Below are 230,686 nucleotides of genomic sequence, written 5' to 3'. Positions count from 1 at the left end.
GTTTCTTTTTCTTCACCAGAGCTTAAGTCTGTTTGCACATCAGAGATACGATAGAAACTTTCTAGATCTATGTATTCCCTTTCTTTTGTAGTCATCCCAGAGGTAATGACTTTCGTGGTGAAGTTATCAGAAAAGTGATGTTGTAGTTTTAATCCGCCTTGAAAAGTGTCATAGTTCAATTGCTCAGTCCCGTCGAAAGCTACCGTAAATTTCATTGCGGAATTCAAGGTTCCAAATTCCGTAGTTCGAGTTTGAGGTGCAGTTTTATATCTATTTTGTGCAAATGAACTTAGAACACTAAGTGTTGTGCGATTTTCATCCCCTTTTTTACCTAGTTTGAAGTTTACAAAAGATTGTACATCAATGTATCTAGGAAGGTATTCTCCTTGTGTATCCAGTGTATTGAGAAGATATTCAGAGTTTTTATTTCTGAATCCTATCATATATGAAATACGGTTGTTTTTTGTACTGCCTTCTAGCTCAAGGCTATTGTTCAGAAGGCTCAAAACAGCCACAGCGCTAAATTCCTTAGGTGTTTTATAGGTGATATCAAGGTTAGAAGAAAGTTTATCTCCGTATTTACTTTGCCAGCCACCAGCGGAGAAATTTACGTGATCAACCATATCTGGATTGACAAAGCTTAAGCCTTCTTGCTGTCCCGATCTGACTAAGAAAGGCCTGTAAACCTGAATGTCATTTACGTAAACCAAATTCTCATCAAAATTTCCACCTCTTACCCGATAGCTAGATGATAATTCATTATTTGAAGTTACTCCCAATCCTCCTGTGACTAATTGTTGGTTGAAGTCCATAAAAGCAGTAGGTACTTTTTTTATATCTTCTCCATCAAGAGTAAGACTTCCAGCTTGATCTCTTGTTTGATCTAATGCAGAGTTTACTTCAACTTCTTCAAGAAGTTTGACCTCAGGTAAAAGCCTAACAGAGAGATTTTGCCTTTGCTTTTTTTCAAGGGTCAGACTTTTTTTTGTGGGCTTAAAGTTAGTGTGCGAAAAAATAACAGTAATCTCAACTTCAGCAGGCACACGAAGTTGATAAAAACCTTTGTCGGTAGATTGTGTTCCTCTTGAGGTTCCTTCTACTGAAATATTTACATACGGAATAGCCTGATTTGTAGTATCGGTTATATAACCTTCAATTACTGCAAATTGGGCTATAGCACTAGCTTGTAAGCCGAAAAATAAAATGGGAAAAAATAGATATCGAAAAATCCTCATAAACAAATGTGAAGTTTGTACAAATCTAATAAATTCTGAAAGGGAATAAAGGCATTGATTTAAATGTTCCTCATAAAAACAATACTACAATTTGTACTAAGCCTTAGGGATTGGCTATTTTCGCGAAGTTTAAATCAAAAAGGAATATGACAAAAGCATTAGACTTTGGTAGCGTAAAGCTCAAACATCTTGCTCTTCATAAAGTAGGAAACAAAATACAGGAAGAAGATTTAGAGTTGTCAGACTTTGAATTGGAAGTTGAAGAAAACAGTCCACTACACAAAAGTCTGATGGCTTATTTCTTGAAACCATTCCGAGAAGGAGGATATTATCACTTTACAGATGAGTCTGAGGACTTGAACTTGAATGAAATGTTCGGTTTTTCAAGAAGACTTTTCAATGATCCATTTGAGCAATTTATGCCACAATCTCGTGAGATTGCAAAGCATCTTTACAATACTTCAACACATCCAAATATCAAAGGCGGTGAGTTTTATGTGGCTTACCTAGAAGATTGTATTGTAGATGGAGAAGTGGTAAATGCGATCGGTTTATTTAAGACAGAAAATAAAGAGAAGTTTCTGAAAGTTAAAGATCAGAAGACAGGAGCGTGGGCCATTGTTCAAGATGAAGGGGCAAATGTAAAGAAACTTGATAAAGGCTGTTTGATCTTTAATTTTGAAGAAGAAAAAGGTTTTAAAATCTGTCTGAAAGATAGTCCTTCTAAAAATGTAGAGGCACAATATTGGAAAGAAAGCTTCTTGAGATTGAAAAAGAGAGAAGATAGTTTTTTCCATACTCAAAACTACCTAAACATCTGTAAGGAGTTTGTAGAGGATGTTTTCAATGAAGAACATAATGTAGAGCGTCCTCAGCAAATGGATATGTTGAATCGTTCAATGAAATTTTTTACTGAAAATGAAGATTTCAATATTGTAGAGTTTGAAAACTCTGTAATGGAAGAGCCTGAGGTAATTGATGCTTTCCAAGAATACAAAGATCAGTATAAAGAAAAAAATGAGGTTCCTGTCTTTGATGAATTCAAGATCAGTTCTACTGCAGTGAAGAAATCAAGAAAAGACTTTAAGTCTGTGATTAAACTGGATAAGAAAATCCAAATAAATGTGGCAGGGAATGAAGAACACATCGAAAAAGGTTTTGATGACGAAAAAGGTATGAGCTATTACATAGTTTATTACAACGAAGAAGAATAGAGTATAACACTGTTCATATTATAAGCTACTTTTAGTTCTCATTTTAGGGAAATAGAAGTAGCTTTTTTCATTTTTAGTATAATTTTCCTTCTGCTAAAATCCTTGATAAACTTGTATTTAAGTGTAGAAAAAACTAATATATCTCTATAAATGAGCGAATAGCTTAGCATACTAATTTTAACCAACTTTTTATTTAACTACATTAGCTATGGGATTTTGGGATAAAGTAAAACAAGTCAAAAATATGGTCACAGGTGGGGCTGCAGAAGTTGTGGTTCTCTTCCATGAAAATGAATTGGAATTAGGTAAGCCTTTTAATATTACAATTAAAGCTCAGGTTAAAGATGTTGATTTAGCCATTGATAAAGTATATCTGAAACTTCGAGCTGAAGAGAGAGTAGAAGGAGAAGGAGTTGAAATTGAATATGAAGAAGGAGAAACTGAAATAGAAAGAGAGATCATTCATCTACGAACTACCACCTATGAAGATAAGCTGATGGTAGAAGGACCAATGACATTAGAGGCACAACAAGTCTATGAGTGGAATGTACAGCTTGTTATTCCTGAAGATTTGAATGGAACTTACAAAGGTAAATTTGCTTGGCACGAATATGCTCTTTTTGCAGGATTAGATGCCGCAGGAAATGATCCAGATTCAGGCTGGGTTCCTTTTGATATTTTCTAATAGAGTTCCACAATCTTTTATACTTGAAACACAGTCTTAACTAGACTAAAAGGCACCTAGCTAAAGTTAGATGCCTTTTTTTACATAATTTATATTTGATCGAGATAGTCTAATAACTTAAACATTCGCTCATTATTGGCTTGGAAATACCTTTTCTCTACTAGAATAGATTCGGCACTCTGAACGTAAGGAGCAGGAATGAGTTCATCAGCACAATTTTTTACAATTTCAGCTACAGAACTTTCTGTTGCTTCAAAGTGAAACTGTAGCCCCAAGACCTTTTCATTATATAAATATGCTTGATTCTTACAGACTGTAGAATGAAAAAGTCTCTTTGAATTTTTAGGTAAATCGAAAGTATCACCATGCCAATGGAAAGCAGTAAACTCCTTATCAAAATCTGATAGAATTGGGTGTTCAGATTCTTTGTAGAGATTTAACCAACCAATTTCTTTTTCTTGATTTGGATAAACTTCAGCGCCTAATACATCAGCAATTAATTGTGCCCCTAAACAAATTCCAATTACTTTTTTATTTGCAGATATTGCTGCTTTGATAAACTCTTTTTCTTCTTTTAGCCAAGGATATTTTCCATAGTCATAAATACCCATAGGCCCTCCCATCACAATCAAGCAATCTAACTCGTCAAGATTTGGGAGTTTAGCATTTTCAAAAAAATTAGTTGAGCTTAATTTATATCCTTTATCGATAATCCAATCTTCAATACATCCTAAACCCTCAAAAGGAACGTGTTGAAAATAATGAAAGTGTCTGTTATTCATTTTAAGTATCAGTTAGCTCAATAATTAGTGACTTTGTAGAAGTAAAAAATCCAATGTAGTCTTTCTTAAAAAGTTAAATATATAAAATGTGGGTTTTCATTTAGTTATATTTGCTTGAAGAAATAGTTCAACTATTTATTTAAATTTTGAATTTTTAAACTTCTAACAATGAAAGTGAGTTTAGAAACTATTCACTTTTACAATTAATGAGTACAAATCACAATGTTTCTTCTTTATAGATATGTAAAGAATTTTTACGTGATAGCTCCAATTCAACAATCAATTCAATTAGTATGAGAATCCAACATTTAGCTTACTTACCATTTTTGCTTTTCCTTTTATTTTCCTGTGAAACAATTGATGACAATAACGACGAACAACCTAAACCTAATGAGGAAGATGAAAAAGAAATTAGCGCTATAAATCAATTTGTATATGATTATATGCGTGAAGATTATTTGTGGTATGATGAATTACCTTCTTCCCCAAAGTTGACCTACTATGAACCTGAAGATTTAGTCAACGAGTTAATCTATAAAGAAAAAGATAGATGGACATACATTATGAAAGACCCTTCAGCAGAAGATGCAGCTGCTAGAACTAATGATGATGACTTGCCTGATGATATTGGTACAGGTGTATTTCCTGGTGGAGATGGCACATCTTATTATGTTGTACTTGTAGCATCTGGAAGTAAAGCTCATGAACAAGGGGTTAGAAGAGGTGATAAAATTCTCAAAGTAAACGGTGCTACTCCTACTGAAAGTAATGTCACGGAGTTATATACTACAGAGGTTGGTAAGTCTTTTACTTTAGAGTTGGAGCCAATTGAAGGAGAGGTTTTTACAGCAACTTTTGAATGTGAGATATTAGATATACCTTATGTTGGTGAGGTTACGGTAAAAGAATTGTCGAATGGAAAAAAGGTGGGTTACTTTTTCTATGAATCTTTTGAAAAGAATTCAGAAGAGCCTTTAAATGAAGCTTTCCAGCAGTTTAAAGATGAAGGTGTAACTGATTTAATTATTGACCTTCGATACAATGGAGGTGGATATTTAGATATCTGTCAGCAAATTGGAAGTTTGTGTTATGATAAAGCAGGTTCATCGGATGTCTTCTTGAAGTTAGTTGGAAATGATAACAGTGATAATAACGAAGATACAATTCCTTTCAGAAATGACTTGGCTGCAGCTCTAAATGTGAACTCGATTGTTTTTATCACAACACAATTTTCAGCATCGGCAAGTGAAGCGCTCATCAATGGTTTGAAGCCTTATGTGAATGATGTTAAAATTGTAGGAGGGCAGTCTCACGGAAAATATGTGGGCTCTGTTGTCTTGAATGAAGAAGGGTATTTCTTTTTCCCAATCACATTTAAGGTTGCTAATGTAGATGGCGTATCGGACTATGAAGATGGACTTATGCCAGATTTAAATGCTGAGCAGTTTAACTATGTAAATGTGGCCTTGACGAATGAAGAAATTGGTCTTTACGCTTATTCTCTTTTCTATTTAGAAAATAATTATTGGCCGACTTTAGATGATAGAGGTGTAATATTAGATTATCAAACAGCCTCTGTAAGTCGTCGTCAAACTGAGAAATCTTACAAAGTAGCTTCAGCGAAGTTTCCTAAAAGAAAACAACAGTTTATCAGATAAAATAATAATCCCCACTTTTTTGAAAAGAAGTGGGGATTAGTTTTTAATAGTGAAAATCAACGATCACATATGTTTTTTTTCCTCCAGGAGTCATAACATCGGTCTCATCTCCTTTCTTCAGATTTACTAATGCACTCCCGATTGGCGAATCGATACTTAGCTTTCCATTTTTAATATCAGCTTCATCAGAACCTACCAAATGAAAAGTTAACTGATGATTTGTAGCTTTATCTTTAAAAGTTACGACAGCACCAAAAAGAATTTCGTCTTTATCTTTAACTATATTATCAGCGATTTTAACCGTATTTATCCTTTTAGAAATAAAACGGATTTTGCTATCTAATTCTCTAAGTCTTTTTTTACCGTAAATATATTCGGCATTTTCAGAGCGGTCTCCCATTGCAGCAGCTTCAGATACAGCGTCAACTACTCTTCCTCTTTCTTTCCAAAGGTCTTCAAGCTCTTTGTTTAGGGCTTCAAAACCTTCAGGTGTGATGTAATTCATCATATGCTCAAATTCTTTAATCTATTTTCTCAAAATAAGAATCAAGTCAATTAAAATCCAATAAAAGTGCTCTGATTATTTTGCTGTTAAATAATGGATATTTATATGCCTTGATTAATCTTTTTTTCTTGTCAATAATAGCTAATCACTCCAACAGACAAGAACTTCTTGCGTAAGTTTTCCTGTCTAATAAAACTCAAACATACTTCTTATGAATTATAAAACAAATTACCTGTCGAACGAAGAAATTTGGAAGCAAAGCAATAGATTAATGAAATCTATCAAAAGATTTCAGAATACACTGTATGCTATTGGAATGGGATTAGTGATATGGGGAGTTCATGGTGTTTATCTAAATGGAGGAATCTTTTAAAAATGATACTTCTTTTAAAGAAGTGTCATTTTTATTCGGACATCAGTATAATTTTGAAATCTATACTGATGCAATGCCAATATAAAAACTGACTTTTTTTCTTGATACAAGTATGATAGCTTAAAGTTACAAAAGCTGTATCATGGACTACTTTATCTACTCATTACTTAGTTTTGCTTTATTGTCACCTTCATCTATCGGGAAATTCTGGACTCATGAGAATACTATTGATCAAGAGCTTTACCAGCAAGTTATTTCTGAATATGAAAATCATACCCATTTACTAGATAATCACGACTACGTTGTGGCTATTGACTTGACGAAACCTTCTTTTGTAAGAAGGTTCTATTTAATAGATTTAAAAAAGCAGTCTGTTGAGTCATTCTTTACTACTCACGGACATGGCGGAAGTAAAGGGAATATTTTTACACCAAAAATTTCAAATATTCCAGCATCTAATTGTTCTGTAGATGGAGCCTTAAAAACTGCTGAAGTTTATAAAGGCAAATATGGAAGGAGTTTAAGATTGGAAGGAATTTGGGAAAGAAATACAAATACTAGAAAGAGAGATATTGTTATTCACCCTGCATATTATGCGAGTAGTTTATCTATTTATCAAAACCTTTGGGAAGAGGGTTTGCCACGGCTAGGGGAAAGTCAAGGTTGTCCTGCACTACCTCCAAGAGATGCACAAGAAATTATCACTAAAATAAAAGAAGGTGCATTGATCTATATCCATTCCAATGAATTGGAAGATTCTACTTCTAATATTGGGAGAAAGCCAATTGTTGTGGAAAATTGAATGATGCGAAATGTTATTTTTTCAATAAAAATGTAGAATTGAAAGCCGAATAAGATCCAAATCCTTAATTTTGAAAAATTGATAAATTGAAATTTAGGTGATTATGATAAAAGCATGGTTACAAGCCTTCAGATTAAGGACCTTACCTTTGGCCTTATCTTGTATAGGTATGGGATCATTTTTGGCAGCACAGCAAGGTAGTTTTAGAGGAGATGTATTAGGGCTGTGTATTTTAACGACAATTTTTTTGCAAATCCTTTCAAATCTTGCCAATGATTATGGTGATTCAGTGCATGGGGCTGATAGCGAAGAAAGAGAAGGACCTTCCAGAATGGTACAAACGGGTGTGATTTCACTTTCAGCTATGAAGAAGGCAATGATCATCTTTACAATTCTATCTTTAGTTTCAGGGATTAGCCTTTTGGTGGTAAGCCTTGGTTCAGGAATGGCTCTTTGGTTATTTCTAGGTCTAGGTATTTTGAGTATTATAGCTGCAATTACATATACTGCAGGTTCAAATCCTTATGGATATGCCGGATTAGGTGATATATCTGTTCTAATCTTTTTTGGTTTAGTAGGCGTTTTAGGGACTTACTACCTACATGCTCAATCATTTTCATACAATCTTGTTTTACCCGCTCTTAGTTGTGGCTTTTTTGCGACTGCAGTTTTGAATGTGAATAATGTAAGAGATATAGAGTCTGATAAACTTGCAGGGAAAAGATCTATTCCTGTGAGAATCGGGAGAAAAAATGCTGTAATCTATCATTGGGTACTAATATTAGGTGGATTAATCTGTACAACAGTTTATGTTTTGCAAAATTACACTAATCCTTGGCAATTTTTGTTCTTAGCCTCTGCTCCATTATTATTAAAAAATGGATTTGCAGTGCAAAAATATACTTCTCCAAAAGATTTAGATCCATATTTAAAGCAGATGGCTCTTTCAACTTTAGTCTTTGTCTTACTTTTTGGAATCGGTGGACTGATCTGAAGTTAAAATTACCTCTTTTAAAGTCTCTTATGAATCTGTTCATAAGAGACTTTTTTATTTCCTAAAATACAAATCAATAGATTTAATGTTAAAATAAGTTAAAATATATAAATCCTACATTTACACTTATTGTAAGTAAGGGAATGATGTCGGCTAAACACTTTATGTATAAACCTTATTTCACAAAAGTTTAAAATGATATAAAATGGAGGTTTGTGATTATTGATTCGGAATAATATTCTAAAAGTGTTGATTTGGGTTATTTTTTATTTTTAAACACCAAACGGACACTTAATTATTAAGTGTCTGTTTGGCTGTTGTACAGGCTGAAATTTTACTATTGTTTTGTGGTGTAATCAATTGTGAAACACAACAAAATTAAAACCATGAAAAAAGTTTTAGCATTAGTAATCGCATTAGTAAGCTTTGCTTCAGTAAGTATGGCGTCAGATCGTTCTCCAGTATCTTATTCTTTTAAAGCGTCAACAGATCACAAAGCAGCATTCCTACGTTTGAGTAACGTATCAGGCGAGAAAGTAGACTACTACATCTCAGACGAAGCTGGTAACCTTTACCTACACAAAACAATTGTAGATGTAAAATCAGCAAACGAAGTATTGAACTTCTCACATTTACCAGCAGGAGAGTATGTATTTACTATGGAATTTGCTGACAGAAGAGTAATCAAGATGTTCAACATCAATGATGACAGAGTAGCAGTAATGAAAGGTCACAAGATGGTGATGAAAGACAAACCATTTATCTTCCGTTTGATCGACAAAAAACTAGATGTATTGTTCGATAACTCAAATGATGAAGAAATGGCATTGGAGCTTACTGACGAAAATGGTAACCTAGTATATGCAGATACTTTCGAAGCTTCAGAAATCAAAAAGCGTTTTGACTTGAGTCGTTTGAATGGTGGTGTGTACTACTTGAAGTTATCAGGCAACAAAGTGAAATACGAAGATACTTTGGATCTGTAAATCCAGACCAAGTATCTATTCTTTGAACTAGGAAATGAAATTGTGAAGAATAGAACTTAACTAACAATGATTGAAACAGAGCAGATTCGACAACGAATCAAAGAAAGGAACCTCCATGTTGCAGTGTAACATAGGAGGTTATTTTTTTATCAAACTTTTTGTTTTAACACTCAACTGTTAATTATTCTGTATAAAAAGCCTTAGATTTGTACATCTATTTTTTTGATAAATAAGCTTAGCTATAGAATAATAATTATGAGATTTTTTTTAATACTAACAGTATTTTTATTCTCAATTAATACTTACTCACAAGCACAACAAACTTGGTATGTTTCCACGCTAGGAAGCGATTCAAATGCTGGAGATACAGAATCTAGTGCGTTATTTAGTATTCAAACTGCGATCGATGTTTCCTCGTCAGGAGATGAAATCATTGTTCTCTCAGGAACTTACACTGAAAATATTGAATACAAGGGGAAAAATGTAACCATCGAGTCTCAGAGTGGCGTTTTAGAAACAACTTTGAAGCCTTCAAATGTTTATAAATCTTTAGTGACTTTTGATATGGATGAAAGCTCTGATGCTAAATTCATAGGTTTTACACTAGAAGGAGGTGGTCAAGATACAGGAGTTGCCTTTGAAGTAGAGGGTGATGCTAGCCCAGAAATTGGAAACTGTGTCATGAAACAGTTTGGACAAGGTGCTATAACGATAAAACGAGCAGGGAATTCCTCTTTAAAAGTATTTAACTGTATCATAGCCGATAACGCTCAAGCTGTAAAGTATGAAACAAATACGGGTACACCATCATTTATACATAGCACGTTAGCTAGTAATGGAGATCATGGTTTAGATAGTAATAACCTTACATTTTATAACTCTATAGTTTATAATAATGGGACTTCCACTTCAATTTTAGGTGAATTCAATAATTGTATTCTTCAGAATACAGATACGAATTACTCGAGTAGTCATTACATAGACCCACTTCTTACTGATACATTTAGTCTTTCGAGTTTCTCACCAGCAATAGGGCTAGCTCAAAATTTTAGTTTAGGTATCGCTAAAGATATTTTTGGAGCTGAAAGAACTTATGATAGTTCAGTTTCTGCAGATATAGGTGCTGTTGAAAATGAATTGGATGAACCTGCAGAAGTACCATCAATAATCTACGTTTCAAAATCAGGTTCAGGTTCCGGAGTCGGTACACAAGACGATCCAATAAACTCGATAACTACAGCTATTAGTCTAGCCAATGATATAACCGAAAAAATCAGTGTAGCAAATGGTGTGTATTATGAAGAATTGTATATCGATAAGGATATTCATATTCAGGGAGAAGGAGATAGTGTGGTTATTGATGGATCCAACACATCAGATGGTATCGTTCAACTAAGAGATGCTAATATTCATCTAGAAAAAATTACAATATCAAATTCAAAGAAATCTCAAGGAGAAGGAGGTATAGGATTACATATTTACTCTGCATCTTCTGGTGTTTACAATGTTGAATTGAAATATCTAAAAATAATTGATAATAGTACTGGGGTATATATAGACGGTATCAACCTTGATATAAAAAACTCAATCATTTCAAATAATAAATTTGGAGGAGGTATAACTATTAAAAACTCTAGCTTTAACATAGAGAATACATTAATTTCAAGTAATGACAGTTATGGATTTGGTGCAGGTGTCTATCTAAATGAAAACATCGAAGGTACATTTGAACATGTTACTATATCACATAATACATCTGTTGCTCCCGGACCTTTTGGAGGGGGGGTATATTATTTAGACCCATTCAGTGAAGTATCTATCAATAATTGTATTGTTTATGATAACTTTAGTATTGATGACAATGCAGATACTCTAAATATTGACTTCCATCTTGACAAACTTGGACAATTTTATGTAAGTAACTCTATCATTGGAAATGCTATATTGGGTTATGATAGAGAGGTTTTTAATGATTTATGGCCAGGAGAAGGGAATATAAATGAAGACCCAAAATTTAAATCTCCATCAACAGGAGATTATAGTCTGCTTTCAGACTCCCCTGCGATGGAAGCTGGTAGTACTTCAACACTTACTTCTGACATCTTAGGAAATACTCGTCCACTTCCCGAAGGAACAAGTCCTGATATGGGAGCTTATGAAAATTTATTAGCTAAAGATACACCTTATCTAGAAGTCACTCTTATCCAACCTGCTTTATGTGCTATTGATAGTGATACCGAAGTGATATCAACTCAGGTTTCTCATTCTTCAGGTACTCCAAGCTATTCATGGACTGGACCAAACGATTTCACTTCTTCAGAACAAAACTTAGTGGGAAATATTGAAGATGGGACTTACAATCTAACTGTAACTCTAGAGGAGCTTATAGTTCAAAATAGTATTGATTATGTGGCGTATGGTACTGTACCAAAAATTTATGTTGCTACTGATGGTGATGATAATAATAATGGGAGTGAAGACAATCCTTTAGCTTCATTGGGAAAAGCACTAGAAATTCAAGGAAATGAGTGTACTGAAATAATTATTGATGAAGGTGTGTATTTAGAAAGTAAAATGTACCTATCTAACAATTTAATCATTACAGGAATTGGGGAAGTGATTTTAGATGGTAATGAAAATTGGTATATGTTTTCTGTAGGAAATGTGAGCCTCACCTTAAAAAATTTAACAATCAAAAATGTTTCAACAGTTTTATACTCCTCAACTTCAGACCCAACCCCTAATATATTAATCGATAGTTGTGAATTTTTAGATAATTATTATTCATACAGTAGTTCAGAGTGTTGTTTCTATTATGTAATCAACATTCAAGGAGGTAATCTAACAATATCTAATAGCAAGTTTACTGAGAATAACTCTAGAAGTCACACTTTTTTTACTTTAAATACAAAAACTCAAATTTATAATAGCTTATTTACAAATAATAGATCAGATGAAGGAGGTATCATTTACTTCGCCGTACCACAATTAGGGTCAAAAATTATTCATACCACTATTACACAGAATAACGTGGCAACTAACAATGGAGTATATCATTCATACTCTAACCCTGGTGAATCAGTATTTATAGGTAATTCGATAATTTATAATGAGGATGAAGTAGATATAAGTGCGTTATCAAATTTCATGGAGGTCAATAATTCGCTGATTGGTAGTGTTGAGTTGTCATCAATATTAGATGATTATGGTAATCACAATCTTTCTTCTTCCCCTCTCTTCACAGACCCCGAAAATGGAGATTTCACCCTTTCTGCTGTATCCCCAGCCATAGGAGCTGGATCTACTGAATATATGCTACCATATGATTTGGCTGGAAATCCTCGTCCTATGCCAGCGGGTACAAATCCTGATATTGGAGCTTATGAGCATGAATCAGGTGGTCCAGAATTAGGGCTTACAATCACTCAACCTGCCAATTGTAATATTGATGAAAATACAATCGTAGTTTCTTCAGAAGTGGTAAACGCAAGTGGTAGTGTTTCTTACTCATGGACAGGTCCAAATAACTTCACTTCTTCAGAACAAAATTTGGTTGGTGATATAGAAGATGGTGAATATTACTTGACTGCTTCAGTTGGAGATCAAGTAATAGAAGATAGTATTGATTATGTAGCATATGGTACTGTACCTAAAATTTATGTGGCTACTGATGGAGATGATAATAATGATGGGAGTGAAGATAGTCCTTTAGCATCAATAGAAAAAGCATTAGAATTACAAGGAAATGAATGTGTTGAAATAATTCTTAGTGAAGGTGTTTATGAGACTTCGACACTATTGGTTGATAAAAGTTTTATACTGTCATCTAACGGAAATGTTGAAATTCATGCACAAAATTTAGGAGATATTTTTTTAATTAACTCCGACAATAGTAAAGGTAATAGTTATTTGATAAGGGGTGTTACAGTAAAATACTTTGGGACAGTTGTAAGAGTTCACTATAATAATATTCAATTTGAAAATGTAAGGGTGACTAATTGTGTACCATCTAATGCAGAATATAATGTTTCTGGATTGTTTTCGTTTTTTAGATCAAATGTTACATTTCATAATACAATTATTGAAGAAAATAACTCGTTTTCACCTTTGATAGAGGCTGGAGGTAAAGGATTGTTTAGATTGATTAATTGTAAAATTGTAAATAATAGCTTTATTGAACGTGAATTCCCAGAGAATAAAACAATTATTTCCCTAAGAGAAAAAGAGGTAACCGAAATTATTAATTGCACTATTTACAATCCTTTAGCTGAGACAGAGCTTTATTTTGATCATCAATTCTTGGATCAAGTACCGACCTCTAATTTTAAAGTATTCAACTCAATTCTATATGGGGCAGAAGTTAGTATTGATATTGCTTTTAAAGAATTTTCCGATGAACTCGTTGTTAATAATAGTATAATCAAAAATTGTATTGGTTGTGACAAGTTAACAGATGATAAAGGTTTATCTTATTTATCCCCTTTCTTCGCAAACACCGAAAATGGAGACTTTACTCTTTCTGCTGAATCCCCCGCCATTGGAGCTGGTTCTCTAGATTATATGATTCCTCTTGACTTGGAGGGAAATCTTCGTCCAATGCCAGTAGGGACAAACCCAGATATTGGAGCTTATGAACATGAATCAGGTGGTCCAAAATTAGGACTTGTAATAACTCAACTTGCTAATTGTAATATAGATGATAATACAATCGTAATTTCTTCAGAAGTAGTAAATGCAAGTGGTAACGTTTCTTACTCATGGACAGGCCCAAATAGCTTTACTTCTTCAGAACAGAATTTGGTTGGTGATATTGAAGATGGTACATATTACTTGACAGCTTCAGTCGGAGATCAAGTATTAGAAGATAGTATTGATTATGTAGCTTATGGTACAGTTCCTAAGATCTATGTTGCTACTGATGGTAATGATAGTAATGATGGGAGTGAATACCATCCATTCGCTTCTTTAGAGAAAGCTGTTCAGATGAGTATAACTAATGAATGTTCTGAAATTATTATAAGTTCAGGTGAATTTTATATTGAAAAAATAGATGTACTGAACAATTTAATAATCTCTGGAAGTGAGAATACTATTTTAAATGGTAATAGTCAAAATGATTTAATATCGATATCAAGTCACTCTGATTACAGAATATTAAAGATGAAGACCTTAAGTATCACAAATTTTAAAACTCTGTTTAATGTCTATGGCGGTGATATTTATATTGATGGGGTGACATTTTATAATAATTATTTACTTACAGAGAACTCTTATGAAAGTAGTCTATTTAAATTAGAAAACAGTAATTTTCATTTACATAATACAATTATTAAAAATAATTTTTGTGATGAATCAATTTTCAGATTAACAAACACCTTTTATAACATAGAAAATTCAGTAATCTGTAATAATGTAAATATACCTTCTTCAACTCAAAGGAATATTCTTTTCTGGGCGGACTTTTTAAATGATTCAAAAATTACACATTCAACAATTACCAATAACCAGTTTCAAAGAGCTGTCCATCTTTCTCCTGTAAACTTTAACGTAGATAAATCACATATCTCTAATTCTATTATTTTTGGGCATGAAGAAGACGTATCATTCGCACCTTCAGCTGCAAACGTATTATACTCAATATTTGAAAATACTTGGTATGAAAACCAAAATGGAGATTACGGCTCAACAAACATAAACTCAGATCCCCTCTTCACAGACCCAGAAAACGGAGATTTCACTCTTTCTCCAGAATCTCCTGCTATTGGAGCTGGCTCTACTGATTATATGACACCATATGATTTGGTAGGAAATTCTCGCCCAATGCCAGCGGGGACAAATCCTGATATTGGAGCTTATGAGCATGAGTTAGGTGGAGCAGTTCAAGAATTAGCTGCTACGGTTAGTGTTTCTCCTCAAGGATGTAGTGAAGAAGATCTTTTTAGTGCTGAAATCTCTATTTATAATGGTGTTTCACCTTTTGTAGTAAGTGTGACAGGACCTAATAGCTTTACTAGTTCTAATACAACATTAGTTGATCTTGAAGTTGGAACTTATAATGTATCGATCACTGATGCGGTGGATAGTACATTTACGACTTCATTTGATATAGATGCTGATTTTGTAGGGGTAGAGGTAGATGTTCAGAATGCAACCTGTGATCAGAGTGTTGGTTCTTTAAGGATTACAAGTGCAATACCTAGTGGTGTTACTTTTTATTGGGAAGATCAGAATAATGTAAAGTATTACGACTCTAATTTGAGTGACCTATCACCGGGGCAATATAAGTTAGTTGTTATTGATTCTAGAGTAGATTGTACTTATGAAGAGACTTATGAAGTAGGTGTTGCTGATCCAATTCCAAATTTCGCAATTTCAGTACAAGGAGCTGCAATTTATTGTGCAAATGAATCTCCTCAAACTACTTTAGATGCAGGAAGTGGCTATGATAGTTATTCTTGGTATATCAAAACTGAAACGGATCCTGTTTGGAAATTTTGGAGTACTTCTCAAAGTATTACAGCACATACATTTGCTGATTACAAAGTACAAGTTTCAAAAGATGATCAATGTGGAATAGACTATTTTAAAGTTGAAAAATACGCAACATATAATGATCAAATTTTAGAAGGCGTTACAGTCGACTTAGAGCTAAATAAAAATAAAGTCTTTTGGAGTAAACCGGAAGGTCAAAGAATCGCTTCTTACAACATTTATAGGAAAAAAGGTTTAGGTGCTTTTGAAAAAATTGGAAGTGTAGCGCATAGTGATAATTCTGAATTTATAGATCAAGATGCTGATCCATTTGGTGATGAAGGCTATTCATATGCTATTTCGGTAATTGATGATTGTGGTTTAGAATCTGAAATAAGCGATGAAAATCGTAGTATTTTCTTGTCTTACTATAAAGATGTAAATGGTAATATTGTATTGAGCTTTGCTAAGCTACTTAATAGCGACCATCTCCAATTTTATCGAATTCTTCGAGGAAGTACTTATGCTGACTTAAAAGAAATCGGGACAAAGCCAGCCAACTTTTTAGATTCTTTCATTGATGAGAGCCCTAAAATAAATGAACGAATTTATGTGGTAGAAGCTATTTTAAATTCTGGAAAAGGAGTTCCTTATTCAATTACATCTAATCCTGTGTTTATCAGTAGTTCATCACTTTCAAGAAGAGGAAGTTGGGCTGAAACAGCTGTGGATATTTACCCGAACCCAACTCAAGATAAATTTACATTTGAATTAGAAGATGAATTGGGAGAATATCATTTAAGGTTATTAGACTTGAATGGAGGAGTGGCAAGAGATTTTGGTACTTTTAGTGATGCGAAGGTCGAGGTAAGTACTAACGGTTTAATAAAAGGAATGTATATTCTGTCTATTGTTACTGAAGCAGAGGCTTTAAATGTTAGACTGATTATTGAGTAGAGCATTTTTTAATTTTAGAACAAGAATTTTTTACAGATATCATGAAAAAAGTAATTGGAATCTTAAGTTTTTTAATGATAACGGCTTGTTTTCAAGTGCAAGCTCAATTCCAAAATAAACTTTCACTGAATGTGTCTTATAATCATATGCAAAACTCATCGATGTTGGGGAATACAGATATTCCTTTAGATGAAGTAGCTAGTGGTTTTAGTATTGGAGTTCAGTATAATAATCATCCTTCATGGTCTTTAGAAACAATCGTGAGATCAACTCTAATGACCAAGGCTTATGAAAATAAATACCAGTTAGGTGGTTTTGATTTTATCGAAAAAGAAAAAGCTGAGTATCACACTATTGATATAGGTTTTTCTCCTAAACTATATTTCAACCCTAGAAGTAAACTAAGGTTTTATATGTTTAGTGAAGCTCAGTTGAATATAAATTACCTTTTTACAAATACTTCAGAGTTTTCAAGAGAGGGTGAAGAAATTACTCAACCGTTATCCTTGGAAGAGGATGATAGTGTGATTAATCTGAGTATTTATCCTGGTTTAGGATTAGATTATACATTTACAAATAATTTCGGGGCATTTGTGCAAGGAGGATATGCGTTTGGGTGGTATGCTATGCCTCAAGTTCAAATTGGAGCTAGAATTAGTATCCTAAAATCGAAATCGTTGTAATATGAAACAAATAAGTATATTATTTTTTGCACTAGTCTTCGGAGCATTAAAATTGAGTGCTCAAGAAGTGAATCTGAAGCAATTTATTTCTGTGAAAGGTGAAATGGCTACAAGTTTAGCTTATAGTCCTGATGGAAAAATGCTTGCTTCAGCAATTTTTGATAATAAAATCGTTGTAACAGACACTAAGTTAGGTGAGAAACTTTTTGAATATAAGTTGAAAGGTACACCGCTATCAGTGAAATTTTCCCCTGATGGGAAATACTTAGTTTCTGCAGGGAAAGATGCTCGTATTACGGTATATAATTTAGAAAACTCAACAATTGAGTATGTTTTAAAAAGTCATAAACATGATGTGACATCAATTGATATAGATCCTAAAAGTGAATTCATTGTAAGTGCTTCTAAAGACAAGTCTGTAAAAGTTTGGAAATTGGGAGAAACTACTCCATTGACTTCCTTTACAGATGCAATTGGACAAGTAAACTCTGTAGCATTTCATCCTGTGGGTTCTTCCATTATTGCGGGAGACTCAAAAGGAATATTATATAAATGGGATATTGAAAGAAACTTCCTTAAAGCTAAGTTTAAGGCTCACAATGGTTGGATTAGAAAAGTTGCTTTTAGTCCTAATGGACAACATATTCTCAGTGGAGGTGACGATAAACTGATTAATGTTTATAGCTCACATGATCATGATTTGGTAAATGCTTACCGTATTCATAAAAACTGGGTACAAACTTTTGCAATCAGCAAAGACAGTCGTTATCTGTTAAGTGGCTCACATGATGGCTATTTAGTTTTAATGGAAATCGAAACAGGGTGTATTGTTTTCAAATCCGAAAAACAGAAAGATTATATTTTAGCCGTTGATTTTGCTCCAAATGCCAATCAATTTGCTAGTGCTGTACTATTCTCTCCTAAAGTAAATGTTTGGGATGTTTTAGATATGAATCTAGATCAGCAAAGTATAGAGATTGCAGAAAGATTAAAAAATCGCTTAATCAAAGCTCCTTCAGTTTCATTTACCCAAAAAGACTCAACTACAGCGACTGAGATGTTCTCCTTAGAGTATGAAGTGGCATCAGAAATGTGGATCGATAAAATCTTCATCAAGAAAAATGGAAAAATTCTTTATAAAGAGAGCTGGAATGATATTAAAAACGATATTTCTGAAGAAGAAAACTCTTTTGTTTTTACAGGGAAAAAGAGTCTATTATTGAGCGAAGGTGAGAATTTATATCAGGTTATAGCAACTAATGCAGTTGGAGAAACAGAGCTAGCAAGTCCTAAAATTAATTACGTAAAACCTGTTTTGGTAGAGGAAACGGTGATTGCAACAGTTGAAGAAATTTCACTAACTGAAGAAGTTGCTACAAGTAAGAATCAATTAGAAGTAGTGAATGTAGGGCCTGCATTTACATTTGAGTATGATTCTACAATGCCAACAAATCCATACCGTTTTGCACTGGTGATCGGGAATGAAAACTATCATGCTTATCAAACAGGATTAGAGGCTGAGTCAGATGTGCCATTTGCTCATAATGATGCTCAAAGCTTTTATGATTTTGCATTAGCTCATTTGGGTGTTCCTCAAGAAAACATGATCTTCTTAAAAGATGCTCGTTACATCGAAATGATGAAAGCTGTCAAGAAATTGGTTGGAGTGTCGGAAATGTTGGAGGGAAAAGCTGAAATCTTTTTCTATTATGCAGGTCATGGTTTCCCTGATGAAAAAACGAAAGAACCATATTTAATTCCAGTAGATGGTTCTGCAACAGATTTAGAGTTTTCGGCTATAAAACTTGATTATTTATATGAACAATTGACTGTTCACAATACAAAGAGAGCAACGGCGTTCATTGATGCATGTTTTAGTGGAGGTGCTCGTGAGACAGGACTTTTAGCCTCAAGAGGATTTAAAGTAACGCCAAAGGAACAGGATATAACAAAGAATTTGATTGTATTTACAGCAAGTAGCGGTGATCAGTCAAGTTTGCCATATAAAGAAAAAAGACATGGACTTTTCACTTATTTCTTGATGGATAAATTTCAAGAGACAAAAGGTGAGATTTCTTATAAAGAACTGTCGGATTACTTGACGGAGACTGTAGGTGTGAAGTCATTTATGATTAACAACAAAAAGCAGGTTCCTCAGACTAATATTAGTCCTGAAATAGAGGGTGAATGGGAATCTTGGACTTTCAAATAAAAAGTGAAATGAAAGACACAATTTCATTATTTGGAAACAGCTTTCAAGTAAATACTATTTCTGGGAAAGCTACTGATTTAAAAATAAAATCTGTTAGAAATAATAATCGACTATCTGATTTAGAGTATAAGTATGTAAATAATTCAACGCTTTGGTTAGTTGATAATCAAGGGAATGAAGTCCCTATAAGTATAAGACAAGATCTTTCCAATTTTATAAGAACTAACCACGAATTAACTTTTCTTCAATTTGGGAAATATTATTTGGCTGTTATTAATCATACTACAAAACGTTGGCGATACTTATATCCATCAAGTCCTTTAGAAAGAATGTCTTTGTTGGCAATAATTAGACCTTTAAAAGAAAGTCAAAGAGTCAGAACTACTAAAATGGTGGTTTTGATTTCACTATTATTATCTATGTTTTTGTCTTATAAAAATGTAGGTGGTTTTTCTTCTTTAATATTTGGGGGCGTGATAGGAGTGTTAGTTGGAGCACTATGGAGTAGCGCTGTTTACATTCATTTTTATTTCACAGGAGATAGTTACATGAAAAAGCTATTTGGTTCTAAGATTGATTCAATAGCTAAAAGAATACTTCTAGAACGAGAAAAAAATTGAAATAAAAAAAGCCTTAGATTATTCAATATCTAAGGCTTTTTTTATTAACTGATGAATTATTTAATCCTAGAATTCTGCTGACTGTGGGAATCTTGGGAAAGGAATTACGTCACGAATGTTACCCATTCCTGTAACGAATAAGATCAGACGCTCAAAACCAAGACCGAACCCTGAGTGAGGAGCTGTACCAAACTTACGAAGCTCCAAGTACCACCATAGGTCTTCTTGAGGAACATCCATTTCAACCATTCTCTGAACTAGTTTGTCATAGTCAGTTTCTCTTTCAGAACCACCTACAATTTCACCAATACCTGGGAAAAGAACGTCCATTGCTCCTACAGTTTTTCCATCCTCATTTTGCTTCATATAGAAAGCTTTAATGTCTTTAGGATAATCAGTAAGGATAACTGGCTTTTTATATTCTTTTTCAACCAAGTAACGCTCATGCTCAGACTGAAGGTCAATACCCCATTCAACGGTGTATTTGAATTTCTTCTTCTTGTGCATTTTTGAGTTCAACAATACGTCGATAGCCTCAGAGTATGTCAAACGCTCAAATTCATTTTCAACAACAAACTTCAAACGATCAAGCAAACCTAATTCCGAACGTTCTGCTTGAGGCTTTGATTTCTGCTCTTGTGCATATCTTTGATCTAAGAATGCAAGGTCATCAGCACAGTGTTCCATTGCATAGTTGATCAAATACTTCAACATTTCCTCAACCAAGTCCATATTGTCCTTTAGATTGTAGAATGCCATTTCTGGCTCAATCATCCAGAACTCAGCAAGGTGACGAGTTGTGTTTGAGTTTTCTGCACGGAAAGTAGGACCAAAAGTATAAACTTCACCAAGAGACATTGCCCCAACTTCAGCTTCCAATTGTCCCGATACAGTAAGGTTTGTTTCTTTCGCAAAGAAATCCTTTGAGAAATCTAGCTTCCCTTCTTCTGTACGAGCAGGATTATCCAAATCCATTGTAGTTACTCGGAAAGTTTCACCAGCACCTTCAGCATCTGAAGCAGTGATCACTGGCGTGTGCATATAAGCAAATCCTTTGTCGTTAAAGAATTTGTGGATACCGTATGCCAAGTGATGACGAACACGCATAACCGCAGAAATTGTGTTTGTACGTGGACGCAAGTGTGCTTTTTCTCTCAAGAATTCCAAAGAGTGTTTCTTTGGTTGCAATGGGTATTCTTCAGGATCAGCATCTCCTAAGATCTCAATGCTTTCAGCTTTGATCTCGATACGCTGACCTTTACCCATTGATTCATGTATTTCTCCATCAACAGAAATAGCTGCTCCTGTTGTGATTCTTTTCAACAAATTCTCGTCTGTATTCTGAAAATCAACAACGGCTTGGATATTATTGATAGTTGAGCCATCATTAATGGCGATAAACTGATTATTACGGAAGGTTCTTACCCATCCTTTTACATTAACTTTGCTACCGATTTCTCCTTGAGCAATTAGCTCTTTGATTTTCGTTCTTCTCACTTTTGCAAAAAGTTTAAGGTTTACAAAATAAAGCCGACAACTTTAGAAAAAGTCATGACTTTACAGACGATTTAAACAATAAAACCCTCTATTGAGGGTCGATCATTCAAATTTAGAAAAAAATAATTTTAGCTATAACAGTCTTGTCAGAAAATTAAGGCTATGTTGTTAAAGTTTAATACTTTCTAAAGATTCAGAGTTAAAATTAGAGAAGGTGTTGAGCAAATAAGGGGTTTAATGAAAAATCTTCTAAATCACTCCATGACAAAAAAGTGGTCACCGTAGAGCAGTTTTCAGGACAAGAATAATCATCGCCATAAAAATAGATTCCCTCTTTTGCGATACAGAATTGTTTGTACACTGAATATCGGTTACAGTAACAGCTCGATTTTTCCATGATTAGACTCAGAATTGAACTACGTAGGTTATCCGTTTCAATATCAAAAATGCTCTTGATTTTTAAGATTTTATTGTTCTTCAAGTCAAAGTTAAGTGTCGATACTTTTTCTTTCTCGCTTGCTTCTCCATGATAGAATAATGTATTTATGAATTTTAGACTCAGAATAGATTCTGACAAGTAAACGACTTCATAAGAAAGGTTGAAATAACTAAAACCGTTTTGGTTTACTTTTTTTGAACGTTTTTTATGCTGATGTTGAAAATCTTTTAAAGCTGAAGTCATGATAGATTGAATACTAAGATTGAGCTTGTGGCTTTTATTCTCGTTATCAATCAAAAAATACGGATATTCTATATGTAAATCGTAAAGTTCGTTGGCACTATGTTTTTTGAATTTTTGATGTATATAAGTCGGCGCTTCTTCGCTTGTTGTATATGTTGTTGAATAAAATAAAGGTAATAGGTATGTAATGATAGATATCAGAAAATGCATCGCTCAAAAATAAGTTGAGTACGTCCTTAATTATAAAATAGGAAAATGAGGTGACGAGCATTCATGATTAATACCACTGTATACTTAAAGAATTATCTACAATGAAGTTCAATCAGATGAATGCTTTCTAATGAGCCTTTATTTCTGGCTTCTTTCCATAAATTACAGGCTTTTTTAGCTTCTCCCAAGTTCGCTAAGTTTTTTCCCTTTAAAATTATAGGGTCTACCGCTTCAGGTCGCAAATAAAGTGCCCAATCCAATGCTTCCAAAGATGCTTTGTATCTTTCTAGTTCAAAATACATTTCTGCTTTTTTCAGAAAAATCTGATAATGAAGTTCTGGAGTTTTTTGAGGAGGGACTAAGATCGCATAGGCTTTGCCATATTTTTTTTCATAATCTTCCACAATTAACTCCGTTGCCCGATCCATATACCTTAATCCAATATCTTTTTGATTGAACTGATAAAACATAATTGAGGCAATTTCATTGTGAGCATCTAAGTTCTGTGGTTTCTTATTTATCAGAATATATAAAGTATTTAAGGCTTGAATGTAATCTCCTTGCAGTTGCTGACATTTTGAGCGTTTTATTAACCACTTATAATCCATATTTGGGTCGTAGTCCTCAATTATTGAAATGGATTCCACAACCTGCCCGTATTCATTAACCTTGAATAAAGAGTCTGTATAATTGGCTAAAGAATCTAAGATTTGTGTTTTTAGAAGTATGGCATCTGAAAACTCTGGAACGGAAGTAATGATGCTGTCTACATCATGCAGTGCACTCGAGAAGTTTCTGTGACTTACATAACTATTGATTTCTTTAAAGATAATATCCTTCTGAGCACTCATTTTCTCAATTTTTCGCATTCGATGGTATTCCATTCCCATTGAAAAAAAGACAGAAATAAGTATAAAAGATAAAATAGAGAGAAAAATTATGCGAGTCGTTTGTCGCTCTTGTTTAAGTCTTTGCTCATAAGTTGAACTTCCTGCCTCGTAATTAGTCTCATGTGAATATGAAGGAGATTGGCTATAACTCTGATGAAAATATGGAGATGTATGTGTCGACTGATTTTGAGAACTCAAATAAGACTGATACTGTCTTTGAGCATCATAATACATTTTTTTCTGAGGATCAGATAAAACACTATAAGCCTCATTAATCACTTTAAAGATTTCTTCGGCAGCTTTATTTTCTGGGTGTTTATCTGGATGATATTGTAATGCTAATTTTTTGAAAGCTTTCTTGATTTCTTGTGGGCTAGCATTTTCAGATATATGAAGAATTGAATATAGATCAATCATATGTAGTCTAGATGGCTTTTCCCTGTCATTAGCCTTTTAAAATATATTTAATCTACTAAATCAGAATGACTTATGGAAGAGCGTTATTTATGAGTAAAAGTTAGTTAGTTTACCTCTTTCGAACAGCACAAAGTCACGCTTAGTTTCCCTACTTTAATTTGACAATTGTCTGATCTAGAAAAATAACTTAACTTTAAAGTGAGGCAATAGTATTATTACAAGTTGGGAGAGAATATATGAATACTTTACTAAGACAAGCTAGATACTTTTTACTGGGCTTTTTTTGTCTATTGAATTTGACTTTATATGCTGAATATAGAGGCGAATCCTTTATTTATGGACAAATAAGAACCTCTGATGGTGAAAAAATTGAAGGCTTTATTGAGCTTTTAGGCGCTGATCAGTGGGATGATATGCTTGTTGCTGATAAAGATGCTCCTAATTTCTTTGTCGACCGTCTTGGCATCGCCTCAAAACTTTCCTATTACCGCGAACAAAATAAAGCTACAACACTTGGTGTTTCTCGAGAGTGGAATACTGAAACTGAACCTCAAAAGTTTGAGTTTTTAAGTTCTTTATGGAGTGCAATGATTTCTAGTGATTCTCCAGAGGCAAGTATTCCTTTTATTATCCAATGGGGACATATCAAAAGAATTGAAGTACATGAAGATTTGTGTTCAATATTCCTTAAAAATGGGAATAATCATTTTGTGAAATTAGATGCTTCTCAGCAGTTGATTCTTTCTACAAAATGGGGTGATCAGGTAATGAGTTTTCAGAATGTTGAATCTATCGATTTTGAACGTCCTCCGAAGAAGATTTATCCTTCAGATAAATTGAATTATCATGGTACTGTTTTTACGAAACATGGTGTGTTTGAAGGTAATCTAGAGTTTTTGACAAGCTCTGAAAATTTGTATTGGTTAGACGAAGATGTACAAGCAATAGAGGTTGATCATACTGGTATGGTTTTGATTGATGGAAGTCAAAATAAGAGAAGCCGAAAAACTATTGATCTAAACAGCGTTTCTCTAGAAGTTAAAAACTACAATTGGGGTATTTTGGAAATTCCTTTCTCTGAAATTAAGAGTATCCAAATGGAGAATGGTTTGGATGATTTGGGAGGTCATTTTGAAAGGTATAAAAGTGAAAGAGGAATCTTTGCGACTGTACTGACTAAAAATGGGACTAAATTCAGTGGATATACAGTTTATGACCTCAACAAAACTGAAAGTATTGAAGTGTTGAGAGGAGTAGATGAAAAAATGCTGTACCAAATTCCTATTCAGAAAATCTCTAAAATTGAGCCTAATAACTTCAAGTTTACTGTGGTCGAGCTTAAATCTGGAAGAAAGTTGATGTTAGGTCAATCGCCCGATGTGAGTATTAGTAATCAAGGTTTGTTGCTCTATAAAGATCGTAAACTGGAAAAAGGTCAACAATACATACAATGGAGTGATATAGATGTGATTTATTTCGAATAAGTAGTGTTTAAATTATTTTATATTCACATTTCTTAAAAATAAATTTTAATCACTCTTTCTCTTTTTGATTATTTTCGCAATCATTAAATAACATCGTATTTATTAAAGTTTTCGATTGCAGGAAATAATAACACATATTAAAACCAAATTTTCATTCAAATCAGCTCTTCTTTGGAGTCTTGTTCTGCTATATCTAAATATTAGTATAGATGGAACATACCATTCTGCTGTGAATAATCATATTAATACTTATGATACGGTAGTGGAGTGGGTACTAGAATATTTGATGGAAAAAGACAATGCTATTCCTGAATCGTCAGAACAAGACCAGCAACAATCAAATCAGCTTCTCAAAAAAATAGCTGTTTTTTCTAAACTGACACTAATTGAGATTCTCACTTTTGAAACTGTAATTGAAAATAAGAAATATGGTTTTCAGAAGAATCAGATATTTAAATCTTTAGCGCAAACACCTCCTTACAAGCCTCCTCAGGTCATTTGTTAATCATCCGAATTCAAGCATTTATTTAATGCTTCTGTTTTTTTACTGATTAATAAATTTTTCAAATCACATGACTAAGTTTTTTTATACAACATTGTTCGCAATGATGTTGTCTGGCTATGCTTTTGCCCAAACTAATATTACAGCAGAGGATTCTCTACACTTGGAGAGAAGAGATTTACCAGCTAAAATTCTTCACGCAGAACCACTTTATATCGATTTGATTCGAGATTTAGGAGCTAGAAAAGGCGAAAAAGAGTGGAATGTTGGTTTTGGTTTAACAGATCATAGAGATTATGATGCTTACGAAGCATTAGTAGAATATGAATGGGCACCGATTGATCGTTTAGGTTTGGAAGTTGAAGTTCCGTTTACATTTTATTCTTCTAACGGGAATGCTGAAACAACTCCATCCAATCGAATTGAGTCTTTGAAATTGGCAACACAATGGACATTTCTAGTTTCTGAAAAGCACCTCACTTCTATGGCATTTGGTTACATTCATGAGTTTGCTTTTGTTGACTTAAATAGAATGAATGGCAGAGATATACTACAAGGTCAAGTATTCAATCCATTTTTGATTGCTGCTAAGAATTGGGATAATAATTTTCATACACTACTTTATACTGGTCCTGTATTCCATAAAGCATGGGGCGGAAATGAATGGCACAGCCAGTATGAAATCAATAGTAACTTCCATTATATGATACCAAATACACGTAATTTTATAGGTGTAGAGGTGAATAAGGTATTGGAAAGAGATAATTTTGATATGGTAATTCGTCCTCAAATGCGTGTAGAAATTTCAGAGCAACTAATGATAGGTATTGTAACAGGAATTCCTGTGAGTAAAGAACATGAGCGATTTAGTTCTTTTCTAAGGTTGATTTACGAACCAAGCCATTAATTGATTAGAAATTGATCAAAGACGACAACAGCCTACAAGTATTTTATCTTGAAGGCTGTTGTTTTTTTAACCGAATGCTTCATTAATAAAAAAGCTAAACTAAACACCATATTTTTAAGAATCATCATGAAAAAGTAACCGATAATTGACATTCATTTTTAAATCCATTCAGTATTTTTTTTCCCTTTAAACAATTACCCCTTAAATTTGTATTCTTAATCATACTGAACAGTGAATTATCTAGGAGATAATTCCTGGTAATCTTGGATTAATTATCATGCTGACTCAAGAAGTAAAAAATAAAGTGCAAGAATTAGGCTATGCAGAAGCTCCAGTGGAAGGCTTGGATTTGGTTGCAGAAATCAAAAAGCTAAAGGAGGAAAAAAATGCAGTCCTTTTGGCGCACTACTATCAAAGACCTGAAATTCAGGATTTGGCTGATTTTGTAGGAGATAGCTTGGCTTTGGCTCAAAAAGCGGCTGAAACAGATGCAGACATTATTATGTTTGCGGGGGTACACTTTATGGCTGAAACAGCTAAAATCATCAACCCTGAAAAAACTGTTATTCTACCAGATCTTAATGCAGGATGTTCATTGGCAGAGTCTGCTCCTGCAGATAAGTTTAAAGAGTTTGTAGAAGCTCACCCAGATCATACGGTGATCACTTACATCAACTCTTCAGCAGAAGTAAAAGCATATACAGATATCACTGTGACGTCAACAAATGCTTTGAAAATTGTTGAGAGTCTTCCAAAAGATGAAAAAATCATCTTTGCACCAGATAAAAATCTTGGAGCATACATCATGAAGGAGACAGGTCGTGAAATGTTGCTTTGGGATGGTGCTTGTGTAGTTCATGAAGCATTTGCTTTTGACCGTATCATGGAGTTGAAAGCTCGTCATCCAGAATCGCAAATCATTGCACACCCAGAATCTGATATGACATTGCTTAGAGCTGCATCTTTTGTCGGTTCTACAGCTGCTTTATTGAAGTATGTACAGGAAGATGAAGGTGAATCTTACATTGTGGCTACTGAAGCTGGTATTCTTCATAAAATGGCTCAATCAGTTCCTCATAAAGAATTGATTCCTGCGCCAACAGATGAAAATAACACTTGTGCTTGTAGTGAGTGTCATTTCATGAAAATGAACACTTTGGAAAAAGTATATTCTTGTTTGAAATATGAATATCCTTCGGTAGATGTACCTGAAGATATCAGAATTAAAGCTAAGAGCTCTATTGAACGTATGTTCGAGTTATCTTAAAGATATTTCAAGGCTGAATGAACGTCTTTCAGTTTATTCAGCCTTATTTTTTTCCTTTCCCCCAATTATTCCTTTTAAGGCATCAAATTATGAAAAAAGTTGACTTTTTGGTCATAGGTTCTGGCGTAGCTGGTTTAAGTTATGCGCTAAAACTATCTGATTACTACACTGAACAACAAAAAGATATTCAGATATTGGTAGTAACCAAAGATGAGCCTTCAGAAAGCAATACTCAATATGCACAAGGCGGGATAGCAGCGGTTATTGATCCAGCAGATTCGTACGAAAAGCACATCCAAGATACTTTGGTAGCTGGTGCTCATCTATGTGATGAGTCTGTGGTTCGTATGGTCGTGGAAAAAGGACCGAAAAGAATCCAAGAACTAATAGACTGGGGAACTGACTTTGATAAAGATCGAAATGGTCGTTATGACCTAGCTAAAGAAGGAGGTCATTCTGATTACCGTATTCTTCATCATAAGGATATGACAGGACGTGAGATTCAAAGAGCATTGCTAGAAGAATTGAAATCTCGTCCTAACATTGAAGTTCAGCCCGATTATTTTGCTGTTGAAATTCTTACGCAGCACCATTTAGGAGAAAAAGTAACTCGAAGAAGAGAAGACACAACTTGTTACGGTGCTTACATTCTAAACAAATCAACTCAAGAAGTTGAAACTGTACTAGCCAAAGTTACTTTGATTGCATCTGGAGGTTTAGGACAAGTTTATTCGACAACAACCAATCCATCTGTAGCAACTGGGGATGGTATTGCGATGGTTTATCGTGCAAAAGGAGAAGTGAAAGGAATGGAGTTTGTTCAATTCCACCCAACTGCACTTTACAATCCTGGCGAAGAACCTGCATTTTTGATTACTGAAGCATTGAGAGGTGCTGGAGCTATTCTAAGAAATAAGCGAGGAGTTTCTTTCATGGAAAAATACGATGAAAGAGGTTCTTTAGCTCCGAGAGATATTGTAGCAAGAGCGATTGATGCCGAAATGAAAAAAGGAGGTTTTGATCATGTCTACTTGGACGCTACACACATAGATGAAAAAGAAATTCTAAATCATTTCCCTTCAATCTATGCGAAATGCATGACCTTGGGTATTGATATCAGAAAAGACTACATCCCTGTTTGTCCTGCAGCACATTATCTTTGTGGTGGAATTATAGTCGATAAAAAAGCGCAAACAACAATTAATAATCTATTGGCGGCAGGAGAGTGTACACACACAGGCTTGCATGGTGCAAATAGATTGGCATCTAATTCTCTTTTGGAAGCAGTAGTCTATGCAAATGAAGCATTCAAAACAGCCGTTGAACTAGAAAAGACAGCTGATTTTGAAGAAAATATTCCTATTTGGGATAAAGAGGGTACAAGACAAGCTGAAGAGATGGTTTTGATATCTCAAAGCCGTACCGAGGTTCGATCAATCATGAGTAACTATGTCGGAATTGTGCGTTCTAACGAAAGATTGAAAAGAGCTTACACTCGATTAGGGCTGATTTATCAAGAAACGGAAAGCCTTTTCAAGATAACAGAAGTGTCTGCTCCAATTCTAGAATTACGTAATTTGATTAATGTCGCTTACCTTATTGTGAGTGCTGCACAAGAGCGAAAAGAAAATATAGGATTGCACTATTCGTTGGATTGTGAATCATCTAAAGTTTTTAGTTAAATAAATTCTGATGATTGAAAAGAAGGGGTGTGTATGTTTTAGCTTACATATCCCTTCTTTTTTTATTTAACAGCCAAGTGTACGTTTTTTCAGATGAATTTTTAAAAATTGGATTATTTTTTGATAAGTTTACAAAACGAATAAATATGAAAAGAGACAATATTTACTTTAAGCTATAAATAAAAAAGGCTTCATTAATAATGAAGCCCTTAGTCGAAAGTAAATATGAAAATGAAAAAACTTTAAAATATCTATATATACAATTTTGTATTTGTCATGTGTTATATGCAAAACTAAAACACTTTTGCCGATTCCCAAAGTTTTCAAAACTAAAATATGACTTTCTCTATCATTCTTTCATAAAAATGAATGACGAAAATCCTTTTTTGAAAATTAATTTTAGTTTTTTACTGTGTTACAGTGTTGCTTTAAACGGTATTCGGCTTTTTTATAATTTCCAAAAGAAGCTAACTCCCAAAACAGGCAAGCGTTAGATAAATCGTTTTTAGCTAGCCAATAATAATCCCCAATATAAAAATCCAGTTCGGGGTGATCATACCTTAGTTCTCTTGCCTTTTCGAAAGATTTCCAAGCATCTCTGTATTGCCTAAACCTTAGTTGAGCAATTCCCAAATTTAGGATGTATTCAAATTTATCTTTAACTAAAAATGTCAAAAAGCTGTATTCCTCAATAGCTCCTTGATAGTCATTTGTTTTATTGAGATAGAGATTCGCCAATTTTTCATGGACTTCAATATTTTCAGGCTCAAGTTCTAGCACAAATTTTAGTTCGTAAGCACAACTGACATAAGTTCCTAAAGCATAATACGCATCGGCTCGGAGTTGAAAGTATTCAGATTTGGGTTGTTTTGAAAAGCTAATTGCATTTTCCATGAAGTCTAACCCTCTTTCGTATTGATCAAACTCTTCGATTAGCATCTTTCCTATATAATAGTAGGTCTCCTCATTTTCTTCATCAAAATTCAACGATTCTTGGAGGTTGTACATAGCCTTTTGATAGTTATGTTGCTGGTAAGCTTCTATTCCATCATTGAAATAAGTTTGAGCCGAAAATCGGTTCATTACAGTCAGAAAGAATATTACTAATACGGCAATAACTGCAATGATAGAAAGTGCAATTCCTACGTCTTTGAATGTAGGATAGTACAGATTTGAGGAATAAGTATAATTCTCTTGTGAGTTCTGGCTTTGTTGCTGGCTCGTATTGCTTGAATTATTCTGATATTGATTGTAATTGTATTGTTTATATTCTGTATTAGAAGAGGAGTAAGACGATGTAAAACCATTTTTTAGGTTCTGATCATACCAATACCGTTTATCTTCGTCTGATAGTGTTTCGTAAGCATCCTTTATCTTGATAAACTCTTCCTCTGTATCCGAAGTACTAGTCTCATTTGTATCGGGATGAAATTGTTTAGCAAGCTTGAGATAAGCTTTACGAATATCCTTTTGACTTGCCGATTGTTCAATGCCTAGTATATCGTAATAGTTTTCCAAAATAATATCAGTTTGAAGAATATAACTAATTCACAAAAAATAGAATAATTCAATTCAGATAAACCTAAAGTATAAAATTCTTTTTGCCTAGCCTAATCAGTTAGATATGCGAATACCAATCTGTTTCATTAGTGTGAGGGCATTAAAGTTTTCGCACATGCCATCTTTTATCTTGTAGTCAAAGACAAGTTCATTTCCTTTTAAAGAACTCGTAAAGGAGTAATTTTGGATAAATGTATCATCTTCTAATCTTCCTAAACCAAGATCGTGAGTTGAGATAAATCCGCTTACTCCCGTATTTTTTAATTGCTTGATTAAGGCTTCAGCTCCAGCATGCCTATCTTCAGAGTTTGTTCCCTTCAACAATTCATCAAGCATAAAAATTAATGGTTCTTTATTGTTTTCAACAGATTCTAAGAGCATCTGAATTCTTCTTAATTCTGCATAAAAAGCTGAAACACTTTCTTCCAAATTATCTTCGGTTCGCATACTTGTAAAAATGCGAGAAGGAGAAATAATCATACTTTTAGCACAAACAGGTGCGCCCATAAATGCTAAAACCATATTGATGCCACAAGTTCTCAAAAAGGTACTTTTTCCAGACATATTTGAGCCTGTAATGAGTGCCAATTGTCCTTCTTTGTTGAAGTTGAAATTATTGTGAACGCGCTTTTCTGCTATAATTAAAGGATGGCCTAATTCTTCAGACTCAAAAATGTAGGCTTGATCACTAATTTTAGGAAAATGGAATTTAGGATTTGCAAATGAAAAAGCGGCGATACTGTTGTTAGCCTCAAAGTTGGCAATAACATCAATCCATTCTGATATTTTGAATTGATAATTTTTGACCCAAGTTGAAGCACTATAAAGGTTATGAACATCAATCAGAAATAAAATATTCAGAATCCAGTAAAAGTTGTTGGTTCGGCTTTCAAAACGGTAAGCAATTTTATTGAGACTTTGAATAGCAGGTAAGGCATTTCCTTCAACTAGAAGATTTTTTGAAGCAATTAATTTTGAATGTTTAAATTCTTGATTGACGATCAGTTCAAATTGCGCATTGTAGGTTGCCAAGAGTGATGAGTTTTTAGCCAGAGCATTAGTCGTTTGGGTAATAACCTCATGGTATTTATAGATGAGTACACCATTGATTAGAATAGGTAAAAACAATAAGGTAATAGGCGTATAATCTAATAACCAAAATGCAATAGCAGCCAAAGAAAGTGCACCACAGAGCCATGCAATAGCCCGAATTGAGCTTGGTACGGTATGATTAACTTTTAAATAGTCTATGATATTGGACTCATTTCCTTTGTGTTTTTGATGGAAATGCTCTGAAAGTGCTTCAAATTGTGTTCTCCAATCAACCAAAGAACTTAGCTCTTCAACTATTTCTTGCTTAATGATGATGTCAGATTTATCTAATCTGTTTTTCATCCAATGCCCGAGTAAAGCTCTTCCTTTTTGAGTGACGGTGTGATTAATGAGTTGGAATAGAGAAGAATGCTCTCCGAAAAGGTCTAAATCTGAGGAGTACGGATGATCTCTTTCTAAAAATTCATTTCCACCATCCAGTTGATTAAACTTCCCCTCTAGTTTATCAAATTCCTTCTGAAAGATATTTATTGAAATTTCATGGATAGATTCTTGAAACTTTATTCTTTTATGAAGAATGACAAGTGGGATGAAAAAGCCCAAACTAAGGGCAATGCTAATTAGTAAAAAAATCGTTTCACGTTGGTTGGCAAAATAAACAATACTTAAGACACCTAAGACTGCTACAATTCCTCTTACTAAAGCGATTGTTTTCGACTTATTTTTTAGTGTCTGTAATTTTGATTGATGTAAACTGATTTTCTCTAAAAAAAGATCCTTCATGCCTTATTGATTTTTAATTAAGTAAAAATACAACTTTTAAGGCATGAAGGATAGTGAATATGAAAGCTCTGCGTTATTCTCGACTAGAACTTATTCATTTTTGTATACATCAATATAAATTTTCTCAAATAGGTGATAGTATTCATTACTTTCAAGCAACTGAATTCCTATGATAACCCATGCATTTCCCTCTTCATCTGTAATGAATTTATTAAATGTATAAGTTCCTTCTACCCAGCTCCAAGATAAGTTGTAGTTTTCTTTGAAGTTTGTATTGACTGGAAGGTTAGAGAAATTTTTGCTGTCAATCTCTAAATCTTTGAATTTATGAACGCCTTCTGAATCAGTTGTAGTTTCTGGTTCAATTGTTAGGGCATCCCATTTAAAATAGACTTGTCCGTATAAAGGTGTTTCACCAATGTAGCCATGACAAAATTCACCTCTGATAGAGGCTTTATATTCTGCGTTAGGATTAAGTGCAGTTCCATCATCTAAAGTAGAAATCTTACGAGCAACAAATAGGTATGGTTTTCTTTCCAAATCTTCTGAATCAGGAATAGAGTCAAAGTTAAATAGCGTACCCATATGGACTTTACCTGCAATATTGCTGCTTTGTAGCATTCTATTTTGAGCAATGTAAATCCCTAAATCTTGCATTTCTTCATCAGAAACTCCAACAACTCCTGTTTGCCAAGCTGGATCTGATAGGTTAGCTTCTACAGTTCCTATTTTATCAGGAAGCGTACTTGATAAATCTTCTAGACAAGAGGTAAAAATAAATAGTAGTGCGAAAGGTAGTAACCAAGTCTTTTGCATCTGTGAAAGTGTTTAGTTTTATAAAAATGAATGTGTCGTAGTAATGACACTTACTAGGTCTGCAAAAGTTGGAATGAGAAGTGAAAGAAATTGTAAAGAAATGTGATTAGGAAAGAAATAAACCGTGACCAATAAAAAAAGTCATTATTCAAGTAAATGAATAATGACTTTTTAGTGTACCTGGGGCGGGAATCGAACCCGCACGGTATTGCTACCACTGGATTTTGAATCCAGCGCGTCTACCAGTTCCGCCACCCAGGCATATGGCTCATGCAGATTGTTTTTTCAAACTTTCGTAACATGAGGTTGCAAAGATAAATAATTCAGATGTAAAGAAAAAAACTTATTTGGCTATTTTTTTCAATTAACTTGCTTTCATTCGAAAACTACAAAAGACAAAGTTCTGAATTGTATAGAATGGTGTTTTGTGATTAACTATTTTACATTCCAATTTTTGGAAGGAATCGTGGACGAGATTGGTCAAAGATTCTTCTGTGTACTGTTTTACGATGACACCACTACACATTCTAGGCCCTTCTTCAGTGAATGTACCTATCACTAAATTTCCGTCTTCAGTTAGTCCTTTTCGAATAGAATTTAAGTAGTGATTGATTTCATCTTCTTCTAACAAGAAATGAAAAGTAGCCCTATCGTGCCAAAGATCATACTTTTCTGTAGGCTCAAATTCAGCAATGTCGGCAATAATCCATTTTACATTCTGAGCTTTAGCCCCTAATCTTTTTTGTGTACGCAGAATAGCTGTTTCAGAAATGTCTAAAACAGTTATATCTGTAAAACCTTGTTCAAGTAAATGGTCAACTAAATAGCTTTCACCTCCTCCAATATCAATTATTTTGGCTGTTTTGGGCAAGTCTAGTTTATTGATGATATCTAATGAAGTTGAAGGTGTTTTTTGATACCAGCTCACTTCATGAGTTTGTTTCTCTTGATAAACGTTATCCCAATACTGTTTTTTATCGATACCAATCATAGCTTTTCGGTTGTAATGAGTGTATAAATCTATAAATGTTGCGTTTGTTTCTCTTTCAGTGATTTTAAATGCAAATAATACTTTATAGAGTTATTCAAGATCACGAGTTATGAAAGAGTAAATGTATGGGCCGATTTACAGAAGGAAGAAATATCCTTTGGCATTGACATTTATAACTTTGACAAGTGTAAAAGAACGATGGACAATAAAAGGCTTATATTTTTTGTACTTTGTCTATCTCATATATAGAAATACAATCAAATATGCAGAGAAGTATATGATTTTTAATGTTTAAAACTGGATGATAGTGTGGTGTTTTACCTTTTCTATTATTCTTTAAATGAGATTACGCTTTTCAAATTCATGTTTTAAATCTACCTTTTCAGCTAAGTGAATTGTTTGAAAACCTAATTTTTGAGCAGCTTCAATGTTATCTTTATTATCATCGATAAAAAGTGATTCTTCAGCATTTATATTATACCTGGAGAGTAGAATCTGATAAATTTTAGGGTTAGGTTTTATAACTTTCTCTTCGCCAGAAACAACAATACCTTCTAATTCTTTAAAAAATGGGTAATCGTGAAAAACCAATGGAAATGTCTCTGCTGACCAGTTAGTAAGCCCAAAGAGCCTGTAATTCTCTTTAACTAGAGGAATAAGGCTTGTATTCTTTTTTATTTCTCCGGCAATCATCTTAATCCAATTTGTATGATACAGTTTTATTTCTTTTTTATACTGAGGGAATTTCGGGAGCAACTCAGCTACACCATCACTGAAAGACTTGCCTTCATCAAGTGTCGCATTCCATTCTAGTGTACAAACTTCAGTCAGAAAATATTCCATTTCATCGGTGTCATTGAAGATGTCTTTGTACAGGTATCTCGGATCCCAATCCATTACTACACCTCCAAAATCGAATATTATATTCTTGATTTCCATAAAATATAGGGGTAAGCTGGTTTTCAATAATTGATTTTTGAAACAGGTAACATATTATCCCCTTCAATTAAGAAAAACAAGAATTTTGATCAACAGCTCAGAGATGTAAGTAAAGTTAAAATATGGTTTACTGATTTTCAGTCAACTATTAACTATGACTCTGCTTAGAGTTTACAGATGTTTGTTTTTGTTCATATTTGGTGTCCTCAGATTCATGTTATTGTAAATTTTGAGCTACTTCTTTGTAATAAATAGCTTATACTTTTGCAGTGTAATCATAAGATAAGAAGTGAAGTAAATCAGAGAAGCTGTATTTTATAGACTATTGGCTAAGGAAAGCATTTTTTCGTTCGTGATTTTTTAGTGCGCTTTTTAAGCACAGCTTCAATATTTCAAGCTAAGGCTAAAACCAAAAATATTGTAATCTAATCTATCTAAATAATTATTGTGACCAAGTTAAAGGCACTTTTCAGTAATCGTTAGAGAGCAATTTTCTCTAAAATTGTATTGTATAACATAGGTGTTAATTGAGCTACTTAATGACCAAATTGAAGTAGTATTTTATATGTGATATAAGTGACCAATTTTTTTAACTGATCTAAAACGCTACTTGATGCCAAGTAGCGTTTTTTATATTTTTAGTCTTTTAATCTTATTAATTCTCCATTCACAATTACAGCATCAAGCTTCATGTTTTTAGCTGACTTAATGGCTTCCTTACCTGTATGTACAATAGGTTCACCACCAGCATTGAAAGAAGTATTGATAAGTGCTTTTACACCATGATTTTTATATAGGAAGCTTAAAAGATCAAACATAAAAGGGTTCTCATCTTTATGGTTTATAGCTTGAATTCTAGCAGTATTGTTGGTATGTGTAACACCTGCTAAATCTGCTCTAAATTCTTCCTTAATCGGAAAATCAAGAAGCATGTATTTTGACAATTCATGAACATCTTGATCTGTGACTTTTTGAGCTACGGATGCTAACATAATAGGAGCGATAGGTCTGTACCATTCTCTACCTTTACATTCTTCACTTACTTTTTTAGCTATCTCAGTACTATTAGGTAATGCTATGATACTTCTATTGCCTAGGGCTCTTGGACCAATTTCTCCATGACCATTACAAATCCCTACAATACCTTCTTGCATGATAATTTGAGCAAGTTCTTGAATCGTATTTTCGTTGTATGAAAGCTCTTTTTCTTTTTTCAGCCCTAAAGAATTAAGATATGGAGAATGATTCTCGACTTTTCCATGCTTTTTGAACTCTAAAAGCGAAGCAGCTCCCAAACTTAATCCACTGTCATTGCAACACGGTGGAATAAATACATCTTGGAATTGTTGTTCTGATACTAATCTTGAATTGGCTACAATATTAAGAGCAGAACCTCCCGAATAATATAAATAATCGGTGTTGGTATCCTTTTGTAGTCTATAAATATTTTCTAGTAAAACCTCTTCAAAAATACCTTGAAAAGTAGCAGCAATATTTTGGAAAAAGGCTTCTTTCATATCAAAATTAGCCAATGATAAACCAAAATGTTGATTTATACTTCGGAGTAATTCTTTGGGTTTATTCCAATAGTCTTTGAAGTAATCATGCTGATGGAGCCATTGCGCTATTTTTTCATCATACTGTCCTAAAGCTGCGTAGCCCATTAGCTTTCCCGGAATACTACAATGGTCACCTCTTTGTGTTTCCATCAGAGCAAAAACCAATGGGTTGTCGTTGAAAAAGCGAGAAAGAAAACCAAGTTTCCAATGCGCTTCCAATAGTTTGAACTTTCCATTTTTGAATTGAAAAGCAGAAAAGTTGCTTAAACTAGCTCCACCATCAAAATGAATGAGGAGGCTATTTTCTTTAAATTCACCATAAAAAGGTAAACAAGAACCCAAATGAGCTAACTCTTGCGAGCAATTCCATGAAGGGATTTCCCATCCTTTCCATTTCTTTGTTTCGAACCAGCCAAAAGCTTCTTCCAAATCAGTGGCAAGTTCTTTCGTTCTGTTGGCTTCAAAACGGATACGTCCACTTTTAGAGATAAAGGCATTTCCAGCAAATGAATTTACACTTACAAAATCAAATTGAGAGGGTAAGTCCAATACCTTTCGATCGATTAATTCTTCTAAGAAAAGGTCTAATCGGTTGTCATATTTGAACCTGCTATATCTTTCTAACTGAAGATATTCCAAGACCTTTCCATTCTCCATAAGACAGAGGTTATGATCATGTGTAAAACTTGCTCTACCATAATCGTTTCTGTCCTTTATTCCATAAATCGCTAAGGTTGGTCTTGCCATCGTCAAATATTTGTAAGTCTGTAAATGCTATAAAGGCACAAAAATAGCTAAAAGTTTTTGAGAGAAATGAAATACATTCTCCGAATCAACATTCGTTAGAGAATAGCAGGTTCAATACACAGTTTTGCACTTTATTTTTGGGAATACATGATTTTAAAACATCAACATTTCGATCTACTTCAGAAAACGGTCTTGGAAAGAATGGTTTTCAACCCTCCTTTGAAAGCGAACGGCTCAATGCATGATGAAGCCTGTTTTTTATATGTAGTGAATGGGAATTCTACTTTGTATGGACCAACAAAAAAAGATAGTCTTCAGACAAATGAAGGAGTAGTGATGAAATGTGGAAGCTACTTAAATTCTTGGTCTAAAAATGAAAATGATAGCCCATCAGAGGCGGTGGCTATTCATTTTTATCCAGAGGTTTTAAAGCATGTATATCAAGATAAAATTCCAGATTTTCTAGTTCAAAAAAAGCCTCAAACGTCTAAAAATGTTGAAAAAGTACAGATTGATCAAATGATTAAAACTTTTGTAGATAGTCTTCTTTTCTATTTTGAGAATCCGTCTTTGATCAATGAAGAACTGATTATTCTTAAGGTAAAAGAGTTGATACTTCTTTTAGTAAATACAGATAACTCGGATAGGATTCGTTCTATTTTACAAGATTTATTTAATCCAGAAGAATATCAGTTTAAAGACATTATTCAGACCAACCTGTTTGAAGATCTATCTATTGATGATTTGGCCGTATTAACCAGTATGAGTGTCTCTTCATTTAAAAGGAAGTTTAAAGAGGTATTTGATGATAGTCCTGCACATTATATAAAAAGTAGAAGGTTGGAGAAGGCAGCGGAGTTGCTTCTCATATCTCAATCGAGAGTGACAGATATCTGTTATGATTGTGGATTTAGTGATATCGGACATTTCTCAAAATCCTTTGCTGCTAAATATGGGAAATCACCTTCAGAGTATCGAGAAAAACAGTTGAGCTAAATTGACCACTTTTTGAGCTGATTACCCAAAGCTTTGAGATCAAGATCGAACAACTTTGTAATGTTACCAATAACTAATACTCATTATGAAAACATTATTCAGAAGTTCGATTATCATTTTACTAAGCTTGATTACAACTAATGTTATGGCTCAGAAAAAAGTGAAAACCTTGTCTCTTTCTAAAGTAATTGACTTTCCTGCGCAGAAGCTTTGGCAAATAGTAGGAGAGGATTATGGTTCAGTAGCATATTCTCATCCAAGAATTATAGACTCAGACTATGTAAATGGTTCTTTGAAAGCCGAAGAAGGAGCTGAAAGAGTATGCTATTTTAACGATAGTCATTCACAGTTTCTAAAAGAGAAAATTGTGAATTATAATCCTGAAGAAATGAGTTTTACGAATCAAGTTTTTCAGGCAGGGAAATTTCCAGTTGATCCAGAATATACCAAAGGAGTATATAGAATTGAAGATTTGGGAAATGGGCAATCGAAAATGCATTTTGATATGCAGTTTAGGACAAAGCCTGCAATCATGGGCGCTTTGATGAAAGGTTCATTTAAAAAGCTGATTGAAGATTATTTTATAGCTCTAGAGTATCACATAAAAACAGGTGAAAAAGTAACAAAAGAGAATTTCAAGTCTATAAAGAAAAAAGTAGAGAGTGGGATTTTAAATAAGAGCGTTGAGAATACATCTGCAAAGAAATAAGTAGAGATGAAGTCCTTTTTCTGACTGAAAAGGGACTTTTATTCTTTTATGGCTAAAAGAGAAATACTTTTTACACCATAAGTTTTTGAGGCATTGATAGCTGATTCCGAGATGAATTTATATTTAGGGTTCTTTTTGAACTCGATGAGCTTCAAATCTGCATTTTGGATCAGACGCTTGTATTGGTCTTCTTGCATAGCACCACCTATACAAGCAGCCCAAAGTGTGGAGTTACAAGTGATTTGGTTTGGCATTTGAACTTCTGTCACAATATCAGAAATGGCTAAACGTCCTCCTTTTTTCAGCACTCTTGCAGCCTCGTGAAATACAGCTAACTTTTGAGAGGATAAATTGATCACACCATTACTGATAACGACATCAAACTCTGAGGCTTCAAAAGGTAGCTCTTCAATGTAAGACTTCATGAAAGTAACATTATGAATCTTGTTTTTTTCAGCTAGGTGTATTGATTTTTCAAGTTGTTCATCGGTCATGTCCACACCTTCTACCATACCTTTATCCCCAACTTTTTTAGCAGTATAGAATAAGTCCATACCAGAGCCACATCCTAAATCTAATACCTTTTCTCCTTTTTTGATTTTAGCTAAACCAAAATGATAACCAACTCCTGCAAATGAGTCAATTGCTTCTTGAGGAATCTTAGCAAGTTCTGCTTTAGCATAGCCCAGTTTAACCGCAAGGTCATAGCCCATTTCAAAGTGATATTCTCCTTTAGGGTTTTGAGCAACGTCTTTGTACATCGCCTTTACTTTATCTTCTACTTTTTGCGGGTCTACTGCTGTCTTATGCTTTGATTCCATATATGCCTTTTTAGTTAAAAATGAGAGCTAGTCTTTCTTCTCTAACAAAAGGCTTGATTTATGAGTTTTATATAGAAAAAGACCTAAGTAGTATAATCGTTATACAACTTAGGTCTTTTTTACCTTTAAATATTTATAGGAATTAGGGATGATTACACGTTTTCACCTAGATGTTTCTGAGATAAAAAGGCTTCTGCATGTTCTATGATTCCAGAGCTTTCATATTTTAAGATCTGGTGTTTTACCATAGAATAATCAACCTCAGAAGGGACTTTCATTGCAAAATATTGATCATTCAGAACCTCATACTCGCAATCTAATGCTTCAAATTCGTCACAGATCATTTCGATATCTAAACCTTCCAATACAATAACGACCAATACAATAGAATTACCAGAGTGCTTAGTTGTATTTTTATAAATATAAGAATCTAATTCGCTATCATATTCTGCAAAAAATTCGTCGTCTGTAGCTATGAGTGGCCCGTAAAAAGGAATACTTTCTAGCTTGAAAATACCTGAATTTTCATCTACTTTTTGAGCCAACAAAGTCTCTTCTACTACCTTGTTTAGTATCGCACTGTGATATTTAAAAAGTATTTTCTCGCAAGTATTATCCTGTGTGATCATCTCGGTCTTAGCAGTTTTATAGCTAGGGGTGTATAGCTCTTAATCGATAGTAATTATACAGTTCATTGAAGGCTATCCTCAATTGAGGGACAATAGTCTTCAATTCATTCTTAATTTAAAAATAAATATTAAAATAATTTTATTTCTGTTAAGATAACAATGTGAACACAATACATAAAGCACTAAGCTAGCTTGCTAACATTCTGCAGCCTAGAGTTTCAGCTAATAATGACATGATTGAGCGAATTGACCACTTTTTAAAAGTCTTTTCTCCGATCTTACAATTCACCCTGTTCAAATCACAGTACCTTTGTAAAGTCAATTAGGTCAAATACATTTTATGTATTAGTATCTGGAATAATGAATTTTGTTTGTGTATAAGTATTGTTTGATTTTTTGTGTGTGAGGTCTGTTCAATTCAACTTTTTACAAAACAATGTTTGCTTGTTAGTAGCGCATATACATGTATTGTAGATGTGTAAGTCGAAAGGTGTGGAAACGGTCGTCTCATTTGAGACGACCTTTTTTTGTTTCTTTTATTTTAGCCTTTATTAAATATTAGCTAACAGCCTTGTATGTCCACACATTTGACTTTTTTTTACAACTATCATCTCCTTTTTTACAACAGCCAAACATGCATCATCTATTACTTTTGTAAAGTCGTAATTAACCCACATCAGAGTATAAGCTTTGCAGTGCTTTATTCTGATCATGAGATACTTCTATTGATTTTTTGTTACACCATCACTTTTTGTCAATAGGTTTCTCTCATGATTTTTTTTCTTCAATTCTGTGTTTGTGATATAACTTTCTATTATTTCTGATAAAGTGTCTAGATATTTGTTATTAGATAAATAACTACTAAGAAAGAATGACAAATCAACAGATTCCTTCTCCATGTTTTGTAGTTGAAGAGCAAAGTTTGCTCAACAATTTGAAGGTTTTAGATATGGTACAAAAAGCGAGTGGTGCTAAAATCATCTTAGCACTAAAAGGCTTTGCTATGTACAAGACTTTTCCTTTGGTAAAACCGTTTTTAGCAGGAGCAACGGCAAGTTCATTGAATGAAGCAAAACTTGCATCTCAAGAGTTTGGGAAAGAAGTTCATGTTTACTGCCCTGCGTACATTCCTAACGAAATGGATGAATTGATTCGGATGGGAAATCACATTACGTTCAACTCATTATCACAATGGGAACTGTACAAGGATAAAGTGAAAGAAGTTGGAATTGAGGCTGCATTGAGAATAAACCCAGAATACTCTGAAGTAACAACGGACCTTTACAATCCTGCAGTGAAAGGTTCTCGATTGGGGGTCAGAAGTGAGCTAATCGGAGATACCCTTCCAGAGGGAATTAGTGGTTTGCATTTCCATACCCTTTGTGAGAATGATGCAGAGGTACTTGAGCGTACACTAGAAGCAGTTGAAGAACGTTTTGGGCATTTGTTACACCAAGCCAAATGGGTGAATTTTGGTGGGGGACATGCCATCACTCGTAAAGGATATAATATTGAATTGCTGATTCAGTTGATTCAGAATATCAAAACCAACTATAATGTAGATGTAATCCTAGAACCAGGTAGTGCCGTTGGTTGGGAAACAGGTTTCTTGAAATCTACAGTTTTAGATGTAGTGGATTCTGAAGGTGTGAAAACCTTGATGATAGATTCCTCTTTTGCGGCACACATGCCAGACTGTTTGGAAATGCCTTACAAACCTAGAGTGAGAGGCGAAAACCCTGATGGAGAATTTGAATATAATATAGGAGGAATGACTTGCCTTGCAGGTGATTTTATAGGCGGATTCAAATTTGATAAAGAAATTAAAGCTGGAGATACCATCATTTTTGAAGATATGATCCATTACACTATGGTGAAAACAACCACTTTCAATGGTGTAAACCTTCCATCTATCGGAATGCTAAAGACTGATGGTTCATTTGAACTATTCAAGTCTTATGGCTATGAAGAGTTTATAAGCAGAATCTAATTATAATCTTATCTTTTTTAAAACAGTCTAGTTTATCATTGTCAGGTGAACTAGGCTGTTTTGTTTTTATAAAAATCTGATTTGGAACTTCTTCTTTTAGAATTCAAGTTTTATTAGCACTCATAAACTGAACTGTGATTTAGATTTAATTCTCATGCCCAAAGTTTCTTTTGAAGAAGGTAAAAGTAGGTTGGAAACACTTCATGGTGTACTCGGAGGTAGAATTACTCCTAATCGTTTATTTCTATCTTCTAAAGAAGCAAAAGGAATGGTTTTTAAATATGATTTGGAAGAGGGATTAGGGATTGAATGTGGTCAAGTGATTCTGAATGAAGATTATACGTTCTTTCACCCTCCGCAAGATCGGTCACATGAGTTACGTGTCTTATTTTGGCTATCTAACATCTCAATTCAATTTGAAGATTGGAAGCGGTTTGATATTACAGAGCCAATCAATATTACTCATTCAGCCGATATGAGTTATTCAATTACTTTACCAAAGAAAAAGCAATTCTCGTATATCGAACTCTGTTTAGAAAAATCATGGTTTTTGGAAAACTTTGATGCAGTCGTACAAAAAATGCCAAACTTGAAAGCTGAGTTTGACCCAAAGAAAACTAAGAACTTTTTTGTACGCCCCTTTCCCCCGCTAATGCAAAGAGAATTACTACGCTACTTGACAACAGAACTTTTGGAGGAAACAAAACTATTATTTCTAAAAGGAGGAGCTTATATGTTGCTGTCTGTCGCAGTAGATCATGGACTCCGATTTCCTAAAAAGGCAGGGGCAGGAGCTGACTTATTTTCAGATATGGAAATACAGCAAAAGCTTCAATCTGTACTGCAGTATATCGATGATCAAATCCATGAAAAGTTAACACTTGAAGAAATTGCGAAAGAATTTGCATTGAGTAAGAGTTCTTTACAGCGAGCTTTTAAAAGTAACTTAGGAGAGTCTATCTATGACTACATTTTGAAAGAACGCATCCGAAAAGTAAAAGTACAACTACAAGATCATCGAATACACATCAGTGAAATAGCAATAAACTGTGGATTTCATTCGGTATCTCATCTGAGTGCAACTTTCAAAAAGAGAGTGGGACTTTCGCCCCAAAATTACCGTAATCTTCTAAAGTCTCACCGAAAGATTTAAAGCCTTCATTGCCTCTCTCTAGAAATCTTACTGCAACAAGTTATTTTCTAATTTACCAGCATATTGATCTCCTTGTTCTTTTTGTTCTCTACGGGCATTTCTTAAAATGAAACGCACATCTGATAATTTCTGACAAACCGCTTCCCAAACCGTACTACTCATCTGCGTATCGGGGTCTTTGTCTTTATAATAGGATTGAAAATCTCTTTGTTGGTAGAAAACAGGAAAAAGCATAAGATTAGTAGATTTACTAACCCTGTCTTTATAGAAGTAAGTGAATGAGTGACCAGAGTGCAACCATAAGTAATTTGTGAAAATATTTCGGTCATGGCTTTTCCGTCCTTCGGTTCGTACCAAAGTGACATCAACATCATAATCTCTTTTCAAGTTTTTCTTGATTTCGGCTTCCAAATAAGGTTTGAAGCGATCTAGTTGATCAGCAAAATCAACTGAAATAATCATGAGGTCAAATACCTTTTCCTTAAGTTTTAATGGGAGTAAAGCATCTAACATCGGGAGTAAGTTGTATTCAATTTCTTCTTTCCTTTTCACGATGTAATTATCCATGATAATCATGGCATTGGCAGGGTGACGAAAACGCTCTAGCTGACTCCAACTCATCAAACGTTTGACCGCCTTTTCATCTTTGGTGATATTGTAAAGTGACCAATTAAATAGAAATCCCGCTTTTTCACGAATACGCTCGGGGTTTAAGAACATCAGGCCATACTTGTCTTCTAGCTCTATACAAGCTTTTTTATCTTCATGCGTCAAGAATAAAAGGTAAGAAGGTTTTCTATTTCTGACTTGTTCAATGTTTCCCATAATCCCTTCCTTACAACGCAATGCAGCACCGCCCGAACTCGCATTTTTCATGAGTTTCATAAGGTAAGGATTCGTTTTTGAGAGTTTAATCAGATTTTCGGGTTGAGTATCTACATAAATATCAGATTGTTTACCGATAAAAGTATAAAACTCCATCCAAGCTCTATTCCACTCCAAAGCATCATCCTCATCGTCAAAAATAAGGTCATCGGGTTTAGGTCTTGTTTTGAAGAATTTTAGCAATGTATCCAACTCACAAAAGGTGATTATCTTTTCCATATGATCTCCTAATTCTTTGTGTAGGATTAGAACAATATTGAGAGTCTAATCCTCCAGTTCTTCAGTTTAGTGTATTCTTCGAGTTTAAGGCTCGATTAGCTAGAAATCATCGTGTTCGTCTTGCCCCATTTGAAAGAGTTCAATCGAAATATTATCCGCTTCATCATAAAAACCTGTTCCAAATGATTTATCGAGTTCCCCACTTTCTTTGATATGCAATCGTTCTACTTGCTGTGCTTCTTCGGGTATTTTCTCAGGGTTGTACAAATAATAAATAGTGATGGTATCTAAAGGAACTTGCTTTTTGGCAACCCAATATTGAAGCTTTCTGATGAGGTATTCTGAATGTGTTTCAATCAGAAAACTTGTGTTAAACCGATTGTAGCCATCTATTAAAAGGTCTGCCAACATCGATTGAAGTTTGGGGTGCAAGTTGGTTTCGGGTTCTTCAATCAGTAGACTCGGTTCTTTTCGTAAGCCTATTTTGAGCAGAATTGGAAGAAGTTGAGAAATTCCGTAACCAAGAGAAGCTAGGTCAAGTTGATGTCCTCTTTTATCAGTGATGATGACATCGTGTGCAATTCCTTTAATCGTGTTGACTTCGATTTCATGACCAATTCCAAACTCACGAATCCATTTGGTAACAAAGTCCTTTGCATGATCATCTGCATTTTTCCCATAATCGAAAAGAAGTTTACTCAAAACGCTTTCGTCGGTATGCAAAATGATTCGCTGTGTGTTACCTCTATGGGCTTCGAGCAAACCGAAATTGAAACAACTACCAATGCCATCTAAGATTTGTTGCAAGCCTTTCAAGGCCAATTCAAGTGCTGAATCTAGATCGTCAAAAATGACATCTTCCACAGATACTTGATATAACTCTGCCCATTCTTCTTGTGAAAAAAGGACTTGAGGAGTAATTAGAAGTTGCTCGTATGATGTTTCTGGAAACTTTCGCTTGAGAATATCTATGTCTTCAGAATTGAATAGAGGAAGATCTTTCAACAAAAAACCTATCGATGTAAATTTGATTTCATTGTTTTCGTCCAATTCTGGGAGGAAATGTGACATATTTCCTTTTACATATTCATTGACACTCATCAAGTTTTCCTCAAATTCGGTGAGGTAAGAGTTGACTCTACTTCCGAGTAAGAGTAGGAATTTTTTATGAATCAGCTCACTGAGTTGCTTCATGCAAGGATGTCTTTCTTTAAGAAAAGGGACTTTTTCAAGTAATTTTTTCTCGTCTACAATGAAAGCACTTCGTTCTGGTCGGTTTGTGATTTTACGTACACCGTACTGATGAAGGTGCTCAAAATCATAGAATGAAGTGAAAATAGGTGCATCACCTTCGGTTTTTAAGTATTCTTGATGTCTTCTTCCTAAGTAATAACTATTTCCATCTTGCCCTAAAATATGTTGAAGTCTACAATTACTTAATGGCGTATAGAGTAATTTGAGGTTGTCAGTATAACGTTCTTTAAACCATACAATAACATCTTTTAGCTTTGCTGTTCTGCCATCGTAAACGAAACGCACATAAATATTTTCTGTAACGTCTATTCCTTCAGGTTGATAAGCATATCTCAAATCAGCTTCTTCAAGTCCGTAAATGTCTTGGAGTAGCTTAGGTACTTCTAAACTTTCAGACTTCATCCATTCATTGAATGCACCTTTCAAATCATTAATTTCTTTGTATGAATGATTTTTAAGGATTTCTTCCCAAGTGTGTAGTTGTTTTCGCTCGGTTTCATTCAATGGACATTTATCATCTGTTCGATCACATTTAAGCAGTTCACCAAATGTAATTGCTTTTTGCAGTGATGATAGCTGATACTTTTTGTACCAATAATTTTTAAGTAAAACAGCAAAATAGCCTTGATTCGGATGTGTGAATGTTTGTTCGGGCATTTCCCAAGTAACATCGTTTTTTTTGAGCCAAGCTGTAATTGAAAATAAGTCTGTGAAAAGCTCTTCAATATTTTCAGTCGTGATTTTGACTTGGTAAGCGATCTGAGGAAGAAGTTTAAGATACCTTTTCAGCGTGAAACGATGTTCGTACTGAAAATCTTCTGGTAGACTTTTAATAAAACGATATAGTTTTCTTGCCGTCTGACGAAAATGATGTTCGAGAAAAAACATCCAATTTTTCCAATTATATATTTTCAGAAGGCTCGGGAAGTCTTTTACATCCGTCAATTCTGAGAGCTTGATGACGATTACTTTTCCGCCAAGTTCAAAATTTGGGAAAGGTCTGTGCGCATCGGGAGAAACCTCTACTTCAAAAGCAAGGTTACTTTCTTCATCGGAGTCGAAATGCATGGAAGATTTCAAATTCCCAAGATTATGATAATGTCCTCTGAAATCTAACTCTCGAAGTCCGTTTTTTTGCCCATTATCTTGAAGTAGGAGTAAAGCTTTGAAAAGAGAGCTTTTACCAGAGCTATTGGTTCCTGTAAGCACAGTGATAGGACTAAATTGGAAGTGCGTTCGTTCTTTGAAAACTCTGAAGTTTTCAAGACTCAATCCTCGGATCTTTCCCATACGAAATTCGTTTTTAGTAGCAAAAATTAGGTTCTGAGTTTGGGATGAGTATTCTTTCTCTTTCTCACTTTTCTTGACAATCCTCCTTTCTGATTCGGATTTTCAGCCTTATTTCAAACTAAACTCATATACTAATAACACATTTTGAACTTATTCGTTAATTCCGTCTTCCTTTTTATTAAAATTTTAATATCACAGCAAGAAAATTCTATTAAATTTGCCACCATGAAAAATCTGATTGAAGAACTCAAGTGGAGAGGCATGCTTCACGATGTCATGCCTGGTACAGAGGAACAGTTAGAGAAAGAAATGACGACTGCTTATGTGGGTTTTGACCCGACAGCAGATTCTTTGCATATTGGACACCTTGTATCTGTAATGTTGCTGAATCATTTGCAACGTGCAGGTCACAAGCCGTTGGCGGTAATTGGTGGTGCGACAGGTATGATCGGTGACCCTTCTTTTAAGTCTGCCGAGCGTGTATTACTTGACGAGGAATCTATCCAGCACAATATTGCAGGGATGAAGAAGCAGTTGGAGAAATTCTTGGACTTTGACTGTGGAGATAACTCTGCCGAATTGTTGAACAACTATGACTGGTTCAAAGATTTCAGTTTCATTGACTTTGTCCGTGAAGCTGGAAAGCATATTTCTGTGAATTATATGATGTCAAAAGACTCTGTAAAACGCCGTTTAGAAGGTGATTCAGGGCTTTCATTCACAGAATTTACGTATCAGTTGTTACAAGGGTGGGATTTCTATCATTTGTATGAAACGAAAAACTGTCGTTTGCAACTAGGTGGTTCTGACCAGTGGGGTAACATTGTTACTGGTACAGAATTTATCCGCCGTAAAGCAAGAGGTACTGCTTTTGCTGCTACTTGTCCGTTGATTACTAAAGCTGACGGTACAAAGTTCGGTAAAACGGAAAGTGGTGCAGTATGGCTAGACCCTGAAAAAACTTCTCCTTACCAATTCTATCAGTTCTGGTTGAATGTAGGTGATGAGGATGCTAAAAAATATATCAAAATCTTTACGTTCAAGTCTTTCGAAGAAATCGAGGCATTGATTGCTGAACACGATCAAGCTCCTCATTTAAGAGTTCTTCAAAAAGCATTGGCTGAAGATATCACCGTACGAGTACACAGCCAAGAAGACTTGGATATGGCTATTAAAGCTTCTTCAATTCTTTTCGGTAAAAGTGTGACTGAAGATTTGAAAGCACTTGATGAGCGTACATTGCTTCAAGTATTTGAAGGTGTTCCTCAAGTTGAGATTACAAAAACTGCACTTGATGAAGCTGCTACTGTGGCAGATCTTTTATCTACAGTGACTGAAAATGTGATCTTCAAATCTAAAGGAGAAGCTACCCGTATGATTAAAGGTGGTGGAGTAAGTATCAACAAAGAGAAGTTGGCAGATCCTGCAGCAGCCGTTTCTTCAGAGCTTCTTCAAGGAAAATACTTGCTTGCTCAAAAAGGAAAGAAAAACTACTTCTTGATTAAAGTGGTTTAATTTTTCTTTGTGAGAAAGAAAATGAGGCTCTCTAACTCAGTGTTAGAGAGCCTTTTTATTTTTAAATGAAGATGTACACTTTGTTAATAGATTTCCTTCGAAATAACTCAAACTAACTGAAGACTTTCCCTTTTGATCGCTTGATCTCTAACGCAATTTTTAGTAAATAGAATATTCAGAAGGTCAGTAACAAGCCTTCATAACTATCCTATATATCCTTTTTAATAATTTATTTTTTGTAAGAAGCTCTGCTGGAGCCAATTAAACCAACTAAATTTTATGAGTCATTTTGATAATCTGCACGATGCAGATCGAGGGTTCAATTCCTTTAACGGAGATGATATCTCTACAAAGGTTATTGGACTTGAGCAAGAAGGGATTCAGATGCTCTCTCAAATTACTTCTAGGTTGTACCAAGAGGTTGAGTCTTTTGCAGCATCTGGTGATGAAAAAGAATTGAATGATTCCCCGTTCAAAGACAAAATTCTCCTCAACCAAGAGAATGGTCAAGCCCTTTCACATCCTAATCAAAAGTTTCTAAATCCTTTAATGAGATCCATTTCTCATAGTGAAACATCATTATTATTCTTCTTAATGCCCGCAGAATTAGCAGGTCAATTGAGTGTCCAAGTTGCTGAATATGCAAAACAGAGAAGTTGCATGAGTTTGGTGATGCTATTTACAACTGAGACGGATGAAAAATTAGCTGCTGAAGCTATGCAAGAAGGTGTATTACATTGTAGAGGTACTTTTCATGGAATTATTCCTTTTTCAATTGCCGATATTCCTCAGAATATCAGAAAGCTGAATAATCATTTAGGCTTTACATTGTCAAACTTAATGCATCAGAGTATTAAGAATATTCTGAAAGTAGTTTGTACTGAGGGGGTAATAAATGTTGATTTGGAAGATATCTTAGATGTGACAGCGTACCCTAATAATCTTCTGAATGTATTTAGTACAGCAACAAAGGGAAAGGAAAGAGCGAATGAAGCATTGCTAAATTGTGCAAGCTACTTCAATCAACTTCCAAGCTCACTTCACACTTTAGAATACATGATCTTATACTTGACGGTATCTGATTTAGACCATTTTGATATGGAAGAATTGGATGTCTTAACAGATGGTTTTAGAGAATGTACAGGGAAAGATACCAATGTTATTTTTGGGGTCAGCACCGATGGAAATTTTGAATCTGATGAGCTTGAGGTTACTGTTTTCTTATCAAGAAGCACAGAACCTAAAATTATTGAGGAAAAGATTATAAAAACACCAATTGAAGGACTAAAAATAGATCGACTAGGTAGTGATTTACTTTCTTATGACCGAAGACAGTTTAGCTCTCAAGAGGAGGTTTATGAGGATATTCTTGATAAAGTTAAAAAGTTTCTGAATGACCAATAAATAATTCTTCAATTGAATTGATCTCAAACTCTTCCTAAAATAAGGAAGAGTTTTTTTTATGCTATAATTTGACAAAGTAGCTTACATGACAATTACATATAGCTACAATTCTTTCTAAAGCTGCTTATATTTAGTAGCGTACAAATTAAAAATTGACCCTACTTTCTTCAGATATGAATTCTCATTTCAAGGCTATTATATTCGGTGGAATACTCTATTTACTTTCTAATTTTTCTTTTGCTCAAGCTCGATTCTCTTTAGGTATTCATGGAGGAGTTACTGGTGTGAGTTTGGCGAATGTCGAAGATTTTGAAAGTCAAAATAAAGTAGGCAGTATGATTGGGGGCTTTTTTAGGGTTGGAAACAGGTTCTATTTAGAGTCTGGCTTTGACTATTATAAAAATGAGACGACTTACGAAGACCCGATGCGTCAGCTGAAAACAGATTTAAAGTTTTCATCCATAAATGTTCCTATCCTTCTAGGATTCAAACTTGCGAATGGCGATAGTTTCAATTTCAGGATATTTGCTGGAGGTAGTATCCACAATATTCGGGATTTAGAAGACAATGATTTTTTTGATGAAGATGATCTTCAATCTACTTATGGAATGCTAAATATAGGTTTAGGAGCTGACATTTGGAGATTCACGCTCGACTTTAAATTTGAGCAAGCTTTTGATGACTTCTTTGAATTTCAGTCTGTGAACCTTGACGGAAAACTTATCAGATTTACAGGAACAATTGGTTTCTTGTTTATCAAATAATTGTGCTAATTTCCTTTTATAAATACATAGCTATTTTTAGGTTGGTTCTTCTTAATTCTGCGTCCTTCGTACATTAGGTAGAATATTGCAGCAATGTTGGCAAATCCTGCGATGTAGAAAGATGTAGAAAGGAAGTTGATGTCATTTTTATAAATCCAACCAGAACCAAATGCACCCATACCTATTCCAATTTCAAGTGCTAAATACATGGTAGCTAAAGCCCTACTTTTGTATTTCGGATTACTTACATCTATTGTCCAAGCAATGATTGTAGGTGAACCAAGCCCAAAGCCCAAACCAAATAGGATTGCACCAAAATAGAAGTAGAATGCAGTGGTTGCTGAACCTATCACGAACATTGATATTGATAGAATAATAACTGAAATTAGCATAATAGGAACTCGTCCATAAATATCGGATGCTTTTCCTAAAAGTAATCTCACAATAACTGTTGCTCCTGTGTAATAGGCATAAAACATCCCTTTATTACTTTCACCAAGATGAACGCTGAAGTCTGGTATGAGCGTGAAGACTACCCCTGAACCTAGCGTGATAAGTATCATTACTAGAGCAGGAGGTAAAGCTTTCACTTCAACAATTTCATCCGATTTTATTTTTAATAAACCCCATCTGAAAGGTTCTTTTTCTTTTAAGGTTTCCTCTAATCCAAAAAGGATAACTACAGAAAGTAAGGATAAAACAGATGAAGAATAGAAAAGAATATCTAAGCTGTAAAGTTCTTTGATTGGAGTACTAATGGCAGGCCCGACACCCATTCCTAAACTACTGAAGAACCCGAAAAGTCCCATCGCTTCACCTCGTCTGTCAGCAGGAATAATATCTGCTAAAAAAGCGGAGGTACCAGTTGGTTTAAAGCCTGTTGAGAATCCGTGAATAAATCTTAGTAGCAATAGAAAAAATACACTGGAGGCAAGGGGATAAAGTAAAGCGCAAAAAGCACTGACAAATACCCCAAAAACCATAACAGGAACTCTTCCAATCGTATCTGAAAGCTTTCCACTGAAAGGCCTAGAAATACCTGCCATAAGGGTAAAAAGTGCTATGATCAAACCTTTATACTCCCCGCCATTCATTGTATCTAGATAAGCAGGAAGTTCTGGAATAATCATATTAAAGCTCGTAAAAAAAAGAAATGTACTTAAGCATAACAACCAAAATGGTAGTGTATATATATCCTCTTTTTTCAATTCTCCTATCATAAAGTACTTTTCTTCAATTGATTGAATACCTAGCTTACCAAGTCGAAAATGGATGTTGAGCTAAGTATGAATTGTAATACCTTTTGTCTCCTGTAACTTCTTCACCAAGCCAGTCAGGAATTTCGAAACTCTCTGACTCAGATCGAAGTTCTACCTCAGCTAAAATCAAGCCATCATTTTGCCCGAAAAATTCATCGACTTCAAAAGTATGACTACCTATCTGTATTTTTGTTCGGTTCTTTTCTATAATTCCAGGAAGGCATAATGAAAAAAGAGGCGAAATTTCTTCAACAGATAATTCTTTTTCCCATTCTAGTCGGGTAAGTCCATCATTTGTAGATTTTCCTTTTACAGTTAAAAAGCCTTTTTCACCAGCTATTCGTACACGAACGGTTCTCTCAGGATCATTAGATAAATATCCCTGTTTGTAGTGTACTGCTTCACCTAGGTTTTTCCAGCTGTCGTCTTTTACCAAAAACTTTCTTTCGATTTCCTTATTCATAACATTGAAGATTTACAGAAATAAAGTAAATAAAAAAGCTATTGGATTACCAATAGCTTTCTTTATTAAATCAGAGCAAAAATGGAATTAAGCCTCTTGCTGAGTTGCAAGGCTTTGTAAGAATTGCTGAATTTCGAGATTTACATCATCTTCAGCTTTATTCAATTTTTCAACAAAGTCTTTAACCAAATAGTCTACTACAGTTCTTTGAGGTAGAACTTCAGCAGAAACTAATTGTCCAATTGTTTGTGAAACCATTTCTGGTCCAGGTATTCCTGCCATCATCATTTGAGCGAAAGCTGCATCTTGTGCTTTCATGAATTCCACTACAGGGCCATAGCTTTCTAGAACAGCTTCATTCGAACCTGTTTGGAATTTCTGTTGCATTTCTGTATTAAAAATACCAGGTTCAACTACTCCGACCTGCAAGCCAAGTGGAATTAATTCAGCTCTTAATGATGTAGTATAAGCTTCAAGGGCAAATTTACTAGCGGCATATGGCCCGTTGAATGCTCCTGAGATTCGACCTGATAAGCTACTGATATTGATTATTCGTCCTTTGTTGCTTCTTAGGTGGGGTAAGAATACATTGGTTACATTGATGACTCCGAAGTAATTTACCTCAAAGATATTTTTGTGTTGTTGGGTAGTGAAAGATTCCATGATTCCTTTACAACCTAGACCTGCATTATTTATGAGCACATCAATTGTATGTCCATTTTCTTCAATTTTAGATTTTACATTCCTGATAGATTTTTCATCTGTTACATCCATATCTATCAGATATAGAACACCATTTAATGATTGAGCAACTTGTTCTAGCTTTTTAGCCTTCTCTTTGTTTTTTTTTTCAAGTTCTCGCATAGAAGCATAAACTGTAGCTCCTGACTGTAAAAGTTCTAATGTGGTTAAATAACCAAACCCACTAGATGTTCCTGTGATTAATACTGTATTCATAAGTCTGTAATGAGTTTTGTAATTGAGGTTTAATATACAATTAAATGTTTGATATTAAAATTTATATCTATTTGTATAAAAACTATATTAGACTTTCATAGTTAAAATAAAAGTAGATAAATAGTATTTAGAAAATTAGATGAAGACTTTAATTCTAGGAGCAACACCAAACCCAAAGAGGTATGCCTATTTAGCTGCACATGAGTTGACTTCTCATGGTCATGAAATTGTACCTGTAGGTGTAAAACAAGGTGAATTAGTGGGGCAGGATATTATTAATGATAAACGACCTCAATCAGATATTGATACGATAACGATGTATATTGGCCCTAAGCATCAAGAGGAATGGTATGAATATATTTTAGATAGTAAACCTAAAAGAATTGTATTTAACCCAGGTACAGAAAACCCTGAGTTAATGGAAATGGCTGAAGAAAAAGGGATTGAAGTAGTTGAAGGGTGTACACTCGTAATGTTGTCTATTGGTATATATTAAAAGTGTTGGAAGGATATGTTGAAGATTGCATACTCAGATGTATACGCTCATGATTTACCTGAAGGACATCGATTTCCGATGGTCAAGTACAATCTGTTAGTTGAACAGCTTTTGTATGAGGGAACGATTACAAAAGATAATCTTTTTGAACCTAAACCTGTAGATGAAAAGTATATTCTTGATACTCACGATGAAGACTATTGGTATAGACTTTCAAATATATTATTAGAAAAAGGAGAGGTAAGAAGGCTAGGTTTTCCTTTGACAGAAGATTTGGTTTATAGAGAAAAAGTGATAAACCAAGGAACGATAGATTGTGCTAAATATGCGATGGAATATGGTGTTTCATTGAATATTGCAGGAGGTACACATCATAGTTTTACAAATAAGGGGGAGGGATTTTGCTTGCTCAATGATATTGGGATGGCGGCAAATTATATGCTCAATTATGAAAAATTAGAACGTATTTTAGTCATTGACCTTGATGTTCATCAAGGAAATGGAACCGCTGAAATTTTTCAAAATGAGAGTAGAGTTTTTACCTTCAGTATGCATGGGGCAAAGAACTATCCAATGCAAAAAGAAAATTCGGATTGGGATATTGGTTTACCAGATGGAATAGAAGATGAAGCCTATCTTCAAATTCTTTCAGATGCTCTTCCAAAGTTGTTTGATAAGGTAAAACCACAACTCGTTTTTTATCAATCTGGAGTGGATGTAATCTATTCGGATAAACTAGGAAGATTAGGTCTTAGTCTTAACGGTTGTAAAGAAAGAGATCGACTAGTATTCAAATATTGCTTAATAAATTTAGTTCCTGTATGTGTCAGTATGGGGGGCGGATATTCTCAACAGTTAGCGCATATTATTGAAGCTCACTCTAATACATTTAGATTAGCAGATCAATTGTTCTTTTAACGTATCCGGGACACTTTTTAAAGTTATTTAAGATTCTATTGTATTTTCTCCGTAATGGATATTTTTTTTTACTTTGCTGACTGTTTCAAGTCTAGGACACTTAAACTAATACTAAAATACATTTCTTTAAGGCTTGGCATAACACAATAGATTCTATAAGATAATGGAACTGAATACTATTTTGCTCGCTGTAATGGGCGAGTCATCTACGAGTTTTACAGGGTATCTCGGAGGTTTTCTAAACTTGATCGGGGCATTGGGATTCTTCATTTTCGGTATGAAAATGATGAGTGATGGTATACAAAAAGTTGCTGGAGATCGTATGCGTCAAATTTTGGGTGCAATGACCAGTAACCGCTTTATGGGTGTAATGACAGGTTTCCTCATCACCGCTATTGTACAATCATCTTCAGCTACTACCGTGATGGTAGTAAGTTTTGTAAATGCAGGTCTTTTAACCCTTAAACAATCGATAGGGGTAATTATGGGGGCAAATGTAGGTACAACCGTAACTGCATGGGTGATCTCGATTTTAGGTTTTAAAGTAAAAATGTCTCAAATGGCATTGCCTATTATCGCAATTGCATTCCCAATGATGTTCTCAAACAGTAAGAAACTGAAAGACTGGGCAGATGTTCTCATCGGTTTTGCTTTCTTGTTCTTAGGGCTTGATGCACTTAAAAATGCAGTCCCAACACTTTCAGCCGATCAATTATCGTTCTTATCAGACTTCACTGGTCACTGGTATTCTCCTATTATCTTCGTTATAATCGGTACAATTGTTACTGTAGTTGTACAATCTTCTAGTGCCGCAATGGCATTGACACTTGTACTTTGTAACCAAGGACTAATTCCATTCGAAATTGCAGCAGCAATGGTTCTTGGTGAAAATATTGGAACAACTATTACTGCAAACTTGGCTGCCACTGTAGCAAACTTTCACGCTAAACGTGCAGCTAGGGCACACATGATTTTCAACCTCTTTGGTGTAGTTTGGATGTTACTTGTATTCCAGTTCTTCCTAAAAGGAATTGATTGGTATATGATTAATTATACAGACATGGGTACTCCATTTGCAGCAGTATCAGATTGGATGGTAGATGATAATGGAGAAAAGATTTCTCCAGTACCTATGGCTCTTTCAATTTTCCATACAAGTTTCAATATCCTGAATGTGATCATTATGATCGGGTTTATTCCTTTTATTCAGAAACTTGTAGAGCAAATGATTCCTGCAGAAGAGGAAGAAATGGATTTCCACTTGGAGTATATTAATCCTCATGAAATTCTTGGAGCTGAAGCATCTCTGATTCAAGCGAAAAAAGAAATTATTCGTTTTGGAGATATTGTATCGGGTGTAAATGATTTAGTACTTCAGTTGCTTGAAACAGACGAAACGGAGTCTAAAACAAGAAAGAGGCTTATTAGCAAGATTCGTAAGATTGAAGATGTGACAGACCAAATGGAAGTCGAGTTGGTTTCTTATTTGGCAAAAGTTTCTCAAAACGAGGCTATCACTAAACATTCTTCAAATATGATCAGAAGTTTGTTGAGTATTGCTCATGATTTTGAACGTATTGGTGATATCTATAAGAGTGTTACCATTATTATGGAGCGTAAATACGAAGAAAAAATCTATCTTTCTGATATGCAAAAACAAAGCATGATCAAGTATTTGGAACTTGAGAAAAATGCTTTCCAAATTATGAAGAAAAACTTGCAAGCATCAGACAGTAATGTTGATTATGAAGCAGCAAATCAGGCTGAGCTAGCAATTAATAAATACAGAAGACAGTTAAGAACAGAGTATTTAGATCAAGCAGATAAGTATTCTATTCCAGTTTCTTTAGCTTATAATGATTTGATTTCAGTAATAGAACGAGTTGGAGACCATATTCACTCTGTTTCTGAATCATTGGATCATAGCAAGGAAAATGACTAATTTCTGATGAAATAATATGGAAGCCATTCTTTGTAAAACACAAAGAATGGCTTTTTTCAAACCTATAACTTCAGAATATAACCTTCAGATCAAACTTTATTACTGTTATTTGTTGTTTTTGAATTCGAAGGTAGTTCTGGATTGTATCTGTTGTGATTTACATTCCTAGCGTTTATTTTTAGGTTTTAAGATTATATTCTTATAATTTTTTTTATGTTTGTTTGTAAAATTTCTACAGTGTAGAAATCGACAACACTAGAAAATGTAATTAGCATCTCTAGCTTTAAAGTATTTGGCTTGAGATTTTAAAATTCGGAAAACATTTACCTTATGGATAATTCACTCTTGGATTTCGAAAAACCGATCAATGAACTTGAAGATAAACTTCAAGATATGAAAGAACTGGCGAGTAGAAATAATGTAGATGTCTCAGAAGCCGTAGTCGAGCTAGAAAAGAGAATTCAAGACCTCAAAGTAAGTACTTTTGAGAACTTGACTAGATGGCAACGAGTACAACTTTCAAGACACGCTGATCGACCATATACCCTAGACTATATTTACGAAATTACAGACGATTTCATCGAACTTCACGGTGATCGTAATTTTGCTGACGACAAAGCAATGGTAGGTGGTTTCGGTACCATCAACGGCCAAACATTCATGATGATCGGACAGCAAAAAGGACGTAATACTAAGCAACGCCAAATGCGTAACTTTGGTATGGCTAACCCAGAAGGTTATCGTAAAGCACTTCGTCTTATGAAATTGGCTGAAAAATTTAATAAGCCAATTATTACTTTTATCGATACTCCAGGTGCATTTCCAGGATTAGAGGCAGAAGAAAGAGGACAAGGTGAAGCGATTGCTCGTAACTTGAAGGAAATGTTCATGCTAAAAGTACCTGTAATCTGTGTGATTATTGGTGAAGGAGCATCAGGTGGAGCTTTGGGTATCGGTATTGGAGACTCAGTATTGATGTTGGAAAATACTTGGTATTCTGTAATTTCTCCAGAATCATGTTCTTCAATCTTATGGAGAAGCTGGGAGTATAAAGAGCAAGCTGCAGAAGCACTTCGTCTAACAGCAGAAGATATGACTTCTTTTGGCTTAGTGGACAGAATTGTAGATGAACCTCTTGGTGGTGCTCATACTGACCCTCGTACTACAGCGAAAACAGTAAAAGAAGTAATTCTTGATGAGTTCGAAAAGCTTAATGCTTTGAACCCTCACGAGCGAATCAACTTACGTATTGAGAAATTCTCTAACATGGGTGTTTTTCAAGAGCCAGTAAGTAAATAATTTGATTCTGCTCGAGAATAAAAAAGCGATTCCCTCTTAATGGAGTCGCTTTTTTATTTTAATTATTCTCTGTTGCATCTATAAATTTACCAATATCCAATTCAGAGATATTCATACTGTCGGGAATATTGTAGTAGTATACATTTCCCGTATTTCGGATAGAACCTGCTAACTCAGTTATAGGGAATAAATGAATCCTTCCATTTCCACGTTGATTTACTACTATTTTTTGACATCTAAAATTTCGTGCTTCAAGTCCTCCTGAATTGTAAGCATGGAAAATATTGAAGTTGTTTGATCTACCTTCAAGATTTAATGTAGTGTAACTATTGGAGACCAGTCTTAGATTTTCCGAATTAAGACTTAGGTTCACCTCTGCAAAGCAATCTTCTAAAAAAAGATGAAGGTTTTCAAATGGTAATTCCCCTTCAGTTTCTAGTTTTCCAAAGCCTGTGTGATGAATAAAGTTAAGGTTCGGGACACTCACTCTAAATTTTGGTCTGTGAAAATCTTTTGTCCAATTACAGATTCCATTGTCACCTAGTGATAAGGTTCTTCCTTCTTGAGTGTGAGTAATACTTGGGAGGTAGCCTTCATAGCTTTCAAGTGTTAATTCATGGTTTCCGTTTTCATTGTAGGATAAAATGACCTCTACTTGATCACTTATAAGTAAGCTGTCAAAGTCTGAAACAGATATTTCAATTTTTACCTTTTGTCCTTTTTCAACAAAACAATTTTGTTCGGTACAAGAAAAACAGAAAACGAAAATAAGTAAACTAGGTACAATTCTTTTCATATATCAAAAGCGATAACCAATTCCCCATTCTAAGGCATCTGATGCCCCAAATCCATGTGTTTTTAAGATCAGACTAGAGAATATCTTTCGTTTTTTAGTCCAATAGTATTTTAGTCCAACTCTTTGGTAAAATTTATCATCATTCTCAAAAGGTTTATATAAGTAATATCCTATCTGTGTGACAAGTCCTACTTTCCCCACAGCTAACTCATGCCCAATGAGTAAAGCAATCTGTTTAAAGTCAGGTATATCCTCTTCTAAGGCTCTTGTCGTCCATAAACGCTCTATATCTGCTTTTTCACCAAGGTTATAAAAAGCATCTAGACCTAGTTGGAGGGAGGAGAGTTTTCCGATTTGATATTCTAAATAGGTTGTAAGGTTAAAGAACATGTATTTTTTATCCCAAAAAGGACGTATCTCTTTGAGACCTGTACCTCCCAATATTCCAAAATAGATTTTTCTTTTTTGTTGATTTCTAGAAGGGATGTTTGCCTTTTGAGGCACTTTGTAATCTTTAAAGTGATAGTTAATACCGAATGTTGGAGAAAATAAGTTAATCCCATCATTAGGAACTCCCAATGCACCATTAGAGAAATGTTGTAGTTTTAGGCTACTAGTTAGACTCCAGTTTGGGTGAATTTGATACTGGTAAGATATGGCTAATCCTAGGAGAAAAGAGAATGTATTCCCGATTGCATTATTGAGAGGGTTAGAATCAATGTCAAAATGAGATGGGCTATAAACGCCTCCAAATTGGATTGGCAAAGTGAGTTTCCCTTTTTTACTATTAATCAATGTCTGATTAAATGTAAAGGACAGACTATACATCCTCCCAAGAATCTCCGAATAATAGTCATAATAGCCTGTAGTGATTCCCCACTCAGGTAAGTGGTAATCATGATGCCAATCTTTGTTTCCAGAAAACTTTGAAAAAAAAGCTAATTCAATTGAAGTAGGTATACTCTGACTCAAATGCTCGTTTCTGTCAGAGACAAAGAATAGACTCTTGTTATAGTTTACCCCTAGTCTCATCTGTTTATCTTGCGAGAAAATATGATGAGTTTGTGAGCAAAGTATCAGAGTGAGTAATAGTATTATATAGGTTGAGAGAGGTTTCAAGTATCTGCGTAAATTGAATAGTGCTGGTTAGATTATTCAATCTAAGAATGAGGATACAGTACTTTTTTACGCAATTCCTAAACTCTTACTTCTGTACTTTTTTATAAAAAAAGACTCGTTTTCATATAGAAAACAAGTCTTATATATTCTGAATATAATTCAATATTATTCAGCAGAAGTAGGTTCGCTATTTCCCTGATTATTTTCTTCTTTTTTAGGCTCTACACTCTCTCTTTTTGCAAAACCACCTTTTTGCTGTTGCTCTTTCTTAGGGTGATGTTGTTGCTCAGAAGGTCTTTTCTTGAATTCCTTCTTGAACGGTTTGGGAGGTAAGTTTTGAGCTTCAGCCAATTGATCTTCAAGTGGCATTTTCTCTTCTCTACCTTTCTTCTCTCGATCTTTTATTTGTTGTAAAAGCTCTTGAGCTTCAGGTCTGATTTGATAACCTGTTACCTTATTTCGATTGCGAACAACATCAATGGCTAAATAAATAGCCTCTCTCAAAGACTCTTCTGATGCAATACCTTTTCCTGCAATATTATAAGCAGTTCCATGATCTGGAGAAGTACGAATAACATTCAGACCCGCGGTGTAATTAACGCCATTGTCAAAAGCAAGTGTTTTGAATGGAATTAAGCCTTGGTCATGATACATTGCCAATACGCCATCAAACTCTTTGTACATCAACGTACCGAAAAACCCGTCTGAAGGATAAGGACCATAAACTAGGTTGCCTTTCTTTTTCAGTTCACGGATTGTTGGAGCTATTACATTTTTTTCTTCATTACCTAGTAATCCTTCTTCACCTGCATGAGGGTTAAGGCCAAGAATTGCAATTTTAGGTTTCTGAATACCGAAATCCTTTTTCAGAGCATCAATAAGAGCTGTTGATTTTTTAATAATCAACTCTCTTGTGATTGCTTTTGGAACTTCGCTTAAAGGAATGTGTCCAGTAATAACTCCTACACGAAGATCTCCAGCGCATAATAGCATCAAGCTATCTTTTCCTTTTTCACCAAAGTTTTCGGTGTAATATTCAGTATGTCCAGCATATTGGAATTCCTCTTGCTGAATATTAGCCTTATTGATTGGGCAAGTAACTACTGCATCTAAGAATCCTGCTTTTAGGTCTTCTGTAGATTTTTTGAGTGCCAAATATGCACACTCACCAGCTTCTTTGGTTACTTTTCCTACTTGTAATTCTTGTGCTTCAATCCAACAATTCACAACATTAGGCTTCTTTTCATTCAAGTAGCTATTGTTGTTGTACTGATGATAACTGAAGTTTTCTATATTTAAAAGGCGTTTATATTTGGTCAAGATTTTCCCAGAACCATAAATAACGGGAGTACAAAAGTTAGTTAACCTTTTATCTTGCAATACCTTAAGAATGATTTCAGGTCCAACCCCGTTGTAATCACCGATAGTGATACCAATACGAGGGCGATCTGTACGCTTTTGACTAGCCTGATAATTTTCCTTTTCTGCCATATTCCGTAAAAGTCACGATTATCTCTTGGAAACATTCCATTTCCACTATACAAACTACAAGATACAAGATTTTAATTAGAAACTGTTTGAATTTGGGTTGGAAGATTCCCTTTCAGAGAAAATCTGCTTACTTCAATTGAGATTTGAGAAATTGATAAAGCAATCGGACTCCAACTCCTGATGCATTTTTAGGTCTGTAGAAGTGAGGCCGATCATAATAAGCGGCTCCAGCGATATCGATATGTATCCAATCGTAATCGGTGAAATGTTGTAAAAACTTACCTGCTGTTATTGCTCCAGCTAACCTCCCTCCAACATTATTTATATCAGCTATACTTGACGCAATGTAATCATTGTACTCATCCCAAAGTGGAAACTCAATGACTCTTTCATAGACTTCACGGCCTGTTTGTTCAAAGTCATTCTTTACATTAACTGGGGCTTTTCCCATATAAACAACACCTTCTCGACCAAGGGACATTGCTGCTGAACCAGTGAGTGTAGCAATATCTATTACTAATTTAGGATTATACCTTTTGGCATAACTCAGTGCATCAGCCAGAATTAATCGACCTTCGGCATCTGTGTTACCAATCTCTACAGTTTTTCCTGCATGAGTGTCAATCACATCTCCTGGAACAATGGCATTTGCTCCAGGACGATTGTCTGTGGCAGGGATTAGCCCGACAACATGGAGTGGTAGTTTATTTCTGGAAATTGCACTGATAACTGATGCGATAGTAGCAGCACCAGCCATATCACTTTTCATCTTATTTAGAGTGCCACTTGCTGTAGATTTTAAGTTCACACCTCCTGTATCATAAACAACACCTTTCCCGACAAGGACATAAGGTTGGTCATTTATAGGGTCGTCGGGTAAATATTCTAAAATATTGAAGGTTGGTGGTTCTTGACTTCCTTTATTGACCGCAAGTAGCGCATGGAAGTTCTCTTCTATTATTTGTTCTTCGTTCCAAACTTCAATATCAAATCCCGATTTTTTACTAAGTTGAATAAGTTCTTCGGAAAGTTGTTGGGCAGTTAAAAAGCTATGAGGTTCATTAACTAAATCTCGGCAATCAGACAAAGCATCAATCAGAACATTGTATTCTTTGACCAACATTTCTTTTAAATGTTCATTTCGGAGATGAAGGTGAATGACTGGTTGCTTCTGATCTTTTTTGTATTTATCGAAAAAATAAGATGAAATACCTAATCCTTCAGCAACTGCTAGGACAAAACAATCTTGATCGGATTGATCTATGATTTCTATGATCAGTTCTGTTTCTTTTTTCAATTGCTCAAAAACAAGTCCTCCTTGTCTTCGCATAAATTCTAGTTGCTCGAAGTGCTTTTTCTCTCTAGGAATTTTTGTAAAGAATATCGAATTTGATAGGTTTCTATATTCTACGAGGGTTTCCGTATTAAATTTTTCTTTCACAAAATTCTCAACTTCATCATTGGGACAAAAGCCTTTAATTTCATTGAGATCATCGATAATGATAATTTTATGTTTAGAATCTACTGTAGAAGTAGCTTTATACAATTGTACATTATTCATAAGTGATAGGAAGGTTAGCTAGACTCTGAGAATGAATAGTAAAAAGTAGTATAAAAAATTATTATCCTTCATTCTTCCTCCAATAATGTAATTTTTTTCTTTAGCGGTTTCAAAAACGTACCTTTGCAATTCAAAAAACAAATAGCTTGTTATCATAGGAGTACAGCATATGATTTTTGTAGTTAAAGTACTGTACACCGATCATTTTTGAATTAAGCAATAGAATATGGGAGCTGTAAAGCCAAAAAAACACCTAGGTCAACATTTCTTGGAAGATATGCAGATTGCTGACCGTATTGTGGAAAGCATGAGCCTTCATGGTGGATATAAAGAAGTATTGGAAATTGGACCAGGTATGGGCGTGTTGACTGAGCGCTTAATCAAGAGGTCGGATATTCATACTAAAGTAGTAGAAATTGATAAAGAGTCTGTTGTTTATCTTCATGAAGTATTGAAGTTAGATAAAGAACAAATTATTTCGGGTGACTTCTTGAAGTTACGTTTGGATGAAATTGCGCCAAATCCTTTAGGGATTATTGGAAACTTCCCTTACAATATTTCTTCTCAGATTTTCTTTAAGGTATTGGACTACAAAGATCAGATTACTGAAGTTGTGGGGATGATCCAAAAAGAAGTGGCTGAACGTATTGCTTCACCTGCAGGAAAAAAGACAAATGGAATCTTGACTATTTTGCTCGGAGCATATTACGATATTGAGTACTTGTTTACAGTGCCACCAGAAGTCTTCAACCCACCACCAAAGGTTGATTCTGCTGTAATCGCTTTGAGAAGAAATGATAGAAAAGAGCTTGAGGTGAATCCTAAACTTTTTAAGCAAATTGTGAAAATGGGTTTTAATAACCGAAGAAAGACACTTCGTAACTGTTTGAAATCTATTTTACCAACAGAGTGGATGGCTGAACATGAAGTATTCACAAAAAGAGCTGAACAGCTAGATGTGGATGGTTTTATTGAGCTAACACGAATGATTGAAGAATATAAAAAAGAAAATAATATTCAGTAAAAAGAAAAGCCAAGGTACCTCAGTGTACTTTGGCTTTTTTTGTAGTTGGGTTTTTAGACCATCTCTTTATCCCACTTAACTAACATCTCACTCATTACTACGCAATCTCCTCTAAGTAATATACGCTGATTATCTATGAGCTCACATTCTATTTCTCCCGATCTTTTAGATGCTTGAAAGCCTTTAAGAATTTTCTTTCCTAACTTTTCAGACCAGTATTTTGCTAAATAACAGTGAGCAGAACCTGTTACTGGATCTTCATCAATACCAATAGCGGGACCAAAAACTCTTGAAGTAAAGTCATAATCTTTTTGTTTAGACTTAGCCGTAATAGCAAATACCTTTCTAGGGTGTTTTTTTAGCAGTTCTAAGTTAGGACGGAAATTGATGATTTGCTCCTCTGTTTCCATTTCGACCATGCACCAATCTCTATCTGCTCCTACATAAATTGGTGTTTCACCTAAGAAGTTTTCAAGAACTGCATCCATAATCACTAATTCCATTTTACGGTATGGAAAATTCATTTCTAATTTCTCTCCTAAGTTTTTTACTGTTAAGTCACCACTTAAAGTATCAAAGCATATTTCCTCTTCAGGATAATTAAATTTTTCGAATAAAATTTTAGCTGTAGCAAGTGTAGCGTGACCACATAAATCTACTTCTTCGGTAGGTGTGAACCATCTCAAAGAATACCCGTCAGGGATTGGGTAGGTGAAAGCGGTTTCAGGAAGGTTAATTTCTTGGGCAATGTTCAAGTATTCTTTTTCATTTAAAGGACCATCTAAAACACAAACACCTGCTGGGTTTCCTTTAAATGCTTGATTGGTAAAAGCATCAACTGTAAAAATTCGCATGAGACTAAGTTTTAATTCATTGTATAGGATTGGAGTGAAAATATCCAACTTCTCCCATAAATACTAGTATAAAGATAAATCATGTGAGAATGGTTTCGAAAAGAAATAGAGTCTAGAATAAGTAAAGGAGATTTTAGCTAAGTAGTGTAGTAATATTTTTAGGTATAATTAGCTTGTGCTCAATATATTTCAATGCCAAATGGGGATTCATCCAACATTGTACATTTTTATTTGAAATGATGTAAGATGTATTCGCATTTGTAAAAAAACTTTCTAACTTCAAGACAACATACATATGCAAGAAATGATGTATTAACTCATGCTACTTACTATAATCCAATTTAACCGCTAAAAACTATCACTCCATGAAAATATACCTCAGCTGTATCATTCTACTGTGGGGGAGTGCTGTATTGGCTCAGTCTTCTCAGATCAGTGGAGTGGTAAAAGATACCCAAAAATTACCTCTACCTGGAGTAACAATTATGCTTAAGGGAACTACAAAAGGTGTAGTTACTGGTGTTGATGGGAAGTTTGCTATAGAAGCACCAACAAACCCAGAAACGGTTCTCGTCTTTTCTATGCTTGGCTACCAAACTCAAGAAGCTACAATAGGTAGTCAGACTTATTTTGATATCATTCTCGAAGAGGATGTGAAACATCTTGAGGAAGTCATTGTGACAGGTTACAATGAGTTTGATAAGAAAAAGCTTACAGGTGCAGTGTCGGGAGTCGATGCTGAACTGATTGAAAATGTTCCTGTCGCTTCTTTTGAGCAGATGCTTCAAGGTCAAGCGCCTGGTGTAATTGTAAATTCAACATCAGGTCAACCAGGTGCACCTGCTTCGGTGAGAATTAGAGGAACAGGTTCTATCAATGGAAGTAATACTCCTTTGTATATTCTAGATGGAGTTCCAATAGAGGCTTCAGTTTTTGCCTCTCTCAACCCCAATGATTTTTCTTCAGTCACTATTTTAAAAGATGCAACTGCTACAGCTATTTATGGTTCTAGAGGAGCTAATGGAGTTATAGTCATCACAACAAAGCGAGGGAAAGTAGGACGTTCTGTAGTTCAGTATCGTATGCAATATGGTTGGTCTCAAATGGGGAAATTAAAGTTAGAACCCATGAAGTCTGAGCAGAAATTGTCTTATGAAGAATATGCAAAAATTGGCCAAGGTTGGGAATTATCGCCTGATAACCCAGAGAATAGTATTTTAACGAATGAAGACCTCGCAAATGGAATAACGAGTGTTGATTTGAAACGAGCGTTAAATGCAGCTGAGTTAGAACAACTTCGTAATATCGATACCGATTGGGTAGGAGCCGTAACTCAGACGGGGATTACTCAAAGTCATGAATTGAGTATGTCTGGAGGAAGAGACAATACACGATTCTTTATTTCGGGTAGTTATTTTCAGCAAGAAGGTATTGCGATCGGTACAGGTTTAGAGAGAGGTACAGGTCGATTTAATATAGACCACGATGCAAGTGATGTTTTACGATTTGGACTTTCATCAAGTTTAGGTTTTTCTACTCAAGATAATTTAGGCGGTAATGATGGTGCTTTAACTTATGCAAACCCATTTGCAAATGCAATGCTTAAGAATCCATATGAGCGCATCAGAAATCCTGAAACTGGAGAATATGAGTTTGGTGCAAATGATACCAACCCCGTAGAGATCATAGAGACGAATAAACAAAAAGTAGATGAATTTAAAGGAATAGGAAGCTTTCACTTGGAATATGAACCTGTTTCAAAGTTGAAGTTGAAATCAAAAATAGGTATTGATTATCGGGTGAGGGAGTATGAGAATTTTACAGATCCTGAAAGTCAATATGGTTCCGACCCAACAATTACACAAGGTGGACAGGGCTCTTATTATACTGCAAATACCAGAAACTTTACTTATAACTGGGTAAATACAGCGAATTACAAGTACAACATTAATAAGATTCATGATTTTGATTTCTTATTAGGAGCTGAGTTAATAAGGAATGAATACCATTCTTCCTCTTTTACGGGCTATGGACTTAATTCTAAGTTACCTAGTACACCTGCTTCTATCACTCCTGGTTCAGCTGTTGGTGGAGATGATGGAAATGGATTTATACCAAGAGTAGGAGGAGGGAAAACTCAGAATGCATTACTTTCTTATTTCTTCATGACCAACTATGCCTTCTCTGATAAATATACAATTCAAGCATCTATTCGTAGAGATGGTTCTTCTAAGTTTGGAGATGGAAATAAGTGGGCTACATTTTGGGCATTTGGTGGAGGTTGGATGGCTTCAGAAGAGAACTTTATGAAGAATGTTAAAGCTATTTCAACACTGAAGTTCAGACTGTCTTATGGAAAAACTGGAAACCAGAATGGGATTGGCGATTTCCAAGCGCGAGGTGTTTATACCTCTTTGTCCTACAATGGAGTTACTTCAATAGCACCAGGGCAGTTAGAGAATCAATACTTGAAATGGGAGGTGTCTAATCAACTAAATACAGGTTTCGATCTGGGTCTTTTTGCAGATCGAATCTTTATGTCTGTTGATTTATACAATAATATAACGAGTGACCTTTTCATTCAGTCAAAGTTATCAGCCACAGCAGGTTTCCCTTCGGTAGAAAGAAACGCAGGAGAAATGCGTAACCGAGGAATAGAGATGACTTTTGAAACTATAAATGTTCAAAGACCATCAGGATTTCGTTGGAGTACGAGTGTGAACTTTAGCTACAATCAGAATGAAATTCTTGATTTAGGAGGAGAAACAGAATTTGAGCAAGGGACTTCTATAATCCAAGTAGGTTTACCTTTCGGAACGCATTATACTGTCGGTTGGGCAGGGGTGAATCCCGCAAATGGTAGACCTATTTATACGGATAAGGACGGCAATACTACCGTTGTTTATGATCCTGCAAATGCAAGACCTGATTTCGGTACTTATTTGCCTCCTTGGAGTGGTGGTTTCTCAAATAGTTTTGCTTATAAAGGCTTAGAATTATCAATATTTTTCTCTTTCCAAACAGGTCATCACTTATTTAATAACACAAGATACTTCAGCGAAAATGCCTTTTTTGCCTTGCAAAATCAGTCAACACATATGGCAACTGTTTGGAGGCAACCAGGAGATATTACCGATGTTCAAGCGCCTCAGTATAAGAGAGAGTTTTCTTCTCTAGATGTAGAAAATGCATCCTTTTTAAGACTCAGAAATATAAGTCTATCGTATCAGTTACAGCCTCTTCTTTTACAAAAGAGTCGAACCTTCACATCTCTGAGAGTCTATATGATGGGACAAAACATATATACTTGGACACAGTACACAGGTATGGATCCTGAAACTGGGAATAACATTGATCAATTTGTTTATCCTACTCCTCGCACCTTTACAGTCGGACTTGAAGCACAATTTTAGATCGAACCATGAAAAAACTACTCAATGCTATTTTACTCGGACTCATCTTTCTTAGTGTAGCGTGTTCGGGTGTACTGGATATCGAACCCACAGATATAATTGACAACGACAAGGCTATTACCGAGGTTAAAGATTTAGAATCTGCAGTCCTTGGAGTGTATAGCCGCTTACCTAAAGCAACAGAAATACGCTCAAATGCTTTGCCTTCAGATAATGTGAAACTTTCAGAAACTAATAATGGAGATGGCAATACGGAATATAATTGGGCATATACAGCAGATGATGATTTAGGAGCTTGGTTTACCTATTACAATGCTCTATTTACTGCAAATGCAGTTTTGGAAGCAATTCCTACCCTCGAATCAGAGAATAATGATGAAGATGCTTTGAAAAGGAAGGCAGAAGGAGAACTCTTGATTTTAAGGGCATATATACACATGCGTTTGTTGTTGAATTTTGCAGAAGACTTGCATACAGGTGTTTCATTAGGTGTCCCGATTATGACTAAAGTAGAAGAAGGTTCTCCTAGCAGAAATACAGTAGATGAAGTTTATACACAGATTATCACAGATGCAGAAAATGGAAAAGCCTTATTGCAAAATGATCAGACTGATATTACAAGGTTGACATCATTAGCCGCGAATGCAATTCAAGCAAAAGCAGCTTTTTATACAGAAAGGTGGGAAGACGCAATCTTTTATAGTACAGAAGTTCTGAAACAAAAACCTATCGTATCTGCGTCAAACTATCCTTTTATGTGGACAAGTGATGAAAATGAGGATGAAGTAATTTTCAAGTTTAAACAAATTGGAGTTGGAGGTGTATTTGAGCTTTCTTCAGGATTTCCAAAGTTTACTGCTTCACTTGACCTTGTAAATATTTATGATCTAAATGATGTCCGTAGAGATGCTACTGTGGTATTGCAACAAGGAGAATACTTTGTCAATAAATACAGAAGAACAGATAGTAATAGTCCTTTATCATCAGATGTGAAGGTATTTAGAAGTAGTGAATTATTACTGATGAGAGCTGAAGCATATTACAACCAGGGAGATGAAAGTGATGCATTAGATGATTTGAATACTTTGAGATCAGAAAGAATAATAGGATTTCTTGGAGGTACAGAATCAGGAGGTGCTTTAGAGTTTGCAATTGCATTGGAAAGACGTAAAGAATTGGCTTTTGAGGGAGTGCGTTTTTCAGATTTCTCTCGCACAAATACAACGATCATCAGAGGGGATGTAGCTCCTTTTAGCCCAGACCAATTATCATCGACTGATAAACGTATGCGATTCCCAATTCCTCAAGCAGAACTTTTTGCGAATGAGAATATGGAGCAAAACCCAAAATGGACCAATTAACCCATTCAGTTATGAAAATACTCAAGAAATATTTTGCTGTTCTACTCTTAACGAGTTTTATCGCTTGTGACACAAGTCGAGAACTCAAACCATATACAGGTGATAATTTTGTAGGCTTTGAAGATGAAAATATCGATCTCTTTGAGAATGATTCTGAGCCTCTTCAATTGCCAATTACTATGGCCTTTGCTCAAAATACCAATACAGACATTACAGTTGTTGTTGAAGATGCTTTAAATACAGGGACAACCGAAGGAATTGATTACTCCGTAGCTTCATATGTGGTGACTATTCCTGCAGGGGCTTATGAGACTTTCTTTGAGTTAGAACCATTGAATGATCAAGTCGAACAAGGATTCAAGAGACAATTATCCGTGAAGTTATCATCTTCAACTCAGAATGTAGCACTTGGACATGTAGATGGTTCACAGCAGTCTGTTACTGTAAATTTAATTGATGATGATTGTGAGTTTATTTTACAAGATAGTTATCGAATAAAAATTAGTAGAGCAGATGGTGGGCAATTTTCAAATTATACAGATGCAACAGGGAATACATTTGAGGACCCATTGGATGAGATTTTAGATGTTGTAACGTTGACTGATAATAATGATGGGACATACTCTATATCTAATGTCTTTGCAAATTTGATTGAATATTATACTGGAAGTGAGAATAATAGAGCTTTAGATATTTCAGCTAGTTTTCAACGGAATAGTAACAATGAGTTATATGTAATTCCTGCTACTCAGTATGGAAGTATAGATGTTTCAGGTGATGGAGTTCTCATTCCTTGTGAAAACCGTTTGAGTTTTGATATGTCTATTTGGGATATAGACTTCGAAATTACTTTAGAAGGGATTTAACTTTTTTCATAGCAATTCACATATAACACTTTAAATATTCACCTGTCCATTCTGATAAAAAAACTTTCATGATAACCCGACAAACGACCTTTCTCATAAGAAAAATACTACTCTTATCTATTTTAAGTTTTGTAGGAGTTTTACAATCTTTTGCCCAAAATCAGCAAACTAAGAAGCAGCGAATACTCAAAAAGCTTTCCATAGATTTTGCCTCAGCTGAACAAATCAATTACGACAAAGCTGTAAAGTATGCAGAAGCTAATGGTTACCCTCTAACGATAGAAAGGCCTGATGGTAATTTGTATTTACAAAGTATAACTGATGAAAATGAGTTAGTATACATTAAAAGTTATAACAGAGCATCGGCTGCAACATCTGGTGCCGCAGGTATAAATCCTGGGGGAAGCATGGGGTTGGGATTAACAGGAGAAGGATTGACGGTTGGCGTTTGGGAGGTTGGCGATCCACTTTTAACGCATGATGAATTGGTGGGTAGAGCATTTAAAATGGATAGTCCGAGTAGCAGAAGAAATGCAAATGAACAAAATCATGCAAGCCATGTAACAGGTACAATCATCGCGGGTGGGGTACGGTCCAATGCAAAAGGGATGGCTTATAAGGCAAAAGCTCATAATTATTCATCGCAGAATGATTTAGCTGAAATGGCTAATGCTGCTCAGAATAATCTTATAATTTCAAATCATTCTTATGGATCTGTAAGAGGCTGGGATGGCGATCAATGGTTCGGGAATAAAAATGTAAGTACACAAGAAGATTATCTTTTTGGTTTTTATTCTTCTACAAGTTCAAATTTAGATGCTGTAGCTTACTCAGCTCCAAATTATTTAATTGTTTGGGCTGCTGGTAATGATAGAACTGATGCTCCTTCTAGCTCTAGTACAGAAACAGATGTAACAGTAAGGCAAGATGGACCTTATGATTGTATTGGACCATCGGGTATTGCAAAAAATATCCTTACGGTAGGGGCTGTTGAAAGCGTATCAGAGTATACAGGGCCATCTAGTGTGATTATGAGTGAATTTAGTAGTTGGGGACCTGCAGATGATGGGCGTATAAAACCTGATTTGGTAGGAGCAGGAGTTGAAGTTTTTTCGAGTGGGTCAGGAGCTTCTAAAAGTAATCCTGATGATGGGGTTAATGAAAGTTCAAGTTATTATCTGACTTTGAGTGGTACTTCTATGGCTAGCCCAAGTGTGGCAGGGACTTTATTATTATTACAAGAATTATATAAAGATTTAAATAATGGTCAGCAGATGCGTAGTTCTACGCTTAAAGCTTTAGCCATTCATTCTTGTAGAGAGGTAGGAGATAGTGATGGCCCCGATTATAAACATGGATGGGGTTTGATAAATGCCGAAGGAGCTTCAAATGTATTACTTTTAGAAGCATCAGATAGAGGGCATCAAGTGATTGAGTCAGAGCTTAGTAATCAAGGTACGTATACTTTGGATGTTACATCTGATGGACAAAATCCTATTGTTGTCACTTTAGTTTGGACAGACCCTGCTGGTGCTGTACCTAGTGCCTCAGTTGATCCTAGTCAGAAAGCTTTGGTTAATGATCTAGACCTAAGGGTTAAAGGGAGTGATGATACTGTTTATTACCCTTGGAAATTAAACCCTTCAACTCCATCTGCCGCAGCAACAAATAGTGATGATAATGACACAGATAATGTAGAAAAAATTGAAATTGAAGTACCAAGCGCTGGAACTTATACAATTGAAATTACACATAAAGGTAATTTGGTAGACAATGAACAAGAATTTGGTCTTATCGTATCCACTGCATCAGTTGAAAGTACAGCTCGTACTTTTTATTGGGTAGGATTGGGTGAAAATGAAAGTTGGAATGATGGAGGAAATTGGTCTTTGGAGTCAGGAGGTGATCCCGCAAATGAAATCCCAACAGAAACAGATAGAGTCGTATTTGATGATGATAATTTTATTTTGAATTCAGTTTCCTTAGAAGACGATATTTCGATAAGTACACTAACTTTTAATAATACAGATCCATTTACACTAAATACAAATGAGTTTAGTATAAACGTAGATGGAGCTTTACTTGCATATGGTCCTATTACTTATAATGGGAATTTAAATTTAACATCAGAACTTATCCCTCAGAATAATATAATTATAGAATCTGATGCTGATTTTTCTAATGCAGATGTTGCTTTAATAACTTCAGATGCTTCAAAAGGGTGGAAAGTAAAATCAGACATTTTTTGTAGAAGCTTAACTATCTCCACTGGATTATTACAACTAGGGGAATATACCTTAGAAACAGATGAGTTAAGTCTATTATCTGATGCAGAAATTTCAGTTGATGAAAGAGGTAGCTTATTATTAGGGACGTCTCTCTCAGCTGATTTTGATGGATTTGAATTTGATGGACTTATATCAACGAAGGGGGATTTAACATTCGATCTTCCCAATTCATTCATTAGAACTTTGGACTTTAGTAACTTAATTACGGTTTCATCTGCAATAACTTTAGATTCTTTATTATCTAGTGAAGGAGGCTTAAGTTTTACAAACCCTATAACATTGACAATTAATGAGCATATGGAGTTGAGAGGTCGTGAAAATTCAAAAGTTTCATTGAGTTCTAATGGAGGAGTTTCTACTTTAAGTTCTAATGCAGACAGTAGATATTGTAATGATCATCTAGATATAAGTAATATTCAAATTGAAGGAAGTACTTTGTTTGTAACTGGAGATAGTTCAACAATTGATAGTAATTCTTCTGGATGGACTGTTGATGATTGTGATAATATGCTTTATGCAAACTTTGATGCTTTTTTTGCTTGTACAAATTCTCTGATATCTTTAGAGGATAAAAGTACAGGGAATCCAGAGACTTGGTCTTGGGAAGTAAGACAAAATAATCAAGTTGTAGCAACGGTAAATGAGCAATCACCTCAGTTATTATTTGAAGGAGATGGCGATATTGAGGTCGTTTTAACAATAACTAGAGGAAGTGAAAGTACAAGTAAAACCAAAACCATAGAACTTTCTCCAAATACTCTAACTAAGCCTAATATAGTGGTTTCTGGAAATATTTTGAGAGTTCAGGCACAACCCAATGCCGATTATCTTTGGGTATATAATGGAATGGTAGTACAAGAATCGAATTTGAATTATTTTGTGAATGAGAATTTACTTGAGGGAGTATATCAAGTAATTGTAAATAATGGTAGCTGCCGTTCAGTTTCAGAAGAGTTTAATTTAACCTATACTTCTTCTGATAGTAAAATGAATACTCCAATTTTAGCCTATCCAAACCCAATTAAAAGTTCTTTTGTAATTGAGAATTTTACAGCTGATTCAGGTGAAGTTTCAATTTATAATCTACTCGGTCAAGTAGTTGATAAATTAGAATTAGATAAAAATGAAATTGTTGAATTCTCTAATATAAAGTGGCAAAAAGGCTTTTATATATTAGTCTGGAATACTGGCGAAACAGTTTTCAAACAAAAGCTTGTAAAAGAGTAGGCAAAAAAAGCCCTTTATTTAATGTCTATAAATAAAGGGCTTTTTCTTGTTCAAGTTGAACTGTTATTTACTCTTTTCAGTATCAACCTTATCAACTTTTACTTTTGTATCTCTATTAACGATTTTCCAAGCTGTTGCAAAGATCATCTGTGCTCTTTTAGCCATTAGCTCATACTCAATTTTATCAGGAGTGTCTGTTGGCTGATGATAATCTTCATGTACACCCGAAAAATAAAAAATGACGGGGATATTATTTTTAGCAAAATTGTAATGATCAGAACGATAATAATAGCGTTCAGGGCTATCTTTTTTATTGTAAGTATAATCTAATACAAGTCCATTACCAAACCTTTCATTTGCATCCTCTTGAACTGTATGAAGTTCTGATGAAAGCATATCTGATCCAATTACATAGATGTACTCGTTTGCATCTTTATGTTTTTCATCAAATCGTCCAACCATATCAATGTTGATATTTGTAACAGTTTGATCTAATGAGAAGATTGGATCGAAATCAGTGTAATATTTTGATCCTAGTAACCCTCTCTCTTCCCCAGTAACTGACATAAACAAGATGCTTCTTCTTGGTTTAAAACCATCTTTGCTAGCTTCCGTAAATGCTTCAGCTATTTCTAATAAAGAAACAGTACCCGATCCATCATCATCGGCACCATTGTGAATTTTGCCGTTAATAATACCTACATGGTCGTAATGAGAAGTAATGACTACCAGTTCATCTTTCTTATCAGAACCTTCTAAATACCCTAGAATATTTGAAGACTCTAGTTTATCTTGATTAGCTATAGCTTCGAATAACACTTTAGTACTATTTCCATTTTCTTGAGGTAGTTTACCATCAAAAAGCATTGTTGCTAAAGTTGGACCTGTTACATAAATACCAGAATTACTAGCCGACTTTACTTCTTGTTCATAAACGAGTTGAGGCCTTTCCAAATACGATCTATACAGTTTCAGTTCTTTTTTAAACTCTTTATCTGTAGGTCTTATAACCATAGAGAAAACAACACCATTTTCACTAGCATTCTTTACTCGATTGATTGGATTCTCCCATTTTTTATCACCCTCAAAGTTTTTAGGTAGTTTTGAGTTAAAGATGATAGCCTTTCCTTTTAGGTCAAATTGTGACAATGTTTCTGGAAGACCATTCCCCACATAAACTAGTTCAACTGAATCAGCTTTATAATTGAAGTGACCCCATGCATAAAAATCATTATATAAAGTTGCATTTTTATTTCCTCTAGAGAATGTGACACTTTTAGTACTTCTTTGAATGAATGGGATTTCTTGTTGATAAGGATCACCAGTTTTCACAGGACCTTCCAAATTCATTTTTTTTAACTTATCAACAATATAGCTAGCGGCTTTCTTTTGTCCTTCAGATCCCGTGTCACGCCCTTCCATTTCATCTGATGCAATTACATACAAATGTTCTTTGAGGTCATTTGCAGTTATCGTCTCTTGATATTTTTGGAGAAGTTTTTCACTTTTTTGAGTAAAAGAAGATGATTTATCTTGTGAAACAATTTTTGTGTTTGTTTTACAGCTTACTGCTAAAATAGCTAGTGCAAAAAGTATAGAAGTATATTTTTTCATTTGAGTGAAATTATAAGAGTTCTATTCAGTGAGACTGAATCGTATTGTGTAATAAATAGACTCTAGTTTTAATTATGAAGTTATAGTCTTGATTCTTCTTTGAATGTTTTTGATGATTAATTCCTTATCGGCTTCAGATGGATTTAATAAAAGATCATTGTATGAGTGCAGTTGTCCTGAGTTCATGATTTGATCCCATACACTAATACGCAATACTTTATAATCTTTAGTCATTAGAGAAGAAATATCTTGAAGGTAATCTTTAAATGCTCTTAATTTCCAAGCTGAAGAACCTAGACCTTTAAAATCTCCAACTCGTTGACTAGATGGGCCAAATTGAATTTCAGCAAATTGATTGCTCCAATTATTTAAGCTTCCTCCAGGTTTTAAGCATTCGTTTTCTTTTTGATTACAATATCTAGTGTACTGAGAAAGAGGAAAACTTGGGAGATTATTATAGATCTCTGATCGTAATGTTATTCCACGATATCGGTTAAAGTGAAGTATTTCATCTAATACAATTACAACATCTTCTATCTCGATGAGCCAAGGAGATAATTTAATATTAGGATTATTTTTTTGACCTGTAAGTTTATGATAGGTGTTGAATATTTCTTCCTTAAATTTACTTTCTTCAAAGTCAGCCCATTTAAAGATCTTCTGAGGATGAGTTTGTTTGAAGTTATCTAAGATTAACTCTTTAAAATTATATTCTCTAATAGTCAAAGTATTCATATTCAAAAATAATATATATTATTTCAATATAAAATAGTGAGATTTTGTCAATATGAAATGCTGAGCTATGTAAAACAAAAAAGAGCAATCTTTAAGAAGATTGCTCTAATTGAATATTTTGAAATTTTAAATATCTTATCTGAACTTTGGTGTTTTGATTGAGCCTGGAAGAATGTAGCTTAATTGAACCCCAAAGATAGCGTAGAAATCATTTTGGTTTGGATCACCTCTTTTTTGACCTACCAATGAATCGTTATAGTTTTCATAAGCATCACCTTTATAGGCAAAATCTTGAGGGCTTGTTCCCGCTGGTGCTTGAGCAGGGTTCATATCTTCAATTGCAGCATACTCTGTACTAATATCATCTAAGTAATCTGTGAATAGAATTCTTGCATTAAACTCAGCAGAGATATCAATAGAGTTAGTCAGTTTGTATCTTACACCTACAACTAGAGGAATACCTATTCCAAATCTACTGTATTCGACACCTTCTGTTTGCATTGGCTGAAGATTTACCCATTCTCCACTTCCTCTTACTAACTCTGTTTGAGGGTTGTGGTGATAGAATACAATACCTGTACCTATGTATGGAATTGGAATTTTCGGACGTCTAAAGTAAACCCCTTGATTTTTGAATAAATCAACAATACCTACCATAGAAACTTCATTAATAATGTTTCTAAAGTGAAGGTTCCTTCTTAGGCTACGTCCAATATCATTGGCATTTGCATCATCTCCACCTATGGCTCCAACAGAATACATTGCCTTGACCGATACACTAGGAGTAAGACGCTTAGTAGCAAAAACAGAGAAGTTTGGTTTTGTTTTCTTAAAGTCAGTAGAAAACTTGCTGTCATTTGGAGCAACATCACCCCAATAGTGCATAGTATTAAGACCCGCCCCGAAACTCCAATATTGCTTTTTCTTAGTAAAGCCTAGATATCGTTTTTGGGCATCTACTGATTCTACCGTCAGAAGCGCCAAAGCAAGTACCAAACAGCTTTTCAGAAGAGTTCTCATAAATTAATTGGTTAACAGAGTGATTATATCACTATTTAATTGGTAAAGTTTTTAATTACAGATCGAATGTTATTTATCATTAAATAACCTTTGTAAGAATTCTTTAATTTCCTTCCAAACCTCAAACTTAAAACTTATTAGGATAGTTCCTGATATCTAACCCCCAGTTAAGTTTTACGCGCAAAGTGTTCAAAAAGTCATCATCTTTAGTATGAACTAGCTGAATTGAATATGGACATTTCTTAACAGTTAGTTTTATACTCGAGTCAACAATTTGAGAACGAGAATCCATAGAAACCATAAAATTCTTGCTTCTACTCTCCACTTTAAATGAAAGTTCACTTGTACACGGAATGATTAGTGGTCTAACATTTAAATTGTGTGGACTAATAGGGGCAATTATGAAATTTTGTAAAGTAGGAATGACCACAGGTCCGCCAATACTCAACGAATATCCAGTTGACCCTGTAGGTGTCGCAATTACCAAGCCATCAGACCAATATGTATTAAGATATTTTCCATCTAAAAAGGAATGGATAACAATCATAGAAGATGTATCTCTTTTAAATAGGGAGAATTCGTTTAGTCCAACATTTTCTCCTGAAAATATCTCTTGATCAGATTCAACTTGAATCAACATTCTTTCTTCCAAATTATATTTACCTGCAAAAATTGCATCAAGAGCATTTGCCGCTAAATCTTGAGGTATCGAAGCTAAAAAACCAAGTCTTCCTGCATTTATACCTATAATCGGAATATTAGAATCTCGAATGTATGTGATAGAGTCTAAAAGAGTACCATCACCACCTACACTAAGGAAAAAATCTACTTTAGGTAAATCCTCATAACTACTAAACGTTGGTAAGTCCGGAGTATTTTCCAAACGGTCACAAAATGATGAATAAAATTCTTCTGATACAAATACTTGAAAATTTTTTGACAGTAGATGGTCTATAACCGTCTTTGTAAAAAATAATCTTCCCTTCTCTAACTTTCTACTGTGTAATGCAATTTGCATCAATCATTTAATATTTAGTTATGAGACATAAACCTCCTATAGTTCCATTATTACAAATATAAGTTAAAAACTCTATTAAACTATGAATTTGATAACTTAAAGAAATATTAATTATTAGTAATAAATGGGAAAGTCTTAAATATTGAAGTATTTATTAAAATAGTTACAATAATTATAGCTCGATTGTATCACCAAGTGGTAATAGCAAAAGTGTTTGATTTTCTTCTTTAAAAGTCTCAATAGCTTGCTTATGATCTATCTCAATGACAGGGAAAGTATCATAGTGTACTCCAAGAACTTTAGAACAATTAATCATTTCTGCACTTTTAGATGCATCTCGTATTCCCATAGTAAAGAGATCCCCAATCGGGAGAATTGCCAAATCTAAGTCACACTCTTCTCCAATTAGTTTCATATCTGAGAAGAGAGCAGTATCACCGGCTATATAAATATTGGATTTTTCAGTTTGAAGAATAAAACCGGCAGGATTTCCTCCATAGCTACCATCAGGCATGCTACTAGAATGTTTTGCCTCTACCATTTTAAGTGAAAAGAATTCCGTTTTAAAGGTACCACCAATATTCATCCCTACTCCATTTTCGCAACCTTTTGCAGTAAACCAATTATTTACTTCAAAATTACTGACGATAGGAGCATTATTATTTTTTGAGAGTAATTCTGCATCTGCAACATGGTCTTCATGCCCATGAGTAAGGAAAATATAATCAGGTTTTAAATCAGAAACGTTAATATGATTGGCTTTAGGATTGGGAGATATGAATGGATCAATAATTATGTTACAGCCCTCTAATGATACTTCTATAGTTGAGTGGCCTAAATATTTTATCTTCATTGTTCTTTATTTTTGATTGAAATAATTTTGAAACAAGATAAAAAAAACTCTTACAAAATTGTAAGAGTTTCATCTAAATAAAGGACAGTGTTTTTTATTTCATATAGATACTTCCATCCTTTTTAACTTCGGAAGTAGTACCGTAAATCTCTTCGATAATTTTTACGATTTCATTTAAACTTTTTCCAGAGAAATCACCCGAGATATTTTTATTAGATATTTTTTGATCTAAAACAATTTCCGCTTGGAAAGCAGTATTAAGAATATGAGAGGCTTTACTTAAAGGTGTATTTTTAAATACTAAAGCATCTTGTATAAAGTTGACTCTATTCTGAACTTCAAACTTTGTTTTTGAGATGTGTCCATCTTTTACCGCAGCGGCTTCACTCTTTATCAAGAAGATTTGATTGTTTTCATTCCCAAATTGAACCTTCCCAGAGAATACATTTATTGAAGTTTCATTGTTAGTATTTTCCAATAAAAATGAAGTACCAAGTACCTTGGTATAAGTTTCTCCTGTATGAATGATGAATGGTTTGGATGCGTTTTTAGCAACTTCAAAGAATGCATTTCCTTCTAGGTCAACTTCTCTTGTATTTCCGAATGATTCAGGGTATTTAAGTGATGCTCCTTTTTGTAGCCAAACTTCAGTTCCATCAGGTAAATCTACCTTTTGTGTCTGATTTAGGGCTACAACTTCCAGTTGTGAACTTGAATTAAGTACAAATAGAATTCCCAAAGAAGCAATCAATAGAGTAACTGCGGCTGCAATATTCTGGACTTTCCAAACTGATTCAGTCACTTTTTTCTTAGGAGTAAAGTCAACTTGTTTGGTTTCAATTTTATTTTCTTGATCTGAGATTTTTTGATTTAAAGAATTGAAGACATCTTGGAAATTTATTTCTAAATCATTTTTGCCGGCAATGTCTTTTGATTTCTCCCAAATAAATGCAGATTCATCCAAAAGATCTTTATCTGAAAAAGAGTTAATGACTTTTTCGTCAGTAAACCCGTTTTCTAAATAACTAGCTAAAACGGCTTCTTCACTTTCCCACTCGTTGATTTTATCTTGAAGCTCAATCATAAGTAGATGATGAGCTGCTGCGTCAGTTTCTATAAATCCTTTTTTTCCAAGATTTTCAGATCTGTTCCAAATATCTTGGGTATCTTTTAACAATTCGGCAAAAGAATCATTTTCACGAGCTTTAGCTTCGACTAAAGTACGCTCTTCTGTCGAGACCTCGTTACCGATATATTTTGCTATCAATTGCCAATCTATATTCATAATGTCTAAGTTTATCACTTAATAATAAGGGGTCTTTTTATTGACCTTAAAGCATGATTGAAAGGGGGCTTTAATAAGAGACAATTATTCTATGGAAGTGGACAACTTAAAAAGGTTTTAAAAAATAAAAGCCTAAAAGTAGCCAAGGAATAAAGGTCATTAAGTTGGGGTTTGCAATACCTTTTAGCTCTGAACGAATATGTTTTAGTGCATTACCTATTTGGTAATGAACTGTTCGAACAGGTATATCTAAAGTCTCAGCGATTTCTTTATACGTTAGTCCTTCAAAACGACTTAGTAAAAATATTTCTTTAGATTTTTCGGGCAGAGTATCAATAGCTTGGTTTAACTTCTTCTCAAGTTCGTTGAAATGAAATTGATCTTCTGTCTCATTATGATGCCATTTTTGAGTATAAAGTAAACTTCTTTGGTAGTCTTGTTCAAAGTTTCTTCTCTTAATATAATTGAGTGTATGGTTGCGGCTAGCTCTATAAAGGTAAGCCTTCAGAGATGTCGTGATATTTATTTTCTCTCTTTTAACCCAAAAGTTTACAAATATATCTTGAACAAGTTCTTCAGCAGTTTCGCGGTCTTTTACCATTGCTACAATGAAGTTTAGAAGTGCAGGATAGTAGTGTTTCACAACTTCTTCCCACATCTGTCTGTCTCCACCTTGTATCTTTTTAATAATGACTTCTTCGCTATCTCCTGTATTTAAACTTGGATTTGGTCCGTTCATATTTCAAAATGTTGGTAATATCTTATAATAATATTAAAAAAATAAATGAGACTCAACTAGGGAACAATTTCATTAAAAAGATCATAAAAGAAACAATCATGCCCTAATTTATTATTATGGTATGTTTTTTATTGTATTTACAAAGTAGTACATTTTTTATTTGCACTTTGAAACCTTATCATTTGTTTAAGAGTATGTAGTGTATGTTTGGCAAGAAGAGTGAAGAAACAAAGATCTTTATTGGTTTTAGTAGTGTTCACTATTATTTTCTAAACTTGCATTTACTTATTTGTTTCAAGTAAGAAGAAAAGACAAAATTTAAAGCAATTTTACCATTACCTGATGATGACAAAATCATATTTCAAAACAGTATTAACAAGTGTCTTAATTTTCATTAGTTCATTTTCATTATATGCTCAACAAGAAACTGTAGAGCAAGACAATACCCCACCGAGCTTGGCAGAGCAATTTGAAATAATGAAAAAGAAATCTTCTAACTACAAACAAAATAATAAGGTTTATAAAGTCGTAGAAATTGGAAATCTAAATACGTTCTGGAGTGCAATAAAAGATACAATTAGTAAAGCTGATACCGAAATTATTGCAATCCAAGATGATAAAAATAAAATCACAAGCGAGTTAGCGAGTGTACAAGGAGAGTTAGATGAGACTAACAGTAAGCTAGAGAAAAGTGCTTATATTAATGTATTAGGAATTGATTTCTTAAAAGAAACTTATGTAGTTATAAATTTTGTGATCATTATCTCGCTGATAGTACTGCTGTTAGTAGCTATTTATAAGTTCAAAAACAGTAATAAAGTGGCTAGTGATGCAAGGAAGGAATATCAAGAAGTAGAGCAAGAGTTTACGAGTTATAAGCAAAGGGCATTAGAAAAAGAGATGAAGTTGAAAAGAGAGCTTGTAACAGAAGTTAATAAAGTGGAAGAACTAAAGCAGAAACTAGCATCTCATAAATAAATAAGAGAAGAAAGTTTTAATCCTCATATAAGAAGAGGGTACTCAGGGATGGGTACCCTCTTTTTTTGTCTTTACTTTAATTTTATTAATATTATATAACACATTAGTTCTATTTTTTTACATTTGTCAACAATCTCAATTCAATTGTCAAATGAATTGAACAGCTAAATAGCAAATACTAAGACCAGAAAAATTAGCATGAAAAAAATTACTTATTTCTTTTTATTGGCATTATTATCTTTTTCAGCTTTTGCACAAGACGAATCAGAAGAATCTTTGCCAGATAATGCGCTATCATTTTTTGAGACTGGAGGAGGTCTTGATAGTTTAAATTCATTAGGTGGTAAATTTGGATATACTTATTTAGGAGGTGAGCACTACCTAACATTGAGAATTACTCCTGAATTGAATTTCGGAAAAATAGGTATCGGATTAGATGTACCTGTATCTGTAAACTTGGAATCAGGAAAGCTAAGAACTGAAGAATTTAAAAATGGAGTTTCAGCGCTTCGTATGATCAGATACTTAAGATATGGTCAGAAGAAAAAAGATCCTGTTTATATAAAAGTGGGTGACATGACTGGTTCATACTTAGGTTATGGTCTACTTTTGAACAACTATTCAAATGCAATCTCTTTTGAAAGAAGAAAGTTCGGTTTGAACTTCGATGTTCTTGTAAAGAAGGTTGTTGGTATTGAAGGTCTATATTCAGATTTCAATGCATCTTCTTTAAACCTTCTAGCTCTTCGCCCTTATGTTAGACCATTCGGAGGTACAGGAATTCCAATTGTAAAAACATTAGAAATTGGTGGTTCTTTCATAACTGACCAAGATAAGACTTCTCAAGCTGATACGGAGTATTCTTCTAATATCTTTACAGCAAATGGAGGGATGCAAGCTTTCGGTGCAGATATCGGTGTGACTTTGATTAGATCTAATTTTATCCACCTTTCAGCTTACGGACAGTATGCAAATTTGAATAGATCAGTTACTACAGCTGATTTAGATACTTATAACACAACTGTTGCAAATGAGATGACAGCGTATAATGAGTTGAGAGAAGAGCCTCTTGATGAAACTACTCTGAATACTCGTATTGCAGCAAATCAATATCCTACAACAGTAGAGGAAGGTTCTGTAAATTATGCATTCGACGCTGGATCGGGTATGTCAGTAGGTTTGAATGCTAGAATGAACTTAATTCTTAAGCTTTTGACTGTAAATGCAAGAATTGAAAGAGTTTGGTACAACAATAACTTTATGCCTCAATTCTTCGATGCTACTTATGAAATTAATAAGGATGCTCGTATTATGGCACTAGCTACTGTAGGTGAAACACAAGGTATTTATGGTAGTTTGTCTGCAAGTATCTTGAACATGATTCAAGTAGGAGGTAGCCTTACTTTGCCAGATAATGTAAGTGAAGCAGCTCCTGCAATGGTACGTTTAGATGCACGTCTTCTTGATGTTGTAGACGCAATCTCTCTTTCAGGGGTTTATTACAAAGGTGGACTTACTGATATGGAAGATGCTTTCAAATTGGATGAGCGTTCTTTAGCATCTGTAAGAGCTGGTTACAAAGTTAACAGATTCTTGACTGTAGGTGTGGACTACATGTGGACTTGGATGAAAACTGAGTCTGGATCTTTTGAAGCTAGTAATGCAATCATGCCTTATTTCGGATTCAATTTCGACTTCTAAGAATATAATTTAGTGAATATATAAAAGCGGTAAAGATTCATTCTTTGCCGCTTTTTTTATGATAAGAACTAATTTAAATCGATCGAGATTAGCTGATTTTGATCCTTTGTGAAAAGGAGAACATTTTCGTAAATCATAAAAGTATCTAGGCCGACGCCTTTCTCAGATTTACCAATTATTTCATGGTAAAGAACATTGCCCTCTCTTGTTAATACTAATAAAAACTGTTGGAGTATTTTTCCACTTTTAATGTAATAACTCAAAATCAAGTTCTTTTCAGTCTCTAAGTATTCAATGGACTTAAAAGGGACATGATTAAACTTTTTTTCTAAAAATTTCTCAAAAGTCTGAAAGTGTTCATTTTCTTGAACATACTCTATTGGGTTAAGAATTGGTGAATCAGACTTTTGGCTAGGTATTGTAGTTTTATTTGTTAACTCCGTACCAGACTGAACATCTAAGAAAAGATGTTTATTATCTTCATTTAGGTCTTGTACAATTGCTGTGTCAGTAGTGAAATCAAGTAATTGGACATGTTCTTTATTCCAAGAAAAATCACCTGTAGCAACATCCATAACCACTAAATCTCTAGGTAAAGGATATGACTTCTCTTCATCGTAAATATGTATACCTAATTTCCCATGATTAAATGCAGCTACCCCAGTCCACAGGTTTTCATCGAGCTGTAGTTCTTGCCATAAAAGATTTCCATCTAGAGGTTTTAAAGCTGAAAAAGCGGAAGATTTTTCCCCATCAAATCGAGTCTCAACCAGTAAAGTTTTACTGTATTGGTCAAAGTAAATTTTCCAGATATTTCCTTCTGTACTAAAAAGAGTTTGTAGTCGCATTATTTCTTCATTTAATCATCTTCTCTAACACATAAAGTTACACTTAGTTTTGAGGTATACTCTAAATTATAATAAATGAGATAATGTTGAGCTTGTCTTGAGATTTAGAAACTTTCGTTAGTGCAGAAATGGTTCTGAAAGAGAATCAATACGTTGCAACGAAAAACTATAACTACAACAAACTTTAAACTATATGAGAAAATTAATTATTTGTAGCCTACTTGTAGGGTGTATGGCTTTTGGCTTTACGTCCTATGCTCAAGACCCTCAAGGCGATGCATACGGTTATCGTGCGGGGTTGAGAGATGCGTCATCTGAAGTGAGGGATAACTACAATTTTGATTTGATGTTGCTCTATGAATTTGTATCTCAAACTCAAGGTCGAAAAGAGTCCACTGAGTTAAAGTATTGGGTGAACAAAAAGCACCCTTATTTTGCTGCTGAAATCCCTGAAAGAACAGAGGATACAAATACGGAAGTGGTCACAGTTTTCGATCATGATAAAGAACAAATGGTTAGCTTTTCAGAAGATAGAGGGAATAAAAGAGCAATGGTTCTACCTTTAGATCCTTCACAGAAAAAGAAGAAAGATTTGTTCGATGAAGAAGCTTTCAATAGAAGGTTTAAGGCAACAGGGAAAACTAGGAAGATTAATAATTATAAGTGCGAGGAGTATATCGCTGAAGATGATGAAGGTAAGGTGAGTGTTTGGCTTACAGAGGTAGAGTTTGAGATTGGAATTTTACCAGGAAGTATGCAAAAGAAAGAAGAAATCAAGAAAGCTTTTGGGAAAGACAAGCCTGTCTTATTTATGGAAATGTCTTTTGAGGATAAAACTTCTGGAGAGAAAGGTCAGATTATCATAAAGGATATCGAAAAATCTGAAAAAGAAATAAGCTCTACTGATTACAGAGTTTTGGGTTTGGACAAAGAAATGTATGATGAGTTCAAAAAAATGTTACCAGAACAGGAGCAAGAGAATCAGACTGAAAATGATTAATTGAAAATAAATAGAGATTTTATAAACAAAAAAATACACTTGCCGTTATTTCTCTTTACATATCTAATTTGATGAATACAACCTTAGGGATTATTAGAGCGTTTGAGCTCTTCTTATTCTTAAAAAATGTATCTGTATTTTAAAAATTAAGTAAAAAAGAGATAATTAATTTGCGAATATTGTTATTTACATCTTTATTTGTTGTACGTAACAAGTTCATAAATGTGATTTATACAAAAGACTCTTGAATAAAGAGTCTTTTTTTAAAGCTTATTACTCCACTAAATAGGTAGAGTATATAGGTTTAGTAAAGTTTCCTGACAAAAAAGAAATAATTCATAAACCAATGAGTAAACAACTTGAGCATTTAGCGCCAGCCGTTCAAAAAGATATAAAGGAATTAGAAACTAAGATTGAAAGATTCCAACTAGGTCAAATGGATGAAGAAAAGTTTAAGCTTTACCGTTTGACAAGAGGTGTTTATGGACAGCGTCAACTAGGCGTACATATGTTCAGAACAAAGATTCCTTATGGGAAATTGACTGCTGATCAGTTGATTCGTTTGGCAGATACCTCTGAAAAATATACAAATGGTAATCTTCACTTGACTACTCGTCAGAATATTCAGTATCACTACGTGAAATTGAATGACTCTCCATTGATTTGGAAAGAACTTGGTGAGCTAGGAGTAACAGCGCGTGAAGCTTGTGGTAATACAGTCCGTAACATGACTGCGTCTGCAAAAGCAGGTGTTGATCCAAATGAACCATTTGATGTTTCTCCGTATGTACATGCAGCTTATGAGTACTTCTTAAGAAATCCTATTTGTCAGGAAATGGGACGTAAAATTAAGCCTGCATTCTCTTCAAGTGAGCAAGATTCTGCTTTTACTTATATTCATGATTTCGGATTTATCCCGAAAGTGAAAACAGTAGATGGCGAGGAAGTAAGAGGTTTTAAAGTTCTTGTTGGTGGTGGATTGGGAGCTCAGTCTTTCATGGCACCTGTTGCTTTTGAGTTTCTTGAGGAAGATCAAGTAATTCCTTTTATGGAAGCTGCTATTCGTGTTTTTGACAGATACGGAGAAAGAGAGAAAAGACATAAAGCAAGAATGAAGTTCTTGATTAAGAATCTAGGACTTGAAACATTCCTACAATTAGTAGAGGAAGAAAGAAAAGCAATTAAGAGCAAAACTTTCAAGATTGATAGAGAGCTTGTAAAACAACCAACTCCTCCAGAAGCTAAAGAATGGGCTGATGTAGCTCCTTCTGATGCTGCAAAATTTGAACTTTGGAAAGCAACGAACACTTTTGAGCAAAAGCAAAAAGGTTTTTATGGTGTTCAAATCAAAGTTTTAAAAGGAGATATTGATGCTGAAAGAGCAAGGCAATTTGCAGCTGTTGTAAAAGAATTTGCGGCAGATGATATTCGCTTGACAATTAATCAAGGTATCTTAATTAAATATGTTCGTCCAGAAAGCTTTGTGCATTTATTCGAAAAATTGAATGCGCTTGGTTTGGCTGAACCAGGATTTGATTCTACAGGAGATGTAACGTCTTGCCCAGGTACAGATACTTGTAACCTTGGTGTGACAAATAGTATGGGATTAGCAGTTGAGTTAGAAAAACTAATTCAAGAAGAATATCCTCATTTATTGTCGGATGATGCTGTGAAAATCAAGATCAGTGGATGTATGAACTCATGTGGTCAGCACATGGTCGCAAACATTGGTTTCCACGGTAGTTCAATTAAGAAAAAGCCTTTGGTAATTCCAGCTATGCAAGTTGTAATTGGTGGAGGTGTTAATCCTGATGGAGAAGGTTTTATTGCTGAAAAGGTAATTAAAATTCCTACGAAAAGAATTCCTCAAACAGTAAGAATCCTTTTGGATGATTATGAGGAAAACAGAGAGGAAGGAGAATACTACAATAACTACTTCAGAAGACAAGGGAAAATGTACTTCTATGGTATCTTGAAGCATTTAGCTGAGGTAACCACACTTGAAGGTACAGATCAATTTGACTGGGGTGAAGATCATAAATATGAGCAAGCAATTGGTGTTGGAGAATGTGCTGGTGTAATCATGGACGTTGTTGGAGGAATTCTTCAAGACGCTCAAGAGAAACTATCATTGGCTCAAGAAACAGTTGCTGAAGGAATGTTTGCAGATAGTATCTACCATAGTTATGCAGCTTTAATCATTGGAGCTAAAGGATTACTTTTGAGTGAGGATTTCAAGTGTAATACACATGCTGGTATCATCAAAGATTTCCAAGAGCACTTTGTAGATAGTGGAAAAATTAAATTAGAAGGAACATTCTCGGATTTAGTATTGAATTTGAAAACTCAAGAGCCTTCAGAGGAATTGGCAAAAGATTATATCGTAAAATCTGCTGATTTCATCAAACAAGTGAGTGTGATTAGAGAAGCACAACTTTCAGAAAACGGACAAGATAAGTCTGTAGTAGGAAGTTATTACAAAGCATAACATTGCAATTTAAAGAGACAGTTTAATGGTTAGTCATATACACCCAAAAGTTTCCTTGATCGGGGCAGGTCCTGGTGACCCAGATTTATTGACGATTAAAGGTATGAAAGCATTGCAAGAAGCTAGTGTTGTGCTTTATGATGCCTTAGTTGATGAATCAATGCTTGATTTAGCTCCTAAAAATGCACTGAAAGTGTATGTGGGAAAAAGAGCAGGACAACATAGTTTCAAACAAGAAGAAATTAATCAATTGATCGTTGATTACGCTTTTTCGCATGGACATGTTGTACGTTTGAAAGGCGGAGATCCTTTTATCTTTGGTCGAGGACATGAAGAAATGATTTGGGCTCAAAAAAGTGGAGTTGAAGTAAGTATCGTACCTGGTATTTCTTCATGTTATTCATTGGCTGAGTTACAAGGAATTCCTTTGACAAGACGTCGTGTGTCAGAAAGCTTTTGGGTGTTGACGGCAACTACAAGAGAAGGGAAGCTCTCAGATGATATAGCTCTAGCAGCTCAGTCGTCTGCAACAGTTGTCATCCTCATGGGAATGAGAAAGTTAGGGAAAATTGTAAACGAATTTCAGACCGTAGGAAAAAATGACACTCCAGTGATGATTATTCAGAATGGGAGTAGACCTGATGAGAAAGTAGTTACGGCTACTGTAGATACAATTGAGACTGTAGTTGAAGAAGAAAAAATTGGTGCTCCTGCTATTATTGTAGTAGGTAAAGTAATCTCTCTAGAGAAATTACAGAAGAAAGTGTACCAATATCAAATGTCAGAAAACTAAATAAGTCGTATAAACAGTGAAAAAGCAAGCTATTTTCTTTTTGCCTTTCTACTATTTTACTTCCTAGGAGGTAACTCAAAAGATATTAATTCAAATACATACTTTTCTAACACTTTTCAAGTTACTACTTCTACAAATGCCACCCTTTTGGGTGGCTTTGTTTTTATCTGAAAGTTAGATGTCTAAAAATAAAAAGCACTTACAAATGAAGTTTGTAAGTGCTTTTTTGATAAATAAACTATCGTGAGTTTTTATTAAACTTTCAATCCCAACACAAGCATGTCATCTGTTTGAGAGTGATTCTTTTTCCACGAATCTATTTCTGATCCTAATAGTTCTTTTTGTTCATCAAGAGGTTTCTCATGGATTTTGACTAAGAAATCTCTGAATTGCTTACGTAAATACTTTTTGTTTTCAGCACCTCCAAATTGATCTTGATATCCATCTGTAGATAAGTAGAAAATATCTCCCTTTTCAATACTGTGAAGGTGTGTTGTATAAGTTTTATTCTTGTAGTGACTACCTCCAACAGGATTGATATCTCCTTTAATAACTTGAAGTTCTCCATTCTGCATTCGGTAAAGAGGTGTTTTAGCACCACTATACGCAAATACATTTTCTTTTTCATTTACCATCAGAATACCCATATCCATGCCTTCATCAAAATCACCTTTGAAGTTCTCGATGATATAGGTGTCTAATTCTTTAAGAATTTGAGATGTATTTAAAATCTGTTGGCTAGTGATAAGATTTTTAAGAGCAGATTGTGCTAAAATAGTCAAGAAGGCACTAGGAACACCATGACCTGTACAGTCAGTAACCACAACAATCTTAAAGTCACCGATTTTTTCATACCAATAGAAGTCACCACTAACGATATTTCTAGGTCTTTGGAACACAAAATGACTATTGAAATCTCTTCTTAATTCTGCATCAAAATCAAACAGCTTTTTCTGAAGTCGGCGACCATAATTCAAACTAGAGTAAAGGATTTGTTGTGTTTTTTCTAGTTGGTTATTTTGAGTGACTATTTCTTCATTCTTACTTGAAACCTCATCGTTTAATTCTTGTAAAGCATGCTGAGATTCCGCTAAATGAGTATTTTGAGCAGTTATTTCTTCTTTTTGTTGAGTCAATTCTTCATTCTGACAAAGAATCTCGTCATTCATATCTTGTAGTCGTTCTCTAGATTTGACAGTCCACTTTTCATAAGTAGAAAGTCCTAGCGCAAGGTATAGAAGAATACCCATGAAAGTGACTCCATCAAAGGCAAGTCTGTATTGTTCAGGAATACCATTCTCGAAGACATGACCATTTAGTTCTGCAATGTAGAATACCATAAAAGATAATACCCCGAAGAAACTCCAAAAAAGTCCTTTTCGCTTGCCTCCATAAATAAATGAAGATACAATGGTTGTGATATACCAGACTGCCATTGAAGAACGGATACCGCCTGTTACATAACATAATGCCATAAACATAGCATAAAGAAGCCCCGGGTAAACAATGGTAAGGGTGTCGATACCCATCCATTCTTTTTTGAAGCAAACTAAAGTAATCAGAAGAAAGAAAATCGTGATTGCACCTATCAAGGTACCTAGGTAAAATCCCATGTATGCAGCAAAACCCCCAAGTACAAGCATGCCAAGAATGACAACCATGAAGGATTTGTTAATTAATACGTGTTTTTCAGCTTCTTCAATCTTGTTTAACCTTTCAATATTTATATTTTGAAAATCAGCCATATTAGATAGAAAAAATAATCGTTGATACGTGGTAATGTTATAATTGAGACCGTTCGAGATATGTTATAATCTACTGATAATGATATGAATTATTTGGTTTTTTATCTTTTTGGTTCAACTGGTTCTTATAATAACGTATAGAATTTTTATTTCCATATAATGATATGAGTTTTTTATAAATTTTCTGTGATAAAATTATTATTTCTGAATACAAACCTTTTAAACTATATCACTAGGTTTAAATTTGTAATTTTAGCGGAAAATCAAATTATACGATAAGATGAAAGAACAGGTGTTGATCTACTTAAAAGGGATCGCAATGGGAGGTGCTGATGTAGTACCAGGTGTTTCTGGAGGTACGATAGCATTTATCACAGGAATCTATGAAAGGTTACTTAATGCAATCAATTCTGTGAATCCGAGTACATTTCAACTTTTATTAAAAGGGGATCTGAAAGCTTTTTGGGAGAAAATTGACGGTAAGTTTCTGTTACCTCTTTTTGCAGGAATAGCAACGGCTATTTTATCACTAGCCAAGTTGATGAAGTATTTGTTGGAAGCTCAGCCTATTTTACTTTGGTCTTTCTTTTTTGGTTTGATTATCGTTTCAGCAATTCAAGTAGGACAGCAAGTAAAGAATTGGAATATAACAACAGTATTGGCATTAATTGTTGGAGCAGCTTTCTCCTTTTATATTACACTTATTTCTCCAGCACAAGCACCTGAAGGTGCGATATATACTTTTATTGCAGGAGCAGTTGCAATTTGTGCTATGATTCTTCCAGGAATTTCTGGCGCATTTATTTTATTGTTGATGGGACAGTATAAGCATATCATGTCTGCTATTTCTAACTTTCAGATTGAAACAATTGCTATTTTTGCATCTGGATGTGTAGTTGGTATTTTAAGCTTTTCAAAAGTATTAGGGTTCTTATTTAAAAGATTCCATGACGCTACTGTGGCACTTCTTACGGGTTTTATGATTGGTTCTTTGAACAAAGTTTGGCCTTGGAAGGAAGTTGTAGAAACTTATGTGGACAGACATGGTGAGACAAAACCACTTGTAGAGCAGAATATTAGTCCATTTGATTTTCAGATGATTACTGGAGTAGATAATCAATTGTTTATGGCTATCGGCTTATGTTTTTTGGGTGGCTTTTTGATTTTCTTTATGCAATTTGCTGAAAGAAAATTGTCATCTAGGAACTAGTCAATCATATTAAGATAATTATAGAAGGCTTACCTAAATGGTGAGCCTTTTTTTGTTTTTCCTTACCTGTGTTTCTTTAAAAGGTATTTGATGAAATGATTTCAATTAGGAATCTGCATTTTGAAAGTTGTTTAAATGTTGAATTCCAATATGAAATTTGAGATACTTTTAGGGAGTGACGACGACTTTAGTTTCAAGGATAAGGTATTTCACACTAGTTTACTTTTAGGGTGTTTTGGAACTATGTTCGCTTTTGTAACCCATCCATCTAAAAGTGAAATTGGTGGTTTTATTTATGGCTTTTTAGTGCTGTCATTAGCTTCTACAATCGCATATGTTCTTAGTAGATTTTATAAACAGACAAGTACAGCTATGTACTTTCTGATTTGTGGACAGTCTATTTTTATTTTTTTGGAGTGGATGTGGCAAGAAGGTTTGTCAGGTACAAGTAGTTTTACTTTTATTCTGGTCTTAATATTTTCATTGCACTTATTTCCAAGAGCCAAGCATAAATATGTTTATCTCATATTATTATCCTTATTAGCGTTTCTTGTTTTAGGGGAAACATTTTATCCATCTCTAATCCAACCGACTGTCGTAGCTGAAGGGGTAAGAACACATCAGTTTTTCTTTGACTCAATTGTTCTAGCATTACTTATCTATATTTTTAAGAAAGAAGAAGAGAAATCTAATTCAGATCTAATTAGCCAAAAGCTTTCCTATAAATTATTAATTGAGTCAATTAAAGACGATTATCTATTGGCGACAATTGATGAAAAAGGAGATTTAAGTTATATGAGTCCTTCACCCTTGGCTTTATGTGAAGTTTATGATCCAGAATATGGGTACAGACCTTTTTTCTCTTTGTTAGTGAAAATCACGAAGAAGTTGGAATCTTGTCAAGATGTTAAGATTAAAGAGGAAAGGTTTCAATTGAAGACGGGAGAAGAAATTTACCTTCAAATTCATTTCTATGAGAGTTTTAATGAAGGGAAATCAAAGAATCTCATTATACATGAAGTAACCTCACAAGTAAAAGCTAGAAATCAATTATCTAAGTCCGTAGAGAAAGAACGAGAATTGAATACGCTGAGAAATGAATTTATTTCGATGGTTTCACATCAATTCAGAACACCACTAACTACAATTTCGAGTGCAACTGAACTACTCAGACTTAATTTATCACGAATCCCCTTGTCTACGAAATTGGAAAGTTCTCTAAATAAGAAGTTTACACAAGTAGATACATCAATTGAACACCTCACAAAGATGATGCAGGCATTGTTATTATTGAGTGAGATTCAAGAAGAAAATGCTGATGTGGAATTTGAAGAGTTACACATTTCTAATTTAATAGAGTCTGTAATTCAAGGAGAAAAGTTTCGAAATGTAGAATTAAATATTGAAGGAGTATCTAGAAAAGTAGCTGTTCTAGAATTGAAGTTTAAAGAGATGCTTACTCATTTATTGAATAATGCACTTAACTTTTCAGTTCATACCTCGCAATATCCAATCATCAATATTCAATTTGAGAAAGAGTATTATAAAATTCAGATCATTGATTTTGGTATTGGGATGTCAGACTCTGATTTACAAAATATAGGAAAGCCTTTTTTTAGAGCGAAAGGAGTTGAAAATTCTAAAGGTTTAGGGTTAGGATTAGTCTTTGTAAAAAATATTGTAGGGTTACATAAAGGAAAGGTTGACTTTGTGAGTACAAAAGATGTAGGAACTCAGGTTAGTCTTCGTTTCCCTTATGTAATTGCAAATGCTACTTCAGTAAAGCAATCTAAAAGTTTGGATCAACCTGAATACTAAGTCTCTCTTTACTGATAGGATGAGTGAAGTCTATTTTTTCAGCATGTAAATGTAATCGACTGGCTTTTGTTCCATACAAATCGTCACCAACAATCGGACTATTTAATCCTAAGGAATGAGCAGAATGTACTCTTAATTGATGTGTTCGTCCTGTAATCGGATAGAAATGAACTCTCGTTTTACCATCTTTCATCTCTATTTTTTCCCATTCGGTATGTGCATGTTTTCCATATTCGTAACAAACAAGTTGTCTTGGTCTATCATCAAGGTCTACACGAATAGGTAATTTCACTTCGCCAGAATTTCCTTCAATTTCACCGTCAAGCAATGCTATATATCTTTTTTTGACAGTTCTGTTGATGAATTGACTTTGAAGGTCTTTATAGATTTCCTCTGATTTAGCAATGAGCATTAAGCCAGAAGTGGCCATGTCCAAACGGTGAACGATAAGAGGCCCAGAAGCATTCGGGAATTTCTCACGCATTCGAGCATATACGGAATCAAGAATTGTTTTACCTGGTACCGAAAGAAAATCATGAGGCTTATTGACAACCAAAAGATAGTCATCTTCAAATACGATTGGAAGCTCTTTATTAGTTGCAGGATTAGTAAGCATCGGATTTTCATCCATTTCAATGCCTTCTAGCATATGTCCTAAAATTGGTTCGCATTTTCCTCTGCAAGAAGGGTAAAACTGGCCGTGTTTTCTGATTTCTGATTTTGGAGAAGCTCCCCACCAGAATTCTGCCATCGCAACAGGCACAAGGTCATTTTCAAAGGCATATTGAAAAAGTTTTGGAGCAGCACATTCTCCAGCGGCAGCAGGAGGAACTCCATTTGTGGTATTTTCAAAAATCTCGAAAAGCCCTTTTCTTTGCTTGTCCTTATTTAAGAATTGGTATTGGTCGAAAAGTTTTCTTTGAAGCTTAGCAGAACGCTGTTTACGTTCTTTTTTCAGTTGATTGATTTCTTGAATGAATTCATTGTAACTGTTTTCAGCTTTTTCAACACGCTCTTTCCAATGAAGATTTAGGTGTTTTAAAACGATTTTTCCTTTAATACTTTCTTGTTGAAGCTCTTTCTCTAAGTCGCTAAAATCTTCTTCAGATAAGTTTTCTTTTCCTTCTTTTCTTCGTTGATTTCGAGCTTGTTTTTCAGCTTTCATTACTTGTTTTTGTTCTTCCAAAGCTGATTGAGCATAACTTTTTTCTGACTCAAAGAAAAGTAGGGCTTCTTTTAATTCTAAAGCATTTTCAAGGTTTTCAATCTTGTCATTTAAGGCATTTACTTGTTCTTGCTCTTCTAGAAAAAAGCTGTTTTTAGAAAGCATATCAAAGACAGGAGGGACAAAGCCTTTATGATGATTCTGATCGGCTAATTTACCCGAGAATGCAGCTAAATATCCTAACTGATTTTGGCTGTTTCTTACGACTAATACACCAAACATTTTTCCGATGACCATTCCTTCTTGGTCTTTGTTCAGTCCAAAGTTATGTGTCCAATCGGTTTGTGTAGAAATATGATGCTGAAGTTCTTTAGCGGCTTGAATGCACAAGGGGTGAGGTTCGTAATAAAATGGGAAAGTGAATTTTTTTGGTAATTCTATATCATCAATTTTCCCTTCAAAGGTTCTAAAACAGTTTTGCATTTGTGCTATTTCTTGCTCACTTCTCACTTTCTCTCGCTTTTAAATTGTCTTTGAGTAGATCTTACTAAAGCACAAAAGTACAAAGCTTTCTATATAAATTGATTCTATTGGTGAAGAGAAATTAAGATAGTTAACACCAATTTGTTTTTCGTACTATAAAAGAGAGGAGTGAAAAAAGAGCCATGTTTTTTACAAACATAGCTCTAAGTTCTATTTTTTAGTTTTAGGCTGCTGAATCTGTGAAATTGAGTGCTTCTTTTAGCTTCACTACTTGATCATTGTATTTTTTCTCAAGTTCAACTTTACGCTTTTCAAGTTTCTTCTTTTTTCGATCACTAGCGGCTTGAATCTGATTCTCAATTTCTATGATTTTAGCTGATGATTCTTCTTGAGTATTTTCCAATTTTTTCTGAATGGTAAATTTCATGGTCTCAAGCTTCTTCTTTGAATTTTCAAGATGCTTTTCAATATCAGCTTTCATTTCATCTGTAGACTCATTCCATTCTTCCTTTAGTTCATCTATTTCAGCGTTCAAAGCTTCCGATTCACGTCTTAGTTGATCATCAATTACTTCTGAACGATGTCTTCTGAAAATGACTGCATCGAGTTCTTCAAGTCGAGTATCAACAGGAACTTTCCAGCCTTCTTCAACTTCAGCGATGATTGCTGTTTTTCCATTTGACAAAATACCAGCAACTTCTTCCATGAAGCCAGTGTCTACACCAGACTGATCGATGTCGTAGAGTGCGCCTCCCAATAGACCTGCAGATGCACCAAAAGCCATACCTACAGGTCCTCCCAATATTCCAATGAAAGCACCTGTTAACATTCCTACCGCAGAACCCAATGGTCCTTTTTCTCCTTCTTCTTTCAGTTCAGCTTTTCCTTCTTGATTTTTGTGGACTACTGAAGCGGAATACAGACTGATATCTCCACTTTTGTGTAGTTCTTTTAGAGCAGTTAATCCTTTGAAAGCTTTTTCTTCCGTATCGAATACGGCTACAATCATTTTGTTCATTTGAGTAGTTTTTGAGTTAGAAGTAGAATCTAAGAATCAAACAAAAAGAGAATTGTAAATAGTGCCTTTAAGTAAAGGAAATGCGTTATCATTTTTGTTTCAGAAAGAAGATGAGAGGAAAGCTATTAGTCTTTTAATAGAGGAACAGCACTTAAAAGTATTCTTTTAGGCATATTCTAGGAGTGAGTAATTCAATACATGAGAAGAAGGTTTTTTTAAAGCTCAAATCATTAATTTTTATAGTTCTCTAAAATGTCAATTCTCAAATAGCATCCGATGAATAGAATTATTCTCTGTCTCTTAATATTTTGCTCACTTTCGTATGTAGCCAATGCCCAAGTCTATAGTGATAAAGTAGTGGGTAAAAAAAATGAAGAATTACGAGATAGTTTGATGAGTTCAGAATATCCTTACGTCTTGCCAATTCTGGGAAAGAAGGCTACTGCCGCAGGATTTGAGTTGCCATACTCAGCAGGTTTAGGGATTAATTACCTATGGCAAGAGTCAGAAATTGTAATTGATAACCTGAAAGTTGGGGTGAATAATAGTAGGTTGATTGAATTGGATGAAATTGTTCGTTTTAACAATGCTACCGCGACTACGCAAGGTTTAAATTTTAGACCAGATATATGGCTTCTTCCTTTTCTGAATGTATACGGAATTGTGGCTACCTCTCAAACTTCTACGGAAGTAGATTTCAGTGTATTTATTCCTAATCAAGAAAGTTTTGAAGAAGTCTTTAGGTATAAAACAAAAGCCGAATTTGATGCAACTACCTTTGGTTTTGGGATAACACCAACCATAGGTATTGGAGGAGGTTGGTTGGCTTTAGATATGAATTTTTCTTGGACTGATATCCAAGAGCTAGAACGTCCTGCTTTTTCCTATGTTTTTGGGCCAAGGTTGGGTAAAACCTATAATTTTAAAAAGAAAGACCGGAATATATCTGCTTGGGTTGGAGGGTTCCGTGTAGAAATAAGAAGCGATACACAAGGAAGTATTCAATTAGAAGATGTGTTGCCACAAGATGGAAGTTTAGGAGAACGTATAGACAGTGGTTTGGAAGCCGTTGAAACAAGACAACAACAAGTAGATGATTGGTGGGAAAGTCTGACGCCAGCACAACAACGTTTAAATCAGAAGCTGTATGATAGAACTAATGAACTTCTAGGAAATGCAAACGAATTGTTGACACGTTTGGATGATGCTGTTAATCGTTTGCCAAGTTCGTCGATACAATACAGTTTAGATAAACGTCAGAAAGAAAATTGGAATTTTATAATTGGAGCACAGTATCAACACAACAAACATTGGATGATCAGAGGAGAAGTCGGGTTCTTAGGAGAACGAACTCAATTTATAGGTGGTTTACAGTATCGATTTGGGCTATAGATTAAATCTTTCTCAATTTTGTTTTGCTTTTGTTAATGAAATCGAGTTTCTGTTGTTAATTATTTAGATATTGACCTTATTTAATGTTGATATTGTAATTTTAAGTTATTTGATATAAACTATGCAACAATCAGAAACAGCAATCCTTCTTATGCACTGTGCCGATCAGGCAGGGATAGTGACGGCCGTCACAAGTTTTATTCATGAAAACAGAGGGAATATTATTTATTTGGATCAGCATGTTGATCGTGATCAAGACCGATTTTTTATGAGAATCGAATTTGATTATGATCAGTTTATAATTCCAAAGAAAAAACTACATGACTATTTCAATACACTTGTAGCTACACGCTATCAGATGAGCTTTGAATTGCATTTTTCTTCCCATACACCTAGAATGGCTGTTTTTGTTTCAAAAATGTCTCATTGTCTGTATGATATTTTGTATAGAATGGAGTCTGGAGAGTGGAAAGTAGAAATTCCTGTGATAGTCGGTAATCATCCTCAACTTGAGAAAATAGCAAAGCGTTTTGATATTCCTTTTGAGTATGTACCAATAACAAAAGAAACTAAAGAAGAAGCGGAAGCAAAGCAATTGGAGTTGATGGAAAAGTACAATGTAGATTTTATTGTTCTTGCTCGATATATGCAGATTATCACTCCTAAGTTCTTAGAAAAATTCCCATTAAAGATTATCAATATTCATCATTCTTTCCTTCCTGCATTTGTTGGGGCTAAACCATATCATGCAGCTCATAACAGAGGAGTGAAGTTGATTGGTGCGACTAGCCATTATGTGACCGAAGATTTGGATGCGGGGCCAATTATTGAACAGGATATTGCTAAAATTAGCCATGCTGATGAAGTTAAAGATTTGATTAGAAAGGGGAAAGATGTAGAAAAAATTGTTCTATCTAGAGCTATTTGGTATCATATTAATCACAAGTTGCTAGCCTTTCAGAATCGTACGGTGATTTTCGAATAATTTGTTATTTCGTTAATAAGTGAAAAACCTTATCCGTAGGAAGGATATCATCGAATGAGAGGATATATTTACGGTTATGAGAGAATTTTTACTGCACATAGGTATCGTACAATGTTTCTTTGGAGCTGTTGTGATCTTCAATAAAGATCGTAAAAGGTTATCCGATTACCTTTTAGCTGCATGGTTGATATTGGCAGGGGTGGAAGGCTTAGTTGAGTATTTGTATACCAAAGATCTTTCCTCTCCTGTATCTATTTTTCTTCCTCTTTGTTCTGGTCCACTTTTACTACTTTATACCAGAAATCTTATAGCTATAAAACAAGCTTGGAAAAAGTATGACTGGCTTCACTTTTTACCAGCACTCATTATATTTCTTATTGGTTTCTATCTGAAAGATGATCTTGTAATGGACGAAGGTAAGTTCTTTCGAGTGGATGATTACCTTTGGTTCCGACTGCTTGTACTTGTGAGTTATATCACTTCATTTTTTGTGTATGCGGTCATCGTTATAATCCTTGTTATTAACCATAATGCTAAAATTCGAGATTCTTTTTCTTATAGCGATGGGAGTGTGACCTTGAGTTGGTTAAGGATAATCTTATTCTCTTATCTAACAATCAATATTATTCCTGTGGTTTGGGGCTTTGGTGCATACTTTCTTTCACTGAATTCTCGGGATATGTTATTATCACCAGGAGTGATCTCTAACATAGGCTTAGTGATTTTTGCATTCTCAATTACTTATTATGGAGCGAAGCAAAAAGCTCTTTATCATTCCGATTTATATGAATCTGAAGATGATGTTGAGGCTGAGGAAAAAGAAGAGGAAGAGAAAAAAGATGTAGCAAAATATGAAAGGTCAGGCTTGAAAGCTGATGATCTTAAAGTTTATGAAAATAAGCTTATTCAATATATGGAGGCTCAAAAACCATATTTGAATTCTGAGTTAAACATTCAAGATTTGGCAGAGCATTTAGGGATTTCTAGGCATTACCTCACACAGCTTTTAAATACTGTAATCGATAAAAACTTTTATACTTTTGTCAATGAATATAGGATTGATGAGGTTAAGAAAAAGTTGATTGACCCTTCAAATAGTCATCTGACAATTCTAGCCATAGCATTTGATTGTGGGTTTAATTCAAAATCTACTTTCAATTCTTTGTTCAAACAAAATACAGGAAAAACACCCTCGGTATACAGAAAAGAAATGAGTGCAGCTGCGTCTTAAGTAAAAACTAATTAAAACATAGTATTAAAATAATACATTGTATCTATCTTTGAGGCTAGTTTAAGAAGTAAAAAGAGACAATATATGTTTTCTAAAGAAGAAGCATCGAGAATTAGAAGTGAGTTTTGGACCAAGTTTGGGAAGATGCTTAGGCCTTATACTTCAGGAGAAGGAAAGAGGATAAACTGGACGAACTACAAGACAGGAGTCAAGAATATCTTTTTTAAAATGGATGCCGATAAGAAGAAAGCAAGTATTGGTATTTATTTGACGCATAAAGACCCAGATATTCAGGAAATCTTTTTTGATCAATTTGAAGAAATGAAAACCTACTTACATAACCTCTTGGGGGAAGAATGGGAGTGGGAATTACATTCAACAAATGAAATGGGGCAAACTGTTTCTTGTATATATACAGAGTTACATGGAGTTAACTTATTTAGAGAAAGCGATCATGCAGATATATATGCTTTTCTAAAACCAAGAATCTTAAAATTGAATGAGTTTTGGGAGGATGCAAAAGATGTTTTTGCAACTTTATACTAAATAAAACATAGCTATCATTAAACCACCATGTAGTGTAAACTAAAACAAATAGCTTTTTTGAGAATGACATTTAATACTAATTGACAGTTTTAAAGATTTATTAGGTAGGAGTGAGTATGACCACCATACTATCCAGAATGTCATAAAGTGGGGGATGGAACTTGTAGTTTATAAATGAATAACGCGGAAATTCTAATTTATTAATCTTAAAAAAGAATGTACGTGAAAGTAAAGTTTATTCTTTTTTATTATTTCCCCGCATTATAGATAATGATCTTCTGATTACTTGATAAGTCATTAGTAATGTGTGTGATCTTTCCTAAAGTCTTTTTTGTAAATGTTTGAAGGTGTAATCTTAGGATGTAAATCATCTGTATTGATTAACATTTAAAATTAGAGAATAGGAAGGTTTTTTATAATTTTAGGCTCGTTTGAGACTTTGTTAACGGAGTGTAAAAAAACATAAAGGTTTGTGCCTTTGCCGTTTAGATTTAACTTTGCGAGTCGAACGATCGATATTGATAAGGCATTTTGTAAAAAGAGAATATATTTTGAACAGGTCTTTTATTTTTTTTGGACTGCTTTTTATTTGGTTTCAACTCTTCTTTTTAGGAGCAAATCATACCGTAAAGGCAGATTCGCGTGAGATATTGGAAGAGGAGTTGGTATTGAAAGATTCCTTGACCGAAATACAAAAAGAAGCCCTAATCTTAGCTGAAACATTAGATGACCTAAACGAAGTGACAGATAGTTTTCTGCTCACAGATATGGCTGCATCTTTACGTGCTTTTGCCAATGATAAAGTATTTAAGGCAGAGCGTGGTAAAATTGTGTTGAGAGAACGATTAGATAATCCCGAAACAGTTGAGCAATTCAAGATTTTCAATCAGATGATCTTACAAGAAGATAAAGGTCTGATGGAACAGCTGATTGGAACCCCAATTTTTGAAGATTTAGCAGATATTGTTTACGAATTTGGTACCGATGAAGTAGAAGGGAAAACAATCTCGGAAACGTTTGGGAGTTACCTTGAAGATGGTGCAATACTCATTTCTCAGTCAGAAGATAAATTTCAGTTTCCTATTGATTATGTTTCAGATTCTTCATGGACGGATGTAATTAATCAGGAAATGGTACTCTATAATAATGCTGAAATTGTATATGGGAGTAAGGTGTTGAAAGCTAGTGAAATTCGTGTGAATTTTGCAACCAATACAGTTACAGCCTTAGGTATTCCAGATTCTACGGGAGTATTAGTAGGACAACCTGTTTTTAAAGATGGACCTGCAGTTTACAATGCAAGAGAAATGATCTATAACCTTCAAACAGAGAAAGGTTTGATTAGAGGAATTGTAACTGAGGAAGGTGATGGTATTGTGCAAAGTAGATTGATGAAGAAAACCCCAGGAGAGTCTATCTACATGGGAGGAAATATCTATACTACTTGTAACTTGGAACACCCTCATTATGCTATCCGTGCTCGTAAAATGAAACTGGTGCCTCAAAAACATATTGTATCGGGGCCTTTCAATTTTGAGTTGAATGAAATTTCCTTACCACTTGGTTTTGTTTATGGACTATTTCCATCGCAAAGAAACCCTTCCTCTGGATTTATAATGCCTAGTTATGGTGAATCTTCAGATCGTGGTTTTTATTTGAGAGATGGTGGATTCTATTTTTCCATCAGTGATTATGCCGCTGTTCAACTTTTAGGTGAGATTTATACCTTAGGTGGTTGGGGACTCAGGTCAAGAATCGATTACAGGAAACGTTATGCCTTCAATGGTAACTTTGACTTGAATTACAGGAAAGTAGTTGCAATGGCAGATGATGGTAGTGATGACATTACAAATGACTACCGATTGGCGTGGACTCACTCAATGGATTCTAAAAATTCATTCTCGTTTAGTGCGAGTGTGAACTTAGCTTCTACAGATTATAATAGAAATAACCTTGCGAATTCAAACGATTACTTGAGTTCTACTTCTAACTCAAACGTTAGATTTTCAAAGACATTTCAAGGAACGCCTTTTTCTACAACAGGTAGTGTGCGTTTGAATCAAAACTTGGTAAATGGTATTGAAACCTTGCAAGGAGACCTTGGTCTGAATATGACGAGGGTTCAACCTTTTAAAGGGAAGTCGAATAAGAAAGATCCAATCTCTCAACTTAGTATTTCATATACAGGTTCATTACAAGGAGAAATGACCAATGATACGACGAGGTTTGAAAACTTTCCATTTGATGTAGTTAATAATAGAACAGAACCAATTGTTGAGTATGATTCTTTAAATAGACCACCTTCATTAATTGAGAACTTAGGTTTCTATAGCAACTTTATTAACTATGGTGTTCAGCATAATATTCCAATTTCAACAAACTTCACTTTATTGAAGTACTTTAATTTTACACCAAGTTTTACTTATCGTGAGGTATGGTCACCAGAAAGGTTTGAGTACACGTATAATGAAGAAGAAAATGCGGTTGAAGTTGAAAAGTTTAATGAATTCACTAGACAGTATGAATATAGTACAGCTATAGGGTCAACTACTCGTATGTATGCCTTCTATAATTTTAAAGGAGGTTCTACCTTACGTCACCAGATGACTCCTTCGTTGAGTTTCAGTTATAGACCAAATTTTGCAGATTCGCAGTTTGGTTACTATGAAAATGTTCAAACTGATCCTGACGGTACAACTAGAGAAGTATCAACCATTCAAGGTTCTACATTTAATAGCCCTGGGGCTGGTGAAAACGCATCACTAAGTTTCTCTTTAGGTAACCAATTTGAATTAAAGGTTAGAGATAAAAATTATACAGGAGAAGAAGGGCAAGATAAATTTAAGAAAGTTAAGATATTAAATAGTTTATCATTAAGTGGTTCATATAACTTCTTAGCAGATTCGTTAAACTTGTCAACGATTAGAGTTTCAGGTAACACGACATTATTTAAAAACATATCATTGAACTTTGGTGCTACTTTAGATCCTTATGCTTATGATGCACTAGAAACTGATCCTGGTACAGGTGAGGTGACTAGACAGAATAGAACGGGTACTTTCTTATGGGATGCAGAAGGACGACTTGTAGATTTGACAAATGCCAACCTTTCTATTTCAGCAAACTTTTCACCAAAGGGAAGTAAAGAGAAAAAAGAAAGTAAAGTAGAACAGTATCAACCTAAAAATGATCTGGAGGCTGCTATCAAAGATGATATTCTCAGAAATCCTGATTTATACATGGACTTTTCTGTTCCATGGTCATTGAATTTGAGTTATAACTTGAACTATACGCAAAGGGGGTTTGAAGAAAGAACCATTACTCAGTCTTTAACATTTAGAGGCGAGTTAGGATTGACTGAAAAATGGAGAGTTAATTACTCAAGTGGTTATGACTTTACTAGAGGTGATTTTTCTTATACTACTATAGATTTATCTAGAGATTTGCACTGTTGGCAAATGAGTTTTAACTGGATTCCATTCGGTGAAAGACAGTCTTATAACTTTACGATAGCAGTGAAGTCATCTATGCTAAGTGACCTGAAAATTGAGAAGCGAGATTCTTGGTATGATAGAACTCGTTAAAAGATTCAATTGAATGTTATTAACTAAAACAAGCTAAAGAAAAGGAGACTTTTACAGCTTTTTGAGTTAACTACTTGAATAAACGTAGAATCGGCAAAGAGTGAAAGGAAAAGATATACAATACGCAAAGGCGTGTTTGGAAAGAGGTGAACTAGTGGGCTTACCCACAGAAACAGTTTATGGGCTAGCTGGTAATGCTCTAAATCCAAAGGCTGTAGCTTCTATATTTGAGACTAAAAAGCGACCTGCTTTTGACCCTTTGATTGTCCATTGCGACAGCATTGAGAAGGTTAAGGATTATGTTCAGGAAATTCCAGCTGAAGCAATGCTTCTCGCTGAGAAATTTTGGCCAGGGCCACTTACGATGGTGTTACCACGAAAGCCAATCATTCATGATCTTGTGACATCCGGTCTAGATACAGTAGCTGTCAGAGTTCCCAATCACCCTTTGAGTTTGGCTTTGCTAAAAGAAATTGATTTTCCAGTAGCAGCACCGAGTGCAAATCTTTTCGGTTTTGTCAGTCCAACCACAGCAGAGCATGTAGAGTCAGGACTTGGCGATAAGATTGGTTATGTGCTAGATGGAGGAGCTTGTTCAGTGGGTATTGAATCGACTATTGTTGGTTTTATTCAAGGAAAACCTACTGTTCTAAGAAAAGGCGGAATCAGTATTGAGCAGATTGAAGCTGTAATTGGTCCCGTAGAGGTTAAGTCTCATTCTTCGTCACAGCCTGAAGCTCCAGGAATGCTTAAAAAACATTATTCACCAGGTATTGAAATGATTATTGGTGATATTGTGGAAAATATAGCAAAGTATAAAGACTTAAAGGTAGCTACGCTTTCGTTCAAAGATACTTTTGAAGAGATTCCAAATGATTTACAGTTTGTTTTATCCTCTAATGGCAATTTAGATGAAGCTGCTCAGAACTTATTTAAAATGCTAAGGGAATTGGGTGAACTGGATATCGATCTGATTTTGGCAGAACTACTTCCTGAAGAAGGTTTAGGTGTTGGAATTAATGATCGATTAAGGAGAGCCGCAGCAAAATAAAAGCAGAGTTTATATATAGAATTGAACTCACATGTCAGAGTGAATGATATGTGAGTTTTTTTATGCTCAATACTAATGTCGAGTCTATTTGCTTATAACACCTTATGGAATAGTATTTTTTAGACTACTAATAGAATTATATAGTACTCATCGTGAGGTATTTCTTATTTGTTAATAGATTATAAGTTAAAAAATGAAATATTTAAGGGGATCTTACATACACTAAGTCAAGGGAGAATATCAATTTAAAGCGATATTTCTTCTATTGTGATACTTTACCTTATTAAGAATATATACTCTCATTATTAACAGACGATATAAAACTAAAATGGTTTTATAGAGTTGATATTTAAAATATAAAACTGTAAATATTATTAAATCCTATTATTAAAAACAACCAAAAAAATAAAGTATTAATACAATAAATAGCTATTGTAATCATTCTACTTAAGAAAGATTATAACTTTTAGAAAGGGGTTTTGAACTTTTTTGAGTTATTTATTTTGTCGTTCTACGATAGAGATTCTTTATAAAATGTTTAATATTGCTCTTTGGTAATTGAAAGAGTCAAGCTATTAGCATTTACTCTTCTCATTTTATTTATATCAGAAATACAATACTTTATTCATATAGCAAAATTCTATTTTGTCAACAATCACTCATGAAAAAGTCTATTATTATTCTCAAATTGCTTTTATGTACCTTTTTTGCCTATTCTCAAGAAACTTGGTACAGCTATAAGTCTGGAGACTGGGATGACGCTGGTTCTTGGACTTTAGACGGTGCTTCTTTACCTATCTATGATAACCCTGGTGGAGATACACCTGATGCAGATGATGATATCGTTATTACATCAGGTAGGACTATTACCGTTCAGAATGATACTGATTTACCTGATTTTACAGGAAGCCTAACAATTTATGGTACACTGAACTTTGGTACATCAGATGGTAATAATACAGATGATACAGACCTTATTGATAGTGAACGATATGTATTTGCCCAAATTCTAGGTGATGGAACCATAGAATTTTATGGCTATGATAACACAGGCGTTTTCTATGATAACCTTCCTTCTTCTGAAAACTCTAATTGGAGTAACTTCGAAGGTGTTATCGTTGCGAAGGGAGGAAATAATATATACATAAATCAAGAGTGGACATCAACGAATACATCAGCTTTATATGAATTTAAAGTAGATATGGATGAAACTGCTGATGAAGTAGTTTTTTTAGAAGATGTAGAAATCTCAAATAATCTTCAAGTTGATAAAGGAACGTTACGTATCAACCAAAATACGAATGAGTTTGGAGGTTCAAGTGAAGGAAAACAACTTGATATTTTAATCAGTGGTAGCGTTACAATTTCAAGTGATGGTGAATTTAATGCTGGATCAGGGGCAATTTATGCTTCAGGTAATTCTTCAACTTATCATGGCGATTGGCATACAGTAACAGTAGGTGGGGACTTTACAAATAATGGTAGTATTGATTTTTCTCCTGGTCTTGTTGTTGGATCTGTTGATTATTATGACACAGACGATGCTGCAGTTTCACTCTATTTTACCGGAGCAAGTGATAATAGTTTTCTTGTAAATAGTTCTACTATACTTTACAATCTAATTATTGATAAAGGAACAGATCGTACATACCAATTATCTTTAAATGTAGCCAATACCCCAGATGATCTATATATTTTGGGAAGTAACGATGGTGCTGTAGATAGGGATGTTCAAGATCCAGAAGTAAAGAAAAATATATATATAAAAGCTGGTACTTTATCACTAGAGGGGAAGACTTATATAAGGTCTTTAGGTGAAGAAAGTGGTGCTAGTGAAGATATCTTTGTTTTGGGAGAAAGTGCAGGACTAGAGTTGAATGGAGCAGATGTACAACTAGATTTTTCTAACTCTGCGACAGGTCAGTCAATGTATATAATTGGTGAGTTAACTGTAAATGAGGGATTACTTGATTCAAAAGGAAGTATCGCTTGTTTTATTGGTAATACAGGTAGTTTTACTGTTAATGGTGGAACAGTGAAGTTAGGACAATTAAGACCTACAAGTTATACTTCGGATGCAGTTATATCATTTTCTCAAACAGGAGGGACTATACTTTTTGAGGATGGAACTCATGATGGGCATGTGAATGAAACCTATGCTGTGTTAGATCTATCTGGAACTAATTACAGTGTGAATTTACTTGGAGGAGAAATATATTTTGAGAGAACTAAGTCTGCAAATAGTGGTAATTCTGCATTTAAGGGAGGGACTGCCATTAATGTAGATGTAGATGTAACAAAATACAATGTATCTAAAGATCATAAGATAACTTTATCAATGACAGATGCGAGCGATGTTGCATTTGGTATTGTATCAAATATACCTCTAGGAGAATTTGTAATAGAGGAAACTCAAGGTTTAGGGGTTTCTTTGCAGAGTGACCTTGAATTAATGGGAGATCTCCATATCCAAAAAGATATTCTTGATGCTCAGACATATACATTAACCCTAAATGGAAGTATGACTGTAGAGGATGGTACAGACATAGGTTATGATGCATCTGCAAATACAACAATCTTCCAAGGAACAGAAGATGCTCAATTAGCTTTATATCATCATCACGATGCTGATATGCAGCTGTTTAAAAATCTTCAAATCAATAAAGAAGGAGCAACACTATCTTTATATGGTGATGAAACGAAGGATGATGTTGAAAGTTGGAATAGTAACTTGATACAGACGGCTAGTGATGGTGCTTTCGAGTTGCTTGCTGGTACTTTAGATTTAAGAGAGTTTTCAGCATATTTATTAGGAGATATAACAAACTATGGTACACTAGGTATTTATGATGCAGATGATCCAGAGCACGATAACGTTGCTGCATTGGTCAAATTTAGAGGTACAAATGGTTCATACGGTTATAATACAATAAATACCATAGAAGGAGCTAATTTTGGTAATGTTCGAATGAACAGTGAGACAGAAGTAATTCGTTTCACTTCTGACGTCCATATTGACAGACTTGAGTACAAACATGGTCGATTAGAACTAGGTACTTATAAGCTTGAGGTAGATGAATTAGTTGAAGATGTAAATGGTGGCGCTCCTTTAGATGAAACTGATTGGCAAGAAAAAGATATGATGTTAGTAGCTGGAAATGCTTCTGATGGCGGATTATCTATAAAAGTTACTTCTGATGGTACTTATAGGTTCCCGCTAGGAATCAATTTAGACCCAACAGATGATGAAGGCGATGGTAAATATACTCCTCTTGAAATAAAACTTGAGAATGTAACTTCTGAAGGTTATGTGACAGTATCAATTGCTGATGAATACCTTCAAACGGTGCAGCAAAGTATTGGAGCTACTGAGTTACTCTCATATTATTGGAGGGTCGATTACTCAGGCTTTGATGATGGTGCATCCTTGCCAAATGTAGAGTATGTAAAACTTACGGCAAACAATGAAGATAGTAATGACGATACGGGTACTAATGCAAGTGGATATGGCTGGATTCCTGGTCGTGTATTAGATGTAGATCCTTTTACTAGAGAAGATGGCTCTGGAATTAGTCCTGCTATTAGTGGAAATGAAATCATTTATGGTAGTGATGGAAATGAGTTTGAACTAGATAAAGCAAATTACACAGCAGGTCTAGCATCTAAATTTACTGGAAGTGTTGAAATTTATTATTCATATACATCTTCTGGGGTATGGGTAGATTTTAATAATTCTTCAAATTGGTCTACCGTAAGTCATACAGACCCTACAAATGCAACAAATGATTATCCAAAAGAAGGAGATGTTGCAATTATAGGTTCAACACATCTAGGTGGAGGGACAGGTCGAGTTCAAATGAGGTCAGACGTAGATGTCAATGTCGCATCCTTAATCTTTGATTCGCAAGACGGTGCAGGTCCATTAAATGCTCAAGGTCTCTCAAGACTGAGAATGCAAACAAGCTCAAGTAAGACAACTGCATATATTGGACAACTATCAGGAATTGGAGAAATTACATTAGATATTGGACGAGCAGTTGGTGATGCTACAGTAGAAGGAGATGTAGGGGATTTTGCAGAGCAAGATAGTAGTGGATGGTTCTATTGGATTCAAGTTGATAATGAAGATTTAACTATTTCTAATAGAAGTGTTTTTCCAGGTTTGAGATTCTTTGGATCAAGTGCTATTACCAATACTACAGTCACTTTTGATCAACCAATATTTGCAAAATCATTATTGGTTGATAAAAATTCAATATTCAGAATTACCAATGATGTAGAGATTGAAGATGATGTAGAAATCGGAGATAATGAATTAGGTAATATTGTAATCGCGAATACAGGAAGTGATATAACTGTTGATATTGGAGGGTATTTACAATTGGATGATGGTTCTACTTTTACTGTTGAAGATGCTGGTTCAAGTGAACATTTATTAAAAATTGGCGGAGATTTGATTTTTGTAAATGCAGGTTCTTTTGACTTAAATACAGGGAATTCTAATGCTGTACTTGAATTAACTGGTAGCAATGATGCTGAGTTTATAACATCTAATATTTCACCAGATCTTTATAGAATAAAAGTCTCTAAAGATACTGGGAAATCATTTACATGGGGACAAAGTATCAACTCCTTAACATCAGCTTCAAATGGTAGTAATGATTCGAAACCAATCGTTGTAGAATCGGGTAAATTTGTTTTAGATAATTCTTCAATAGATTATACACTATCTAGTGGTGGTGATGACTATTACATTCCTTCGGGTGGAGAATTAGAACTTGCTGCAGGTGTATTAAGAATTGATGGTTCATCTAATGGATTGTCACTCGATGGTACATTAACAGTATCTGGTGGAGATTTCTTATTAGAAGGAAGTAACTCATATATCGAATATACTTCATCAGGGAATGCGTCAATTAATATCTCAGATGGAAATTTATTAGTCGGAGGTTATGTAAGAGGTGCTTCAACTAATGAGAATGAAGGAATTCTTAATTATAACCAGACTGGGGGTAATTTTGTAGTAGGTTTTAATGCGAATTCATCATCTACTACAAATGGTAATTGGGCTGCTTTCGATTTAGATAACACAAGTACATTTAATTTGGATGGTGCTAGTTCAAAATTTATTATAGCTGATGTTTATAATAATGATGAAGCACTACATTTAAGTGAGTCGATAACCTTAAGTCAATCGGGTGATGCGGTTATCGAATTTGGGTACGAGGATGTAGACTTTGATGGTACGGGTATTGATGTTTCCACAGCTGCAAGTAATACGACTTTCAAAATAAATACTTCTAAAGATTTAACTAATATCAAGCTGAATTCACATTCATCTCTTTCGGGCTTGAAGTTATTAGTAGAAACAGGTAGTAAAGACCTAAATCTTTCTGGAGACCTAGAGGTATCGACAGGTACAACTTTTGAAATTGAAGACTCTCGTGCCTTAACATTAGAAGGTAACTTGATTAATAATGGTACGGTCTCAACTGCGGATAATACAACTGTTACATTTGCAGGATCATCAGATCAAAGTTTATCAGGTTCAGGAACGTCTAGTTTTTATGATTTAGTACACTCTGGTTCAAGTGATCTTAGCTTTTCACATGATATTACGGTCAGCAATGATCTTCAAAACTTAGCTGGTAGTTTGACAACTACTGGAGTGACGCTTGATCTTGATGGTGATATTCAAATGGATGGCTCTCAAGTTCATTCTGATAATACAGGAGGTATATTATTCTCTGGTACTACTGCTCAGCAGATTAATGGTACAGGAACATTTGCTAGATTACATATCAACAATAATAGTGGTGTAGAAATACCCGATGACAATGGAGATATCACGATTGACGGCGTCTTAGTATTGGAATCTGGAATATTTAATGTGAATCAGAATCTTTTGATTCTAGCTGAAAATACAAGCGTTGTAGATGAAAGTGGTACTACCAACTTCTCAGAGACGAATATGATTTCAACGAATGGATCTGAGCTAGATAAAGGTGTTCGTAAGATATTCCCTGCTTCATTTAATACGAACTATATTTTTCCAATTGGTCGTGATGACGCTTCTGCTAAGTATACTCCAATTCAAGTTTTATTTGAGAATAATGGTTCTTTGGAACGTACAGGAAGTGATGCAGGATGGATTACTGTGAAAGCAGAAAATCAAATGATTGCAACGATTAGTAATGATACAGAGGTATCGCCTGTACCTGAGTTTGATGATACTCAAAACGTATTACAATATTATTGGGTATTAACATCAAGTGGTTTGTCTATCAGTAAACCAGACCAAGATGCAGGAGACCTAGATGATGTTCAAATCGAATTTTCTTACTTGGGAACTGATGCACTTGTGTCTAGTACAGATGACATGTCATATACATTTAATGTGGCAGATCATTATGTAGCAGCATTATTATCTACATCATCTGTAACTTGGGATAAACAGTATGGTGGAGTAGATGACAGCAATGATAATTTCACTTGGGAATATAAGGACGGAGAAGGTGATGAAACAATCTCTGGTTATTATACTGCAGGTGTCGGTAATGATAAAGATAATATTGCTGGTAATGGTGTCGATGAATTATTCACTGGAACTAATGGTGCAATCAACGATGATCTACCAATCTTTATCACTAAACAAAGTGGTAACTATTCTGATATAAATACATGGGATACTGGAGTATCGACAGGTAGTGTAGCCGATGGTGTAGGTCCTGTAGGTGGTATTATAATCATTGATGCCAATGATGAGGTTACGGTAGATGAGTCTATTCGAGTGCTGAAAACATATATTCATGAAAATGGGGTGTTAATCTTTGATGAAACACCAGGAAATAGATTGGGTGCTGTATCTGGAGCTGTAACGAACGCTGCATCATTGATCGGTTCTAGTTCTGCTGATATACCAAACGGTGTACCAGGTACATTTAAGTTCTATATTGAAAATAATAATGGCTTGATTATGCCTAGTTATTATTGGAGCAATCCGGATGATGTAGATGACGACTGTGATGTGAATTTTGAGTTTACAGGAACTGCAAATTATAATGTGCCAATTTATAAAGCACGTTCAATCAATGTAGATGTTGGAACAACAAACACACTTACGTTACCAGACAATACATTAGAGATTTGCGAAGACTTGGTACTTACTAATGGTATTTTAGATCAGAATTCTGCTCAGAATATAGAGGTTCAAGGTTCTTTTGAAACGAAAAATGCCAGTGTATTAGACTTAGAGTCGGGTGTAGCTTTCAATGTGTCTAATGATTTTACACATAATGCTACCACAGATATCGTACTTGATAATAGTTCAAGTTTAACGGTTGGTGGAAATCTAGTTGTTGGAGCTGGAGCTACTTTAACTGCAAATGCTAATGTAAGTAGTTTCTACATTCAAGGAAATACAACGCTAAGTGGTGAATTATCCATTGATAATGGAAATGAAATAGATTTAGATGGTAATCTGACCCTACAAAGTACAGGTACTTTAACAGGAGCTTCAACATCCTCTACAATTGAATTAGAAGGTGATTTATCAAATAATTCGGGAACATTTAATCTTGGTGATTCTTACTTGGAGCTAGATGGTTCTTCTAGTCAATCAATCTCTGGTATTAGCTCACTGAATTATTTGAAATTAAATAATACTGGAAGCGGAGCTTCTTTGAGTTCAGATATAACTGTCAGTCAAGAATTAGACTTCACTGATGGAGTATTATCAACCTCAGCTAAACTTATATTTGCAGATGAAACAGTGATCGTAAATGGATCACAAGATAGTTATGTAGATGGACAAGTGGAGGTTACTATAAATTCTACAAGTAACTATGTTAGGTTACCTATTGGTGGAAGTTCATCTTATAGACCTATAGAAATTAAACCTGACGATATCTCTGGTCAAGCTTGGACAGTAAAATATCTAAACTCGAGTCCAGAGGATGTTACAAGTGATTTAGAAGATACGGAATTATCAAGTTTAGTTGAATTTGGATATTATGAAGTTTATACTGAGACATTGGAAGATAGTGCATTTATTAGTATTCCTTGGGATACAAGTAATGGAATAGACTGGGGCGTATCTGAAACTATACTTGATGATGATGATCTAAGAATGGCAGATGTAGATGCAAACGGTTTACCAGCTTGGACAGCAAGAGATATAAGTAAAACAGGAACAAGTTCGTCAGGAAATATTCAATACTCAAGCTCTTATAAATTTGAGGCTTCTGGAGCTTACTACTTTACTTTAGGAGTGAATGATGGTACGAATGAAACTTTACCTGTAAGTATGATTTATTTCAATGCTGCTCGTACAAATTCAAATGCTGTATCATTACAATGGATGACTGCAAGTGAGATTGATAATAAAGGATTCTATGTTGAGCGATCGAGAGATGGAATAAACTTTGAAAATATTGGTTGGGTTGATGGACAAGGCTATTCAGATCTACAAGTTCAGTATAGTTTTGTAGATGTAAACCCTGGAAATGGACAAGTAGTTTATAGACTAAGACAAGTTAATTTTGGAGGGTTCATTGAAGCAGATTATTATGCTAATGTAGAAGCTTCTAATGCTGAAGTTAATGTTAAAGTTTATCCAAATCCATTGCATAGTGCTGATCAGTTAAAATTAGTGTACTCAGGGCTTAGTATAAATGCTGATGCTGATTTAGAGCTTAGAAGTGGTAATGGTACATTAATCAAGCATATGGAATTAACGTCTGATTCAGATGGTGTAATTAGAGAAATGTTAGACATGAACTTGAATACAGGTTTGTATCTAGTTTCACTAAGAATTAATGGAAGAGTTTATACAAAGAGAATTATAGTGAACTAATGTAGTTGAAGTATATAATTCTTATAAAAAATTTGATCGGTGTTGAAGTTTTCAACACCGATTTTTTTTACATAAAAGAGACTTATTTGACCTTAGGTTAGGCAAGTAATCAATTGATCCTTGCTTAATTTTTTAAAGATTATCTATCTTGATATTGTTTTAATCCCAAAACTATATTTTTAACTATCAACTTTTTATAACCATGAGTTACATTGCTACAGGAGAATTTGATGAAAGAGTAGAAGGAAAGCTTTATTCATTTAGACATGAAGATCAATCGTATATTCTAATTTTTAAGGCTTCAAAACCCAATGTTTATTCGGCAATATGCCCTCACCAAGGAGCTAATTTGTGTGATGGCGCTATAGATGCAGAGCATATCATTTGCCCTTTACACAAGCGTAAGTTTGAAGTAGAAACGGGAAAGGATAATACTTTTGGAAGCCAATTAGTAAAGTTTCCATCGAGGTTAGATGGAAATACCTTATACGTTGATTTTTCTAAATCGATTTCGAATGAAGCAATTTTAGAGGAGAAAAAGATTCGTACAATTGGTGATCTACCACAACCTAAAGGCAGTTGGCTATTAGGGAACTTGAATGACTTTAAAGCTGAAGATAAACATAATGTTTTAGAACGATGGGCTAATGAACTGGGAGATATCTATAAAATAAGGTTAGCAACGCAGGAGTTTATCGTTAGTGCTGATGAGAGCTTGAATCAACAAATTTTAAAAAAACGACCTAAAGTATTCCGTAGATTTCATAAGATTGATGAGGTCATGAGTGAAATGGGAGTGAATGGTGTATTTAATACAGAAGGAGAGGAGTGGTATACACATCGTAAGTTGATTGCAGAAGCGTTGAACCTTAAAAACGTAAAAAGTTACATTCCCAATATGGTGAAAGTGACTGAACGCCTGTTGGAACGTTGGGGAGAAGAAAGTAATAATAGCTTAGAGGTAGACCTACAGCAAGAACTGATGAGGTATACGGTGGATATCACGAGTTTAATTGCTTTTGGACATGATGCGAATACCTTAGAGCAAGATGGTGACATTATCCAAGAGCATTTAGAGAAGATATTCCCAATGGTGAATGATCGCATTACAGCACCTATCCCATTTTGGAGGTTTTATAAAACGAAAAAGGATAAAGAATTAGACATTGCTCTTCAAGAAATAAGAACTTATGTACAGCAGCTTATTGATGAGTCGAGAGATAATTTTATAAATGGATCAGACCTAAATCCTACTAATTTTCTGGAAGCCTTACTACTTGAGCAATCGAAAGCAAAAGGCTTCTCAGATCACGATGTATTTGGGAATGTTTTTACGATGCTCTTAGCGGGAGAGGATACTACTTCAAATTCAATTTCTTGGACATTGTTCTATGTTTTGCAGAATTCAGAGGTACTCGAAAAAATTCAAAGTGAGGTAAGGGGAGTTTTGACCAATAAGAAATTGCCGACTTCGTTAGATGAATTGAATCAGCTTGTATATACAGAAGCAGTTATTCAAGAAGCACTTCGAATAAAGCCTGTAACACCTTCGTTATATATGCAAGCTCTGGAAGATGTAACTATAGATGGTTTGTTTATAGAAAAAGGAATGACAGTGATGATGCAAAATAAGGTTCCTCATACTAAGGAGTCTAATTTTACAGCCGCTGATAGTTTTATTCCTGAGAGGTGGTTAGAAGGAGGTTGTCCACATCATAAAGCTCATAAAACTGATGTGATTAAGACCTTTGGAGGTGGCCCAAGATTTTGTCCGGGTAAAAACCTTGCGATCATGGAAATGAAAATTGCGATTGCGGCTATTTGTCACAACTTCAATTTATCCTTAGCAGTATCTCCTGACAAAGTAAAAGAGCGTTTTGCTTTTACTATGTTTCCTGAAAACTTAAAAGTAACTATCGCAAAGCGAGAAAATTCTAAAAGTACGACATTAAAAGAATCAATGGTTTGATAAAAAAATAAGGGAATGATAATTCATTCCCTTTTTTACTGTTCATCAAATGTTTACTCTGAAATCGCTTCTTCCAAAGTATCTTTATAAAGGATATCTAATTGGGGGATAATACTTTCTTTAAATTCTTTCATGATTTTTGCTCTACCAGCTTCAACTGCAAGCTTGAAAACGGGATTGTTTTTGGGTAGAATTTTTCGATGTTTAGTCACTCCAAGGTCATAGATCTTAGTCTTCCAATCAATGAAATACCACTCCATAGAAGGTTGGTGGAAGGTGGTTAAATTCTGCTTATCGAAAATGAATTTTTCAATATTGTAAGCTTTGATGAAAGGAATAGTTTGGTTGAAGATCTCTCTGAATTCTTCAATCGGTACGTAGCCCTTCGTTAGCTCACAAATCATAATTTGTTTAGCGGGTAGCACATAAACAAATCCATAGTCTTTTGTGATAATGACTTTGTAGTCATAATCCAATGTTGGTAATAGAGTTCTAGCTGTCATTGAATAAATATTATGGTGTTTGTGTAATTATGATGCTATTATTCAAACTTTAAACCCAATAAAATCACATCATCAAGTTGTTTTTTATCGGCTTTCCAAGTATCGAATTCTAGCTTTAGCTGTTTTTTTTGCTCTAAAAGAGGAAGCTGTGAAATTCCTTTTAGAAGTGTGTTTAATTTTCTGCTTGAGTACTTTCGATCATGCTCTCCACCAAATTGATCAGGGAAACCATCAGAATAGATGTAAAAAGTATCGCCCTTTTGAATATTGATTCGGTGATTTGATAAATCAGCAATCCTTCTGAAAGGATTACCCATAATAAACCGATCACCTTTTAACGTAATTAGTTGACCATCACGAACAAGAATCAAGGATCTTTTTGCTCCAGTAAAGTCTAAAGTAGATTGTTTTTTATTCCACCTGATCATTCCAATTTCAACGGAATCACGAATCTGTAAATCATGAATTTTAAGATCATTTTCCATTGCGTGGTCAAGTGATTTTAAAATTCTACGAGGCTTCTTATTGCTTAATAGCGTAGTAGATATCTGTTTGAGTTTATTGGTGATGTAAATAGATAACATAGCTCCTGAAACACCATGACCTGTACAATCTCCAATTCCTAAATAGTTGTATTGGGAAGTGCTATGCTGCCATAAAAAATCACCACTAACCGTATCTTTGGGTAGGGATAGTAAAAATGAATTTGGGTTAATAGAATTAAGGTCCTTCTCGTTACCAATAAATGCGTCTTGTATATGTTTGGAGTAGTTGATACTATCTAAAAGGTACTTATTTGCAACTTTAAGTTGACCTTCTGATTGTTTTAACTCTTCTCGAATCTCGTTTAAATAAGCCGTTGTCATCTCAAACATGCTTTGCATCGACTGATGTTCTTCTCTCAAATCTTTCAATTCTTTCTCTAAGGCTTGTCGATCTTTGCTCTTGTAATCAAATGAGATATAATCTTGGTTCATGGCTTGGTCTATATATAAACAGTAGTGAAGAGTGTAGTACCTTGAAAAACAATATTTTTAGCTGTATCGAAAAAGTAATTATTTAGAATACTACTAAATGAACTAGAAAAATTATAAAATGTTTAAGTTTAGTTAAACAAAATTGTTTTTCTTGTTTATATACCGACTTTAAAAAATAAAAAGACCTTATTTCTGCCAAGAAATAAGGTCTCTCCTCAAATATTAAACAATTATGATTAGTTGGTAGATAGCCAAATGAGGATGAAAGGAACAATAAAAAAGATTAAGATCAAGTAAAGCAGTCCGTGTAATCTATTTGCTGATAATTTTGAAATACGTGCAGCATACCTTTGAGCCAAAGAAAAGACTTGAGGAACCATGAATATAAATAGCCCACAAAGGTTAAATAGACAATGAACTAAAGCAATCGAAAGGGCTTCTTGCGAGTTACCCATTGAAGCGATTAAGGCTGTTACTGTAGTTCCGACATTTGCTCCAACTAAGAATGAAAGTGTACTCCTTATGGATATTTTATCAGTTGCAGCAAATGCTACCGCAAGTGAAGAGGTGAAAGAGCTAGATTGGATGCACAGTGTCAAGAGTGTTCCAGAAAGTAGGGATTTCCAATCGTTCTCAAACATGAACTGAGTAATCTTATTGGAGTCTTCGCCTAAAAGAAGTGATCTGGCACTTAAGTTGAGCCATTTGATCGAAAGAAATACAAGGCCAATTGCAATTAGAAATATCACAACAGATGAAGCTCCTAAATCTTGATTTAAGAAAAGCCAAACAGGATTTACTAGATAATCAAGAAAATGAGTTGGAGTAATGTAAATCTGATCTTGACCAGCTATCAGGGTTGATAAATAACTAGCCGCACCAGAAAGAACATCAAAATATAATTCTAATGGGAGTAATATAATTGCGGTTAAGATATTGAAAAAACCATGTAAAGAAGCCGCTCCTGTGGCTCTTTGGAAAGCCTTTTCATTATTTAAGTACCCAAAAGAAACGAGTGTACAAGTAACTGTGGTACCAATATTGGCACCCATAATAATTGGTACAGCATTTTCTAAACCTATAGCTCCTGAGCCAACAGCTACTACAATTACAGCTGTTACGGTTGAGCTAGATTGAATAATGGCTGTAGACAACAATCCGATAAGTAAACCAACAAAAGGGTTAGAAGTAATAGCAATCATTTGATGTATATACTCAGAACCCATTAGGCTGAAGGTTTCGCCTATAAGATTTATTGCTAAGAGAAAAATATATAAACTTAGGATAATGGATATAGCCCTTCCCACAATAGTACCATATGCCTTTCCGTTCTTTGACTTTAAATACATTAAATCCATTTATTCATTCCAAGGAAATAGCGATCACTTGGATAATTTTAAAATTAAAATGCTAAAGCTAGACAAAAATAAAAATTCAGATAAAGCCTATGCTTTAATAAATAATTAAGTTTGTAGTTTAAATAGTTGCCTCGGTATATGAAATCTCAAATGATTTTAAATCTGTTTCTTTATCCGAAATCATCAGCTATTTTAAATATTGATGTAAATAACGTTCTTATATCATAAAGAGTTACTAATAAATATTAATTTAAAGGGAAAACATAAATGAAAGTATTTTTAATACCAACTACACTGGCAGAACAAACAACTCATTATATCCCTCCAATTGTCACGCAATCAGTACAAACTACCACATATTACTTCGTTGAAAATGTAAGAACGGCCAGAAGGTTTATTGGTTCGTTGAAACTTGGAATCGATATTCCTTCACTTAAATTTTATGTGGTTGATAAAGATACAAGTAAACAAAAAGTACTTTCTTACTTCAAGGAAGTGCCACAAGGTGAAAATATCGGAATTATTTCTGAGGCAGGTTGCCCAGGAATAGCAGACCCAGGTGCTGTGGCAGTTGAATGTGCTCATGAAAAGAACATTGAAGTAGTTCCTTTGCCAGGTCCGTCCTCTATTTTTATGGCGCTGATGGCTTCAGGCATGAATGGTCAAAATTTCACCTTTAAAGGTTACCTTCCGATAGCCAAGCACGAAAGAACAAAAGCAATAAAAGACATGGAGATCAACTCTTTGAAACAGAATTGTTCTCAAATCTTTATGGAAACTCCTTATCGCAATAATAAATTATTACAAGACTTGTTAGCACTTTGTAAGCCAAATGTAAGACTTTGTATTGCTGCAGATATCACCTCCAAAGATGAGTTTATCAAGACGAAAACAATTGGTGAGTGGAAAAAGCAATTGCCAGATCTGCATAAGCGACCTACAATTTTTGTTTTGATGGCCTAGGGTTTCATCAAGCAAAAGGCAAACTCTAACCAAGAGTTTGCCTTCTGTTTTTTTATTAGTCAATAACCTTTTCGGTGTTCAAAACCTCATCTATAGATTCCAAAATCACATCACAAGCATAATTGATTTCATCATCTGTGATAATTAAAGGAGGTGCAATTCTGAAAGCGTAAGGCGTAGACAAGAACCAGTAAGTAATCACCCCTTTCTCAATACAACGAGTTACTACTTTATTCACAAGTTCAAAATTGTCCATGTCAATAGCGAACATGAATCCTTTACGCCTGATTTCCTTAACGGCAGGGTGTTGTGCTAAACGATCTTCAATTATCTGGCCTTTTCGCTCTACATCTTCAATTAACTTTTCTTCCTGTAAAGTTCTTAAAGTAGCCTCTGCTGCAGCACAACAAATCGGGTGCCCCCCAAAAGTCGTGATATGTCCAAGAATAGGATTATTGGATAGGCATTTCATGATTTCTTGAGAAGAAATAAAACTACCCATAGCCATTCCTCCAGCCATACCTTTAGCAATAGTCAGGATGTCAGGAACTACATCAAAATGCTCAAAAGCAAATAATTTTCCTGTACGCCCAAAACCAGTTTGTATTTCATCAAAGATCAATAAAGCGCCTACTTCCGTACAGCGTTTTCTTAATGCCTTCATGTAGGCTAAATCTGGAATTCGAACACCTGCATCCCCTTGTATCGGTTCTACAATTACCCCAGCTGTATTTTCTGTGATTTGCGCTAAGTCTTCCATTTTATTGAAGTCAATAAAACGAACATCAGGAAGTAGCGGACGAAAGGCATTTTTCTTCACTTCATTTCCCGATACACTTAGAGAACCTTGGGTATTTCCATGATAACTTCTATTGAAGCTCACAAGCTCAGTTCTGCCCGTATATCTTTTAGCCAATTTCAAGGCGGCTTCGTTGGCTTCAGTACCTGAGTTTACATAATATGTACAGTTCAATTGTTCGGGTAAAGCACCGACCAATCGCTTTGTCAGCTCAATTTGCGGTTTCTGGATCATTTCGCCATAGACCATCGCGAAGATATATTTATCAGCTTGGTCTTTGATGGCTTTTACCACATTAGGATGACAATGCCCTAAGTTATTTACAGAGATTCCAGAAATTAAGTCCATATAACGCTCCCCGTTCGGACCATATATATACACTCCTTTTGCATGGTCTACCTCAATAGCCAAAGGATAAGGAGATGTTTGCGCTTGATGTTCAAAAAAAACGCTTCTATTATCTTTCATGTTATTTACAACAAGGAAGTTTGGTTAGAAATAAGCTTACTTCTTTCTTTCAAAGAAAAGAGAGTAAAAACCAATACTTCGCAATTTACAAAAATCCATTGTCCAATTTTATCAATGAATTTGAAAATCATTTATCTACCGATTCTAAAGCTAGAATTTAGATTTAAAATGAAGTCATGGTCTGATTTCATCTAAAATATCATCAGCAATTGTTAACATCCTATAAGCGAAATTACATTTTGAAAATCCACTCAGAATTTATCAAAAATTAAAGCTGAGTTCAGAAAGAAATCATTTAAATTGCTGTTAAAATACAAAGTATAGAGGTCAAAGTATATTCATATGAAATACGAAAAAATCGATAGTCAACTGTTCATCGAGAACAGAAAACGTTTTGCAAAAAAGCTGAAACCAGGTTCAATTGCGGTTTTCAATTCATCAGATATCTACCCTTCAAGTGCTGATGGAGCAAGACCATTTCTTCAACATACAGATATCTTCTACTTGTCAGGAATTGATCAAGAAGAGTCTGTGCTTGTAATTGCTCCAGATGCAAAACAAGAAGCTCACAAAGAGATGTTGTTCTTGAGAGAAACAAACGAAACTATCGCAGTTTGGGAAGGACACAAATACACTAAAGAGGAAGCATTTGAAACTTCGGGCATTAAGTCAGTTTTCTGGCTTTCAGATATGGAGAGAGTATTAGCTGAAGTGGCTTTCGAATCTGAGTTTTTCTACTTGAATACAAACGAGCACTACAGAGCAGGTGTAAGTGTTCAGACTAGAGATGATCGTTTCAGAACGTGGTGTCAAGAGAGATTCCCACTTCATAAATATGAGCGTGTAGCGCCGATCATGCATGAGCTTAGAGCAGTGAAGTCTCAAATTGAGATTGATTTAATTCAGAAGGCATGTGATATTACAGAAAAAGGATTCCGTAGAATCTTAGGTTTTGTAAAACCGGGTGTAATGGAGTATGAAATTGAGGCAGAACTTTACCATGAGTTTATCAGAAACCGTTCGGTAGGTATGGCTTATGAGCCTATTATTGCTTCTGGTGGAAGTGCTTGTGTGCTTCACTACATCGAGAATAACAGAGAGTGTAAAGATGGAGATCTACTTCTGATGGACTTCGGTGCAGAATATGCGAACTATTCTTCGGATTTGACACGTACAATTCCTGTAAATGGTAAGTTTACGGATCGTCAGAAAGATGTATATAATGCAGTACTAAGAGTTCAGAAAAAAGCGTATGAATTATTGGTACCAGGTAATAACTGGTTCACTTATCATGAGCAAGTAGGAGAGTTGATGACGCAAGAGCTGATTGGCTTAGGCTTGATCACTGAAGAAGATGTGAAAAACCAAGACCCTTCTTGGCCTGCATACAAAAAATACTTCATGCACGGAACATCTCACCACTTAGGGTTAGATGTTCACGATTATGGTAGCAGATACCATACATTTGAAGCAGGTATGGTATTTACTGTTGAGCCAGGTATCTATATCCCTGAAGAAAACATTGGTATCAGAATTGAGAATGATGTAGTCATTCAAGAGACTGGATTGCCGAAAGACTTGATGGAAAACATTCCTGTGACTGTTGAGGAAATTGAAGCTCTAATGAGTGAAGGAAAGTAATCTGAATTCACTTTTATAGTATATATAAGCATCTTCTTGCAAAAGGGGATGCTTTTTTATTATAAAATACTTCCACTTTCAACGTAGGGTTAATTGGATATTTTTTCTGATTTAATGGAATGTAGGAAACAAATTTTCAATTAAATACTGTTTTATTATTATGTTTCTGATTTTAAGATAAGTACAACTTTTAAAAGTGTTGTTTTTATCATTTTACACACTCGTTTAAATGTCAATTAAAAATGAGTGGTAAAATCTATTTTTAGATGAAGACAAACTTTTTCTTAGATTATTCATATTCGTGAATAATATAAAAATAAAGGGAAGTCATAGAATATTCTATGGATTTTTCTGTCAATTCAATAAAAATCGAATCTTTTTGAAAAAATAAAAGTGTAAATGAAGGTTAATTAGAAATAAAGTCTTATATTTCCAATGAAGTTTGTTTGTTAGTTTAGTTTATTAAAGTGGGAAGGAACCTCTGATATTCGGAGGTTTCTTTTTTTTTGTCCAAAATCTACTTTAAAACACCTCTCTTGGAAAAGTACAATGTTGTCTTGGTTTTTTAATTTCTCCCTTTTTTAAAATTAGGTCGTTAATCTTCATTAAGTTTAATTGTATTATTATTCTCTTTTGTATTTTTGTTAAAACAAGATGTCTTAAGAAAATCATGACTAATCTACATTGAATGATTTTCTGAATTTGTGTAGACATTTTGGTTATTAATAGGTTATATAAGAGGACAACCACAATTTTTACGGAGATGCTCTGTCATTTCTTCTTTTGAATTGTTGTCTCAACTTTATTCATAAAATCAAGAATACTTTGGAAACTTCAAGAAGTAAAGAACTGTTCGAACAGGCTCAGTCATCAATTCCAGGAGGTGTAAACTCACCTGTACGTGCGTTTAAATCTGTAGGTGGTAACCCATTGTTCATCAATAAAGCAGAAGGTGCTTATATGTATGATGAAGATGGAAACAAGTATGTTGAATTGATCAACTCTTGGGGGCCTATGATTTTGGGACATGCAAATCCTAAGATTGAAGAAGCGGTTGGTAAAGCAATTAAAAACTCATTATCATTTGGAGCGCCTACTTCACGTGAGATCGAGATTGCAGAGCTTATTGTAAGCATGGTTCCTAGTATTGAGAAAGTAAGAATGGTAAACTCAGGAACAGAGGCTACTATGTCTGCTATTCGTCTAGCAAGAGGTTATACCAATAGAAATAAATTCATCAAAATAGAAGGATGTTACCACGGTCATGGCGACTCATTCTTGATTGCGGCAGGAAGTGGTGCTGTAACGATGGGAAGTCCTGATAGCCCAGGTGTAACGGAAGGCACTGCAAAAGATACTTTATTAGCTCCTTATAATGATTTGACTTCAATTGAGAAGTTAGTGGAAGCCAACAAGGATGACATAGCGGCAATTATTGTAGAGCCAGTTCCTGGAAATATGGGTTGTGTATTGCCAAATACAGGTTATTTGGAAGGCTTAAGATCAATTTGTGATAAAGAAAACATCGTATTGATCTTTGATGAAGTCATGACTGGTTTCCGTTTAGCGAAAGGTGGAGCGCAAGAGCATTTTGGTGTGACACCAGATATGACTACGCTAGGTAAAATTATTGGTGGAGGAATGCCAGTAGGAGCTTACGGAGGAAAGAAAGAAATTATGGATTATGTTTCTCCACAAGGGCCCGTTTACCAGGCAGGTACACTTTCAGGTAACCCAATTTCAATGGCTGCAGGTCTTACAATGTTGACAGAGTTGAATGAAAATCCAGCGATCTACGATCAGTTGACTCAGATTGGAGCCAAGATCAGAAAAGGTTTTGAAGAAAACTTGGAGAAGCTTGGTTTAAATTATACAATCAACTCTTTAGGTTCTATGATTTCAATGTTCTTCACAGATGTGAAAGTTGAGAACTTTGAAGATGCGAAAAAGTCAGATACAGCTAAGTTTGGTACTTATTTCCACAAAATGCTAGAGCGTGGGGTATACCTACCTCCTTCACAGTTTGAGTCTTTGTTCTTGTCAACAGCTCTTACACAAGAAGATATTGATCATATCATTACTTCACATTACGAAGTATTGAAAGAAATGCATAGCTAAAATTACGCTGATACAGCTTACGAAATAGCATATGAAGCATCGGGTATTTACTCGGTGCTTTTTTTGTTTTTCAGTCTTGTGAATCAATTTGTTAAAGTTTTGATTCATACATTCCAAAAAAAGTGATATAATTTCATTTTTAAATATATTTTGTTTATTTGCATTTAAACTTACTACTGACTTTTATTTCATTTTACTATTACATTACAGATCACCTTAGTTTTCATGAGGGATTTTTTTACTATCAGATTACTGTTTACTTTTTTCTTTATATCTAGTTCAATTCCTGTTTTTGCTCAAGCTATAGATCAGATATTAGAGGAAGACCCTTTGAGTATTAGTGGCGGAATATCTTTAAACCAAGTAGCATATACTGCTTTTGGTGATGAAGATAGACGGTCTCCTTATACCTATGTACTTAATGGAAATATTGCAGCATCCTTATATGGAATAAGTATTCCCATAAGTTTATCATATTCGAATCAAAATTTTGATTATACGTATCCTCAGCCCTTTAATCAAATATCTCTACATCCATCTTATAAAAATGTACGGACACACATTGGCTATGTGAATATGTCTTTCTCACCTTATACTTATCAGGGATACACCTTTGCGGGTTTTGGGACCGAAGTGACGCTTAATGATCATTGGGATGTAAAAGCTTTTTATGGCAGGTTTCATAAAGCCATAGAGTATGATTCTTTGAATCAAAATGATAATCTAGTAGGTTCTTATAAACGGAATGGCTTTGGTACACAGATTAATTATCAAAGCGGAAATAATAGATATGGCTTTTCATTGTTTTCAGCTAAAGATGAAGAAAATTCATTACAAAACTCACTTGATTTTATTGATGTAAAGCCCTTGTCAAATATTGTATTGGGAGTGAATATCTCTCAGTCAATAGCTCAAAAAATATTCTTTCAAGGTGAAGTCGCACTTTCATCGATGAATCGAGATAATAGAGTTACAGAAGAGGTATCAGATAATCCATTTTCTTTTTTAGGCTATAGAAATACTAGTGCAACAAATTTATATGTTGCTTTTAACACTGGATTAAGTTACACAGGGAAAGGGTATGTAGTAGGAGTACGGTATGAACGTGTTGCTCCTGAGTATGAAACTCTAGGTGCTTATTACTTTAATAATGACCTAGAAAATATTACAACAAATGCTAGTGTACAGCTTTTTGAAGGAAAGGTAAGTGTATCAACGAATGTAGGTCTCCAACGAGATAACATTGCAGAAACTAAACATTCAGATATGGAGCGTTTAGTTGGGTCTATGAATTTAGGATGGCAAATTCATCCTAAGCTTCAGTTGAGTACTTCTTATTCTAATTTTAGAACCTATACGAATGTGAGGCCAATTGATGAATCATTCACTACACTTAGTGAATATGATGTGTTAGATACTCTTCAGTTTACTCAAATCGCTGAAACAGCAAATATATCTAGCTCTTGGCAGATTCAAACCTCAAAAACACTTTCTAAAAACTTAAATGTAAACTTTTCTTGGCAGCAGAGTTCTGATGAACAACCCTTGATAGATAGTTATACATCTACAAGCATGTATAACCTAAATACTGTTTTTGGAATTAGAGATAGAGAACGGAATTATGCAATTTCTTTTGGTGCTAATGCAAGTTTAAATCAGAGCCCTGAAAGTAATGTGAAAACATATGGCCCAAATTGCTCATTTACAAAGTCTTTTTTCGAAAGAAAGCTTCAAACACGATATGCAATGTCTTGGAATGGTGTCGAAACTGAAGGGGAATTGACAAATCAGGTGATGAATTTTAGGTCTTCAGCAAACTATTCTTTAAAGGAAAAACACAATTTTCAATTGAGTGGAGTGTTAGTTAGTCGAAATGTTAAAAACAGTAATGATCAAACAGCATCAGAATTTACTGTAACTCTAACTTATGCTTATAATTTTGGTGCGACTCTGATAGAAAAAAAGGAGAAATAATATGAAATACAGATTACTATTTTTCATTGCTATACTGAATATATGTTTCTCTGTAGGTTATGCAAATACTTCAGAACCAACAGAGAAAAATAATAAAGGTTTACATAACGAAACTACTGAACATAACTTAAAGTCAGTAGCAAATCTGTATGGACTTTCATTAGAGAAAAGTTTTGATGACCTCCTCTTAGATGTTGAAGAACCGTTTATTGAGGATGCTTCAATTCCAGCTATGCCTAGCCTAAACAATAGTATATCCCCTGATATCCAGCGGAAAATACAATTGATTGAAAAGGGAATGAATGAAATAGCTTTGGCTGATAATTTTGTAGAGTATTTGATGCCGCAAGATCTAATCACTTTTCCTGTAGGAATTAGGAAGAAAATTGGATCAGGTGACACTGCTGGTGAATTTGTCATTGGAATAGATAGCGTAGTATTGACTCCTACTGAAACTTACTTCAATGCCTTTATGGGGATTACAATGCCAGGTTCTGAGAAAAAAATATACTTCTATGGAGAACATATCCAAATGTCTAAAAGTGGAGGTATTCAAGGTGATGCAAGATTGGAATTGCTGACAGAAACACCTGTAAGTATCTCACCCAACACTCAGCTTGTTTTTAAAGGAGGGCAGGGATTGACATTTGTAGAATGGGATTGTGGTGGCTTTAAAAGTATGGCACTAGACTTAGACATAGTTTTTTCAAGAGATATCATTGTACCAGAAGATGCTTCAGGAATGCCAGCAGATGGTTATGTAACTTCTAGCTTAACTACGCAAGTAAACTCTTGGGATGATTTTATTCTGGAAGTTGATATTCCAAAGTTTCAATTGACGAACGGGAATGGAATGTCTTTCAAAGTGCAAGATGCCATTTTTGATATGAGCGATACCTATAATGGTTCAGGAATGACATTCCCAGAAGGTTATACTTCACCTTTAATTATTGGAGAAAATAAGAATTTATGGAGAGGATTTTACATTCGCAGAGCTGAAGTTCATTTACCCCAAGAGTTAAAGCAGGAAGAAAAAGTGACAGAAACGGAAGGTGAAGATGGTGAAATAGAATATGATGTTGAAATAGAAACTACAGTTGACAATAGGGGAAGCCGAGTTAATAATGGAAGGACTTCCTTCCTTGTAGATAATCTTATTCTTGATGATGTAGGATTGACAGGGAAATTTACGGGCTATAATATTATTACGCTAGAAAAAGGGAAGCTAGGTACTTGGAATTTTTCTTTGGAAGAAGTACAAGTAAAAATAACGGCTAATCAGTTTGAGTATGCAACTTTTGATGGTTTAATCCAATTGCCTATCAATAAGGAAGATAAACAATTAGACTACCATGCTGGAATCTATGGTTGGCAAGATTACACATTTCAGGTAGAGGCATTAGATACGATGAATATCCCGATGTTTGCAGCAAGCAATGTAGAGGTATTACCTAATTCCTCACTTGAAGTGACTGTAGAGTCAGGGAGGTTTAAGCCAAAAGCCAATTTGTATGGTTCAATGGATATTCAATTGAGCGATCCTGGGGTGAGTTTGGCTGCTATGGAATTTCAAAATCTTCAGATTCAGACTGTAGCACCAAAAATTAGTGCAGAGTATTTTTCGGTTAGCTCAGATGCTGCAAATCAAGCCTTAGCAGGTTTTGGTTTATCTATTGATGAAGTTTCGTTGACCTCAGACCCCGAAACAGGTTGGGTCGGTTTAGGTATAGAGACTTCCATTGCTTTAAGTAAAGATTTTGGAGGAACGACTTCTTTTGTGATTTGGGGAGAAGAAAAGCTTAGTGGATCATATGCATTTCGTAAAATACAACTTAAGAAAATTGAAGTAGATATTACCAAACCCGGAACCTTCTCCCTTTATGGTGCAGTACACTTTATTGATGGAGACCCAGTCTATGGAAAAGGTTTTCAAGGGATGTTGGATCTAAAGTTGGAAAGCATCAGTGCAGGAGTAGAAAGTATGGTTTTGTTCGGTAAAGTTGAAGGACATAGATACTGGTATGCGGATGTGTTAGGGACTTTTGGTGCCTCTGGAATTCCTATGGGTACAATTAACTTGATGGGTATTGGTGGAGGCCTCTATTATGGTATTGAGCAAGCAGGAGTAGCACCTTGTGGCGAAGGAGAAATAGGCTGTTCTTTATCAGGTATAAAATATGTTCCAAATGAAGATGTAGGGCTTGGTTTTAAAGCTACTGCAGTGGTTAGTATCCCTTCAGGTATAATGACTGCAGATGCTACTTTTGAGATGAGTTTTACGACTAGAGGAGGACTGAACCAGATGAGTTTTAATGGCTCAGCCAATGTAGCAGTAAATAAGTTTACAGGTTTAGAGTTAGACCAATTTACGGAAAGTGTTCAAAGTGTAGCCGCTGCCGGGAAGTCAAAAGAAGGTGAAAATTTACCCGAAATAGCAACGAGTAAGGATGTAGGTCTAACAGCCAAACTTAATATGCTCTATGATCATCCTAATAAGACCTTTAATGCGAGTTTAGCACTTACTCTAAATGCTCCACCAGTAACAGGAGGAGGTTTATCAGTGATGCATTTCTCTCCTGAGAAGTGGTACATCCATGTAGGTACGCCTGAAGCTCCAATAGCTGTAAATGTAGCAAATTTATTTGAATCATCGGGGTATTTTATGGCGGGATATAAAATGCCAGAACCTCCTACTCCACCTGGTAAAGTTTCAAGTATCCTTGGCGGAATGGATTTGAGTTACATGGATGATGTATCTAATTTAGAGAAAGGTCTTGGGTTTGCATTTGGAGTACATTTTGGAGCAGGATTTAGCAGAGGAGAGAATGATGGAGAGGCTAAATCTGGACGAAAAAGTTTCTTGATCTTTTATGGTAAATTTTCCTTTGGGGCAGGTATGGATGTCATGATGGCAAACTATGGCTCGGATGCTACTTGTGCTGGTAGAAGTGGACCTTTGGGGATTAATGGGTGGTATGCAAATGGTCAAATGTATGCATACCTAGAGGCTGAAATTGGAATTTCAGTTAAAAAACCAAGATTTATAAAGGGAGACTATCAGATCCTTGATTTAGCAGTAGCAGCTGTTTTACAAGCGAGAGGCCCTAATCCATTTTGGATGAGAGGAATAGTAGGGGGGAAATACAATATCTTAGGCGGACTGATTAAGGGTAGTTGTAAGTTCGAATTTGAAATGGGAGAAAAATGTCAGATTGAGGGTGAAGATAGTATGCTGAGTAATATAGACATCATCGCAGATTTGACTCCTGCGGACTCAAAAACTGATATCAATGTATTTACAACTCCACAGGTAGCATTTAATATGGAAGTGGGTAAAGTATTTGAATTGAAAGATTATGATGGAAATACCCATAAATTCCGAGCAGTACTAGATTATTTTAGAGTATTTGATGAAAGTAAAAATGAAGTTACAGGAGATCTGGAGTGGAATTCAACGGGTGATGTATTAATTTTTAATCCTTATGAGATTCTGCCTGGAGAAACGACTTTAGTAGCTACAGTTAAAGTCCATTTTGAAGAAGATAAAAATGGAAGTTGGAAAAAAATAGATGGAGAAGATCAAGAACGAACTCATGTATTTACATCCGGTGAGGAACCAAAGTATTTGGTGGCATCTAATATTGAATATACTTATCCAATAGAAAAGCAATTTAATTTCTATGTAGCTGAGTACAATAAGGGTTACATACAACTTCAGAGTGGACGTTCAAAACTTTTTGACATAGATCTGTCTAAATGGAAACAAGTTGCGCGTTTTACAACAAACTCTGGAATGACTGAAGAAACTGAACTTCTTTATAATGTGGCTAATAAAGAAGTATCTTTTCCAATACCAACAAGTTTGACGAAAGAGAAAGTATATAAGTTGGAATTAGTACAATCTCCTATAGTAGAAATAGATTTCGATGCTAATATTGTAAAAGGAGAGAAGAAATTGAATATAGAAGATAAGGGAAAAGGTGAAAATACAGTGGCCTTACGTGATAATAAAGCAGAGGGAACTATTGAAGCTTTAGAAGAAAACTTCTTATATGAAATTAATTTTAGATCGAGTAAGTATACATCATTTAATGAGAAGTTTAACTCTTTCGTAAGGGAGAATGATGCTCGATTGACCATTGGAACAAATGTTCACTATTTATTGAACCAATTGGAGGGTGAATTATTTGATCAATTTGAAGTTAAAGGGTATAACGAAAAGCAATTGGTTGAAATTGAGGCACTTTTTGAGGGACAAGATGTCTCATATTTTGATGATGAAATTTACCCTATGATTTATAAATATTATCCATTATATGGTAAAACATTCAAGAGAGATGTAAATGTTTTAGGTGTTGTACCTACTAAAGGAATTTTCATTGACCAATACCCTATAGATCTTTTACTGAAAGATAGTGAGATACAAAGTCAATCGTCGTCATCTTACTTTGATGGATTTTTTATCAAGTATAGTCTAGTATATTATTTCCAAGAGGATTTCACAGATCTCAGAAATAAAATCGGAAATTATTTCATTAATCAAGGAGTAACTCCTCCATCAAGATTTGATAATCTACTTACAGGTAATTTCCCTAGAATTAAAGAAGGGCGATATCCATACGTCATTCGATATAGACTTCCAGGTAAAAATATAATCACCACAGAAATTGAGACAGAAGTGATAAACCTTGTACCAGATCATGAACCAGAGCAATAGTTAAAAAACTGAGATAATTATGATTGTTTATAATATAAAACCATACAAATTACTACTAATTATATTATTCAGCTTTTTTATGTTGGGGACGAATTCTTATGCTCAAGAAGATACTCCCTCAGCAATTATGGTGAGGAGTAAAACAGATGGTGAGTCTATAAAGCTCCGTTGGGCTCCTTCCAACCCTAGTTTATGGTGGTTTACAAACCAATATGGTTACAAGTTAGAGCGTGTGACCTTATATCGTGATGGGAAATCTATTCAACCTGAAACGAAAGTGCTAGCAGATACTTTAAAGCCTCTTTCAGTAGAGGAGTGGGCAGAAGTTATTCATGATAGTAATTTATTTGGGGTAGCGGCACAATCTATTTATGGAGAAGATGTGACAATGGATAATAATCTTTCTCAAGTGGATATGGTTACGGTGATCAATACTGTGAAAGAAAGAGAAATGCGTTTTGCTTTTGCACTTTCAGCAGCCGATCAATCCATAAGAGTGGCAGAATATTCTGGCTTGTATTACGAAGATCATTCGGCAAATTCAAATGAGACGTATTTATATAGAGTCATTTCTAATGTCCCAAACCATTTAGAAATGGCAGCTCCGGGAGTGGTAGTGACAGGACTAGCTGAAGTGAAGAATTTACCTAAAGTACAAGAAGTACAAGCTCAATACCGTAATGGAATGGTGGAAGTCTCTTGGAATCAAGAGTTGTCTGTGTTCAACTATATAGGCTTTTGGATAGAACGATCTGATGATAAGGGGAAATCCTTCCATAAAATTCATTCCAATCCAATTGTAAATACCTTTGATGAAACGAAAATCAGTACTCGTTATTTGGTTAAGATGGATTCGGTTCCCTTAAACTACCAGACCTATAAATACAGAGTCTTAGGTGTAGATGCTTTTGGAGATATTGGACCGTCATCTAGGGTAGTAACCATCAAAGCATCTAAAGAGCTTACAGCAATACCAATTATTCAAGAAGTTGTAAACGAGGATAACAAGCAAGTCCGAATTGAATGGGAATTGCCCAAAGATCAAAGGAATTTGATTCATCATCAAGAGATTTATAGAGCGTCAAGTGCAGAAGACCAGTATATACCAATAGCTAAAAATTTATCAAACAAATCTACGCATTATACGGATGTGGCTCCTCTGCAAAGTAACTATTACAAATTGGCTTATGTAGACTCCTCCAATCAAATCAGTTATTCTTTGCCTTATATGGTGACTATGGTTGATAGTATCCCTCCACAAATACCAGTAGACTTTAGAGGAAAAGTTGATCGAGAAGGGAAAGTGACACTCCAATGGACCGAGAGTCCAGACTTAGATGTAGCAGGTTATAGTATTTTCAGAGCGAATAAAAAGCATGAAGAGTTTGTCTTAAGAAATGGAAAAGTGGTCACAACAACATACTATTTGGACTCCGTTAGTATGAAAACTTTGAACTCAGATATCTATTATCAGATTGCAGCAGTAGATAAAGTGGGTAATATGTCTGATAAAAGTTCCATTATTCAATTGGCTAAACCTGATTTAATTCCTCCTGCACCAACAACTTTTAAGGATGTGAAATCTACCTCGGATGGTGTCAGTTTGACTTGGTATAAAAGCAGTAGCAATGATGTCGCAGTTTATGCATTGTATAGAAAAAAGGTAGAGTCATCTGAAAATTGGAGTTTAGTTGGTGTTCGTCCAATCGGTGATTCATTACTTTGGAATGATCAAAGTATGGCAGACTTTGAAAGTTACTATTACACTTTAGTAGTCATGGATAGAGCAAAGAATGAATCAACACCAGCTAAACCTGTAAGGGGGAAGCGAATTGACAATAAAATTCGGGCTGCTATTAGTCAATTCAGTGGAAAACTAGACCTTATGCAAAAAGAAATTAGACTTTGGTGGGCTTATGATCGAAAAGATGTTGTGAAATATATGCTTTATCGTCAGGTGGGAGATGGAAACTTGCGCCTTTATAAAGAGCTCAGTCCTGTAGATACGGAATTTATAGATTCAGCTATCCAGACTGGAGTAATATATAACTATCGAATTAGGGCTGTGATGTTGGATGGAGCGCAATCGGAGTTTAGTAAAATACTTCAAATTTGATTTTTTAAATACTAAGATCAATGGTAAAAAGGTTTTTTTATTTTTCGAAATACTTTTTGTTTCTCTTTTTTAGCATGCTAAATGTAAACCTATTGTTTGCTCAGTGGGCAGTTAAATTAGAGACCGTAGCTTCAGAGGATTCCCCTCCAATATACGATCTGGTGTTTGAAGGTGAAATTATAGATCAGGGAACTACAACAGCGTCTAATTACTCTATCACATCTTCAACATTGGGGCTTGAAGTAAATGGTAGTTCTGTATCTGTAGGTAGTGAGATTTCAGATCCTACACAACTGTATCTTAAAGGAGGATTTAGTATTAGTTCATCTCTAAAATTTCTATTTTCTTGTGGTCCACAAAACCATACAGGATATACAAGTTCAAAAGCTATTAATACTAGTTTAAATCCATCTTTAACAAAAACAGTTACTCAGTCAGCTACAGGTTCTTTAACCAAACTTTACAAAGCAGCAGAGTTCTGCGATTTCAATACAGGTCCGAAAGAAGAGTTGACAGTGGGATTTTTTGGTAAACTGACAGCAACTTTTTGGGTCGAACCTACAGAAAGCTTTGAAGGCGAAATAGACCTACCTATAGGCGACCAATGTTGGAATAGTCAATTTGGTGTAGAATTTACGGGTTCAGATGCATATGATCAGTATTTGACCTGGGAAGTACAGGACGTTGATGGCTCTTGGATCGAATTTGCAAGTGGAATGGCAAATCCAAGTTTGGATTTGTCTGAAGAAGGTACTTTAAGACAAAACAACACCTTAGTTGAAGAAGGTGATATTGATATTAGAGTATATGTACCAAATAATGTAGGTTCATTTGGGATGGGAACTCAAACGATTAGTCTTAAAAAACCCTTACCAAAATTAAAAAGTGTAACTACAATAGCACCAGAATGTAAAGGGGGGACAAATGGAGAGATTCACATAGAGTTTGAATCTCCATTTCCTAGTAACTTTGAAGTAACAGGTTTTGTATTACGTCCAACCAAGAGTCTTTGTGACTATTTTTCTGAAATTGCTAAATCCCCTAATCCTAATGATCCTGATCCTCAAAATTTGTCATCAGTTCTTGTTGCTGGACAAGTGTATAATTTGACAGAAAATGGACTAAAAAATTCTAGTTCTATTGTTCTAAAAGGAGACGAAACACAGATTCTGACACATTTAGAATCGTATGAAACATTAGAAATTGGTGAAGGAGAATTTACAATATTATATGAGTCTTCAAATCCTGCCTATTGTTTTGAAAAAGGCTCATGTAGTGATGGTGAATATACTGGAGGTTATTATATACAAGAGTCAATAGAGATTAATACGATTGATTATCATCAGGAATTGAAAACGGGTATTGATGAGCTTGAAGTGAGCTTAAGTAGCATAGCTCCAAATTGTTTGAATGTTACAGATAATTCAGTTGAATTAACTACAAATTATGATTCAGAATATTTTACACTTGTTTTTAATGAATTATCTAGTACCGAATATAAATTGATATCAATTGAAACATTATCCTCGTTTACTGCTGATGAAAGTAATTATAAAGCAACAATAAATGGGAATTCAACTTTAGGTTTTTTCGAAACGGAGGAGAGCTATCTAGCAATTCTCATAGATAAGTGTGTTTACATTAACATTCCTAAGGATAGTGAAGGGAATGTCTTTACTCTTAATCAAGTTTATGATCCTACAGAATTAACATATTTAGCTAATCTAAGTGATGCTATCGGAAAAACTGAGGTTATAACATTAACGGAATCTACAAGTACACCAAGCATTACACTAAATGATTTAACAAATGTGGCTTGTTATGGGGGAAATAATGGAGAATATAAGTTTAACTTGGTTAATTTTTTAGGAAACCCTAGTTATCAACTTTATAAGGATAATGCTAAGGTTACAAAGACTGTTTCATTTTCCAGTGGTCTTGGACAAATTACAGGCCTTGAAGTAGGGAACTATACTATCGTAGTAAGAGATGATTGTCAATCAGATGTAGGGTTTCCTAATACTTTTACTGAAACTGAAGGTTTAGTATCACTTAGTTTCTCTATAACAGAGCCATCATCTCCATTATCAGTGAAATTCGAAGGAAGAGATTATACAAGTACTTCAAATGATATTAATAAAAAGGTTTGTATAGGAGAATCTTATACTTTTGGCTATAGCATAAATGCAAATGGAAGCGGAGGAACTTCAGGGGTAAGTGTTGAAGTGAATGATGAAGCGTATACTGAAGGAAATATAAGCTTAAGTGCAGGTGAAAATACAGTAATATTCACCTCGAATAGTTGTAGCTCGTCGATTACTTTTAATATTGCTATAACTGAATATACGGCACCTAGTCTGACACTTACACCTATTGATGTACAAGGATGTTTTGGTGGTAATAATGGTGCTATAGAGATTGCATTAGAGGTTGACGAGGACGATCCAGGTACTTATTCTTATAAGTTAGATGGAACTACTCCAAGCTATGAGTTTACTGATAATTCTATTTCAGATCAAAAGAAAGCTTGGACAGCACGTTTGACTGAATTTTCATCTGGAACTTTTACAGTAAATGCTACAGGAGGCTGTATAAGTAGTTCTTTGTCTGAATCTGCTACAATTAATGAACCTGTGCAATTGAGTATTACGAATTTAAGTTCGAGTGATCCAACGATTGTAGGAGGGAATAATGGGCAGATTACTTTTATGGTAAATGGAGAAGGTGAAGATAATGGAAGTGGAGTTAATCGAATCATATCATTTACGAGCTTACCTAATGGTTTTGGAATAGTACATGATTCTGGAAATTCATATAAGTTAGATCCTTTAAGTAGTAATACAACAATAGAGCTTAGTGATAATTCAAGTAAAATAATTACAGTAACTGATCTCGTTCCTCATACTTATACTTTTCATTTGTATTCTGCAAGTTTAAGTGATTGTAAAACAGATAGTAAATCATTGACAGTACTTGAGAATAGTAATGAGCCAACATTGTCTGTAGCAGGTACAACAAGAGAAATTCTTAATGAGATAGTGACTACTCATGTCGATGGGCGAAAAGATGTAAGCAAGTTTGGTGAAAAGGCTGAGATAAAGTTTACCATGAGTACAGTTACACTTCCTGCTACATTTGAACTAAGGCAATTAGATAGTCATGATGAGGAGAGTGTGATTAGGTCGATAGATGTAGATAATCTGTCTGAAGTGATTACTTTTTCAGATATTATTCCTGGTCAAGAGAATAAATACAGGATTTATGTAAAAGAATCAGTAGGGCAAGTAGATTATGATGGGTATAGATTATTACCACTAACAGATGCTAGTGATGATACTTTTTATTTGACTCAACCAGATGAAATCGTAATAACCACAACAATTACTACTGTAGCTGAAGATATTAACACAAATCCCAGTACGAAATATCAAATTAAATGTAATGGAGGAGTAGCTGATCCTGTGAAAATATCTGTAGAGGGAGGGGAAGCACCTTTTAATATAACGATTACTAAAAGCAACGATATAGCCTATAACTTTACACAAACAGGAGTAGCTGAAGAAAGTGAAATTCAATTATCAAGCTTAACAGAGGGAACATATACTATTTCTGTTACAGATTATAATTCAATAAACAAGCAAATAGATTTTACTTTAGAAGCGCCAGACCAATTAGATATTACATATAGTCACACAGATGCAACTTGTTTCAATAGAAATAATGCTTCTATTTCAATAAGTGGAGTAACAGGAGGAATCGCTCCATATACTGTTGAATTGTATAAAAATGGTAGCTACAATCAGAAAATAGAAAACTTAGCTAGTAGTTCAGCTACACTGTTTGAGGGGCTTTATAGCGGAAATTATACTGTAAAGGTGATTGATTCTGAAAGCTGTAGTATATCAACAAATACAATAACTTTAGGTCAACCCACAAATCCAATAAGCGTAAGCCTTATTGAATCAGTAAAACCCGCTTGTTTTAATGAAAACACAGGAGCTATCAAATTGAATGTGACAGGTGGAACGCCATCTGCTGATGGTAATTATAATGTCTATATTTTTGATGAAAATGGGGAAAGAGTCTTTGATGAAACAACTATCTATACGTTGAATCCTAGCGATCAGTTCGTGAAAGATACAGATGGAAACTCCTTAATTTTTGATTCAGACCAATATAAAATAGTTGTCACAGATGAATATAATTGCTCTTGTGAAGAAGCTATTGATGAAAATTCTCAGAATTTAACACTTAGGGATAATAGTTCACTTATAATTGGTGAGACTGTCGCTGAATTTGATTACGAAGTTGATGCTTTTCCTGCCATACAACTAAATGCAAGTACAATCACACCAAGTTGTAGAGATGCGAGTAATGGTAAGATTGTATTGAATAATATTACAGGGGGGAATCTGGTACATTCCAATGCTTATAGAGTGATAGTCTATCGAAATAATTCAGACGTACCACTCAACTTTAATTTGATAGATGGTGAATATGTATATGATGCATCAAGTTCTGCTGCTGCAATAGCTTATGTAAATGGAAGTTTAAATATCACTGGCTTAGAGCAAGGAACTTACCAGTTGGAGATAGGGTATATGTTAGAGAATGGTGAGTTTTGTTTTCAACCTTCCGAATCAGTAACTATTAATCAAGCTCCAATTGTTACTTTAACACAAGAAAGCTATATGCTTACAGATGTATCTATTTGTCATGGGCAAAATAATGGGCAAATAGACTATTCGATTCGTTCTAGTTTGGCAGATAATCGAAATTTAATCTTTGAGCTTATAAAAAATGAGGAAGTAATAAGAACTATAGATGATAAGGTAAATGATACAACAAACCCTATTCAAGTTAGTTTTCAAAACTTAGGAGAAGGAAGTTATACAGTTAAAGTTTATTTAGAATGTTTTAGTGTATTAATAGAAGAAACATTAACCTCATCTACATTTCAAATCTCAGAACCATCTGAATTAATTTTAACAGAAGTACTTGCACAACATCGAGAGGTTAGCCTTAAAAATGCTAGAGATGGGGTGATGGAGTTGAGCATTTCAGGAGATGGAGACCCTACAGAGGGAAGGGTTTTATGGATTGATGATTTGGAGGAAGGTTACGGTTTTGAGTTAGTTTCTTCAAATACATATAGACTAACAGAAGCAGGGGCTGATAGCATTTATATTTCTAATAATTCAGAACTCATCATTCGTATTGAAGAATTATATGAAGGAAGCTATAATGTAATGTTAGCTTCAGCAACAACATTGAGCTGTAGTACAAGTGTAACTGTCAACATAGATGCTCCAAATCAACCTTCAATGAGTTTTGAGGCTTCATCTACTCGTGTAGCTTTAGATCAAATATTGACAACCCGCCCAACTTATGGTTATGAAGACTATGATGTAGTTGAACCTGGTGACTTAGGGAGTATTCGCTTTAAGATGGGTACCGTTATCACTCCTGCTCAACTAGAGCTTAGGTCTGCCTCTGATACAAGTTATACGTTACTATCTGCAATCTCTGACTCAGTGACGGTTTCAGGAATAGATCCCGGAGTGGCTTACGAGTTATTTGTACGCGAAAATTCAGATGTTGAGACATTAAATTATGATGGATTTAGGTTGCTACCTATTGAAGAAGAAGTAAGTTCTTTTGAATTAAGAGAGCCAGCTCCTTTAGCTATTGTAGTCGATTCTTTGACTACTGATTCACAATTAGCGATTTCATGTTTTGAAGGTTTAGCCGACTCCATTGCAGTAGAAGTATCGGGAGGAGTTCCGCCATATACGGTAGAAGTGTTCTCTGATGAAATAACCGTTGGTTTAAGTAATGTACAAAGCGATACTTTTATTTTGAACCAACTAACAGAGGATACGTATTCTGTACAGATCACAGATGCTAATGGCTACGATTCTACCTTCACTCATGCTTTTGAAATAAATGATCCCGATCAGATAGAACTGTTTTATAGTTTAAGAGAGGTCAACTGTAATGGTGATGCCAATGGTATAGTCTATATCGATAGTATTAAGGGAGGAACGAAACCTTACACGATAAACTTGAGAAAAGATGGTAATATAGTTAGTAGTAGGACCAATAATAATGGAAATGCCATTGCACAATTCTCAGGGCTAATAAGTGGTAGTTATCAGATTGAGATAATTGATGCTGCAGCTTGTACCACGTTTCTTGTAAATGGAGAACAAAGTACTTCTTATGAAGTAGAAATTCTTCAGCCCAAAAAACTCAAGGTTGTACTTTTGGAATCGATAAAACCTGAATGTTTAGGAGAGTTTACAGGTGGAATTCGACTGAAAGTTGAAGGAGGAAGACCTTGGAATGGTAGAGAGTATAAGGTGTATAGTAGTCTGGTAGAAGATACAAGCTTGCCAAACCAATATTACACTGTTGATACACTTACATATAATGTTGTGGATGGAGAAGGTGATCACCTAGTTTTTGATTCTTTAGAATACTATCTAACGGTTACTGATAGCCTTGCTTGTCCGTGTGAAATTGTAGATAAAGAAAATGCCTATCCAAATGAAGTAGTGTTGGATAATAGAACCTCCGATCATCTATTTGAATTTGCATATAAGGTAGCTTCTTACCCAAGAATAAGCTTATCAACTTCTCAAGATGGGCCATTCTGTTATGGGGCTAATGATGGAGTTTTCCATATCAGAAATATATCTGGAGGCAGCCCTTCTATAGTGGGGGATTATACCATCTCAATTAGGAGTGGAACAGATACGCTTACTTTCTCTGAAAACCCAGATGGAAGTTATGTTTATGACTCAAATGCGACTACTACTTTATTGAATTATAGTGACAGTCTAGACCTTAGTGGTTTTGTGGCAGGGGATTATCAGTTTGATGTTTACTATGATATCTCAGAAGACCAACTGTGTAAAGATGATTCTGTCTTTAGTTTTAGGTTCGAAGGACCTGAGCCAATCACAAGAATGAATGAAAATTTTGGAGCTCCAATATGTAATGACGGTTATGATGCAACTTATACTATAAATCTAAATGGGGGTCGAAGTGAAGACTATCAAATACTACTCTCAGAGCAAGAATTTGATGGAAATAAATCCAATTTTAACTGGACAGATTTAACAATTTCAGATTCGATTCTGATAGATTTTTCATATCAAAGAGTATCGGAGGATTTCAAAGTATATGCGTCATGGAATGATTCTAATAGTTTAAAGATTTATGGATTAAAAGGTGGAGAAGACTTTAATTTTTACGTCAGAGATCGAATCTATTTTGATCAAAACAATGAAGATAAAGCAGAATATAACTTAGGAAGTTGTGAAGAATTGTTTGAATTCACAACGGAAAATGCCAATGAGATAGCTTACCAATTGACAGATAAAGAAGACTTAAGTTGTTATGAAGGAGGTGATGGTCAGTTAGGTTTTGAAATTATTGGAGGAGATAATGATCGATTATATACAATTACCTTATCAAATAATTCTCAAGATTACCAATTCGTTGATATTCCGCTTAACACGAAAGTGATTTTTACAGATTTAGCTGCTGGAAAATATACGGTACTCATAGAGGACTCATTAGGCTGTAGTGTTAGCTCTAATGATATACAATTAAGTCAGCCCAACCTTAATCGAATTGTTGAAATTAGATCACAACTTCAAGCCTGTGATATTTATACTTTAGAAGTACGAATGGACGGAAACCCTTCCAACTATGATTTTGAAGTATCAACAACGCCTGATTTTGAAATCGAAAATACGAGTTCATACACTTCACACCTTATAGAAAATATAGGGGTAGGAGATTATTGGGTGAGAGCAATCAATACTGAAAATGGAAGTTGTTTTGTCGAAGACTCTATTTCTTTATTAGCTCAAAGTTTTGTAATCAGTAGTGTTGAAGGAGAGTCTATGGATGATGTTCAACAGATTCAACTATCATGTTTTGGAGATCTGACAGATGTCCATCTAGAAGTTGTTGAAGGAAACGTTGGACAAGTCGAATATGCAATGTTTGAAGATGCTGATGGAAACAACATCATTGAGAGTTGGACTTTAACAAATTCTTTTGAGTTGGGGGAAGGGACATATTACTTTAGAGCTAAGGATAGTTTTGATTGTCTTTCTGAAGTATTTGAGCTTCAGATTACAGCCCCAGAACAGTTAATAGTAGATCATATTGTAATTGAAGATGCTGCATGTTCAAATGCAGCTAATGGAGTGTTATCATTTAACTTGACAGGAGGGGTAAGTCCTTATTTAATTCAAATAGGGGACTTGAGTTTTAATGTAAACGAAGATGATTTAATAGCGAATACATTTACTATTTATAATTTAGAAGAAGGCATACATACTTTACGCGTTGTAGATGATTCTTTATGTTCCATTTCTCAAGAAGTTACAGTAGAAACAACGGACGAGTTATCAATTAATCTTTTGGAAGTCACTCCTGATTATTGCCAGTTTAATAATGGCGGAGGAAAATTAGGTGTCGAAGGAAATTTATCCACAATAAATTGGTCGTATCAACTAGATCAAATTGGGGCTCAAAAAAATAGCTTGTTTGTTGACTTAGAATGCAATTTTGATGGTTTAGCTGCTGGAGATTATATTTTCTTTGCAGAAGATGATTCCACGACATGTTCCGTATCACTTTTAGTATCTATACCTTCAGAAGATGCTTTTAGCTTTTCTTTTACACCAATAGACCTAGCGGCATGTGGAGAGGCTAATGGGACAGGAGTTATAGAAGTCATTTCTTCTGATGTAATTGAAAACAGTTATGAAATCATAGATTTAGATGAAAGTCTAAGTTTAGACTCAGCAAATTCTACTTTAGGGTTATTTTATATCTCAGGTCTTTCAGCAGGAGTCAATTATCCTATAACAATAAATGCAGAAAGCAATTGTAGTGTAGCACAATATATCTCAATTGGAAGCATTGATGGCCCAAGCCTTTTTGATTCATCTTTAGTAAGCTCACCAACATGTGAGCTTTCAAACGGAACTTACAGTATCAGTTTTACTGGAGGTTCTGCTCCATATCAAATTACAAGCCTATCAAATGGTGCATCTATTTCCAAAGCATCTGAAATTGTATCTGAAGAATCGGTACTGATTTCGAAACTTGGAGCAGGGACACATTATGTTAGTTTTTCAGATAGTAGAGGATGTTCAAACACTTTGAGCTTTACAATAGAGTCTGTTAGAGAAGAGTTTGGTTCTCATACATTTGAAAAAACACCTTCGCATTGTGGTCAAGCAGATGGATCAATTGTTTTCTTACCCGATAATGCAGAGGATTACACCGCAAGTGAATACGTTTGGTATTCGGAAGAGTGGCAGCAAATTGCTTTGGGCAGTAGCATTTCAGATATCTCAGCTGGAGTTTATTATTTAGAAATACGTAGAGCAGACTCTTGTGGAGATACACTTCAGGTTTCATTAGCAGATTCAGAAGTACAGCCACAAATTACAAATGTTGAGACAACGGTATCTGCTTGTAATAAGGCTATAGGTACAGCGAAGGTAAGTTCAACATTGAATGTAACTACAGCTTTGGCTTATGTTTGGTTTAACTTGAACGGGGACGAAATTGCAGAGACTCAAGTAGATTCTTTAACTTCTCTTTCTGCTGGTGAGTATAGTGTTAAACTTTTAGATCAAAATGGTTGTGAGAGTGAACGATTCTACTTCTCAATTACAGAAATGGAAGCGATGGAAGTTGTGTCTGTTTCTCTAAAAGATGTGAGTTGTAATGGAGGAAATGATGGTTCCATTTCAGTAGATATAACAAAAGGTTTAGCTCCTTATCGCTATAGTTGGGATGGCGGGGCTTTTGTAGAAGGTCTTTCTACAAAAGAAAATTTAGCAGCAGAAACACATAGTTTACAAGTTCTTGATGCCAACAATTGCTTATTTGAAATTACAACAGCATCTAACATTTTAGTGATCAATGAACCTAATATCTTAAGTGTATTTGCAGAGTCGCAAGACCTAAGTTGTTTTGGAGGAGAAAATGGACAAGCTACTTTGTCTTATTTTGGAGGAACACCACCATATGCTTTCAAATGGTATAATGAAAGTTTAGAGACAATAGCGACAACTGAGCAAGTGAATGATTTAGCAGTAGGAAAATATTTCATAGAAATTCAAGATGCGAATAATTGTTTAGCGCTAGATAGTATTGAACTTATTGCTCCAGACTCTTTAGAACTGACTTTAGTAGCTGTACTATCACCTTCTTGTACAGAGGGGAGTGATGCAACAGCAAGTGTTCAGGTAAGTGGAGGTACATTGCCTTATACGTATTTGTGGGATAATGGTGAGACTACCTTACTCGCAGATTCATTAACAAGTGGAATACATAGTGTTACAGTTATGGATGCAATGCGTTGTTCAAAAACACTAGAAGTAAGTATTCCTGAAAGATCGCCTATTACATATGATTATGAAGTGACAGACCCTCTATGTGAAGGAGACAATAATGGTACATTAACATTGAATATATCTGGAGGAGCAGGAGAGTACTTTGTTGATTGGGGAAATGAAGTGATTGGAACAACTCGAACAGGCTTAGGACTAGGAAGCTATACTTTTACAATTACAGATAAGAATGGTTGTCAGCTTACAGATGCTGTAACTATAGGAAACCAACCGACGTCATTAGTTGCAACTTTGGATTCCGTAACGGCATTAAGTTGCTATGGTGGAGCTGATGCTGCTATCAAAATAGCAATAGAAGGAGGTACAGCACCATATCAAGTTTCTTGGAGTAATAATAAAAGAGGGACGAATATTAGTGGTTTAACATCAGGGACTTACATCGCTACAGTTACAGACAGTCAGAATTGTCAAACTACATTATCAGTAGTAGTAGCCGAGCCAGAGGGAATAACTATTGTTATCCCAGATTCTTTAAAACAGCAACCAAGTTGTTATGGTGGAACAGATGGAATGATTACCCCACTTGTAAGCGGAGGTGAAAAACCCTATACATTTACTTGGAGCAATGCAAGTAAAGATAGTATTGCAACTCAATTAATTTCGGGAGTGTATAGCCTTACAGTTCAAGATGTAAATGGTTGTAGTTCCTTCTTTTCAAATATAAAACTGGGAGAGCCAGAACAAATTGTTTTAGCTCTAGATAGCCTTCAAGAACCTTTGTGTGTAGGGGCTAGTAATGGAGAGATTTATTTAAGTGCCTCAGGTGGAGATGGTCAGTATGAATTTGTATGGGAAGATAGCTTAATCGCGAGTTCACGCACAGACCTATCTGCTGGTAAATATGTAGTAACCGTTTATGATGGCGAAGGTTGTAGTGATGAGTTGATAGTAAGATTGACTGACCCTGAACCTCTCAACCTTTCTATTTCCCCAACTATGCCAATTTGTTTTGAATCGTGTAGTGGACAAGCTGAGGCGGTTGTTACGGGAGGTACTGCACCTTATACATACACATGGTCTTCGGGGAGTAAAACTCAGCAAGCGACTGACTTGTGTGAAGGAACCTATACGCTGATTGTTCAAGATGCAAATGGCTGTGAGGTGGAAGGAAGTGTGACCTTAATCGATCCTGCACCACTTGAAATTACTGAAATAGAATTAGAATACACTTTATGTGAAGGACAAGAGTTAGTACTGAATCCTGATGGTTATGCGAGTTATCAATGGACTTCTGTAAACGGACTAGACTATTATAATTCTGAAATTGTGCTTACCGAAGCAGGAACATATACTTTAAATGTATCTTCTGAAGATGGTTGTTTAGCTGAAAAAAGCTTTACCCTAAATTACCTTGAAAATACATTAGAGACTGATTTTGTGATTAGTTCAGAAGCTGTAGTTGGAGATACTGTAGTTTTTGTAGACGTCACTTGGCCTAGAACAGATAATGTGACATGGAGTTATCCAGAATCGGATAAAGTAGAAATTTTAGAAACAGATAGTATTCATAGGCAAGAAGTCATTTTTAGTGAAGAGGGAAGTTATGAGTTTACAATGTACGTAGCTTCTGAGCTAGGTTGTGTAGACAGTGTGACTAAATGGGTTGAAGTTGTAGCAAGTTCTGATATAGAAACGAATACACGTAAACAAGAAAACGACAGTAATATTATTAATATACAGGCTAAGCCAAATCCTGTTTCAAATCTTCTGAGTGTAAAAGTAGATTTAGAAAAAGCAGAACCAGTACGCCTTATACTGAGGGGAATGCTTGGTCGTGTCTATTTTGAATATCTCGAAAACAGTGGAAGTACACAGGTGAGTACAGAATGGGATGTAAGTCAACTTCCAACAGGGATGTATATTATAGAAATCATTAGTGTAACAGAACGTAGTAGTAGGAAAGTATCTAAATATTAGTGTTTAAGACATTTTTTCAGATAAGAAGCATTTAGTGAAATGAGGAAGATATTTTTTGTGATTTTTCTATTGTTAAGTAAGCTTACTTTTGGACAAACATTTAGTTATGACAATAGTGTTTCTTTGCCTGCCGTAGAGAAAGCAAATGCCCTGTGGTTGGACTACAATCTTGATGGCAATATGGATGTGTTGATTACGGGAATGCAAGGGAGTACACCAATTACTTATCTATATAGAAATAATGGAGATGGCTCTTGGGATAATGTGACTTCTGGATTACAACAGATCTATGAAGCAGAATTAGCAGTTTCAGATATAAATAATGATGGCTATCCCGATTTTGCAATGGCAGGGAAGAGTGTTTCCAATGAACCTATAAGCAGAGTTTATCTGAATAATGTAGGATTAGGTTTTACAGAGGTAGATTTAGGAGTAGATTTAGCTCAAGGTGGTTTGTGTTGGGTAGATTTAGATCGGGATGGAATTGAAGAACTAATACTTAGTGGTTTTGATGAAAACTTCAACCTATACACAAAGCTTTTAAAATATAACGGGACTACATTCGAGGAACAAGAACATAACTTACCCGCAATTTCTTATGGGCAATTTAAAGCGATGGACTATGATCAAGATGGAAATTTTGAGATTTTAGTTACAGGAACAAATGACAATTTTTCCCTCGAAAGTAGCCTGTATGAACATGATGGTAATTTCTCATTTTCAAATACCAATCAATCTTTTACACCCATCGCTTCTTCGGGTAAAATTGAGCTATTAGACTGGAATATTGATGGCTTTACAGATGTAATTTTAGCGGGGTTTAGTAGTACCAACGAATTTGTAAAACTCTATGAAAATCAATCAGGTCTTGGATTTACAGAAGTGTTTGAATTTGATGCTACCCAAGATGTAGCCATCGAAGTTTTAGATTATGATTATGATGGAGATGTCGATGTCTTTCTATCAGGAGATGAGTCAGGCAGTATTACTGCAAAAGTATACCGAAATGACCTTTCTACTTTCTCTATTCAAACAGCAGACTTCCCAGATGTAACCTCTGGAGTTATTCGGAAGGCAGATTACAATGCTGATTACAAAAATGATCTGCTTATCACAGGAAAAGGCGATGGGGGGAATTTTACTTACCTCTATCAGAATGTGGGAGCAAGCTCGAATACAGCACCTTCAGCACCTTCAAATCTAAATGCCGCAGTTAATCTAAATGATGTAAGCCTTAGCTTTTCAGTTGAAGGGAATGATGACTTAACACCATTATCCGCTTTAGCTTATAGTTATTATGTCGGGACAACGACAGGGAGTGCAGATATTCTTTCACCTTTAGCCGATTTGAATACTGGTTACCGGTACTCTTCAGGGCTTTCTTCTACTCAGTTTTCAGGTCAAGAACTTCGCTTAGAAAATTTAGCCGAAGGACAATATTATTATGGGGTACAGAGTATTGATCAAGATGGTGTAGGTTCAGCTTTTTCGACGGAGGATTCTTTTATCATCTGTGATAAAGCCGACTTAGGAGATGATTTTTCTGTTTGTGTAAATACTGAGATTATACTCAATGAGGGTACTACCGATGATGTTGTCAATTGGTATAACCTAGCTGATCATAGTTTGATTTCTTCAGGCAATGAACTTACAATGAGCATTTCAGAAAAAGTTGAAATTGAAGTCCAAGTGCTCAAGCCCCTAGGTTGTGTTGTAAAAGATACAATAGAGGTAGATGTATTTGTTCAAGAAGAATTGAGTTTAGGTAGTGATTTAGAAGTTTGTGAAGGAGAGGAAGTGTCTTTTGATCTTTCCTCAGATCATTGGGAAAGTATTCAGTGGATTGATGTTGATCCTGATACGGTGTTAGCAACTACGGCAAGTTTAAACATTCAAATTTCAGCAGATAGAACTGTGAGAGTTGAAACGACAGATGCCAACGGTTGTACTTATTCAGATGAGATTACTATTACTAAAAAAGATTTACCTGTACCTGACCTTGGTGATGATTTAAGCTTTTGTGAAGGAGAAACGATGGCATTTGACTTGAGTACTGCATCTTACGAAACGATTGAGTGGTACAATATTGATACAGGTGAAAGACTATCTACAGAAAATGTTTTTTCTTACACGGTTACAGAGAGTTTTAATCTTGAAGCTGTAGTTACTCAAAATGCTTGTAGCAGTAGAGATACAATTGCAGTCACTAAAAATAATCTACCCGATGTGAATTTAGGGGCAACACCTTACGTCTGCCAATATGAGACTCACACCTTTGATCTGAGTGATGAGGGTTGGGATGAGATTAAATGGTATTTTACTTCAGACCATAGTTTGCAGTCAACGGAAGCCATTTGGTCATTTGATGTAGAGACAGATACAGAGGTGACTGTAGTGGTCAGTAACGAAAATGGTTGTGTAGACTCAACTTCAATTTGGGTAAGAGCATATGATAAGCCAAGGGTTGATATTGGCGATGAAATAGAAGTCTGTAATGGAGAGAGCTATACCTTTGACCTCAGATTGGAGAATTGGGAAAGCGTGAGTTGGAGACTGCTTGATAATGATTCAATAGTAGGAACTGACGCTCAACTGGAAATTTTACCGATCGAAGACATTCAGATAGAGGTGACAGTAACGGATGCCAATACCTGTAATGCAAAAGATACAGTGTGGCTCAGAAAGTTAGAGGAAGTAAATGTCGAATTGGGAGAAGACTTTTCTCAATGTGAAAATACAACTTACACATTTGATCAAACCGAAGAAGCTTGGGCATCCTTAAAGTGGATTTCATTGCCATCAGGTTTAGAACTAGGAACAGAAGAAACTTATACGCACACATTTACTTCAGCATCTATGATTATGCTAGAAGTAATAGATAATAAAGGTTGTGTAGGGCGTGATACCATTACGCTAGAAGTGGATGAGCTTCCAGTGGTTGAATTGGGGGAGAATCCTTGGATATGTACATCTGAAACGATTACACTCGACTTGAGTGCTGAAAGTTACGCAAGTGTAAGTTGGTATGATGCCACAGCTGATACCTTGCTTTTAGATGCTGCCAGTTTGAGTATCACACCAAGTGCAGCTATGGATATAAAAGTCATAGTTACTTCTGAAGAAGGTTGCGAAAGCAGTGACGAATTGACCGTCAATGTGTATGAATTGCCAGCGATAAGTCTAGGGGAAGATCAAGAAGTATGTGATGAAGAGATTACAACTTTTGATCTGACCATATATGACTATCAAACAATAGTTTGGCGAAATATTCTAACAGATTCCATACTTGGGAATGAGCCAGATTTAAGCCTTGAGATTACAGAAGATATTTTACTGGAAGTGAGCGTAACCGATGAAAATAGTTGTGTAAACTACGATACGGTTTTTATCGATCACCTTGAACTTCCTGTCATAGATTTAGGAGAAGATCGAAATGTCTGTCTCAATCAGTTTACCCAAATAGATTTAAGCACAGAAGGATACGCAGAAGTAAATTGGTATGAAAAAGGAAATCCTCTTGCTTTAAGTCTAAACTCAGATCAGTTTACTTACGAAGTAACAGAAACTTTGGAACTAGTCGCAGAAGTATTCAATGCTAAATCTTGTGTAAGCTATGACACACTACTAATTCGTCCAATAACCTTACCCGAATTTGATCTTGGTACAGATACAGCTTTGTGTTTTCAAGAAGTATTACATTTAGACTTAAATACACTGGATGCAGCAAGTTATGAATGGGAAAGTACAAAGCTAGGTGTAATTTCTACAGAAGCCGAGATGAGTTTAGAAGTACTTGAAAATGATACCATTTACCTTACAGCTTTCAATGAGTCAAGCTGTCGATATAGTGATACACTCTTTTTGGAGATGCGATCATTACCAACTTTTAACCTAGGAGCCGATACTACGCTTTGTGATGGTGGAACGGTATTGCTTTATGGGCCAACAGGAATGAGCAGTGTAGAATGGTTTGACCTAAGTACGAGTGCAAGTTTAGCCTCTACTTGGTTTTATGAACACGAAGTAAATTCCTCACAAGAAATTGTTTGCTTAGCTACAGACCCAAATGGTTGTCAGTATGCCGATACCATTAAAGTAGCTATGGAAACACTTCCTCAGCCAGATTTGGGAAATGATTTGTCGATCTGTTATGGCGATAGTATTCGCTTGAGTTTGGGGGAGAGTTGGACAAGTATTCAGTGGTCGTCAGCATTTGAGGGAGATTTAGGAGCTAGTGAACAGCTCACAAAAACAATCTTTGAAGATGAAACAATCTATGTAGAAGTAAGCTCTGCTTTGGGTTGTGTGGGGCGTGATACCATAGAAATTAAGGTATTGGACTTGCCAATATTTAGCTTGGGAGCTGATACGGCAGTTTGTGACGGAGAGACTTTGGTATTGAATACGGTATCTAGTGCCGCAGAGACAAAATGGTCTACAAAACAGTTGGGCATTCTAACCGAAACTTCGAGTCAGTTAGTGTGGACAGTTACACAAACAGATACGCTTATTGCAGAAGCGATGAGTGAAGCGGGCTGTGTATATGCAGATACCATTGTTATTCAGAAATTAGACTTACCATCTTTCAATCTAGGAGAGGATCAAGCAATTTGTTATGGACAAGAACTTAACTTGAGCCTTTCAGATGAATTTTTACAAGTGAATTGGTATGACTCAACTAAGCTGATACAAGCCAATAATTCAAACTTGAACTATACCATTTTTTCAGATGAAACGATTATTGCAGAGGTATTTTCTTCGGCAGGTTGTGTTTACTATGATACCTTACAAGTTTCTGTAATCGATCTACCTCAAGCGCAAGCAGGAGATGATAAAGATATATGTTGGGGATCACAAGTAGAGATTGGACAAGCCTTGACCAATTATGACCGTACGGATTATCAATTCAGTTGGTCTCCTTCCAATAACCTATCTGATCCTCATATCTCCAATCCGATTTTTACAGGTGACAGTACACAAACCTATGTATTGGAAATCAGAACAGCAGAAGGTTGTATCGGTCTTTATGATACAATGACTGTAAGGGTTAATGAGAAAGTAATTGCCGATGCAGGTGAGCATCACGCAATCTGTTGGGGTACTTCAACTACTTTAGGTGGCGCTACAGTAGGAACAGGAGGTGAAGGCTATTTTGTATACGATTGGAGTCCAAGAGAATTTTTAGATGATCCTAATGTGGCTAATCCAGTAGCTACGCTAGAAGAAACGACAACGTTCCAAGTAATCGTTTATTCTGGGCAATGTATTCCAGATACGGCAAGTATCACCATAGAAGTCATTGATTTACCAGAGCCTAAGGCAAGTGAAGATGTAACGATCGGGCAAGGAGCAACAACCACGCTTACAGCCGAAGGAGGACTCTATTACCTTTGGTCACCAAATTACAATATTGATGACCCAACTTCCCCAACACCTATTGTAAATCCTCAGGTAAACACCACTTATGTGGTAACGGCCTACAATCAATTTGGCTGTGAAGCAACAGATTCGGTAACAGTCTTTGTAGAAAATGAATTGTTTATTCCGAATCTTTTTACGCCAAATGGAGATGGACAGAATGATACATTTAAAGTTTATGGTTTTGGTATTCAAAATCTTGAACTCAAGGTGACCGATAGATACGGAAAATTGGTATATCAATCTTCCAATACCTCAGATATTTTAGAGAATGGATGGGATGGTACCGTAAATGGAATTGCAGTAGAAAGCGGGATCTATTTCTGGTATATAGAAGGCTCTTTTATGGATAATAGTCCTTTATCATTCAGAGGAAAGCAATCAGGAACGATAAACTTAGCAAGATAACTAGACAGCAGACTGATTTTTTAATATGAAGAATTTGACTATGAAGCAGTTGAAAACAGACCGTCGTTATAAGAGATACAGCATATCTATCATGATAAGCTTTTCACTGCTTTTTTGCTTATCAGTACAAGAAGGCAAAGCCCAAGCATTACCATTTTTTCAGTTATCAGGCTATGGTTGGGAGCAACTAAATCCTGCGCATCATTTGCTGTTGGAGCGCGGAACATTTCAAGTTTTACACCGAAAGCAAAGTCCTTTGCCTGGGGTAGACTACCGTCAGACTTCAGTCGGTTTTTCATCTCCAATACAAACCAAAACGAGCCAAATCGGACTTTCTGTAAATTACTTGAATGACGATTTTAGTTTAACGGAATATCAGCAAGTCCATTTATTGCAAGCTGCTTTATCTTATGCCTTACCTCTGAATAAGCAACAAAAGTTAGGTTTAGGCTTAAGTACTACATTTTTTCAACAGCAATGGGATTATAACAATTACTCCACAGGTAGCCAATGGGTACCTAATGTTGGTTACGATCCTACTCAAGCTACTGGAGAAGCTTTGTCGGGTACACTTATAGGGAATTACTGGGGATTGAATGCTGGAATGATGTGGTCTTATACACCAAAAAACTACAGTAAACCTAGTGTTTACTTGGGGGTATCTGGTTATTTTCTCAATAAACCAAGTATCGATATTGTGGCGGAAGAAAATGTACTGCAACCCATATACTCGATTCAGGCAGGGAGTAGGCATTTCTTAAACAAAAGCTGGGAGTTGCGTCCTCAATTAGTTTTCAGGCAAGACTATAAAGAAACTTGGATTAGCTTTGGCTCTGATCTGGTTTATCAGTTTGATAATTATAATCCGAATGATCCAATTGGTTCTGGAGCTATAGGTCTTAACCTTAGGGCTGAAAACAGAGGACTAATGGCAGCAGGGATTATGTTCGAACAATCAACTTTTGCTATTGGAGCAAGCTATGAGTTTGTACTTTCATCTGAGGTAGTTAAGCGTCCAGCTTTAGAAGCGGGGATCACTTTATATCCTTTCAGAATGAACAAAAAGAGAAGAGTTGTTCAGCCTAAAAATCAAGTAGATCGAAACTCGGATGAATGGGTGGCATACGAAAGGAAATTTGATCAATTCAATACTCCCCAACCTAAAGAAGAGGTCAAGGAGCCACAGATAGAAATTGCCACAGAAGATGAGATCAAGAGGGCAAAAATGAAGCCGATTAAATATACGCTCTACTTTGAATTCAATAAGATTGTATTAGATGCGATTTCTCAGAAGCAGTTAGATTATACGCTCTTATTATTGAAAGACAATCCTCAGCTTCATGTAGATGTAGTTGGGCACTCAGATAATGTTGGAAGCTTTGAAGCCAAAGAACGTGTAGCTTGGTTTAGGGCAAACTATGTCTATCGTTATTTAAAGAAGAAAGGGATTTCAAAAGAGCAGATGAAATTGATTTCGGAAGCAGACCGAATGCCTATTGTGTCGAATGATACAGCCGAAAACAGGGCTAAAAACAGAAGGGTTGAACTATTGATTTTTGAACCATAAACCCTAAATACTAGACTAAGAGAATAATGATAAAAGCGATTCTCAGATAGAGTTAAAACCAGTATTTAGACCGAAATCATTTCAGTTCAAAAGCTTACTAAAGACTTTATTTTTACTTTGAAGAATACATTATGCGAAAGTTATTTTTTGTCATACTTCTACTTTTTTATGCAAGTACTGTGTTTGGACAGAATTACCCTGTCCAATCTAGCGTGCAATTAAATAAGCCATATTCGCTGTTCTTATCCGATTATACGGCGATAGGAAGTAATAAAATGTCCGTCAATCTTTGGCTAAAAGACTTGGCCAAGCCTGTACTGACTGCCAAACTCAGACTTAAAATTGAAGGACTTAATAACAGCATTCGTATTACTTCAAATAATTACGGAAACTATCCGCAGCTTGTATTGGAGTCGGGCAGTCCACAACTCTTGTCAGACTCAGACCTACAGCCTTATTTTGAGGTCAGAAATTTAAACTTTGAAAGAGGACTAACGCAACAAGCTTTTCTCAGAACAGGAAAATTACCCGAAGGGCTGTATCGTTTTACCATTGAGGTCTTAGATTATTTTACAGGCAGACAGGTCTCTAATGCGGGTTCTGCTATTGCTTGGATGATGCTCAACGATCCTCCAATGCTTAACTTCCCAGCAGACCATCATGAAGTAACCCAAATAGACCCTCTACTGATTACCTTCCAATGGACACCAAGACATACCGCATCTCCAAATGCAGTAATGGGAGTAGAATATACCCTCGAATTGGTGGAGTTAAGAAACGCACAGCATCGTCAAAATCCTGCAATGGCCTTCCTATCTGCGCAGCGATTTTATACGGTAACTACATTTAATACAACATATATTTACGGGCTGTCTGATCTGCCTCTTGAGGCGGGCATGCATTATGCTTGGCGTGTAAGGGCAAGTACAGAAGATGGGGCAGATTTGTTCAAAAATCAGGGTTGGAGTGAAGCACGAAGCTTCCAATTTGGACAATCTTGTCAGCCTGTAACCTACCTGACCGCAGAAGTTGAAGGAACGCATGCTGTCGCTTTGGAGTGGATGGATGAAATTACGCATACAGAATTTGTAGTCGAGTACAGAATTAAAGATTCAGCCAATCCAAATGCGCCATGGACAGCCGAACGAACAAACCAACCTTATCTTCGCCTTAAAAAACTGGAGGAAGGAACAACTTATGAGTTCAGAGTAAAAGGCTTGTGCATGGGGGAAGAAACCGATTATACAGAAACGGTTGAGGCAGAAACCATGGAAGAAGTAGAACGTGAGTTTGTCTGTGGGGCAGAACAGGTTCCTTTTAACCTAGAGCTCCAAGAGCTTATACCATCCTTGAATACGGGAGATATAATATGGGCCAATGATTTTGATATAGAGCTAACCGAAGTATACAAAGAATCTGAAGGTTTTAGTGGGGAAGGACTGATGGTACTCCCAATGATGAACCACGCAAAAGTAGGGGTAGAGTTTGACAATATAAAAGTCAATCCTGAAATGCGTATGTATGTAGGGCAGATTTACTTGACAGGAGTAAGTGTTCAACCTTTCTCAGATGATTTCTATGATGAATACGGAGATTACCTAGGCGCTTTTACGGATGCTTACAGCTTTATGAAAGGCTCTGGCGATTTGTATGAACAGTTCAAAGATTTTATCCCTGAAGATGTAGGGCAAAATATTGAAGATAAGCGCACAGGAGTTGATGAAGCCAAAGAAGAGTATAAAGAAGCCAAGCAAGAAAAGAGAGACGCGAAAAGAGCTGCCAAAGAAATTGAACGAGCAGAAGATGAAGGTACACAGCCTTCGCAAGAAGCACTTTCGGCACCAAGTGTAGAAGAAGCCAAACAACAAGTAGCTGATGCTAAAAAAGCCAAGCAAGAAGCAAACAAAGCATTGGTAGATGCCTATATGGAAGGACTAAAGGCTGTGACTACAGAACTGAAAAAAGTAGTGAAGGATTTAGCCGAGTATAGCTCTAGCGTAGCCGCAGTCATTTCTACAGCACCTGGGCCACTGCGTCAGCAAAAAGAAAGTGAAGCCCTAGCATCAGGGAAGAAGATCATGGATTTCTTGAAGAAATTAGATGGTAAAGATGCTCCAGAACGTTCATTGCCCGACCTCAATAATATCCCGAAAAAATACCTTGACAAGATCAATGAAATCAATGCCTTGGCAGGTATTGAAGAGGATATTTTAGAAATGGGCAACAGTAAGATAGCTGAATTACCACAACTGGCTCAACTTCAGATGGTCTTAGGAACCATCATGCAAGGAAAGTCCATGATCGAAAAAGGACTTCCGACCGATGTTTCCACTTCTATTGAGTTTGTAAGGCAAAGTATTTCGCTACTGAATATGGCGCTAGAAACAGCAGGCGGATTTATCAATGACGAGGGTGAAGTGAAAGATGCTGAAGGTTGGTCTGAAACTGATTGGATTACTTTCCAAAATGTAGAAGGTGAACTAGGCTTTGATCATGCTGTTCTTAGCCATCCTGAAATGGGGCCATATTATACCAAAATTGATTTTGGAGAAGGAAAAGAACCTTATTGGGTGCCTTGGAAGGCCGTTCCCAAAGACGGTACAGGCTTTGTAAAACTGGTATGGAGTAAAGGCACTCCCAATTGGTCTAAGCTGAGTGCTAAAGATGAAGACGGAAATGAGGTAAGCATAAGCAGTTCGCAAACCATACAGGTGAATAGTAGCTCCAGAAAAAAATATTATCAACTCTTTTTGGATGAGGGTACAGGAGGTGAACCTAAGATTGTAGGAGAATTGAATGTAAGAGGGTATAAACCTGAAGCGAAGCAAGTATATATTGTAAAGCTGAACGGAGAAGATCGCTACTTACCTTCAGAAGCGGAACTGGAAGAGAGGTTGAATGAAATCTATGGTGTTGCAAATGTAAGTTGGGAGGTAAAACCCTACGAAGACTTAAGCTTGGACAATTGGGATGAAGATAATGATGGGAAAATAGATGACGGACAAACCGATGAGCTAGCGACTTATACCCCTGAAATGAAAAACATCATCAAGGCCTATAGAAATATCAATAGACCTCGTGGTGATGAGTTTGTACTATTTTGGGTAGGCAGTCCTGCCTCTGGAAACTTGGATGGTTATATGCCATTAAGCAAGCGCTATGGTTTTATCTTTTCAAGTCAATTAGGGAGTAAAGAAAATGCTAAACGTACCACAGCTCATGAGCTAGGGCATGGTGCTTTCCGCCTAGACCATACTTGGAATGTCTTTGAAAATATAGCACAAGGACAATCTCAGAACTTGATGGACTATAATGGTGGCTCAGAGTTATGGAAGTGGCAGTGGGATTTAATTCATAATCCTGTACCGATGATTGGTTTCGAGCAAAATGAAGAGGAGGGGCAGTCGATCGCAGATAGAGAAGATTATATTATTAGAATAATGGAGAGTATAAGGTGCGGATGGGTCAGCACTTCAGATGTATTAATTGATGATTGGGAGACACTTCAAACTGATGGAGTACTCTTAACTGATATAACATTAGCTAATGGTACAGATCTCTCATCGGTTAGGTTAAAGAATGGAGCTATTGGTGCATCTAATGATTCATCCGGCGATTTTTTAATGACACCACAATCACCAACTATAGAAGAAAGTGGATTATATGGATTTAAAATTAGATATGTAGCTAAAGATAATAGGTTCATAGAGTTTCAATCTTTTACAAAAAGCGCGGTAGAAAAATTATTAGCATATCTGACTCCAGAGATAACTGACTGGGAGAATAACATAGCTTCCAGAATATCAGAAATGGATGCTTTACTTATTAAAGCGGAGTTAACTGATAATGAGTCTGATGATTTAAAGATGCTGGTTTTACAAACAGGCTGTGCTTTGAATCAGATTGAGGATGTTGACCTGAGGTTCCGTTTATTTAAATTCTTAGCACATAATAAAGGAACAAATTGGTTTGGATATGGTATGGAGAAAGAAATGGGAAAAATTTTCCTTGACTTAGTGACTACCATTCCAAATCAAACTCAGCGTGGGGAATTTTATAAAAAATTAAATGAAGACAATTCCGGAATTTTTAGAAGTTTATTGTTTGGTTGGTCATCGATGACAGGTGATTTATTGAAAGAATTTCATAAAGAACTTGCTATTTTATTTAATGAAGGGAATAAGGAAACTCTAATTGGTGAATTAGATATATTTGAACATACTTTATCTGAAGAGGTCTACGAAAAATTAGTAGAGCAGAATGATTATTCAACTATTAAACTATTAGCAGAGAATAATATATTTTTATGGTCTGATCCAGGGCTGTTTAAGTTTATTTTTAGTACTGACGGTAATTCAGTTGACTATGATGAGTTTAATATTAATGATAATGGAGAAATTTCATTTAATATTGATCATGTCACACTTGGTCAAGATTATGATTTTTCAGTACCAATAAATGGTGCTAAATTAAAGCCTTTTGAACCTATTCTAGTATTGTACTTAACAAATACCTCAGACTTTTTCCAAGTAGACAAAAATTTAGCTAGTCAACCAATATATAGAGGAGGATTTTTAATGTTGCCAGCAATCAATATGCAATTGTTGGATGAAAACAAAATGAATAGTCAACTAAGTAGAGGATTTGATGCTGCTACTTTTGTTATTCCTTTTGGCTTATTTGCAAAAGCAGGTAGATGGGGATTAGCAGCTTATGAAACAGGGTTATTTTTATTACAGCAAGGCTTTAATGATTATCAAACAGATCTTCAAACGACAGAAACTGGAAGAGCTGTATTAAGAGCATGGATGATTACTAACATTGTAATCTCAATAGCAGAACTTAAAGGAGACCCAAGTGAAATATTTGGTTCTTTAAAGAACCTTAAAAGTAAAATTCAGAAGCTACCAACTACTGGAAAATTAGGAAAGTTTAGAGAAAGTCAGCTTTCTAGTCTCGAAAACGATTTATTAAAATTAGAGAAAAGCGTTGGCGCTGATTTAGCTACTTTAGAAATTTCAGAGCTTTTAGAGAATACAGCTAGTAATATTCTGTCTGCATCAGAATTATCGAAGTTTAAAAATCAATTTAAGAATTCAGATGGGCTAAGAAGTATTTTTAAAAATGATCATACATCAGAGCTTACCGAGGATTTAAGAACATGGCAAAAAGCTCAAGATCTACCGACAGAGCAAATTGCAGATTATTTTGATCAACTTCAGAAGTTAGACAAGCAATTAGGTGCTTCAAAAGCTGATATTTCAGCAATTGTAAATAGGTTTGAATCAAATTATGATCGAATTGATCAGATTACAACAAAGCTAGCTACTTATGTAAAAGCAACAGAAGGAAAAGCTGGTGCCTTAGCTTTAATGACAAAGTTACCTACTAATAAACTTGATGAAGTTTTGGCAGGTATAGAATCATTAACTCCTTCAAATTACAGGACTGAATTTTTAAAGGATGTGACTCGAACTCCTGGGAATATAGATAATAATTTGAAAGATTATATTATAGATAATCTTGATAAGCTCGAAGGAAAACATATTGAAACTTGGTTTAGTGTAAAGCAATCTTTCCGTGATAAGGCTACATCATTTAAGTTCTTAAATGAAAATGTTGGTAAAACAATTGAAGAAATTGCCGATGCAAATAAAGCAGGAGATGTATCAATTGTGAAAGTTTTAGAAGGGTTAGATGATGGAGCCGACTTGAAAACCCAATTGCGTCAGATACTGAAGCACAGTGGTGGAGAAGATGTTGCAAACCTTATTGATGCAGATAAACTAAGAGGCATGGGGGTAGATCCTCAAGAAATGTTGAGAGTCGTCTCTCAGTATGAAGGAAAGTTAGCTTTAGTAGATTATAATAAGAAGGTCTCATCTATCAGAGATGAATTTGTAAAAGAACTGAATGTAGCATTAGGAAAGGGAATACCTTCAGGGAATGGGACTTTTGGTAAATTAATGAACTCAATTTATAGCAATGGTTCTATTAAGGGGGCTATTGGGGAAGCTTATGTTAAGCATCATAAATTAGGAGCACCTTCTATGGCAGCGACTGGAGTTGATAAAATACAGTTTGATGGGGCTATAAGAGATGCCTTGGGTTTAACAAAGAAGCGTAGCCCTGATGGTTTTTGGCTTGAAGTTTCAGGAAATCAACTTGTCATATACGATGTAAAAGTTGGGAGTAGCTTTGATGTTGAACAATTAGTAGATTATGGAAAAATTGTTGAAGCAATGACCAAGGAAGGGACTCGTAAATATGATAAAATGAAAGAATTTTTAAGTACTAAAGGAATTTCTCTTGATGATATGGATGATATTGAAATGAAATATATAGTGCTTGATGGAGGACAAGGAGGTATCTCAACGGCAGTAAATAAAATAAGTAATGCGAAATCTACACATCCAGAAATAGATAATACAGTAAAAAAAATAATTACAGTGGAGGGTTATGAATAATATTTATATTTCTTTTGATGTATTTGATCTAGAGAAGTATCATATTGAACAAATACTAAATAGCTTTGATAAAATTCATTCAGAAGGGGAATGGAAAGATATTAAAGGTTGTGATTATAAATCATCTATTGATTTAAACTTTATTAAGTTTAATGTAATAAGTGAAGCAAATACTTTTTATTTGGAAAAGTATAAGCTAGAAGGTTCTACGTTAAATTTTTTTGATGAATTAGCTGAAAAAGTAAATGAAATAGAAATAACAAAAGGTTTAGGTATAGGGTTTATTGAAAAGGGGATTACTAGAATTACCTTTTACAATTTACAGGAAGACCTTACTTCTGCACATTTCCGTGAATACGATGATTTTTTTACTAAACTTTATCAAAGCCTACCCAATAAAGCAGGTTATGTATGTTATGTAGATGTTGGAAATCATAAACGATTTTTTAGAGAACATGATCTAAGAAAATATAAATGCTATAGTGATCCATTTATGAATCAAACTTTCTTTTGGCATTGCATCACCCCGCCATCAATTTATGAAAAATATAATACGAAAGAGCAATTATTAGGTTGTCCGTTTTATAGTATCAAAGAGTTGGAAGAAGGGCATTTGGATATACAACAATTTGATGAGCCGCTAGAAATAACCTCAGAGAAGAGTCTAAATTATTTGCACGAGGTTCGTAAATACTTGAGTGAAAATAACCTTTACGGGCATCTTTTTGAGTAATCCCCCTCCACTCGTCCTCAAATGATTAAAAATAAATCTCGTCCTGATATTTATCAGGATGCACGAGAGCGGCACTTGTAGTGCCAAAAATGGAAGCAAAAAGTTCTATCAGCAACAATAGAAAATCAAAACCACTTTATCTTACAGTTTAGATGAAGTGGTTTTGTTATATTGTAAACTAAACCCAAGAACAATGTCAGGAGATCGGTACAGAATATATGACCAACAAGCTACTTATTTTATCACACCAACTATCGTAAGATGGATTGATCTTTTTAGTCGGCAAGAATACCGAGATGTAGTAGTGGATTCTTTAAACTATTGCACAGCACATAAAGGATTAAATGTCCATGCTTGGGTGATTATGAGCAATCATTTGCATTTGGTATTGAGTGTCAGTGCGCCTTTTCAGTTCTCTGATGTCTTGCGGGATTTCAAACGACACACTTCAAAAGAATTGATTAAAAGAATCAAAGATATACCAGAAAGTAGAAGAGAATGGTTGCTAGATGCATTTGCTTATGAAGCAAAAAAGACAAGACGAACAAGCCATTATAAGCTATGGCAAGACTCAAATCACGCAGTTTGTATGGGAAATCAACTATGGAAAAGTATTGATTACATACACAATAATCCAGTTCGGGCAGGCTTAGTGGACAATGTAGCAGAGTATAGGTATAGCAGTGCTAGAGATTATGCTGGAAAACAAGGTCTTGTCAATGTAGCTAATCTTTCTAGATAGCTTGCTTAAGCTGAATTTAGTTTAAGTTTTGGCACTGAAAGTGCCGCATTCGAGCATCCGCAAAACATTTGCGGACGAATGGGGGTAGCTTAGGTTTTTGTTAAGGTATTGGTGCAGGATGTGCTGGATTTAATCATTCACTGACAAAATTTACTTTTAGTTAAATACAAACGAATTGGTATAATTTTACCCCCCGATCGTCCTCAAATGATTAAAAACAAATTTCGTCCTGATATTTATCAGGATGCACGAGTGCGGCACTTGTAGTGCCAACATGAAAAACGAAAGTTCTATCAGCAGCAATAGAAAATCAAAACCACTTTATCTTACCGTTTAGATGAAGTGTTTTTCTCTTTCAATAGAGTAGCTTAGGTTTTTGTTAAGATATTGGTACAGGATGTGCTGGATTTAATCATTCACTAACGAAATTTACTTTTAGTTAAATACAAACGAATTGGTATAATTTTACTCCTTAAAGAAGCTACTGCACTTTTCATTTATCCATGAAAAAATAGCTATACAATTTTGTTTGAAGAGTATAGCTTAAACCATTACTGTTTAAATGAGAAGTTTGAATAAAATTATCCTAATTCCTCTTTTAGCCTTGACATTTTTAATGTCAAATACTGCTAATGCCCAAGATATTATTGATCGTATAGAACCTACTTTTTGGTGGGTAGGAATGCACAATCCAAATCTACAATTAATGATTCATGGCGATAAAATTGGAGATTTGAATCCTTCGGTTTCTTACAAAGGTGTTACACTTGAGCAAGTGATAAAGGTCGAAAATCCGAACTACCTTTTCATTAATCTTAATATTTCACCAGAAGCAAAAGCAGGAAGTTTTCCTATCGAATTTAAGATTGATGGTAAACTCGTTTTTACCTACAAATATGAGCTAAAACAACGACGAAAAGGCTCTGCTGAACGAGAAGGATTTTGCAATAAAGATATCATCTACCTTATTACTCCAGACCGTTTTGCCAATGGAGATCCCTCAAACGATACTGTAAAAGGAATGCGTGAAGCTGCTGATCGCTCCGACAAAAACGGGAGACATGGCGGAGATATAAAAGGCATCATAGATCACCTAGATTACATCAAGGACATGGGATTTACAGCTATTTGGGTAAATCCGTTACTTGAAAATGACATGGAAAAATATTCCTATCATGGCTATGCCACTACAGATTATTACAAAATCGATCCCCGATTTGGCACAAACAATGACTATTTAAGACTCACGGAAGAGGCCAATAAGAAAGGAATCAAAATCATTATGGATATGATTGAAAACCATAATGGTCTTTTCCATTGGTGGACAGGCGACGAACCAACAAATGATTGGTACCATTACCAAAGTGAGGAAAAGAAAACTTTCACGAGCCATAAGAAATTCACGATTCCAGACCCATACGCCACAAATACGGATAAAGAAGCCTATTCTGACGGTTGGTTTGATACTATTATGCCCGACCTAAATCAGAGAAATCCATTGATGGCAAATTACCTGATTCAGAATTCAATTTGGTGGGTAGAGTATGCCAATTTGGGAGGAATAAGACAAGATACTTACACTTACCCAGATCCTGATTTTATGGCAGAGTGGTCATGTCGTATCATGGCCGAATATCCAAACTTCAATATTGTGGGCGAAGAATGGATAGATCAACCCGCTATTGTTTCTAGATGGCAAAAAGGAAAGATAAATGAGAATGGGTATGAATCATGCCTTCCGTCATTAATAGATTTTCCTCTCCAAAAAGCACTGGAAACCGCTCTGAATTTAGAGAAAAAACCATATTCAGATACCTTCAACAGTTTGTACGAAACCTTAGCCTATGATTTTCTTTACCCAGACCCTTACAATTTGGTCACGATGATTGACAATCATGACATCGCCCGTTTCTACAACCAAGTAAATGAGAACCTCGATTTATTTAAAATGGGATTAATTTATCTGTACGTAACCAGAGGGATTCCTCAAATCTATTATGGTACAGAAATCTTGATAAATAATACAGAAATTCCAGACGATCATTCACTAATCCGTACAGACATGCCGGGTGGTTGGAAAAGCGATTCTGTAAATGTATTCACGGAAAAAGGCTTAACAAAAGAGCAAAAAGAAGTCAAAGATTTAGTCAAAAAGTTGAATCATTTCAGAACTGATAATCCTGCACTACAAACTGGTCAGCTAAAACATTATGTTCCGAGAGATGAAGTTTATGTACTTTTCAGATTTGATGAGAAAAAGAAAATCATGTCAATTTTCAATAAAAATAAAGACTTGACTAGCGTTGAGCTTTCTCATTACCAAGAACTGTTGGAAGGAGCAACTAAAGCAATAAATGCTCTGACCAATGAGTCTTATGATCTAAAAAAAGGAACAATCAATGTAGAGGGCACATCTGCCACAATCTTAATCATCGAATAAGAAAAACTATCAAGTGTAAAACTTGAAAAAGAAGAATATGAAAGGCTCAAGCTAGTGTTATTACTAGTTTGAGTTTTTTCTTTTTATCTTTAACGTGAGTCTAGAACATAAGAAAATGAGTAAAACTATTCTTAGAATTTACGAAGTTAGCGAGTGCAACATCTAAGGTTTATTGATGAATGAAAGAGGCGGACGCAGTACCTCATACTCGATTTTATGTACAATTTTCGAGTCTTAAGACTCTTGCCCTCATTTAATAGTTTGAAGATCGCTCTGCTAACTTATCAAACAGTTTTTATTTTATCCCCCCCCGACTCATTTACACTTGGAAAACACATTTCGTCCTGATATTTATCAGGATGCAAGAACGGTGCGCTTGTAGCGCGGACGCAGTGCGAAAATGGAAGCAGAAAGTTCTATCAGAAGCAATAGAAAATCAAAACCACTTTATCTTGGTCGTTAGATAGAGTGGTTTTGGCTATTAAGCAGATTAGCTTTTTGTTAAAGTGTTGGCACAGGATGTACCACATTCGAGCATCTGAAAAACATTTGCGGACGAATAGGAGATACACTCTCTTGAATACTCCTAGGGTGTTACAGTCTAAAAATCTGAACTATAGTTCAGTATTGAGGTTTTTCAATACTTTACCTTCCTCATCTAAGAATTCCATTTGTGGCTGATTTTTTTCATCGACATAAATACGGATTCTTTCATTCCCTAATTCATCTCGAATAAACAACCCAGTGCTTTTATTATATTTTTTTCCTACAAACATACGGACAGAACTGATAGGCCCTCCATTCAGTTTTTCCATTTCAACAAAGGCTTTCTGTTGACTCATTCCCAATTTTGTAAGTGAATCTAAGCAATGAAGAAGACGAGGTAGATTGAAATTTTTGTCTTTATCCCAAAGTTTAATACCATGACTTGTCTGACCTTTACCATTTGTATAATGACTCATTTGCATGATCTGGTCATTTTTGTATTCATCAATAGAAAGGGCAAAGTTTGAACCTTGTTCTTTGTTACCTCCAAAGATAAGTCCTCCTACTTCATCTTGTTCTTCATTAAAGAAAATCATACCTGCAGGACGAGAACGTTCAAACAATACTTTTCCATCTATCATACCGGGGTGCTGTCTTTCTGCATTACTGATGACCATTTTAAGCAGCCCATCTTTCTCAACTACATTGATACGTTCTACTGTAATTTCCTCAAATTTAGGATTCAGGGTATCTGGTTTAAAACCAGTAAAGATGAAATAGAGTAAAACGAGTGTTTGTGAGATCGCTAGAAATTTCCAAAAAAAGTTTTGTTGATTAGTTTTCATGTGTATCGTTATTATGCTTTGAATTGATTATTCTGGAATTAAATAAAAAAATAGTAAGAAATCAAAGCTTATAGTTGGTTTCATGAGAATAAAGAATGTAAAAAAAAACTGACTCATTTGCATTTGGAAAACATATTTCGTCCTGATATTTATCAGGATGCACGAGAGCGGTACTTTTAGTACGGACGAAGTGCCAACATGAAAACGAAAGTTCTATCAACAATAGAAAATCAAAACCACTTTATCTTTATAGTTAGATAGAGTGGTTTTGGCTATTAAGCAGGTTAGCTTAGATTAGTTTTTAGTTAAAGTGTTGGTACTGCGTCCGCACTAAAAGTGCCGCATTCGAGCATCCGCAAAATATTTGCGGACGAATGGGGGGAAATGAAAATAGAAATGTATCAGTTTACTAATGAAATAGCAGATTGGGCTAGAATAAAAGGATATAATGGTTTAATTGTTAAGGGAGCCAGAGGGAATAAAGATTATGAAAATATAATTTTATTTGAACAGGACTATATTGATGGCATCTTACAAAATATTGAACCTAGAAGAGTCGAGAAATAATGAAAAGATATGCCGAATATAAAAAGTATACAGATGGAACATGGCAAAAACATCTATATGATCTTTCAAATTTACCGTTGAAGGATTTTTTGGTAAAATACCATAGAAATATAGATAAACCCACTCTTCAGGAATGGCAAAAATGGATGGATAATTTTGTGATACCAGCTTTTGATAGTGGTAGATATTGTGAAATGATAAAGAACTTTGGCTATTCTTCAAAGGATAAACATGATTTTAAGAAGCAAAACATATTCTTTCAAATATTAAGAAAGGATGATCGCCTAGATGATGAGACAAGAAAATTTATAGCTTTTATGGCAGGGAATCATTTTTTTGATAAATATAATTTAACAATTAATGAATGGTTTAATTCACTGTATTGGACAAGGCCTGACTTAAAAGGCGGAAAGTACACAGATTATAAGGACGATTACACTATTAATCAAATTTTAAATCTACCATATGGATTAAATCACTTTAAAAATGTACTATTAAATTTAAATCATTGGCATCGAATATAGACTGAATGATCCCTCTTGTGGCAGGTTTTCCCCCGTTCGTCCTCCTCAAATAATTAAAAACTAATATCCTGATATTTATCAGGATGCACGGGAGCTGCACTTTTAGTGCGGACGCAGTGCCAACATGAAAACGAAAGTTCTATCAGAAGCAATAGAAAATCAAAACCACTTTATCTTTATAGTTAGATAGAGTGGTTTTGGCTATTAAGCAGATTAGCTTAGATTAGTTTTTTGTCAAAGTGTTGGCATATCCTGTGCCACATTCAATCATTAGCAAAACATTTGCGGACGAATGGGGGACTAAAAGAATACACTCATAATTCAGGTTATTTACTAGTTTGAGCTTTTTCTTTTCAGCTTACAGAATGGAAAAAGGAATAGGAGAGTTCTAGCATCTTTTTGTAAACGGATAATTCATGATGGAATTCGTGAACTATTGAAGAGTATTTTTCCATCTGATTGATTAATTAGCGATGGACTTTTAATAGGAACATTTATACCTCATTAGCCTACTTATGTATCCCTTCCTAAATGCATTAAAAAACCGCAATAAAATATTGTTCTATTTCGGATGTTTCTGTTGCGTTGGAGCACTCATTTCGATCTTATTTATCCTTTTTACAGATAGAACTGTTTTTGGTATCAATGCATGGATTAAGCCTTTTAAGTTTTTCATTTCTTCGGCAATTTTTGCTTGGACAATGGCATGGTATATTTATGATCTATCGATAAGTAAAAGGTCGGTTTCTTCCTATTCATGGGTACTGGTATTTGTACTCTTGTTTGAAACGATTTATATCGCTATCCAAGCTTCAAAAGGGGAGCTTTCTCATTTCAATACTTCATCCGCTTTTTACAGTATGATGTTCGGGCTGATGGGTATTCTGATCACTATCCTCACTTTATGGACGGCATACATCGGGATTTTATTTTTTACGAAGCCTACTAAAAATATGCCTATTGCCTACTTGTGGGGCATCAGATTGGGGATTATCACCTTTGTTATTTTCGCATTTGAAGGCGGTATTATGGCTCAAAAGCTGACACATACCATTGGTCATCCAGATGGTAGTGAAGGTTTGCCTATTTTAAACTGGAGTACGCAATACGGAGATTTGAGAGTTGCACATTTTTTGGGTATGCATGCCTTACAACTCTTTCCATTTCTTGGGTATTATGTATTCCGGAAAGCACCTTTTATCATAAGCTTCGCTATGGTGTACTTTGCTCTTGTCTCTTTCAGCTTTTGGCAAGCTTTGCAAGGGCAGTCTATTTTTTCTTTGTTCTAACCAGCTTGGTAAATGGATTAATCGAGGTCTATAAAATATGATTTGGTATTGATACTTCTCAAAGTAAGAAACAATAGAACACCTACAGGCCCGATCATAAACGTAAAGAGCAGGCAGGGAACAACAAGAAAATGATTCAGTTTTGCTTTTTGAGATAAATGAAGGATAAGCATTCCTACAAGAAGGTCAAAGGCTAAATAATGAATCCAACCTGCTAGCACTCCTTTCTTATCGGCAAAGAGTGTCATTAGTCCATCGAGTGTACTGAAGGATGAAAAGTCTTCGACACTAAGGGCTGAAAAGACAATTGATGCATAAAAAACACCTAATACAAGCACGACAAAACCGATGACCAAACGATTTGTCCATTTCCATTTTGGGAAAAATAGTAATAGAATCCAGCCAATCAGCACAAAAGCATTTACAAATTCGAAAGTAGCATTGAGGTCTAGCATATATCTGTTCTTTTCTTTAAATGTAGTAGAATCTTGTAGCTAAAAAAAGACTTAATATCTAATTGTGTAAATTCATTTAGTTTGAATGAAATTGGTCTGTCTTTATGAAAAAATAAATCTAGTGCTTTAATAACTGAAAAAGCCAATATTCTCATTCTGAGATGGAATTGTATGTTTTTTAAGTTGAAAGCGAGTGTTCAATTTGTATATCCCCCTTTCTAGGGATTGTATTTTAAATACCTTCCTTAGCCTTAATTTTTTTTAAAGATTAGGTTTGCTTTTTTAGAGAATTAGCTACAAAATTGCAATGCTTTAAACAGTATGACATCTAATACTACTTAACTCAAAACTCATTATTTACCTAATCATATTTTAGACTCAAGCACAGTAAATTTTTCATCATAACTTCTATTATTTATTTAAATTTTTAAACCCAAAATGACAACTTTTAAAAAGTATGTCCTTGGAATCCTATGCACTTTTTTCCTCATTGGCATCGGATCTAAGGAGAGTGTGAGCTATGCCCAAGCGTGTAATCTCAACGCTGGCGGAGATCAATTTTATTGTCTAGACTTAGACGAATTCAACCTAGTCGGAAATATCAGTGCACAAGTGGATACGACAAGTATTCAATGGACAGTCGTTGGTTCATCTTCTGGAATGTCGATTTTAGACCCGAATGTCCTTTCGCCTACTGTTGTGGCTACCGCAGGAAACTTCCCAGTTGGGCCACATACCTTCGAACTCTCGGCAACATGTCTGAACACCGGAATGCTGATTACAGACCAAGTTGTGATCACGATTACTCCACCTGCAAGTGTCGCGACCATTTTTGATATGTCCAATAACATTGTAGGAGATAGCATTGATGCTTGTAGAGCACTTCAACTGATAGGGTCAAGTCCGGGAAGTAACGAAACAGGAGTTTGGAGTGTGGTGAGCCAGCCCAATCAACATCAATTTATTCAAGATGGAGATACGCTAAATGCTCTAAATTCAGGATATGGGGGGTGTAGTGAGATAACCTATCTTTACAGTATTTCCAATGGCGGTTGTACCACTACAGATACAGTTGTCGTGACTCACTTTCTTCAAGATGAAGCAAACATTATCAATGTAGGAGGTATCCCTGTCATGAATCAAGATCATATATCTGTCTGTGGAGATACCGTGCAAGTATATGGCTCCTTGGTAGACTGTTCTTCATTGGTTTCATGGCAAGTGACCTCAAATACGCCGGGTGTGCCAACCCCAAATCTAGGTAGTCAAGGTTCTCGATCCAATGTCATATTATTTACCCAATCAGGTAATTATGATTTAATTTATACGGTAAACAGTAATGGTCCTTGTGTAGGGGGGAGCGATACCCTAAACATTGATTTGTGTTTTGCAGATAGCATTACAAATACTTTTGTGACGAATAGTGTTTGCGAATTTCCAGATTCGATTCCTCTTCAGTCTGACCTAGACCCTTCTGCCATTTGGACATCAACCGCAGGAGCGATCATTATCAATAATGGGACAGCTAATGCTACTGCAGTGATCACGGATACCACAAGAAACTTTTTCCAGTTTTTAGCTACTGAGACTGTAAATAGTTGCTTTGATGGAATCGATAGTATTCAGTGTCTATCGATGTATAGAGAAAATTGGAGTAGGTTTGGAACGTTTGAAAATGATACGGACACGCTCAATATTTTCTGTCAGAGTCCTGGGCAGTTTTATAGAGCACAAGATTATATTACAAATCCTACGGGTTTTCATGGCGTGAATATGGTAGCCGATTCTGTACCGAGTGCTGCAACACAAATAATCGAAGGGAATTCATATTATGTCTCATCAAATCTGAGTTTTGATGCAGAAGGTCGTTACATTTTTACCCTAAGTTCAAATTCAGCGTGTAATGATACCATGAAATGGGTAGTAAATGTGGCAAATATCCAAATGCCAAGTGCGGGGAGAGATACTGTGGGAGTCTGTATAACCGATATTTATCCGCTAGAAGGAAGTACACCAATAGATGGCTTGGGGAATGTAAATCCTGCGGTAGATATGACTTGGACACAAGTGGGTGGCCCTGCTCCTGTCACCTTCAGTGGGCCAACCAACCAACAAGACTTAGACATTTTGTCTTTCCCTCAAGTGGGGACATACTTCTTCGAGTATGCTTTTGCAAGAGATGAAGGTTGTGCTTTAGCAGATACGATTGAGATCACGACGATTGCTTGTGATACGGTAGCTTGTCCATGTTTTACGACCTTGAATTGTTGTGAATACTGGGATTTGTTCCAAACGGATAACAAAAAATACAACAATGAAGCGATTTTGGCAGAGGTGAATGCTTACCGAGAAAAGATAGCGGCAAAATATAAGCTAAAGAGTACAGCAGATGTTCCTTGTAATGTTTGTGACTATCCAGAGGAAGAGATTCCTGTTTTTGTGGTAGATACTTGTACATCTCCTGTTCAACTTATCAGTACGGGTGATTTTACTGTAAGTTGGAGCAATAATGTAGGTGTAAATATCAACCCAGGCTATGCAATAGCCAATGAACCACTTTCTATATTCGTTGCCAATGCAGACAGCTCTTGCGTCTTTTCTGATTCACTTTATATCCAATGTTGCGATGATAGCGAGTTGAACCCAAGAATAGAAACATTCTGTACAAGCTGTGACCCATGTGAAGACCCAAGTGTTCCACTTCTTGTTCAGGTAAATAGCGATCAAGGGCCACTTTCATCTTCAGATTATACCTTCCAATGGGGAGGAAGCTTCTTAGGTAGTGGAAATGGAAACTCAGAACAAGTATATGTCAATGATACCATTTGGGTAAAGATCACAGACAATGAAACACTCTGTGTGAGTGTGGATACCTTCTACTATGATTGTTGTAATGAAATTCTTCCTCCACTAGATTTGAGTTGTGAGGGAACGAAGGAAGGACATCAGCTTTCATGGGCAAGTGTGAGTAATGCACAGTATTACGAAGTTTACATTACCCTAAATGACAAGGAGTGTTGTAGAGAAGGTTTACCAGCGCAGTCTTTAGTGCCAATTCAGACAACACAGTCACAATTGCTCGTGACCGATTATGACTGTTTTTCTTGGTATGTTGTAGCGGTTTGTGCAAATGGCGAATCTTCAAAAGCATCGGTGAAACAATGTTCTTGTGATATTCCATGCGAAGGAGCTTGTGATCTGGCACCAAAATGGAGTCTTGATTTTGTGACGGTGGACTGCGAATATGTATTCAATGGATGGAATGAAGGAACAAATTGTCCATCGCAGCAGTATGAGTGGTATTTCTTTGATATGAATGGAAACCAATTAGGCCCTGTACAAACAGGAACTACGGCAACTTATGTGGGGGGTAGTAAGAAAGAGGAGATCGAAGTTTGCTTGCTTATCTATGTAGAAGATGCAAACGGAGATGTGATCTGTGATGAGAAATACTGTAGTACCGAAACCATATTCCCTTGTAAAACAGTCGGAATAGGTGATGATATATTCATGGAAAAACAGTCTGTGAGTAATGTCTTGAGTGTGCGTCATTCACCAACGCCAGTAAGTGAAGAATTAACCTTTACATTTACTAAAGGGGCAAGTCAAGAAACAGCACGACTTATCATCTATAATGGCAACAATGAGGTGATTCTTGATAAGTTGATAAGCATCGAGTCGGATTATAAACTCAATGTTTCCGCCTTATCTCCAGGTCTATATTTCTATCAGATTGTCAATGCCGATGGTCAAACTGAAATACAGAAAATATTAATTTCTAGGTAATCCTAAGGGTATTACAAAGCTATTCATAGCGTAGAGACAAGGCATGCCTTGTCTCTACAAAATGCAAATGACGAGAGAGTCGGATGCAATTCTTCAGACTTGACATTTTAGCAGATTTTTCGAGTCTGAAGGCTCTCTACTTCATTTATGAGTTCTTAGAGTAATTCTAAGAACAGTAAAGTTTTACTTCGAAAATATATGTCCTAGTACTTAACCATCAGTCAACCAAGACTGGTGGTTTCTTTTTATATGTTTTCATCTTAATCCTTCTTTGATTATCATTTTCACTCCCATCATTTTTCTGATTAATGACAAACCGTTTTCAGTGAAATTGTAGCCCAATAATTTTTTAAGCTTGAACAATTTGTATATTGTTAATAACAGACAAACGATTATTGATCGAAGCAATTTTTTATGAAAAGTTTATTACTGATACTTTTTAATGTTATACTCATTCAGCATCTGATTTTAGCACAAGAAAATCAGGTACCAGATAAAATCTATATACAGACAGATAAACCTGTTTATAAACCGGGGGAAACCCTTTGGTTTAGTGCTTTTTTGCTAGGAGGGAGTACGCATACTATTCAAGAGTCAAGTGACATTGTTTATGTAGATGTGATTAGCCCTAAGGGAGATCTTGTAGAATCGCTAACTTTAGTTTGTGTCGATGGTCAAGGTGCTGGAGATTATCATTTCTCAAGTAGTATGTCTGGAGGTATTTATACCCTAAAGGCCTATACGAAATGGATGCAGAACTTTGGAGAGGCATGTGTCTATGAAAAAAAGATTCAGGTACAAGCTATCGTAAAACCTCGTTTGCTTAGTAAGCTAGATTTTCATAAAAAAGGATATGGAGCAGGGGCCGAGGTACAAGCAACACTTGACCTGAAAGATTTGAAAGATCGTTCAATAGCCTACAGAAACCTCACTTATACAGTAAAAGTCAATGATGGAGTAGTTAATACAGGAAGTGTAAAAACAAATAGAGAGGGAAGAGCCTTGCTCTCATTTTCTTTGCCTAATGAACTGACCACAGATGATATATTTTTAAGTATTCAGATTCCTCATGAGGGAACAATTGAAGGTTTGCTTTGTAAGGTTCCAATTTTGAATACGAATGAGATTGATCTGCAATTTTTACCTGAAGGTGGACATTGGGCAGAGGGTATTCGTACACGAATGGGTTTCAAAGCGATTGATACGAAAGGAGAGCCAGTATATGTAAAAGGGGAAATTGTCAATGAAGAAGGACAGCATATTTGTGACTTTGAAAGTTTTCATGATGGTATGGGAGCTTTTGAAATTAAGCCTGCACAAGAGCCATATTTTGCCCTAATCACCGAACCTAAATTGGAAATAGATCGCATTGCTTTACCTGAGGTAGAGCAAAAAGCATTTATCCTTAATGTCTTTCCTTTAGATCAAGGTACGAAGGTCAGAATTAATGCACCCTATGCAACGAAGGTTGTCTTGAATGCTAAAATGGGAGGAGAGGAAGTAGATCAATTTTGTTATTCGCTGAAAGAAGGGAATAATGAATTTTCATTAGATTTTTCAGGTTTTCCTATGGGGATTTTAACACTCGGCTTACATCTTCAAGAGCAAAAAATGATACTTGCTGAACGCTCTCTATTTATCAACAAAGCTTCTCAGTTAGCAATCAATATAACAAGCTCAAAAGAGAAATATTTACCGCATGAAAAGGTAGAGTTGCTTGTGGAGACCAGTGATCAAAATGGAGGAAATATAGCTGCATTTTTGTCGCTAGCAGTGGTCAACGATAAAGTATTAAGTTTGGCAGATGATCGATCAGCTGATTTAATTTCGACCATGTTCCTCACTTCAGAACTTAAAGGAGATATACATGAACCCAATTTCTATTTTGAGCCTAAAGAAGAAAAAGCTGATCAAGCACTAGATTATTTAATGATGACTCAAGCTTGGACGAAGTATGCAAATGCTTGGGCCACGAAATGGGATGCTCAGAAGAAATTAAAGAAAGAAAAATCAATCGTGAAGGGGCGATTACTCGATTACAGAACAGAGAAACTCTATAAACATACCCGCTTATATATTCCTGAACTAGACAGAGAAGTGAAAACAGATAAGGATGGTATATTCGTAATTGAGAATATTGACCTAAGTAGTCCTAAGTATATTCGTTTAGCGGATTCGTTAAAAACACCATTACCGACCACAGGTTTTTTAAGGTTTTACACTGATAGAGCATACACAGGGAAGTATTTAAAGGGGAAAGTGATTGATCAGGATACTGGAAAACCTATTGAACATGCTTATGTAAATGAATCTTATATTGGTCATAAATATGGTGAAAAAGGTACTTATGAGTTACCCTTATTTGATGACCTTGAGGGAGTAAAACTAACGATTTCAGCGCAGAACTATAATTCTATTACTGTATCCTTAGATCGTATCGATGATCTGTCAAAAATTCAAGTACATGCCTTAAAAAAGATACCAAAACGGCAGCAATCAGAATTAATAGAATTGCCTATTGTTGAAGAAATACCCGATATTTTTTCAATAGTTGCTGAACACGATGTAGATGCAGTTCCTGAGGAAGAAGAACAAACATTCATTTTATATGATCAAGTTTTTTTACCAACATCTCAACCTGATGAAGCTGATCTAGCAATTGAATATCAGGAATCGGTGGAGAGTTTTATGGATGTTTCTGAGGATGAAGAAGTGGTTGATGATATATTCGAAATTGTAGAAGCTGTTGCAGCTCCTGAGGGCGGGATGAGTAATTTTTTGGGATCAATTTCGAAGTCGATATCCTATCCTTATGCGGCTAAAATGATGGAAATTGAAGGTAAAGTATATGTCCAATTTGTTGTTTCAAAATCAGGAAAGTTAGAAGATATTAAGGTCGTACGAGGTATTGGTGTAGGTTGTGATGAGGAAGCTATAAGAGCAATCTCAAATAGCACTGTAAAATGGAAACCGGCAACTCAACGTGGGAGAAAGGTACGTCAGCGTATAATCATTCCTATAAATTTTAAACTAGCTTCTTCACCCAAAGAAAGCGAGTATAAAGATAAAAGAATGCCATATTTGGAATTGATAAACTCGAGGAAGTCAATATTTGGTCAAGCAGGTCTTCTTTATAAAGCGAGGGAATTTTATGTGCCAAAGTACAAGAAAAAAGCCTTGAAGCGAACGGACTTTAGAGAAACGATTTACTGGAATCCGAGATTGAAAACAAATGATCAAGGAGTGGCTAAGGTAGAGTTTCCAACTTCTTCAGAAATTACCTCTTTCCAAGTGCTCGCGCAAGGACACAATGGTTACGGTCTTCTTGGAAAGGGAGAGACGCATATATATACTGAGGCTCCTTTAGCAATCAGTTATAAGTCACCGGCGTATATGGTAGATGGAGATATCATGAATCTCCCGCTCATTATTCAAAATAATGGAGATCAAGATTTAGAAGTCTTTTTGAAAGATTCTTTGTCTTCTAACTTGACTAAAAAATTTGAGATGCCTCAAAAAGTATTTATCAAATCTGGAGAAACCCAGACGGTAACACTAGCATTTGAAGCTAAATACGATGGTCAATTCGGGCAATTAGATTTGCAAATAAAAGGGGGTAGTTTTGAAGATCAACAATCGCAAACTTTTAAAATCTTACCAAGAGGGTATTTAACACAGTTATCGATTTCAGGTAAACACAAGCTTCAAGAGTATCATTTCGACTTAGGCAAAGATGTAGTTCCTAATTCTATTCGGGCTTATGTAAAAGCTTACCCCGATATGGTCGGTACGTTAATGCATGGAATTGGTGAATTAATCAGAGAGCCTTATGGCTGTTTTGAACAGACATCTGCAATTACTTACCCAAACCTGTTAGTGCTTTCCTTTTTGCAAGATCGAAATGATATAGCTTTAACGGTTAAGAAAAGAGCTAGAGATCTGATTGAAAAGGGGTATCAACGTTTGATCGGTTTTGAAGTAGACGGTAGAGGTTTTGATTGGTTTGGTAAAGGACCAGCCAATATGAGGTTAAGTGCATTAGGCTTGATGGAGTTTACTGATATGAAAGAAGTCTATCCTGATGTAGATTCCGATATGATCGAACGAACACGTTCATTTTTACTTTCTCAAAGAGATGGAAAAGGAGGGTATACAAAAGGCTATGGTTACTACGGCCAAAACACGGCATTTGCAGAGGCATATATTACTTTAGCTTTGGTAAGTACAGGTCAGAAGGACTTAGCATTAGAGATAGATAAAGTCTATGAAAATGCAATAACCTCAAAAGATAACTACTTAAAAGCTTTAGCTTGGAATGTATTGATGTATGCTAACGATGCTAGAGCTAAAGAAATTGAGAATCAAGTCTTTTTTAGAGCGAGAAAAATGGGATGGGAAAGCATAAATGGAAAAGAGAGTGTGTTTGGTTGTTATCTTGAGTATCAAAATACGGAAATAGTCGCCTATATGCTTCAAGCTATGATGCTAAATAAATACACCGACCACAAGTTACTTTCAGATGGAATTAATTATCTTTTGAGTATGCGTAGTCCCTATGGTTTTGGTAGTACGACAGCTACAGTACAGGTTCTGAAAACCTTGGTGCAATACCAAAAAAGAAATCCAGAGCCTGCTCAGCTAGGGGATTTTGAATTTACAGTCAATGGAAATGAATCAGAACTGCTTCGTAAAACAGGACTGAATAATATCCTTCAATCAACGAATTTTGGGGGGCTCTTGGCTTCCGTAGATAATAAGATTGGTATCGCTTATTCATCGGATGCTATTCCGTATCATATCGCTGTCGATTATCATACTTACAGGCCAGTTTCTAGTAAAAACTGTCCAGTGTCATTTAAGCTCAATTTAGAAAAGGAGCTTGTACGCCTTGGAGAAACTGTACTCTTGAATGTTGAGCTGAAAAATGAGAAAAATGAAGCACAGCCTATGACTATGGTAAAGATTGGTATTCCATCGGGGCTTTCTTTACAAACGTGGCAGTTAAAAGAAATGCAAGAGCAGAGCCTTTTCGACTTCTATGAAATTAAAGACCATTACTTATTCCTCTATTTTATAGAAATGAATAAGAAGGAAACGAAGCAGTTAAGTTTTGCCTTAAAATCGGAGTTTGTCGGAGACTTTAATGGGCCTGCAAATGCTGCATATTTATACTATAATGCTTCAGAAAAACAATGGGAGAAAGGTTTAGATATAAAAGTAGTTCCAAACGATTTAAAGGGGGATGTGAATTAGTAGAGCCACTTTTTCTTTTCCTTGAGAAGGAAGTAGATGGACAAAAGAAAACGGGTAATACTATCCTTATAATTTGCGAAGCTAGCGAGTGCAACATCTAAGGATTTATCTATGAATGAAAGAGGCGGACGCAGTTCTTTAGACTCCAAAATCTGCTAAAATGTAGAGTCTGAAGAACTGCGTCCGCCTCTGTATCCATTTATAAGTTCTTAGAGCAACTCTAAGAACAGTAAATTTTCATCTAGAAATTATATGTCCACCTACTTATTAGTACCTTAAGTAGATTAGGGATTTAATTCATAGGTACTCTACAAAACAATTAAGCCTGTCTATCACAGTTACGTGTGTATAGACAGGCTTTTTTATTCAAACAATAAACACAACTTTAGGAAGTGTCTTATTTAATGATACCAATAGTTTGTGAAACCCCAGATTTATCACTCGGTAAATGAAAACCAAGTTGATAAGCTTCGTTCATATCAAGCGTAGTCATAGTACCCTGAATTGATACAGCCATCGCAACAACCCATGGATCATCTAGTAAGAAGGAGAATCCCCAGCTACGTTGTCTTTCCATTGAGAAAGTTAAATCGGGCTGTAAGTATAGACCTTCAGCGTTTTTAACCATGTACCACCAATATCCATTACTTGGGGTTTGTGAAGCAAGGCTTAATACAATTTGTTGATCTGGAGTCGGCGTATTCGCAAAGCCTTGGAGTTTATTATCTACACACCCAATGTAATACCCAAATTGATAGCATTGGAGTGAATACGTTCCGTTTGAGATGTGGCTACCGCTAACATCAGTAGGTTGATTTTCCATAACAATGATTTATTTAATTTGAAAAAATGATGATGTATTCAAAATATATTTAGAATCAATAAGTCTGAGTTTTCTAAGCTTAATAGCTAAAAAGTATGTTGGATTTCATATGTAGCTAAAAAATTATTGGGTGGTGAAACCGTTTCTAGCATATCATAATTAATATATAGCTTATGAAGATACTTATAATCAAAGACTAATCAATAGGCTTAGTTAAAAAAGATGCCAAGATATAAGAGAAGCTTACCGTAGACTGAAATGATTTTCTACTGTGGAAGGAGTCGTGTAATAGTATTAAAGCGAATACAGCAGGTATAGAGATATATACGGAAGAACGACATTTAATTCTACAAGAAGTGTAGTATTCTTAGTGAAAAGCTAAGAACGCGGTCTGGCTCATTGGCTAAATTCAATAGTGTAATTACTTACACACATCGGCTAATTTGCCATCAATAACTGAGAGCAGATTCTCAATAGACATTTCTATGATATGCCCTCTTTTTCCGCCACTGATAATAATGTCTTTTCGATCTTCAGAACTCATTTCAATTACTGTCTCATATTTCTTTTTCATACCAATAGGAGAGCAGCCCCCTTTTATGTATCCTGTGTATTTCAGTAAATCTTTATGCGGGAGCATTTCTATTTTTTTCTGCCCGACCGCTTTTGCTGCTTTTTTCAGATCCAATTCCTTTGTTAGGGGAATGACAAATACAAATAGATCATTTGTAGTACTCTTTGTTACTAGCGTCTTATGACCAAGTGTATGATCTCTGTTGTTCTTTCTAGAAACTAAAGTCCCGTCTACATTTTCTTCCTTTCCCTCATACTGAAAATGTAGGTATGTTACTTTTAACTGATCTAGAATGCGCATTGCATTTGTCTTAACTACTTTAGCCATGAAATCAAGCTTTATCTTAATGATGCTTTTCAAACAAAACAAACAAAAATAGTTGATCTGTTAGATATTCAAAGAATGGAGGAAGGCTTTAAAAGCTAAAACCCCATCACTTCCTACAGTGATGGGGTTAGGATTTAGTTTTATACGTCTACTTTTTTATTGAGTAACTTCTGACAATTCAAAAGTAGTCTTTAGACCTTCAGCAGAACTTGTACCTACCATAACATCAAACTCACCAGCTTCTACCACAAACTCACCTTGGTTGTTGTAGAAACCGAGTTCTTTTGCCGTTAGTACAAATTCAACAACTTTACTTTCTCCTGATTTAAGTGTGATTTTCTCAAATCCTTTCAACTCTTTTACAGGACGAACAACACTAGCTACTTTATCTCTGATGTAAAGTTGAACAACTTCTTCCCCTTCATACTCGCCAGTATTTTTCACGCTTGCAGTCACTTTTACCTTTGCCGCATCTGAAGCATCAACTTTCAAGTTTGCGTATTCAAAAGATGTATAACTCAAGCCATAACCGAATGGATACAATGGAGCTACAGATTCATCCATATAGTGTCCCCAGAAGATGGCATCACTTGTAGGTCTACCTGTGTTGTAGTAGTTGTAATAAATTGGTACTTGTCCAACACTTCTTGGGAATGTCATAGGTAATTTACCGCTAGGGTTATAGCCTCCAAACAGTACATCTGCAATGGCATTACCTGCTTGTGAGCCTAATTGCCATGCCTCTACAATTGTTGGGATGTGCTCATCTGCCCAAGTGATAGCCAATGGTCTACCGTTTGTCAGTACCAAAACAATGTTTTTGTTTATTTTATAGACTTCTTCTAATAGTTCTTGCTGAACTCCTGGTAGATCTAATTTCGAACGGCTTCTAGCTTCACCACTATGGTTGGCATGTTCACCCAATACCATAATCACTACTTCAGATTCTTTAGCTAAGTCAATGGCTTCTTGGAAACCACTTTTATCGGTTTCGTTGATCACCAATTCATTGGCAAAACCGATGTTTTTATCAGCCAATACTTCAGCACCTTTTGCATAACTGATGTGCTTAGAGTAGTTTTTCAATCCTTCTAAAACGGATACCGCTGTATTTGGGTCTGCACCCATAATCCAGTTACCTAACGGACTTTGTTTGTCATCAGCTAATGCCCCGATTACGGCAATCTTTTTCTGTTTCTTGTCTAATGGCAAAACATTGTTTTCGTTTTTCAACAATACAATAGACTTCTTTGCCATATCCAATGCCGCAGCTTTGTGATCAGCATGGTAAAGTAACTCCTTCTCTCTTTCTATATCACAATATTTGTATGGGTCTTCAAACAAGCCCAATTCATATTTGACAAGTAGAATTCTACGAGCTGCTTCGTCAATTAACTTTACATCTACTTTGCCTTCTTCCACCAATTCTTTCAAGTGGTTGACATAAGCATAAGATTCCATATCCATATCCGAACCCGCTACAGCAGCCAATTCAGCAGCATGTTTTAAGTCTTTTGCATAGCCGTGGTTCACCATTTCACTTGCTGAACCCCAATCAGAAACAACGAAACCTTCGTAAGCCCATTCGCCTTTCAAAATATCACGTTGTAAGAATTTATTTCCTGTGGCAGGGATACCATTTAAAGTATTGAATGAATTCATGAATGTTTTTACATCACTCTCAATCGCAGCTTTAAAAGGAGGCAAGATGATATTATAAAGTGTAGATGTTCCTACGTCCACAGTATTATAATCTTTTCCTGATTCGGCAAAGCCATAGCCTGCAAAGTGCTTGGCACAAGCCGCAATCGTATTATTTGCTGAAAGGTCATCGCCTTGGAACCCTTCAATTCTTGCTTTTCCGACCAAAGAACCCAAATAGGTATCTTCACCAGCACCTTCCATAACTCTACCCCAACGTGCATCTCTAGAAATATCTACCATTGGTGCAAATGTCCAGTTCAGGCCCATTGCTGAAGCCTCGATCGCAGCTACTCTAGCCGATTGTTTGATTGCTTCCAAATCCCAACTGGCTGTTTCTGCCAATGGAATAGGAGTGATGGTTTTATGACCGTGAATGACATCATTGGCAAAGATCATCGGAATACCTAACCTTGATTCGTTCACTGCAAGTTCTTGCATTTTACGAACACGTTCCGCTCCAACTACATTTAGCATCGAACCCACTAAACCTTGCTTTACATGCTCATATTTGTTTTTGCCGTAACCATCGGTAGGAGCAGGACCGGTTGCATCCCAAAAACCAGTATATTGATTCATCTGACCTATTTTCTCTTCCAAGGTCATCTCATTGAGAAGGGAATCGACAAAATGTTGTTGAGCAAATGCTGTTTGCCCAAATAAAAACGATACAAAAAGTGCTGTCAGCCAATTTCGGATCGGGAGGTTTCGTTTAAATGCGCTAAACATAGTTTATATATTTTAGAGATTAAAAATTCAGCTTTTGCAAAGGATTTTCGCTTTGCTATGCTACAAATAAAGATCTCTGAAGCTTGAAAAACAAAAAGTGAAATTGGACTGAAAAAAAACAAATTGCACCTAAATAGCATGATTGTAAAATGCTGTTTTTTAGTTTATTAAAAAGTGCTTATTCAGTTAATACACATTTTTCATTGCGCATAAATACATTGTTAATAAATCAAATAACGTTAGGATTCGGAACAAATACCCCGACTGATAAGTGTTTTTTCTACTCTCTTGGGTATGAAGGCTTGTCCGCTTCAATATTCCTTAAGAAGGACTGACCTAGACATCTACTTTTAATCAACATCAAATTGGTATTCATAAAATAAAATATCTGCGGAAGGACTGTCAATGCTTGAGGCTTTAAATCCATTTTTTTCAAGTACTTTGATTGAACCAATATTATCACATTCTACTCCTCCAGAAATTGATCTGATATTTCCTTCTGTTTTACACCAATTGATTAAGCCGTCAATTAATTCTGTTCCTACTCCTTTACCCCAAACTTTTTCAGACAGAAGGTATCCAAATCGCAAGTTATAGTAAACATCATTGGTGTCAGATTCATAGAAAAAGATAAAGCCTACAGGCTCTTTTGTATCTAAAAGTTGGATGCAAACAAAATGACTTTCTGCATTTCTATCTTTAATCCATTCTTGAGCCTCATTTTTAGTTGTGATGTTTTGCCAACCATCAGGTAAATTTTTGGTCACATTTGGACTGAGAATTTCAATTACTTTCTCTGCGAAAATATCAATACCACCGAGTTCTTCTACTTGCTTAGTCCAAGACTTTACCGATAGTCTCTTTGTTTCAAAATTACATTGCTCTTCTATCATCTTAGCACTCATGTTCGATTCCTCTAAAATTCTTCACTATTTATAATTCTGTAGCGTGTTATAGCACAGTTTTTACCTAGGGTAAGTAGGTGGACATATGAACTCAGGTAATTTCGATTTTCACTCAAATTGATTTTTCACAGTGAGAACAATCTTTTATTGATTTGATCGCAGTCTTCATTTTTTGTCTTGACACAAAAAACGAAGCAAAAAAAGTCAAGTCCTATTCAATCATCCTCCCCGCAAATCAGTCCAAGCTCCGCACGATGGGACAAACAGCCCTCTTAAGCGTATTTGCGGGAAGCTTGCCACAAAAGTGGAGAAGCGAAGGCTAGTGGGCTAAGCGTTTTTTATGTGGCTTGATTTTTTGGGCGGATGCAGTCTTCGTTTCTTTGATCAAGCAAAGAAATGAACACTACACTCAAAATAAGAAAGACAATACCCACTGTGGAAGAATTACAATGAATGAAAAGTAAACTCGTTTCTTATGTCCTAGTACTTAAGTACTAATTCAGTTGTGTTTTTGTTCCAAATATGCTATTGTTTGAATTGTACAATCGTGAAATGTATCATGCATTCGTATATGCTCAAAGTAGTTTCTACTAAAGAAGTAAAACTATCCTTAGATTTAGCTAGCGATCTAAGGATTTATAGAAGGAAGTTAGAGTCTTCAGACTCTCGCATTCATTTTATGAGTTCTTAGAGAAACTTTAAGAACAAAGAGTGATAGACTTTATTTCACATCCAACGGAAGATACCTTTCTTTTATGATATTGAAATGATGTATTTGGTGTGCCGTAATTGTTAGCCCAATAGCGAAAAGTGGCATTTCATACTCGAAGAATTCACAGTTTTTTTCTAGGATATCTTTATTAAAAGATTCAAACATCAAGAGAGTAGACTGTCGCACAATGCGCAGTTCATTTATCAAATGCTCAATGGAGAGTTTATCAGCATTTGAATTTGACCCCATAATTTCTTGATCATGTGCTTCTGGTGTACTTCCTTCATCGCGTGCAAAAAGTATGGCTCTGAAGCACCAAATGCGTTCCCAGTCAATTAGGTGTTGAAGTATCGTATGAATTGTCCATTTATCTTTCTCGTAAGTTTTCAAGCCAATTCTTTTTAGTTGGTCGATATCAATGTTTTCTATATCGTTTAGGCTTGATTTGAGTGCTTCAGTGAGTTCTGTACCTTGATTTAATTGATAGACATATTCTAAAAATGCAGGATTCTTTTTTGTCTCTGTCTTTTCCATAACTGATATTACTAGATGTGATTGGTATTGGATAAGTATATTTAGTTGAGTGTTAACTTTAATTCTGGGAACTTTGGTGCATTAAAACCTAGCTCTTTGTAGATGTTTATACCGTCTTGCGTAGCGTGTAAGTTTAAAAATTCCAATTGCTCCTTCTTTGCTAATTGAATTAGTTTTGCCAATAATTCTTTCGCAATGCCATGACCTCTATACGTTTTACAGGTATATACATTCAATACATAGCCTCTTCTTCCTTTATTTTGTAAACTCTCATAACTTGGTGGTGCTTCACTGATGACAATTACTGCAGTAGAAATAATTTTATGCTCATATTCAGCGAGTAGTGTTAAGATTGAGCGTTCTTTTATTGATTTTGAAAAGTAGTTGATTAGCTCGGCTTTTAATTGAGCTACATCAGGATGATTTTCATGCCCTAGGACTTCATCCATAAAATCAATTCTGTAGTTGGCTAATACTTCAGCATCCTCTACAATTGCTTCTCTAAAAATAACCTCTGAGGTATTGATTTGCTTCATAAAAAGTTGTCTCTCAGTTTTAATGTTTTCCAACTAGATCAATTAATAAGGTAGGTTAAATGAAAAGTAGCTTCTATTGGCTTGAAAGATGTTTATCAGCTATCTTGTTTTAAAATTCTATTTCTTAGTGAGTGTGTATTTATCACCTATTGAATTTACAATAATCAGTATATCATTTTCATAGGAATATTTCCATTCACCATATAAAATTAATCTCCAATCAAAATCAGCCGTCCAAACACAATCATCTATAAATTCAATGATGCTGTTATCCCTTACGATATATCTTCCTACGCAGATAGCTGGGAATTTGAGTAGATCACTTTCTCCACTAAACTCACCACCTCTGAGGGTTAAGCTTACATTTGAATAAGTCCCATTTCTACTAAATGTACCAATGTAAGTGCCTTCAGTAATCGGCTGTTGCTTACTTTTTTCCTCACAGGCAAATAGTAGAATGCATATCGAAATTATGAAAAGGGATTTTATCTTCATAAGCTGTATTCGTTAGTTGATATTGAAAAATATTTGTCGAATATTAATTTACTACGAATCCGAATCAATACTATTGCCGATGTAGCTTTAATTTTTCCAAAAAAAAAGGGATACACCACTTTTCAACTTAGTAGTTACAATGCAGACAATATAATTAATCATGTTTGTGTTTACACTTTTATGATGTAAAAGAAGATATAAAACTTAAAAGAGCTGAATTAAATTTGGTGAAGATAGACTTGTATTATGATATAAATACACATGATTATGTTTTAGACTTATCTAGCTACTTGCTGAATTATTTTATGCGTTTGTTGATTTTGATTGTAGTTGAATAAGAGATATTTATCGTTATGGATTTTGTGGGTTAGGTTTAGGTTCAAATAGTCATTTAAAATGCTTTTAATATGTCATTTATCCATATAGTGTATTTTATTTTAACATTGTTCTTGCTTGGAAGTTGTGATACAAAATCATCAACTACTAATGAAGTTGACAAGAAAAGTATTACCAAACCCAATATTATACTTATTGTAGCTGATGATATGGGATATTCAGATTTTCAACCTTTTGGAGGTGAAATTAAAACTCCCAGTCTTCAAGCTTTAGCAGATTCAGGATTAATTTTAGCTGACTTTTATACTGCTCCCACCTGCTCTCCTGCAAGAGCCATGATTTTATCGGGAAATGATAATCATGTAGCTGGGGTGGGGAATATGGCCGAGGTTATTCCCTTTACTAGCAATTTAGAAGGGAAACCAGGTTATGAAGGTTACTTAAATGATCAAGTTGTTCCATTTCCTATTTTATTACAAAATAATGGCTATCATACTTATGCTTGTGGTAAATGGCATTTGGGGTCTAAAGAAGGACAAACACCTTACTATAAAGGTTTTGAAGAAACATTTGTTTTATTGAGTGGTGGTGGAAGTCATTGGGATGATCTAAAAAAGCATTATGAAAGAGCAAATATTCAGTATTCTAGTAATGGAAAGAGCGTAAAGCCTCCTAAAGACTTTTATTCCACTCTAGGCTATACAGATCAGATGATGAAGTATATCAACAAAAATAAAGAGGATGGGAAGCCATTTTTTGGCTATTTGGCATTTACAGCTCCGCATGACCCTTTGCATGTTCCCGATGATTGGGTAGACCGATACAAAGGTTATTATGATATGGGTTATGACGAATTGAGAGAAAACAGATTTAAAAAACTACAAGAAAAAGGAATAATAGCACAAGATATACAACTTGTAGATGGGCTGAATAGTATAGCTAAGTGGAGTGATTTATCGGTAGAGGAGCAAATTTTAGAAGCTAAGAAAATGGAGATTTATGCTGCAATGATTGAGTATTTTGATATGCAGATTGGTCGGCTTATTCATTTCCTCAAAGAAAATGACTTATATGAAAATACACTGATCATGTTTATTTCCGATAATGGAGCTAATCCTAAATATTTAAGAGAATATCCAGGGAGTTCTCAAGAGTGGGTAGACAAACATTTTGATAATAGCTATGAAAATATAGGTAGAAAAGGTTCTGGTGTAGCGACAGGACCAGGATGGGCACAAGCAAGTATGTCACCGTTTAAATTCTTCAAAACTTATACTGCCGAAGGTGGGATTAAAGCACCTTTTATTGTTTCAGGATATGGGGTAGGTATGAAGGGGGAAATCAATACACAAGCACTTACTTCAGCAATGGATATTGCGCCAACGATACTGAAACTTGCAGGAGTCGAATACCCGAAATTGTATAAAGGTCAAATGGTAAAACCAATGCAAGGAAAATCGATGCTTCCTTTATTTGAGGGGAAAAGTGAAAAGATTAGAACAACGGATGATATTTTGGGTTGGGAACTATTCGGGCATAAGGCAATTCGTAAAGGAGATTGGAAAATACTTTGGGTAGAAAGTGCAAATTCCGTGTCCAAATGGGAGTTGTATAACCTAAAAAATGATCCATCAGAGTCAAATGATTTGTCAAAAGTGTATCCTGAGAAATTGGAAGAACTTATAAAAGGATGGGAACGCTATCAGAAGGACAATGGGGTAATCATTCCTAAGTTTAAGGAAAAAAATATAATGCTGAGTGACTAATAAATATGGTAACAAATAAGTTGGTGTAGCTAGGTACTTTGATGTTTGTCTTTCCCAACAAAACAGTATAAAAATGAGTGAGTATTGAACCTTCCTAAGAATAAATTCAATTTAATAGATAATATTCTAATTTTATTAGCTTGTTTTTTGGTTTATGGATTATGCTCAGCTAAACTTGTGATAAAGCTAGTCAGAAAGATGCATCGAAAGACAGCTGTCAAATTAATCTTAAACCAACTATTTTAATCTTATGAACACTTTTGATTTTAGTCCTGTATTTGGGGCTAGCAATTACTCAGATTATGCAACCAATGAAACAGAGGCTCAAGTATTTATTGATGAAATATTTGACCTACAGCAAGCTGTAGAATCAGAAAGCCAGAAAGATGAGATTGACCAACGGAATGATGTGCAATCTAGACCAGATGTTGAGGCAAACATTCAAAGCTTGGAGGAAGACATTACCTATCTCGATGGAAAAATTCCCACTTTGCCAGATGGTAAAATCAAAGATGACCATATCCTTGATCGTGACCGTAAAAGTGTACAGCTCAGAACGACTCAAAATAGCTATGAACGTCGCTATAAATTTCTGTTTGTCAAAAGAGCAATGGAAATCGAATTGAACAATGCATTATCGGCAGAGTACCTCGAATTGCTCAACAATTTCTTTAGCTATTGTGATACCCAATCTTGGACGATCAATGATTATGGCTTGAGAAGTAACTAAATTTATACAAAAGGCTATCTCTTTATGAGGTAGCCTAATTTTTTCAAAACCTCTTAAAATGCGAAATCTCGAATATTCAGATAGAGTAAGAATTGAGAAATGCCTCAACCTAGGGCTTTCCGTACAAAGGATTGCGAAGATCATTCGTTTTAATCCTTCATCTGTATATCGAGAAATCAAAAGGAATACCTTTGGGAAGGCTAGCTATAAAGCCAAAAGAGCACATAAACTTTACATGGCTCGTAAAAAGCGAGTAGGGAGTATGAGCAAGTACAAAAGTACACAAACCAAAAGGAGATACCCTTACCTTCTTATTCGTGATCGTAGAGAAATTCTTTGGTTTTCGGATACCAAACTGGGAAGAAAAAAGACTAGACCTAAAGCTCGTTTGAAGGGAGTATTTCGTAAGTATAGAGCAAGGATCAATTATAAAAGATACTGTTATATGGGTGATTATGCCCTTTATCAATTTCTAGAACTACATAACGGAACTCCTTTACCTCCTTTAAAAGTAGATATTGGTTTCAAATACTATTTCAAGAAACACCCAATTCACATTTTGTCAGCCAAATTCATTAGCTTCTTTTCTCGAACAGCAAAGAGAAGAGCCGCCTAGTTATGTCCAATACAAACTAAATAGCTCTTGATACTTGATAAATACTTACTCCTTTTCAACTATTTCTGTAATCTGTCTTTTTAAGGCGGATTTTTTTATGCCTAAATTCAAGAAGGAGCGTTATGTCTGAGTTTGATTTGCATTTGCTCACGAAGAAAAGAGAAATTCTCTCAGAGTTTTAGTATTTTTGTGTGTATAAGTAATGAACACTAGGACAAATAATTACGGGATAAAACTATACTGTTATTAGAGTTGCTCTAAGAACTCATAAATGAAGGAGAGAGGCGGACGCAGTTCTTCAGACTCGACATTTTAGCAGATTTTGGAGTCTAAAGAACTGCGTCCGCCTCTTTCTTTCATCGAGAAATCCTTAGATGTTGCACTCGCTCACTTCGTTTACTCTAAGGATAGAATACCTAAAATCATTTGTCCTAGTACTTAATTTATTTGAGTATGTGTTTTCAGTGTTAGCTTTACTTATTCTTCATTCAGGTTACTCAAAGGAATGAAGTTGTAATAGTGGATTTATTAGGATTTAGTTCTAACCAATTTTTATTCTATTTTTCTTAATCATCTAACTTGATTAAACTTTTAAACTAATCTAAGTTGAAATTTTATTCTTGCGTATACATTGTTAATGTTTTATTGTTTTAACTTATTGTTTTTCAGTGGGTTAATTGTTTGTGTTTAATGAGTGTTAATGTATAATCATTCAAAGATATTGTGTGATATATTTGACGCATTAGGTTACATCACTTGAATTATACAATGAATCACGAACAATTAATTTTAACCCTAGATACATTAGAAACGGAGCAAAGTGTAAAGAAAGATGGCTTACTGAGTGAGTCTTTAAAGATGGTGATAGGGCTTAGTGCCTTATATGTTGTCTTCTTTCTTCTGACAGAAAATAATATAGCGGCCCTTATTTGTTGCTCCTTTGCTATTATTTGTTTTGCAATACTTTCTTTATCCACGAATAAGGTTATTCCTTTTCACTTGGTTAAAAAGCTTTATCCGGCAAGTGTTCATTTCTTAATTATTGGTTTAATATTAGTCACAGGGGGAACCGATTCAGCATTTATTATTTGGTATGGAGCCGTTTTATGTGTTGCATTCTTCTATGGGAGCCTAAAGAGAGGGAAACTGTGGTTAATTTTAGGCGCTATAAATGTGGCCTTGGTCGGATTATTAGAATATTATCATATTGTTTCGATTCCCGACCTTGGAAATGATCAATACAAAGAGCTTACATCTTATTATTCATCGTTCTTATTTATCCTTTATATAGGTCGAAATTTCTATATGTATGAAAAATGGCACATACAAAGTTTAGGGGAATCAAAAAATTTGACCGATGAAATAGTAGCTCAAAATGAAGAATTAAAACAGTATCAAGAAGAGATTCAAACACAAAATGAAAGCTTAGAAAAGACACAGTCGATATTGTATTCGAGTTTAAAGTATGGTCGTAAAATTCAGTCTACATTATTAGATTATAGTAAGCTTGTTAAATCAAGTTTTGACGATGCTTTTATTATTGAAAGACCTAGAGATATTGTAAGTGGTGATTTTTATTGGTGTAAAGAGACTCCTACACATTTATATTTGGCTGTCGCTGATTGTACTGGGCATGGTATCCCATCTGCATTTTTAACTTTGGTTGGGGCTGCGAATCTTCATCAAGCAACACTCATTCAAAAAGAAAATGATCCTTCTAAAGTATTAGAAAAGCTGGATCAGTTGATATTAAAAGATTTGAATCAAGGTCGAAATGAAGGAATGGACATTGGCTTATTGATCTTGGATAAGAAACATAATGTAGGGGTGTATAGTGGTGCTAATACACCTTTATATATTGTAAGAGCTGATGAATTGGAAGAAATAAAAGGAAGTCGAAACCCAATTGGTGATACACGACAGAACAAAAAGGTATTTGAAACTACAAATATTAAGCTTCAAAAAGGTGATCAAGTGTATATAACAACTGATGGTTTTCAAGATCAATTTGGAGGAGAAAATGATCGTAAGTACTTACGAAAAAATCTAAAAAACTTACTGTTCAATAGTAAGGATTTATCTATGTCTGAGCAATGTAAATTGTTTGAAGAAGAGTTTGATAAGTGGAAAGGTAGCAATAAGCAAACAGACGATATTCTTATGGTTGGTTTTAAGTATTAAGATTTCATTTCTTAACGAAAAAAATATCATCATCCCAAAAAAATAGGAGCCATCATAAACTATAGCTTATGATGGCGTTCTTAATTTATATCATTATAACCAATGAATTGATTTTCCTCAGAAAAAGACCGTAAGGCTCCTTTAAAAAGAAGTCATTATGATAGAGAAGACTTTTTATTTACTCAGCAGTGCAGTGCAATTGGGTGTTTTTTTTATGCAGAGGAGACGTAATAATAGAGTGCTTTTAGAGCGGTATTAAATTAGAATGGACTAACTTTTTGTATTAAACCATTTTCAACATGAATATTCAATAAAAAGCCAAGTTTATGTTTTCCATCTCCGGCTATTTCATTATTCAGTATAACTTTACCACCTCCTAATACATAGACACCCGATGAAGTATTGTAAACATTCTCAATATCGTTTGGTGCAATAATATTTTGTCCATAAGTTGGATCTTTAGTAATTGTCTTTAACTGCTTAATTATATAGTATACAATAATTGGTGAAATTAGTCCAATCATGAACCATATCAATACACTTCGCTTCTTCCTATATGCTAAATTCACCAAATGATATTGAAAAATAAGATTTATTGTAAAGAATAAAATTCCAACAAGTGTTCCAAACTCTAAAGTATTTGAATTCATAATCTATGATATGTTTAATTTAAATCCTGAAGTTTTAATCATGTAGTATCATTCTATATATGTATGCTAAGGACTCAGGGATGTTTATGAATTTAGTTTATGTTGTAGGTATGGAATTACGGTGAAACTTATTTTTAATTTAAGACTGTTCTTAATCCCAAATACCATTTGAAGCTGTCAAAATCATAGGATTGTGGTCCGTTATCAATATTGTTTGTTCGTGCTGAGTTACAAATCCTCCATTGTTTCCTACTAAAGTCCATCCATCATTTAATTGAACTGCGATAGTAGATTTTGTAGATATGAAAGTCTCTATAGCAACTGTCGTATTCTTTTTAAACCTTTCTCGATTTGTTTTAACCCTATAATTTAAAATGTTTTCGGGTTTCTCGTGTAGGCTTCTACCGACACCATGACCGGATAAGTTTTTAATCACTTTGAAGCCTGATTTTTTAGCTTCATTCTCTATTAAATATCCAATTTCAGAAATCCTTACGCCCCCTTTAATATGCTTTATGGCTTTATGTAATATATTTTTAGAAGCATCTACAAGAGGTTGGTGGTTATGAATATCTTTTCCAAGAACAAAAGAACCACCATTGTCAGACCAGAAACCATTTAATTCAGCCGATACATCAATATTCATCAAATCACCCTCTTTTAATATTCTTTTCTCAGATGGTATGCCGTGAGCGGCTTCTTCATTTACGCTAATACATGTGAATCCTGGGAAATTATAAGTTTCATACGGTGCTGATTTTGCTCCATAGCTTTTTAGAATTGCACCACCATATTCGTCCAATTCTTTGGTAGACATTCCGACTTTCGCATACTCTCTCATCAATTTTAGTGTAGTACCAACAACTTCACTAACTCTTTTCATTCCTACTAATTCATATTCTTTTGTAATTGACATTTTATGTGTGTTTTAATTTGGCTATGATGGTCTTGTATAAGGGAAGTGAAATAATATAGTTTTTAATTTAACAATACACTTAAAAAAATACAAAGCGATTTAGATGTAAACCTAAATCGCCTTGCATTTATAACCTGTTGTTACTCCTTGTTTTAGTTATCTATATGGAGTTTTGATTAATCAATTCAATCACTTTTTCAGAAACGCCTTTAGAGCTTTGATAGTTTTGACCTGTAACCAATCTTCCGTCTACTTCAACATGAGCTTTCCCACGGGCTGAGTACTTAAAATCGCCACCTCTTTCTTCAATGGTTTTCGTAATTAAAAATGGGAAGGTTTTGAAATAAGATTTTGTGGGGTTTTCATATTCATCAGGGTATCCACATACGCGTTTACCATCTACTAAATATTTCCCATCACTTGTTTTTAGATGCGCTATCCCTGCAGTTCCGTGACAAACAGAGGAAATTATACCATTTTGTTTTTCATAAATGGTCATGACTATTTCTTGGATTGCAGTGTTATCGGGTACTTGGAACATGGCGGCTCCACCACCAATATATTGTACCGCCAAGTAATCTTGTGTATTGATCTCTTCTGGTGCTTTTGTCTGTTTCAGGGCATACATAAAATCGCTGTTGTACACATAATTTTTAATCAATTCGGCTGAAGTATTGATATAGGCTAAAGGTACCGCGCCTCCTTTTGGGCTCACAAAGTCTACATTAAATCCTGCTTTGGTAAATGTATCGTAGGCATTTACAATTTCTGAAAAACTATTTCCTGTTGATAAGTCCGTATTGCCATAAAAGCTTGCATTGGAAACGATAAATAGGACTTTTTTACCATTTTCTGCAATGTCAGTTTTAGTAGCTGTTTTACTGATTATCTTCCATTGGTCATCTACCTTTTTTAATAGAAATAAATCTACAAAACGCCAATTTCTTGCAGGAATCAAGATTTCAGCTTTTGCCGTAGCAATATCGTGTTCTATTTCTATCGAAAGAATTTCGCCAATTCGACCATTAAATTCACCTTCTTTTTTGTTTTCAAACCAACTAGCATACTCTTGAGGACTGTATTTTTTAAAACCATCTGCTGCTGATAAAAAAAGTGTGGCATCTTTAGTGAAAGCACTTACTATGAGGTCGGCATTATTATAAGAACTACCTTTGATGTAGTCTTGAATGGTTTTGGCGACCAACTCTGTGTTGGTTTGTGCCAGTAAATTTTGAGAAATAAATACGAAAATGATGATGAGAAATTTATTCATTTTTTTAAAGTTTGATTTCTCAGCAAACATATCGAAACCGAAAAAAATAGGCGTTTTTTTAAGTCTTAAAGAAGTTCGAAATTATAATACTGGAGAAATTAGTGTGAATTTTCTTTACGAAATTGAGCAGGAGTTAGGCCAACAACCTTTTTGAAAGCGGTGTAAAAAGTAGATTTAGAATTAAAGCCACATTCATAGGCGATCCCTTCAATTGTATAATTATTAATAGTTAGTAAACGCTCTTTGGCTTTCTCGACCCGAAGTTCATTTACATAATTGGAAAAGGATTTGTCCATGTTCTCATTTAGAAATTGAGACAAGGTGTGTTTTGAAACGTTCAACTGATTCGCCATTTTCTCAAGCGTCATGTCAGGGGCAAGGAACATTTCATTTTCTATGAAATTTGTTAAACCCGTTTCTAACATTTTTGAGACCTCATTTTCAATTCTCTTGTTGCTATATTTTTCTTTTTCTTCGAAAAATGTACTCTGCTTGTTATTCCTAAAGACGAAAAGCAAAACAATGATATACAAGACAAAGGAAAATGATATAGCACCGATATAATATGATGTATATACCCCGATATTATATACCAACCAAACAAATGTAACCCCGAAAAAAAGGCTTAATACCCAAGCATCCTTATTTTTTAAATTTTCTCGATTTAATAGCTTTTTAAGGCTTGGTTTGATAAATCGAAAAGAGAGTAAAATGTAAATGAACCATTGAATGTAAATACTCCTAACAATCCATAGACTCCATCCGCCACGATGCCCCATATAGGAATAAACAGCTCCCAAAATAGTGATCCCTGTCAAATAAGGTAGAGTATGAACAGCCCAGTTGAGTTTTTCTTTCGTTGTATATTGTTTGAGATACAGAAATAAAAAAGGCCCAATTAGCGCACAGGCTGAAAGCCCAATTTGAATGAAAATAGTTGTGAGTTGTGGATTAAAATAGAAGAAAACAGATTTGATAATTCGAACACTCAACGTCAAAATCAGTAAAGCCAAAAAGTAATTTGAGAACTTTCTCTTCTTAGCAGCTATTGCAAAATAGAAGGAAAGCAAAAAGCCGTTAAAAGCTCCTAATGCACTAAAGAAAAAAATGACTTGGTTATCAAAGTTCATGAGTTTGATGTTCTTTTTTTATTGTTAGTAACGTTGAATTGTATGAGTAGTGATTGATTGTTTGATCGTTTCTGATCAAGCTCTAAGATTTATAACATTAGCTGTTATTACTCAAACAAAATATTGTGTTTAGAAACTATTTCCACTTCAAATTAAATGACTGCCAAAAATATAAATGCTCTCATATTGTCACATAGTTTAGTATATGTACTATGTAAGTAATTATAAAGATAATAGGTTTGTTGTCAATCTTTATGTGTTTCGATCCTTTTTCCATCATAGCTGTATTCTGATCAAAAATGGTGAATTTTAATGAAATGCTTCAAGAGGTGTTAGAGAGTTCTAGAGCGATTAAGGACTAAATCAATGTTTTATTGTTCTTAAACAACTTGGGCATATTTCACAGTTCAGTTGCACTGCAACCTACAAGTGGAATATGCCCTTTATTCTATATAGTCTTTTAAACTTCGAGAATCAAAATTGATAACCCATAAAAAACCAAATGTTATTATCAAAAGTGTTTTTAGAAATTGTAGTATTACCTAGTTGGGTTTTCTCATGTGGATTGAAATGGACACGTAAAGGAATAGAAACGGTATAATACAAGCCTTTTAAGGCACTTTTAGTTTTAAAAGGATTTGTTTCTCTGTAACTCAATTCAACGCCAGTAGTAAATGAAGACTGTTCTAAGTTTTCATCTAACTCAGTATGCCAATATTTATTTTTATAAGCCCCCAATGAAGGAGAGAGGTAAATGACTTGATTGTCTTCTTGCCATTTGATAAGAGGGAAACTGTAAAATGCCTCCAGACCCAACATTTTACCTTCTACATTTTCACCTTCTACAGTTGTTACAAAGTCAGATTTTAGGTGTTCTTCAGTTAAGTTTACATTCATATGTACTAAACGAATCAAATGTTTATTGGGAAGGCTTACTCCAATTTCACCAGATAATGACTGAAACCTATTGAAAGCTGCTTCTCCAAAGTCATACGCAATAAAAAAATTAATATCACTAGAGTTATGCGTATTATTTTCAACCGTTTCTAACTGTTGAGCAATGACATTGATTTTTAAGATTACACATATTGTAAATAGAATTATTTTTTTCATGTTTGATGTGTGACAAGTCGGATAGTAGAAAACAGTAAACTTTCGTAAAGTATTGAACACGTTATTTGTTATTCAGTCATAGCAAAGTTTTAAAGCTCGGTGAGGGTTCCTTCCCAAAAATCTAAAGAATATTTTGAACCATTTTTAGCTATAAGAATTGTTTTATCAGACTCACAGTGTCCAAGTTCTACCGCTTTTATGGGGTGAATGTTTTCAGTTTTCCAGCCATCATTTGTAGAGAATCCTATTGAGTTATCTTTAATGACTAATATAAAATCACAATCTGAAACATAAGTAGCTGTATAACCTTCGTCAACAACTTTAGAATTTTGAGTATCATAAATAACTTTTTTGTCATTTAGTATACCAGCTATATAATCACCATTTGAAAAAGCTAAGATTTTATCAAAGTTTGGACTCGAATATTTTGTATTTCCTCCACTCCAGGTTTCACCTTCGCTTAACTTTTTATTTTGTTTGTTGTAATCCTCAATATCTATGATGGTGTAATAGGTTTTATTACTCTTATCGATACATTTTACGATGAATTTTCCAAAGTCAAAACTTTGAATACTACTCATTGACTGCCAAGGCTCGTTATCTTTTTTTGAGTGTAATACTTCAACTGCATTAGGTATTATTTCACTGTTATTTGGGTTTTCTACTGAAAAAATACTTAGCCCCTTAGAATTGTAGCCTATAACTTTTTGCCATCCGACATAACTAATGGAATCATACTTACTTTTTGCTATCTGTGTACTTGTCCATCTGGTAGTCGGAGCAGTATCGTAACAACATTTACTATATAGTACTATCCAATTGTTTTTTTCATCAAGAATAATAGTACTTTCATCATCGAGTCCTTTGGAATATATTTTGTTTTCAGAATTAGAATAAAGGTGTTTTTTATAGTCTTTTGTTGTTACCCATGAGTAATCAGTGCCTTCTAATTTTTCTATGGTTTGAGCCTTTAAATTAAATTCCTTTTTCAAAGACTTAATAGATTGTCCATAACCATTAAAAACAATCGTAAATAGTATAACTTGATAAATTGCTTTTTGAATTAAGTTTTTCATAGGTTTAAGTTTAAATTTTGCTAAAGTCATAGTTAAACTACGAGCATTGGCTGTGCTGGCCAATGCATGGCGTTTAGTTGATATGAGCTTATATTTTAAGTACTTATTTTTTTAGTATTTCAAAGTAATAGTCCTTATCTGTATTCCATTTTTAACGTCAATTTTCAGAGATGCTGTTGGTGTAAAATTATTCACCATTGGAAGTCTAATAAATGTTATAAAAAATAAGGCCAAAAAATCACCAATCATTGTTTTTTAATATCTACTAAAAACGTATCGTCTTTTCGAAATTTAGTAATGAGCTATAAATATTGATATTAAAATCTGAGATTTCAATATATACTTACATTCTTAATTATTGGAATTGTAAAATTAACTTCAAGAAGTTATAAACTGACATTCTATGAGTCGTTAGTAATGGTGGTGTAGTTACTACAAATCTATTTTGGGTGTATATCAATTAGTATATACCGAAGTATAAAAAATGCTACAATAAAAAAAGCACTCTAGATTTCTCTAAAGTGCTTCTAAGCCACATACAAGGCTATTCCGTGGTCCCACCTGAACTACAACTAGTTTACACTATTTTACATAAATGTATTTTATTTGCCTTAGAATAAGGTTTTCACTATTTTGTTTTACAATTTATTACAAAGTTTTACATAATTTAGATCGACCTATAGATCGACCTGTTTCTAGTTAATTTAGATGTTAAACTTTAAAGTTGTTATGACAACCAAGTTATTAATCCGAAAAAAAAGGGTAAATGCTAAAGGAGAAACCGCTATTCTTGTAGGCTATTATCATGATCATAAACATTGCTTATTCTCAACAGGAATATACGTTAAACCCAAGGACTGGGATGAGACGGGACAGAAGATAAAACGAAGTATGAAAGGCTTCAGTACAAGGAATAGTGTTCTAAATCAATTGAAAGCAGATATTGATGAAATTGCTTTAGAGTTGAAGTTTCAAGGTGTAGTTCCAACAACAGAGCAGGTGAAGAAAGCACATAATAGCAAGGTCGGAAAGGGGGAAATAGAACAAAAAACTTTTATGGACTACTTTGATAGCTTTGTTGAAGAAAACCGTCCACAGAAAGCTCATGGTACAATCCAGAAGTATATAACTCTTCAGAACCATTTGAAAGACTTCCAAGAGTTTCATTCCACACAACTTAGTTTTGATGTAATCAACAACTCCTTCTATAACTCCTTTATCAATTTTCTTTATGATCAAAAGGAGCTGAGTGATAATACCGTTGGAGATATGATCAAGAACCTGAAAGTCTTTCTCAATGATATGTCAGATAAAGGCCTGAATTCAAATCTAGATTTTCAGAAGTTCGTTAGACCCAAAGCACCTGCAACTCCTTTCGTATTATCGGAAAAAGAACTCAATCACATTGTAGCAATAGATTTAACAAATAAGCCTAAACTTGAAATAGTCCGAGATTTGTTTGTGTTAGGCTGTTTTACAGGCTTGAGGTTTGGTAATTATTCAAAGTTGACTTCTGAAAATATAGTTGGAAACACATTGAAAGTTTTTCCAAACAAAGGGAAAAAAGCACAGATTACAATTCCAATTACAGATCATTCAAGACCAATCATTGAAAAGTATGATGGTAACTTCCCAACAATGTCTGATGTTTTAATGAATAGAGGATTGAAGGAATTAGGACAATTGGTCGGATTGGATGATGAAGTTGAAAGGGTAAGGTATGCGGGGAAAAATAAAACAACGTTCAAAAAGAAGAAATGGGAGCTTCTCGTTACACATACAGCACGAAGAGTTTTTATCACCCATTCGTTGAATAAGGGAATGAGACCTGATATCATCATGAAAATTACAGGACATACGGACATTAAGACAATGATGCGTTATGTAGGAGTTAACCAAGAGGAAGTCAATGCTGAAATGATGGATGCTTGGGGGAAATAGTTTAAGATGGTCTATCATGGGTGATATTGTAGATAGAGAAACCAGAAGCCGCATGATGGCTAATATTCGGAGTAAAAACACCAAACCCGAACGACTGCTAAGAAGCTATCTGCATAAACATGGCTTTCGGTTCCGTCTGCATGGGAGTTACAAGAATGGAAAGCTACCTGGGGCACCCGATATTGTCCTTTCGAAATACAAGACTGTCATTTTTGTGCATGGCTGCTTTTGGCATGGCCATAAAAACTGTGAGCATTTCCGGTTCCCCAAAAGCAATACCGACTTTTGGACATGGAAAATCACTCGTAATCGAGCGAATGATATTCTTCACCGACTGAAATTAGAAGAAATGGGATGGAATGTTATAACAATATGGGAGTGTCAACTAAAAAATTACGTTTAAGAAGGAGGTATTGCAGAAAGTGAGTGTAGAACAATACCTTCAATCTGACACAATTGGTTGAACATCTTCATTAATATCATCGAAAACTTGTTTTTGGACGATTTCTTCATCCATAAATGCATTGTGTATTGAATAAGATGTTTCATACTTAGGTTTTAGTTTCTTTAAAGGCAATACATCATTTACTTTATTAGGAACTTCTCCTTCTAAATACTCTTCATATACCTTAATTTGTATCATATCTATATTTTTCTTCCAACGAATTTCTGTATTTAAAAAGATACTTTGGAGTACGGATAAATCTAAGTCCATATGTCCATCAAACTGACCTACCTTTTTTTTGAAGTCTTTTGAAGTCTTTTGAAGATCTAATATAGAAGCATAAATATGATAGGTTTCATCAAGACACTTGAGGTTATAGTCTTTATACTTATCATCTATCTCATATGCGATGATCTGAGGTAAATCTGATTTTTTAAGAATCAAAATAGAATTTTCTAAACCTCTTTCAGAGGTTAATTTAATTGGCTTTCCTACTCCATTTTTTTCAAGCCATTTATTAGCTATACGATAAAATAATTCCCCCTCATCAGAAGCCATATCACATGAAAAATCAACTCCAAAAGAAATTATCATATATTCTGAATCGATATTTAATCGAGCAAATACTAGATCAAAATCTGCCTTTTTGATCAAATAAGATTCGCTTATGTTAGAAACAAATGACTTTACTATTTCCTCATAAAAGTCTTTAGCTATCCAATTTCCTAAGATAGAATCCCTATACATATAATGCGTAGTACTCTCTGGTAAATAAGATTCTCTTTCGAAAACTTTCCTTTTTATTTCCTCAAAAAAATACGATTGATAATTCTCTGTTATCTCAGACTTATTGCTTATTTCTTCAAAATACTTATAAACATATTCAATATTTTCTTTCGTTGAACCATAGAATGATTGCAATTTTTCATTATCTAGAGGCACATTTCTTACATGATTCTTCTCTGGATCCTTGAGTAGAGTTTCCAAATTATCAATATACTTAAGAGGATAATCCCGTTTGTTATCTATATACCATTGCTTATCTGAATGACTCCAATCTAAAGCTTTAAACAGTTCTTTATCCTCTAGATTTTCCGATAGCATATCCTTAAAAAAGTCTAATCCATCTAACCATACTTTCAATAGTCTCTTGCCATAAGGTAATGTTAGATTTTCTAATGGAGCTTTTGTTGTCATATGAGGGGTAGTTTTCAAGGTATATTGTCTCAAAAACAGTAATGCTATATAACGAGAAACCCATTTACCTACAACTCCATCGGCTTTTACACCTTCCATACTAGGAAAAGGAAAGTTCCTATGAACAAACATTTCATCATAAAATAACACCTCTCTATCCTTCATATACCAATCGAATATATCATCTATAGAATTCGGTAGTAAGGGATATTCACGAGGCTCACTAGTCGTATAATCAAACATTCGTCTTAGGCAGTCATAACGCTTTTGATACAATAACAAACCACCTAAAGCATAATGGAATTGTAAAAAGTAACTTCTTCGTCTATTTCTTTCTTCAGCTTGTTTTTTATTGATCTGATCATCTTGTTTCTTCCGATCCCATTCCCCCTCTAATAATTCTTCAAGCTGATACTTCATATACTCAGATGCTAATATCCAATGGTGCATCACCAAGTCATCCCTTTTTTCTTCTACGGCTAAGCTTATATTTTTCCATAGATGAGTAAATGTATTACTTGAAATTCTAGGTTCCCGATACAAGCCAACTCTTAAAAGCCATATAGACCCCGAAGTATACTTTTCTAATTGAAGGAGTTTCCTATCCTTCAACACAATTAATTCTTCTATAATCTGGTAGATTAGTTCATGGTAAACATCTGGAAAAACAGTGCCCCAATCATTCTCTTCTTGATTCATCCTCTCTCTATCAAATTCCTCGTTAAAGTTTTTCATCAACCAATCCGATAGCGGACGGTTTTTCTTTTGAATAGAATGAATAAAAATATCAGATAATGCCTTAAAATATTCTAGATTACTTTCCTTTCCTTGTTTCCTTTTTTCATGATGATATTTCTTATGCTTTTCGAATAGATACTCTACTAGTTTGATTGGAGTATAATAAACATGTATCCGCTTGACCATCATAAAGAAAGCCACTACCAAAAATACCACCGCAATTATTATAGACACATCCAATAGCCAGCCAATAGTATTATGACTCACTTCCTTAGCCTTTAGAGTCCCTTCTATAATTCCATTTGTAGATACTTCAATATGAAATGCACCTTCCTTGATACTAGGGTTATGATCATGGAAAGTCCAAAATCCTGCTAATACCAGAGCTACATAAAAAGACCACATGAAAATGTTTCTTTCCTTTTCTCGATCAAATAAACTAACTACATGGGTCGAAGAATATTTGTCATCTAAACGGGTAATTACCTGTAATATCAAAGGGTAAGCAAAACCTATCATCCCTGTGATCACCCCAATAAAAAGTAGTATCTGAAACATGTTAACTTAGTTTTTTAGAATAGTATTGAAGTTAAACTATTTGTATCAGTTTACCAAGATTTAGTATTCTTCCACACACTTTAAAAAGCATGAAGCAAAACCAAAATAAGATTTATCAAAATCTCCCGAAAAGAACCGATCATATAGGAAATAATGGACTAGCCCATTAATTCCTCTACATAGATTCTCAATTGCCTTGAAATGTCTGATCGGATATCTTCCATAAAACGTTTGTCCTTTTTCTTGAAGGTTTTCATTTCAATTTCCGAATAGGCTTGTGCCAATTGAGCGATTGCGTTTAATGCTTCAGGGTCATTTTTATAATGGGAGATAAAGTCGTGTTTGAGACAAAGCTGACTTTTGATTCTGTTTTGATCATAAATCGGTTCCCAAGCGACTGTTGAATCTTCTTCATTGAACAGAATAGAAGCGTTTTTAGGTATATCACAGCCTAAGTCTGGTAAGTCCATTGACATCTCGGTATTCTTTACTTCTTCTAATGAGCCTTCTGTTTGGAATAAGATCTGAAAGTCTAGTAATTTATTGAATATACTGTAAAACCCGTCAGAGAAACCACTACGATATATTTTCAAATGATCGGCTACAACATTACCAAACATATCATTATTACTTACGCCTACAACCTTAACCAATTCAGGGCTATACTCCACGAGTTTCTTTTTTACAGAAAGCGGAAAGTATATTCTCTTATATTTTTTACCATCGTGTCTAAGTGCCTTTAGAATTCCCTCAAGTTCTGGTTTATAACTAGATTGTCCCAATACCTCCCGAATATTGTTGATCGTTCCTCGTATTTCTTGATCTTCAAAATAACGTGCTAGAATATTTGATATTCCTCCTACTTCATCATCCTTTTTTTTACAAGGCTGACTAGCTATTCCTATCGCCACATCTTCATTTGTTTGAGATTTCCAATAAAACAGGATAGCTGATAAATGATCAAGATAGAGTCTTACAAGAGCATTTCTTTCTTCAAAGATTCTATAAACAAGATCTAATGGAACAGGAATATTATTTTTCCAAAAGATCAATTCATCTATTCTTGCTCCGGGCATATTTTCAAGCAAGTATCTTTTAAAGTCGTATTTATTGAATCTGTATTCCATGTTCTTTCTGTATTAGTTCTCTAATTTGTTTAGGTAATAAAGGTGGTTCTTGCTGATGGGCGATTGTATGGCAATTTGGGCAAAGCGGTACTAAGTCCACTAAAGGATCGAATATCCTTTCGCCTTCCGAAACAGGGATAATATGGTGTACATGGATTAAGTTATGAGCGATTGCTCCGTATTTTTCATCCATTTGAAGGTCACAAGCTTTACAACGATAGCCGTGAACGGAGAGTGCTATTGCTCTATTTTTAGCACTGCGTTCATATCTAGAAAGTGCTACCTCCACTTGCCTCCCTTCTGTGATAGCTCCGACTTCCTGCTTATAGGGAAAAACAATTAGCACCAAAGTTTTCAATAGATCTATAAAGCTTAACAGGCTCTTTTCAGTATATGCCTCAACAGTCTTTCTAATGATTAACTTGAAGTCTTGTGAAAAATGCTGTTTATCTTGAAAGTTCTCTTGAACTGCTAAACGTTCTAAACTTAGCCTGACTGTCTGATCTTTGTGCAAGATCGCTTGTAACAAAGCTCTATTCTCTTCAATGGATTTATTGACTACTTCCAACAAATTTAATGAGGCACTTTCAAAGCTAAATATAGCTGTCAGCGAACAAGATCTTGCCTCAATTAGAATGGTAAATCCTTGTCTTTGGGGTAGTTTATTATCACGAAGAAGAATTGTATTTTCCGTGAAACTCATTTCCCAAGCGTTCCACCATACTTGGGAAATAAGATTCTGCGCAAATTCCTTATTCTGCATTTTCAGAAGTCTCTGGTGGTTCTGGCAGTTCATCAGACATATTTCTCAAGATACGAGAAGCTTGTATACGGTAATCTTCTTGAATACGCTTATCCTTATTATTTACTGTTGATAGTTCACCTTCAGCCAAAGCCCAAAAGACCATATCCATTGCCTTTACAGCATTTTTGTTTCCTTGAATTGGTAAATAACATTTTTTATAAAATTCATGTGTCTTATTCAAAAGGACTGCGTGTCGGTTTCCTTCAATTAACGCTGGACACCATAAGACCCCGTTATCAAGAGAATCTACATGATTCACCAATCTATCTTCCTCATGATTAATGGGTATCTTAATAGTTACTTCTTCATGACCTCTACCATTGACAATGGTTGCAGTTTGTGTCGATTCATCAGCTTCTGTTACTTCTGAATTAATACTGTCCTCATACTGCTTATCTATAGCTTTACCAGATTCTTCATGAGCCTTGTCAAGGTTTGACTGACTTTCTTTGCTTGTACTCCCTTTTCTATATCTGCTATTCGCTTCATTCCTTACTGCCGCTAACACTTCTTTGATTTTACTTCTTATTTCTGCAGGAATGGTAAAACGAGATTTCCTTACATCAATTTGGAAATAGTCATCTAGTCTATGGTCAAAAGACAGCTCTACCCTTAAGAGATTTAAGTGAGGCTCCTTGACAAACAGTCTATTTGGCCATCCGCCTGAATAAATCATTCGTCCCTCTCTAAAAATATGAAAACCTTGATTGTCATGACCATACCTAATTTTATCTTGAGTATCTTTGCTCATCTGATTTTTATTCGGCAGTATATAGGCATGTAGCTCAAATTCACCTATTCTTTCTTCCCAAAGTCCTTCTCCTTTTTTTACAGGTATAGGGTCGTTTGGATGAGGTTCAACTCCTTCCAACCACCTACAAAATGGATCCCAAGGCTGAATGTCATGTAATTCGTCTTCAAACTCAATTGTAATATTTACATCTGGGTATTCATTTTCTCTTTCCAGAAAGTTATAGAATACGCCCGACAAGTGTTCTCCTAATTCAAGCATTGAATTTCGGAGATGGGTCTTTATACTATTTCGAGGAGCAGTCGTAAACAAGCGATCTACTTTCTCCCAAATCACTACTGTACCATCTCCATTTTCATCAGAAACTTGATTCAATAGTTCTATAGCTTCTTCATAATCTTCCAATTCAGGTGTCAATAGTACCCATTCGTTTCGTTCTGCTATCAAGTCTAAATCCCACTGTCTAATGCTGTAAATACCATCTACTCTAGAAACTACTGTCAAGCGTCTACATATTGCGGTGGAAGCCGTTTTTAATCCTAACCCAAATTTTCCAAGTGATTTAGGACTAGCTCTCTTTTTTGAACCGTATAACATTGCATTCCTCAAATCAGCCTCAATCATGCCATAGCCATTATCGGCAAACATAATAGAAACCTCATCAGCATAATCTAAAGTAGCCCTTATATGTAGCTTACTTGCCTCTGCTGCAATACTGTTATCGGCTATATCTGCCCCTGAGGTATTGAATGTGTACCCCATGTCTCTTAACCCATCCGTTAACCTTGATGGACTTGCTTCTACAATCTCCTCTTTCATATTTATTGTGTTCTTTTTATTCTTTTATAAAATTCAAAATCTCATTGATATCCATCTCCTCTATCGGTACGATCACTTGATCGGATAACTCCCTTTTTTCTTGGAGTCTTTTATCTATAACCTCTTCAATCGTGTCTACATAATACATATAGTAGATATTGACATCCTTGGTCTGCTTGTTACGATACGCTCTTGCTGAAGCTTGTTCTTCTAGGGCAGGATTCCATTGCCTTGTATAGTGAATGACATGATTTGCCGAGGTGATATTCAAGCCCATTCCTGCTGTACGAGGGTTTAAAACCATCATACTAAAACCTTCTTGAGCAGAGAATTTATCTATAGCTCCTTGTCTTTCGGGTATATCAATTCGTCCATCTATATGGAAGACTTCTTTTTTGTACTTCGCTTCAAAGAGTTCTTTCATCTTGTCAATCATGTCAAGATATTCGGTAAAGATGATGACCTTTTCCTTTCGTTCTTTGATTTCATCTAGAAGCTGTAGGGTACGTTCCATTTTTTGACAATTGCTGGTCATTTCCTTCAAGCTTGCTTTTTGAAGTCTTTCTTTATCCAAAAGGAAAGGATGAGTGGTGTACATCCTCAAATCCATGATCATTTTGAGGATTTTCCCTTTACTCTCTTTACTCTTCAAAATTTCGTTACGACGATGGTGGTAACACTCACTTTCAAAAGCTTGTAAACTCAAAGCCTGGGGGATATCAATTCGGTCTGGAAGATTATCCAATACATCCTCTTTCTTTCGGCGTAGCATGATTTTATCAACTCTTTTTTTCAAGTCACTTAAATCTTGCTCTAGTGTTTCATTCACGGATTTTCGGATATAAGTCTTCTTGAACTCTTCAAAGCTTTCTAAATAGCCTTCGTTGGAAAAATCTGTAATTGACCATAAATCTTTGAGTGAGTTTTCCACTGGTGTTCCTGTCATCGCAATGCGTACTTCTCCCGAAATACCTTTGAGTGCAATATGCCTTTCTGAATGATGATTTTTGATCAAGCTGGCTTCGTCCAATACAATCAATCCCCAATCTATCTTATTGAAAAGGTATTGGTCATTGATGATCATCGAATAGGAAGTGATGACGACATCTTGCTCATTCAAACGCTTGTGGGATCCGCCTCTGTATGCTCCATGATGAATATGGGTCTTGACTTTTGGAGCAAAGAACTGAAATTCCCTTTTCCAGTTTTCTAGCAATGTACTCGGTACTACGATCAAGAGATTCTCTAAAGTACCACTTTCCAACAGCCAACAAACCAAAGCTATTACTTGGGCTGTTTTTCCGAGTCCCATATCATCTCCCAAAATGCCTCCTTCCAAGTTCAAACACCTGCCTTTGAGCCAAGCCAAACCAAATTCTTGATAGTCATACAACTCTTTGGTAAAGAGCTTTTCTCTCTGCTGTTTTTCAGAAAGTTGGTGCAGTTCTACTGGTTCTATCTCTTCAGGCACAAAGGACAAGCAAGTATATTTTTTTCTTCTCGCATATAGCCAAAATACCTTTTGTAGAATTTGATCTCCTGCATTATCCAAGATATTTAAGACCTCTTTGATCTGTTCAATAGACTCTTTCTCTATTGGGTACCACTGCTTTTCATCCATCCAATAGCCAAGTGTAATCCAGTGCTCAAATTCAGCTCTAGACATAGGAATTTCTCCTAATAAAGTTCCTTTGACAAAGAAGCTCAATTCTACAACATCCTCTTGTTCCAAATGGAATCGGAGTTGAGCTTTCAGCGGAAATTTCTTGTATTTTAAAGCTTGTAACTCCTCTTGCCATACGGCATTAGCGTAGTTATCAAGTTGTTTTTTTGCTAGCCTAAGGGAATAGATTTCTTCTGCTGTTACTCTCTCTTTTTCTTCTGTTAGCTCTATTTCTTCTAGAGCAAATTGATTGTTTTCATAATTATATATGATTGCTATTCCTTTATTAGAGGTCTCTGATTTTTGAATGCCTTTTACACCCAGGTGCTTCTGTTTTGGGAAAGATTGCGCTTTTTTTATTGCGCGATTTACACGCCCCATCACCTGCTGTATGACAGCCTCTGGGTTTTTACCCTCTTTTATCAGAATCTCAATCGCTTCCTCTAGGTTATCGCTAGGCAATAATCCTTCTAGGAAGTTGTTCAGCTCTTCTTTTTTATTATGTTTTCTTTCCATTGGTTTCTGTATTAAGTCGCCGTTCTGACAATAGCTTTTCGGCAATCCGCCTCAGCTTTTTTTGAGCATTCTGTACCTTGTTAATCGGTATATGATACTCATCAGATACCTCTCGGGGTTTATAGCCTTCTTTCAAAGCTTTGAAAACAAGACATAACTCAGGATCACCCCGCATCTGTTTGGCTATTGCATTGTCCAACTCCTGTGCATCGATGTCATTTTCTATAAAATCCGATTGCCCAACCTCATGAAAGTCTTTAGTATCTGCCCGGAGTTGATTTGCTTTCTTCTTATTGGTATTGTCCACTATACTGCGGATAATGCTTTTCAACTCGTCAAATAGGGATTCTTCATCACTGAACTGACATTTTCGTTTATCAGTAAAGACTTTTTCGATGGCTTCTCCCACAAGATCTTCTGACTCTATTCCTCTGAGGTTTATCCTTTTGTACTGCATATACTTAAGTGTATATGCGGTCAGTTTGAGGATTAGTGGTTTCCAATCGGTGGCTACTAAAAAATCATATTTATCCTGTTCTGCGACCATATAAAAATTGCTTTCTACTATAAAGAGCTGATGAAAAGGTCTTTTTTGCCATCAACTATTGAAAAAAATTAAAAAGTATAGTTTGCTTTAGGGTTTCTAGATAAAATCACAGTGAACTTACAAAATAAATATATAGCAATAAATCTATATATAGCATTGTTTACATTTTTTAATAATTGATATTTAACCTATAAAAATCATTAGCACAGAACAGCATTCATTTACGGTCTAAGTCCTTATCTTTGTATTCGAATTAGATAAGGGATTAGAGGAAATGTTCAAGTTTATAGATCTTTTCGCAGGCATTGGTGGATTTCATCTTGGGATGCACTCCATCGATGGACACTGCGTTTTTGCTTCGGAAATCGACAAGTTTGCCCGACAGACATACGAATACAACTACAAACGATATTCACCAGAAGTTTTTGAAGAACGTGAAGGCGAATTCAAGCTCTTCAATGAAGATATTACTACCGTTACTGAAAAAGAGGACCTAGACAAGATTCCTGAATTTGATGTATTGTGTGCCGGTTTTCCATGTCAACCTTTTTCACATGCAGGATTGAAAAAGGGTTTTGGAGATACTAGAGGTACTTTGTTTTTCAACATCGAGCAAATTGTCAAGAACAAGATTGAGAACGGTACCCCTCCGAAAGTGCTCTTTCTTGAAAATGTCAAAGGACTGAAAGGACATGATAAAGGTCACACTTTTAAAACCATTGTCGAACATCTTCACGCATTGGGTTATCATGTACAGGCAGAGGTTTTGAACAGCAAGCATTTTGGTGTTCCCCAAAACCGAGAACGTATTTTTATCATTGCTTGGTATAAAGATGCTATTCCTGTACAGGAAGGTGAGTTTAAATTTCCTTGGGGTATAGATCAAGATGGTGAACCATTCTACGAATACAGCAAACGAGACAATGTGGCTGTCAGCACTCGTGTAGGTGACGTTCTTTTTACAGACAAGGAAATACGATTGGAAGAGAAACGCAGAAAGGAAGAATCTGCAAGGGCTGCGATCTATACCATTTCTGACAAGCTTTGGGAAGGGCACAAAAACAGAATCAAGAAGCACAAGGCGAATGGAAACGGTTTTGGCTACTCACTTTTCAAAGATGATTCGCCTTATACCAGTACCATTTCGGCTCGTTACTACAAAGATGGAAGCGAGGCTTTAATTTACCAAGAAGATCGCAACCCTCGCAAGCTGCACCCTATTGAAGCGGCTAAATTACAGGGCTACCCTGTCGAAGAAGATCCTACAAAAGGACTACGACCAAAAGGGGACGCTCCCAATGATGATAAGTTTTATATTCCTGTTTCGGATACTCAAGCTTACAAACAGTTTGGAAATTCTGTTTCGGTTCCTGTGATTAAGGCTTTGGCTAAGGAAATTAAAGAGCAGTTGTTGGATAAGTCCAAATGATAATTGAATAATAGCAATACAGGTCGTATTTTGGTTTAAAATTGATTTAAACTAAAATACGACTTTTTTTTTATGCTAGATTTAGGAGAACGCTTAGAATTTTGGAAGAATAAATTACAAAACTACTATGAGAATGATTACAAAGAATTTTCATTTAGTGACACTACTAAAACTGAAATAAAAAAAATATACCCTTCAATATCCTTTGGTTATACTACCTTTAAATATCAAAATGATAATCAACAATTTATTATTGCTCCTAATCAATGGTTCCTAATTGCATCCTTCTGTCAGGAATACATTAATGAATTAAATCAATGCAAGAAGGAATTAGAAACCTACTTCCAAGGAAATTTAAAAAAATATTTCACTCAAGATGAGTTAGGCAAAATGAGGGATGAAAAAATTATCCCTAATGAAGTTGACAACTTATTACCTAAAGATAACAATGGAAATCTACTTCGTAAATTCCTAACAGAATATGAATGGTGGACAGGAAAAAAAACGGGGGGGAGGGTAATATCAAGAACAGAATTCTATGATGCACCAATTCTAAGTGTATGCAACTTAATCGCAGCATCTTCAGACCTTGTTACAAGAATCACAAAAAACCTTATTGGAAAAGAAGACTTGATAGAAGCTATTAAAAAAGATGCTGAAGAAAATACAATCAATCCACCTCAGAATAAGAAGTATGAAAATCTAATACAATCCGACAACATAAATGAATTTGCCTTAAAAGTGTTCAAATACTTTTATGATGGAGAATGGGATAAGTTATTAGATAAAACCTGTAAAAAGGTCAATAAAGGTTATATTAAACACTCAAACAGAATACTTAATGATTTTATTCGAGAACGAGATCCTAATGATAGCGCACTTCCTAATTTCGTTCGTATAGAAGGAACAAACATTTTTTTTAATCAAACATGGGAACAAGAAAACCCCGAAAAAACCCTCGTATCTGACAATCTAAAAAAATATTTTAAGGAAGAATTTCCATTATACAAACTCACAGATAAAAATGGTGAATACTTACTTCTAAAAAATAACATAGATTTTAAGCACAATCGCCTTGTTTATGGTGCTCCTGGTACAGGAAAAAGCTACGATCTAAACAAAGACAGTAAACAATTCGGCACAAACCTCACTCGTATCACTTTCTATCCAGATTATACCTATGGCAAATTTGTAGGTTCCTATAAACCTGTATCAAAAGGGGAAGACGGAATCGGTTATGAATTTGTTCCAGGTCCATTCCTTCTCGCTCTAGAAAAAGCAAAGGATCAGCCTTACCTTCTTATTATTGAAGAAATCAATCGTGCCAATGCTGCTGCTGTTTTTGGGGAAGCTTTCCAATTACTTGACCGAAAAAATGGCGCGAGTGAATATGGTGTTGAGCTAGATCCAATGGCACAAACATGGTGTCAAAAAAAAGAACTTTTGGATGAAAATGGCTTGTTAAAACTACCATCAAATTTCTATATATGGGCAACCATGAACTCTGCCGATCAAGGTGTTTTCCCATTGGATGCAGCATTCAAGAGACGTTGGAGTTCTCAGTTTGTCTCTATTGATGATGGTGTGAATGCTATTGAAGCTTGGCAAATCGAATACCAAGGCACAAAAGTGAATTGGAACAAGTTAAGAACAGCAATTAATGAACAGATACAGGCTTCCAATGTCGCAGAAGACAAATTGATTGGACCATTCTTTCTCAAAGAAGAAGAGCTATCGGATGAAAAGGCTATCAAATATAAACTCCTACTTTACCTAAAAGATGATGTAGCAAGGCATCGTCCTAGCATGGTCTTCAACACTAATGTTTGTGGGACAACTTTCTCTAGCATACAAAAAGCCTATGATGCTAATCAAGCTATCTTTGTAGATCCAATTCAGAAAATCATTAACGATGCTAAAGTAGATACAGATACACCACAAGCAAATTCAGAGGGGGAGGATAATGACCAAGAATAATCATATTCATTTTTTCCACGAACTAAAGTCCTTTTCAAAAAGCGATCTCAATGATCTTTTGCCCTCAGCTCTCTGCCAACAGCTGATGGCAAAAGGTATCTTGCAAGAAGCAAAGGAAAAAGGCAAGCTAAAGTTCAAGTACGTAGGCTTAATCACTGCAAAGAATATTATCATATCTGTACTTCCCAAGTATGCTCAAAATTGGGCTACAGAAGAGGAAATACAGCTTGAACACACAAAACTTATCATTGCTTCCTTACAGCAATATGCCAAGAACTATTTACTGCAACTCGAAGGAGAAGAGTTCTTGCATGAAGACCATGATTTATACAATGAAGCGGCTACGGCTTCTTGGCTGTTAGACGATTTTATCACGCATGGACTTTGGGATGAACAGAGAGAAACCTTGGTCTATAATGGGGATGGCGAGATCAATTGGGAACGTACCATTGAACTAACTGATCCTATTTTCCACAAAGGACAACCCTATTATGTGGATACTATTACCCATTACAAAGAACGTTTGGAAGATAGCATTATCCAACAGCTCCACCAATGGGCAGTTTCCTATTGTGCCGACAAGTATGCAGACCTTTTGGGGATTGGAGTTATGGTTGAAGAAAAGTACCATGTCGAGAAAGAACGTCTTGGGGAAGATGATTATTTACTCAATATCATCGACCGAGAACTGCATTCGGTTTTTCAAGATAGAAGTATTCAACTTCTCAAACGGATAAAGCTCTTGATCAGCCATCAATCCGAACAAAGCGAAGACTTGCTCAGCTTATTTGGTACCAAGAAATTTGATAGCATTTGGGAAAGTGCATGCAAAGCGGCTTTCAAAGATCAACATATTCTTCAAGACAAAATCGAGAAACCTGTATGGCATGATACACATGGCAACGATATCAAGGAAGCTAGAAAACATCAACCCGATATTTTACATGAAGGGAATGATTTTCTATTGGTACTGGATGCTAAGTATTATGCATTAAAACGAGGCTCTACTTCTGAAGGAAAAGAAACATTGACAGGGCAACCGGGTATTGCAGATGTCACCAAACAAATTGTCTATCAAAAATATTTTGAACAAGAGTATAATGATAAAAAGATACTCAACTGTTTTCTTTTCCCTAACCTAGCATCAGAAGCTGAAGAAATGGAATACATCGGTTGGGTTGATTTACCTATTCTCATTTTCAAAGAAGATAAGATCCTAAATATTACTTTGTGCCCTAAAAAGCTGTTTAAGTTCTACTTAGGAACGAGTTCGCATGACTACATCTCTGGTATTGTATCATCATATGAAGAATTATGTAAAAAGGTCCAAGTACCTCTTAAGTAACAAATTAATAGTTTGCATCTGATAATGTATTCAAAGCCTTCCATTTCTGGTTAGTGTTTGATTATTCATGAGGGGAGGGATTCTTAAGTTTTAAATAACAGCCAATAGCATTACACCACCCCTCAAAAATTTTTAAACTAGGGTTATATCCTTTCTCACTAGAATAGCCGTTATGTTCAAATTTACTTAAAGCTTCCTTGACGCCTAAACCTGCTATACGACAAACGTCAGCTTGGGTTAATCCAGCTTGATGTCTAAGTTTTTTGAACTCTAAGTGTAGTGTTCCATATTCTCTGAGTTTAATGATCCTTTCGAAGTACTCATATTTTTGAGAATGTTTGGCATATGGAGAAAAGATAATGGAGATGATAGCTGATGAGTCTTGAATATTTATGGTCTTAAGCCAGTATGTATTTTTATAATAGATGAGGCTTTTGAATAGGTTTGGAGTTGGTTCTAATGATCCAAGAGCCTTCTGATAATAAAAGTCTTTATATTCATTTATTTCATTTCCTTTAATTAGTTCCCAATCGTGGTAATTCTTGTCTGTGAAACTGTATCCAATAGAATCTTGTAGCGTAATATCTTTACCTATATATCTGTAGAGTTCTTTCATTTTTAAATATTGAAGTATAGTTTAAATAAATGAATTATAATTCTTGTTTGGAGGTTCTATTAATACAACCAACATATATCTCTGTATTATGCAAGACAAAGAGAAAGAACTGCAACAAATCAGAAAAGAGATAAGTCATTTGAAGTTTAGAGAGTCAATGTTGATGGGGACAAGCTATTATTCAAACTATTGTAGAACTACTTTCGATAAAATAACAGGTAAAGTGGTAGTTCGACTTAAGGAAAAAGCTGTAACCTTTCCTTCCAGTGAAGGAGTAGAAGAATTTATGGCTAAAATAGATGAAGAATTTCAAAAGTCTAATTTAGAAGAAATAATGCAAAGAGCTAGAACAAAAAATAAAGTATAGTTTTAGCAATAGGGGGGCTTCCATAGTCGTACAGAAAGAGGGGGGGCTTTAGGTGGCTGGTTTCCTCTTTTTATCGAGTAATTTATTTTAGCATGACTATTTGTGTCACGTATTTATGTCAGGTTAACTATTGTTTTTGATATTAACAGAATCTATACCTCCAAGAAAAAAGTCCCTATAATATCTGGATTTAAACTCACTTAAAAAGGACTATCTATTTGCCTCTTCTGAGGGGCGGTTGAGTGTTTACATTCGTTCCGTTTATTTTGATTGCTTGTAAATAGATCACGTTACAGTTTCGTTAGCATTTTAGTTTTAAATAATAGAAAAGTGTGATTCATTTCGTTAGCTATTAATGGAGTATCTAATCAAAATAAGTAAGGGGGTTCTACGTTTAGGCCTTTAGTCTAAAGAATCTTCGGGCCAATAATAATTGCATTTGTCATGTAAGCAAGACAAACTAATCCAATGGTATATTGGATATATAGATAGATGGCTCCTATGTGATTGTCATAGTTGACTTTTTCTGTATCTACTTTTATCCCAAAGAAAATAAGACCCGTATATATCGAAGCATCATAAAAACAGAGAGTGATTTGTTTTATGTAGTAAATGTAATTATGATTAGTAATATCATTTTTTGAGCGAGGTTTTATAGAGTCAACTTGATAAATACTATCAATTTTTGAATACCAGGCTAGAAGAGTATTGATTGTACAGAACATAAGAAAGATCACAAAGCTACAAAGGAATATTTGAGTTTTATTATAACCATAATCCCACCAAAACTTATTGATAAGGTTCCACCCCATGTGCCATGCCCATAATCCGTATCTTAAAGGGTTGTACCAAGCATACTTTTCCCAAGTAATTTGAGCACTTGTAGTATATAGATATTCTTGTAATTCTTTATCTGCTTTAGCATAGCCTTTATTATATCCATAATTTTTTTGCATTTGCATAAGCTGTTCATACATAGCCTCAACTTCTGTTGCTCTTTTTTCTAGATCTAATTCTTCGAGACCTAATTCATATGTTGAAGTATCTAATGATGTGTAAAGTTTGAAATTGTGACTATAGTTAAATTTAAATTTACTAATGTTTGTATAGGAAAGGTCAATTAGACATTCTGTTTTTGCACTGTCTAATCGAGTGAGACTAAGGTCAATGATATATCTGGTTCTAGCTTTTTTAAATGATATAATATTAGGTAGAATTGAGTATTCAAATATAGTTTCGCCTTTAAATACAGCTTTATAGAAATTTGCTGTTGAGCCAAATATAGTTTTCTGAAAATCTACTTTATCATGAAAGTTAACTCCTGAGAAATCAGCGAATAAACCAAATTTGGCATCTTGGAAATTTACTTTTTCAAGGAAAATAGTTCCTTTAAATAAGGCGATTTTACCAAATTGACTATTAAGGTAATTTGAAGTTTTGTGGAATTGGTTGTTTAAAAAAGTGGCATTATCATAAAATTGGGCATTAGAGAAAGTGACTGTATCAAGGAAATGAGACTTTGAGAAATCTACAGTTGAATCAAACCTAGTGTTATCGAAATTGGTAGATGAACGAAATTGAGTCTGCTTGAAGTAAGCATTATTATCAAATCTAGCATCATAGAAGTTAACTTTCTTAAATTTCACTTTGGAAAAATCTACAATATTAAAATAAGATGGCGAGAAGTCTACTAACGAGTCAAATTGAGTATTATAAAAATCAGCACCTTCAAGAAAATTGCTTCCATTGAAGTAAGCGATTGAAGCAATCCGTTTCCATGAGAAATTCACGAAACATTTGAAGTCTATTGAGTCTAGTTTTAGCTCAGTTTTAAATACACTGTCTTGATAATTCACCTCTGTAATAACTGTTCGTCCTTGTGCCAAGCTCTGATAGATACTAACAATAATAAATAGTAGTGTAAAAAGTAGCTGTTTCATGATCACTTAGAAATGGTTATAAATAAATATAGATAGTTTGTATTTGAAATTTAAAAAAGATAGTATTTATATACTTGTCCCTCCATTGTTCAAATGCATTAAAAGCAAGCCTTCTTATCGAAACGTTAGAATTAGAGATTGATCAACGCTTTCATTTGCCTAAAAATAAAGTATGAGTATATATTACTTTTTGGGATGAAATGAGTTTGACTTATAAGAAATATTAGTTTTCTATTCGAGGTAGAAAGAGGTGAGTTTCTAATCAATTATTAAGTCTATGATGCATTGTTTAGACATTTCTATAAGAATGAATTTTTGTATCTAGTTTCGATAGGTTATATGGATTATTTAAGAAATGTAATTGCTATCAAAGCCTTAATTATAGTGCTGGGTTAGCCATCTACTAGTTATTCATTTAGGTAGTTGGTAAAAAGGATTTAAGCCGTGTTTGAGCAAAAAAAATTGTAAAATGATGTAATAATAGTATTATGCGAGTATAATATATAAAATATTAAAGTAATTTCTAAGGTTGTATCCCCATTTACACTTCGGTTGCATGGCGCCCTTTTGACCTTTCTGTCGGAGGCAGAACTACATAAAATATTCTTTTCAAGGTGAGAAGGATTTTTATGTTTTATCTAAATATTATTTACAATGAAAAAAAATGAATTATCTAATTCATTAATAACTGTAGCCGAGTTAGCTAAAAGACTTAGAAAGACTCGCCAAACAATTCACAACTGGACTAAGGCCGAATTGATACCTTCTTATAAAATTGGAGGTAGCCTTTTTTATGATTTTGAAGAGGTAGTTAACGCAATTAAGGAAGGAGGTTGTAATGGGTAATCGTAAACAGTCTAACTCCAAGTTGTCTAAAGCTGCTTTTGATGAAGCTTTGGTAAGTAAAGTAAATCAAAGTGAGAAAAATTCTAATACTAGCCTTAGTTTTAAGGCTAGTATTGTTATGGGTTCTCAAGACTCTGTAGAGTTTGTAAAAGCCTTGAATGATGGTGTACCATTTCCAATAGAGGTTTTCCCTAAGTTATATCAAGATTTTTCGACTAAGGTTTCTGATTCTTTGGGGCTTCCTATTCAATTTATATTGAGTGGATTACTTCCAGTTTTTTCATCATTATTGGGTACTCACTTTGTTTTTGAAGAGAAGCCAGGTATAAGGCATTCGGCATCTCTCTGGTTGACTTTTGTTGGGTATTCGGGTGTTGGCAAGACACCTGTAATCAAAGTACTAACAAGACCTTTACAAGAACTAGATCGAAGGTTATACGAAGAGTATAAACAGAAAGTCAAAGAGTTGGAAATGAACTCTGGAGAAGATTCTAATTTTGAAAAACCGCATTTGATTCAATCTATTATTAATGATTTTACTTTTGAGAGTTTAGCTGAAGTCTTAATTAATAATAAGAAAGGTGTATTTGCTGTTCAGGATGAGGTGATGAGTTTATTTAATGGTTTAAATAAATATAGAAAAGGAGATGATGTAGAAAAGTTACTTTCATTACATTCTCATACCCCTATTATAATCAATAGAAAGTCAAGTGATCATCTTCGTATTGATAAACCATATATGAGCCTAATTGGAGGGATACAACCTGGTGTATTACATAATTTGGGTAAAGGAGATCACATGGAGTCTGGAATGTTTTTTAGGCTCTTATTTGTTGATGCATCTGATTTCAAACAAAAAGAGTGGAATTCTACAGGTGATCAAAATGGAGTAATAGAGTGGTATGAAACTACTATTTTGAAGTTTAATGACCTAATTAAGACTAAAGATTATAACCATGAGAAACCCTTTGTATTCTATTTGTCAGAAGATGCAAAAGTAGAATACAAATCTGTTATGGACACTTTAAGACAGATTTATAATAATTACGAAGGGAAGGATGTGTCTTTTATTAAAACTTTGTTTTCTAAGTTTCAATCACATTTTGGTCGATTGTGTTTAGTATTACATGCTATTCAAGCTTCAGTTAATGGAGATTTTTTTCAAGAAAATATAAGTGCAGGAACCGTAAGTTCAGCTGCAGAAATAACACGTTATTTAATCTCTACTTCTATGAAAGCTTCTCGCAAAATTAAAAACTCGAAGAAAAGGGGACGGAAACCTCAACATAAAGAAATCGATTGGGACCTAGTTTTTCATGATAAAAAATTTATGAAAATGGAGAAAATAATAGAATTTGTTTGGAAACAAAATTCTGCTATAGGATCAAGTACAATCCGCGAAAGGGCTAGTAAGGAACTAAAAAAAGTGTCCCGGGGTGTTTATACACGTCCTTAATTACCAATATTTAATATAATGTGTTGTAAGTGACTGATAATGAGTGTGTAGTTTTACTGGTAATTAAATTTGTAGTGAATTTAATTACCATAATTTTAATCTATTGATAGTCAGTTGTTTATGTTGTTTTTTTTCATTAAGTGGTAATTAAGTGACTTTTTCAATGAATTTTTTTAAGGGGAATAGATATTCAATCGCTAAAAAATGTCCATGCGGTAAAAGTAATCGTGATGGTAAGTTTATTCCATATGTAGGCGAAACGGATTATGGTTTTTGCCATGCGTGTGATACTAATTTCATCGATGAATATAAGGATACTAGTTATGAAAGAGTCTATGATAGATCCGTAGTTGAAGCTAAGCCCGTAGCCATTAGGTTTATAACTTACGAAAAATTTGGTCCTATTTGTAAAGCAAAAAAAGAGAATAATTTATACACATTCCTAGAAACCGTATTTGGACTATCTAAAATAACAGATGCAATAGAAGAGTATTGCTTAGGTTCATCAAAAGATGGCGGAGCTGTATTTTGGCAAATTGATGTAGAAGATAATGTTAGAAAAGCTAAGGTGATGTTTTATAATAAAAACGGTCATCGTAATAAGTCTATACCTCCTCTACAGCCATTTAAGAATAGTGATGGATACACAAGTTGTCTTTTTGGTGAGCACCTGCTTAAAAACAACCTAGATCAAGATGTCTGTATTGTTGAGAGTGAAAAAACTGCAATTATAGGACGTATTGTCTATCCTAATATGATTTGGTTAGCAACTGGAGGTTTATCTAATTTTTCAGTTGGTAAATGTCGTGTATTAGAAGGCCGAAGAGTTTTCGTCATACCCGACTTTCATGACAATGCAAGAAACGCTTGGTTTAGAAAGTGTGAAGAAATTTCTAAGTTTTGTGATGCAGTATTCATTGATCCTTATCCAGAGGAAGATTCAGGTATTGATATTGCGGATATATTAGTGGATGATCATTTAATGAAGAATCCTTTGGCGAGACAAAGGTTAGAAAACCTTCGGTGAAAACAAATTAAAAAGATTGACCTATAGATCGACCTATAAAAACAAAAACGCTGTAAATACTTGATTTACAGCGTTTTAAAAACCTTTAAAGTGGTCCCACCTGGGCTCGAACCAGGGACCACCTGATTATGAGTCAGGTGCTCTAACCAACTGAGCTATAGGACCGGAAAACAGTAGCAGACTGTGCTGTTTCTCTCTGTTTTGCTGTGCAAAGGTAGAACGCTTTTCAGTTTAATCCAAGCCTAAAATGGCTATTTTTGGCCATTTTGGCTTAACCTATTGAAATACAGAAAGAAATTTTTTCAAAAAAAATATCTTTTTTCCAAGTTCTTCCAATGAATGGCTATTTGAAGTAAAATTCACCTAATCTTTGATACAGATTCTTTTTATTATGCCTAGGGAGTTGTTTCTTGTAAAGGCGTTGTAAACAAAACTAAAATCAAGAATCATCATACCTATGAAAAAAGTTTTCCTTATTGTTTTCGGCCTTTTTTGTGTCGTCTTACTGACTTTATTTATTGTTCCGTTATTGTACAAAGATAAGGTTGTAGCTATGCTGCAAAAAGAGTTAGATAAGCAGCTGACTGCAAAAATAGAGTTGAAGCCAGAAAATATATCCTTAAGTCTTTTACGCGACTTCCCTTCACTTTCCGTTTTATTGGAAGATTTTAAGATAGAAGGTCAAGATAAATTTGAAGGTGTAAACCTTTTGGAGATAAAAACTTTTGCACTGGGTATGGATGTGATGTCTGTGGTTAGTGGAGATGAAATCGTCATTGATCATATCATTTTAGAAAAACCATCTGTGCATGTAAAAGTACTCGAAGACGGTAGCGCAAATTATGATATTATGGCAGAAACTACAGATGTACCTGTAGAAGAGACGCCAACAGAAGAGAGTACTGGAAGTGGGCCGAGTATCAAGATTGAAAAGTGGTCTATTTCTGAAGGCGTTGTTCGTTATGAAGACCCTACCATGCCTGTAGAGGTGCTTTTAACCGATCTAAATCATAGTGGGGGTGGTAGTTTTAGCGATAATATCTTTTCGATGTTGACTAAAACGACAATTGATAAATCAACGATTACTTTTGATGGAGTAAGCTATTTTAATGAATCTTCCGTTGATGCAAATATCAATTTAGATATTGATTTGGATAAGATGCATATGACTTTCAAAGAAAATTATTTGAAAGTAAATGAGTTTAGTATCGGAGCAGATGGTTGGTTCGAAATGCCTGAGACAGGTTTTGAGATGGACTTAAGGTTCGGCTCTAAAGATAACTCTTTCAAAAGCCTTTTATCTATCGTTCCGGGGATGTACAAATCTGATTTTAAGGATTTGGAAACTTCAGGAGATTTGAAGTTTGGTGGAGAAGTTAAAGGTGTGATGGATGATAACAATATGCCTGCATTTAACTTTGCTCTGAAAGTGGACAATGGATATTTCCATTACCCTGATTTGCCTTCTTCTGTGGAAAAGGTTTTTGTTGACCTGAAAGTAGATAATAAGGATGGTGTACCAGAACATACCGATGTAGATGTCAATAACTTTAGCCTTGAGGTGGCAAAAAGTCCGATCAAAGGAAGTTTCCATTTGAAACAACTTGATGCCTATTCGGCTATGATGCAAGGTGCTGTTGATCTAGCTGTGATTCAGACCGTCTTTCCGATGGATAGCATGAGCTTTTCTGGAAATATAGATTTAGATGCGAAAGTGGATGGTTATGTCTCTGACGAAAGCTTTGAGAAGTTGAAGGCTTCTGGTAAAATGGAAGCCAGTAAAATCAAGTTTGAGAGTGTTGATTTACCACAAGGGTTTGGAATTGAACATGCAAAAATTACATTGAGTCCTTCTCAGATTAAACTAGAAGATTATAAAGGAAATGTAGGGAAGAGTGATCTGACGATAACAGGTTTTATTGATAACTACATGGGATATGCACTCAAGGACGAGCTGTTGAAAAGTAATCTTAATGTAGAATCGCAAGTCTTGGATTTGAATGAATGGATGAGTGAAGAGGAAACGGTAGCTACAGAAGAAGAAACTACAACGGAAGAAGTTCCAGACAGCTTGAGTATGCAAGTAGAAGCTTTACCTTCAAATATTTCTTTTGTAGCAACAGCAAAGGCAAAGACTGTGAAATATACCAATCTTGATTTAGAAGATTTCACAGGAAGAATTGAGCTGAAAGATGGGGTGTTGAGTATGAAAAAACTCTACTTCAATCTTTTAGGAGGAGCTTTTCAGATGGATGGAAAGTATGATCCAAGAAATACTGAAAAACCATTGTTTGATGCGAGCTTTAAAATCAAGCAATTGTCTTTCAAAAAGTCTTACGAATCTTTTGTGACAGTTCAGAAGTTTTCTCCAATTGCCAAAAATATTGAAGGAGACTTTTCCGCAGATATGAACATTAGTGGATTATTAAACGGAGACTATTCTCCTAATTATGAAAGCTTGTTTGGTAAAGGAGGGCTTCAAGTAGTTCAAGCACAGCTGAAAGGGGTAAAAGCGCTGAACTCAATAAGTGAGCTAACCAATATAAAAGAGTTGAACGACCCAAGTATCAAAGATATTGATGCAACAGGTGAAATTAAGAATGGAAAACTTTATGTCGATCCATTTGATGTAGATGTGGCAGGGATTAAAACCAATATTTCAGGAACAAATTCGATTGAGGGAGATATCGACTATAATATTCAAATGAATTTAGAAGGTACATCTTACTCGCAGTATTTACCAGGAGTTTCTTCTGTGAAGTTTAAAGTGTCTGGTACGTATGACAATCCAAAGATCAAGCCCGAATACGGTGATATTGCCAGTGAAGTGAAAAAGCAAATTTCTGATGAAACGAAAAAAGCAACTTCGGATGCTTTGAAAGACTTGCAAAAACAAGCTGCTGACGGGGATATTGATAAAGATAGTTTAGAAAAGAACTTGAAGAAAACTGGAGAGGACTTGTTGAACAACCTTTTTAAGAAGAAGAAAAAGTAATTCTACAGTCAAAAATATAGCATTTGAAAAGAGGCTTTCTCATCACAGAGAAAGCCTCTTTTTTGTTTTTATGTAAATGGATTTAAATAAGAGGCTTTTGTGTTGTAAAAAAGAAAGGATAAAAAAATCATTAAATAATGAAATTTACGGGTATGAAGTTAAAGAGTATTGCTGTTCTTTTCGTGCTAATTTTTTGTTTGGCTTGTAGCAGTTCATATCATTATTCTGAATTATACAAATACGCAAACTTCTATGAGTATCGAAACTATAATATCATGCTTCCCGACTCTGTGGTGAGTGACGGAAATATGGCGATGCACGGTATTCCCCCAGATCGAGTAGAGGAAGTGATGAGGAATATTCGTTTAGAAATGGATTATCGAGGTTTTCGTGAAGACACTTTAGCCGATTTGGAAGTCTATTTCTACGTGAAGACAGATGTTAGACAACCCTATGTAGATCGGGAAGATTTTTACCGTAGTTCTACTTCTACTTTTGGGAAGTATGACGGCTATGATTACCGATGGGCAAATTGGTATGTACCTAGTCAATTTCCAGATGGAACACTGATTATTGACATCGTTGACGTACAGATGAATCGATTGATTTGGTATGGAATCGCCGAGGTCGATTTGTTGAGTAATGATTTTAACCCTAGAGAATTAGAGGAAAGTATTGCAAAACTGTTTACAAAATTCGAATATAGACTAGGGAAAGATGGTCGTGTGAATGTAAAGTAATTTGAGTCTTTAGAAATTAAATAGAAAACAGTGTTATCAGAAAATGTATTTGGCGATCCTCTAGAGTTATGTTGTACAAGCCCAATGACAGGATTTTTTAGGAATGGATCATGTGAAACCTGTGAAGAGGATAGGGGAGTGCATGTTGTATGTGCGGTAATGACAGATGAATTCCTCCAATTTTCTAAGAAGATGGGGAATGATTTGATGACGGCAAGACCCGAGTATCAGTTTCCTGGCTTGAAGGCAGGAGATAGTTGGTGTTTGTGTGCTTTTAGGTGGAAAGAAGCATGGTTGGCAGGTTGTCCTCCTGAGGTATATCTGAAAGCAACTAATAAAGAAGTGTTGGTACATATCCCTTTAGAAGTCTTACAAAAATATGCAGTAGATTATAATATCAAATAAGATAAAAAAGGGCTTTATTCATTTGAATAAAGCCCTTTATCGTAGCTCAAGAGTTATTTATAGCTCTTTTGCTTATTTTTTCGATTCTTATTGTTGCTGTTTGGATGTCCTCCACCACTTCTGAAGTTTTTACTTTTTGGGTTGAACGGCTTATCATTATCGAAGTTTCTTTTCTTTTTATCATTTCTCGATTTACCGTTGCGTTTTCCCTCTTTTTGCTCCTGTTGTGGTTTTGCATTTTTGTTGCTACCGTATTTGGCATGAGCAGGTTTGAAATCTTCTTTTTTCTGTGGCGCTCTCGAAAGTAGTTTAATCGTCAAATCATTAAGCCCTAATTTTTCTAGACGCTTTCTGATCTTCGATTGATACTCCGATTTGTACCAGAAGAAGAATTGGTGCTGTTCCAATTTTTCCTCCTTAGACTTCGCTGTATAATAAGGTTTAAGTGTGTACGGGTGCACTCCTGAATAGTAGATTACCGTAGCCACAGTCATTGGAGTAGGTGTGAAATCTTGAACCTGTTCCAATTTGAAGCCCATTTCTTTGGTCTCAGCAGCAAGGTGTGCCATATCTTGAGCTTCACAACCTGGGTGAGATGAAATAAAGTATGGAATCAGTTGCTGATTTAGATTGTACTTTTTATCAATCTCATCATACTTTTTCTTGAAAGCATGGAAATGCTTGAACGAAGGCTTACGCATAATTTTCAAGGTAGCATCTGAAGTATGCTCTGGAGCAACCTTCAAACGTCCTGAAACGTGACGACGTAATACTTGTTCCATATATTCGTCAATGGTATCATCAGCTCTTTTGTTATAATCTTTAACCAAAAGGTCATAGCGAATACCACTACCCACAAAAGCTTTTTTGATGTCTGGGTGTTCATCCACTTTTCTGTAAATATCGATAAGTGGTTGATGACTTGTGTCTAGGTTATGACAAACAACAGGGTGAATACAAGAAGGGCTGACACATTTTTCACAAATGCTTTCATCAATCCCTTTCATTTTATACATATTGGCAGAAGGTCCTCCAAGGTCACTGATATAGCCTTTAAAGTCAGGCATGGCAGTCACATGGTTTACTTCTTTCATGATCGATTTCTCAGAACGACTGGCAATAAATTTACCTTGGTGTGCTGAAATCGTACAGAAACTACATCCACCAAAACATCCTCTGTGCATATTGACAGAAAACTTGATCATGTCGTATGCAGGAATTGCCCCTCTCTTTTTGTATTTAGGGTGAGGTAAACGAGTGTAAGGGAAATCAAAAGACTGATCCATTTCTTCCTCCGTCATGGTATAGAATGGAGGGTTGATGATCAGATTGTTTTCACCTATTTTCTGAATGATTCTGTTTGCGTGCAGTTTGTTAGACTCTTGCTCGATATGCTTAAAGTTAGAGGCATATGCAAGTTTGTCGTCCAAACATTTTTCGTGAGAGTTGATCTCAATGGTTTCCCAATTTTTATTTTTAGGGAGTTCCTCTTCTTGTTTTCTTATGAAAGCAGTTTGAGGAATTGTTGTTAGAGAATTAAAGGGAACACCTTTAGATAGAAGTTTTAACACTTCTCTCAAAGGTTGTTCTCCCATACCATATACAAGCATATCCGCTCCACTACTTTCCAAAATAGAAGGCATTAGTCTATCAGACCAATAGTCATAATGTGTAACACGTCTGAGGGATGCCTCAATTCCTCCAAGTAATACAGGAACATCTGGATATAATTCTTTTAGGATTTTGGTGTATTCTATAGTCGCATAATCAGGACGGAAACCAGCCTCACCACCAGGGGTATAAGAATCATTTGAACGTCTTCTTTTATTGGCGGTGTAATGGTTGACCATTGAGTCCATACAACCTGCAGTTACTCCGAAGAATAACTTTGGTTTGCCCATTTTTTTGAAATCACGAAGGTCATCTTTCCAGTTAGGCTGCGGAATGATCGCAATTTTATAGCCTTCGTTTTCAATAATACGACCAATCACAGCAGGTCCAAACGCAGGGTGATCCACGTAGGCATCACCAGAAATCAAAATTACATCGAGTTCTTCCCAACCTCTTCTCTCTACTTCTTTCTTGGTAATAGGTAACCAATCAGTAATTGGACGATCTTGAATTTGCATGATCTATAGAATGAATAAAATAAAATTAATGTGTTTAAAGCCTTAAGAAGGTCAACACCTTATAAAACTTAGGAAAGCACTAAAGTTCCCCGCTTTAATACTCATTTGACAGAGTACAACTTACAAAGTTCTAAAATATTTTTTTGAAATCGATAATCTTCCTGAAAACTTCAGCGGAATCTTATGGATTTTATTTTGAACCTACTGCAAGCAATCTTCTAAAGCTATTTTCAATGATGTATTTTTTTAAACTACTTTTCTCATCTTCTAGGCTTAGGTTCTTAACATTCTAAGTCCGCGAAATGACGCTCAAATGACGCGAATTTTAATTATCCATAGACGAAAAAGGAAAGTAGTTAGGAAATTAAAACAATGAGAAGGGTTTGGAGTTTAGAAATATGACTTATGTCATTATTTTGAATATTCCTTTTTTGCCATGACTACTTGTAACTCTCTGTAGATGAATTGGAGAGAAAAAGGGTATTGAAAAAGTTCAATATTTGTCACTTAAAAAACATGATAAATATCACTCAAAATAGAAAATCTTTGGTATATTTGGGCGATTTTTAGGTTTACAATTATTGTTTAATGAAAATTTCGAGTGTAATCTCATAATTCAAAACGACACATATATGACGACGGTTTTGTTATTGGTTTCTGGATCGATTTTACTGCTCATTATTCTAGCGTTAATTTATCGTATCATCAATTTGGTGAGTATTGCGAAAGGAGAGGATGCGAATAAAGCGAGCACGAGCAACAAGATTAATGCAGTTTTATTTCCAATCTTTTTAGTTTTAGGGTTTGGTGCAATCTTCTGGTATTCAGGAGTTGCCAAGGAGTACTTCTTGCCAGAAGCAGCTTCTATTCATGGTAAAGAAACAGATCAATTGTTCTGGATTACTATGGCAGTTGTAGGTTTGGCATTTTTCTTAACACACATTCTTCTATTTGTTTTCCCATTTACTTATCAGTATAAAGAAAACAGAAAAGCGTGGTACCAACCACATAATAATGCTTTGGAGATCGTGTGGACAGTAGTGCCAGCATTGGTGATGGCTACCTTGATTATGTTTGGTGTGAAAACTTGGACAGATATCACATCTCCTGAAGAGGAAGCAGCTTTAGAAGTTGAAATTTTGGGTAGACAGTTCGGATGGGAAATCCGTTACGGAGGTAAAGACAAAGAAATTGGTGCTTACAACATCCGTAAAATTGATAGCGATGGTATCAACTCAATGGGTATCGATTTTACTGATATCAAGAGTACTGACGATTTTGTAGCGGGTGAAATTTGGTTGCCAAAAGGTAAGCCAGTGAAATTGCGTATCAGAGCATTGGATGTAATTCACTCGGTATTTATGCCTCACTTCCGTGTTAAAATGGATGCCGTACCAGGTATGCCAACTAAATTCCAATTTACTCCAACACTTACTACAGAGGAAATGAGAGATATCCTTCGTAAAGAAGGTAAAGAGAATGCTGACAAATTCAAATATGAGTTGGCATGTACTGAAATCTGTGGTGAAGGTCACTTTGGTATGCGTAAAATCATCAGAGTTGTGGAGCCTGAGGAATTTGAAAAGTGGTATGCAAAGCAAAAGACATTTGCTGAGAAGAATCCTGACTTCGTTTCTGCATTGAAAGCAAAAGGTGAATTTGCTGGAGAGTTGAAAGAAGAGGCAAATAGTGAAGTTGCTACCCGATAAATAAAGTTAGAATCCAAAATTATTGATATAATGGCTACAGCAGAATTGAATGTTCAAAACGAAGCTGAAATGCACGATGTGCATGAACACCATGAGTCACATGGAAACTTCTGGACGAATTATGTTTTTTCACTGGATCATAAAGTAATTGCAAAACAATTCTTGATCTCAGGTATTTTTTGGGCACTAATTGGTGGAGGTCTTTCTTTGATTTTCCGTCTTCAGTTGGGTTTCCCAGAAGCTAGTTTAGAATTCTTACGTCCGATCTTGGGTGACTGGATCACTCCAGAAGGACAATTACATAAACAATTTTATTTGGCTGCAGTGACAATGCACGGTACCATCATGGTATTCTTTGTATTGACAGCAGGTTTGAGTGGTACTTTCTCTAACCTTCTTATTCCATTGCAGATTGGAGCACGTGATATGGCTTCAGGATTTATGAACATGCTATCGTACTGGTTCTTCTTCCTTTCTTCGGTAGTAATGTTCGTTTCATTGTTTGTCTCTACAGGTCCTGCTTCAGGTGGATGGGTAGTTTATCCTCCTTTGAGTGCATTGCCACAAGCAATTGATGGTTCTGGATTGGGTATGACGCTTTGGTTGGTTTCAATGTCTTTGTTTATCGTTTCTTCACTTTTGGGTAGTGTAAACTATATCGCTACTGTAGTGAACATGCGTACAGCAGGTCTTTCATTCGGTAAATTACCCTTGACAATCTGGGCTTTCTTTATCACAGCTATTATCGGTATTCTATCATTCCCAGTACTTTTTGCAGCAGCATTGTTGTTAGTATTTGATAGAAGCTTCGGTACGTCTTTCTATTTGTCTGATATTTATATTGATGGTGTAGCACTACACCACTCAGGTGGTAGCCCAATTCTTTACCAACACTTGTTCTGGTTCTTGGGTCACCCAGAGGTATATATCGTATTGCTTCCTGCATTGGGTCTTACTTCAGAAGTAATTTCTACAAACTCTCGTAAGCCTATCTTCGGTTATAAAGCCATGATCGGTTCTATGTTGGGTATCGCGTTCCTTTCATTTATTGTATGGGCTCACCACATGTTCGTGTCGGGTATGAACCCATTCTTAGGAACGATCTTTATGCTTCTTACTTTGATCATTGCGGTACCTTCAGCGGTAAAAGCCTTCAACTACATTACAACAATGTTTAGAGGTAATATCGTATTTACGCCAGCTATGTTGTTCTCAATTGGTCTAGTATCATTGTTTATCTCTGGTGGTGTAACAGGTATTGTATTGGGTAACTCAGCATTGGATATCCAATTGCACGATACTTACTTTGTAGTAGCTCACTTCCACTTGGTAATGGGTTCTGCGGCATTCTTCGGTATGATGGCAGGTGTATATCACTGGTTCCCTAAAATGTTCGGTAGAATGATCAACGAGAAGTTGGGTTATGTTCACTTCTGGATGACATTTGTTGGTGCTTACTTGGTATTCTTCCCAATGCACTACATCGGTATTGCAGGTTTCCCTCGTAGATACTATACATTTACAAGATTTGATGCATTCTCTACATTCACTGACTTGAACCAGTTCATCAGTATTGCAGCAATTCTTACAGTAGGAGCACAGTTGTTATTCGTATTTAACTTCTTCTACTCAATGTTTAAAGGTAGAAGATCTCCTCAAAACCCTTGGGGATCTACAACACTAGAGTGGACTACTCCAGTAAATGTTGGTCACGGAAACTGGCCAGGAAAAATTCCTACAGTTTACAGATGGCCTTACGACTTCTCTAAGCCAGGTAGTGATGAAGATGGATTTGGTGATTTCATTCCTCAGCATATTCCATATTCTCAAACTCCAGCTTCAAACACTGAAGAAGAGAAACCATTAGTGGAAATCGAAAAAGAATTAGATGCTTTGAATACTACAGAGCACGATGAGATTCACTAAGAATTGATATATGAATTGCAAAAGGCCCTACGAGAGTAGGGCCTTTTTTATTATCTATTTTTAAAGTTTAAGTACTAGGATAAATGCTTTCGGGATAAAACTTTACTGTTCTTAGAGTTGCTCTAAGAACTCATAAATGAAGGATAGAGTCTTCAGACTCGAAAAATGTACATAAAATCGAGTCTGAAGTCTCTAATTCCCATTTTTTAATTCGAAGATGTTGCACTCGCTCACTTCGTTAACTCTTCACATAGAATATCCGTAATCATTAGTCCTAGTGCTTAGCTACAGGTTCAAAAGAGTTTGAGGGGTGAAGGTTTGGTTGATGAAATATTTTAAGCCTTCTTCTAAGCGTTTTTTGGGGCAATGTACTTTTGTATTCAATTGATAAGAGTGAAAATAAAAAGCCATTCTAAATCTGATTTAGAATGGCTTTACTATGTTTTACTTTGATGTTTATCTCAAAGAATTAATCTTTTTTCAAGATCGCATGTCCCATCTTATCTCTTTTTGTCTTGAGATAATTTTCGTTGTGCTTATTCGCTTCAATTTCAATAGCAATGTTATCTACGACTTCAATACCATAGCCCATTAAACCTACACGCTTCTTAGGGTTGTTTGAAATCAATCTCATTTTTGAGATATTCATAGCTCTTATGATTTGGGCACCAACACCATAATCTCTTTCATCCATACGGAAACCTAATTTCAAGTTGGCCTCAACAGTGTCGTATCCTTCCTCTTGAATTTTGTAGGCTTTCAGCTTATTGACAATGCCAATACCGCGTCCTTCCTGATTCATATAAAGAATCATACCTTTGCCTTCTTTCTCGATGATACGCATAGCTTCTAGTAATTGCTCACCACAGTCACAACGACAAGAACCAAAGATATCTCCTGTCATACAAGAAGAGTGTACTCTTACAGGTACAGCATCGTCTTTGCTCCACTCACCTTTGGTAAGGGCCAAGTGAATTTCACCTGTATTTGTTTGTTTGAAAGCTGTAAGCTTAAAGTTACCCACTTCTGTAGGCATATCTACGTTTTCAACTTCTTTCTCAATCAAAGTCTCAGTATTCAAACGATACTCAATTAAATCTTTGATTGAAACTAATTTTAAGTTGAACTTCTTCGCTACTTTTACCAAGTCTGGAAGACGAGCCATTGTTCCATCATCATTCATGATCTCAACAAGTGCTCCTGCAGGTTTCAAGCCTGCTAGTCTAGCGAAGTCAATAGTTGCTTCAGTATGTCCCGAACGACGTAAAACACCGTCTCTTTTTGCTTTAAGCGGGAAAATATGTCCAGGTTTTCCTAG

Annotated in this window: 147 protein-coding genes and 2 tRNA genes (2 of these 149 cut by a window edge); 83 read left to right on the top strand and 66 right to left on the bottom strand. The window is 35.1% G+C overall.

Annotated elements, in window-relative coordinates; genetic code table 11:
* On the bottom strand, positions 1-1,235 hold the 5' portion of the coding sequence (locus BC781_RS09070) for a TonB-dependent receptor (protein ID WP_109616922.1). 1,150 nt of this gene lie to the left of the window's left edge; only the first 1,235 of its 2,385 coding nucleotides appear in the window; its start codon is at positions 1,233-1,235; its stop codon lies off the left edge, out of view.
* A 146-nt stretch (positions 1,236-1,381) separates the two neighbouring features.
* Between BC781_RS09070 and BC781_RS09065 the strand changes: the two genes are divergently transcribed.
* Entirely contained in the window at positions 1,382-2,449 is a 1,068-nt protein-coding gene (locus tag BC781_RS09065; RefSeq protein ID WP_109616921.1) for a nucleoid-associated protein, read from the top strand.
* Between the two features lie 208 nt (positions 2,450-2,657).
* Positions 2,658-3,134: a sporulation protein gene (locus tag BC781_RS09060; protein ID WP_109616920.1), complete on the top strand. Its 477-nt coding sequence runs from the start codon at positions 2,658-2,660 to the stop codon at positions 3,132-3,134.
* An 89-nt stretch (positions 3,135-3,223) separates the two neighbouring features.
* Here BC781_RS09060 and BC781_RS09055 read toward each other — a convergent pair whose 3' ends face one another.
* Positions 3,224-3,916, bottom strand: a complete 693-nt coding sequence (locus BC781_RS09055) for a type 1 glutamine amidotransferase (RefSeq protein ID WP_109616919.1) — start codon at positions 3,914-3,916, stop codon at positions 3,224-3,226.
* A gap of 293 nt (positions 3,917-4,209) precedes the next feature.
* On the opposite strand from BC781_RS09055, the gene BC781_RS09050 reads away from it, so the two are divergent.
* A complete protein-coding gene (locus BC781_RS09050) occupies positions 4,210-5,574 on the top strand; it encodes a S41 family peptidase (protein WP_109616918.1) in 1,365 nt (454 codons plus the stop codon).
* 43 nt (positions 5,575-5,617) lie between these two features.
* Here BC781_RS09050 and BC781_RS09045 read toward each other — a convergent pair whose 3' ends face one another.
* A complete protein-coding gene (locus BC781_RS09045; RefSeq protein ID WP_109616917.1) occupies positions 5,618-6,082 on the bottom strand; it encodes a GreA/GreB family elongation factor in 465 nt (154 codons plus the stop codon).
* A 208-nt stretch (positions 6,083-6,290) separates the two neighbouring features.
* On the opposite strand from BC781_RS09045, the gene BC781_RS25480 reads away from it, so the two are divergent.
* The 8 genes from BC781_RS25480 to BC781_RS09010 all read left to right on the top strand — a co-directional run bounded on the left by BC781_RS25480 (position 6,291) and on the right by BC781_RS09010 (position 20,177).
* The gene (locus tag BC781_RS25480) at positions 6,291-6,452 is read left to right on the top strand and encodes a hypothetical protein (protein ID WP_158281430.1); all 162 of its coding nucleotides are present in this window, start codon (positions 6,291-6,293) and stop codon (positions 6,450-6,452) included.
* A gap of 142 nt (positions 6,453-6,594) precedes the next feature.
* Positions 6,595-7,254, top strand: coding sequence for a murein L,D-transpeptidase catalytic domain-containing protein (locus BC781_RS09040; protein WP_109616916.1), 660 nt, complete (start codon positions 6,595-6,597; stop codon positions 7,252-7,254).
* Positions 7,255-7,357: 103 nt separating this feature from the next.
* Positions 7,358-8,248, top strand: coding sequence for a 1,4-dihydroxy-2-naphthoate polyprenyltransferase (locus BC781_RS09035; RefSeq protein WP_109616915.1), 891 nt, complete (start codon positions 7,358-7,360; stop codon positions 8,246-8,248).
* Positions 8,249-8,634: 386 nt separating this feature from the next.
* Positions 8,635-9,234, top strand: coding sequence for a T9SS type A sorting domain-containing protein (locus BC781_RS09030; protein WP_109616914.1), 600 nt, complete (start codon positions 8,635-8,637; stop codon positions 9,232-9,234).
* A gap of 255 nt (positions 9,235-9,489) precedes the next feature.
* Positions 9,490-16,662 (top strand): choice-of-anchor Q domain-containing protein, encoded by a 7,173-nt coding sequence (locus tag BC781_RS09025; protein ID WP_109616913.1) that lies wholly within the window; start codon positions 9,490-9,492, stop codon positions 16,660-16,662.
* A gap of 41 nt (positions 16,663-16,703) precedes the next feature.
* The gene (locus BC781_RS09020) at positions 16,704-17,345 is read left to right on the top strand and encodes a hypothetical protein (RefSeq protein WP_109616912.1); all 642 of its coding nucleotides are present in this window, start codon (positions 16,704-16,706) and stop codon (positions 17,343-17,345) included.
* Between the two features lies 1 nt (position 17,346).
* Complete coding sequence (locus tag BC781_RS09015) at positions 17,347-19,557, top strand: caspase family protein (RefSeq protein ID WP_109616911.1); 2,211 nt, start codon at positions 17,347-17,349, stop codon at positions 19,555-19,557.
* Positions 19,558-19,565: 8 nt separating this feature from the next.
* Positions 19,566-20,177: a hypothetical protein gene (locus BC781_RS09010; protein WP_146201655.1), complete on the top strand. Its 612-nt coding sequence runs from the start codon at positions 19,566-19,568 to the stop codon at positions 20,175-20,177.
* A 66-nt stretch (positions 20,178-20,243) separates the two neighbouring features.
* Here BC781_RS09010 and asnS read toward each other — a convergent pair whose 3' ends face one another.
* From asnS to BC781_RS25825, 3 genes are all read right to left on the bottom strand, one after another.
* A complete protein-coding gene (asnS, locus tag BC781_RS09005) occupies positions 20,244-21,674 on the bottom strand; it encodes an asparagine--tRNA ligase (RefSeq protein ID WP_109616909.1) in 1,431 nt (476 codons plus the stop codon).
* Positions 21,675-21,879: 205 nt separating this feature from the next.
* Positions 21,880-22,566, bottom strand: a complete 687-nt coding sequence (locus BC781_RS09000; protein ID WP_109616908.1) for a PdaC/SigV domain-containing protein — start codon at positions 22,564-22,566, stop codon at positions 21,880-21,882.
* 92 nt (positions 22,567-22,658) lie between these two features.
* Complete coding sequence (locus BC781_RS25825; protein WP_109616907.1) at positions 22,659-23,873, bottom strand: J domain-containing protein; 1,215 nt, start codon at positions 23,871-23,873, stop codon at positions 22,659-22,661.
* A gap of 236 nt (positions 23,874-24,109) precedes the next feature.
* Between BC781_RS25825 and BC781_RS08990 the strand changes: the two genes are divergently transcribed.
* The 5 genes from BC781_RS08990 to nadB all read left to right on the top strand — a co-directional run bounded on the left by BC781_RS08990 (position 24,110) and on the right by nadB (position 29,715).
* A complete protein-coding gene (locus tag BC781_RS08990) occupies positions 24,110-25,357 on the top strand; it encodes a hypothetical protein (protein ID WP_109616906.1) in 1,248 nt (415 codons plus the stop codon).
* A 229-nt stretch (positions 25,358-25,586) separates the two neighbouring features.
* Positions 25,587-25,862: a hypothetical protein gene (locus BC781_RS08985; RefSeq protein WP_146201654.1), complete on the top strand. Its 276-nt coding sequence runs from the start codon at positions 25,587-25,589 to the stop codon at positions 25,860-25,862.
* A gap of 67 nt (positions 25,863-25,929) precedes the next feature.
* Positions 25,930-26,766 (top strand): HAEPLYID family protein, encoded by an 837-nt coding sequence (locus BC781_RS08980; protein ID WP_109616904.1) that lies wholly within the window; start codon positions 25,930-25,932, stop codon positions 26,764-26,766.
* Positions 26,767-27,043: 277 nt separating this feature from the next.
* On the top strand, positions 27,044-28,033 hold the full coding sequence (nadA, locus tag BC781_RS08975) for a quinolinate synthase NadA (protein WP_109616903.1): 990 nt from the start codon (positions 27,044-27,046) through the stop codon (positions 28,031-28,033).
* Between the two features lie 89 nt (positions 28,034-28,122).
* Positions 28,123-29,715, top strand: a complete 1,593-nt coding sequence (nadB, locus tag BC781_RS08970) for an L-aspartate oxidase (protein WP_109616902.1) — start codon at positions 28,123-28,125, stop codon at positions 29,713-29,715.
* 399 nt (positions 29,716-30,114) lie between these two features.
* Here the strand turns inward: nadB and BC781_RS08965 are convergent, their stop codons facing one another.
* The 7 genes from BC781_RS08965 to BC781_RS08935 all read right to left on the bottom strand — a co-directional run bounded on the left by BC781_RS08965 (position 30,115) and on the right by BC781_RS08935 (position 38,163).
* Positions 30,115-31,233 carry a DnaJ domain-containing protein gene (locus tag BC781_RS08965; protein ID WP_158281429.1) on the bottom strand — a complete coding sequence of 373 codons (1,119 nt, stop codon included), beginning with the start codon at positions 31,231-31,233 and terminating at the stop codon, positions 30,115-30,117.
* A gap of 96 nt (positions 31,234-31,329) precedes the next feature.
* Entirely contained in the window at positions 31,330-33,111 is a 1,782-nt protein-coding gene (locus BC781_RS08960) for a MutS-related protein (RefSeq protein ID WP_109616900.1), read from the bottom strand.
* A gap of 90 nt (positions 33,112-33,201) precedes the next feature.
* A complete protein-coding gene (locus BC781_RS08955) occupies positions 33,202-33,927 on the bottom strand; it encodes a hypothetical protein (protein WP_109616899.1) in 726 nt (241 codons plus the stop codon).
* A gap of 177 nt (positions 33,928-34,104) precedes the next feature.
* Positions 34,105-34,188 (bottom strand) — tRNA-Leu (locus BC781_RS08950).
* 103 nt (positions 34,189-34,291) lie between these two features.
* Positions 34,292-34,918 (bottom strand): class I SAM-dependent methyltransferase, encoded by a 627-nt coding sequence (locus BC781_RS08945; protein WP_109616898.1) that lies wholly within the window; start codon positions 34,916-34,918, stop codon positions 34,292-34,294.
* Positions 34,919-35,254: 336 nt separating this feature from the next.
* Positions 35,255-35,857: an HAD family hydrolase gene (locus BC781_RS08940; protein ID WP_109616897.1), complete on the bottom strand. Its 603-nt coding sequence runs from the start codon at positions 35,855-35,857 to the stop codon at positions 35,255-35,257.
* A 638-nt stretch (positions 35,858-36,495) separates the two neighbouring features.
* On the bottom strand, positions 36,496-38,163 hold the full coding sequence (locus BC781_RS08935; RefSeq protein WP_109616896.1) for a carbamoyltransferase C-terminal domain-containing protein: 1,668 nt from the start codon (positions 38,161-38,163) through the stop codon (positions 36,496-36,498).
* Between the two features lie 147 nt (positions 38,164-38,310).
* On the opposite strand from BC781_RS08935, the gene BC781_RS08930 reads away from it, so the two are divergent.
* Together BC781_RS08930 and BC781_RS08925 are read left to right on the top strand one after the other, a co-directional pair.
* The gene (locus BC781_RS08930) at positions 38,311-39,159 is read left to right on the top strand and encodes a helix-turn-helix domain-containing protein (protein WP_109616895.1); all 849 of its coding nucleotides are present in this window, start codon (positions 38,311-38,313) and stop codon (positions 39,157-39,159) included.
* Between the two features lie 85 nt (positions 39,160-39,244).
* On the top strand, positions 39,245-39,868 hold the full coding sequence (locus tag BC781_RS08925; protein ID WP_109616894.1) for an SRPBCC family protein: 624 nt from the start codon (positions 39,245-39,247) through the stop codon (positions 39,866-39,868).
* Positions 39,869-39,906: 38 nt separating this feature from the next.
* On the opposite strand, the gene BC781_RS08920 is transcribed toward BC781_RS08925, so the two are convergent.
* Together BC781_RS08920 and BC781_RS08915 are read right to left on the bottom strand one after the other, a co-directional pair.
* The gene (locus tag BC781_RS08920; protein WP_109616893.1) at positions 39,907-40,689 is read right to left on the bottom strand and encodes a methyltransferase domain-containing protein; all 783 of its coding nucleotides are present in this window, start codon (positions 40,687-40,689) and stop codon (positions 39,907-39,909) included.
* Between the two features lie 152 nt (positions 40,690-40,841).
* Positions 40,842-41,318: a DUF4265 domain-containing protein gene (locus tag BC781_RS08915; RefSeq protein ID WP_109616892.1), complete on the bottom strand. Its 477-nt coding sequence runs from the start codon at positions 41,316-41,318 to the stop codon at positions 40,842-40,844.
* A gap of 871 nt (positions 41,319-42,189) precedes the next feature.
* Here BC781_RS08915 and nspC point away from each other — a divergent pair.
* Positions 42,190-43,308 carry a carboxynorspermidine decarboxylase gene (gene nspC / locus BC781_RS08910; RefSeq protein ID WP_109616891.1) on the top strand — a complete coding sequence of 373 codons (1,119 nt, stop codon included), beginning with the start codon at positions 42,190-42,192 and terminating at the stop codon, positions 43,306-43,308.
* Positions 43,309-43,462: 154 nt separating this feature from the next.
* Positions 43,463-44,461 (top strand): helix-turn-helix transcriptional regulator, encoded by a 999-nt coding sequence (locus BC781_RS08905; RefSeq protein WP_109616890.1) that lies wholly within the window; start codon positions 43,463-43,465, stop codon positions 44,459-44,461.
* A 27-nt stretch (positions 44,462-44,488) separates the two neighbouring features.
* Here BC781_RS08905 and BC781_RS08900 read toward each other — a convergent pair whose 3' ends face one another.
* Positions 44,489-45,565, bottom strand: coding sequence for a hypothetical protein (locus tag BC781_RS08900; protein WP_109616889.1), 1,077 nt, complete (start codon positions 45,563-45,565; stop codon positions 44,489-44,491).
* Between the two features lie 99 nt (positions 45,566-45,664).
* Positions 45,665-48,109, bottom strand: coding sequence for an AAA family ATPase (locus BC781_RS08895; RefSeq protein ID WP_109616888.1), 2,445 nt, complete (start codon positions 48,107-48,109; stop codon positions 45,665-45,667).
* 225 nt (positions 48,110-48,334) lie between these two features.
* Between BC781_RS08895 and tyrS the strand changes: the two genes are divergently transcribed.
* The 3 genes from tyrS to BC781_RS08880 all read left to right on the top strand — a co-directional run bounded on the left by tyrS (position 48,335) and on the right by BC781_RS08880 (position 51,792).
* Entirely contained in the window at positions 48,335-49,624 is a 1,290-nt protein-coding gene (gene tyrS / locus BC781_RS08890; RefSeq protein ID WP_109616887.1) for a tyrosine--tRNA ligase, read from the top strand.
* A gap of 279 nt (positions 49,625-49,903) precedes the next feature.
* Positions 49,904-51,028 (top strand): FtsZ/tubulin family protein, encoded by a 1,125-nt coding sequence (locus BC781_RS08885; RefSeq protein WP_109616886.1) that lies wholly within the window; start codon positions 49,904-49,906, stop codon positions 51,026-51,028.
* A 173-nt stretch (positions 51,029-51,201) separates the two neighbouring features.
* Positions 51,202-51,792 (top strand): outer membrane beta-barrel protein, encoded by a 591-nt coding sequence (locus tag BC781_RS08880; protein ID WP_109616885.1) that lies wholly within the window; start codon positions 51,202-51,204, stop codon positions 51,790-51,792.
* A 5-nt stretch (positions 51,793-51,797) separates the two neighbouring features.
* On the opposite strand, the gene BC781_RS08875 is transcribed toward BC781_RS08880, so the two are convergent.
* The 3 genes from BC781_RS08875 to BC781_RS08865 form a co-directional block, all read right to left on the bottom strand.
* A complete protein-coding gene (locus tag BC781_RS08875) occupies positions 51,798-53,012 on the bottom strand; it encodes an MFS transporter (protein WP_109616884.1) in 1,215 nt (404 codons plus the stop codon).
* 34 nt (positions 53,013-53,046) lie between these two features.
* The gene (locus BC781_RS08870; protein ID WP_109616883.1) at positions 53,047-53,514 is read right to left on the bottom strand and encodes a CYTH domain-containing protein; all 468 of its coding nucleotides are present in this window, start codon (positions 53,512-53,514) and stop codon (positions 53,047-53,049) included.
* A gap of 87 nt (positions 53,515-53,601) precedes the next feature.
* The gene (locus tag BC781_RS08865) at positions 53,602-54,471 is read right to left on the bottom strand and encodes an SDR family oxidoreductase (protein ID WP_109616882.1); all 870 of its coding nucleotides are present in this window, start codon (positions 54,469-54,471) and stop codon (positions 53,602-53,604) included.
* Between the two features lie 139 nt (positions 54,472-54,610).
* Here BC781_RS08865 and BC781_RS08860 point away from each other — a divergent pair, with 139 nt between their 5' ends.
* The 4 genes from BC781_RS08860 (at position 54,611) to BC781_RS08845 (ending at position 59,126) form a co-directional block, all read left to right on the top strand.
* On the top strand, positions 54,611-54,967 hold the full coding sequence (locus BC781_RS08860; protein WP_109616881.1) for a CoA-binding protein: 357 nt from the start codon (positions 54,611-54,613) through the stop codon (positions 54,965-54,967).
* Between the two features lie 15 nt (positions 54,968-54,982).
* The gene (locus BC781_RS08855; protein WP_109616880.1) at positions 54,983-55,885 is read left to right on the top strand and encodes a histone deacetylase family protein; all 903 of its coding nucleotides are present in this window, start codon (positions 54,983-54,985) and stop codon (positions 55,883-55,885) included.
* A gap of 163 nt (positions 55,886-56,048) precedes the next feature.
* Positions 56,049-57,827 (top strand): Na/Pi cotransporter family protein, encoded by a 1,779-nt coding sequence (locus BC781_RS08850; RefSeq protein WP_245935600.1) that lies wholly within the window; start codon positions 56,049-56,051, stop codon positions 57,825-57,827.
* A 330-nt stretch (positions 57,828-58,157) separates the two neighbouring features.
* Positions 58,158-59,126, top strand: coding sequence for an acetyl-CoA carboxylase carboxyltransferase subunit alpha (locus BC781_RS08845; protein WP_109616879.1), 969 nt, complete (start codon positions 58,158-58,160; stop codon positions 59,124-59,126).
* A 58-nt stretch (positions 59,127-59,184) separates the two neighbouring features.
* Here BC781_RS08845 and BC781_RS08840 read toward each other — a convergent pair whose 3' ends face one another.
* The 4 genes from BC781_RS08840 to BC781_RS08825 all read right to left on the bottom strand — a co-directional run bounded on the left by BC781_RS08840 (position 59,185) and on the right by BC781_RS08825 (position 64,093).
* Positions 59,185-59,922, bottom strand: coding sequence for a GIN domain-containing protein (locus BC781_RS08840; protein WP_109616878.1), 738 nt, complete (start codon positions 59,920-59,922; stop codon positions 59,185-59,187).
* A 3-nt stretch (positions 59,923-59,925) separates the two neighbouring features.
* On the bottom strand, positions 59,926-60,954 hold the full coding sequence (locus BC781_RS08835) for an acyloxyacyl hydrolase (protein ID WP_109616877.1): 1,029 nt from the start codon (positions 60,952-60,954) through the stop codon (positions 59,926-59,928).
* A gap of 252 nt (positions 60,955-61,206) precedes the next feature.
* Positions 61,207-62,532 (bottom strand): 4-hydroxythreonine-4-phosphate dehydrogenase PdxA, encoded by a 1,326-nt coding sequence (gene pdxA, locus BC781_RS08830; RefSeq protein WP_109616876.1) that lies wholly within the window; start codon positions 62,530-62,532, stop codon positions 61,207-61,209.
* Positions 62,533-62,659: 127 nt separating this feature from the next.
* A complete protein-coding gene (locus tag BC781_RS08825; RefSeq protein WP_245935599.1) occupies positions 62,660-64,093 on the bottom strand; it encodes a leucyl aminopeptidase family protein in 1,434 nt (477 codons plus the stop codon).
* A gap of 226 nt (positions 64,094-64,319) precedes the next feature.
* Here BC781_RS08825 and rsmA point away from each other — a divergent pair, with 226 nt between their 5' ends.
* A complete protein-coding gene (gene rsmA / locus BC781_RS08820; protein WP_109616875.1) occupies positions 64,320-65,117 on the top strand; it encodes a 16S rRNA (adenine(1518)-N(6)/adenine(1519)-N(6))-dimethyltransferase RsmA in 798 nt (265 codons plus the stop codon).
* Positions 65,118-65,170: 53 nt separating this feature from the next.
* On the opposite strand, the gene BC781_RS08815 is transcribed toward rsmA, so the two are convergent.
* Positions 65,171-65,971, bottom strand: coding sequence for a PhzF family phenazine biosynthesis protein (locus BC781_RS08815; RefSeq protein WP_109616874.1), 801 nt, complete (start codon positions 65,969-65,971; stop codon positions 65,171-65,173).
* A 365-nt stretch (positions 65,972-66,336) separates the two neighbouring features.
* Here BC781_RS08815 and BC781_RS08810 point away from each other — a divergent pair, with 365 nt between their 5' ends.
* From BC781_RS08810 to BC781_RS08795, 4 genes are all read left to right on the top strand, one after another.
* On the top strand, positions 66,337-69,384 hold the full coding sequence (locus BC781_RS08810; RefSeq protein WP_109616873.1) for a SusC/RagA family TonB-linked outer membrane protein: 3,048 nt from the start codon (positions 66,337-66,339) through the stop codon (positions 69,382-69,384).
* Between the two features lie 8 nt (positions 69,385-69,392).
* A complete protein-coding gene (locus BC781_RS08805; RefSeq protein WP_109616872.1) occupies positions 69,393-70,745 on the top strand; it encodes a RagB/SusD family nutrient uptake outer membrane protein in 1,353 nt (450 codons plus the stop codon).
* Between the two features lie 11 nt (positions 70,746-70,756).
* On the top strand, positions 70,757-71,611 hold the full coding sequence (locus BC781_RS08800) for a hypothetical protein (RefSeq protein ID WP_146201653.1): 855 nt from the start codon (positions 70,757-70,759) through the stop codon (positions 71,609-71,611).
* A gap of 68 nt (positions 71,612-71,679) precedes the next feature.
* Positions 71,680-75,126 carry a S8 family serine peptidase gene (locus BC781_RS08795; RefSeq protein WP_109616870.1) on the top strand — a complete coding sequence of 1,149 codons (3,447 nt, stop codon included), beginning with the start codon at positions 71,680-71,682 and terminating at the stop codon, positions 75,124-75,126.
* Between the two features lie 63 nt (positions 75,127-75,189).
* On the opposite strand, the gene BC781_RS08790 is transcribed toward BC781_RS08795, so the two are convergent.
* The 7 genes from BC781_RS08790 to BC781_RS08760 all read right to left on the bottom strand — a co-directional run bounded on the left by BC781_RS08790 (position 75,190) and on the right by BC781_RS08760 (position 82,390).
* Positions 75,190-76,740 carry a M28 family peptidase gene (locus BC781_RS08790; RefSeq protein ID WP_109616869.1) on the bottom strand — a complete coding sequence of 517 codons (1,551 nt, stop codon included), beginning with the start codon at positions 76,738-76,740 and terminating at the stop codon, positions 75,190-75,192.
* A 72-nt stretch (positions 76,741-76,812) separates the two neighbouring features.
* Positions 76,813-77,475: a DUF7255 family protein gene (locus BC781_RS08785; RefSeq protein WP_109616868.1), complete on the bottom strand. Its 663-nt coding sequence runs from the start codon at positions 77,473-77,475 to the stop codon at positions 76,813-76,815.
* A gap of 135 nt (positions 77,476-77,610) precedes the next feature.
* The gene (locus BC781_RS08780) at positions 77,611-78,495 is read right to left on the bottom strand and encodes a DUF6089 family protein (protein WP_109616867.1); all 885 of its coding nucleotides are present in this window, start codon (positions 78,493-78,495) and stop codon (positions 77,611-77,613) included.
* 127 nt (positions 78,496-78,622) lie between these two features.
* Positions 78,623-79,513 (bottom strand): NAD kinase, encoded by an 891-nt coding sequence (locus BC781_RS08775; protein ID WP_109616866.1) that lies wholly within the window; start codon positions 79,511-79,513, stop codon positions 78,623-78,625.
* A gap of 172 nt (positions 79,514-79,685) precedes the next feature.
* Positions 79,686-80,366 carry a metal-dependent hydrolase gene (locus BC781_RS08770; RefSeq protein WP_109616865.1) on the bottom strand — a complete coding sequence of 227 codons (681 nt, stop codon included), beginning with the start codon at positions 80,364-80,366 and terminating at the stop codon, positions 79,686-79,688.
* A gap of 94 nt (positions 80,367-80,460) precedes the next feature.
* The gene (locus tag BC781_RS08765; RefSeq protein WP_109616864.1) at positions 80,461-81,651 is read right to left on the bottom strand and encodes a FecR family protein; all 1,191 of its coding nucleotides are present in this window, start codon (positions 81,649-81,651) and stop codon (positions 80,461-80,463) included.
* A 106-nt stretch (positions 81,652-81,757) separates the two neighbouring features.
* On the bottom strand, positions 81,758-82,390 hold the full coding sequence (locus BC781_RS08760; RefSeq protein WP_109616863.1) for an RNA polymerase sigma-70 factor: 633 nt from the start codon (positions 82,388-82,390) through the stop codon (positions 81,758-81,760).
* Positions 82,391-82,732: 342 nt separating this feature from the next.
* Here BC781_RS08760 and BC781_RS08755 point away from each other — a divergent pair, with 342 nt between their 5' ends.
* Positions 82,733-83,368 (top strand): hypothetical protein, encoded by a 636-nt coding sequence (locus BC781_RS08755; RefSeq protein ID WP_109616862.1) that lies wholly within the window; start codon positions 82,733-82,735, stop codon positions 83,366-83,368.
* Positions 83,369-83,566: 198 nt separating this feature from the next.
* A complete protein-coding gene (locus BC781_RS08750) occupies positions 83,567-85,069 on the top strand; it encodes a hypothetical protein (RefSeq protein ID WP_109616861.1) in 1,503 nt (500 codons plus the stop codon).
* 68 nt (positions 85,070-85,137) lie between these two features.
* Here the strand turns inward: BC781_RS08750 and BC781_RS08745 are convergent, their stop codons facing one another.
* Positions 85,138-85,917: a DUF4905 domain-containing protein gene (locus BC781_RS08745; RefSeq protein ID WP_109616860.1), complete on the bottom strand. Its 780-nt coding sequence runs from the start codon at positions 85,915-85,917 to the stop codon at positions 85,138-85,140.
* A gap of 193 nt (positions 85,918-86,110) precedes the next feature.
* Between BC781_RS08745 and BC781_RS08740 the strand changes: the two genes are divergently transcribed.
* From BC781_RS08740 to cobA, 3 genes are all read left to right on the top strand, one after another.
* Positions 86,111-86,917 (top strand): DUF4412 domain-containing protein, encoded by an 807-nt coding sequence (locus BC781_RS08740; protein WP_109616859.1) that lies wholly within the window; start codon positions 86,111-86,113, stop codon positions 86,915-86,917.
* 346 nt (positions 86,918-87,263) lie between these two features.
* Complete coding sequence (locus tag BC781_RS08735; RefSeq protein ID WP_109616858.1) at positions 87,264-89,405, top strand: HEPN domain-containing protein; 2,142 nt, start codon at positions 87,264-87,266, stop codon at positions 89,403-89,405.
* Between the two features lie 25 nt (positions 89,406-89,430).
* On the top strand, positions 89,431-90,198 hold the full coding sequence (gene cobA, locus BC781_RS08730; RefSeq protein WP_109616857.1) for a uroporphyrinogen-III C-methyltransferase: 768 nt from the start codon (positions 89,431-89,433) through the stop codon (positions 90,196-90,198).
* Positions 90,199-90,452: 254 nt separating this feature from the next.
* Here cobA and BC781_RS08725 read toward each other — a convergent pair whose 3' ends face one another.
* Positions 90,453-91,943 (bottom strand): SpoIIE family protein phosphatase, encoded by a 1,491-nt coding sequence (locus BC781_RS08725; protein WP_109616856.1) that lies wholly within the window; start codon positions 91,941-91,943, stop codon positions 90,453-90,455.
* Between the two features lie 280 nt (positions 91,944-92,223).
* Between BC781_RS08725 and BC781_RS08720 the strand changes: the two genes are divergently transcribed.
* On the top strand, positions 92,224-93,153 hold the full coding sequence (locus BC781_RS08720; protein ID WP_211323714.1) for a DUF368 domain-containing protein: 930 nt from the start codon (positions 92,224-92,226) through the stop codon (positions 93,151-93,153).
* A 150-nt stretch (positions 93,154-93,303) separates the two neighbouring features.
* Positions 93,304-94,971 (top strand): sensor histidine kinase, encoded by a 1,668-nt coding sequence (locus BC781_RS08715; protein WP_158281428.1) that lies wholly within the window; start codon positions 93,304-93,306, stop codon positions 94,969-94,971.
* On the opposite strand, the gene BC781_RS08710 is transcribed toward BC781_RS08715, so the two are convergent.
* Together BC781_RS08710 and BC781_RS08705 are read right to left on the bottom strand one after the other, a co-directional pair.
* Positions 94,943-96,646, bottom strand: coding sequence for an RluA family pseudouridine synthase (locus BC781_RS08710; RefSeq protein WP_245935598.1), 1,704 nt, complete (start codon positions 96,644-96,646; stop codon positions 94,943-94,945). The two genes, BC781_RS08715 and BC781_RS08710, sit on opposite strands and share 29 nt — an antisense overlap.
* 196 nt (positions 96,647-96,842) lie before the next feature.
* On the bottom strand, positions 96,843-97,637 hold the full coding sequence (locus tag BC781_RS08705) for a DUF1269 domain-containing protein (RefSeq protein WP_109616854.1): 795 nt from the start codon (positions 97,635-97,637) through the stop codon (positions 96,843-96,845).
* A 276-nt stretch (positions 97,638-97,913) separates the two neighbouring features.
* Here BC781_RS08705 and BC781_RS08700 point away from each other — a divergent pair, with 276 nt between their 5' ends.
* The 8 genes from BC781_RS08700 (at position 97,914) to BC781_RS08665 (ending at position 117,249) form a co-directional block, all read left to right on the top strand.
* Positions 97,914-99,029: a hypothetical protein gene (locus BC781_RS08700; protein ID WP_109616853.1), complete on the top strand. Its 1,116-nt coding sequence runs from the start codon at positions 97,914-97,916 to the stop codon at positions 99,027-99,029.
* A 121-nt stretch (positions 99,030-99,150) separates the two neighbouring features.
* The gene (purU, locus tag BC781_RS08695) at positions 99,151-100,014 is read left to right on the top strand and encodes a formyltetrahydrofolate deformylase (protein ID WP_109616852.1); all 864 of its coding nucleotides are present in this window, start codon (positions 99,151-99,153) and stop codon (positions 100,012-100,014) included.
* 76 nt (positions 100,015-100,090) lie between these two features.
* Positions 100,091-101,245, top strand: a complete 1,155-nt coding sequence (locus BC781_RS08690; RefSeq protein WP_109616851.1) for a helix-turn-helix domain-containing protein — start codon at positions 100,091-100,093, stop codon at positions 101,243-101,245.
* 84 nt (positions 101,246-101,329) lie between these two features.
* Positions 101,330-101,791 carry a DUF4268 domain-containing protein gene (locus tag BC781_RS08685; protein WP_109616850.1) on the top strand — a complete coding sequence of 154 codons (462 nt, stop codon included), beginning with the start codon at positions 101,330-101,332 and terminating at the stop codon, positions 101,789-101,791.
* Positions 101,792-102,342: 551 nt separating this feature from the next.
* Complete coding sequence (locus BC781_RS08680; protein ID WP_109616849.1) at positions 102,343-105,375, top strand: putative LPS assembly protein LptD; 3,033 nt, start codon at positions 102,343-102,345, stop codon at positions 105,373-105,375.
* A gap of 100 nt (positions 105,376-105,475) precedes the next feature.
* Positions 105,476-106,426, top strand: coding sequence for an L-threonylcarbamoyladenylate synthase (locus BC781_RS08675; protein WP_109616848.1), 951 nt, complete (start codon positions 105,476-105,478; stop codon positions 106,424-106,426).
* Positions 106,427-107,087: 661 nt separating this feature from the next.
* Entirely contained in the window at positions 107,088-115,280 is an 8,193-nt protein-coding gene (locus tag BC781_RS08670) for a T9SS type A sorting domain-containing protein (protein WP_109616847.1), read from the top strand.
* A 202-nt stretch (positions 115,281-115,482) separates the two neighbouring features.
* Positions 115,483-117,249: a cytochrome P450 gene (locus tag BC781_RS08665; protein ID WP_109616846.1), complete on the top strand. Its 1,767-nt coding sequence runs from the start codon at positions 115,483-115,485 to the stop codon at positions 117,247-117,249.
* A 53-nt stretch (positions 117,250-117,302) separates the two neighbouring features.
* Here BC781_RS08665 and BC781_RS08660 read toward each other — a convergent pair whose 3' ends face one another.
* The 3 genes from BC781_RS08660 to BC781_RS08650 form a co-directional block, all read right to left on the bottom strand.
* Positions 117,303-117,752 carry a hypothetical protein gene (locus BC781_RS08660; protein WP_109616845.1) on the bottom strand — a complete coding sequence of 150 codons (450 nt, stop codon included), beginning with the start codon at positions 117,750-117,752 and terminating at the stop codon, positions 117,303-117,305.
* A gap of 38 nt (positions 117,753-117,790) precedes the next feature.
* Positions 117,791-118,729 carry a PP2C family protein-serine/threonine phosphatase gene (locus tag BC781_RS08655; protein WP_109616844.1) on the bottom strand — a complete coding sequence of 313 codons (939 nt, stop codon included), beginning with the start codon at positions 118,727-118,729 and terminating at the stop codon, positions 117,791-117,793.
* A 236-nt stretch (positions 118,730-118,965) separates the two neighbouring features.
* Positions 118,966-120,078, bottom strand: coding sequence for a Na/Pi symporter (locus BC781_RS08650; RefSeq protein WP_158281427.1), 1,113 nt, complete (start codon positions 120,076-120,078; stop codon positions 118,966-118,968).
* Positions 120,079-120,354: 276 nt separating this feature from the next.
* Here BC781_RS08650 and BC781_RS08645 point away from each other — a divergent pair, with 276 nt between their 5' ends.
* Positions 120,355-121,050: an SAM-dependent methyltransferase gene (locus BC781_RS08645; protein ID WP_109616842.1), complete on the top strand. Its 696-nt coding sequence runs from the start codon at positions 120,355-120,357 to the stop codon at positions 121,048-121,050.
* 55 nt (positions 121,051-121,105) lie between these two features.
* Here the strand turns inward: BC781_RS08645 and BC781_RS08640 are convergent, their stop codons facing one another.
* Entirely contained in the window at positions 121,106-122,317 is a 1,212-nt protein-coding gene (locus BC781_RS08640; protein ID WP_109616841.1) for an aspartate aminotransferase family protein, read from the bottom strand.
* A gap of 342 nt (positions 122,318-122,659) precedes the next feature.
* Here BC781_RS08640 and BC781_RS08630 point away from each other — a divergent pair, with 342 nt between their 5' ends.
* The 12 genes from BC781_RS08630 to BC781_RS08570 all read left to right on the top strand — a co-directional run bounded on the left by BC781_RS08630 (position 122,660) and on the right by BC781_RS08570 (position 165,026).
* The gene (locus BC781_RS08630) at positions 122,660-123,958 is read left to right on the top strand and encodes an aminopeptidase P family protein (RefSeq protein WP_109616839.1); all 1,299 of its coding nucleotides are present in this window, start codon (positions 122,660-122,662) and stop codon (positions 123,956-123,958) included.
* Between the two features lie 825 nt (positions 123,959-124,783).
* Positions 124,784-126,076, top strand: a complete 1,293-nt coding sequence (hemL, locus tag BC781_RS08620) for a glutamate-1-semialdehyde 2,1-aminomutase (RefSeq protein WP_109616837.1) — start codon at positions 124,784-124,786, stop codon at positions 126,074-126,076.
* A 225-nt stretch (positions 126,077-126,301) separates the two neighbouring features.
* Complete coding sequence (locus BC781_RS08615; RefSeq protein WP_109616836.1) at positions 126,302-128,050, top strand: hypothetical protein; 1,749 nt, start codon at positions 126,302-126,304, stop codon at positions 128,048-128,050.
* A 1-nt stretch (position 128,051) separates the two neighbouring features.
* Positions 128,052-132,767: a hypothetical protein gene (locus BC781_RS08610; protein WP_109616835.1), complete on the top strand. Its 4,716-nt coding sequence runs from the start codon at positions 128,052-128,054 to the stop codon at positions 132,765-132,767.
* Between the two features lie 79 nt (positions 132,768-132,846).
* Positions 132,847-134,883 (top strand): fibronectin type III domain-containing protein, encoded by a 2,037-nt coding sequence (locus BC781_RS08605; RefSeq protein WP_109616834.1) that lies wholly within the window; start codon positions 132,847-132,849, stop codon positions 134,881-134,883.
* Positions 134,884-134,957: 74 nt separating this feature from the next.
* Positions 134,958-147,251 carry a T9SS type A sorting domain-containing protein gene (locus BC781_RS08600; protein ID WP_158281426.1) on the top strand — a complete coding sequence of 4,098 codons (12,294 nt, stop codon included), beginning with the start codon at positions 134,958-134,960 and terminating at the stop codon, positions 147,249-147,251.
* 39 nt (positions 147,252-147,290) lie between these two features.
* Positions 147,291-153,077 carry a T9SS type B sorting domain-containing protein gene (locus BC781_RS08595; protein ID WP_109616832.1) on the top strand — a complete coding sequence of 1,929 codons (5,787 nt, stop codon included), beginning with the start codon at positions 147,291-147,293 and terminating at the stop codon, positions 153,075-153,077.
* A 25-nt stretch (positions 153,078-153,102) separates the two neighbouring features.
* Positions 153,103-154,644, top strand: a complete 1,542-nt coding sequence (locus BC781_RS08590) for a PorP/SprF family type IX secretion system membrane protein (protein ID WP_109616831.1) — start codon at positions 153,103-153,105, stop codon at positions 154,642-154,644.
* A 131-nt stretch (positions 154,645-154,775) separates the two neighbouring features.
* The gene (locus BC781_RS08585; RefSeq protein WP_146201652.1) at positions 154,776-161,111 is read left to right on the top strand and encodes a hypothetical protein; all 6,336 of its coding nucleotides are present in this window, start codon (positions 154,776-154,778) and stop codon (positions 161,109-161,111) included.
* Entirely contained in the window at positions 161,104-161,844 is a 741-nt protein-coding gene (locus BC781_RS08580) for a hypothetical protein (RefSeq protein ID WP_109616829.1), read from the top strand. Before BC781_RS08585 ends, BC781_RS08580 begins: the two co-directional genes overlap by 8 nt.
* Positions 161,845-162,037: 193 nt before the next feature.
* Positions 162,038-162,586, top strand: a complete 549-nt coding sequence (locus tag BC781_RS08575; RefSeq protein WP_109616828.1) for an REP-associated tyrosine transposase — start codon at positions 162,038-162,040, stop codon at positions 162,584-162,586.
* A gap of 562 nt (positions 162,587-163,148) precedes the next feature.
* Positions 163,149-165,026 (top strand): glycoside hydrolase family 13 protein, encoded by a 1,878-nt coding sequence (locus BC781_RS08570; RefSeq protein ID WP_109616827.1) that lies wholly within the window; start codon positions 163,149-163,151, stop codon positions 165,024-165,026.
* Between the two features lie 614 nt (positions 165,027-165,640).
* Here BC781_RS08570 and BC781_RS08565 read toward each other — a convergent pair.
* Positions 165,641-166,357 (bottom strand): hypothetical protein, encoded by a 717-nt coding sequence (locus BC781_RS08565; RefSeq protein WP_109616826.1) that lies wholly within the window; start codon positions 166,355-166,357, stop codon positions 165,641-165,643.
* A gap of 384 nt (positions 166,358-166,741) precedes the next feature.
* Here BC781_RS08565 and BC781_RS08560 point away from each other — a divergent pair, with 384 nt between their 5' ends.
* The 3 genes from BC781_RS08560 to BC781_RS08550 all read left to right on the top strand — a co-directional run bounded on the left by BC781_RS08560 (position 166,742) and on the right by BC781_RS08550 (position 168,737).
* Positions 166,742-166,924, top strand: a complete 183-nt coding sequence (locus BC781_RS08560) for a hypothetical protein (RefSeq protein ID WP_109616825.1) — start codon at positions 166,742-166,744, stop codon at positions 166,922-166,924.
* A complete protein-coding gene (locus tag BC781_RS08555; protein ID WP_109616824.1) occupies positions 166,924-167,448 on the top strand; it encodes a hypothetical protein in 525 nt (174 codons plus the stop codon). Before BC781_RS08560 ends, BC781_RS08555 begins: the two co-directional genes overlap by 1 nt.
* Before the next feature lie 515 nt (positions 167,449-167,963).
* Complete coding sequence (locus BC781_RS08550; protein WP_109616823.1) at positions 167,964-168,737, top strand: hypothetical protein; 774 nt, start codon at positions 167,964-167,966, stop codon at positions 168,735-168,737.
* 17 nt (positions 168,738-168,754) lie between these two features.
* Here BC781_RS08550 and BC781_RS08545 read toward each other — a convergent pair whose 3' ends face one another.
* On the bottom strand, positions 168,755-169,192 hold the full coding sequence (locus BC781_RS08545; protein WP_109616822.1) for an ABA4-like family protein: 438 nt from the start codon (positions 169,190-169,192) through the stop codon (positions 168,755-168,757).
* Positions 169,193-169,630: 438 nt separating this feature from the next.
* Here BC781_RS08545 and BC781_RS08540 point away from each other — a divergent pair, with 438 nt between their 5' ends.
* Both BC781_RS08540 and BC781_RS08535 read left to right on the top strand, forming a co-directional pair.
* Positions 169,631-172,978: a T9SS type A sorting domain-containing protein gene (locus BC781_RS08540; RefSeq protein ID WP_109616821.1), complete on the top strand. Its 3,348-nt coding sequence runs from the start codon at positions 169,631-169,633 to the stop codon at positions 172,976-172,978.
* 414 nt (positions 172,979-173,392) lie between these two features.
* Complete coding sequence (locus BC781_RS08535; protein WP_109616820.1) at positions 173,393-178,231, top strand: TonB family protein; 4,839 nt, start codon at positions 173,393-173,395, stop codon at positions 178,229-178,231.
* A 397-nt stretch (positions 178,232-178,628) separates the two neighbouring features.
* Here the strand turns inward: BC781_RS08535 and BC781_RS08530 are convergent, their stop codons facing one another.
* The 7 genes from BC781_RS08530 to BC781_RS08500 all read right to left on the bottom strand — a co-directional run bounded on the left by BC781_RS08530 (position 178,629) and on the right by BC781_RS08500 (position 185,567).
* Positions 178,629-179,054, bottom strand: a complete 426-nt coding sequence (locus BC781_RS08530; protein ID WP_109616819.1) for a hypothetical protein — start codon at positions 179,052-179,054, stop codon at positions 178,629-178,631.
* Between the two features lie 421 nt (positions 179,055-179,475).
* Entirely contained in the window at positions 179,476-179,955 is a 480-nt protein-coding gene (ybaK, locus tag BC781_RS08525; protein ID WP_109616818.1) for a Cys-tRNA(Pro) deacylase, read from the bottom strand.
* Positions 179,956-180,111: 156 nt separating this feature from the next.
* On the bottom strand, positions 180,112-182,385 hold the full coding sequence (bglX, locus tag BC781_RS08520) for a beta-glucosidase BglX (RefSeq protein ID WP_109616817.1): 2,274 nt from the start codon (positions 182,383-182,385) through the stop codon (positions 180,112-180,114).
* 350 nt (positions 182,386-182,735) lie between these two features.
* A complete protein-coding gene (locus tag BC781_RS08515) occupies positions 182,736-183,290 on the bottom strand; it encodes a GNAT family N-acetyltransferase (protein ID WP_109616816.1) in 555 nt (184 codons plus the stop codon).
* A gap of 721 nt (positions 183,291-184,011) precedes the next feature.
* A complete protein-coding gene (locus BC781_RS08510) occupies positions 184,012-184,536 on the bottom strand; it encodes a DinB family protein (protein ID WP_109616815.1) in 525 nt (174 codons plus the stop codon).
* A gap of 41 nt (positions 184,537-184,577) precedes the next feature.
* Positions 184,578-185,072: a GNAT family N-acetyltransferase gene (locus tag BC781_RS08505; RefSeq protein ID WP_109616814.1), complete on the bottom strand. Its 495-nt coding sequence runs from the start codon at positions 185,070-185,072 to the stop codon at positions 184,578-184,580.
* Between the two features lie 117 nt (positions 185,073-185,189).
* Positions 185,190-185,567, bottom strand: a complete 378-nt coding sequence (locus BC781_RS08500) for a hypothetical protein (protein ID WP_109616813.1) — start codon at positions 185,565-185,567, stop codon at positions 185,190-185,192.
* A 407-nt stretch (positions 185,568-185,974) separates the two neighbouring features.
* Between BC781_RS08500 and BC781_RS08495 the strand changes: the two genes are divergently transcribed.
* The 4 genes from BC781_RS08495 to BC781_RS08480 all read left to right on the top strand — a co-directional run bounded on the left by BC781_RS08495 (position 185,975) and on the right by BC781_RS08480 (position 191,196).
* Entirely contained in the window at positions 185,975-187,669 is a 1,695-nt protein-coding gene (locus tag BC781_RS08495) for an arylsulfatase (RefSeq protein ID WP_109616812.1), read from the top strand.
* A 250-nt stretch (positions 187,670-187,919) separates the two neighbouring features.
* A complete protein-coding gene (locus BC781_RS08490; protein WP_109616811.1) occupies positions 187,920-188,399 on the top strand; it encodes a hypothetical protein in 480 nt (159 codons plus the stop codon).
* Between the two features lie 58 nt (positions 188,400-188,457).
* Positions 188,458-189,015 carry a helix-turn-helix domain-containing protein gene (locus tag BC781_RS08485; protein WP_109616810.1) on the top strand — a complete coding sequence of 186 codons (558 nt, stop codon included), beginning with the start codon at positions 188,458-188,460 and terminating at the stop codon, positions 189,013-189,015.
* A gap of 768 nt (positions 189,016-189,783) precedes the next feature.
* The gene (locus BC781_RS08480) at positions 189,784-191,196 is read left to right on the top strand and encodes a PP2C family protein-serine/threonine phosphatase (protein WP_109616809.1); all 1,413 of its coding nucleotides are present in this window, start codon (positions 189,784-189,786) and stop codon (positions 191,194-191,196) included.
* A 260-nt stretch (positions 191,197-191,456) separates the two neighbouring features.
* Here BC781_RS08480 and BC781_RS08475 read toward each other — a convergent pair whose 3' ends face one another.
* The 6 genes from BC781_RS08475 to BC781_RS08450 all read right to left on the bottom strand — a co-directional run bounded on the left by BC781_RS08475 (position 191,457) and on the right by BC781_RS08450 (position 197,384).
* The gene (locus BC781_RS08475; protein WP_146201651.1) at positions 191,457-191,720 is read right to left on the bottom strand and encodes a hypothetical protein; all 264 of its coding nucleotides are present in this window, start codon (positions 191,718-191,720) and stop codon (positions 191,457-191,459) included.
* Positions 191,721-191,997: 277 nt separating this feature from the next.
* On the bottom strand, positions 191,998-192,762 hold the full coding sequence (gene map, locus BC781_RS08470) for a type I methionyl aminopeptidase (RefSeq protein ID WP_109616807.1): 765 nt from the start codon (positions 192,760-192,762) through the stop codon (positions 191,998-192,000).
* A 160-nt stretch (positions 192,763-192,922) separates the two neighbouring features.
* Entirely contained in the window at positions 192,923-194,035 is a 1,113-nt protein-coding gene (locus BC781_RS08465) for a nuclear transport factor 2 family protein (protein ID WP_109617969.1), read from the bottom strand.
* Positions 194,036-194,133: 98 nt separating this feature from the next.
* The gene (locus tag BC781_RS08460) at positions 194,134-195,165 is read right to left on the bottom strand and encodes a helix-turn-helix domain-containing protein (protein WP_109616806.1); all 1,032 of its coding nucleotides are present in this window, start codon (positions 195,163-195,165) and stop codon (positions 194,134-194,136) included.
* Between the two features lie 474 nt (positions 195,166-195,639).
* The gene (locus BC781_RS08455) at positions 195,640-196,278 is read right to left on the bottom strand and encodes a hypothetical protein (RefSeq protein ID WP_109616805.1); all 639 of its coding nucleotides are present in this window, start codon (positions 196,276-196,278) and stop codon (positions 195,640-195,642) included.
* Between the two features lie 89 nt (positions 196,279-196,367).
* On the bottom strand, positions 196,368-197,384 hold the full coding sequence (locus tag BC781_RS08450) for a hypothetical protein (protein ID WP_109616804.1): 1,017 nt from the start codon (positions 197,382-197,384) through the stop codon (positions 196,368-196,370).
* A 699-nt stretch (positions 197,385-198,083) separates the two neighbouring features.
* Here BC781_RS08450 and BC781_RS08445 point away from each other — a divergent pair.
* Complete coding sequence (locus BC781_RS08445) at positions 198,084-199,295, top strand: site-specific integrase (RefSeq protein ID WP_158281425.1); 1,212 nt, start codon at positions 198,084-198,086, stop codon at positions 199,293-199,295.
* Entirely contained in the window at positions 199,279-199,698 is a 420-nt protein-coding gene (locus BC781_RS25855) for a very short patch repair endonuclease (protein WP_394342327.1), read from the top strand. Before BC781_RS08445 ends, BC781_RS25855 begins: the two co-directional genes overlap by 17 nt.
* Before the next feature lie 39 nt (positions 199,699-199,737).
* On the opposite strand, the gene BC781_RS08435 is transcribed toward BC781_RS25855, so the two are convergent.
* The 6 genes from BC781_RS08435 to BC781_RS08410 form a co-directional block, all read right to left on the bottom strand.
* Positions 199,738-202,233, bottom strand: a complete 2,496-nt coding sequence (locus BC781_RS08435) for a hypothetical protein (RefSeq protein ID WP_109616802.1) — start codon at positions 202,231-202,233, stop codon at positions 199,738-199,740.
* 158 nt (positions 202,234-202,391) lie between these two features.
* Positions 202,392-203,360: a hypothetical protein gene (locus BC781_RS08430; RefSeq protein ID WP_109616801.1), complete on the bottom strand. Its 969-nt coding sequence runs from the start codon at positions 203,358-203,360 to the stop codon at positions 202,392-202,394.
* Entirely contained in the window at positions 203,341-204,123 is a 783-nt protein-coding gene (locus tag BC781_RS08425; RefSeq protein WP_158281424.1) for an HNH endonuclease, read from the bottom strand. The genes BC781_RS08430 and BC781_RS08425 overlap by 20 nt, the downstream gene beginning before the upstream one ends.
* Positions 204,113-205,735 (bottom strand): ATP-binding protein, encoded by a 1,623-nt coding sequence (locus tag BC781_RS08420; protein WP_109616799.1) that lies wholly within the window; start codon positions 205,733-205,735, stop codon positions 204,113-204,115. Before BC781_RS08420 ends, BC781_RS08425 begins: the two co-directional genes overlap by 11 nt.
* A gap of 16 nt (positions 205,736-205,751) precedes the next feature.
* A complete protein-coding gene (locus BC781_RS08415) occupies positions 205,752-207,914 on the bottom strand; it encodes a DEAD/DEAH box helicase (protein ID WP_109616798.1) in 2,163 nt (720 codons plus the stop codon).
* On the bottom strand, positions 207,898-208,461 hold the full coding sequence (locus BC781_RS08410; RefSeq protein ID WP_109616797.1) for a sigma-70 RNA polymerase sigma factor region 4 domain-containing protein: 564 nt from the start codon (positions 208,459-208,461) through the stop codon (positions 207,898-207,900). The genes BC781_RS08415 and BC781_RS08410 overlap by 17 nt, the downstream gene beginning before the upstream one ends.
* A 274-nt stretch (positions 208,462-208,735) precedes the next feature.
* On the opposite strand from BC781_RS08410, the gene dcm reads away from it, so the two are divergent.
* The 3 genes from dcm to BC781_RS08395 all read left to right on the top strand — a co-directional run bounded on the left by dcm (position 208,736) and on the right by BC781_RS08395 (position 213,212).
* Complete coding sequence (dcm, locus tag BC781_RS08405; protein ID WP_109616796.1) at positions 208,736-209,890, top strand: DNA (cytosine-5-)-methyltransferase; 1,155 nt, start codon at positions 208,736-208,738, stop codon at positions 209,888-209,890.
* 72 nt (positions 209,891-209,962) lie between these two features.
* A complete protein-coding gene (locus tag BC781_RS08400; protein WP_109616795.1) occupies positions 209,963-211,867 on the top strand; it encodes an AAA family ATPase in 1,905 nt (634 codons plus the stop codon).
* A gap of 85 nt (positions 211,868-211,952) precedes the next feature.
* Positions 211,953-213,212: an LlaJI family restriction endonuclease gene (locus BC781_RS08395; RefSeq protein WP_158281423.1), complete on the top strand. Its 1,260-nt coding sequence runs from the start codon at positions 211,953-211,955 to the stop codon at positions 213,210-213,212.
* Positions 213,213-213,273: 61 nt separating this feature from the next.
* Here BC781_RS08395 and BC781_RS08390 read toward each other — a convergent pair whose 3' ends face one another.
* On the bottom strand, positions 213,274-213,828 hold the full coding sequence (locus BC781_RS08390; protein ID WP_109616793.1) for a helix-turn-helix domain-containing protein: 555 nt from the start codon (positions 213,826-213,828) through the stop codon (positions 213,274-213,276).
* Between the two features lie 88 nt (positions 213,829-213,916).
* Here BC781_RS08390 and BC781_RS08385 point away from each other — a divergent pair, with 88 nt between their 5' ends.
* Positions 213,917-214,195, top strand: coding sequence for a hypothetical protein (locus tag BC781_RS08385; RefSeq protein WP_109616792.1), 279 nt, complete (start codon positions 213,917-213,919; stop codon positions 214,193-214,195).
* A gap of 407 nt (positions 214,196-214,602) precedes the next feature.
* Here the strand turns inward: BC781_RS08385 and BC781_RS08380 are convergent, their stop codons facing one another.
* Positions 214,603-216,135: a pentapeptide repeat-containing protein gene (locus BC781_RS08380; RefSeq protein WP_109616791.1), complete on the bottom strand. Its 1,533-nt coding sequence runs from the start codon at positions 216,133-216,135 to the stop codon at positions 214,603-214,605.
* A gap of 654 nt (positions 216,136-216,789) precedes the next feature.
* Between BC781_RS08380 and BC781_RS08375 the strand changes: the two genes are divergently transcribed.
* The 3 genes from BC781_RS08375 (at position 216,790) to BC781_RS08365 (ending at position 219,464) form a co-directional block, all read left to right on the top strand.
* Positions 216,790-216,981: a helix-turn-helix domain-containing protein gene (locus BC781_RS08375; RefSeq protein WP_109616790.1), complete on the top strand. Its 192-nt coding sequence runs from the start codon at positions 216,790-216,792 to the stop codon at positions 216,979-216,981.
* On the top strand, positions 216,974-218,437 hold the full coding sequence (locus BC781_RS08370) for a DUF3987 domain-containing protein (RefSeq protein ID WP_109616789.1): 1,464 nt from the start codon (positions 216,974-216,976) through the stop codon (positions 218,435-218,437). Before BC781_RS08375 ends, BC781_RS08370 begins: the two co-directional genes overlap by 8 nt.
* Before the next feature lie 163 nt (positions 218,438-218,600).
* Complete coding sequence (locus tag BC781_RS08365) at positions 218,601-219,464, top strand: DUF6371 domain-containing protein (protein ID WP_109616788.1); 864 nt, start codon at positions 218,601-218,603, stop codon at positions 219,462-219,464.
* A gap of 91 nt (positions 219,465-219,555) precedes the next feature.
* Here BC781_RS08365 and BC781_RS08360 read toward each other — a convergent pair.
* Positions 219,556-219,629: transfer RNA gene (locus tag BC781_RS08360), tRNA-Ile, on the bottom strand.
* A gap of 292 nt (positions 219,630-219,921) precedes the next feature.
* Here BC781_RS08360 and BC781_RS08355 point away from each other — a divergent pair.
* The 3 genes from BC781_RS08355 (at position 219,922) to BC781_RS08345 (ending at position 223,604) form a co-directional block, all read left to right on the top strand.
* Positions 219,922-222,459, top strand: a complete 2,538-nt coding sequence (locus BC781_RS08355; RefSeq protein ID WP_109616787.1) for an AsmA family protein — start codon at positions 219,922-219,924, stop codon at positions 222,457-222,459.
* Positions 222,460-222,596: 137 nt separating this feature from the next.
* Positions 222,597-223,199, top strand: a complete 603-nt coding sequence (locus BC781_RS08350) for a DUF4136 domain-containing protein (RefSeq protein WP_109616786.1) — start codon at positions 222,597-222,599, stop codon at positions 223,197-223,199.
* Positions 223,200-223,229: 30 nt separating this feature from the next.
* Positions 223,230-223,604: a DUF2237 family protein gene (locus BC781_RS08345; protein ID WP_109616785.1), complete on the top strand. Its 375-nt coding sequence runs from the start codon at positions 223,230-223,232 to the stop codon at positions 223,602-223,604.
* 53 nt (positions 223,605-223,657) lie between these two features.
* Here the strand turns inward: BC781_RS08345 and BC781_RS08340 are convergent, their stop codons facing one another.
* Positions 223,658-225,733, bottom strand: coding sequence for a YgiQ family radical SAM protein (locus BC781_RS08340; RefSeq protein WP_394342326.1), 2,076 nt, complete (start codon positions 225,731-225,733; stop codon positions 223,658-223,660).
* A 632-nt stretch (positions 225,734-226,365) separates the two neighbouring features.
* Here BC781_RS08340 and BC781_RS08335 point away from each other — a divergent pair.
* Both BC781_RS08335 and BC781_RS08330 read left to right on the top strand, forming a co-directional pair.
* The gene (locus tag BC781_RS08335) at positions 226,366-227,442 is read left to right on the top strand and encodes a cytochrome c oxidase subunit II (protein ID WP_109616784.1); all 1,077 of its coding nucleotides are present in this window, start codon (positions 226,366-226,368) and stop codon (positions 227,440-227,442) included.
* Positions 227,443-227,472: 30 nt separating this feature from the next.
* Positions 227,473-229,368 carry a cytochrome c oxidase subunit I gene (locus BC781_RS08330; protein WP_109616783.1) on the top strand — a complete coding sequence of 632 codons (1,896 nt, stop codon included), beginning with the start codon at positions 227,473-227,475 and terminating at the stop codon, positions 229,366-229,368.
* Positions 229,369-229,837: 469 nt separating this feature from the next.
* Here BC781_RS08330 and BC781_RS08325 read toward each other — a convergent pair whose 3' ends face one another.
* Positions 229,838-230,686 carry the 3' portion of a bifunctional 3,4-dihydroxy-2-butanone-4-phosphate synthase/GTP cyclohydrolase II gene (locus tag BC781_RS08325; RefSeq protein WP_109616782.1) on the bottom strand. 378 nt of this gene lie beyond the right edge of the window, so the window shows 849 of its 1,227 coding nt (coding positions 379-1,227); its start codon lies off the right edge, out of view — the gene reads right to left on this strand; the stop codon is at positions 229,838-229,840.

This window comes from Sediminitomix flava (genome assembly GCF_003149185.1).
GTDB lineage: Bacteria > Bacteroidota > Bacteroidia > Cytophagales > Flammeovirgaceae > Sediminitomix > Sediminitomix flava.
This window is presented reverse-complemented; position numbering and strand designations above follow the sequence as displayed.

Bases quoted from the DNA above. Each gene is read 5' to 3' on its own strand.
- BC781_RS08340 (WP_394342326.1), bottom strand. From the start codon at position 225,733: ATGCAAATTCAAGATCGTCCAATTACTGATTGGTTACCTATTACCAAG.
- BC781_RS08555 (WP_109616824.1), top strand. From the start codon at position 166,924: ATGAAAAGATATGCCGAATATAAAAAGTATACAGATGGAACATGGCAA.
- BC781_RS09025 (WP_109616913.1), top strand. From the start codon at position 9,490: ATGAGATTTTTTTTAATACTAACAGTATTTTTATTCTCAATTAATACT.
- BC781_RS08765 (WP_109616864.1), bottom strand. From the start codon at position 81,651: ATGAATATAGATTGGCAATTGATAGCAAAATATATCGGTAACGAGGTC.
- BC781_RS08795 (WP_109616870.1), top strand. From the start codon at position 71,680: ATGATAACCCGACAAACGACCTTTCTCATAAGAAAAATACTACTCTTA.
- BC781_RS08380 (WP_109616791.1), bottom strand. From the start codon at position 216,135: ATGAAACAGCTACTTTTTACACTACTATTTATTATTGTTAGTATCTAT.
- BC781_RS08600 (WP_158281426.1), top strand. From the start codon at position 134,958: ATGCTAAATGTAAACCTATTGTTTGCTCAGTGGGCAGTTAAATTAGAG.
- BC781_RS08550 (WP_109616823.1), top strand. From the start codon at position 167,964: ATGTATCCCTTCCTAAATGCATTAAAAAACCGCAATAAAATATTGTTC.
- BC781_RS08690 (WP_109616851.1), top strand. From the start codon at position 100,091: ATGAGAGAATTTTTACTGCACATAGGTATCGTACAATGTTTCTTTGGA.
- BC781_RS09010 (WP_146201655.1), top strand. From the start codon at position 19,566: ATGAAAGACACAATTTCATTATTTGGAAACAGCTTTCAAGTAAATACT.
- BC781_RS08540 (WP_109616821.1), top strand. From the start codon at position 169,631: ATGACAACTTTTAAAAAGTATGTCCTTGGAATCCTATGCACTTTTTTC.
- BC781_RS08385 (WP_109616792.1), top strand. From the start codon at position 213,917: ATGCAAGACAAAGAGAAAGAACTGCAACAAATCAGAAAAGAGATAAGT.
- BC781_RS25480 (WP_158281430.1), top strand. From the start codon at position 6,291: ATGAATTATAAAACAAATTACCTGTCGAACGAAGAAATTTGGAAGCAA.
- BC781_RS08580 (WP_109616829.1), top strand. From the start codon at position 161,104: ATGAATAATATTTATATTTCTTTTGATGTATTTGATCTAGAGAAGTAT.
- nadB (WP_109616902.1), top strand. From the start codon at position 28,123: ATGAAAAAAGTTGACTTTTTGGTCATAGGTTCTGGCGTAGCTGGTTTA.
- BC781_RS08490 (WP_109616811.1), top strand. From the start codon at position 187,920: ATGAACACTTTTGATTTTAGTCCTGTATTTGGGGCTAGCAATTACTCA.
- BC781_RS08925 (WP_109616894.1), top strand. From the start codon at position 39,245: ATGAAAACATTATTCAGAAGTTCGATTATCATTTTACTAAGCTTGATT.
- BC781_RS08665 (WP_109616846.1), top strand. From the start codon at position 115,483: ATGAGTTACATTGCTACAGGAGAATTTGATGAAAGAGTAGAAGGAAAG.
- BC781_RS08560 (WP_109616825.1), top strand. From the start codon at position 166,742: ATGAAAATAGAAATGTATCAGTTTACTAATGAAATAGCAGATTGGGCT.
- BC781_RS08980 (WP_109616904.1), top strand. From the start codon at position 25,930: ATGACTAAGTTTTTTTATACAACATTGTTCGCAATGATGTTGTCTGGC.
- BC781_RS08875 (WP_109616884.1), bottom strand. From the start codon at position 53,012: ATGATAGGAGAATTGAAAAAAGAGGATATATATACACTACCATTTTGG.
- BC781_RS08835 (WP_109616877.1), bottom strand. From the start codon at position 60,954: ATGAGACTAGGGGTAAACTATAACAAGAGTCTATTCTTTGTCTCTGAC.
- BC781_RS08570 (WP_109616827.1), top strand. From the start codon at position 163,149: ATGAGAAGTTTGAATAAAATTATCCTAATTCCTCTTTTAGCCTTGACA.
- BC781_RS08650 (WP_158281427.1), bottom strand. From the start codon at position 120,078: ATGTATTTAAAGTCAAAGAACGGAAAGGCATATGGTACTATTGTGGGA.
- tyrS (WP_109616887.1), top strand. From the start codon at position 48,335: ATGAAAAATCTGATTGAAGAACTCAAGTGGAGAGGCATGCTTCACGAT.
- BC781_RS08350 (WP_109616786.1), top strand. From the start codon at position 222,597: ATGAAATTTACGGGTATGAAGTTAAAGAGTATTGCTGTTCTTTTCGTG.
- BC781_RS08870 (WP_109616883.1), bottom strand. From the start codon at position 53,514: ATGAATAAGGAAATCGAAAGAAAGTTTTTGGTAAAAGACGACAGCTGG.
- BC781_RS08945 (WP_109616898.1), bottom strand. From the start codon at position 34,918: ATGATTGGTATCGATAAAAAACAGTATTGGGATAACGTTTATCAAGAG.
- BC781_RS08645 (WP_109616842.1), top strand. From the start codon at position 120,355: ATGAAAGTATTTTTAATACCAACTACACTGGCAGAACAAACAACTCAT.
- BC781_RS08900 (WP_109616889.1), bottom strand. From the start codon at position 45,565: ATGGAAAAGATAATCACCTTTTGTGAGTTGGATACATTGCTAAAATTC.
- BC781_RS09050 (WP_109616918.1), top strand. From the start codon at position 4,210: ATGAGAATCCAACATTTAGCTTACTTACCATTTTTGCTTTTCCTTTTA.
- purU (WP_109616852.1), top strand. From the start codon at position 99,151: ATGCAACAATCAGAAACAGCAATCCTTCTTATGCACTGTGCCGATCAG.
- BC781_RS08845 (WP_109616879.1), top strand. From the start codon at position 58,158: ATGGATAATTCACTCTTGGATTTCGAAAAACCGATCAATGAACTTGAA.
- BC781_RS08865 (WP_109616882.1), bottom strand. From the start codon at position 54,471: ATGAATACAGTATTAATCACAGGAACATCTAGTGGGTTTGGTTATTTA.
- BC781_RS08415 (WP_109616798.1), bottom strand. From the start codon at position 207,914: ATGGAAAGAAAACATAATAAAAAAGAAGAGCTGAACAACTTCCTAGAA.
- map (WP_109616807.1), bottom strand. From the start codon at position 192,762: ATGTCAATTACAAAAGAATATGAATTAGTAGGAATGAAAAGAGTTAGT.
- BC781_RS08435 (WP_109616802.1), bottom strand. From the start codon at position 202,233: ATGTTTCAGATACTACTTTTTATTGGGGTGATCACAGGGATGATAGGT.
- dcm (WP_109616796.1), top strand. From the start codon at position 208,736: ATGTTCAAGTTTATAGATCTTTTCGCAGGCATTGGTGGATTTCATCTT.
- BC781_RS08725 (WP_109616856.1), bottom strand. From the start codon at position 91,943: ATGGCTGATTTTCAAAATATAAATATTGAAAGGTTAAACAAGATTGAA.
- BC781_RS08455 (WP_109616805.1), bottom strand. From the start codon at position 196,278: ATGAAAAAAATAATTCTATTTACAATATGTGTAATCTTAAAAATCAAT.
- BC781_RS09060 (WP_109616920.1), top strand. From the start codon at position 2,658: ATGGGATTTTGGGATAAAGTAAAACAAGTCAAAAATATGGTCACAGGT.
- BC781_RS09055 (WP_109616919.1), bottom strand. From the start codon at position 3,916: ATGAATAACAGACACTTTCATTATTTTCAACACGTTCCTTTTGAGGGT.
- BC781_RS09000 (WP_109616908.1), bottom strand. From the start codon at position 22,566: ATGCATTTTCTGATATCTATCATTACATACCTATTACCTTTATTTTAT.
- BC781_RS09065 (WP_109616921.1), top strand. From the start codon at position 1,382: ATGACAAAAGCATTAGACTTTGGTAGCGTAAAGCTCAAACATCTTGCT.
- BC781_RS08505 (WP_109616814.1), bottom strand. From the start codon at position 185,072: ATGAAGCAAATCAATACCTCAGAGGTTATTTTTAGAGAAGCAATTGTA.
- BC781_RS08785 (WP_109616868.1), bottom strand. From the start codon at position 77,475: ATGAATACTTTGACTATTAGAGAATATAATTTTAAAGAGTTAATCTTA.
- BC781_RS08735 (WP_109616858.1), top strand. From the start codon at position 87,264: ATGAGTAAACAACTTGAGCATTTAGCGCCAGCCGTTCAAAAAGATATA.
- BC781_RS08805 (WP_109616872.1), top strand. From the start codon at position 69,393: ATGAAAAAACTACTCAATGCTATTTTACTCGGACTCATCTTTCTTAGT.
- BC781_RS25825 (WP_109616907.1), bottom strand. From the start codon at position 23,873: ATGATTGATCTATATTCAATTCTTCATATATCTGAAAATGCTAGCCCA.
- BC781_RS08705 (WP_109616854.1), bottom strand. From the start codon at position 97,637: ATGAACAAAATGATTGTAGCCGTATTCGATACGGAAGAAAAAGCTTTC.
- BC781_RS08485 (WP_109616810.1), top strand. From the start codon at position 188,458: ATGCGAAATCTCGAATATTCAGATAGAGTAAGAATTGAGAAATGCCTC.
- BC781_RS08365 (WP_109616788.1), top strand. From the start codon at position 218,601: ATGAATTTTTTTAAGGGGAATAGATATTCAATCGCTAAAAAATGTCCA.
- BC781_RS08640 (WP_109616841.1), bottom strand. From the start codon at position 122,317: ATGAAAGATAATAGAAGCGTTTTTTTTGAACATCAAGCGCAAACATCT.
- BC781_RS08915 (WP_109616892.1), bottom strand. From the start codon at position 41,318: ATGATCACACAGGATAATACTTGCGAGAAAATACTTTTTAAATATCAC.
- BC781_RS08825 (WP_245935599.1), bottom strand. From the start codon at position 64,093: ATGAATAATGTACAATTGTATAAAGCTACTTCTACAGTAGATTCTAAA.
- BC781_RS08755 (WP_109616862.1), top strand. From the start codon at position 82,733: ATGATGACAAAATCATATTTCAAAACAGTATTAACAAGTGTCTTAATT.
- BC781_RS08595 (WP_109616832.1), top strand. From the start codon at position 147,291: ATGAGGAAGATATTTTTTGTGATTTTTCTATTGTTAAGTAAGCTTACT.
- nspC (WP_109616891.1), top strand. From the start codon at position 42,190: ATGACAAATCAACAGATTCCTTCTCCATGTTTTGTAGTTGAAGAGCAA.
- BC781_RS08880 (WP_109616885.1), top strand. From the start codon at position 51,202: ATGAATTCTCATTTCAAGGCTATTATATTCGGTGGAATACTCTATTTA.
- BC781_RS08545 (WP_109616822.1), bottom strand. From the start codon at position 169,192: ATGCTAGACCTCAATGCTACTTTCGAATTTGTAAATGCTTTTGTGCTG.
- BC781_RS08460 (WP_109616806.1), bottom strand. From the start codon at position 195,165: ATGAACTTTGATAACCAAGTCATTTTTTTCTTTAGTGCATTAGGAGCT.
- BC781_RS08895 (WP_109616888.1), bottom strand. From the start codon at position 48,109: ATGGGAAAGATCCGAGGATTGAGTCTTGAAAACTTCAGAGTTTTCAAA.
- BC781_RS09035 (WP_109616915.1), top strand. From the start codon at position 7,358: ATGATAAAAGCATGGTTACAAGCCTTCAGATTAAGGACCTTACCTTTG.
- BC781_RS08720 (WP_211323714.1), top strand. From the start codon at position 92,224: ATGAAAGAACAGGTGTTGATCTACTTAAAAGGGATCGCAATGGGAGGT.
- BC781_RS08855 (WP_109616880.1), top strand. From the start codon at position 54,983: ATGTTGAAGATTGCATACTCAGATGTATACGCTCATGATTTACCTGAA.
- BC781_RS08860 (WP_109616881.1), top strand. From the start codon at position 54,611: ATGAAGACTTTAATTCTAGGAGCAACACCAAACCCAAAGAGGTATGCC.
- BC781_RS08850 (WP_245935600.1), top strand. From the start codon at position 56,049: ATGGAACTGAATACTATTTTGCTCGCTGTAATGGGCGAGTCATCTACG.
- BC781_RS08885 (WP_109616886.1), top strand. From the start codon at position 49,904: ATGAGTCATTTTGATAATCTGCACGATGCAGATCGAGGGTTCAATTCC.
- BC781_RS08800 (WP_146201653.1), top strand. From the start codon at position 70,757: ATGAAAATACTCAAGAAATATTTTGCTGTTCTACTCTTAACGAGTTTT.
- BC781_RS08565 (WP_109616826.1), bottom strand. From the start codon at position 166,357: ATGAAAACTAATCAACAAAACTTTTTTTGGAAATTTCTAGCGATCTCA.
- BC781_RS08420 (WP_109616799.1), bottom strand. From the start codon at position 205,735: ATGAAAGAGGAGATTGTAGAAGCAAGTCCATCAAGGTTAACGGATGGG.
- BC781_RS08390 (WP_109616793.1), bottom strand. From the start codon at position 213,828: ATGAAAGAACTCTACAGATATATAGGTAAAGATATTACGCTACAAGAT.
- BC781_RS08955 (WP_109616899.1), bottom strand. From the start codon at position 33,927: ATGCAAAAGACTTGGTTACTACCTTTCGCACTACTATTTATTTTTACC.
- BC781_RS08430 (WP_109616801.1), bottom strand. From the start codon at position 203,360: ATGGAATACAGATTCAATAAATACGACTTTAAAAGATACTTGCTTGAA.
- BC781_RS08425 (WP_158281424.1), bottom strand. From the start codon at position 204,123: ATGCAGAATAAGGAATTTGCGCAGAATCTTATTTCCCAAGTATGGTGG.
- ybaK (WP_109616818.1), bottom strand. From the start codon at position 179,955: ATGGCTAAAGTAGTTAAGACAAATGCAATGCGCATTCTAGATCAGTTA.
- BC781_RS09030 (WP_109616914.1), top strand. From the start codon at position 8,635: ATGAAAAAAGTTTTAGCATTAGTAATCGCATTAGTAAGCTTTGCTTCA.
- BC781_RS08510 (WP_109616815.1), bottom strand. From the start codon at position 184,536: ATGGAAAAGACAGAGACAAAAAAGAATCCTGCATTTTTAGAATATGTC.
- BC781_RS08660 (WP_109616845.1), bottom strand. From the start codon at position 117,752: ATGACAGCTAGAACTCTATTACCAACATTGGATTATGACTACAAAGTC.
- BC781_RS08450 (WP_109616804.1), bottom strand. From the start codon at position 197,384: ATGACTTTAGCAAAATTTAAACTTAAACCTATGAAAAACTTAATTCAA.
- BC781_RS09015 (WP_109616911.1), top strand. From the start codon at position 17,347: ATGAAACAAATAAGTATATTATTTTTTGCACTAGTCTTCGGAGCATTA.
- BC781_RS08590 (WP_109616831.1), top strand. From the start codon at position 153,103: ATGAAGAATTTGACTATGAAGCAGTTGAAAACAGACCGTCGTTATAAG.
- BC781_RS08770 (WP_109616865.1), bottom strand. From the start codon at position 80,366: ATGAAGATAAAATATTTAGGCCACTCAACTATAGAAGTATCATTAGAG.
- bglX (WP_109616817.1), bottom strand. From the start codon at position 182,385: ATGTTTAGCGCATTTAAACGAAACCTCCCGATCCGAAATTGGCTGACA.
- BC781_RS08630 (WP_109616839.1), top strand. From the start codon at position 122,660: ATGAAATACGAAAAAATCGATAGTCAACTGTTCATCGAGAACAGAAAA.
- BC781_RS08775 (WP_109616866.1), bottom strand. From the start codon at position 79,513: ATGCAAATTGCATTACACAGTAGAAAGTTAGAGAAGGGAAGATTATTT.
- BC781_RS08585 (WP_146201652.1), top strand. From the start codon at position 154,776: ATGCGAAAGTTATTTTTTGTCATACTTCTACTTTTTTATGCAAGTACT.
- BC781_RS08395 (WP_158281423.1), top strand. From the start codon at position 211,953: ATGGCAAAAGGTATCTTGCAAGAAGCAAAGGAAAAAGGCAAGCTAAAG.
- pdxA (WP_109616876.1), bottom strand. From the start codon at position 62,532: ATGGCAGAAAAGGAAAATTATCAGGCTAGTCAAAAGCGTACAGATCGC.
- BC781_RS08750 (WP_109616861.1), top strand. From the start codon at position 83,567: ATGAAAAAAATTACTTATTTCTTTTTATTGGCATTATTATCTTTTTCA.
- nadA (WP_109616903.1), top strand. From the start codon at position 27,044: ATGCTGACTCAAGAAGTAAAAAATAAAGTGCAAGAATTAGGCTATGCA.
- BC781_RS08670 (WP_109616847.1), top strand. From the start codon at position 107,088: ATGAAAAAGTCTATTATTATTCTCAAATTGCTTTTATGTACCTTTTTT.
- BC781_RS08815 (WP_109616874.1), bottom strand. From the start codon at position 65,971: ATGCGAATTTTTACAGTTGATGCTTTTACCAATCAAGCATTTAAAGGA.
- BC781_RS08685 (WP_109616850.1), top strand. From the start codon at position 101,330: ATGTTTTCTAAAGAAGAAGCATCGAGAATTAGAAGTGAGTTTTGGACC.
- BC781_RS09040 (WP_109616916.1), top strand. From the start codon at position 6,595: ATGGACTACTTTATCTACTCATTACTTAGTTTTGCTTTATTGTCACCT.
- BC781_RS08605 (WP_109616834.1), top strand. From the start codon at position 132,847: ATGTTGGGGACGAATTCTTATGCTCAAGAAGATACTCCCTCAGCAATT.
- BC781_RS08465 (WP_109617969.1), bottom strand. From the start codon at position 194,035: ATGAATAAATTTCTCATCATCATTTTCGTATTTATTTCTCAAAATTTA.
- BC781_RS08790 (WP_109616869.1), bottom strand. From the start codon at position 76,740: ATGAAAAAATATACTTCTATACTTTTTGCACTAGCTATTTTAGCAGTA.
- BC781_RS08810 (WP_109616873.1), top strand. From the start codon at position 66,337: ATGAAAATATACCTCAGCTGTATCATTCTACTGTGGGGGAGTGCTGTA.
- BC781_RS08935 (WP_109616896.1), bottom strand. From the start codon at position 38,163: ATGGCAAGACCAACCTTAGCGATTTATGGAATAAAGGACAGAAACGAT.
- BC781_RS09045 (WP_109616917.1), bottom strand. From the start codon at position 6,082: ATGATGAATTACATCACACCTGAAGGTTTTGAAGCCCTAAACAAAGAG.
- BC781_RS08780 (WP_109616867.1), bottom strand. From the start codon at position 78,495: ATGAGAACTCTTCTGAAAAGCTGTTTGGTACTTGCTTTGGCGCTTCTG.
- BC781_RS08740 (WP_109616859.1), top strand. From the start codon at position 86,111: ATGAGAAAATTAATTATTTGTAGCCTACTTGTAGGGTGTATGGCTTTT.
- BC781_RS08375 (WP_109616790.1), top strand. From the start codon at position 216,790: ATGAAAAAAAATGAATTATCTAATTCATTAATAACTGTAGCCGAGTTA.
- BC781_RS08990 (WP_109616906.1), top strand. From the start codon at position 24,110: ATGAATACTTTACTAAGACAAGCTAGATACTTTTTACTGGGCTTTTTT.
- BC781_RS08410 (WP_109616797.1), bottom strand. From the start codon at position 208,461: ATGGTCGCAGAACAGGATAAATATGATTTTTTAGTAGCCACCGATTGG.
- BC781_RS08575 (WP_109616828.1), top strand. From the start codon at position 162,038: ATGTCAGGAGATCGGTACAGAATATATGACCAACAAGCTACTTATTTT.
- BC781_RS08615 (WP_109616836.1), top strand. From the start codon at position 126,302: ATGAGGGATTTTTTTACTATCAGATTACTGTTTACTTTTTTCTTTATA.
- BC781_RS08355 (WP_109616787.1), top strand. From the start codon at position 219,922: ATGAAAAAAGTTTTCCTTATTGTTTTCGGCCTTTTTTGTGTCGTCTTA.
- BC781_RS08960 (WP_109616900.1), bottom strand. From the start codon at position 33,111: ATGAAGGATCTTTTTTTAGAGAAAATCAGTTTACATCAATCAAAATTA.
- BC781_RS08495 (WP_109616812.1), top strand. From the start codon at position 185,975: ATGTCATTTATCCATATAGTGTATTTTATTTTAACATTGTTCTTGCTT.
- BC781_RS09020 (WP_109616912.1), top strand. From the start codon at position 16,704: ATGAAAAAAGTAATTGGAATCTTAAGTTTTTTAATGATAACGGCTTGT.
- BC781_RS08940 (WP_109616897.1), bottom strand. From the start codon at position 35,857: ATGGAAATCAAGAATATAATATTCGATTTTGGAGGTGTAGTAATGGAT.
- BC781_RS08400 (WP_109616795.1), top strand. From the start codon at position 209,963: ATGCTAGATTTAGGAGAACGCTTAGAATTTTGGAAGAATAAATTACAA.
- BC781_RS08500 (WP_109616813.1), bottom strand. From the start codon at position 185,567: ATGAAGATAAAATCCCTTTTCATAATTTCGATATGCATTCTACTATTT.
- BC781_RS08530 (WP_109616819.1), bottom strand. From the start codon at position 179,054: ATGGAAAATCAACCTACTGATGTTAGCGGTAGCCACATCTCAAACGGA.
- BC781_RS08760 (WP_109616863.1), bottom strand. From the start codon at position 82,390: ATGAACGGACCAAATCCAAGTTTAAATACAGGAGATAGCGAAGAAGTC.
- BC781_RS08535 (WP_109616820.1), top strand. From the start codon at position 173,393: ATGAAAAGTTTATTACTGATACTTTTTAATGTTATACTCATTCAGCAT.
- BC781_RS08920 (WP_109616893.1), bottom strand. From the start codon at position 40,689: ATGGAATCAAAGCATAAGACAGCAGTAGACCCGCAAAAAGTAGAAGAT.
- BC781_RS08475 (WP_146201651.1), bottom strand. From the start codon at position 191,720: ATGATTGGACTAATTTCACCAATTATTGTATACTATATAATTAAGCAG.
- cobA (WP_109616857.1), top strand. From the start codon at position 89,431: ATGGTTAGTCATATACACCCAAAAGTTTCCTTGATCGGGGCAGGTCCT.
- BC781_RS08610 (WP_109616835.1), top strand. From the start codon at position 128,052: ATGAAATACAGATTACTATTTTTCATTGCTATACTGAATATATGTTTC.
- BC781_RS08480 (WP_109616809.1), top strand. From the start codon at position 189,784: ATGAATCACGAACAATTAATTTTAACCCTAGATACATTAGAAACGGAG.
- BC781_RS08715 (WP_158281428.1), top strand. From the start codon at position 93,304: ATGAAATTTGAGATACTTTTAGGGAGTGACGACGACTTTAGTTTCAAG.
- BC781_RS08445 (WP_158281425.1), top strand. From the start codon at position 198,084: ATGACAACCAAGTTATTAATCCGAAAAAAAAGGGTAAATGCTAAAGGA.
- BC781_RS08515 (WP_109616816.1), bottom strand. From the start codon at position 183,290: ATGAGTGCTAAGATGATAGAAGAGCAATGTAATTTTGAAACAAAGAGA.
- rsmA (WP_109616875.1), top strand. From the start codon at position 64,320: ATGGGAGCTGTAAAGCCAAAAAAACACCTAGGTCAACATTTCTTGGAA.
- BC781_RS08745 (WP_109616860.1), bottom strand. From the start codon at position 85,917: ATGCGACTACAAACTCTTTTTAGTACAGAAGGAAATATCTGGAAAATT.
- BC781_RS08330 (WP_109616783.1), top strand. From the start codon at position 227,473: ATGGCTACAGCAGAATTGAATGTTCAAAACGAAGCTGAAATGCACGAT.
- BC781_RS08700 (WP_109616853.1), top strand. From the start codon at position 97,914: ATGAATAGAATTATTCTCTGTCTCTTAATATTTTGCTCACTTTCGTAT.
- BC781_RS25855 (WP_394342327.1), top strand. From the start codon at position 199,279: ATGCTTGGGGGAAATAGTTTAAGATGGTCTATCATGGGTGATATTGTA.
- BC781_RS08655 (WP_109616844.1), bottom strand. From the start codon at position 118,729: ATGAACCAAGATTATATCTCATTTGATTACAAGAGCAAAGATCGACAA.
- BC781_RS08335 (WP_109616784.1), top strand. From the start codon at position 226,366: ATGACGACGGTTTTGTTATTGGTTTCTGGATCGATTTTACTGCTCATT.
- BC781_RS08930 (WP_109616895.1), top strand. From the start codon at position 38,311: ATGATTTTAAAACATCAACATTTCGATCTACTTCAGAAAACGGTCTTG.
- BC781_RS08840 (WP_109616878.1), bottom strand. From the start codon at position 59,922: ATGAAAAGAATTGTACCTAGTTTACTTATTTTCGTTTTCTGTTTTTCT.
- BC781_RS08905 (WP_109616890.1), top strand. From the start codon at position 43,463: ATGCCCAAAGTTTCTTTTGAAGAAGGTAAAAGTAGGTTGGAAACACTT.
- BC781_RS08370 (WP_109616789.1), top strand. From the start codon at position 216,974: ATGGGTAATCGTAAACAGTCTAACTCCAAGTTGTCTAAAGCTGCTTTT.